This window comes from Pseudonocardia sp. P1, from assembly GCF_000178675.2.
Classification (GTDB): Bacteria; Actinomycetota; Actinomycetes; order Mycobacteriales; family Pseudonocardiaceae; genus Pseudonocardia.
On record NZ_ADUJ02000001.1, the window covers coordinates 1,946,813 to 2,176,872 of the forward strand.

The following is a 230,060-nucleotide window of genomic DNA, read 5'->3' on the forward strand; positions in this document are numbered from 1 at the left end:
GCGGTCCGACCGGTAGGAGCGGCGCATCCGGCGCAGGACGGCGTCGGAGCCCGACTGCAGCGGCATGTGCAGCTGCGGGCAGACGTTCGGCGTCTCCGCCATCGCGGCGATCACGTCGGAGGTGAAGTCGCGCGGGTGCGGCGAGGTGAAGCGGACCCGCTCCAGGCCCTCGACGCCGCCGCAGGCCCGCAGCAGCTTCGAGAACGCCTCCCGGTCGCCCATGTCCTGGCCGTAGGCGTTGACGTTCTGGCCGAGCAGCGTCACCTCGAGCACGCCCTCGGCGGCCAGCGCCTCGACCTCGGCGAGCACGTCGCCGGGGCGCCGGTCGCGCTCCTTGCCGCGCAGCGCGGGCACGATGCAGAAGGTGCACGTGTTGTTGCAGCCGACCGAGATCGACACCCAGCCCGCGTAGGCGGACTCGCGGCGGGCCGGCAGCGTCGAGGGGAACACCTCGAGCGACTCGGCGATCTCGACCTCCGCGGTCTCGTTGTGCCGGGCGCGCTCCAGCAGGGTGGGCAGCGCGTGCACGTTGTGCGTGCCGAACACGACGTCGACCCACGGGGCCTTCCGCGTGATCGTGTCGCGGTCCTTCTGGGCGAGGCACCCGCCGACGGCGATCTGCATGTCCGGGTTCGCCTGCTTGCGCGGGCGGAGGTGGCCGAGGTTGCCGTAGAGCTTGTTGTCCGCGTTCTCGCGCACCGCACACGTGTTGAACACGACCACGTCGGCGGCGTCGGGATCCTCGGCCCTGGCGTAGCCCGCCTGCTCCAGCAGACCCGCCATCCGCTCCGTGTCGTGCACGTTCATCTGGCACCCGTAGGTGCGCACGGTGTAGCTGCGGCTCACACCCCGAGGGTAGGCGCCGCCGGGCCCGGCCCGCTGCGCGGGCCCGGCGGAGAGCCCTCGCGGCGACACGGTGACACCGCACCGGGAGGATGGCCGGATGACGACCGGGGGCGGCACGGCGCAGCGCGCCCTGTCACGCCGCGCCCTGCTCGGGGCCGGGCTGGCGGCGGGCGTCTCGCTCGGTGCCCTCGGTGTCGCGGGCTGCACCGGGCCCGCGCCACCGTCCCGGCTGGTGATCGCCGGTGGCGTGCAGCCCGGCGTCTACATCTCGCTCGCCCGCACGCTGGCCGCCCTCTGGCAGGAACGGCTCGGCCCCGCGACGAGCACCGAGGTGCTGACCACGGCGGGCAGCACCCAGAACATGCAGCTGCTCGTCTCCGGCGCCGCGACCGTGGCGATCAGCCAGGTCGACGTCGCCGCCGACGTCGCCGCGGGCGTCACCGGAGCGACGGAGCCCCTGGCGCTGGCGCGGCTCTACGACGACGTCACCCACGTCGTCGTCCGGCGGGACTCGCGGTACCGCTCGCTCGACGACCTGCGCGGCGCCCGGGTGTCGATCGGCCCGGCGGGCAGCGGCTACCAGCCGATCGCGCTGCGCCTGCTCGACGTCGCCGGGATCGGGACCGCGGGTCTCGGCGAGCAGGCCGGCCTGGGGCTGCCGGACGCGGTGGAGGCGTTGCGCGGCGGCCGGATCGACGCGTTCTTCTGGTCCGGCGGGGTCCCGACCGACGGCATCCGGGAGCTGGCCGACGAGCTGCCGATCCGGCTGCTGGACCTCGGCGCGGTGCTCGACCGGATGCGGGAGCGGTTCCCGGTCTACTCGGTCGGCACGGTGCCCGCGAACACCTACGGCCTGCCCGGCCCGGTGTCGTGCCTGTCGGTGCGCAACGTGCTGCTCGCGACCGCCGGCATGCCCGACACGACGGCGCGCTCGCTGATCGACGCCGCGTTCGAGGGGCAGCCCCGGCTCGCCCAGGCCAGCCCGGCCGCGGTGACCGTCGACTCGCGCTCGGCGATCGGCACCCAGCCGATCGCACTGCACCCGGGCGCCGTCGAGTTCTACCGCTCGACCAAGGGGTACTGACCGGCGCCGCGGTCACGGATCCGGGTGCTCCGGGACCGGATCGAGCCACAGCGTGACCCGCAGGCCACCGCCCGGTGCCGGGTCGAGGGCCAGCGTCCCGCCGACCGCCGCCGCCGTCCGGGCGGCGATCGCCAGTCCCAGCCCGCTGCCCTCCACGTTGGTCTGGCCGGGCGCGCGCCAGAACCGGTCGGTGGCCCGGGCACGGTCCTCGTCCGGCATGCCGGGCCCGCCGTCGACGACGCTGACCCCGACCCGGCCCGCGACCCGCAGCGTCGCGACCCGGATCCGGCGGCCCCGCGGGGTGTACTTGAGCGCGTTGTCGAGCACCGCGTCGAGCACCCCCTCCAGCCCGGCCGTGCCGATCCGGGCCCGCATCCCCCGCGGCCCGCTGCGCCGCAGCTCCACCCCGTTGTGCTCGGCCAGCGGCTGCCAGTTCTCCACCCGGTCGTCGACGACGTCGTCGAGCTCGGTCCCGGCGGCCTCCGCACCCGTCTCGACCGTCCGCTCCGCCCGGGCCAGCGCGAGCAGCCCGTCCAGCACACCGGACAGCCGCTCGGCCTCCTCCATCGCGGCGAGGTGCTCGTCGGCCGCGCCCGGATCGACCCGGCCGTCCAGGTTGGACAGGCGCAGGCGGAGAGCGGTGAGCGGGTTGCGGAGCTGGTGCGAGGCGTCGGCGACGAAGGCGCGCTGCGCGGCGATCGCCTCCCGGACGGTCTCGGTCATCCGGTCGAACGACCCGGACAGCGACCGCAGCTCCGGCGGTCCGCTGCGGCGGATCGGCGGACCGGGCGGGCCGCCCGCGACGACCGCGGTCCCGACCCGGCCCATCGCCTCGTCGAGCCGCCGGACCGGGCGCAGGATCCACGCGGTGAGCGGCAGTGCCACGAGGGTCCCGGCGAGCAGCGCCAGCAGCGCCGCGCCGGTGATCACCGACCAGGTGCGCAGCTCGGCCGAGCGCAGCGCGTCGGTCGGCGAGACCGTCATCGCGGCGCCGACCACCTCGCCGTCGACCAGGACGGGTTCGGCCAGCACGATCGGCCGGTCGTCCCACGGCATCAGCAGCGGCTCGGTGGCCGAGCGGCGGCCGGCCAGCGCGACCTGCAACCGGGCGGCCGGGTCGCCGGCGAGCTCCGGCAGCCGTTCCGCGGGGCGGGAGGAGGCGAGCAGCGCGCCGGACCGGTCGAACACGGCGACGGCGACGTCGTACACCTCGTCGTAGCGGGTGATCTCGGCGGTGAACGCCGTCGTCGCGGACCGCCCGTCCGGGGACTCGATCAGCGGCCGCTGCGCGGCGGAGGCGAACGAGATCGTGTCGGTCAGCCGGTCGGTGAAGACCTCCTCCTGGCTGCGCTGGGCGTCGGTGAGCGCCAGCGGCACCCCGAGCCCGGCGGCGAGCAGCCCGACGAGCACCAGGACGACCAGCAGCAACCGGCTCCGCATCCCGCTCCCCCGGTCGCCTAGTCCTCGGTGGCGGCGAAGCGGTACCCGACGCCCCGGACGGTCCGGATCAGCTCGGGCCGCCCGAGCTTGGTGCGCAGGGTCGCGACGTGCACGTCCAGCGTCCGGTTCGCACCGGCCCAGCCGCGCCCCCACACCTCGGCGACGATCTGTGCCCGGGTGCAGACGGCGCCGTCGGCGCGGGCGAGCAGCGCGAGCACCTGGAACTCCTTGCGGGTGAGCACGACCTCCTCACCGGCGACCGTGACGGCGTGCCGCTCCGGGTCGATGCGGACGTCCCCCACCGCCACCGGCGCCGCACCAGCCGGGGCCGCGGTGCCGTCGTCGCGCACCTTGCGGCGGCGCTGCACCGCGTGCACCCGGGCGACGAGCTCGCCGATGTCGTAGGGCTTCACCAGGTAGTCGTCGGCGCCGGTGTGCAGGCCCGCGATCCGGTCGGTCACCTCGCCACGGGCGGTCACCATGAGGACCGGCACCTCGCTGACCGCCCGGATCTCACGGCAGACGTCGAGGCCGTCGGCGTCGGGCAGCCCGAGATCGAGCAGGACGACGTCGACCCCGTCGAGGTGGTCGACCACCCCGCGGCCGTGGTCGAGCCGGGTCGTGGTCATCCCGTGCCGGTGCAGCGCCGGACGCAGCGCGGCCGCGACCCTGTCGTCGTCCTCGATGAGCAGGATGTGCACCCGCGCACCGCCCCTTCCGTTACGTGGCCGAGACCCTAAGGCTTCCTCAAGGTGGTGGACTGCGGTGTCCGTTCCGTCCAGGCTCTCGCCATGTCCGGAGGCAGCATGACCAGCACGCCCGAGTCCCGCACCCCCATGGTCCGGATGACCGGGGTGCAGAAGCACTTCGGCGACCTCCACGTCCTCCGCGACATCGAGCTCGAGGTCGCGCGGGGTGAGGTCGTCGTCGTCCTCGGCCCGTCCGGTTCCGGCAAGTCGACACTCTGCCGGACGATCAACCGGCTGGAGCCCATCGACACCGGGACGATCGAGATCGACGGGACTCCCCTCGCGGCCGAGGGCAAGGCGCTCGCCGCGCTCCGGGCCGACGTCGGAATGGTCTTCCAGTCGTTCAACCTGTTCGCGCACAAGACGATCCTCGAGAACGTCACGCTCGCGCCGATCAAGGTCCGCGGGGTGTCGAAGGCCGAGGCGGAGAAGACCGGCCTGGCCCTGCTGGAGCGCGTCGGTATCGCGAACCAGCGCGACAAGTACCCGGCCCAGCTCTCCGGCGGGCAGCAGCAGCGGGCCGCGATCGCCCGCGCGCTGGCGATGAAGCCGAAGGTGATGCTCTTCGACGAGCCCACCTCCGCACTGGACCCGGAGATGGTCAACGAGGTCCTGGACACGATGACGTCGCTGGCCTCCGAGGGCATGACGATGGTCGTCGTGACCCACGAGATGGGCTTCGCCCGCCGGGCCGCGCACCGGGTGGTGTTCATGAGCGACGGCGAGATCGTCGAGGACTCCACACCGGACGACTTCTTCACCCACCCGCGCAGCGACCGCGCGAAGGACTTCCTGGGCAAGATCCTCAGCCACTGAGCCGAGGTCCGGCCCCGACCGGCAGCGGCTCCCCGGCCGCCGGTCACCGGAGCACCGTCCCGCCGCACCCGCGGCACCCGTCCCACCACCCGTTCACGAGCGGAGATCATGATGAAGAGAACCCGGATCCTGGTGGCGGCCGCCATGGCCGCCGCCCTGGCACTGGCCGGCTGTGGCCAGGAGGGCTCGCCCGGCGCCGCGGGGTCCGGCTACGAGCCGGTCGTCGCGCAGAACGTGACCGTCGAGGGCTCGCCGACCTTCCAGGCGATGCAGCAGCGCGGCCGCGTCGTCGTCGGTGTGAAGGACGACCAGCCCGGCCTCGGCTTCCGTGACGCGACCACCGGTGAGTTCTCCGGCTTCGACATCGACGTCGCGAAGACGGTCGCCGGCGGGCTCGGCTTCGCGCCGGACCAGATCGACTGGAAGGTCGTCCCGTCCGCGGCCCGCGAGGACGTCATCGAGCGCGGCGAGGTCGACTACTACGTCGGCACCTACACGATCAACGACAAGCGCAAGCAGCGCGTCGGGTTCGCCGGCCCGTACTACACCGCGGGCCAGGGCCTGCTGGTCCGCGCCGACGAGAACGAGATCACCGGGCCGCAGACCCTGCAGGGCAAGACGGTCTGCTCGGTCACCGGTTCGACCCCGATCCAGCGGGTCCGGGACCAGAACCTCACCACCAGCATCGTCGAGTTCCAGACCTACACCCAGTGTGTCGACCAACTGATCAACGGCCAGGTCGACGCCGTCACCACCGACGACGCGATCCTGCTCGGCTACGCCTCGCAGAACCCGGAGCAGCTGAAGGTCGTCGGCGAGACCTTCTCCGAGGAGCCCTACGGCATCGGCGTGCCGCTCAACGACACGGCGTTCCGCACCAAGGTCAACGACCTGCTGCAGACCGCGATCGACGACGGCACCTGGAAGACGATCTACGACGGCACCCTGGGCAAGTCGGGCACCCCGGCCGACCCGCCGCAGATCGAGCGTTACTGACCCACCCGCTCCCCGGGCGTGCGGTGACCCCGTCACCGCACGCCCGGCCGGGGCGGACGAGCACGGAAGGAGAACACCGCGGTGGACGTCCTGCTGGACAACATCGACGTGTACTGGCGCGGGCTCGTCGGCACGGTAGGACTGTTCGTCATCGCGGCGATCGGGTCGCTACTGCTGGGCACCCTCGTCGCGGGCCTGCGGGTCAGCCCGGTCCCGGCGCTGCGCAGCTTCGGGTCCGCGTACGTGACGGTCATGCGGAACACGCCACTCACCCTGGTCCTGTTCTTCTTCGCCTTCGCCTACCCGCGCCTGGAGCTGGTGGAGCTCCCGTTCTTCGCCCTCGCCTGCATCGGTCTGACCCTCTACACGGCGGCCTTCGTCTGCGAGGTCGTCCGCTCGGGGATCAACACGGTCCCCGTCGGCCAGGCCGAGGCGGCCCGCGCGCTCGGGTTCACCTTCACCCAGACGCTCGGCCAGGTCGTCCTGCCGCAGGCCGTCCGCGCCGTGGTGCCCCCGATGACGAACGTCCAGATCGCCCTGCTGAAGAACACGACCATCGCGTCCGGCTTCGCGGTGTTCAACATGGGCAACGTGTACAGCGTCCTCTCCGAGCGGGGGTACAACGTGCTCGTCGGCCTGCTCTGGGTGGCGCTGTTCTTCATCATCCTGGTCGCGCCGCTGACCCTGCTGCAGCGCCGCCTCGACGCGCGGTGGGGGGTCGCCCGGTGACCGCCGTGACACGCACCGGAGGTGCACCGACCATGCCCGCCGACGTCCGTCCCACCGGGGAGGCGACATGAGCAGCGTCCTCTACGACGTGCCCGGACCGGCCGCGGTCCGGCGGAACCGGGCGCTCGGCGTCGTCGGTGTCGCCGCCGTCGTCGCGATCGTCGCGTTCGTCCTGTGGCGGTTCTACGACGCCGGTCAGTTCTCCCCGCGCCTGTGGGAGTGGATCACCTACGTCAACATCCAGTACATCCTGCTGGGTGCGCTGTGGGCGACCGTCAGCGCGTTCCTCGTCGCCGCGGTGCTCTCCCTGGTGTTCGGGGCCGTGTTCGCGGGCGGCAGGCTGTCCGACCACCGGTGGGTCAGCGGACCGGCGACGGCGATCGTCGAGTTCTTCCGTGCCATCCCGCTGCTGGTCCTGATCTTCATCCTGTACTTCGGGCTCTCCCAGGGCCTCGGCATCGACATCGACGCCTTCTGGGCCGTGGTGCTCGGCCTGATGCTCTACAACGGGTCGGTGCTGGCCGAGGTCTTCCGGGCCGGCGTCAACGCGGTGCCGCGCGGGCAGCGGGAGGCCGCCTACGCGCTCGGGCTGCGCAAGACCCAGGTGATGACGAACGTGCTGCTCCCGCAGGCGTTCCGGTCGATGCTGCCGACGATCCTGTCGCAGCTCGTGGTGGTCCTGAAGGACACCGCGCTCGGGTTCATCATCCTCTACCCGGAGCTGCTCTACCAGGCGCGTTTCCTCGGCAGCCAGAACCAGCTCGGTGCCCCGATCCTCCCGGTCGCGATCGTCATCGCGGTCATCTACATCGGACTGTGCCTGATCCTGACCGGTCTCTCCCGGCTGGTGGAGAAGCGGCTCGCCCGCGGACCGCGGGCGACGAGCACCCAGGGTCCGGACCAGGTCGCGCCGGCGATGCCGTCGGGCGCGGGCGGCATCACCTGAGCCGGACAGCCTCTGTACGACGAGCCCCGGGGACCCCGCGTCCCCGGGGCTCGTCGGCGTCTACAGGTGCCGCAGGAACGCGTCCGGGTCGGCGAGGAACCCGCGGGTGAGTACCACCGGCGCGGCGTCGTCGTAGCCGACCTTCCGGATCGCACCGTCGTCGCCGATCTCCAGGATCGTCGCGCCGGGCAGGGCGAGCAGCACCGGTGAGTGCGTCGCGACGACGAACTGGCTGCCCTGCCCGGTCAGGTCGGTCATCCGGCGCAGGACGGCGAGCGCGCCCGTCAGCGAGAGCGCGGCCTCCGGCTCGTCGAGCAGGTAGAGCCCGCGCGGGCCGAAGCGGTGGTTGAGCAGGGCGACGAACGACTCGCCGTGGGACCGCTCGTGGCCGGACCCGCCGTAGGCCGGCAGAAGCGGCGGCCCGCCCGCCCGGTCGAGTCGCTCCACCTCTGTCGCCACGTTGTAGTACGACTCGGCGCGCAGGAAGAAGCTGGTCCGCTCCCGCCCCGGGCGCCGCGCGACCCTCAGGTGCGCGCCGAGGTCCGACTCGCTGCCGCGGGTCGCGAACCGGAACGAGCGTGACCCGCCCTCCGGGTTCAGACCGATCGCGACGGCGAGCGCCTCGACCAGGGTCGACTTGCCGGACCCGTTCTCGCCGACGAGGAACGTGACGCCGGGGTACAGCGGCAGGGCGCCGTGCTCGCGCAGCCACCGGACGGCGGGCAGGTCGAACGGGTAGCCGTCGGCCGGGGCGTCCGGGGCGAGCGACACCCGGGCGACGAAGTGGCCCCCGCGCGGCCCCGTGGTCACAGGTTCTCGATCTCCACCGGCTCGATGCCCTCCTCGGGGGGCAGGCCGAACCCGAACACCCGCCCGTAGAAGGCGAGCTCCGCGTCGAGCGCCCGGCGGATGTTCTCCGCCTTCCGGAAGCCGTGCTGTTCCCCGGCGAAGAGGAGGTAGGCGACCGGCACCCCGCGCTCGCGCAGCGCGTCGACGATCATCTCGGACTGGTTCGGCGGGACGATCGCGTCCTCGTCGCCCTGCAACACGATCAGCGGCGTGGAGAACGCGTCGACGTGCGTGAGCGGGGAGCGCTCGGTGTAGACGTCGCGGGCGCCGGGCCAGGGGCCGACGAGACCGTCGAGGTAGCGGGACTCGAACTTGTGGGTGTCCGCGGCGAGCGCTGCCAGGTCGGCGACGCCGAAGTGGTCGGCACCGGCGGAGAACGGGGTGTCCTCCCGGGCCAGCGCGGCGAGCGTGGTGAACCCGCCCGCGGACCCGCCGCGGATGGCCATCCGCTGTGGGTCGACCCGGCCGGTGTCGGCGAGCGTCCGCGCGGCGGCGAGGCAGTCGGCGACGTCGACCAGGCCCCATGCGCCCTTCAGCTGCTCGCGGTAGGCGCGCCCGTACCCGGTGGAGCCGCCGTAGTCGACGTCGACGACGCCGAACCCGCGGCTCGTCCAGTACTGCACTCCGACGGCGAGCACCGGCACCGCCGACCCGGTCGGCCCGCCGTGGATGACGACGAGCAGCGGCGGGAGCTCGCCCTCGGGGGCGTCGCCCATCCCGAGCGGCGGGTAGTACAGCGCGTAGCCGGTGCGCGGGCTGCCCGCGGCGTCGGACGACAGGAACTGGATCGGCTCCGGGACCGAGATCGTCTCCGGGTGCAGGCCGAGGTCCCGCGGCGGCCGCAGCGTCTGCACCCCGGCCGCGCCCGGCTCCCCCGCACTCGCCGGCGCGGGGACGACGCGGTGCACGCCCGGCTCCGCGGTCGGGCTGCCGGCCACGCAGACCACGGCGTGCGGCCCGTCGGCGCGCACCGACCCGATCGCCGAGAACGGGGTGTCGAGCTCGGAGATCTGCCCGTTCAGCTCGCGGACGGCGAGCGCGTCGAACCCGTGCGACGACCGCGCGAACACGACCCGGCCGTCGTCGAGGAGGGTGTAGCGGGACCCGCCGAGCGCCCAGCCGGGGACACCGATCTCCGCGTCGGTCCGGACCAGCGGCTCGATGTCCTCGCCGGGCATCCAGCGGTAGAGGTTCCACCAGCCGGTGCGGTCGGACAGGAAGGTGAGCGAGCCGTCGGGCTGCCACTGCGGCTCGGTGACCGACTCCCCGGGCCCGCCCGCGACGACGACGTCCACCCCGGACGCGAGGTCCCGCACGGTGAGTTCGACGTCGTCCCACGGCATCGACGGGTGGTCCCAGGACAGCCAGGCCAGGGTCGCGCCGTCCGGGGAGATCCGCGGCGCGGCGACGAAGTCCGGGCCGGTCACGACGACCTCCGGCGCGGACGGTTCGCGCGCGTCGAGCCGGACGATCTCGTTGACGACGTCGGTGGCGGGGCAGCCCGCGGACGGGTGGTGCTCGCGCACCGCGACCAGCCAGGACCCGTCGGGCGCGACGTCGCCGTCGGCGTAGCGGTCACCGCGCGGGACGTCCGGCTCCGGGGTCAGCGCCACCGGTGCGGCGCCGCGGTCGAGCCGGTACAGCCGCTGGTCGGCCCACTCGACGTACCAGACGACGCCGGGGCTGCCCGCGTGCAGCCACCAGGCACCGCCGCCGTACTCGTGGACCGCGGTGCGCGCGTTGGCGCCGTCGGGCAGCAGGTCGGTGCGGGTGCCGTCGTCGGTGCGGCGGACGAGCTGGATGCGCCCGCCCTCGGTCGCGCGGCCCTCGGCCCAGATCACGCCGGTGCCCTCCGCACCGGGGGCGCCGTCCGGACGGACGTCGCCGAGCCGCACCGCGGCCGTCACCACCAGTTCCGACGTCACCGGTGTCGGCCAGGACCCGTAGCCCGAGATCGTCACGGCACCCACGCTAGTTGCTCGGCGACGGTCCGGGACACGCCCCCGTCAGCGGCGGGCCGCGACCGCCTCGCGCAGGAGCCGCACCGCGACCGGCAGCGACCCGGGCCGCAGGACCGGCGCGATACCGAGCACCCCGCGCATGCCCGGCCACCAGCGGACCTGCCCGTCGGTCCGCACGACACCGACGGCAGGCACCCGGCACCCGGCGACGTCGGCGGGCAGATTCGGGTAGATCTCGGCGAGCCGCGGCTCCCGGCAGGACCGTGCGCGCACCCGGACGGTCACGCAGCCCGGCAGCTCCTGCGCGATCCGCGAGCACGCGGCGCAGCGCGCGTCGTGCACCACGACCAGCTCCCGGATCCGCGTGCGCGCCACCCGGGCATCATCGCCCCAGCAGCGTCCCGGCCAGCTGCGCGGGGTGCGAGAGCATCGGATGGTGCGAGCCCGGGACCGCCTCGGGGACGACACCGCGCAGCCTGCGGGCCACCACGGTCCGCATGAACGCCGACGGGAACAGCTTGTCGTCGCGGCACAGCAGGAACCGGGTCGGGACGTCCGGCCAGCCGTCCCGCGGCCACGGCTGCTCCCACGCCGTCGACGACTGGTCGCGGTCGTGGCGCAGCGCCTCGGCGGCGACCTCGTCGGGGACGTCGTGGAAGAACAGGGCGACGACGTCGTCGGGGTCCCGGCCGTCCCGCGCGTCCTGGTCCGCCAGCGCGGCGGCGGCCCCGGTGGCGGCACCCCAGCCGGACGCGGGCTCGCCGGGTGCCGGGACCATCGCCGTCACCAGCACGAGCTCGCGCACGGCGAGGCGGTCGCACACCAGCGGCGCGGTGAACCCGCCGAAGGAGTGCGCGACGACGACCAGGTCGTCCGGCTCCCCGTCACCCCCGGCCTTCACCGCCTCGACGACGGCGTCGGCGTAGTCCTCCAGGCGGGCGCCGTCGTCGTCGCAGGGCAGGTCGACCGGGACGGCGCGGTGTCCCCGGCCGGTCAGCTCCCACATCAGCGGGCCCCAGTACCAGGTGTCGGTCCCGGCCCCGGGCACCAGCGCGAACGTCGTCATGGTCCTACGACCGGCGCCGGCGCCGGAACTCATCGGCGCTGCTTCTCGTCGGTGCTGCTTCTCGTCGGTGCTGCTTCTCGTCGGTGCCGCTTCTCGTCGGTGCCGCTTCTCGTCGGTGCCGCTTCTCGTCGGTGCCGCTTCTCGTCGGTGCCGCTTCTCGTCGGTGCCGCTTCTCCGCGGCCGCCGGGCCGCCGGTACGCTCGGTGGCCCGTCCGTCAGGAGTGCCGATGAGCGAGCCCACGCCGAACCCGCCCGCCGTGCCGGACCCGGACGTGCCCGGCGACCCCGTCGAGCCGGCCGGCCCGGTCGGCCCGGTCGGCCCGGTCGGCGACTACACGGAGTCCGGTGCCCCGACCTTCGAGTTCGTGCGCGACCGGATCGAGGGTCGCGCCGCGACGGCCGCCGCCGCGGAGGAGCTCGCCGGCGGGGACACCCGCGCCCGGGAGGCGGAGGACGCCTTCGCCGACCGGGAGCGCAAGGCCGCCGACCGGCTGGAGGAGATCCGCCGCTCGATGGGGCGCTGAGGCCGGAGCTCCGCCGGGCCGCCCTGCCGCGACGACGGCGCCGGGCTGTGACGACGGCGCCGGGCTGTGACGACGGCGCCGGGCGATGACGGCCGCCCCGGGACGACGGGGGGGGCGAGCCGCTCGGGTGACCGCCGACCGGTCTCGCCCGCGCCGTCCCCGCCCACTGCCGCACCGGGTGTGTCCGGCGAACTCGCTGCCCCAGGCAGCGATCTCAGCGGACCCCCTGGTCCGCGGCACCGCCCGGCGGGCGGCGACCCGGACGGCGACACGGACGGGGACACGGACGGCGGCGCCGACGCGGACGGGCCGACGCCCGCCGCGCCGCGGGGCAGCTCTCAGGACCCCGGCCGTCGGAAGATCTTGCTTCCCAGCCAGACCAGCGGGTCGTACTTCCGGTCGACCGCCCGTTCCTTCATCGGGATCAGCGCGTTGTCGGTGATCTTGATGTGCTCGGGGCAGACCTCGGTGCAGCACTTGGTGATGTTGCAGAACCCCAGGCCGTGCTCCTCCTGCGCCTCGACCGCGCGGTTGCCGTGCGCGTCGAGCGGGTGCATGTCGAGCTCGGCGGTGCGCATCAGGTACCGCGGCCCGGCGAACGCCTCCTTGTTCTCCTCGTGGTCGCGGACCACGTGGCAGGTGTTCTGGCACAGGTAGCACTCGATGCACTTGCGGAACTCCTGGCTCCGCTCGACGTCGACCTGCTGCATCCGGTACTCGCCCGGCTCGACGCCCTCCGGCGGCACGAACGACGGGATCTCGCGGGCCTTCGTGTAGTTGAACGACACGTCGGTCACCAGGTCCCGGATCACCGGGAAGGTCCGCAGCGGCGTGACGGTGACGACCTCGTTCTCGTCGAACGTGTTCATCCGCGTCATGCACAACAGCCGCGGCCGGCCGTTGATCTCGGCCGAGCAGGAGCCGCACTTCCCGGCCTTGCAGTTCCAGCGGACGGCGAGATCTCCTGCCTCGGTCGCCTGCAGGCGGTGGATGACGTCGAGGACGACCTCGCCCTCGTTCACCTCGACCGGGTAGTCGACGAGCTCGCCCTTGGTGTCGTCACCCCGCCAGACGCGGAAGTGCTGCAGGTGGGTGCCCTTCTCGGTACTGGTCACTGGGATCCCTCCGCACGGTGACCGCCCAGCTCGTCACCGGTGTAGTACTTCTTCAGCTCGTCCATCTCGAACAGGTCGAACAGGTCGGACCGCATCGCGATCTGCTCCTGCCGGGTCAGCTCGACGTTGTCCTCGCCCAGCGCGGAGCAGACCAGCAGCAGGTGCCGCCAGTCCGAGTCCATGACCGGGTGGTCGTCGCGGGTGTGCCCACCGCGGGACTCCTGGCGTTCCAGGGCCGCCTTCCCGACGCACAGCGAGACCAGCAGCATGTTCCGCAGGTCGAGCGCCAGGTGCCAGCCCGGGTTGAACTGCCGGTGCCCCTCGACCGAGACCGTCCGGGTCCGGGTCGCGATGTCCTCGAGCTTCTTGAGGGCCATCTCCATCTCGTCGCCCTTGCGGATGATCCCGACGAGCTCGTGCATCGTCTTCTGCAGCTCCTGCTGCACGACGAACGGGTTCTCCCCGCCCTCGGTCGCCGTGGAGAACGGCAGCAGCGCGCGGTCCAGGGCCCGGTCGACGTCGGCCTCCGCGACGACGGGCCGGCCGCGGTCGGCGTGCTGTGCGGCGTGCAGCCCGGCGCGGCGGCCGAACACCAGCAGGTCCGACAGCGAGTTCCCGCCGAGCCGGTTGGAGCCGTGCATCCCGCCGGCGACCTCACCGGCCGCGAACAGTCCCGGCACCCGCGACATCGCGGTGTCCGGCTCGACCTCGACGCCACCCATCACGTAGTGGCAGGTCGGGCCGACCTCCATCGGCTCCTTCGTGATGTCGACGTCGGCCAGCTCCTTGAACTGGTGGTGCATCGACGGCAGCCGCTTGAGGATCTCCTCGGGCTTCAGCCGGGTGGAGACGTCGAGGAACACGCCGCCGTGGTCGGTCCCGCGGCCGGCCTTCACCTCGGAGTTGATCGCCCGGGCGACCTCGTCCCGTGGCAGCAGTTCCGGCGGGCGCCGGTTGTTGTCCGGGTCGGTGTACCAGCGGTCGCCCTCCTCCTCGGAGGTCGCGTACTGCTCCTTGAACACGTCCGGGACGTAGGAGAACATGAACCGCTCGCCGTCGGTGTTGCGCAGCACGCCGCCGTCGCCGCGGACCGACTCGGTGACCAGCAGGCCCCGCACCGACGGCGGCCACACCATCCCGGTGGGGTGGAACTGCAGGAACTCCATGTTGATCAGCGAGGCGCCGGCCCGCAGGGCCAGGGCGTGGCCGTCGCCGGTGTACTCCCACGAGTTCGACGTGACCGAGTAGCTCTTCCCGACGCCACCGGTCGCCAGCACGATCGCCGGCGCGTCGAACCGGACGAACCGGCCGTCGTCGCGGAAGTAGCCGAAGCACCCGGAGATCGCGCCGTCGGTGGTGAACAGCTCGGTGATGGTGCACTCGTGGAAGACCCGGATCCGGGCCTCGTAGTCGCCGGTCTCGGCGAAGTCCTCCTGCTGCAGCGAGACGACCTTCTGCTGCAGGGTGCGGATCAGCTCGAGCCCGGTGCGGTCCCCGACGTGCGCCAGCCGCGGGTAGGTGTGCCCGCCGAAGTTCCGCTGGCTGATCTTGCCGTCCTTCGTGCGGTCGAACAGCGCGCCGTAGGTCTCGAGCTCCCAGACCCGGTCCGGGGCCTCCTTGGCGTGCAGCTCCGCCATCCGCCAGTTGTTGAGGAACTTCCCGCCGCGCATGGTGTCGCGGAAGTGGACCTGCCAGTTGTCGTTCGGATTGGCGTTGCCCATCGACGCCGCGCAGCCGCCCTCGGCCATCACGGTGTGCGCCTTGCCGAACAGCGACTTGGAGATGATCGCGGTCCGCTTGCCCTGCAGCCGCGCCTCGATCGCCGCCCGCAGGCCGGCACCACCGGCCCCGATGACGACGACGTCGTACTCGTGACGCTCGATCTCTTCGGACATCTCAGGTCACCCCACGATCCGCAGGTCGGAGATCCAGCCGGCGGAGACGGCCATGACGTAGAAGTCGGTCAGGGCGAGGCTGACCAGCGTCGCCCAGGCGTACCCCATGTGATGGGTGTTGAGCTTCGAGACCTGGGTCCACAGCTTGTAACGGACCGGGTGCTTCGAGAAGTGGTTGAGCCGGCCGCCGACCGCGCTGCGGCACGAGTGGCACGACAGCGTGTAGCCGAACAGCAGCACGACGTTCACGACCAGGATGATGTTGCCCAGCCCCAGGCCGAACCCGCCGCCGGGCTTGGCGAAGGAGACCACCGCGTCGTAGGCGTTGACCAGCGTGATGAGCCCGGCGATGTAGAAGAAGTAGCGGTGCGCGTTCTGCAGGATCAGCGGGAACCGCGTCTCACCCGTGTAGCGCTGGTGCGGCTCCGCGACCGCACAGGCCGGCGGGGACAGCCAGAACGCCCGGTAGTAGGCCTTCCGGTAGTAGTAGCAGGTCAGCCGGAACAGCAGCAGGAACGGCAGCGAGATCGCCGCGTACGGCAGCCACCACACGTCCGGCAGGAACCTGCCGAAGTGCGCGGCGCCCTCGACACAGCCGACCGAGACGCACGGCGAGTAGAACGGCGTCAGGTAGCCGTACTCGGCGACGTAGTAGTAGTCCTGCATGAACGCGCGGACCGTCGCGTAGGCCACCCAGGCCACGAACGCGACGAACGTCGCGAGCGGTGGTAGCCACCATCTGTCGGTGCGCAGCGTGCGTGCGGCGATCGTCGCCCGGCCCGAGCCGGTCCGGCCGCTGGTGTCAGTGGTGGATGACACGCGCGGGAGCTCCTGTCGTCTCGACGACGTCGGCGGCCCCGTCGCCCCGGGGGTCCCGGCCCGACACACCTGACACGACGCCGTGTCCTGTCGATCCTCGTCCGTCGCACGAGGAGCACGACGGTCGCCAGAGCGTACGACCCGGATCACATGTGATCTACGTCGGCATCCGGAATGTGACCCGGATCGAGACGTGACTCACAGGTCACGCGCCGTCGAGAGCCGATCCGCGGAGCGTGACGGCCGCCGGCGCCGTCGTGCGGCCCCACCCTGCACGCCGACGGCCCGGCCCACCCCCGCGTGCGGAGGTGGACCGGGCCGTCGGTCCCCGGTGCGGCACGAGGCCGCCCCGGCTCACTTCTTCCTGCCGCCCACCGTGGCCGCGAGGTAGTCGCGGTTCAGCTGGGAGATCACGTCGAGCGGGATCTCCTTCGGGCAGGCCGTGGCGCAGGCGCCGGTGTTGGTGCAGCCACCGAAGCCGGCGTCCTCGTGGGTCTCCACCATGTTGACGACGCGCTCCCACCGCTCGGGCTGGCCCTGCGGCAGCTCCCCGAGGTGGGTCAGCTTCGCCCCCAGGAACAGCGACGCCGACCCGTTCGGGCAGGCCGCGACGCAGGCACCGCAGCCGATGCAGTTCGCCGCGGCGAACGAGCGGTCGGCCTGCGCCTTCGGCACGGCGTTGGCGTTGGCCTCCGGGGCCGAGCCGGTGTTCGCCGAGACGTAGCCGCCCGCCTGGATGATCTTGTCGAAGGAGCCCCGGTCGACGACCAGGTCCTTGATCACCGGGAACGACCCCGACCGGAACGGCTCGATGACGATGGTGTCGCCGTCGGAGTAGTGCCGCATGTGCAGCTGGCAGGTGGTCGTCGCCCGCTGCGGGCCGTGCGGCTGGCCGTCGATGACCATGCTGCAGGCACCGCAGATGCCCTCACGGCAGTCGTGGTCGAACGCGACCGGCTCGTCGCCGGAGAGGATGAGCCTCTCGTTGAGCACGTCCAGCATCTCGAGGAACGACATGTCCTCGTCGGCCTCGACGTCGTAGGTGGCCAGGCGACCCTTGTCGACCGCGTCGCGCTGACGCCACACCTTCAGAGTCAGTTTCACGTCTGCTCGCCTTACTTGTAGCTGCGCTGGGTCGGGTGCACGTACTCGAAGACGAGCTCTTCCTTGCGCAGGACCGGAGCCTGCCCGCGGCCGGTGTACTCCCAGGCCGAGGTGAAGGAGAAGTTCTCGTCGTCGCGCTTCGCCTCGCCGTCCTCGGTCTGGCTCTCCCCACGGAAGTGACCGCCGCAGGACTCGCGACGCACGAGCGCGTCCAGGCACATGAGCTCGCCGAGCTCGAGGAAGTCGGCCACCCGGCCGGCCTTCTCGAGGCTCTGGTTCAGCTCCGCGCCGGTACCCGGCACCTTGACGTTGCTCCAGAACTCGCGGCGCAGCTCGGGGATGCGGTCCAGCGCCTTGCGCAGGCCGTCCTCGGTCCGCTCCATGCCGCAGTAGTCCCACATGATCTGGCCCAGCTCGCGGTGGAACGAGTCCACCGTGCGGGTGCCGTTGATCGACAGGAACTGGTCGATCCGGTCGGTCACCGACTTCACGGCCTCGACGACCTCGGGTGCGTCCTCCGGGACGTCGTCGAGGTTGTGCGTGGCGATGTAGTCACCGATGGTCACCGGCAGGACGAAGTAGCCGTCGGCCAGGCCCTGCATCAGCGCCGAGGCCCCGAGGCGGTTCGCGCCGTGGTCGGAGAAGTTCGCCTCGCCGCCGATGTAGAGGCCCGGGACGGTCGACTGCAGGTCGTAGTCGACCCAGAGGCCGCCCATCGTGTAGTGCACGGCGGGGTAGATCCGCATCGGGACCTCGTACGGGTTCTCCCCCGTGATCCGCTCGTACATCTCGAAGAGGTTGCCGTACTTGGCCTCGACGGCCTTGCGGCCGAGCCGCTGGATGGCGTCGTCGAAGTCCAGGTAGACGCCGAGCCCGCCCGGGCCGACGCCACGCTTCTCGTCGCAGACCTCCTTGGCGGCCCGGGACGCGATGTCGCGGGGCACCAGGTTGCCGAACGCCGGGTACTTGCGCTCGAGGAAGTAGTCGCGCTCCTCGTGCGGGATCTCGTTCGGGCCACGCTCGTCGCCGAGCTTCTTCGGGACCCAGACCCGGCCGTCGTTGCGCAGCGACTCCGACATCAGGGTCAGCTTCGACTGGTGGTCACCCGAGACCGGGATGCAGGTCGGGTGGATCTGGGTGAAGCACGGGTTCGCGAACAGCGCGCCCTTGCGGTGCGCCCGCCAGGAGGCGGTCACGTTGCAGCCCTTGGCGTTCGTCGACAGGTAGAAGACGTTGCCGTAGCCGCCGGTGCAGAGGACGACCGCGTCCGCGGTGTGCACCTCGATCTCGCCGGTGACCATGTCACGGGCGACGATGCCGCGGGCCCGGCCCTCGACCACGATCAGCTCGAGCATCTCGTGCCGGGTGAACATCTCGACCGTCCCGGCCTGCACCTGACGCTCCAGCGCCTGGTAGGCACCGAGCAGCAGCTGCTGGCCCGTCTGGCCGCGGGCGTAGAAGGTCCGGGAGACCTGCACGCCGCCGAACGAGCGGGTGTCGAGCAGGCCGCCGTAGTCGCGGGCGAAGGGGACGCCCTGCGCGACGCACTGGTCGATGATCTGACGGCTGATCTCGGCGAGCCGGTGGACGTTCGACTCGCGGGCGCGGAAGTCGCCGCCCTTCACGGTGTCGTAGAACAGCCGGTAGACGCTGTCGCCGTCGTTGCGGTAGTTCTTCGCCGCGTTGATGCCGCCCTGCGCGGCGATCGAGTGCGCGCGCCGCGGGCTGTCCTGGTAGCAGAAGTTCTTGACCTGGTAGCCGGCCTCGCCGAGGGTGGCCGCGGCGGCACCGCCGGCGAGCCCCGAACCGACGACGATGATCTTCTTCGAGCGCTTGTTGGCCGGGTTGACCAGCTTCACGCCGAACCGGCGGCGCTCCCAGCGGGTCTCGATCGGACCCGACGGGACGGCCTTGTCGACGACCGGCTCGCCGGTCGTGTAGTCGCTGTAGGACACGTGGTGGGTGTTGGCGTCAGTCATGGATCAGACCACTCCGAACGTGACGGCGAGGGGCACCGAGACGAACCCCAGGGTGAGCACGACGGCGAACACCGTGGCCACCGTCTTGATGGTGCGCTCACGGCTGTTGCTGGACCACCCGAGGGTCTGGATGCCGGAGAAGATGCCGTGCTGGACGTGGAAGCCCAGCGCGACGACGGACAGCACGTAGAACAGCGTCACGTACCAGCGGTCGAGGGTGAAGTCGGCCGCGAGGTTGTCGTACGCCTGCAGGTGCACGCCGTTCGGGTTGAGCGTGCCCGCCGTGAGGTCGAGCAGGTGGTAGATCACGAACAGCACGATGATGACCCCGCCCCAGCGCATGGTGCGGGCCGCGTAGCTGCCCTTGACCTTGTAGGAACCACCCGCGTACTTGATCGGGCGGGCCCGCTTCGCGCGCAGGGCCAGCACGGTGGCCGACCAGATGTGCGCGATCACCGACACCAGCAGGACCACGCGGACGATCCAGAGCATGCCGCCGTAGGGCAGCGCGGGCTCGAGGATCGTGCGCAGCCAGGCCGCGTAGTGATCGATCGACTCCGGCCCGAAGAAGATCTTCAGGTTGCCGATCATGTGCAGGACGACGTAGAGCAGCAGGAAGACGCCGCTCACCGCCATCACGAGTTTCAGGAACGCGCTCGGCGTGCGCGGACGCCGGGGCTTGGCTGCAGTCTTGGCTGCACCGCCCGCCCGGGACTTCTCGGACATGGTGACCACGGAGACCAGTGGACATACCAACGAGTGGGACCGTCCAATGCATCGAGCGGTCAACTGTCATAGCCGTAGGCTATGCACGTGACACTTCAGCAGCTCATGTACTTCGTCGCCGTGGCGAACGTGCGCAGCTTCACTCGTGCGGCCGACCTGGTGGGTGTGGCGCAGCCGACGCTCAGCAAGTCCCTGCGCGCCTTGGAGAGCGAGCTGGGTGCCCCGCTGATCAACCGCGGGTCGGTCGTGACGCTGACACCGGCCGGCGAGGCCGTACTGCCACTGGCCCAGCGGATGCTCGCAGACTCCGACATGGTCCGCTCGACGGTCGCGGAGATGGTGGGCCTGCGCAGCGGCCGGGTGCGGGTCGGGGCGACGCCGTCGCTGTGCATCGGCGTGCTGTCGGACGTGCTGCGGGTGTTCCACGCCCGGCACCCGGAGATCGCCGTCGAGCTGGCGGAGGACGGGTCGCAGCCGCTGGAGACGGCGCTGGTGCGCAACGAGCTCGACGTCGCGCTGGTGATCGTCCCGCCGGACGGCGTCGACCCCGCCCTGCACTCGGCTCCCCTGCTCCGGGAGCGGCTGTCGGTCGCGTCGCCGCGGGCACGGCGGCCCCTGACCTCGCGCGGGTCGATCGCGGTTCCGGAGCTCGCCAAGCACGACCTGGTCATGGTGCGGAAGGGCTACGACCTGCGTGAGGTCACGCTGCGGGCGTACGCGGTCGCCGGGGTGACGCCCCGGATCGCGGTCGAGGGCGGCCAGATGGACGCGGTGCTGCGGATGGTGGAGGCCGGGACGGGCGTCGCGGTGGTGCCCGACCTGGTGTTCATCGGACGACCCCGGCTGCGGCGCACGGTGCTCACCCCGGCACTGCACCGGACCGTCGCGCTGGCCCGTCGTGCGGACATCGCACCGACGCCGGCGGTCATCGCGTTCGCGGACACCCTGCTGGAGCACATGTCCGACACGTCGGCGTCACTGCGGGAGGGGACGAACGACGTGCAGGTGCTGCACCGGCATCGCAGCGGGCGGGAGCTCCTGGGCTGAACCGGCCCGAGCCGGTCAGTCCTCCGGTGGCTCGCCGAGCTCGTCGGTGTCGGCGCCCGCGGCGGCGATCTCCTCCTTGACGACGCCGTAGGCGACACCGGGGCCGTAGCCCTTGCGGGCGAGCATCCCGACGAGCTTGCGCGCGGTCGACTGCTGCTCCTCCCGGGAGCCGACGGGCAGACCCCGGAGGCGCCGGGTGACCAGCTCACGGGCACGTTCGCGCTCGGAGTCCTCGTCGATCTCGGTGAGCGCCTCGTCGGCCGTCTCGCGGTCGACGCCCTTGCGGTGCAGTTCGAGCGCGATGGCCCGCTTCCCGAGGCCGCGGTGGCGGTGCCGGGAGCGGACCCACTGGTCGGCGAACGCCTTGTCGTCGATCAGGCCGACCTCGTCGAACCGCTCGAGGACGCGACGCGCGACGTCGTCCGGGATCTCCTTGCGGCTCAGGGCGTCGCCGAGCTCCTTGACGGTGCGCGCCCGGTCGGTCAGCAGGCGCAGGCAGATGTCCTTGGCCCGCGTCTCCTGCTCGGCGGGGGTCTCGTCGGGCGGGGGCGTCGATCCGCGTCCCCGGCCGCCACGACCGGTCCGGGCGCCACGAGCACCTCGGCCGCCCCGGCCGCGCGCCGCGCGCCCGGTCCCGGCGGTGTCGTCCCCCGGCTCGTCCCGTTCCTCACTCGGGCCGGCCACGTCGTCGGAGCCGCCCGGTCGGTCGCCATCCGGACGGTTTCCCTCCGGTCGACCGCCGGAGCCACGGCGATCGGCCCCGCGGCGCCCGTCCCGGTCCGACGGGCCGGTCCGGCGGGACCGCCGGTCGCTCCCCCCGGGGCGCGCCCCGCGGGAGCCGGACAGGCCGTCGAACGACACGACCCGCGGGCCGTCGTCCTCGGGCGGCGGCTCACGGTCCTCGGTGAGCTCGCCGACCGTCAGGGGGAGCGGGGCACCGGCGTCTGCCTCCCCACCGGCACTCAGCTCCTCGAACGCGAGACGCCGGGGAGCGGGCGGGGCCTCGTCTCCCCCGTGAGCAGCAGCCTGGTCGGCGTCACCGCTGTCCGGCTCGGCCGCGGCCCCGGCACCGGTGGCCTCGGCCCCGTCGGTGTCACCCTCCGGGAACCCGTCGTGCACCTCGCCGGAGGAGTCGTCCGCACGGCTCCCCGACCCGCCGAACAGGTCGTCCAGCGAGACGGACGACGCCTCCTGCTCCCCGGGCACGCTCAGAAGTCGACCGGGGCGGGCAGCGCCTCGACCGGAGCGGCCTCCTCGGCGTCGACGACGGCGCCGATCCCGAGCTTCTCCTTGATCCGCTTCTCGACCTCGGCGGCGACGTCCGGGTTCTCCTTGAGGAACTTCCGGGCGTTCTCCTTGCCCTGCCCCATCTGGTCGCCCTCGTAGGTGTACCAGGCACCGGACTTCCGGATGATCCCCTGCTCGACACCCACGTCGATCAGCGAACCCTCCTTGCTGATCCCGACGCCGTAGAGCACGTCGAACTCGGCCTGCTTGAACGGCGGGGCCACCTTGTTCTTCACGACCTTGACCCGGGTCCGGCTGCCGACCATGTCGGTGCCGTCCTTCAGGGTCTCGATGCGCCGGATGTCCATCCGGACCGACGCGTAGAACTTCAGCGCCTTACCACCGGTCGTGGTCTCCGGGGACCCGAACATCACGCCGATCTTCTCGCGCAGCTGGTTGATGAAGATCGCGGTGGTACCGGACGTGCTCAGCGCACCGGTGATCTTCCGCAGCGCCTGGCTCATCAGCCGCGCCTGCAGGCCGACGTGGCTGTCGCCCATCTCGCCCTCGATCTCGGCGCGCGGCACGAGCGCGGCGACCGAGTCGATGACGATGACGTCGAGCGCGCCGGAGCGGATCAGCATGTCCGCGATCTCCAGCGCCTGCTCACCGGTGTCCGGCTGGGAGACCAGCAGCTCGTCGGTGTCGACACCGAGCGCCTTGGCGTACTCCGGGTCGAGCGCGTGCTCGGCGTCGACGAACGCGGCCACGCCACCGGCGGCCTGCGCGCTGGCCACCGCGTGCAGCGCGACCGTGGTCTTACCGCTGGACTCCGGGCCGTAGATCTCGACGACACGGCCGCGGGGGATCCCGCCGACGCCGAGTGCGACGTCGAGCGCGATGGATCCGGTGGAGATGGCACTGATCGGGACGCGGGTCTGGTCGCCCAGACGCATCACCGAACCCTTGCCGTGGTTCTTCTCGATCTGGGCGAGGGCGAGTTCCAGCGCCTTGCCGCGGTCCGGAGCGGACATCTCTTGACTCCTCGCTGGTCGGCGATCGGGGTCTGCTGCTGTCTTTCGGGGAGGCACACCGCAACGGTATGGGGTACCCCCGACAGTTCCGGTGGCCGGATCGGCACCTGTGGACAACTTCTCGGGTCGTGCAGCGTCGTATCCCGGCCCGAACGATAGGCGAACACGCGTTCGATCGGATACCCGACACGCCGACCGGACGCTCCGGGGAGCCGAACGGTCACGCGTCGTGGCGGTGGTGCCGCCCGTCAGCGGCGGGTGGCCGGCACCTCGTAGGCCTGGCACACGGCACGCCAGATCCGGCGCAGCTCGAAGCCGGACTCGATCGCCTGCTCGACGGTCTGACCGTCCAGCTCGGCGAAGACGTGGTCCCGGGACAGCGACGCCGCCCGCACCGGCCCGAACTCGCCCTCCATCAGCTCGCGGAAGTGGCTCAGTCGCACGGCCGTGAGGGTAGACGCCGTCACCGTTCCGTGCGGTCCGCACCCACGGTCGTCCGGTCGGCGGTACGATGGGCAATATGTCCGAACTGCTGGCGTCCGCGCCCGTCGACGTCGCCGACGAGGTCCTCGCGACGACCGGTATCGGATCCCCCCTCGCCTGGCAGATCGTGTCGCTGCTGGCGCTGCTCTCCGCCCTCGTCGTGCTGGTGCGCTGGTGGATCCAGCAGCGCAAGCGCTGACCGGCGGCCGGTCCGGGCACGCGCCGCCCGGGCGTTAGGCTCCCGCCCCGGACACGAGGGCGGACGCCCGCGGGGACGACGAGGAGGCCGGGACCGATGGCACGCACGGAGCAGGACCGCGAGACCGAGGTCGAGGACGCCTACCGCCTCGTCTCCGACGTCCTCGAGGGGGCCGTGCGCGAGACCCTCGCCGCGCCCGGGCCCGATCCCGCGCGCTTCGCCGTCCGGCAGCTCACCGCCGTCGACAAGGAGCTCCCCGACGACGCCACCCCGCCGGGCTGGTCGCTGGCGTTCCTGGTGCTCGCCGACTGGTACGACGCCGCACGCACCGCCCTCGCCGACTCCGAGGACCGCGCCGAGCGGGCCCTGGGGTGGATCGAGCAGCACATGGGCCGCCGGTTCGCGGCCCGCGCCCGCTACACCGTGACCCCGCTCGTCGACCCGGACAACGCGCGGGAGACCTCGCTCTACGTCGACGCGCTGGGCCCGGACTTCCTGCCGACCATGGTCTGGACCGTCGCCGGGCTCGTCGCGGAGTTCCCCGCCGACGACACCGAGGAGATCTGGCCCCGCACCCGGGCCGACTCCCGCCGCTGACGCCGCTGGTGGGACCCGGTCCGCCGGGTAATTGTCGGTGCCCGGCCCCATGATGGTCGGGTGAGCGCACTCGACGGCTTCTCCCCCGCCACCCGCCAGTGGTTCGAGGGGGCGTTCGCCGCGCCCACCGCCGCCCAGGAGGGCGCCTGGTCGGCCGCGCAGGACGGGCGCAACGCCCTCGTCGTCGCACCGACCGGGTCGGGCAAGACCCTCGCGGCGTTCCTCTGGGCGCTGGACCGGCTGGCGGCGACGCCCGTCCCGGACGAGCCGCGCAGCCGGTGCCGGGTCCTCTACGTCTCGCCGCTGAAGGCGCTCGCCGTCGACGTGCAGCGCAACCTCCGGTCGCCGCTCACCGGCATCCGGCAGGCCGCACAGCGGCTCGGTGATCCGGTCCCCGACATCACCGTCGGTACGCGCACCGGCGACACCCCCGCCGACGAGCGGCGGCAGTTCCAGCGGACCCCGCCCGACGTGCTGGTGACCACCCCGGAGTCGCTGTTCCTGCTGCTCACCTCGGCCGCGCGCGAGTCGCTGCGCGGGGTCACGACGGTGATCCTCGACGAGGTCCACGCGGTCGCGGGCACCAAGCGCGGCGCGCACCTCGCGCTGTCGCTGGAGCGCCTGGAGGAGATCACCGAGAGCTCCCCGCAGCGGATCGGGCTCTCGGCGACCGTGCGCCCGGTGGACGAGGTGTCGACGTTCCTGTCCGGGGCCCGGCCGGTCGAGGTCGTCCAGCCGAGCACCCCGAAGACGCTCACGGTCGAGGTCCAGGTCCCCGTGCCGGACCTCGCCGCGCTCGACGAGCGGCCCTCCCCCGGCAGCACCGACGAGGAGGTCGTCGGGTCGGCCGCGGGGACCGCGCAGAAGCCCTCGATCTGGCCGGCCGTCGAGGAACGGCTGCTCGGCCTGGTCCGCGAGCACCGGTCGACGATCGTGTTCGCCAACTCCCGGCGGCTCGCGGAGCGGTTGACGTCGCGGCTCAACGAGCTCGCCGCCGAGCAGGCGGAGGCCGAGGCCGAGGCGGCTGCGGAGTCCGGCCCCGACGCTCCCGGCACGTCGCCGGAGCTCGACGACCCGCGCGGGCCGACCGCGTTCCCGGCCGAGGCCGTCGGCCAGTCCGGGGTCGGCGGCGGGGCGGTGCCGAGCGTGGCGAAGGCCCATCACGGTTCCATGTCCCGCGACCAGCGGACCCTGGTCGAGGAGGAGCTCAAGTCCGGCGTGCTGCCCTGCGTGGTCGCGACGTCCAGCCTCGAGCTGGGCATCGACATGGGCGCGGTCGACCTGGTCGTCCAGGTCGAGGCGCCGCCGTCGGTCGCGTCCGGGCTGCAGCGGGTCGGCCGGGCCGGCCACCAGGTCGGCGCGGTCTCCGAGGGCGTCGTGTTCCCGAAGTACCGGGGCGACCTGGTGTCGTGCGCCGTCGTCGCCGAGCGGATGACCTCCGGCTCGATCGAGTCGACCCGCTACCCCCGCAACCCGCTCGACGTCCTCGCCCAGCAGATCGTGGCGATGGTGGCGATGGAGACGTGGTCGCTGCCCGACCTGGCCGCGACGATCCGCCGGGCGGCGCCCTTCGCCGCGCTGCCCGACTCGGCGCTGCACTCGGTGCTCGACATGCTGTCCGGCCGGTACCCGTCGGAGGAGTTCGGCGAGCTGCGCGCCCGGATCACCTGGGACCGGGTGACGGACGAGCTGCGCGGCCGGCCCGGCGCGCAGCGGCTCGCGGTCACCTCCGGCGGCACGATCCCGGACCGCGGCCTGTTCACCGTCATGACCCCGGGCGGGGCCGACGGCGCCGGGTCGCGGGTCGGCGAGCTCGACGAGGAGATGGTCTACGAGTCGCGGGTCGGCGACACCTTCCTGCTCGGGACGTCGTCGTGGCGGGTCGAGGACATCACGCACGACCGGGTCGTGGTGACTCCGGCGCCCGGGGTACCGGCCCGGATGCCGTTCTGGAAGGGCGAGTCGATCGGCAGGCCGCTCGAGCTGGGCCGCGCGGTCGGGGCCTTCGTGCGGGAGATGTCCGGGCTCGCCGAGGAGGCCGCCCGCGAACGCGCCACCGCGGCCGGGCTCGACGAGTGGGCCTGCGACAACCTGCTCTCCTACCTCCGCGAGCAGCGCGAGGCGACCCGGCACGTCCCCAGCGACCGGACGATCCTGGTCGAACGGTTCCGCGACGAGCTCGGTGACTGGCGTCTGGTCGTCCACTCGCCGTTCGGAGCCCAGGTGAACGGGCCGTGGGCGCTCGCGATCGCCGCCCGGATGCGGGAGCGGCGCGGCGTCGAGGTGAGCGCGTCGGGCGCCGACGACGGCATCGTCCTGCGCCTGCCCGACGCGGTCGACGACTCCGGCTCCGAGGTCGTCCCGAGCGGGGAGGACGTGCTGCTCGACCCGGGTGAGATCGAGCAGATCGTCGTCGCCGAGCTGGGTAACTCGGCGCTGTACGCGTCCCGGTTCCGGGAGTGCGCGGCGCGGGCGCTGCTGCTCCCCCGCCGCGACCCGCGCCGGCGCAGCCCGCTGTGGCAGCAGCGGCAGCGGTCGGCGCAGCTGCTGAGCGTGGCCGGCAAGTTCGAGCAGTTCCCGATCACGCTCGAGGCGATGCGGGAGTGTGTGCAGGACGTCTACGACCTGCCCGGCCTGCGGGAGCTGATGGGCGACGTCGGCTCGCGGAAGGTGAAGGTCGCCGAGGTCGAGACCTCGCAGCCGTCGCCGTTCGCCCGGAGCCTGCTCTTCGGCTACGTCGGGATGTTCCTCTACGAGGCCGACGCCCCGCTCGCCGAGCGGCGGGCCGCCGCGCTCTCGCTGGACTCGACGCTGCTCTCCGAGCTGCTCGGCTCCGAGGCCATCCGCGAGCTGCTCGATCCCGACGTGCTGGCCGAGGTCGAGGCGCTGCTGCAGCGCACCGACCCGGACCGGCACGCCCGCGACGCGGAGGGCGCCGCCGACCTGCTCCGGTTCGTCGGCGACCTGTCCGAGGCCGACGGCCGGGCCCGCGGCGTCGATCCCGCCTGGCTGGCCGGGCTGGAGCGGGACCGGCGGGCGCTGCGGGTGCGGATCGCCGGCGAGGAACGGTTCATCGCGATCGAGGACGCCGGCCGCATCCGCGACGCGCTCGGCACGGCACTGCCGGTCGGGGTGCCCGAGGCCTTCACCGAGCCGGTGACGGACCCGCTGGGTGACCTGGTGCTCCGGTACGCGCGCACGCACGGTCCCTTCACCGCCGCGGAGTGCGCGGCGCGGTTCGGGCTGGGCGTCGCGGTCGTGGCCGGTGTGCTGGACCGGCTCACCGGGAGCGGCCGGCTGGTCAAGGGCGAGCTGCGACCGCAGGCGGCGATCCCGGCGGGGGCCCGTACCGAGACCGAGTACTGCGACGCCGAGGTGCTGCGGCGGCTGCGACGGGCGTCGCTCGCCAAGCTGCGGCACGAGGTCGAGCCGGTCGAGCAGCGCGCGCTCGGCCGGTTCCTGCCGGCCTGGCAGGGCGTGCAGGTGCGGTCCGGGAGCGAGCGGCGCGGCCGGGTGCGGCGTGCGCCGGGCCCGGAGGACGTCCTCGGGGTCGTCGAGCAGCTCGCCGGGACCCCGCTGCCGGCCAGCGCGGTCGAGTCGCTCGTGCTGCCGGCCCGGCTGCCCGGGTACACCCCCGCGCTGCTGGACGAGCTGACCGCGGCGGGCGAGGTGACCTGGTCCGGGTGCGGCGCCCTCGCCGGGCAGGACGGCTGGCTGGCGCTCGCCCCGGCCGACGTCGCGGACCTGCTGCTGCCGGCACCGGACCTCGACACCGCCGGGACGCCCCTGCACACGGCGCTGCTCGCCGCCCTGGGACTGACCGACCCGGCGGCCCTGACCGATCCCGGGGTCGCCGCCGAGCAGGGCGGGGGTGCGCTGTTCTTCCGCGAGCTCGCCACCCGGGCGGGAATGCTGATGACCGAGCAGGGCGAGCCGGCGCCGTCCGACGACGACGTCGTCGCCGCGGTCTGGGACCTGGTCTGGGCCGGCGCGCTGACGAACGACACGCTCGGCCCGCTGCGGGCCCGGCTGTCCGGCAGCGGCACCCGGCGCGGCGGTTCCGGGCGGCAGGGCGGGGCCCACCGGACGGCCCGCCGGGCACCCCGCGGGCGCTACGCGCAGCTGCGGTCCGGACGACCGTCGATGCCGAGCCGGACGGGCCCGCCGTCGGTCGGCGGCCGTTGGTCGGTCGCGGTGCCCCGGGAGCCCGACGCGACGCGCCGGGCCCACGCGGCGGCCGAGGCGTTCCTGGAGCGCCACGGGGTCCTGACCCGCGGCGCGCTCGGCACCGAGCGGGTGAGCGGCGGGTTCGCCGGCGTCTACAAGGTGCTCCGCGCGATGGAGGAGTCCGGCCGGTGCCGGCGCGGCTACATCGTCGAGGGGCTGGGCGCGGCCCAGTTCGCGGTGCCCGGAGCCATCGACCGGGTCCGCGCGCTCGCCGGTCCCGACGGTCCGCCGCCGGAGCGGTCCGGCCCCGCCCGGACGGACGGCGACGGCGGCGACAGCGACAGCGACAGCGACAGCGACAGCAACGGAGACCGGCCGGAGGGACGCGAGCGCGACGCACCCGCGCCCGGCGACGACGGCGACGAGATCCCCGACGACCTGCGCGGGCCCGGGATGTTCCCGGGGGCCGGCGCGGGCCGGCACGACGAGTTCGACGGCCGGTCCGCCGGCGCCGGGTTCGCGGCGGGTGCCCCGCGGGACGCCTGGCGCTCGCTGTCCCGGGTCGTGCTGGCCGCGGCCGACCCGGCACAGCCCTACGGCGCGGCACTCCCCTGGCCCGGCACGATCGGCGACAGCCGGCACCGCCCCGGTCGCAAGGCAGGTGCCCTGGTCACCCTCGTCGACGGCGCACCGGCGCTCTACGTCGAGCGGGGCGGCCGGTCACTGCTCTCCTTCACCACCGAGCACGACGAGCTGCGCGCCGGAGCCGAGGCACTGGCCGGAGCGGTGCACGAGGGCTGGCTCGGGTCGCTCGCCGTCGAGCGGGCCGACGGGCAGGACTCGCTGGCGTCGGAGCTGTCCGAGGTGCTCACCGAGGCGGGGTTCCGGGTCACCCCGAAGGGACTGCGGCTGCGGGCCTGACCCGGGTCCGGGATTCAGTAGCGCCGGTTCACCAGCACCGGCACGGCGCGCCGCACCGGCCCGACCTCGGAGAGGTCGACGTCGGTGACCAGCAGCCCCGGTCCGGCGCCGAGCGAGTCGAGCGCCGTGCCGGTCGGCCCGGACACCAGGCTCGCCCCGATCCCGGTCGGCACTCCGGCGGGCACGTCGTGCCCCACCGACGCCGGATCGGCCTGGTCGCAGGCCGCCACGAACGCGGTGGAGTCCAGCGCCCGGGCACGGACCAGCAGGTCCCACTGCTCCTGCTTGCCCGGGCCGGCGCCCCACGAGGCCGGGACGACGACCAGCTCGGCCCCGGCGTCGCCGAGCTTCTGGAACAGGCCGGCGAACCGCAGGTCGTAGCAGGTCGCGAGCCCGACGGTGGCGCCGCCGACGGTGATCGTCACCGGGTCGGTCCCCGGCGCGACGGTGTCGGACTCGGCGAACCCGAAGGCGTCGAACAGGTGGATCTTGTCGTAGTGGGCCTCCACCCCGCCTCCGGTGGCGAGCAGGGTGTTGCGCACGCGGCCGTCGTCGGCGGGGGTGAACATCCCGGCGACGACCGTGACCCCGGCCCGCCCGGCGATCTCCCGGACCCGGGTCGCCCACGGTCCGTCGAGCGGCTCGGCGATCCCGCCGAGCGGCACACCGAAGCGGCACTGGGTGGCCTCGGGGAAGACGACGAGCTCGGCTCCCCGCCCGGCCGCGTCGGCGACGCCGTCGGCGATCAGGGCCAGGTTCTGCTCCGGTTCCGTCGTCGCGGCGATCTGGGCGAGCGCGATCCGCATCGGTCCTCCTACGCTGTGTGTCGGGCGGCGTCGTGCGAGCCCGTACCGACGTGTATACATTGTGTATGCCGCTGTCGAGGGAGTCCGGTCGCGAGCGCGCCCTGCTGTACCTGCGCGAGACGGTCCTCGCGGACCCGGGCGTCCAGGGCACCTTCCTCAACGAGGTCGAACTCGCGGGGCGGATCGGCGTGTCCCGGACCCCGGTCCGCGAGGCGCTGCTCCTGCTCGTCGCCGACGGGCTGGTCGAGATGCTGCCCGGACGCGGGGCCTACGTGCCGCCGATGACCGGACGGCAGGTCCGCGAGCTGATGGAGCTGCGGGGTCTCCTGGAGCGGCACGCCGCGGCCGGGACGATCGCGGCCGGGACCGTCCCGCTCGGGGCGATGCGCACCGTGCTCGAGGAGCAGCGCGCCCTGGCGAGCACCGGTGGCGACCCCGCGGCGTTCATCGACCTGGACATGACCTTCCACCAGGTACTCGTCGACGCCGCCGACAACGCCCTGCTCGCCCGCACCTACGCGAGCCTGCGGGTGCGCCAGCGGCGGGCCGGGGTGAGCGCGCTGTTCCGGTCGGCGGACCGCCAGCGCGCCGTCTGCAGCGAGCACGACGCGATCGTCGAGGCACTCGCCGCCGCCGACACCGACGCCGCGACGACCGCGATCACCGAGCACCTCCGGCTCACCGAGGGCGTGCTGCTGCAGGCCTGAGAGCACGTCAGGACGCCGCACCCGCGACGAGGTACGCCTCGTCCTCGGCGTGGTCGGGGTCGCGTCCCAGCCCGAGACCGACCAGCGTCAGCACGCAGGCGACGGCCAGGTAGCAGGCCACCGGGAGCCACCCGCCGAGCCCGCCGGAGAGCGCGGTGAAGGCGAGGGGCGCGATCGCCCCGCCGACGACGCCGGCGATCGTGTAGGCCAGCGAGCTGCCGGTGTAGCGCAGCCGCGGGGAGAACTGCTCGGTCACGAACGCCGCCTGCGGCCCGTACATGAACGAGTGCAGCGCCAGCCCGACGGTCACGCCCAGCACCAGCAGGCCGAACGACCCGCCGGCGATCATCGGGAAGAACACGAACGGCCAGACGATGCCGCCGGCTGCCGCGACGGCGTAGACGACGCGCCGGTTGACGCGGTCGCTCAGCGCACCGGCGAGCGGGATCGCCGGCAGCTGGAACGCCGAGCCGACGAGGATCGCGCCGAGCACCTCGGAGCGGGAGAACCCGGCCTGCCCGGTCGCCCAGGTCAGCACGAACACGGTGAACAGCGCGTAGGTGACGTCCGGTCCGATCCGGCTGAGGATGCCCGCCAGCAACGGCCGCCCCTCGGTCGTGAAGACCTCCTTGACCGGCGCGTCCGGCCGCTCGCCGGACGCCGCGATCGCCTTGAAGACCGGCGTGTCCTCGAGCTTCAGCCGGATCCAGAGACCGAACGCGACGAGCACCGCGGAGAGCAGGAACGCCAGCCGCCAGCCCCAGTCGAGGAACTGCTGTTCGCTCAGCAGCACGGTGAGCAGCGCGAGCACGCCGTTGGACAGCAGGTTGCCCGCCGGCGGCCCGATCTGCGCGGCCGACGCCCAGAACCCGCGCCGCCGCGGATCGCCGAACTCGCTGGAGAGCAGCACGGCGCCGCCCCACTCCCCACCGACGCCGACACCCTGCGCGAACCGCAGCAGCACCAGGATGATCGGCGCGGCGACGCCGATCGCGCCGTAGGTCGGGAGCAGGCCGATCAGGAAGGTCGCGGCGCCGATCAGCACCAGGGTCGCGACGAGGACCTGCTTGCGCCCGATGACGTCGCCGAGCCTGCCGAACACCACCCCACCCAGGGGGCGGGAGACGTACCCCACCGCGTAGGTGGAGAACGCGAGGAGGAGGCCGGTCAGCGGGTCGGCCGCCGGGAAGAACAGCACCGGGAAGACGAGCGCGGCCGCCGCGGAGTAGACGGCGAAGTCGTACCACTCCAGCGACGTGCCGGTGAGGCTGGCGACGAACGCCTTGCGCAGGTCGCGCCGGTCCACCGGCGGTGTCGACGCCTGTGACGACGAGGCGGGCGGTGAGCTCATCTCGGCCTCCGGGGTTGCGGGTCGAAGCGGTTGGACCGGCGTAATACTTGCTGTATACACAGTGTGTGCGCAAGTCTTCCGCGCATCGGTTACCGGACGGACACATGGAGGTCCCGTGCAGCTCGACCTGACCCTTCCCGACGGCAGCACCCGCTCGACCGACGTCGTGCGGGTGTTCAACGCCGGCTACGCCGGGCGCGCGCAGGAGGAGGTCGCGGCGCACGTCGCGGAGCTCGCCGAGCTCGGCGTCCCGGCGCCGTCGGCGGTCCCGGCGCTCTACCCGGTCTCGCCGTACCTGGCGTCGCAGACCGACCGGGTCCCCGCCCAGCACGACCGCACCTCCGGCGAGGCCGAGTGGGCCCTGGTCGTCGGTGACGACGTGGACGACCCGCTGCTCACCGTCGCCTGCGACCACACCGACCGGGCCCTCGAGGTGCACGGGGTGGCGTGGAGCAAGAACGCGAGCCCGGACGTCCTCGGTCGGCGCGCCTGGCGCCTCGCCGAGATCGCCGACCGCCTCGACGACATCCGGCTGCGTGCCTGGGTGCGGCACGGCGACGCCGAGCCCGAGCTCGTGCAGGACGCCACCCTCGCCGCGCTGCTGCCCCCGCAGTACTGGCTCGACGTGCTCCGCGAGCGCGGCTGGCTGGCCCCGGGCACCGTCGTGCTGTCCGGGACGATCCAGATGCGCGAGGGCGTCGACCAGTTCGCCGACGCCTGGCGGGTCGAGCTGCACGACCCCGCGACCGGGGACTCCATCGAGGCCGCCTACGAGATCGACCGGCTCCCGGAGCCGATCGGCTGACCACCGCGGGGACGACGCCCGACCGGCCCGGGGCCCGGGCGGCTGCGAGGATCACGGTCATGATCCGCCGACCGACCGCGCACGATCCGCGTGACCGTCGCACCGCCCTCGCCCTCGCCGGCCTGCTCGGCGCCGCCGCCGTGCTGCACGCCGCCCGGCCCGAGCCGTTCGACTCGATCGTCCCGAAGAGCCTGCCCGGCGAGCCCCGGACCTGGACGTACGTGTCCGGGGTCGCCGAGGGCGCGGTGGCGGCGGCGCTCGTCCACCCGCGGACCCGCCGCGCCGGCGGCTGGGCCGCGGCCGGACTGTTCACCGCCGTGTTCCCGGCCAACGTGTCGATGGCGCTGCGCTGGCGGCGCAAGCCGGCCACGTACCGGGCGATCGCCTGGGGACGACTGCCGCTGCAGGTGCCGCTCGTGCTGTGGGCCCTGCGGGTCGCCCGCTCCGGTCGTACCCGCTAGCGACCCCACCGACGTCGGGCGCCGATCGACGAAAGTCGCCCCCGCGGTCCACGATCTCGGGCAGCGCCGGACCCCCCGCACGGGATCTACTGGCCGCGGCCGGCGACCGCGCGGCCGTGCTCAGGGGGGCTCCATGACCACGTCCGTACCGGCCCGGGACGCTCCGTCCGTCTCCGTCCCGTCGTTCGCGCGCACACCGGTGGGGCTGATCGCCGCCGTCGTCGGGGTGTACCACCTCGTGCTCGGCGCGCTCGGGCGCGGGCTGTACTTCGACGAGTCGCTGATGCTCGCGATCGGGCGGCACCACCTGGACTGGGGCTCGGCCGACCAGCCGCCGCTCACACCCGCCCTCGCCGCGCTGGCCGACGCCGTCGCCCCCGGGGTGAACGGGGTGCTGCGGCTGGTGCCGTCGCTGGCGACCGCGGCGGCCGTCGTCGTCGCGGCACTGATCGCGCGGGAGCTGGGTGGCGACCGCCGCGCCCAGACCCTCACCGCACTCGCCCAGGCCACGGGCGTCTGGGTCACGATGACCGGGCACTTCGTCGCGCCGTACGTCCTGGAGCCGGTGCAGTGGCTGGTGATCGTGTGGCTCCTCGTGCGGTGGATGCGGCTCCGCGACGACCGGCTACTGCTCGTGCTGGGCCCGGTGCTGGGGCTCGCCGCGCTGACCAAGTTCCAGGTGATGCTGTTCGCGGTCGTGCTCGTCGTGGCGGTGCTCGTCGCCGGGCCGCGGGACCTGTTGCGCAGGCCGGCCTTCTGGGCCGCCGCCGTGATCGCGGCGCTGATCGCGACCCCGACGCTGGTGTGGCAGGCCCTCCGCGGATGGCCGCAGCTGGAGATGGGGGCGGTCGTCGCCGGCGAATCGGTCCTGTTCGGCGGGCCGGTCCCCAACGCCGTCCTGATGGTGCTGTTCGCCGGCGTGGCCGGGACCGTGCTGCTGGTGGCGGGCGTCCTGGGCACCGTCACCGACCCGCGGTTGCGCCCCTACCGGTTCCTGACCCTCGCCTTCCTACTGCTGTGGATCTTCTTCGCCGTCACCGTCGGACGCGCCTACTACCTGGACGGGATCCACGGCGCGATCGCGGCCGTGGGCGCGGTGTGGTTCCAGCACCGCCGGGAGGCGGGCCACCGGCGGCTGTCCTGGGCCGCCTGGCCGGGCGGGGTACTGGCGGTCCTGGTGGCGGCGACCACGTTCGGTCTGAGCACCGCCTTCACCGCGCCCGACATCCCGCAGCGGATCACCGACGCCGTCGCGGGCGTGTACGACGCGCTCCCACCCGAGCAGCGGGAGCGGACCGTCGTCTACGGGGAGTCCTACATCTACTCGTCCTACGTCGACACCTTCGGCTCGGAGTCCGGGCTGCCGCAGGCCTACGGCGGCAACCGCGCCTACGGCTACTTCGCCCCACCACCGGACGACCACGACTCGGTCGTCTTCCTCGGCAAGGACCCGTCCACGCTCGCGCCGACCGGCGTCGTCCTGCGGCAGGCGGCCGACCTCGGCGACGGGACCCGGGTGTGGGTCGGCGACGGGATGCGGCGGCCGTGGTCCGCGGTGTGGCCCGAGCTGCGCACGCTGCAGGTCAGCTGAGCGGCGCACGTCCTGCGGCGGGGGTAGCGTCGGCGCCGTGCCCGAGGGAGACACCGTCTACCTGGCCGCGGTGCGGCTGCACGCCGCGCTGGCCGGCCACGAGCTCCTCCGCGGGGAGCTGCGGCACCCGCGGCTGGTGGAGCACGACCTGGCAGGACTGACCGTCACCGGCGTCGCCCCGGTCGGGAAGCACCTGTTCACCCGGTTCGACGACGGCCGCAGCCTGCACAGCCACTTCCGGATGGACGGCGCGTGGCACCTGTACCGGCCCGGGATGCGCTGGCGGCGGGTCGCGCACGAGGCCCGTGCGGTGCTGGAGACCCGGGAGCGGGTCGCCGTCGGCTTCGCGCTGCACGACCTCGAGCTCCTGCCGACCGCCGACGAGCACACCCTCGTCGGGCACCTCGGCCCGGACCTGCTCGACCCGGACTGGGGCGCCGGCCACGAGGCCGAGGCGCTGCGCCGGATGTCCGCGCGCGGGGACCACGAGCTCGGTCTGGTGCTGCTGGAGCAGCGGGTGATGGCGGGGCTGGGCAACCTGTACCGCAACGACATCTGTTTCCGGCTCGGGCTGACACCCTGGGTGCTGGTGCGGGACGTCCCGGACCTGCCGGGCGTGATCGCGCTGTCGCGCACGCTGCTGTCGTCCAACAAGGACAGACCCGAGCAGACGACGACGGGGTCGCTCGCCGCGGGCGAGGCACACTGGGTCTTCGAGCGGTCGGGCCGGCCCTGCCGGCGCTGCGGGACCCGGATCCGGACCGCCGACCAGGGCGAGCCGCCCCGGGACCGGGTCACCTATTGGTGCCCACGCTGCCAGCGGGGTCCCGCGCCCGAGCCGGTGCGCCGCAGGACCGGCCCGCGCCGCGGCGCCCCCGGCCGTCCTCCCCCGGGCGCACGCACCCGCTGACCCGCCGCGCCCGGACGCGCAGACCGCACCCCGTCGCCGCCCGGCGCGCTCCCGACCTCGGCCGACGCACCCCGTGCCCGGCCGACACACCCCCCTGACCGGCCGACGCACCCCGTGCCCGGCCCGCGCGACCCCTGACCGGCCTACACACCCCCTGACCGGCCGAGGCACCCCACGCGACGGGTGCCACGACCGGCGACGGGGTGCGTCCGGGCGCGCACCCCCGCCCGCGCGGACGCCGGCGCGCCCCTCCCCAGCCGATGCACCCCTGGCCGGCTGACGCACCTCTGCCCCGCCGACGCACCGCCCGGCCCTCCGACGCACCCCACGCGACGGGTGCCACGACCGGCGACGGGGTGCGCCAGGGCCGCCGTCGCGCGGGCGGCGCGGCGGTGGGCGGCGCAGGATCACGGCCGGGGCCGGACGCGCGGACGCCGCGCCCCGGAGCGGGGCGCGGCGTCCGTGTGCGGTGGAGCGGCGGCTCAGGCGGTGCCGGGCTGCTGCTGGTTCTGCTGGGTGTTCTGCTGCGCCGGCGCGGGGTTCGACGGCAGCTGCTGGGTGCTCTGCTCGCCCTGCCCGACCTGAGGCGCCTGCTGCCCGCCGGCGATCGGGGTCCCGGACATCGAGGCCCGGATCTGGTCCAGCCGCGACGCACCGGCCATGTCGGTGGTCGACTGCTGGACCTCGAGCATCCGGCCCTGCACCGAGTTCTGCGCGAGCTCCGCCGAGCCGAGGGCGTTGGCGTACCGCTTCTCGATCTTGTCGCGGACCTCGTCGAGCGACGGGGCGTTGCGCGGCGCGGACAGCTCGCTCATCTGCTGGAGCGAGCTCGCGGCCTGCTCCTGCATCTTCGCCTGCTCGAGCTGGCTGAGCAGCTTGGTGCGCTCGGCGATCTTCTGCTGCAGGACCATCGAGTTGCGCTCGACGGCCTGCTTGGCCTGCTCGGCCGCACCGATCGACTGGTCGTGCAGCGTCTTGAGGTCCTCGACGCCCTGCTCCGCCGTCACCAGCTGGGTGGCGAACGTCTGGGCGGACTGCTCGTACTGCTGGGCCTTCTGCTCGTCGCCCTGGGCGCGGGCCTGGTCGGCGAGGACCAGAGCCTGCTTGGCCGACGACTGCAGCTTCTCGATCTCCCCGAGCTGACGGTTCAGCTTCATCTCCAGCTGCCGCTGGTTGCCGATGACCGCCGCCGCCTGCTGGGACAGCTGCTGGTGCTGCCGCTGGGCGTCCTCGATGGCCTGCTGGATCTGCACCTTCGGGTCCGCGTGCTCGTCGACCTTCGACGAGAACAGGGCCATCAGGTAGCTCCAGGCCTTGGTGAATCCGTTGGCCATCTCTCCGCCTACCTCCGCTGGGGCTCGCTCACGACCGTGCCCGCGTATCGGCGGGCGCACCGGGACGGGCCGACCCCGCGTTCCCCCCGCGGTCGGCGCCGGCACTCCGGCCCTCTCCATCCTGGCACCGCTGCCAGTACGCGCGCACCCTACCGTGACGAGCCGGGCGGGGATCCGAGCATCTCCGAAAGTCGATCAGGCGGCGGAGGCGACCGGGCCGCCGGCCGACGCGGGCGCCACCACCGGCGTGCCGGGACGGCCGGCCAGGCGCAGCTCGGCGTGCCGCTGGCCGATCGGGACCAGGACGTCGTCGCGGCGCAGCTCGCCGGCCATCTCCACGGCGACCGAGGTCAGCAGGTCCGGGACGGAGATGCCGAGTGCCTCGCAGATCGCGGCGAGCAGCTCGCTGGAGGGTTCCTTGCGGCCGCGCTCGACCTCGGACAGGTACCCGAGGCTGACCCGCGCGGCCCGCGAGATGTCGCGCAGCGTGCGCCGACGCTCGGTGCGCGCCTGGCGCAGGCCGCTGCCGATCGCTTCCCGCAGCAGCATGTGCCCTCCTCGACTCGTCCCACCGGGGTGGGGTGGCACCGTGCCCCGGTGTGAATCACCGTACCGACTCGCGGACCGGATCGGCGGGACCGATCGTGCGCGACCCTGTCCGCCCACGGCGAACACCTCAACGCCCGCGGGCGGCGGTTCAGTCCCCGCAGGTCAGGCGGGCTGGGCCCGAGCGGCCTTGACGACGTAGTCGACGCCGGTCACGACGGTCAGCACCAGCGCGACGGCCATGACCACCCACTGCACGACCAGCACCGCGGCCACGGCCCCCGGGAGCAGCAGCGGCAGCGGGAGCAGGAACAGCCCGATGGCGACGGTCTGGGCGACCGTCTTCGCCTTCCCGCCGCGGCTGGCCGGGATGACCCCGCGCCGGATCACCGCGAACCGCAGCACCGTGATGCCGAGCTCCCGGCCGAGGATCACGATCGTCACCCACCACGGGACGACGGCCAGCATCGACAACCCGATCAGCGCCGCCCCGGTGAGTGCCTTGTCGGCGATCGGGTCGGCGAGCGCCCCGAACCAGGTGACGAGGCCCCGGCTGCGGGCCAGCTGCCCGTCGAGCCGGTCGGTCAACGCCGCGACCACGAACACGGCGAACGCGATCAGCCGCCAGACGGTGTCCTCGCCGCCCCCGGTGAACAACGCCGCGACGAACACCGGGACGAGGACCAGCCGCAGGCAGGTCAGCGCGTTCGCGATGTTCAGCAGCGGCGCCTGCCCGCCGACCGGCACGGTGCCGCCGGCGGGCTGCGACGAGCTCATCCGGCCGCCACCGCGGGCACGGGGTCGTCGATCCCGGCGCGCGGCAGCAGCTCGCAGGCCTCCACGAGCAGGTCGACACCCTCGGTGTCGAGCACCCGGCAGCGGACGAGGTCCCCCGGGCGCAGCGACGACGGGTCCGGGCCGTCGTCGGCCGCAGCGACGACGTAGGACTCGCCGTCGGCGTCCGGGCCCTGGTGGGCGGCGCGGCCGGCGCAGTCGTCCTCGTCGTCGGCATCGGTCCGCTCGACCAGGACGACGACCTCGGTGCCGATCCGCTCCTCGGCCCGCTGCTCCATGAGCTCGTCGGCCAGCGCCGAGATCCGCGCGACGCGGGCCTGCACCTCGGCCGGGTCGACCTTGCCGTCGTAGCCCTCGGCCTCGGTGCCATCCTCGTCGGAGTACCCGAACACGCCGACGGCGTCGAGCCGGGCCCCGGTCAGGAACGCCTCGAGCTCGGCGAGGTCCTCCTCGGTCTCGCCGGGGAAACCGACGATCACGTTGGACCGGATCCCGGCCTCCGGCGCGAGCTCGCGGATCCGCGTGCACAGGTCCAGGAAGTCGGTGCGCGAGCCGAAGCGGCGCATCCGGCGCAGCACGGTCGCCGACGCGTGCTGGAACGACAGGTCGAAGTAGGGCGCGATCCCCGGCGTCGTCGCGATCGCGGCGAGCAGGTCCGGGCGCAGCTCGGCGGGCTGCAGGTACGACACGCGCACCCGCTCGACACCGGGGGTGGAGCCGAGGCGCGGCAGCAGGTCGACCAGCGCGCGGGTGCCGCCCGGCAGGTCCTTGCCGTACGACGTCGAGTTCTCGCTGACCAGCACCAGCTCCCGCACGCCCTGCGACGCCAGCCAGGCCGCCTCGCCGAGGACGTCGGCCGGCGGGCGGGACACGAAGCTGCCGCGGAAGGACGGGATCGCGCAGAACGCGCACCGGCGGTCGCAGCCCGAGGCGAGCTTCAGCGACGCGACCGGTCCGCCGGCGAGCCGGGTGCGGGCGATGCCCGCGAGGTCGGGAACCCAGTCGTGCCCCGGCACCGACACGTCGGCGGTGGCGGCGGGCCGCTCCACCGGCGAGATCGGCAGCAGGGTGCGGCGGTCCACCGGCACGTGCGGGGCGGGGGCGTGGCCGCCGAGGACGTCGCCGAGCCGCTCCGCGAGCTCCGGGTAGGCGTCGAAGCCGAGCACGGCGTCGGCCTCCGGCAGGTCGGCGGCCAGCTCGGCGCCGTACCGCTCGGCCAGGCAACCGACCGCGACGACCTTCGCACCGGCCGGGCGGGCCACGTCCGAGGCGGCCAGCACGGTGTCGATCGAGTCCTTCTTGGCCTGCTCGACGAAGCCGCAGGTGTTGACGAGGATGACGTCGGGCGAGCCGCCCTCGGCGTCGACCAGCTCCCAGCCGGAGCCGGTCAGGCGGCCGGCGAGCTCCTCGGAGTCGACCTCGTTCCGCGCGCAGCCCAGGGTCAGCAGGGCGGCGCGCCGGGGCGCGTTCTCGGGGGAAGCCACGGCCTCCAGGATAGACGGCGGTCCGGCCGGCCCACGCGGTGCGGTCTAGGCTCGGCGTCCGTGGCCGATCCCGACCCCGACGTGCACGTCCGCCGCGCCCGCACCCCCGACGTCCGCACGATCCGCGAGCTGGTGGACCAGTACGCCGGGAAGCTGCTGCTCGCGAAGGAGACGGTGACCCTCTACGAGGCCGTCCCCGAGTTCCTGGTCGCCGAGCTCGACGGCCGCGTCGTCGGTTGCGGTGCGCTGCACGTGCTCTGGGAGGACCTCGGTGAGATCCGGACGGTCGCGGTCTCCCCGTCGGTGCTGGGGCGCGGCGTCGGGCACCGGATCGTCGACGCGCTGATCGCCGGCGCCCGCGACCTCGGCCTGAAGCGGCTGTTCGTGCTGACCTTCGAGAAGCAGTTCTTCGCCCGTCACGGGTTCGCCGAGATCGACGGGACGCCCGTGTCGGCCGAGGTGTTCGCCGCGATGCTGCGCTCCTACGACACCGGCGTCGCCGAGTTCCTGGATCTCGCGCACGTCAAGCCGAACACACTGGGCAACGTCCGGATGTTGCTGACACTCTGACCCCATGGCCGGACACGGGGCCGCGCACGACGCCGTCGGGGCGTGGCGGTGGCGCACCTCCGCCGCGCTCCGCCCGCTGGTGCGCGAGATCTGGGCGTGGCGGTCGCCTGCCGGGCCGGCGGGCACCCACCAGGGGGTGTCGAGCGGGCACCTGACGGTGATCCTCTGCCTGGAGGGTGCGGTCGAACTGCTGCGCAAACCCGACCCGGGACGGGGAGCGGGACGCTTCGCGGCGTCCGCGGCCGGGCTGCACGCCGCCCCCGCCGTCATCGCGACCGGGGAGCTGCAGGCCGGCCTGCAGCTCGCCCTGACCTGGCGGGGCGCCCGGGCGCTGCTGGGGCTGCCCGCGTCCGAGCTGGCGTCCGACGTCGTCGACCTGGGGCTTCTGCTGCCGGACACCGGCACGCTGCTGGACCGGTTGCACGCCACGCCGTCGTGGGCGGGCCGGTGCGCCCTCCTCGACGCCGAGCTGTGCCGGATCGCCGCACGGCGGACGGGCCCGGCCGGTCCACCGCCGGAGATCGGGCGTGCCTGGGACCTGCTGGTCCGCTCCGGGGGCACGGTGCGGGTCGCCGACCTCGCCGACGACGTCGGCTGGTCGGCCCGGCACCTCGGCGAGCGGCTCCGCCGAGAGACCGGGCTCGGCACCAAGACGGCGGCGCGGGTGATCCGGTTCGAGCGGGCCTGCGCGCTGCTGCGCTCGCGTACCGCTCCTGCACTCGTCGACGTGGCCACGACCTGCGGCTACGTCGACCAGCAACACCTCGCCCGGGACTTCCGCGAGCTCGCCGGGACGACCGCGCGGGGCTGGCTGGCCGAGCGGCCCTGACCCGGGCCCGGCTCAGCCGGCGATCGCGCGGACCGCGGCGACAACCGCCCACACCAGGGCGGCGACGATCAGGACGACCAGCGACAGCACCAGCAGCACCGGTGCCAGGACCAGTACGACGCCGATGAGCACCTTCGCCGCGGTGCCGAGTGCGGCGAAACCACCCTTGATCGCGCCCCAGAGCACGTTGCGCCCCTCCGCGTAGGCGCGCCCGGCACCCACCGCCGCGCCGACGCCGGGACCGCCCTCGCTCGCGATCCGCTCCAGCCCGGCGGCCAGGTCGTCGACCTTCTCCAGGGCCGCCTGGGCGAGCCGGTCCACGACCGCGGCGAGCAGCCGCTCCCCCGCCACGCGCAGTGTCGTGGCCAGGTCCGGAGGCGGGCCCGTCCGCGGGACCGCCGTGCCGGTCGGGACGGAACGCAGCGCCGGGCGTCCGACCGCCGGCGCCGTCACCGGCGCACCCCGGGCCGGGTCCCGGTGGGGGCATCCCCCGTGCGGGTGTCGGTGGGCATCGCCGCCCCTTCCGCCGTACGTCGTCGTGGGCCGTGATCGAGCGTAGGTCGCCACGCCGCGCACCGGGGCCTCCGTCCGGCCGCACCGCATCGGCAATCGGGTGGAGCGAGGGTGCCGATCGTGCGGAGCCGGACGTACCGTCCGGCGACGAGCGCCCCCGGTGGGAGGAGTCCCGATGCGCGTCCGCGACCGAGCCACGCTCGACCTGGTGATCCTTTCCGCGGTGCAGGCCGAGCCGGGCGACGGCACGGCGATCGCCCGGCTGGTGCGCGACCGCACCGGCGGCGTCGTCGACCTCTCCCCCGGCACCCTGCACAGCACGCTGCACCGGATGCGCCGCAACCGGCTGGTGGCCAGGGCCCCGGGGTCGACCCGCTACCGCCTGACCGCGTCCGGCGCGCGGGTGCTGCGCGGACGCCGGCGCGAGTTCGAGCGCGGAGTGCGCGCGGTCCGGGCCGTGCTGCCCGCCGACGGGGACTGACCACCGGCCCCGCCGCCTCCCGCCTCCTGCACGACGGCGAGTGCCCCCACCACCCGGTGGCGCACCGGTCCACCTGGTCGACGACGACCCCGCCGGCCGGCTCGCGCGCATCCGGACCCACCCTCACCCCTCGACGCAACCGCACAGGTTTCGGGCGTTCGCACGGGTTATGCCCTGTGCGGGGGCCCCTGAGCCTGTGCGGCGGGGCCGGACCCTGTGCGGCTGCGGCGCCCCGGGGGCTGTCGCGGCGGGCGCGCGGATCGTGCGCAGACGGTGGAGCGCCGGGAACCGGCGCGGGGGCCGGGGCGATACTCGGCGCCGTGTTCCGACTCGCCCTGCACACCCCGGAGATCCCGCCCAACACCGGGAACGTCATCCGGCTGGCCGCGAACACCGGCGCCGAGCTGCACCTGATCCGGCCGCTCGGGTTCTCCCTCGACGAGCGGGCGGTACGCCGGGCCGGGCTCGACTACGGCGAGCTCGCCGACGTCGTCGTGCACGCGGGGACCGACGCCTTCGCCGCGTGGGTGGCGGACGCCGGGGCGCGGGTCTACGCGTTCACCACCGGCGCGCCGGTGCGCTACACCGACGTCGCCTACTCCCCCGGCGACGTGCTGCTGTTCGGCCGCGAGTCCACGGGGCTCCCGGCCGACGTCGCCGGGGCGGCGTGGGTGACCGGCCGGGTGGCGCTGCCGATGCGGCCGTCGAACCGGTCGCTGAACCTGGCCAACGCGGCCGCCGTCGCCGTCTACGAGGCGTGGCGGCAGACCGGGTTCCGGTAGCGCGCGAGGCGCTCGGCCGTCAGCCCTGCCGGACGGCCTGCACGTCGAGCTGGATCTCGATCGTCGAGCCGACGACCGGCAGTCCCTTCGCGATCGTCTGCTGCCAGTTGAGCGTGTAGTGCTCGCGGTGCAGCTGCCCGGTGGCGATCGCGCCGACCCGGTCGCCGTTCCACTCCGCGGAGCCGAGGAACGTGGTGTCCAGCGAGACGTCGCTGGTCAGGCCGTGCAGGGTGAGGTCGCCGTCGACGGTCCAGCGGTTCCCGCCGTGCGCGGCGAAGCGGACGCTGGAGAAGCGCAGCTCGGGGAACCGCTCGACGTCGAGGAAGTCGGCGGAACGCAGGTGGGTGTCGCGGGCGTCGGCGTTCGTGTCGACGCTCGCGGAGTCGATGACGACGTCCACCGAGGACTCCTCGAACGGCTCCGCGATCCGGATCCGGCCCTGGAACCGGTTGAACCGTCCGTACACCTTGGACAGTCCGATGTGGCGGGCGACGAACCGGACCGAGCTGTGGTCGGGGTCGATCACGAACAGGCCGGGCCGCGGGGGGCGCAGCGCCGGGTCCTCGCCGAGGACGATCGTGCCCATGTCGGCGTGCTGGCCCCAGGAGACCTCGACGACGTCGGTCACCTGCTGGTAGCCGCCCGCGTCGACCCGCACGCGGTACTGGCCGGGCATCAGCGACGCGGCGAACCGGCCGAACGGGTCGGTGTCGAGGTGCGCGACCCGGCGGTCACCCCCGTCGATCACGGAGATCTCGGTGCCGTGCAGCGCCCCGCCGCGGCCGTCGCGGACCTGGCCCGACAGCACGCCGCCGGTGAGGGGGATCGGGACCAGGGCGTGCCGGTCGGTGGTCCCCCGTGCCGGACGACGACGGTCCTTCTTCCTCCAGAACACCGGCCAGACCTCCTCCGCCCGGGCACCGGGCAGGACGACGTGCGGCCACCGGACAGTGACCCCGGCCGTCACTCTGGCACGTTCGTGACGGTCTCGTTAACCCGTCCAAGCCAAAGAGTGATCACGCTTGGTATTGGTCACACCACACCATCACTCGTCGTCGCCGCCACCGACCTCGCCGCCGTCGGCGGTGCCGCCGCCGCGGATCAGGTACAGGGCGTTCTCCAGCTCGTCCGGCTTCACCAGCACGTCGCGGGCCTTGGAACCCTCGGACGGCCCGACGATGTGCCGGGTCTCCAGCAGGTCCATCAGCCGGCCCGCCTTGGCGAAGCCGACGCGGAGCTTGCGCTGCAGCATCGACGTCGAGCCGAACTGCGACGTCACGATCAGCTCGGCGGCCTGCAGCAGGACGTCCAGGTCGTCGCCGATGTCGGCGTCGATCTCCTTCGCCTCGCCCGCCTTGGCCGCGGTGACACCCTCGGTGTAGCTGGGCTCGGCCTGCTCCTTGGTGAACCCGACGACCTTGGCGATCTCGTCGTCGTCGACGAAGGCGCCCTGCATGCGGACCGGCTTCCCGGCGCCCATCGGCAGGTAGAGCGCGTCGCCCATGCCGATCAGCTTCTCCGCGCCCGGCTGGTCGAGGATGACCCGGGAGTCGGTCAGCGACGACGTCGCGAACGCCAGTCTGGACGGGACGTTCGTCTTGATCAGGCCGGTGACGACGTCGACCGACGGCCGCTGGGTCGCCAGGATCAGGTGGATCCCGGCCGCACGGGCCTTCTGGGTGATCCGGACGATCGCGTCCTCGACGTCGCGCGGGGCGGTCATCATGAGGTCGGCGAGCTCGTCGACGATGCACATGATGTACGGGTACGGCCGGTACACCCGCTCCGAGCCGGGCGGCGCGGTGATCTCGCCGGAGCGGACCTTGCGGTTGAAGTCGTCGATGTGCCGGACCCGGTTGGCCTGCATGTCCTGGTAGCGCTGCTCCATCTCCTCCACCAGCCAGGCCAGCGCGGCGGCGGCCTTCTTCGGCTGGGTGATGATGGGCGTGATCAGGTGCGGGATGCCCTCGTACGGGGTCAGCTCGACCATCTTCGGGTCGATGAGGATCATCCGGACCTCGTCCGGGGTGGCCCGGGTCAGCAGCGACACCAGCATCGAGTTGACGAAGCTCGACTTGCCGGAGCCGGTGGAGCCAGCGACCAGCAGGTGCGGCATCTTCGCCAGGTTCGCGACGAGGTAGTGGCCCTCGATGTCCTTGCCCAGCCCGATGCCCATCGGGTGCTGCTCGTTGCGCGCGGAGTTCGAGCGCAGGACGTCGCCGAGCCGCACCATCTCGCGGTCGGTGTTCGGCACCTCGATGCCCACGGCGGACTTGCCGGGGATCGGGGCGAGCAGCCGGACGTTGTCGTTCGCGACCGCGTAGGCGAGGTTCCGCTGCAGCTGGGTGATCTTCTCGACCTTCACCGCGGGGCCGAGCTCGATCTCGTAGCGGGTGACCGTCGGGCCGCGGGTGAAGCCGGTGACCTGGGCGTCGATGTTGAACTGGTCCAGCACGCCGGTGATCGCCTCGATCATGGCGTCGTTGGCGGAGCTGCGGGTCTTCGGCGGCGGCCCGGCCTCCAGGGCGTCCGGCGGGGGCAGGACGTACTCGGACTCGCCGACCGGCTCCCGGATCGCCATCGAGAGCTGCTCACCCTCGGTGGGCGGCGAGTCCTCCGCCGGCGGGGTCTCGACGACCGGCTTGCGCGGAGCCTTCTTCGCCGCCGCGGCGGCGGGGACCTCCGGGGGCGCACCGGGAACCTCGGCGTCGACCGGCGTGGGGGCGTGCTCGCCCTCCTCGACCCGGTAGGCGTCGGCCTCCGACGCCTGCTGACGGCGGCGCGACGGGCGCCGGCGCTTCGGCGCCTCCTCACCGTTCTCGGCGGCCTCCTTCTCGGCGACGGCGTCGGCGACCGTGCGCGGCGCGCCGTCCTCGCCGGTCTCCTCGTCCTCGGGCGGGAGCTGCCCGGTGAGCCTGCGGAACCGGTCCGGCAGCTCCCGGACCGGGATGCCGGTCACCAGCAGCACCGAGTACAGCGTGAGCAGGACGAGCACCGGCACGGCCGTCCACAGCGTGAGACCCGCCTCGAGCGGGGTGCCCGCGACGTAGCCGACGGCGCCGCCGGCACCGCGCCACGCGTCGGGCTCGGACGGGCCGCCCCGGGCGAGGTGGACCAGGCCGAGTACACCCAGCGCGAGCAGCAGCGACCCCGCCACGATCCGCGGCCGCGCCTCCGGGTGCGCCGGTGTCGTCACCAGGACGACGCCGATGCCCAGCAGGATCACCGGCAGCAGCACCCCGGTCACGCCCATCACGGCCTGGACGACGAACGTGAACCAGTAGCCGACCGAGCCGCCCGCCTGCCACCACAGTCCGGCCGCGGCGATCACCGCGAGCACGAGCATGCCGAAGCCGAGCCCGTCACGGCGGTGCGCGGGATCGATGTCCCGGGTCCGGCCGACGGCGCGGCCCGACGCCCGGAACGTCCGCGCGACACCCCGCCCGACCGCGTCGATCCCGCGGTCGATCAGGTCGGGTCCCTGGCGCTTCGGCGGCGTCCGGCGCGTGGTGGACCGCTTGCGGGACGCCGACGCGCGCGAGCCGGACCGCCCCGAGCCGCGACCCGCGGCCGCTCTCGTGGTGGTCCTGCCCGTGCTCGTACGTCCTGCCATGTCACACACGGTAGCCCGCGGTGAAGATCGAACCGTGGACCGACGCGGGGGCCTGCGGCTCGTGAGTGGTTATCGCGGTCATAGCCGCGATAACCACTCACGGGCGGCGCAGCCGCCTACACGGCGATGACAGTGGGCACGATCATCGGCCGGCGACGGTAGGTGTCCGACACCCAGCGCCCGACGACCCGCCGGACGCCCTGGGCGATCCGGTGCGGGTCGCTCACACCCTCGTTCTCCAGGCGGGACAGCTCGTTCTCGACGAGCGCCTGCGCGGCGTCGAGGGCCTTGGGGTCGTCGGAGAACCCGCGGCCGGACAGCGTCGGACGGGACAGCGCCCGTCCCGTCTTGTGGTCGATCGCGACGGTGATCTGGATGAACCCGCCCTCGCCGAGCGCGATCCGGTCGCCGAGGGTGTTCTCCCCGACGTCGCCGACGGCCAGGCCGTCGACGTAGACCTGGCCGACCTCGACCCGCCCGGTGATGCCGGCCTTGCTGTCGACGAGATCGACGACGACGCCGTTCTCGGCGATCACGACCGAGTCCTCCGGCACCCCGGTCTTGCGGGCAAGTTCGGCGTTGGCGCGCAGGTGGCGCCACTCGCCGTGCACCGGCATGACGTTCGACGGCCGTACCGCGTTGTAGAGGAACAGCAGCTCGCCGGCCGGGGCGTGCCCGGAGACGTGCACCTTGGCGTTGCCCTGGTGCACGACGGTCGCGCCCAGCCGGGTCAGGCCGTTGATCACTGCGAAGACCGCGGTCTCGTTGCCCGGGATCAGCGAGCTGGCCAGGATGATCGTGTCGTCCGGGCGGATCGTGATGCTGCGGTGGTCGCCGCGGGCCATCCGGGACAGCGCCGCGAGCGGCTCGCCCTGGGACCCGGTGGAGACGAGCACCAGCTGGTCGTCGGGCAGGCGCATCGCCTCGTCGATGTCGACGAGGAGCCCGTCCGGGATGTTGAGCAGCGAGTGGTCGTCGGCCAGGCCCATGTTGCGGACCATCGACCGGCCGGTCAGGCAGACCTTGCGGCCGTGCGCGTGCGCGGCGTCGAGGACCTGCTGGACGCGGTGCACGTGGCTGGCGAAGCAGGCCAGGATGATCCGCGACGGGGCCCGCCGCACCAGGTCGGCGATGACCGGCCCGATGTCGGACTCCGGGGTGACGAAGCCGGGGACCTCGGCGTTCGTGGAGTCGACCAGGAACAGGTCGACGCCCTCCTCGCCCAGCCGGGAGAACCCGGCGAGGTCGGTGAGCCGCCCGTCGAGCGGGAGCTGGTCGAGCTTGATGTCACCGGTGTGCAGCACCAGGCCGGCCGGGGTGCGGATCGCGACCGCGACCGCGTCCGGGATGGAGTGGTTGACCGCGAAGTACTCGCAGTCCCAGCCGCCGTGGGAGACCCGGTCGCCCTCGGAGACCTCCTGCAGGTGCGGGGTGAGCCGGTGCTCCTTGCACTTGGCCGCGACCAGGGCGAGCGTGAACCGCGAGCCGACGACGGGGATGTCCGGCCGCATCCGCAGCAGCCACGGCACGGCACCGATGTGGTCCTCGTGGCCGTGGGTGAGGACGAGCGCGTCGATGTCGTCGAGCCGGTCCTCGATGGCGCGGAAGTCGGGCAGGATCAGGTCGACGCCGGGCGAGTCGTCGGACGGGAACAGCACGCCGCAGTCGACGACGAGCAGTCGGCCCTCGTACTCGAAGACCGTCATGTTCCGGCCGACCTCGCCGATGCCGCCGAGCGCGAAGGTGCGCAGGCCGCCCTTCGCGAGCGCGGGCGGGCGTCCCTCCGGCAGCTCGGGACGGTCGATCTTCTCCGGCGGGGCGCTCAGGGACCGCCCGGGTCGGTTCCGGCGGTCGTTGCGCTGGGGACTCACTGGGGTTCGTGCCTCACAAGGTTCGTCACTGATGGATGGTGGGGCGGATCAGGTACGCGGGTACGCGATCTCGGCCCCGAGGTCGGTGGCGGTGCGTCCGCCGAGCGCGCCGTGCCCGGACTGGTAGAGCGGGACACCGGGCCGGGACAGCGGGTCCAGCGCGACACCCGCGACGGCGAGGTCCCCGGCGATCGCGGCGACCTGCTCCTCGGTGGCGGGCGGCAGCGGCAGCCGGGTCTCGCCGACGTCGATGCCGCGCAGCCGCAGCGCCGTCTTCGCGAAGACGGCGCCGCCGACGCGGCCCATCGCCCGGATCACCGGGAGCATCGCGTAGTGCAGCGCGCGGGCCCGCTGGTGCTCGCCCGCGTGGTAGGCGTCGATCATCGCACGCAGCCGGTCGGCGACGACGTGGCCGATCACGGACACGAAGCCGACGGCACCGACCGACAGCCACGGCAGGTTCACCGGGTCGTCGCCGGAGTAGTAGGCCAGCGTCGTGGTCGCGAGGACCTCGGTGCCGACCCGCAGGTCGTTGCGGGCGTCCTTCACCGCGACGATCCGCGGGTGCTGGGCGAGCCGCTGGAACGTCTCGACGTCGATCCCGATCACGCTGCGCGGCGGGATGTCGTAGAGCATCACCGGCAGGTCGGTGGCGTCGGCGACCGCGGTGAAGTGCGCGATCAATCCCTCCTGCGGCGGCCGCGAGTAGTACGGCGTCACGGTCAGCAGACCGTGCGCGCCGGCCTGCTCCGCGCTGCGCGCGAGCTCGATCGAGTGCGCGGTGTCGTAGGTCCCGGCGCCGCTGATGATCGTCGCCCGGTCACCGACGGCCGCGACGACCGCGCGGATCAGCTCGCGCTTCTCGGCGTCCGAGGTGGTGGGGCCCTCACCGGTGGTCCCGTTGACGACCAGACCGTCGTTGCCCAGGTCCACCAGATGGGCGGCGAGCTCCTCCGCCTTGCCCAGGTCGAGCTCCCCGTCGGGATCGAACGGGGTCACCATCGCGGTGAGGACCTCGCCGAACGGACGACGTGGCGGGTGCTGCCCCGCCGGGGCGGTCTGGGAGCCGGAGTCCATGGGGGTCGACGGTACCGCCTCGGCGGTGCGATGAGACCTCAGAGCCCGGAGGGCGCGGCGCGGTAGGCCTCCACGTCGGCGGGCAGCCCCTGGACCTCGACGCGGGCCGCGTCGCGACCGAACGCGTGCAGCACCAGCTCCGACGGCTCGCCGACCACCGTGACCAGGCCGTGCCCGGTCGCGACGACCTGCTGCGCCCCCTCCGGACGCTGCAGCACGATGCCGACCGGGCTGCGCCGGAACAGCAGCTTCGCCTGCGACGACAGCAGGGTCCACAGCTGCCCGTCGCGCTGCGGCTCGGACGGCCGCGGCTCCCAGCCGGCCTCGCCCCGCCGGAGGTCCTCGTGGTGGACGAAGAACTCGGCGCCGTTGGCGATCTCGTCGACCTTGCCGACCTTGAACGGCGACCACCCCGGGGGGCCCGTGCGGAGGTCGTCGATCATGTTCGGCCAGGCCTCGGAGGCGTAGCCCTCCATCGCCTTCTCGGTGACCCCGGACAGCGCGGGCACCAGGATGCCCGCCGCGCTCCACGGCTGCCGCTCCCGCACCAGGAGGTGGGTGAGCAGGTCACGGGCGTTCCAGCCCTCGCACAGGGTCGGGCGGTCCGGGCCGGAGCGTTCGAACTCGGCGCAGATGGCGGCACGTTCGTCGGTCGCGAGGCTCACCGTGCCCAACGTAGTGCGCGCGGCCGTCCGACGCCCACCGGCGCACCGCACGACGAGCGGCGGACGAACGGTCGACAGACGGATGACGGAACGACGCCGTTTTGTAGCCAGTGATACAGATCTCACCCGTCGGGGTGCGCATACTCCCGGCGTCCCGTTCTCAGCGGAGAGGACTCCCATGACGCACGCTGCCACCACGCAGCCCCCGAACTCGATGCGCCGCATCGCGCTCGCCAGCATGACCGGCACGGTGATCGAGTTCTACGACTTCTTCATCTACGGCACCGCCGCCGCGCTGGTGTTCAACAAGGTGTTCTTCCCCGAGCTCGGGGCCGCGGCCGGGACCGCGCTGGCGCTGGCCACCTTCGGCGTCGCGTTCGTCGCCCGGCCGTTCGGGTCGATCCTCTTCGGTCACTTCGGCGACCGTCTCGGGCGCAAGGGCACCCTCGTCACGACGCTGCTGCTCATGGGCTTCTCGACGCTGGCGATCGGCCTGCTGCCGACCACCGGGACGATCGGCGTGCTGGCACCGATCCTGCTGGTCGTGTTGCGGATCCTGCAGGGTCTGGCCGTCGGCGGCGAGTGGGCCGGTGCGACGCTGCTGACCGCGGAGAACGCACCGACGAAGGCCCGCGGCAAGTACGCCCTCTATCCGCAGCTCGGCCCGTCGGTGGCGTTCGCGCTGGCGTCGGCGACGTTCCTGATCACCGCGCTGACGATGAGCGACGCGGCGTTCGCCTCCTGGGGCTGGCGGATCCCCTTCATCGCGTCGGTGCTGCTCGTCGGCGTGGGTCTGTACGTGCGCCTCGCGCTGGAGGAGACGTCGTCGTTCCGCAGCAGCAAGGCGGCGACCACCTCCACCCGGCTCCCGGTCGCGGAGGTGTTCACCAGCCGTCCGGCCGCGGTGTTCCTCGGCGCCGGCTCGACGACGGCCGTGTTCGCCTTCTTCTACATCGGCGTCACCTACCTGACCAGCTACGGCACCCAGCAGCTGGAGCTGCCCCGGCCGACCGTGCTGGCGATGGGCATCGTCGGCGGTCTCGTGTTCGCGATGACCACGATCGCCTCGGCGATCCTGTCCGACCGCGTCGGGCGACGGCGGATGGTCGTGATCGGCAACATCGCCTCGGTGGCGGCGGGCGTCGCCGCGTTCCCGATCATCGACATCGGCACGGCGTGGTCGTTCGGGCTCGGGCTGTCGCTGGTCCTCGGCGTCGTCGGCATCGCGTACGGCCCGATCGGCGCGCAGCTGCCGGAGCTGTTCCCGACCCGGTACCGCTACACCGGCGCGGGGATCGCCTACAACCTCGCCGGCGTGCTCGGCGGCGGTGTCGTCCCGCTGATCTCCGCGGCGCTGGTGCCCGTCTACGGCAGCCTCGCGATCGGCCTGCTGTTGGCCGGGGTGTCGCTGGCCAGCCTGCTCTGCACGCTGGCACTGCCGCAGACCGACGCCGACTCGCTCGCCGCGCAGGACGCGCAGCCGGCGACCGTCTGACCGCGGGCCCCGCCGGGCCCACCGCTCGTCCGTCCGGGCCGCACCGGGACGCCGTACGGCTTCCCGGGCGGGCCGGGCCGGGCTACCGTCCGCACCATCGGACGGCGGCCGGTCCCTCGACGGCCGCGGGAGGCGGGTGACGGGTGACGGCCGGGACGGCGGACGACGCGGGCGCGGACCGGGCCCACGGCCCGGCCGGCGATCCCGTCTCGCCCTTCCTCACCGCGCCGGCGACGCCCGTGACCGACCGGCTCGCCGGTCTGGGGACCCCGCGCCGCTACGCCCGCGGCGAGCACGTCTACCGGCAGGGCGAGCTGTCCACCCGGCTCCACCTGGTCGTCTCCGGGCGGGTGCGCATCTACCTGCACCGCCCGGACGGTTCCGAGCGGTCGCTGGCCTACGCCGAACCGGGCGCCACCCTCGGTGAGGCCGCCTGCGTCGACGGGCGGCCGCGGCACCTCGCGTCGGTCTGCACCCAGCCGTCGGAGATCGTCTCGGTCACCCGGGACGCGCTGCTCGACGCGGCCCGCGCCGAGCCCGAGCTGCTGCTGGAGATCACCCGGCGGATCGCCTACAAGCAGCGCGTCATGCAGCTGCACGTCCTCATCGAGGGCCTGCCGGCCCGGGAGCGGGTCATCCTGCTGCTCGGGCACCTCGTGGAGGCCTACGGCGAGGTCGCGCTCGACACCGTCACCCGGCTGTCGATCCGCCCGGCCGTCGACGAGCTGGCCCTGCTCGTCGGCCTGACCCGGGTGACCATGAGCCGGGAGCTGTCCCGGCTGGTCGCCGAGGGCCTGGTCGAGAAGGAGGGCCGCAGCATCGTCGTGCGGGACCTGCCGGACCTGCGCCGCCGGGTGCACGCCGTCCTGGCGTGAGGAGCGCTCAGCCCTCGCTGACCAGCGGGCTGGAAGCGATCTCGGTGCCGTCGTCGAGCTTCTGGATCTCGAAGTCGGCGAAGACGTTCGGCACCTCGCGCTGCAGCTGACGCAGGCACTCCACCGCCAGGTTGCGGATCTCGACGTCGGCGTGCTCGGAGGCCCGCATCGCGACGAAGTGCCGCCAGGCGCGGTAGTTCCCGGTGACGACGATCTTCGTCTCGGTCGCGTTCGGCAGCACCGACCGGGCGGCCTGACGGGCCTGCTTGCGGCGCAGCGTGCCGTTCGGGACGTCGGCGAAGCGCTTCTCCAGCCCTTCGAGGAGCTTCTGGTAGGCGCTCAGCGCGTCCGCGGACGCCTGCAGGAACAGCTCGTGCAGCTCGGGGTCGTCGGCGATGACGTCCGGCTCGACCATCGCCGCGTCCCGCTCGGGGACGTAGCGCTGGGACAGCTGCGAGTAGGAGAAGTGCCGATGGCGGATGAGCTCGTGGGTCAGCGACCGCGAGATCCCGGTGAGGTAGAAGCTGACGCTGCCGTGCTCCAGCACCGAGAGGTGCCCGACCTCCAGGATGTGCCGGACGTAGCCGGCGTTGGTCGCCGTGCGCGGGTTCGGCTTGCTCCACGACTGGTAGCAGGCGCGCCCGGCGAACTCGGCGAGCGCCTGGCCACCGTCGGCGTCGGTGGACCACGGGACGTCCGCGGGCGGGGTGAACTCGGTCTTCGCCACCAGCTGGACGGTCAGCGGGACGGTCTGCGGCGCGGTCTCCGACATGCGCCCGAGCGTAGCCTCGGCGCCCCCCGACATCACCGGTGACGGCATCTCCTTGAAATGACATCGCGAGTGACGCCATAGTGACGTCATGGACCTCACGCCGTACGTCACGCAGCTGCGTGACGACCTCGCCGCCGCCGCGGCCGCCGGGGACGAGCAGGCCCGCCGCACGGCGGCGCTGCTCGGCTCCGCGATCGAGCCCGCCGCCCGCCTCGCGATCATGAACGCCCTCTCGGACCTCGCCTCGGAGGCGACCGCCGCCCTCGGCGACCGCTCCGTGGAGGTGCGGCTGCACGGCCGGGAGGTGCGGGTCTCGGTCTCGGGCACGCCGTCCGGCGACGGGCCGCAGCAGCCCGCCGGCCAGGCCCCGACCGGGACGACCGGGGGCCGGCCCGACGGGTGGACAGGCGGGTGGCCCGGCGGGTCCGAGGGGACCGGCGGCCCGTCCGGGCTGCCGTTCGGCGCCGACGCGGGCGACATCAGCCGGGTGACCCTGCGGATCGTCGAGCAGATCAAGTCGCAGGCCGAGCGGGCGGCGCAGTCGCAGGGCGTCTCGCTGAACACCTGGGTGTCCCAGGCGGTGCAGGGCGCCCTCGCGGGCGCCGAGGAGCGTGCCCGTGGCGGGCGCGGGCCGGGCGACGGACGGAACCTCCGGGGATGGGTGCAGGGATGAACGACGAGCGTGACGACACGACCGGCCCGATCGACGGCGGGGACGCCGGGGGTCCGGGCGCTCAGGGCGCGGGCGACGGGCCCGGCGACCGCTCTCCCGGCTCCGGAGCGGGCACCGGTGACCGCGACTCCGATCCCGGTGCCGGGACCGGTTCCGGGGCCGGTGCCGGGACCGGTCCGGTCGACGCGCGCCGGGAGAGCTGGGCCTGCACCGGCCCCGCCGAGCTGGAGATCACCATCGGTGGCGGCGACGTCCGGATCGACCTCGTCGAGGACGCCGCCGAGGTCCGCGTCGAGGTGTCGGCCGACCGCTCCGGCGCCCCGTGGTCCGGCGGCCTGGGCGGTCTCCTCGACTGGATCGGGACGTCGATGAGTGGCGGCGGGGCACCGCCCGCCGCCGGCTGGTCCGGGCGCGGCTTCGAGCCGATCGTCGGCGCCCCCTGGGAGCGGACCGGCGACCCGTCGGCCGAGGCCGTCGACGCCGTGACCGTCGAATGGTCCGGCCCCGGCGGGCGGCTGGTCGTGCGCGGGCCCGACGAGCCCGGCCTGAGCAGCGTCCCGTTGAGCGTGACCGTCTCGGCCCCGGCCGGGTCGCGGGCCGCCGTGCGGACCGGCGCGGCGGGCGTCCGGGTGACGGGCCGCGCGTCCTGGGCGGCCGTCCGGACCGGGTCGGGCACGGCGCGCGTCGCCGAGGTGACGGGTGATGCCGACATCACCACCGGTTCCGGCGGGATCGACCTCGGCTCGTGCGGCGGGCGCGCCGAGCTCCGCACCGGCGGCGGTGGGGTCGAGGCCGGGTCGCTCGCCGGGCCGTCCCGGGTGCGCACCGGCAGCGGCGACGTCCGGCTCGGGCAGGTGACGGGCGATCTCGAGATCCGCAGCGGCTCCGGGGACCTGGTGCTCGCCGACGCGGTCTGCGGCGACGTGCGGGTCAGCACCGGCTCGGGAAACGTCCGCGTGGGGGTGCACTCCGGTGTCGCCGCCGAGCTGGACCTGTCGACCGGCTCCGGCCGGGCCCGCAGCGAGCTCGACGTCCGGCACGACGGCCCGCCGTCCCCCGCGGCCGTCCGGCTCTCGGGCCGCACCGGCAGCGGGGACGTGCTCGTCGGACGGGCGGCCGCCGTCGCGGGGTGACGCCGTTTCCCTCGATGATGGAGATGGTTGTTCATCGAGGAGTACGGTCGGTGGCATGGAGCGCACCGAGATCGCCGCGATGAACGCCGCCATGACCGGGCGGGTGCTGACCATGCCCGCCGCACCCGTCCCGGACGGCGGGTACGCCCTGCGCGTGCTGCGGACCCGGGGACGGCGCAGCGGGGAACCACGGGACACCCCGGTGGGCGTGGTCGGTCACGGCGGGGCGGAGTACGTCGTCGCGCCGGTGGCGGCCCGGGACTGGGTGCGGAACCTGCGCGCGACGCCCGGCTGCACGCTCCTGGCGAGCGACGGCGGGAGCGAGCGGCGTGCCGTCGAGCCGGGGCCCGGCGAGGCGGCCGCGGCCGTCGTCACCTACCTGCGGGCGATCGACCAGCCGCAGGCGTTGCGGGCGTTCCCGGTCCCGGCCGACGCCTCCGCCGACGACGTCGCCGCCCACCTCGGCACGATCGCCGTGTTCCGGCTCGACAGGGACTGACATCTCCCCGCCGGCCCGGCCTCGCGGGGGTCGACCGTTCGGGCCGGACGGGCTAACCTCCCGGCTCCGATCAGCCGATCCGCGGGGGACCGTTGAGCGAGCAGACAGCACCGGAGACACCGTCACGGCTGACCCGGGCACTCGGCGTCGTCGAACGGGCCGGGAACAAGCTGCCCGACCCGGTGATCCTCTTCGTGGTGCTGTCGGTGCTGCTGGCCGGGCTGTCCGCGGTGCTCGCCGCGGCCGGGCTCACCGCGCAGGTCCCCGGCCAGGACGAGATCACCCCCGTCCGCAGCCTGCTCACCGGTGACGGGCTGCGGTTCGCGCTCACCGAGGCGGTCACGAACTTCGTCGAGTTCCCGCCGCTCGGGACGATCATCGCGGTCCTGCTGGGCATCGCGGTCGCCGACCGCTCCGGGCTGCTGCCGACGCTGCTGCGGGTCACCGTGCTGCGGGCACCGCGCCCGCTGGTCACCCCGGCACTGATGTTCGCCGGGGTCTGCGGGTCGGTCGCGTCCGACGCCGCGTACATCGTGCTGATCCCGCTCGGCGCGATGGTGTTCCGGACCCTGGGCCGCAACCCGGCGGTCGGGGCGGTGGCCGCGTTCGTGTCGGTCGGGGCGGGGTACGACGCGAGCATCCTCGTGACCGCGACCGACGTGCTGCTGGCCGGCATCACGAACTCCGCCGCGGCCGTCGTGGACCCGTCGATCCAGCTGACCGCGCTGTCGAACTACTGGTTCAACGTCGTGAGCGCGCTGCTCATCGCCCTGGCGGCGGCGGTCGTCGTCGACCGGGTCGTCGAACCCGCCGCCGGCCGGTCCACCGAGGAACCGGCTGACGCCTCCGGGCACGAGGAGGCGGAGGCCGCGGAGGCGCGGGACGCCGAGATCTCCCGCGACCAGGTGCGTGGCCTGCGGGACGCCGGCCTGACGCTGCTCGCGCTCCTGGCGCTCTACGCGGCGGCCTGGCTGCCTGCGGGCTCCCCGCTGCGGGACCCGGACACCGGGGACCTGGTGCCGTCGCCGTTCCTGGACGGCATCGCCGTCGTGCTGCTGCTGACCTTCCTCGCGGTCGGCATCGTGTACGGGCTGCGGGTCGGGACGGTCCGCCGCGCCGCCGACGTGCCGCGGCTGATGCGCGAGGGGCTCGTCGACGTCGTCCCGATCCTCGTGCTGTTCTTCGTGATCGCCCAGTTCCTGGCCTGGTTCACCTGGACCGGGCTCGGCCAGTGGATCGCGGTGTCCGGCGCGGAGGTGCTGCAGGCCTCGGGCGCCCCCGCGCCGGTGCTGCTGTTCCTGACCGTGCTGCTGGTGTTCGCGCTCGGCCTGGTGATCACGTCGGGATCGGCACAGTGGTCGCTGCTGGCCCCGGTGCTGGTGCCGATGCTGCTGCTCGTCGGGATCGACGCCGACCAGACGATGGCCGCGTTCCGGATCGGGGACTCCGTCGCGAACTCCCTCACGCCGATGAGTCCGTACTTCGCCGTCGCGCTCGGGTTCCTGCAGCGCTACCGGCGTGACGCCGGCATCGGCACGCTCATCTCGATGACGCTGCCGATCTGTGCGGCGATGTTCGTCGTCTGGACCGTCCTGTTCCTGGCCTGGGTGTCGCTGGGGATCCCGCTCGGGGTCTGATCAGGCCGCGTCTCTGATCAGGCGGCGTCTCTGATCAGGCGGCGTCCGAGCGACGGAGCTCCGCGTGCAGCAGCGCCGCGAGGCCGCCCCGCTCCCCCACGACGACGCCGTCGAGGCCCAGCCAGCCGGCCATCGTCGTCAGCTCGGCGGCGAGCTCGGCCGCGATCCGCGACTCCGGCCCCGGGGCGCCCGGCTCGGCGAACGCGCCCGGCACCCGCAGCACACCGGCGGCGCGGTCGGCCTTGAGGTCGACCCGGCCGACGAGGCGGCCGTCGAGCAGGAATGGGAAGACGTAGTAGCCGTACTCGCGCTGCGGCTCGGGCACGTAGATCTCGATGCGGTAGCGGAAGCCGAAGATCCGCTCGGTGCGGTCGCGCTCCCACACCAGCGGGTCGAACGGGCAGAGCAGCGCCCGGCCCTCGACCGTGCGCGGTGCCCGGGCCGCCGGGTCGCGGTAGGCGGGCTTCGCCCAGCCGCGCACCGCGACCGGTTCGAGCCGCCCGCCGTCGACGAGCTCGTCGATCGCCGTGCGGGTGCGTTCCGGGCCGAGCCGGTAGTAGTCGCGCAGGTCGGTCTCGGTGCCGACGCCCAGCGCCGAGGCCGCCTTGGCGATGAGCTCGCGGGCGGCGTCGGCCGGGTCGGGTGGCGGGCCGTCGAGGACCTCCGGCGGGAGAACCCGCTCGGGCAGGTCGTAGCGGCGCTCGAAGTGCTTCCGGGTGCCCACGGCCAGGTCACCCACCGCGAACAGGTACTCGCAGACCCGCTTGACCTCGGACCGCTCCCACCAGGTCGCGCCCGGCGGTCGCGGGCGGACGGTGCCCGCCCGGCCGCCGGGTGCCAGCGCCTTCTCGATCGCACCGGCGCCGATCGGGCCGGACTCGGCGACGACGTCGCGGATGTCCCCGGCCAGCGACGGGTGCTTCTCCAGCAGCGGCCCGTAGTGCTTCCACCACCGCCGCGGCAGCGTCTCGTGGCCGAGCAGCGGCCAGTCCTGCACGGGGACCAGGCTCGCCTCGTGCGCCCAGGTCTCGGCGAGCAGCCGTGGGCGGCGCGCGCTCGGTGACCAGGCGGCGTCGTCGAGCAGGGACGCCGGGTACGCCCCGAGCCTGCTGAAGATCGGCATGTAGTGCGCGCGGACGGCGACGTTCACCGAGTCCAGCTGCAGCAGCTTCACCCGGTCCAGCACCCGCCCGAGATGCCGCCGGGTCACCGCGCCCGCAGGCCGGGGGTCGGCGAAGCCCTGCGCTGCCAGGAAGGTTCGCCGGGCCACGTCTCCCGAGATCGTCCGCACCCGCCGGATGCTGCCACGGACCCCCGACAGGAACCGGCCCGCACCCCGCAGCCGCGCCCGCGCCCCGTGGCCCGGCGCCGCATCCGTGGTCGGCGAGGCACCCACCGCCCGGCGCCGCATCCCGTGGCCTGGCGAGGCACCCACCGCCTGGCGCCGCACCCCATCGCCTGGCGAGGCACCCCATCGCCTGGCGCCGCACCCGATCACCTGGCGAGGCACCCGCCGCAGAGGGTGCGCCGGTCGGGGACGGGGTGCCGCTCCCTCGGCCGCACCCCACCCAGGTCCGTGCCCGCGCCCGACCGCCGCACTTGCCTGACCCGGCATGGCGCCCCCTGATCCGTCGCCGCACCCCACGGCCCGGCGGGGCACTCCACGGCCCGGCGTGGCACCCGCTGCAGACGGTGCGCCGGCCGGTGACGGGGTGCCGCACCCGGCCGGGGGGGGTGCCGGCACACGTCACTGCCCGAGCGATGCGCTTCCGGAGCCGCCGATTGCCAACCGTCTCGATCCCCGCACCCCGGCCGCGCCGCACCCGCTCGCCCGGCGAAGCACCCCGTGACCCGGCGTCGCACCAATCGCAGAGGGTGCGCCGACCAGTTACGGGGTGCCACGCCCTCGACCGGCCGCCGCCGTGGCCGGCTACCGCTCCCCTGACCGGTGCGGCACCCGCTGACCGGGAACCGCACCCCCTGACCCGGCGTGGCACCCCGTGGCAGGGCGCCGCACCACGTGACCGGCGTGGCACACCGTGGCAGGGCGCCGCACCCCGTGACCGGTGTGGCACCCCTTGGCAGGGCGCCGCACCCCGTGACCCGGCGTGGCGCCCGCCGCAAAGGGTGCGCCGGCCAGTGACGGGGTGCCGCGCCCTGCCACGGGGTGCCGCGGCCCGCCACGGGGTGCCGCGGCCCGCCACGGGTGGCGGGCACGGTCACGGGGTGCCGGGTGTGGGTCAGTTCCCGGGCGGCGGACCGCCGGGGCCGCCTCCCTGCCCGCCGGCGGGCCCGCCACCGGACCCGCCGTCCGGTGCACCGCCGCCGGTGGGCTCGGTGGTCGTGTCCACCGCGGCCGTCAGCGCCACGGTCCAGCCGCGGGTGACGTCCCCGCTGACCGTCGCGACCTGCAGGGCCCCGCCGTCGTCGCCGAAGACGTTGTCGCTGTCGAGGGACACCTTCGACAGGTTCGTCACCGACTGCTCGTAGCCGGTCGTGGCGTACACGGCGGTGCACATGTCCTGCGGCAGCGCGACCTGCGAGGTGGCGATGGCGTTGCCGGCGTCGGTGATGTCGGCGACCGCCGGGTAGACCTCGAAGTGGATGTGCGGCCAGCGGCCGTCGTAGCAGGCCGGGACGATGCTGGTGAACCGCACCGTCCCGTCGCTGCCGGCGACCTGGACGCCGCGCAGGTAGTTCTCGTTCTCCAGCCCGGACGAGTAGAGCGAGTACTCGCCGGCGCGGTCGCAGTGCCACACGTACACCGCGGCCCCGGTCATCCCGGCCGCCGCCATGTCGGTGATCGTCAGCTCGAGGGTCATGGGCACGCCCTCCGCGGTGGCGCTGCCGGTCCCGAAGCTGGACCGGATGTCGCTGCGCACCACACCGGACTCGGTGAGCACGTTCGCCCCGTTGGAGCCGTCGCCCGGGTACGGGCCCGCGGTCTCGTCCGGGATCTCGCCGGTGCTCGTGGTGCTCGTGGTCGACGACCCGGACGACCCGGACGCGCCGCACGCGGCCAGGCCCGCCGTGGCTGCGCCGATGCCGAGCACCGCGAGCATCCGGCGGCGGCTGAACAACGTGCCGAGATCGAACCCGAGGCCCTGGTCGACGACCTCGTCGTCGGGGCGGGGCAGCGGGCGGCCCTCGTAGGTGGGGCGCGGGCTCATGCGGTCCTCCAGGAGCGTCGGTCGGGAACTGCCACCGACGGTAGGAACCGCACGTGGGCGGCGGCCCGGGATCATCTGTGCGTCCCCTGTGAGCGGTGCCCGCCACGGACACGGTAGGCATGGGGCATGGCCACCGCGAGCGTCCGCCCCGCCACCGACGACGACGTCGACGCCGTCGTCGGGATCCAGGACCGCACCTGGCGCACCGCCTACGCCGGGCTGCTCCCCGAGGAGGCGTTCGCGAGCCTGACCTCCGACGCGGCCCGCTCGCACTGGCGCGACGCCGTGCACGCGGGCGACGACTTCCACCTGTTCGTCGCCGTCGAGGGCGCCGAGACCGTGGGATTCTGCGCCGCCGCGCACTACGCGGGAGCCGACGGCCTGTCGATCGCGGAGATCTCCGCGCTGCTGGTGGAGCCGCGGTGGGGGCGGCGCGGGCACGGCGGACGGCTGCTCGCCGCCGCCGCGGCCGCGCTGCGCGGGTCCGGCTCCGGGTCGGGGCGGGCGTGGCTGCCCGAGGCCGACGCCGCGTCCCGGGGGTTCTACGCGCGCGCCGGCTGGCAGCCCGACGGCGCGGTCCGCACCCTCGACACCGGCACCGGCACGCTGCGCGAGATCCGGGTCGGCGGGACCCTCGACCTGCACCTGACCGGCTGAGGGGGCCGGTCAGACCAGGCCGAGCAGTGGCTCCAGGCCGATGGTCAGACCGGGCCGCGACCGCACTGCCCGCACGGCCATCAGCACGCCGGGCATGAAGGACGCCCGGTTCATCGAGTCGTGCCGCATCGTGAACACCTCGCCGTCGGTGCCCAGGATGACCTCCTGGTGCGCGATCAGACCGGGCATCCGGACCGCGTGCACGTGGACGCCGTCGACGACCGCGCCGCGGGCACCGTCCGGGTCGGTGGTGGTGGCGTCCGGGACGTCGCCCAGACCGGCCTCGGCACGGGCGGCGGCGACCACCGACGCGGTGCGGGCCGCGGTCCCGGACGGGGCGTCGACCTTGCCGGCGTGGTGCAGCTCGACGATCTCGGCAGAGTCGAAGAACTTCGCGGCCTGCCCGGCGAAGTGCATCATCAGCACCGCGCCGACCCCGAAGTTCGGGGCGACCAGCACGCTTCCGGAGCCGTGGGCGTCGAGGACGGACCGGACCTCGTCGAACTTCGCGGCGTCGAAGCCACTGGTCCCGACGACCGCCGCGACCCCGCGCGAGACGCACGCCCGCACGTTGTCCAGCGCCGCACCGGGGTGGGTGAAGTCGACGGCGACGTCGGCGCCGTCCAGCGCGGCGAGGTCGTCGCCCGCGTCGAGGGCCGCCACCAGCTCGGTGTCCCCGGCCGCCTCGACCGCACGGCAGACCTCGCTGCCCATCCGGCCCTCCGCGCCGAGCACCGCCACCCGGATCGTCCCGCTCACCCGCACACCTCGTTCCCAGATCTTCTGACCGACGTCGTGACCGCAGGCGAGTCTAGGCAGTGCCGCTCAGCCGGCGACGAGCCCGCCGATCCACACCGCCGTCGCCAGCATCCCGGCGGCGAGCTCGATGAGGATGCTCCACCCGACGGCGGTGAGCGCCTCCTTCGCCGATCGCCAGGCCGTCGCGGCGTCCGGGAGCCGCACCAGCTCGGCCAGCCACACCCCGAGCACGAACCCGAGGAACAGCCCGACCACCGGGACGACGAAGAACCCGACGACACCGAGCAGGAGGCCCGCGAGCAGGGTCCGGGTCGGCACCCCGGACGCCTTGAGCCGGCGGCCGGGGAGCAGGTACTTCGCGACCTGGCCGATCACGGTGACCAGCACGGCGAGACCGAGCACCCACCAGCCGACGGCGTCGCCGCGCGGCACCGCCCACACCGCGATCCCGCCGACGATCAGTACGGGGCCGGGGAGCACCGGGAGCACGATCCCGGCCAGCCCGACCGCGATCATGAGGCCGGCGAGGACGGCGAGCCAGGTCATGGCCCCACCCTGCCAGGTCGTGATCGACCCCGGCTCACAGGTCGCGCAGGGACCCCGGGAGAGCGGACTCGTCGTCGTAGGGACCGACGACAGCGGCGGTGAGCGGCTGGTCCAGCAGGCCCGCGGCCAGCGCCGCGACCTCCGCCGGGGTGACGGCCTCGATGCGGGCCAGGCTGTCGGTCAGCGACCGCTGGCGCCCGTGGTCGAGCTCGGCCCGGCCGAGCCGGTTCATCCGGGACGCCGTGTCCTCGCAGCCCAGCACCAGTCCCCCGCGCAGCGCGCCCTTGGCCCGGGTCACCTCGGCCTCGGTGAGCCCGCCCCCGGCGACCTCCGCGAGCACGTCACGCACGACGGCCACGACCTCGCCGAGCCGCTCCGGTGCGCAGCCGGCGTACACCGACAGGGCACCGGCGTCGGCGTAGCGGGCGACCGAGGAGTAGACCTGGTAGGCCAGCCCGCGCTGCTCACGGACCTGCTGGAACAGCCGCGACGACAGGCCGCCGCCGAGCGCGTTGTTCAGCACCGCGAGCACCGGCAGCCCCGGGACGTGCCGGCCCGCGGCCGGGACGCCCAGCATCACGTGTGCCTGCTCGGAGTCGTCGGGCTGCAGGCCGAGCGCACCGGAGCGGGCCGGGCGCACACCGGTGGCGGCGCGCGGCGGGACGGCGACGGCGTCGGCGTGGCCGTTCGCCGCGGGTGCCAGCGCTGCGGCGACGAGTTCGGCGAGCCGGTCGTGCTCCAGGTTCCCGGCGGCGGCGACGACCATCCGTGGCGTCGTGTACTCCCCGCGCCAGAACGCGTGCAGCGTCTCCCGGCTCATCGCCCGGACGGACTCCTCGGACCCGATCACGGGACGGCCGAGCGGGTGCGACCCGAACAGGGTCTCGTCGAACAGGTCGCCGAGCAGGTCCTCCGGGTCGTCGTCGCGCATCGAGATCTCCTCGAGCACGACGCCCCGTTCCAGCTCGACGTCGGTGCGGGCCAGCTCGGCGTCGGTGACGACGTCGGCGAGCAGGTCGACCGCGAGCGCCACGTCGGTGTCGAGGACGTGCGCGTAGTAGCAGGTGTGTTCCTTGGCGGTGAAGGCGTTCAGCTCACCGCCGACGGCGTCCATCTCCTCGGCGATCCCGGCCGCGGTCCGGCGCCGGGTGCCCTTGAAGAGCAGGTGTTCCAGGAAGTGTGCGGCACCGGCCTGCTCGCCGGTCTCGTCGACCGAGCCGATGCCGATCCAGATGCCGACGGCGACCGAGCGGACCCCGGGCACCGTCTCCGTGACCAGCCGGACGCCGCCGGGCAGCTCGCTGCGCCGCACCGCGTCCGGGGTCGCGAGATCGGCGGGCACGCGGGCGGCGGCCCGGGAACCCTGGGGTTCCCGGGCCGCCGCCCTGGAGTCGTGCGCGTCCGCCAACGGATCAGCTCTGGTTCGCGGCCTCGGCCTCGGCCGGAGCCTCGGCGCCGGTCTCGGCGTCCGCCGGGGCCTCACCGTTCTCCCCGCCCTCCTGGACCGGGACGAGGCTGATCTTGCCGCGGTTGTCGATGTCGGTGACCTCGACGCGGATCTTGTCGCCGACCTTGCAGACGTCCTCGACCTTGCCGATCCGCTTCCCGTTGCCGAGCTTCGAGATGTGGATCAGACCGTCCTTGCCGGGGACCAGCGAGACGAAGGCACCGAAGGCGGCGGCCTTGACCACCGTGCCCAGGAACCGCTCGCCGACCTTCGGCAGCTGCGGGTTGGCGATCGCGTTGATCATGCCGATCGCCTCCTCCGCGGAGGGGCCGTCGTTCGCACCGACGTAGATCGTGCCGTCGTCCTCGATGGAGATGTCGGCGCCGGTCTTCTCGGTGATCGAGTTGATCATCTTGCCCTTCGGGCCGATGACCTCGCCGATCTTGTCGACCGGGACCTTCACCGCGGTGACCCGCGGCGCGTACTTGGACATCTCGTCCGGGCCGTCGATGGCCTCGCCGATCACCTCGAGGATGGTCAGGCGGGCGTCCTTGGCCTGGCTCAGGGCCGCGGCCAGCACCTCGGACGGGATGCCGTCCAGCTTGGTGTCCAGCTGCAGCGCCGTCACGAAGTCCTTGGTGCCGGCGACCTTGAAGTCCATGTCGCCGAACGCGTCCTCGGCGCCGAGGATGTCGGTCAGCGCGACGTAGCGGGTCTGGCCGTCGACCTCGTCGGAGACCAGGCCCATCGCGATGCCCGCGACCGGCGCCTTCAGCGGCACACCGGCGTTGAGCAGCGACATCGTCGACGCGCAGACCGAGCCCATCGAGGTGGACCCGTTGGAGCCCAGCGCCTCGGAGACCTGGCGGATCGCGTAGGGGAACTCCTCGCGGTCCGGCAGGACCGGGAGCAGCGCCCGCTCGGCGAGGGCGCCGTGGCCGATCTCGCGGCGCTTCGGCGACCCGACGCGGCCGGTCTCACCGGTGGAGAACGGCGGGAAGTTGTAGTGGTGCAGGTAGCGCTTGGAGGTCTCCGGACCGAGCGAGTCGATCGTCTGCTCCATGCGCAGCATGTTCAGCGTGGTGACACCCAGGATCTGGGTCTCGCCACGCTCGAACAGCGCCGAGCCGTGCGCCCGCGGGATGACCTCGACCTCGGCCGAGAGCGGCCGGATGTCGGTCAGGCCGCGGCCGTCGATCCGGACCTGGTCGGTCAGGATCCGGCGGCGGATGAGCTTCTTGTTGAGCGCGCGGAACGCGTTGCCCAGCTCGGACTCGCGGCCGGTGAAGCGCTCGCCCAGCTTCTCCAGCACCGACGCCTTGATCTCGTCGGTGCGGGTCTCGCGCTCCTGCTTGCCGGCGATGGTCAGCGCCTGCGCCAGCTCCTGCTCGACGGCCTCGGTGACGGCCTCGAGCGCGTCCGGCTGGTAGGCCGGGAACACCGGGTAGTCGGCGGTCGGCTTGGCCGCGACGTCGGCGAGCTGCTGCTGCGCGACGCACAGCGAGCGGATGAAGGGCTTCGCGGCCTCCAGGCCGTCGGCCACGACGTCCTCGGTCGGGGCGTTGGCGCCGCCGTCGACGAGCTCGATCGTCTTCTCGGTGGCCTCGGCCTCGACCATCATGATCGCGACGTCGTCGCCGACGACGCGACCCGCGACGACCATGTCGAACGCGGCGCGCTCGAGCTGGTCGTGCGTCGGGAAGGCCACCCACTGGGTGTCGGTGCCGGTCTCGTTCGCGATCAGCGCGACGCGGACGCCGCCGACCGGGCCGGAGAAGGGCAGGCCCGCGAGCTGGGTGGACGCCGACGCGGCGTTGATCGCCACGACGTCGTAGGGGTCCTTCGGGTCGAGCGACATGACCGTCACGACGACCTGGATCTCGTTGCGGAGACCGTCCACGAAGGACGGGCGCAGCGGCCGGTCGATGAGACGGCAGGTCAGGATCGCGTCGGTGCCGGGGCGGCCCTCGCGGCGGAAGAACGAGCCGGGGATCCGGCCCGCCGCGTACATCCGCTCCTCGACGTCGACCGTCAGGGGGAAGAAGTCGAACTGGTCCTTCGGCCGCTTCGAGGCGGTCGTGGCGGACAGCAGCATGGTCTCGTCGTCCAGGTACGCGACGACCGAACCGGCGGCCTGGCGGGCGAGCCGGCCGGCCTCGAACCGGACGGTGCGCGTGCCGTAGGCACCGTTGTCGATGACGGCGGTGCTCTCGTGCACGCCGTCCTCGCTGATGACGTCAGTCATGCGGGGGTGATCTCCTCGTCGTAGGGAGTTGTCTCTGCGTCCCCACCACCGACGACGTCCGGGGCGATCCCCTGCTGGGCCGGTCTTCGATCGAAGCCCCCGGCAACTCGTGCTCCCGGGAGCCACTACCGAGGACCGGCGGACGTCCGTCCGCCGGCGCGCGGTGGGCTTCTGTTCAGTTGTGTCGGTTCAGTTGTACCGCGTGGGATGCGGAACGACCCGGCACCGGAGTCCGGTGCCGGGTCGCCGGCGGGTCAGCGGCGCAGACCCAGCTTCTCGATCAGCGCGCGGTAACGAGCCACGTCGACGGCGCGCAGGTACTTGAGGAGCCGGCGACGACGACCGACCAGCAGCAGCAGGCCGCGCCGGCTGTGGTGGTCGTGCTTGTGCTCCTTCAGGTGCTCGGTCAGCCCGATGATGCGCTGCGTCAGCAGCGCCACCTGGGCCTCGGGGGACCCGGTGTCGGTGGCGTGGGTGCCGTACTTCTCGAGCGTGGTCTTCTTCTCGGCGGTGGACAGTGCCACTGCGTCTCCTTCATCTCGTGGACGGTCCGCGGGGCCGTACCGTTCGCGACCCCGGCCGGGACGGCCGGTGGAACGGCAGGTGGTCGGTCGCGGCCGCCGCGGACTGCAGCCGGACCCGGGGAGAAACGGTACCAGCGACGACATCGCCCGCCGTCGCCGACCCGCGCACCTCAGCGCCCTGCTCCACCGGACGGGACCGTCAGCCGTACCCGGTGCACCGGGGTGTAGCGCGGGCCCGGGTCGCTGCGCACCAGCAGCACCTCGTCCGCCGTCCACCAGGGCCCCGGCCGGACGGCGCCGGCGCCGGTCAGCGCGTCCGGCCGGGGCCGGTCGGCGGGCCGCCTGCGGGCGAGTGTGAGGTGCGCCCGGAACGACGACGGGTCGGCCCCGGCCCGGGCCGCGAGGTCGTCGAGCACACCGCCGGGCTCGACCCCGGCCCAGACGACGCCGGGGAAGGTGCCGGTCCCCGCGATCCGCAGCCGCGGCGCGGGCACCCCGGCGAACGCCGCGTCGAGGGCCGCGGCCCGCGCGTCCGGGTCGTCGTCGCCGTGGAAGCACAGGGTGAGGTGCCAGCTGCCGGGATCCACCGGCCGCCACGCGCCGTCCGGGTGCCAGGGCGGTGCGGACGCCAGCTCCGTCGCGAGCGCGTCGACCGCCGCCGGGGGCGGCCACAGCGCGGTGAACAGCCTCATCCCGCTCCGTCCTCCCGGCGGCCCGCCCCGATGCCACGGACGAGCACGGCTGCGGCGATCGAGGGCGACGGTATCCGGTGGAATCGCTGCCTCGGGCAGCGATTCCCCGCATGCGGCGCTGCCCGGCGGGGCCTCGCGACCGTCGGGTGACGCGGGGCGTTCCGCCGCGGGTGACCTCCTTCCGTGAGATCGCTTCCCCGGGAAGCGATCTCGCAGCACCCCTCATCTCCGCGACGCCGCCGCCCGCCGGAGCACATCGGCGATCTCCGGGAACGACGGGTCCAGCTCCGCCGCGGCCGCGACGAGGCGGGCCGGCGCGGAGACGCCGCGCAGCGCGTCGTCAGCGGTCGGCGCGGAGGCGGCCGGCCGTCGCGGGTGCGGCACCACTGCCGTGCGGACCGGAACGACCGGCGCGCCTGACGCACCCGGCGCACCCGGGACGACCGGGGCGCCGCCCGGGAGGCGATCGGGGCCGGCGAGGCCCGGGCCGGCAGCACCGCAGCGGCAGTCCCCCGCCGGCACCGGCCCCCAGGGCACCGCGGACCCGGACCGGACGCGGTCCAGCAGCGTCTCGATCTCACCGGGCGGGACCGGACCGCGCGCGACCCGGCGGTCGAGCGCCACCATCCGGCCGAGCACCGCGGGATCACCGATCTTGACCCGCCGGGCCCCGGACAGCTGGGACAGCATCGCCGGGCTCAGCCCCAGCGCCGACGCCAGCCGCGCCTGCGTGATCCCCAGCCCGGAGGTCAGCCGGCGTACCCGCTCCCCCAGCGGCTCGCCGTAGATCTCGCGCTGCCGCGCGCGGTTGCCCGCCACCTGGTCACCGGGACGATCGTCCATGCCGCGATCCTGCGGCCGTCCCCGTCGCGCCCGGGCCGGATCGGAACGGGTAGGGGACTTCCACTCAGCCCGGCGCGTTCGGCCCCGGTCCGGTGGGGGGATCCCCGTCCGGTCCGGTCGCATCGCCGGCGGCGACGAGCGTCGTCCGGCTGTCCTCGACGTCGCGGGTCATCTGGGCGATGAGCGGCTCGATGCCGTCGTAGTGCTCCTGACCGCGCAGCCGGGCGACGAACTCGACGCCGACCTCGTGGCCGTAGAAGTCCTCGTCGACGTCGAGCACGTAGGCCTCGACGGTGCGCACCCGCCCGGAGAAGGTCGGGTTCGTCCCGACCGAGATCGCGGACTTCAGCCGCCGGTCGCCGATCCGGAACCAGCCGGCGTAGACCCCGTCGGCGGGCACCGCGGTGTGCGGCGGGCAGGCCACGTTGGCCGTGGGGAAGCCCAGGTCCCGGCCCCGCTTGTGGCCGTGCACGATCACGCCGTCCACCCGGTGCCAGCGGCCCAGCGCGCGGGCGGCGTCGCGGACCGCGCCGGCGTCGATGCAGGACCGGATGTAGGTCGAGGAGAACGTGATGTGGTCGTCGGAGATGAGGTCCACCGCCTCGCAGACGAAGCCGAACCGGCGGCCCAGCTCGTGCAGCGTCGTGACGTCGCCCGCGGCCTTGTGCCCGAAGGTGAAGTTGCGGCCCACGACGACGACGGCCGCGTGCAGCCGGTCGACCAGGATCTCGTGCGCGAACCCGGCCGGCGCCATCCGGGACAGCTGCTCGGTGAAGGGGATGACGCAGAAGACGTCCGCACCGGCCTCGGCGACGAGCTCGGCACGCCGGTCCAGCGTGGACAGCCGCGCGGGGTGCGTCCCGGGGCGCACGAGCTCGGCCGGGTGCGGGTCGAACGTCACGACGACCGCGGGGAGCCCCCGGTCCCGGGCGAGCTCCACGGCCCGGGCGATGAGCTGCCGGTGCCCGCGGTGCACCCCGTCGAACACCCCGACGGTGACGACGCAGCGTCCCCAGCCGGGCGGGACGGCCTCCAGACCACGCCAGCGCTGCACGGCGGCGAGCCTACGGAACCGGTGACCGCCCCGCCCCACCGGCCGCCGGGGATCAGCCGGCCGGGGCCAGCACGACCACCGGGCGCGCGGACGGTCCGCGGTCGGCCATCAGCGCGAGCGCGGCCCCGTCGGGCCCGAACACGCCGTACGTGCCGGGGATCCCCGCGGACGGCAGCGACCGGCCGATCCGCACGTCGGTGGCGGCCGCATCGTCGACGTCGACCCGCGGGAACGCCGTCGCCACCGCCGCGGCCAGGTCGAGCGAGAGGCCCGGCTCGGCGGCCAGCTGCTCGACGGTGCGGGCGTGCTCCAGGGTGAAGGGCCCGACCCGGGTGCGGCGCAGCGCCGTGAGGTGCCCGCCCGCGCCGAGCGCCACCCCGAGATCGCGGGCCAGCGCCCGCACGTAGGTCCCCGACGTGCACTCCACGACGACGTCGAGGTCCACGAACCCGCCGTCCCGGCGCAGGTCGCGCAGGTCGAACGCCGACACCGTGACCGGCCGGGCCGGGATCTCGACCGTCTCGCCGTCGCGGACGCGCTGGTAGGCGCGCTTCCCGTCGATCTTCACCGCGGACACCGCGCTCGGGACCTGCTCGATGTCCCCGGTCAGCACGGCCATCGCCGCACGGACCTCCGCCTCGCCGGCCACGACGGCGACGGGGTCACCGACGGGCGTGCCCTCGGCGTCGTCGGTGTCGGTCGCCTGCCCGAGCCGGACGGTCGCGGTGTAGGCCTTGGTGTCCAGCGACAGGTGCCCCAGCAGCTTCGTCGCCCGCTCGATGCCGACGACCAGCACGCCGGTCGCCATCGGGTCGAGCGTCCCGGCGTGGCCGACCTTGCGGGTGCCCATGATCCGGCGCAGCTTCCCGACGACGTCGTGGCTGGTCGGACCCCGGTCCTTGTCGACGACGACGAGACCGGGCGGCGGAGGCGGTGGCTTCGGCACGGTCGCAGACGCTAACGCGCCAGCCGGTACCCGACCCCACGCACCGTCACGACGACCTCGCGGGCGCCGAGCTTCGACCGCAGCGACGCCACGTGCGCCTCCAGGGTGCGGGCGGCGGAGCCGTCGGCGACGCCCCAGACCTGTTCGAGCAGCTCGGTCCGGGGCAGCACCGCGCCCTCGCGCCGGGCCAGCGCGGCGAGCAGGTCGAACTCCTTGCGGGTCAGCGCGACCTCGTCCCCGGCCGCGGTGACCGACCGCCGCTCCAGGTCGACGACGACGTCGCCCACCGCCACCGTGGACGCCACCGCGCCGCCGGTGGAGCGGCGCAGCACCGCGTCGATCCTGGCCAGCAGCTCGTCGGTGGACACCGGCTTGACCAGGTAGTCGTCGGCACCGGCACGCAGGCCCTGCACCCGGGCGGCGACGTCGCCGCGGCCGGTGATCGCGAGGATCGGCACCCGGGACCGCTCCCGGATCTCCCGGCAGACGCCGATCCCGTCGCGGTCGGGCAGTCCCATGTCGAGCAGCACGACGTCGGGCTCCCGGTCCGCGATCGCGCTGAGCGCGGCGGTCCCGCTGCCGACCAGATCGGTCGGATGGCCGTGCTTGACCAGGGTGCGGCGCAACGCGTCTCCGAGGACGGCGTCGTCCTCGACCAGCAGTACGCGCACGTCCGACAGCGTAGTCCGCACCCTCAAACCTTCCTCAAGACCGCCTCCGCCCCCGTTGGCGCGGCGGGCGGCCCTCCTTCATCGTTTCGGCACCGAACACGTCGAGGAGGACGGACATGGCCGAGGTCGCCACCGCAGCCGGCTCACCGGGACAGGGGTCGTCGACCCCCACCCGGCCGAAGAAGAAGCTCTACTCCCAGCTCTGGTTCTGGGTCCTGATCGGCATCGCGTCCGGCATCCTGGTCGGGTTCGTCGCCCCCGGCTTCGCCTCGGACACCAAGTGGCTCGCCGACACCTTCGTCCAGATGATCAAGGTGATCATCGGCCCGGTCATCTTCTGCACCGTGATCGTGGGCATCGCGTCGCTGGGCAACCTCGCCCGGGCCGGCGGGCTCGCCGCCCGCGCGCTGGGCTACTTCCTGGTCATGACGGTGATCGCGCTGGCGATGGGCCTTCTCGCGGGCAACCTCTTCCAGCCGGGCGCCGGCTTCGAGGGTGCCCCGAACCCGGCCGACCTCGCGAAGGCCGCCGAGAACGCCGCGACCGGCTCCGAGGAGTCGGGCGTCATCGGCTTCATCCAGGGCTCGCTGCTGCCGGAGAGCTTCTTCGGGCCGTTCGTCGAGAACTCGGTCCTGCAGGTCCTGGTCCTCGCGATCCTCACCGCCTGCGCGATCTCGTCGCTGAACAACGACCTCCGCGTCCGGCTGGTCCGCGGCATCGAGGGCATCTCGCAGGTGATCTTCGGGATCATCAAGATCATCATGTGGGCCGCGCCGGTCGCCGCGTTCGGCGGCATGGCCTACACCGTCGGCCAGATGGGCGGCGAGTCGCTGTGGAACCTGCTCAAGCTGATGGGCGTCTTCTGGGGCACCTGCGCGGTGTTCGTCCTGGTCGTGCTCGGCGCGGTCTCCTGGGCTGCCGGGTTCAACGTCCTGAAGGTCATCCGGCTCATCAAGGACGAGCTGCTCATCATCGTCGGCACCTCGTCGTCGGAGTCGGTGCTGCCGCGCTTCCTCACGAAGCTGCAGTCGGCCGGTGCGTCCAAGCAGACCGTCGGCATGGTCATCCCGACCGGCTACTCGTTCAACCTGGACGGCACCTGCATCTACCTGACCCTGGGTGCGCTGTTCATCATCCAGGCCGGCGGTGAGGTCCTCCCGATCGGCGCGCAGATCGCCCTCGCGGTCCTGATGGTGCTCACCTCGAAGGGCGCCGCGGGCGTCACCGGCGCCGGGCTGGTCACCCTGGCCGCGTCGCTGCAGGCCTTCGGCGGGGAGTTCTTCACCCCCGAGGCGATCGTCGTCGGCCTCGCCCTGATCGTCGGCATCGACCGCATGATGTCCGAGGGCCGCGCGCTGACCAACGCGATCGGCAACGTCGTCGCCACCCTGGTGATCGCCCGCTGGAACGGCGAGCTCGACCGCGAGCGGCTCGCCGCCGTCCTCGAGGACCCGTCGCTCGTCGAGGCCGACATGGAGGCCGCCCACGGCAGCGGTGCCGGCGAGGAGACCGAGAAGACCGAGGAGACCGCGACCGGCACCGAGGCTCCCGCCGACGCCGACACCCGCGTCAAGGCCACCACCGGTTCCTGACGCGACCGTCCCGTCCTCCTCATGACGGTCGCCCCGCCCGGAGCACGGTCCCCCCTCCCACCCCCGCGGTGGCAGGGTGGGGCCGTGCTCCGGGCGTTCCGCACCTCCTCGACCTCCCTGCGGGGGTCGAAGCTGGTCCGCCGCCTGTTCGTGCTGCAGGTGGTGACGGTGCTGCTGACCGTCGGGGGCCTCACCGCGCTCGGCGTGTACGGCGCCGGGGAGCTCGAGCACGACGCCGCCGGGCGGCTGACCCGGGCCACCGCGCTGAGCATCGCCTCCGACCCCGAGGTCGTCGACGCGCTGCGGGCCGGTGGCGACGTCGCCACCCTGTCGTCGCGGCTGCAGCCGGTCGCCGAGCGGGTCCGGACCGCGACGAACACCAACTTCGTCGTCGTCATGTCCCCCGCCGGGATCCGCTACAGCCACTACAACCCCGCCGAGATCGGCCTGCCGTACCAGGGCAACATCGCCCCGGCGCTGGAGGGCCGGACGGCCACCGAGGTCTACACCGGCACGCTCGGGCCGTCGGTCCGCACCGTCACCCCGGTCGTCGAGGACGGGCGGCTCATCGCCGTCGTCTCGGTCGGGGTGCTGCAGACCCGGGTCAGCGACCTGGCGCTGCGCTGGCTGCCCGGCATCGTCGTCGCCGCCGGTGCCGCGCTGCTGCTCGGCCTGGGCCTCGCCGTGCTGCTGGCCCGCAGGCTGCGGCGGCAGACCCTCGGGCTGGAGCCCGAGGAGATCGCCGGGGCCTACACCCATCACGACGCCGTGCTGCACGCCGTCGGCGAGGGCCTGCTGGTCGTCGACGGCAGCGGACGGCTGGTCGTCGTCAACGCCGAGGCCCGGCGGCTGCTGGCCTCCCCCGTCCCGATCGAGGGCGGCCCCGACACCGCCGAGCCCGGACGCCCGCTGACCGGCCTGGGCATCGACCCGGCGGTGCTGGCGGTGCTGGTCCGCGGCCTGCGCGAGGACCTCCGCGACGAGCCCGCGCTCGCCGGGGAACGGGTGCTGCTGGTCAACAGCCGGCACGCCGGCCCGGCCGCGGGGCCGGGGACCCGGGTGTTCACGCTGCGCGACCGCACCGAGCTGGCCGGCGCCCTGCGGGAGCGCGACGACGCCCGCGGCAAGGTCGACGCCCTGTCCGGGCAGGCCCACGAGTTCGCGAACCGATTGCAGACCGTGCTGACGCTGATCGAGCTCGGCGACACCTCGGACGCCGCGGCCGCCGGGACCGCCGCCCTCGACCGCACCCGCGGGCCCGGCTCCGCCGTCGTCGCCGAGGTGCTCGACCCGGTGCTCGCCGCGCTGCTGGCGGACAAGGCGTGGCAGGCGGTGGAGCGCGACGTCGCGTTCTCGGTGACCGACGTCTGCGATCCCGACACCCTCCCGGACCTGCACCTGCCGTTCGCCGCCGACGACCTCGTCTCGCTGGCCGGGAACCTCGTCGACAACGCGCTCGAGGTGGTCGCGGCGCAGCCACGCGGCGCGGAGCGGTCGGTCACCGCGACGGTCCGGACCGACGGCGGCGAGGTGGTCCTGGAGGTCGCCGACAGCGGTCCCGGTGTCCCCCAGGAGACCGCCCGCGAGCTGTTCACCTTCGGCTTCAGCACCCGGGCGACGCCCGGTGGCCGCCCGCGCGGGATCGGGCTGGCCCTGGTCGACCGGATCACCCGGCGCCTCGGGGGGACGGTGACCGTCGGCCCCCGGGACGACGGCACCGGCGCGGTCTTCACGGTGCGGCTCCCGCTCCCGACCCCTCCCCCGCTCGACGAGGGGCGCTCCGCGGTCGCACGCCCCTGACCGGACGGCGCGGAGCTCAGGCCCGGACCGTGCCCGGGACCGCCCACCGCCCCGAGCGCGCCCGCAGCCCGACGGCCACCAGCCGGACGACCATGAACATCGCCAGCCCGGTCCAGATCCCGGCCAGCCCCCACCCGAACGCCAGCGACAGCCAGATCAGCGGCAGGAACCCGCACACCGCGGCGAGCAGCGTCGTCGTGCGCAGGAACGCCGCGTCACCGGCGCCGAGCAGCACACCGTCGAGGGCGAAGACCACGCCCGCCACCGGTTGCAGCGCGGTGAAGAACCACCACGCGGCGGGGATCGTCGCGAGCACCGCGGCGTCGGTGGTGAACACCCCGGGCAGCACCGGGTAGAGCGCCGCGAACACGACGCCGAACACGCAGCCCAGCAGCAGCCCGTACCGCGTCACCCGGGCCGCGACGGCACGCGCCCCGGCGGTGCCCTCCCGATCCCGGGCCGCCCCCAGCGCCGACCCGACGAGTGCCTGGGCCGCGATCGCCACCGCGTCGAGCACCAGCGACTGGAACACCCACAGCTGCAGCACGACCTGGTGCGCCGCCACCGACTCCGCACCGAACCGGGAGGCCACCGCGGTCGCGGACAGGAAGCACGCCTGGAAGCCGAGCGACCGGATCACCAGGTCGCGGCCCATCGTCACCTGGGCGCGCAGCACCGCGGCGTCGGGCGCGAACCGGACCGGGTCGGACGACGGCGCCCGCCGCCGCTCCGCCGCCAGCGCACGCAGGAACAGCCCCGCCGACACCGCCTGGGCCACGACGTTGGCGACCGCGGAGCCCTCCAGCCCCCAGCCGTCCCAGGAACCGGCGCCGTGCACGAGGAACGGGCACAGCAGCGCGGACAGGCCGTTGCCCGCCAGCACGTAGTACATCGGGCGCCGGGTGTCCTGCACCCCGCGCATCCAGCCGTTCCCGGCGAGCGTGACCAGCACCAGCGGGGCGCCGAACAGGGCGATGCGCAGCCAGGAGACCGCTCCCGCCGCGATGTCCCCGCCGCCCGCGAGCACCCCGGCGACCGGGGCCGCCAGCAGCTGCCCGGCCGCGATCACCAGCAGCCCGACGACGACGGCCAGCCACGTCGCCTGCACCCCCTCGGTGACCGCGGCGGAGCGGCGCCCGGCGCCGTAGAACCGGGCCGCCCGCGCCGTCGTCCCGTAGGACAGGAACGTCAGCTGGGTGGTGACCTGGGCGAACAGCACCGCGGCGACGGCGAGCGAGGCCAGCGGGAGCCCGCCCAGCCGTCCGACGACGGCGGTGTCGACCAGCAGGTACAGCGGCTCCGCGGCGAGCACCGGCAGCGCCGGCACCGCGAGCCGCAGGATGTCCCGGGCCCCGCCCCGGGAGCGGACGTCCGGTTCCGAGCCTCCCGACACCGCTACGGACGCGGGCGGCGGCAGAGGAAGCAGAACGCGGGCGGGACGTTGCGCCACACCGTCCGCGTCATGACGACCTCGTCGAAGGTCTCCTGCAGGGTCGCCTTGAACCGGCGGGCCGAGGGCATCGGCATGGTGTGCGAGTACGCGAACGTGGCGAACGCCCCGGTCTCCCCGATCACGTCGACGACCTGGCCGAGGATCTCGCGCTGGGAGGCCCGGTCGAACAGCGACCAGGGCAGCCCGGAGATGACCGCGTCGACACCGGCGATGCCGCGCTCCTCCAGGAGCTCGCCCAGCTTGCGGGCGTCACCGTTGATGACCTCGACGCCCGGGTGCCGCCCCGTGAGGTAGCGGGCCATGCCCGGGTCGAGCTCGACGGCGAGGTGCCGGCCGCCGGGCGCGAGCCGGCGGGAGACCTCGGAGGTCACCGCGCCGGTGCCCGGGCCGAGCTCCACGACGACCGGCGCTCCGTGACCGGGCGCGATCCGGGCGAGCTTCTCCGACAGCCGCTGCGAGCTCGGCCAGACGGCACCGACCCGGGCGGGGTTGCGCACCCACGCTCCGAGGAACTCGCGCCAGCCGCTGGCGTCGTCGCGGGCACCGTCGTGTCCCGGGGCGGGCTCGGAACTCACGTGCAACCTCCTGGGGGGATCGCCGGACACGCTACGTCCCGGGACCGTGGCCGGTCGGACCGGCCCGTGCCTACCGGACGCGGTGGTACCGCAGGTGTATCCCGGATGACGGCCGTGACACCTCGCCGGTGCGACGCGGTGACCGGCCGGGCGTCGTGGGGCCGCGTCACGGCTGCGGGACGGCGGCGAGCTCGGCCCGCAGCAGGTCGAGCAGCGCGTCGCGGGTGCCGTCGCGCTCGAACCCCGCCGCGGCCGCGTGCCCGCCCCCGCCGAGCGCCGTCGCGACCCGGGACAGGTCCGGGCGTCCGGTGCCGCGCAGGGACACCGACCACGATCCGGGGGCGACCTCGGTCAGCAGCGCCGCGACACCGTCGTCGGCGGTGGCCAGCAGCTGCCCGACCAGGGTGACCGTCTGGTCCCGGAACCGGATCGCCGTCGCGGCGTCCACGACCGCCCACACCAGGGGCTCGCCACCGGCCCCGGCGGGCTCCCGCCGGGCCCCGGCCAGGACGGTCGCCTGCGCCGCCAGCCAGGCGAACGGACGGGTCCCGGTGATCTCGCGCATCAGCTCGCGCGGCTCCGCCCCGGCGTCGACGAGCTCGGCGCCCAGCCGCAGCGCGTCCGACCCGCCCCAGCGGAACCCGCCGGTGTCGGTGTAGAGGCCCGCGAACAGCGCCCGGGCCAGTACGGGGTCCAGTGTGGTCCCCAGCTCGGCGAGGACCTCGCGGACCAGCAGCACGGTGGCCGGGGCGCCCGGGTCGACCAGGTGGTGGGTCGCGAACGGCACGAACGACGCGTGGTGGTCGAGCGCGAGCGACGACCGCGCCGTCCCGAGCCGCCCCGCCAGGTCACCGAGCCGGGCGGCCGACGAGATGTCGCAGCAGACCAGCAGGTCCGGCGCCGCGGGCGCGTCCTGCGAGGCGACGACGACGCCGCCGGGGTCGAGCGCGAGCAGCGCCTCCGGCACCGGCTCGGGCCCGCCGAACGACGCCACCGCGGGCACGCCCGACCGGCGCAGCGCCGTGGCGAGCGCGATCGCGCTGCCCGCGGCGTCGGCGTCGGGCCGGACGTGCCCGACGACGAGGACCTCGCCACGGGCCTGCCGCAGCAGCGCCGCGGCCCCAGCCGGATCGACCGGTCCGGGGCCGGGCAGCGGCGGCGCGGACGTCGCCCTCACTCCGCCTCGGTCTCCCGCGGTGCCTTGTACGGGTCCGCCTCGCCCGCGGGCGACGCGGAGGCCGCCAGCCGTGCGACCTCGGCGTCCGAGGCGCGGGTCTGGGCCAGCAGCTCCTCCATCCGGCGCGCCTCGTCCGGGACCTGGTCGAGGACGAAGGCGAGGCTCGGGGTGTGCCGGACACCGGTCTGCTGACCGACCCGGCTGCGGAGCACACCGGCGGCGCTCTGCAGCGCGGCGGCGGCACCGGCGGTGTCGGGTGCCTCCTCCAGCGAGGCCCCCATCACCGTGTAGTAGACGGTGGCTTCCCGCAGGTCACCGGTCACCCGGGTGTCGGTGATCGTCACCATGGACAACCGCGGGTCCTTGACCTCGTGCTCCAACGCCTCCGCGACGATCTGCGAGATCCGCTTGGCGAGCTTGCGTGCGCGGGCCTGGTCGACCATGTCGTGCTCCTTCCACCGGTCGTGCGGGGCCGAGTCTAGGCAAGACCGGCCCGGTCCCGCCGCGGGTTCTCAGTCGTCGTCCTCCGGGCCGAACAGGCGGGTCCGGGCGGACAGCAGTTCCATCTCGGGGCGGGCGGCGACCAGCCGCTCGCACCGCTCCAGCAGCGTCGTGACCTGTCCGGCGTCGGCGGCCACGCAGCTCACACCGATCAAGGCGCGCCGGTACAGGTCCTGGTGGCCGGCCTCGGCCGCCGCCACCTCGAACCGGCGCAGCTCGGCCAGCAGCGGCCGCACCGCCGACCGCTTCTGTTTCAGCGACCGGACGTCGCCGAGCAGGACGTCGCACTCCAGTGCGCCGACGAACATGCCCACCTCCGGGCGAGACGCCGACGGGGCGGCCGGTTCGCACCGGCCGCCCCGTCGGACGAGTACCTCGGTTCCGCTGCTTCGTCCCTCGATCTCAGGGACTCAGTCGCGCGGCTTCTCCCGCATCTCGAACGTCTCGATGACGTCGTCGACCTTGATGTCGGAGTAGCTGCCCAGCGTCAGACCGCACTCGAAGCCCTCGCGGACCTCGACCACGTCGTCCTTGTACCGGCGCAGCGACGACACCGGGAGGTTCTCGTGGATAACCTTCGAGTCGCGCAGCAGGCGCGCCCTGGCGTTCCGGCGGATCTCCCCACCCATCACGAGGCAACCGGCGATCGTGCCGAACTTCGAGGACTTGAAGACCTCGCGGACCTCCGCGCGGCCCAGCTCGACCTCCTCGTACTCCGGCTTGAGCATGCCCTTCAGGGCCTGCTCGATCTCCTCGATCGCCTGGTAGATCACCGAGTAGTAGCGGATCTCCACACCCTCGCGGTTGGCCAGCTCGGTGGCCTTGCCCTCGGCACGGACGTTGAAGCCCATGACGATGACGTTGTCCGCGATGGCGAGGTTGATGTCGCCCTCGGTGATGCCACCGACGCCGCGGTGGATGACGCGCAGATCGACGTCGTCCCCCACGTCCAGCTTCATCAGGGCCTCCTCGAGCGCCTCCACGGTGCCCGAGTTGTCACCCTTGATGATCAGGTTGAGGGTGTTCGTCTCCTTGAGCGCGGCGTCCAGGTCCTCCAGGCTGACGCGCTTGCGACGGCTCGCCAGCTCGGCGTTGCGCTCGCGGGCGCGCCGCCGGTCGGCGATCTGCCGGGCCACCCGGTCCTCGTCGACGACGAGGAACGTGTCGCCGGCACCCGGGACCGAGGTCAGGCCGATGACCTGCACCGGACGCGACGGGAGCGCCTCGGTGACGTCGGCACCGTGCTCGTCGATCATCCGCCGGACGCGCCCGGAGGCGTCGCCCGCGACGACCGAGTCGCCGACCTTCAGCGTGCCGCGCTGGACCAGCACCGTGGCCACCGGGCCACGGCCGCGGTCCAGGTGCCCCTCGATGGTGACGCCCTGGGCGTCCATGTCGGGGTTGGCCCGCAGGTCGAGCGCCGCGTCCGCGGTCAGCAGGATCGCCTCGAGCAGCGACTCGATGTTGGTGCCCTGCTTGGCGGAGATGTCGACGAACATGGTGTCGCCGCCGAACTCCTCGGCCACCAGGTTGTACTCGGTGAGCTGCTGCCGGATCTTCTGCGGGTTCGCACCCTCGACGTCGATCTTGTTGACCGCGACCACGATCGGCAGGTCCGCCGCCTGGGCGTGGTTGATCGACTCGACGGTCTGCGGCATCACGCCGTCGTCCGCCGCCACCACGATCACCGCGATGTCGGTGGACTTCGCACCGCGGGCACGCATGGCGGTGAACGCCTCGTGACCCGGGGTGTCGATGAACGTGATGAGCCGCTCCTCACCCTCCAGCTCGGCCGGCACCTGGTACGCGCCGATGTGCTGGGTGATGCCGCCGGCCTCGCCCTCGCGGACGTTGGCCTTGCGGACCGTGTCCAGCAGGCGCGTCTTGCCGTGGTCGACGTGACCCATGACGGTGACGACCGGCGGCCGGGCCACCAGCGCCTCCTCGTCGCCGAGGTCGCCGAACTCGATGTCGAACGACTCGAGCAGGGCGCGGTCCTCCTCCTCGGGGGACACGACCTGGACCCGGTAGTTCATCTCCTGGCCGAGCAGCTCCAGGATCTCGTCCGAGACCGACGCGGTCGCCGTGACCATCTCGCCGAGGTGGAACAACACCTGCACCAGCGAGGCCGGGTTGGCGTTGATCTTCTCCGCGAAGTCGGTCAGCGACGCGCCACGCGGCAGCCGGATCGTCTCGCCGTTGCCCTTGGGCAGGCGGACACCGCCCACCGAGGGCGCGGCCATGGCGTCGTACTCCTGGCGCTTCTGCCGCTTCGACTTGCGGCCACGACGGGCCGGACCGCCGGGACGGCCGAACGCGCCCGCGGCACCGCCGCGGCCACGACCGCCGCCGCCACCGGGACGACCACGGAAACCGCCGGCCGGAGGCGGTCCACCGGGACCGCCGCCACCGGGACGGAAACCGCCACCGCCGCCGCCACCGGGACGACCGCCACCGGGGCCACCACGGCCACCGCCGGGGCCACCACGGCCGCCACCGGGGCCGCCACGGCCACCGGGGCCGGGGCGCCCACCGGCCGGACGCGCGGGCATCATGCCCGGGTTCGGCCGCGGCGGCATGCTGTTCGGGGTCGGGCGCGGACCACCGGCGCCACCGCCCGGACGGGGCGGACGCGGCGGGGCCTCACCGGAGCGGGCCGCCGGCTGCTGCGGGGCGGCGCCGCCACCCTGCTGCTGACCACCCGGCTGCTGCGCGGGCGGGCCGGGACGCGGGGCCGGCTTGGGCGAACCCTGGCCGACGCCGAACGGGTTGTTCCCGACGCGCGGCTGGCGCGGGCCCGGCTTCGGGCCACGCTGGCCGTCGCCACCGGGGCGCGGGGCACCGCCGCCCTGGCCGCCGCCCTGACCCTGCTCACCCGGCTTCGGACCGGGCTTCGGCGCGGCCGGACCCGGCTTGGGGCCGGGCTTCGGCGCTGCGGGACCGGGCCTCGGCGCGGCCGGCGCCGAGGCGTCGGCGGCCGGGGCCTGGGGCTGCGGGGTGGGTGCCGGCGTGGCCGGACCCGGCTTCGGGGCGTCCTGACCGGCCGCCGGCTGTGCCGGGGACGGCGCACCCTGCGCGGGCGCGGGCGGCCCGGGGCGCGGACCGGGCTTCGGCGCCGGGCCCGGGCGCGACGGAGCCGCTCCCGGGGTCGGGCCGGGCTTGGGCGCGCTCGGGCGGGACGGCGACGGGGCGCCGGAACCGCCGCCACCGGCGCGCGGGCGACCGCCACCGGGCGCACCGGAACCGCGGCGCTGGCCGTTGCCACCGCCGTTGCCCCCACCGGCGGCCATCGCGTCGCGCAGCTTGCGCGCGACGGGGGCCTCCACGGTGGAGGAGGGAGACTTCACGTACTCCCCGAGGTCCTGCAGCTTGCTGAGGACCTGCTTACTGCTGAGACCGAGCTCCTTAGCGAGCTCGTGCACGCGGGCCTTGCCTGCCACTGCTCTCCTTGTCCTGACCGGAGGCCGGGCGGCAGCGACCCGCTCGACCTCGAACCTAGTGTCGAAGCACGTTCATGGTGCGATCTTCACTGCTGGCTCATGACTGGTCGACCTTGCTTTCTTCCGATGACGGGACCGGGAGGCTCCCGATCCCCAGCTGACGTCACTGCTCCTGCACCCATCGGCGGACAGCGTCCACCTCAGGTCTGCTCCGGAGCCGCAACGCCCGGACGAACGCCGAGCGTCGCTCGGCCTTGTCCAGGCATCCCGTCGCGGGGTGCAGCCAGGCACCCCTCCCGGGGAGGCGGTGACGCGGATCCGGGACGAGACGTCCGTTCTCCGCGACCACCCGCAACAGTGCGCCGGCCCGTTCCCGTTTCCGGCACCCGACGCACGTCCGGATCGGAACCGACCGGGTGCGAGCGGGCGACGGTCCGCGATCGCGGGCCGTCTGTGAGTGTAGCGCAGCGGAGTCGTCCGGCATTCCCTCGCCCGGCCCACCGCGGTGATCGTCGCCCCGGCCGCCGTCGCGCTCCCCGGTCGCCGGCGGGCCACCGGCCGGTCCGGTCGCGGCTACGACGACACCTCGACCGGATCGCCGTCCGGGCCGACCGGGTCGCGGGGGTCGGCGTCGCTCCGGATGTCGATCTTCCAGCCGGTGAGCCGGGCGGCGAGCCGGGCGTTCTGGCCCTCCTTGCCGATCGCCAGCGACAGCTGGAAGTCGGGCACGACGACGCGCGCGATCCGCGCCCGCTCGTCCAGCACCGTCACCGAGACCACCTTGGACGGCGAGAGCGCGTTCCCGACGAACTCACCGGGGTCCTCGGACCAGTCGATGATGTCGATCTTCTCGCCGGCCAGCTCGCCCATCACGCCGCGGACGCGCGCGCCCATCGGGCCGATGCAGGCGCCCTTGGCGTTGAGCCCCGGCCGGGCCGACCGCACGGCGATCTTGGACCGGAACCCGGCCTCCCGGGCGACCGAGACGATCTCGATCGAGCCGTCGACGAGCTCGGGCACCTCGAGCGCGAACAGCTTGCGCACCAGGTTCGGGTGCGTGCGGGACAGCGTGATCGTGGTCCCGCGCGGCCCGCGGGCGACCCCGATCACGTAGCAGCGGATGCGCTCGCCGTGCTGGTAGACCTCGCCCGGCACCTGCTCGGCCGCCGGGAGGACCGCCTCGGTGCCGCCGCCCAGCTCGACGATCACCACACCGCGGGCGTTGGCGCGGGCGTCGCGCTGCACGATGCCGGCGACGACCTCGCCCTCCTTGGTGGAGAACTCCCCGTAGGTGCGCTCGTGCTCGGCGTCGCGCAGCCGCTGCACGATCACCTGGCGGGCGGTGGTCGCCGCGATCCGGCCGAAGCCCTCGGGGGTGTCGTCGAACTCGGGGCCGGGGGTGCCGTCCTCGGCCGCGTCCGAGGCGTCGCGGGCCAGCACGCGCACGACACCGGTCTTGCGGTCGATGTCGACGCGCGCGTCGGAGTGGTGGCCCTCGGTGTGCCGGTAGGCGGTGAGCAGCGCGGTCTCGATGGCCTCCAGCACCGTCTCGAACGGGATCTCCTTGTCCCGCTCGATGGCCCGCAGTGCGGGGATGTCGACGTTCACCGGTTCTCCTCGGATCCGTTCGTGCCGCTGTTGTCGCTGGTGTCGCCGCTGCCGCCGCCCGGGTCGAGCAGGGCGGTCTCGGCGGCCGGGGCCGGCTTGAACTCGACCTGCACCTGGGCGTGCGTGACGTCGTCGTAGGCGATCTCGCGCAGCTCGGGCTGCTTCCGGCCGGGCACCGCGACCTGCACCCGGTCGTCACCGGCCCGGCCGATCCTGGCCTCCAGGTCGTCGCCGCCCGCCAGCGTGATCCGGGCCAGCCGCAGGAAGTTCCGCCGCCAGTGCCGGGGCGTGGTCAGCGGCCGGTCGATGCCGGGCGAGGTCACCTCGAGCGTGTAGGACCCCTCGATGAGGTGCTCGTGCGGGTCGAGCTCGGCCGCGGCGGTCCGGCTGAGCCGGGCGATGTCGTCCAGGTCGATGCCGGTGGCGGTCGAGGCCTCCGGCAGGTCGACGACGAGCTTCACCGCGTGCCGCCGGCCGGCGGTGCGGACCTCCACGGCGTCGATCTCCAGCCCGGCGTCGGTGACGACCGGCTCGAGCACGCCGCGCAGCTGGTCTGCCAGCTGTTCGGGGTCCGGACTGCGCATCGGGTGACTCTCCTCGTGGTCGCGTCGGTCGCCGGCCGTCACCGCCCGCCCACGCGCCCGCGACCGGGCGGCGCCGCGGGGCGGCACGGCTCGGGTACGGGCCCCGTCACGGACCGCGGAGCGGTGGCCGGGACGGCGGCGGGGACGACGGCAGGGGCGGCCGACGAGCCTAGCGCGTCGGCCCGGGGATGCGGCGGCCGCCGTCCACCCGGACGGGGGCGGGCGGTCGGTGTGGGGACCCCCGTGACCGGCTGGCAGCATGACCCGGCGTGAGGGACCGGAGACCAACCGTGCCGGCACCGGGGTTCACCCGGCGGCAGGTACTCGGGACGGCGGCGGCCGCCGTGGCGTCCTGGCCGGTCCTGTCCGCCTGCTCCCCCGGCGCCGCCCGGACCGACGACGCCGGCGACGCCCTGCTCGCGATGGCCGACGGCGCCCGGATGGACGCGGCGATGGTCGCCGCCGCCGTGACCGGCGATCCCGCGCTGGCCGGCCGGCTGGAGCCGCTGCGGGCGGCCCGGATGGAGCACGCGACCGCGCTCGACCAGGCCGGCGGGCGCGCGCCGGGCTCGGTGCCCGCTCCCGCGACCCCGCCGGCGGCGGACCTCGCCGCCGTGCGCGACGCCGTCGCCGCCTCCGCGCGGACCGCCGGCGAGGTCGTCCCGCGGGCGTCGGCCCAGCAGGTCGGGCTGGTCGCCGAGGTGGCCGCCTGCTGCGCGACCTACGCGGCGGTGCTGCAGTGAGCCAGGAACAGGACGACTCCGCGGTCCCGCAGGTGACCGTCGACGCGTTGCAGCGGGCGCTCGCGAGCGAGCACGCGGCGCTGTGGGCCTACAAGATGTCGACGGCGTTCGTCCCGGCCGACTGGGCCACGCGGGCCCGCGCCGACATCGAGGCCCACACCACGCTGCGCGGGCAGATCACCCAGACGCTGTCCGACGTGGGGCAGCGCCCAGTGTCGGCGCAGCCCGCGTACACACCGCCGCAGCCGGTCGTCGACGCGGTGTCGGCGGGGGCGCTGCTGGTCTCCGCCGAGACCGACACGATCGCCGCCTGGCGGTCGGTGATGGAGCGCTCGACCCAGACCGCGCTGCGCGAGGCGGGACTGCGCGCGATGATCGACTGCACGGGCCGGCTCGCCTTCTGGCGCACGGTGACCGAGCGCTCCCCCGTCGTCCCGGTGTTCCCCGGCAGGGGCTGACGCCCGGCCCACGGCCCTCAGTCGCGCAACGCGGCGGCGGCCAGGTCGACGTCCTCGGGGGTGTTGGCCAGGTGGAACGCGAGCCGTGCCGCGCCGTCCCGGACCGCGGCGGTGATCCCGGCGGCGGCCAGCCGGTCGGCGGCGCCGTCGGCCCGCACGGAGACGATCGCCGACCCGGTGGGCTCCAGACCGAGCCGCTCCCGCAGGGCGTCGGCGAGCCCGGCGCAGTGGGCGCGCAGGGCCTCCGGGTCGACCGACGCCAGCCACGGCACCGTCACCGCCGACCCCGCGTGCGCGAACCAGACCGGCGACTCCTCCCCGCCGGCCGGCCCCGGGCGCGCGGGCGGGTCCGGCGTGTAGAGGCCGCCGCCCCAACGATCCCGGGTGCCGTACCAGCCGGCGGAGTGCCGCACGACCTCCGGCCAGCGCTCCCCGCCGGGCGGCCCCGCCACCCAGGACGGCCGCTGCGCCAGCCACGCCGTCCCGCGCGGCCCGAGCAGCCACTTGTACCCCGCCCCGACGACGGCGTCCGCTCCCGCCAGGCGGAGCGGGAGCCACCCGGCGGCCTGGGTGACGTCGAGCAGCAGCCGCACGCCGTGCCGCTCGCGGACCGCGCCCAGCGCGTCGAGATCGGCGATCCGGCCGTCGGCGGACTGCACCACCGACACCGCGACGAGATCGTGGCCGGGCGCGTGCCCGGCGAGCTCGGCGAGCGGCACCTCGGTGACCCGCACCCCGCGGTGCGCCTGCAGCGCGAACGGCCGGGTGACCGACGAGAACTCGCCCGCCGCGACCAGCACCCGGGTGCCGTCCGGCACGGCCGCCGCGAGCGGGCCGATCAGCCCGGACGTGGTGGCGCCCTGGGCGACGTCGGCGACCGGGACGCCGGTGATCGCGGCGAAACCCGCGCGGGCGGCCTCCACGTCGTCGTCGAAGTCCTTCGGTGACGCCTCCGCCACCGCCCAGCGCCGCACCGTCTCGGCGACCGCTGCGGAGGCCTCCAGTGTCGGCACCCCGATGCTCGCGGTGTTCAGGTAGCCGGGACGGCGCGGGAGCTCCCGGCCGAACACCGTGATCGTCTCTCCCACGCTGCCCGAGCCTAGCCACCGACCTAGGTTGGACGGCGTGCACAGTGAGCTGATCGAGGTCCGTACCGGCTCCGAGGAGTCCGTGGTGGACCTGACGGGCCCGATCGAGGAATTCCTGTCCGGCGCCGGGGCCGGCGACGGGCTGCTGAACGTCTTCGTCCCGCACGCCACCGCCGGGATCGCCGTGATCGAGACCGGAGCGGGCAGCGACGCCGACCTCCTGGCGCAGCTGCGTCAGGTCCTCCCCGCCGACGACCGCTGGCGGCACCGGCACGGCAGCGCCGGCCACGGGCGGGACCACGTGCTGCCGGCGTTCGTGCCGCCGTCGACCACGATCCCGGTGATCGGCGGACGCCCGGCGCTGGGCACCTGGCAGTCGGTGTGCCTGGTCGACACCAACGTGGACAACCCGACGCGGTCCGTGCGGTTCTCCCTGCTGCCGGGCTGACCGGTCCCCCCCGCGTTCCCCCGGGTCCTCCGCCGGGCGCCCCGGCCCGGCCGTCCGTCGTCCGGTCGGCGGGACCGCGCGGAGGGCGCCGTAGGCTGCGCCGGTGACCTCCGGGTGGACGACCTCGACCAGCCGTCCGGGCGCGGTGTCCGGGGCCCGACCGGCCCAGTCACCGCCGGGCGGCGGCCCGGGGCGCCGGTTCCGGCCGGTGCTGGCCGCCGTCGTGGTGGTGCTGCTCGTGACCGGGACCGTCGCGGCGCTGAGCGGCCCCTCGTCCGGCCCGTCCGGGCCCTCCCCCGCGGCTGCCGCACCCGCGACGTCGGAGGCGTTCGCCGTGACCCCGCCGTCGGGCTGGACCCCCGCGCCCGCCGGGACCGCGCCGCTGGACGTCTTCGGGGTGCCCTTCGTGCGCCTCGCCGAGGTGCCGCCGTTCGCGGCCGGGGAGTGCCCACCTGGCGCCGCGCCGCGCGGGGTCGCCGCGGCGGCACTGGTCGCTGTCCCGGCCGGGACGACGGTCGAGCAGGCCGCCCAGGCGTTCGCCCGGGGCGCCGGGGAGTCCGCCTACGCGGGGTCCACGCCGCAGGTGGCGGTCGGGCCCGCCGTGCCGCGCCCGGGCGGGACCGAGCCGGGCTCGTGGGTGGAGGCGACCGTCCGGACCGACGGCCTCGCCGCCGGGGCCGCCGGATGCCGCGCGACCGACGGCGCGGTCGGGGTGCTCGCCGTGCCCCGCACCCGGGCCCAGGACGGCTCGACCGGGGTGGCGATGCTCGTCACCGCGGCGGACGCCGGTGGCGGGCCGGGCGACCCGGTCCCCGGCACCGACCTCGCCGACCTGGCGACCTCGGCCGTCCCGCCCCCCTGACCCGCCTACGCCGGAACCCGCACCGCACCTCGACCCGGTTCGCACGGGATCGCTCGGCTCGCACGAGGTCCGACCCCGTGCGAACGACCCGACCCCGTGCGAACCCGGTGGCTCCGGGGGCCGGCGCGGGCGGGAGTTCCCGTCAGGCGCCGCGGACGACTCCCGCGACGTGGGCGGCCGCGCCGTCGCGCGGGATCTCGGTCCGCTCGCCCGTCGCACGGTCCTTGAGCTCGATCTTCCCGTCGGCCAGCCCCCGGCCGACGACGACGATCGTCGGCACCCCGACCAGCTCGGCGTCGGCGAACTTGACCCCGGGCGAGGCCTTGCGGTCGTCGAGGATCACCGACAGGCCCTCGGCCTCCAGCTCCGCGGCGAGGACCTCGCCGCCCTCGAGCAGCTCGGCCGACTTCCCGGCGACGACGACGTGCACGTCGAACGGCGCCACCGAGCGCGGCCAGACGAGACCGGAGTCGTCGTGGCACTGCTCGGCGATCGCCGCGACCAGCCGCGAGACCCCGATGCCGTAGGACCCCATCGTGATCCGCACCGGCTTCGAGTCGGGGCCCAGCGCGTCGAGCGAGAACGCGTCGGCGTACTTGCGGCCGAGCTGGAAGATGTGCCCGATCTCGATGCCGCGCGCGGCCTCCAGGACCCCGTCCCCGTCGGGGCTGGGGTCACCGGCGCGCACCTCGGCGGCCTCGATCGTGCCGTCCGGGGTGAAGTCGCGGCCCGCCACGAGGTCGACGACGTGGTGGTCGGCCTTGTCGGCGCCGGTCACCCAGGCGGTGCCGGTGACGATCCGCGGGTCGACGAGGTACCGGACACCGTTCGCGGCCAGCGCCGCCGGGCCGATGTAGCCCTTGACCAGGAACGCGTTGCGGGCGAAGTCGGCCTCCTCCAGGAGCTCGACCTGGGCGGGTTCGAGGGCCGCCTCGAGCCGCTTCATGTCGACCTCGCGGTCGCCGGGCACGCCGACGCCGACCAGCTCCCAGCGCTCCGCACCCGGCTGCCGGGTCTTGACCAGGACGTTCTTCAGCGTGTCCGCCGCGGTGAAGGTCCGGTCGGTGTGCTCGTTGAGGTAGGTCACGAGCGTCTCGATGGTCGGCGTGTCCGGGGTGTGGTGGACCTGGGCCGCGGGCAGCCCGTCGAGCGGGATCGCCGGGGGCGCGGGGGTGGTGACCGCCTCGACGTTCGCCGCGTACCCGCCGGGCCCGCGGACGAACGTGTCCTCCCCCGTCTCCGACTCGGCGAGGAACTCCTCGGACGCCGAGCCGCCCATCGCCCCGGACGTGGCCGCCACGATCACGTACTTCAGCGCGAGCCGGTCGAAGATCCGGATGTAGGTGTCGCGGTGCTTGCCGTAGGACTCCGAGAGCCCCTCGTCGGACAGGTCGAACGAGTACGAGTCCTTCATCAGGAACTCGCGGCCGCGCAGGATGCCGGCGCGGGGCCGCTCCTCGTCGCGGTACTTGGTCTGGATCTGGTACAGGACGACCGGGTAGTCCTTGTACGACGAGTACTCGCCCTTCACCGCGAGCGTGAACAGCTCCTCGTGGGTGGGGCCGAGCAGGTAGTCGCCGCCCTTGCGGTCCTGGATGCGGAACAGCGCCGGGCCGTACTCGGTCCACCGGTTCGTCGCCTCGTAGGGCTCACGCGGCAGCAGCGCGGGGAACTGGATCTCCTGGCCGCCCATGGCGTCCATCTCCTCGCGCACCACGTTCTCGATGCGGCGGAGCACCTTCAGCCCGAGCGGCAGCCAGGAGTAGACCCCCGGGGCGACGCGACGGACGTAGCCGGCGCGGACCAGCAGCTTGTGGCTGGGCACCTCCGCGTCGGCCGGGTCCTCACGCAGGGTGCGCAGGAACAGCGACGACATCCGGGTCAACACCCGGAGAAGGGTAGCGACGCCCCCCGCGGCCGCTCACCCCGGTTCCGGCGGGAACAGTGACCCACGCCATCGGCGTTGGCCCGGGCATGGGAGACGAACAGCACGACCTGCTCGGGAACGCCCGTCAGGGCGTCCTCGCGACCATCAAGCGCAGCGGGATGCCGCAGCTGTCACCGGTCACCCCGTACTACGACCGCGCCGCCGGCACCATCGGCGTCTCGATGACCGAGGGCCGGGCGAAGACGGCGAACCTGCGCCGCGACCCGCGGGCCGCCCTGTCGGTGGAGAGCGCGGACGGTCGCGCCTGGGCGACCGCCGAGGGGCCGGTCGAGCTCGCCGGACCCGACGACTCCCCGGACGGCCCGGCGGTGCAGGCACTCGTCGACTGGTACCGGGCGGCCGCGGGCGAGCACCCGGACTGGGACGACTTCCGCGCGGCCATGGTGCGCGACCGCCGGGTGCTCATGACGATGCACGTCCAGCGGGTCTACGGCGAGCGGATCGGCTGACCGGCACGGGTCAGGGCGCCGGTTCGGCCAGCAGCTCCCCGAGCATCCGCGCGACCGTCGGCGTCTCGACGAGGAACCCGTCGTGCCCGTACGGCGAGTCGATCACCTTCAGCGGGTCCGCGTTCGGGATCCCGGCGGCCAGCTCCTCCTGCTCGGCGAGCGGGTAGAGCCGGTCCGACGTGACACCGGCGACGTAGGTCCGGGCCCGGACCCGGGACAGCGCCGGCGCCGTCCCACCTCGCCCGCGACCGACGTCGTGGTGGTTCATGGCCTGGGTGAGCCGGACGTAGGACGCCGCGTCGAACCGCCGCACCAGCTTGACGGCGTGGTGGTCCAGGTACGACTCGACGGCGTACCGGCCCCCGTCGAGCGGGTCCTCGCCGTCCTGCGGGTCACGGCCGAAGCGGGTCGCCAGCTCGTACCCGGAGCGGTAGCTCAGGTGCGCGATCCGGCGGGCGATGCCCAGGCCGCGCCAGGGACCCTCGGGCAGCTGGTGGTAGTCGCCGCCGTGCCAGTGCGGGTCGGCACGGATGGCCTCGATCTGCGGGGCCGCCCAGCCGATCTGGTCCGCCGACGACCCCGCGGGCCCGGCCAGCAGGAACAGCCGCCGGACCCGGTCGGGCTCGGTCGCCGCCCACTCCAGCGACCGCATCGACCCCATCGAGCCGCCGATCACGCAGGCGAACGCGTCGATGCCGAGCGCGTCGGCGAGGTGCTGCTCGGCGACCACCGAGTCCCGCACGGTGACCAGCGGGAACCGGCTCCCCCAGGTGCGTCCGTCCGGCGCGGTGGAGGCCGGCCCGGTGCTGCCCTGGCAGCCGCCGACCGCGTTCGGGGCGACGACGAACCAGTGCGCCGGGTCCAGCGGCCCGCCCGGCGTGATCAGTCCCGGCCACCAGCCCGCCGTCGGGTGTCCGGGCCCGGCGGGACCCTCGAGGTGGGTGTCCCCGGTCAGGGCGTGCAGCACCAGCACGGCGTTCGAGCCGTCCGGTGCCAGCTCGCCCCACGTCTCGTAGGAGAGCCGCACCCCCGGCAGCTCACCACCCGCCTCCAGTTTCAGCGGGGCGGGGAGGTCGAGGAACCTGCGGCGGCCGGGGTCGTCCCCCTCCCGCCAGGCGCCGCTGGCGGGAGGGAGCGGTGTGTCGTTCACGTCCGACAGGAGATCAGATCCGGGGTTCGTTCCGACAGGCTGCTCTCACGCACCCTTGGACGCGCGGAACCCGGAGTCCAGGTCGGCCTTGATGTCCTCGATCCCCTCGAGCCCCACCGACAGCCGGACCAGGCCCGGGGTGACGCCGGAGGCCAGCTGCTCCTCGGGGTTCAGCTGGCTGTGCGTGGTGGACGCCGGGTGGATCACGAGGCTGCGGACGTCACCGATGTTGGCGAGGTGGCTGTGCAGTTCGAGGGCGTTCACGAACCTCTTGCCCGCCTCGAGCCCGTCGCGCAGCTCGAACGCGACGATCGCGCCGCCACCCTTCGGCAGGTACTTCTGCTGGGCGGCGTGCCACCGCGACGACGGCAGCCCCGCGTAGTGGACCTTCTCGACCTCGTCGCGCTGCTCCAGCCACTCGGCCAGCGCCTGCGCGTTCTGGTTGTGCCGCTCCAGCCGCAGCGACAGGGTCTCGATCCCCTGCAGGATCAGGAACGCGTTCTGCGGGGAGATCGCCGGGCCGAGGTCGCGCAGCAGCTGCACGCGGGCCTTGATGATGTAGGCGATCGGGCCGACGGCGTCGGTGAACACCGCGCCGTGGTAGCTCGGGTCCGGAGTGGTCAGACCGGGGAACTTCGCGGCGTTGCCCACCCAGTCGAACGTCCCGGAGTCGACGATGATCCCGCCGACCGAGGTGCCGTGGCCGCCGAGGAACTTGGTGAGCGAGTGGACGACGATGTCGGCGCCGTGCTCGATCGGACGCACCAGGTACGGGGTCGGGACGGTGTTGTCCACGATCAGCGGCACGCCGGCGTCGTGCGCGACACCGGCCACCCCGGTGATGTCCAGGATGTTGCCCCGCGGGTTGCCCAGCGTCTCCCCGTAGAGCGCCTTGGTGTTCGGGCGGATCGCCGCGCGCCACTCGTCGAGGTCGTCGGGGTCGTCGACGAACGTGACCTCGATCCCCAGCTTCGGGAACGTGTAGTGGAACTGGTTGTACGTGCCGCCGTACAGCGACGCGCTGGAGACGATGTGGTCGCCCGCCTCGGCGATGTTCTGGATCGCGAGCGCCTGGGCGGCCTGCCCGGACGCGACGGCCAGCGCCGCGGCCCCGCCCTCCAGGGCGGCGACGCGCTGCTCCAGGACGTCCTGGGTCGGGTTCATGATCCGCGTGTAGATGTTGCCGAACTCGGCGAGTCCGAACAGGTTCGCGGCGTGGTCGGTGTCCCGGAAGACGTACGACGTCGTCTGGTAGATCGGCGTCGCGCGCGCACCGGTCGTCGGGTCCGGTGCGGCACCGGCGTGGACCTGCTTGGTCTCGAAGGACCAGCCTGCGGTCGGGTCGGGCTCGGTCATGAGGATCTCCTCGGAGAGGTTCGGCCGGGTCGACGCGGTCGAGGCGAGCGGATCGCTCGGGGACGCTGCCGGACGTCGGCGGGCTGTCGTGGGGGCGCGGGCGGCCGCAGGCGAGCGGGGGCCGGGCCCGGGCGCGGGATCAGCGCGGGATCAGCGACGAGGGCGACAGGTCGCGCTCGTGATCCGCATGAAGTCGACGTGCAGTCGCGCCACGAGGCAGGTCACCCGGCCGAACCTAGTCGCGTCGCAGGGGTCGCACAACGCCCGGTCGGGGCGTACCCGACGGGCGCGCCTCCCGGTCCGTCCGGGCCGCGAACTAGGCTGCTCCGCCGTGCTCGTGCTGCTGCCGCCCTCGGAGACCAAACGCGACGGCGGGGACGGCGCGCCGCTCGATCTCGCTGCGCTCTCCCACGACGCCGACCTCGGCGCCGTCCGCAAGGAACTGGTGGGTGAGCTCGTCGCGCTCACCGCCGACCGTCCGGCGGCCCTGCGAGCGCTGGGCCTGTCCGCGGGTCAGGCCGCGGAGGTCGACCGGGACGCAGCGTTGACCACGTCGCCGACGATGCCCGCGCTGGACCGCTACACCGGCGTCCTCTACGACGCCCTCGACTCCGGCTCCTTCACCCTCGCCGTCCGGGACCGGGCCCGGTCCCGGCTGGCGGTCTGCTCGGCCCTGTTCGGGCTGCTCGGGGCCGACGACCCGATCCCCGCCTACCGGCTCTCGGCCTCGGCGAAGCTGCCCGGCTCGGGCACCCTCGCGGCACGGTGGCGACCGGTGCTCGACCCGCTGCTGGCCCGGATCGCCGGCGGCGAGCTCGTCGTCGACCTGCGGTCCGGCGGCTACGCCGCGCTGGGCGCGATCCCCGGCGCGGTGACGGTGAACGTCCTCGCCGTCCGTCCCGACGGCAGCCGCTCGGTGGTCAGCCACCACAACAAGTCGCACAAGGGCGGGCTGGCCCGGCTGCTGGCGACCTCGCGGGCCGAGCCGTCCGACGCCGGGGCGGTCGCCCGGATCGCGAGGCGCGCCGGGCACGCGGTGGAGCGGACCGGGAACCACCTCGACCTGGTGATCCCCGCCTGACGGGCGGTCCCACGATCGGGACCCGACCGGGCATACCGGACACAGCACGCGATCCGGCAGGATCTTCCACATGGTCGAGCAGCTCAACGCCGTCGTGGACACCCTGCACCCGGTCCTGCAGGTCCTCGCCGTGGTGGTCATCGGGATCGTGCCGTTCCTGGAGTCCTACGTCGGCGCTGGCGTCGGGGCCCTCGCCGGGATGCCGGTCGTGCTCGCCGTCACCGCCGCCGTGGTCGGGAACCTGCTCGCGCTGGCCGTCGCGGTCTGGCTGGGCGACCGCGCCCGGCGCGGCCTCACCCGGGGCGGGGAGAAGCCGCAGAGCGAGCGGCGCCGGAAGCTGATCGCCCGGGTCGACCGGTACGGCGTGCCGGTCGCCTCGCTGCTCGCGCCGACCCTGATGGCGATCTCGCTGACCGCCTTCGCCATGGTCGCGGCCGGGCTGGACCGCAGGCAGGTCGTGGTGTGGCAGACCGTGACCGTCGTCGTCTGGGGCGTGCTGTTCGGCGCGCTCGGGCTCGGGGCGCTGAGCGCGCTGGGGTGAACCCGGCGGGCCCGGGGTCTCGGGGGTCTCGCCGCTGCGGAGTGCCCGACCGGTTCGGTCGGCCGGTCGGCCTGTCGTTCGCCTGGTCGGTGGCTCGGCGGACCTGTGGGCCGGCGGACCTGTGGGCCGGCGGGTCGGCGGGTCGGCGGGTCGGCGGGTCGGCGGACCAGGCGCGATAACCGGTGGCGCCCGGGGGGCGACGCCCGGCAGTCTGCTCGTCGCCGGAGGGACCGGTGCGCGGGACGACCGCGCCGAGGGAGCGGGGAGGTGCGTACCGATGGCCGTCACGCCCGTCCGGGTGCGCGCTGCGCGCCCGTCCCGCCCGTCCCCGCCCCGCGGCTGACCCGGCGCCTCCGAGAGGCGTGTCCGGCACCGCGTGGCGCCCTGCCGCCCTCCGGAGCCCACCGTGCACTCCTCGCACTCCTCGCACTCCTCGCACTCCTCACGACCGTCCGAACCCGTCCGCCGCCGTCGCCGCCGATTCGACGACGAGGACACCCCCGGCCGTACCGCGGCCGTCCCCTCCCGCCTGTCCGATCTCGACGGTCGAGCCGGGTCCGACCCGGACGCCCCGCCCGAGGGCGACCGCTGGAGCACCTGGCCGTCGGTGCCCGCCGGATCGCGCGGGCCGCGCCCGTGGCCGTCCTGGCTGGTCACCGCGACCGGCGCCGTCGACCGCGAGCGCGGCGTGCTCAAGACCGGCAAGGAGGCCGACGTCCACCTGGTCGAGCGCGGCCTGCCCGGCCGTCCGGGAGTGCTGCTGGCCGCCAAGCGGTACCGCGACGCCGCACACCGCCTGTTCCACCGCGACGAGGGCTACCTCGAGGGACGCCGCGTCCGGAGGTCCCGGGAGAACCGGGCGATGGCCCGGCGCACGTCCGTCGGCCGCGACATGATCGCGGTCCGGTGGGCGGAGGCGGAGTTCGCCGCGCTGGCCCGGCTGCACGACGCCGGCGCACCCGTCCCGTACCCGGTGTCGGTCGCGGGCACCGAGGTGCTGATGGAGTTCCTCGGCACCCCCGACGGCACCGCGGCGCCCCGGCTGGCCGCGTCCCGCCCGGGGCCCGACGAGCGGGACGCCCTCTGGTCAGGCCTGGCCCGCGCGCTCGGCATCCTGGCCGGCCTCGGGTACGCCCACGGCGACCTGTCCGCCTACAACGTCCTGGTCCACGACGGCCGGCCGGTGCTGATCGACCTGCCACAGGTGGTGGACGTCGTCGGGAACCCGCGGGGGCCGGAGTTCCTGGAGCGCGACGTCCGGCGGATCGGTGAGTGGTTCGTCGCCCGCGGGCTCGACCCGGACGCCCCGGACTCGCTCCTGGCCGACCTGTGCAGCCGTCTGTACTGACGGTCCGGGCCCGCCACCGGGCAGGGCACCCGCGTGCCCTGCCCGGCTCGGTCCGTGGGCTCGCCCCCGCCCTGCGTCCGGCCCCGGCGCCGCAGCCGTCCAGGCCCGGGCACCACCGCACAGGCTCAGGCCCCGCCGCACAGGCACCGCTCCAGCCGCACAGCTACCGGTCCGGCCGCACAGATACCGCCTGAACCGCGCAGGCTCCGGGCCCACCGCACACGGTGCAACCCGTGCGAACACCCGAAACCTGTGCGGGTGTGCCGAGGGGGAGGGCGGGGTGGATGGGGGGCGGGCGTAAGATCGGTGGACGAGCGTCCGGCGTCCGAGCTGCCGGGCCGAGCCTTCCCATCACGGAGCGCGCGCCGCGACGACGCCGAGCCGCGCCCGGGCCCGTCGGCCGAGCACCCGCCATCGCAGAGGTCTCCGCAGGACGTGCCACGTCACGCGAGGAGACCTGTTGTCCAGGCCCCAGTTCCGTCCGCCGTCGCCCGACGCCCCCGAGCGGCGTCCGCGCCGCCGCGCCACCCGCCCGTCGGCGGCGCCCGGTGAGTCGGTCCCCCGCCGCGGCGACGAGCCCCGCGCGGCCCGCCGCGCGAGCGGTTCCCCCGACCGCGGCCCCCGCCACGGCACCGAGCACCGCCCCGGCGGTCCCGGGCACGACGCCGGCGACCGTCCCGGCGGCGCCTCCGGCAACCGTCGCACCGAGCGCGACGGGGGCGGTCGCGGTCGCGGCGGCCGTCGTCGCAGCGGCGGTCAGCAGCAGTCCGGCCGCCCGGCCGGTCCCGCGTCCGGGGGCGGCCGCGCCGGTGGGCAGCGGCAGCGCTCCGCCGACGCCGAGGTCGTCCAGTGGACACCGCCGGCGACGGGCATGCCGTCCTTCGCCGAGCTCGGGCTGCCCGAGGCCCTGGTGAAGTCGCTCGCCGCGCAGGGATTCACCGCCCCGTTCCCGGTGCAGGCCGCCACCCTTCCCGACACCCTGGCCGGGCGTGACCTGCTCGGGCGCGGGCAGACGGGCTCCGGCAAGACCCTGGCCTTCGGGCTCGCGCTGCTCGCCCGGATCGCCGGTGACCGCGCCCGGTCGACCGCACCGCTGGGCCTGGTCCTGGTGCCGACGCGGGAGCTCGCCGGTCAGGTCGTCGACGTGCTGACCCCGCTGGCCGCAGCGGTGAACCTGCGGGTCACCGCCGTCGTCGGCGGTCTGTCGATGAACAAGCAGGTGGCCGAGCTGCGCCGCGGCATCGACCTGCTCGTCGCGACCCCCGGCCGGCTCACCGACCACCTCCAGCAGGGCACCTGCGACCTCTCCGAGGTCACGATCACCGCGCTCGACGAGGCCGACCGGATGGCGGACATGGGCTTCCTGCCGCAGGTCCGCGGGATCCTCGACCGCACCCCGTCCGACGGCCAGCGGCTGCTGTTCTCCGCCACCCTCGACGGCGAGGTCGACACCCTCGTCCGGCGCCACCTCACCGATCCGGTCACGCGCTCGGTCGCGCCGCCGACGGCGAGCGTCGACACGATGGAGCACCACGTGCTCGTCGTCGGCAAGGACGACCGCTCCCGGGTGATCGCCGAGATCGCCGCCCGCGAGGGCCGGACAATCATGTTCGTGCGCACCAAGCACGGCGCCGACCGGATGGTGCGGGTGCTGCGCCGCCAGGGTGTCGCGGCCGGTCCGCTGCACGGAGGGCGCTCGCAGAACCAGCGCAACCGAGCCCTCGACGAGTTCCGCACCGGCGAGGTGCCGGTGCTGATCGCGACCGACGTGGCCGCCCGCGGCATCCACATCGACGACGTCGGCCTGGTCGTCCACGTCGACCCGCCGGCCGACCCGAAGGCCTACCTGCACCGCGCCGGCCGGACCGCCCGGGCCGGGGAGGAGGGCGTCGTCGTCACGCTGTCCGCGCCGGAGCAGCGCGCCGAGGTGGACCTGCTCACGAAGCAGGCGGGGGTGCGTCCCGAGGTCGCGACCGTGACGCCCGGCCACCCGGACCTGGTGCGTGTCACCGGAGCGCGGGAGCCGTCCGGTGAGCCGATCGTCGTCGCCAAGCCGGCACAGCCGAAGCCGAAGCCGCGGGGCGGTCGCCCCGGCGCCGGGCGACGCCGCCGCTGACCCGTCGGCCGGACCGGCGACGCCCGGTCCGGCCGTACAGATCGTCTCCGCGCCGCGCGCGGTCCGTGGCTACCGCACGGACTCTGTGGTCGCTGCACAGCGTCGTGGCAGCCGCGCGGGTTCAGTCGCCACCGCGCAGGTTCCGTAGCCGCGGCGCAGGCTCCGTAGCCGCACAGGCCCGTAACCCCCGCACAGGTTCCGGCGCCGCCGTGCAGGCTCCGTCGCCGCACAGGTTCCGGCGCCGCCGCGCAGGCTCCGTCGCCGCACAGGCCCGTAACCCCCGCGCAGGTTCCGGCGCCGCCGCGCGGATTCCGCCGTGGTGCTCGGTTCCTTCACCGCGGCCGGACAGGCTCCGCGGCGCCGCACAACTTCGGATCCCCCCGCACACGTTCGGATCACGCCGCACAAGTCACAGCCTGTGCGGACGCCACCGTGCGTGTGCGAATGCACGGGACCTGTGCGGATGCGCCGCGACCTGTGCGGATGCGCCGTGATCTGTGCGGGGGCGCAGACACGGAGGCTCCGGGGGTCAGGTGCGGCGGGCCTCGCGGCGCAGCTGCAGGATCCGGCCCGTCCCCGGGACGGCGACGAGCAGGACCCCGGCGATCGCGGCGAACAGCAGCGCGACGCCGGTCGGCAGCGTCCCGGTCAGCCACAGGAAGTTGATCACGACCGGCTCGGTGTTCTGCAGGATGAACACCAGCAGGAAGATCAGCACGACCGCGGACAGGATCAGCGCCGCCCACAGACCACCGGTGCGTGTGTTGGGGATCCTCCGCCGCACGGTCGGGGTGTCGTCACCGGCCGGACCGTCACCGGCGGAACCGGCGGAACCGGCCGCACCCCCGGCGCCCCCGGCACCCCCGGCACCGTCGCCCGTCGGGACGGCGACGGTCGGCTGCTCCGAGCGCTCCACCTCGCCGGACGGGACCCGCATCGCGGGATGGGTCGCGGGATCGGCCGTGGGGTCCTCCGGACCGACCCGGCCCCAGGCCGGCGCGTCCCCGCCCCGTCGATCGTCGCTCATCCGCACTCGTCCTCCTCGTCGTCCCTGCGCCCGGCGCGGCAGGAGTATCGCGCACGACGCCGTCCGGGGTGCCGCGGCGCGCTCGGTCGTGCACGATCGGTCACCGCAGCGCCGCAGCCGTCGTCAGGAGGACCCCCGTGGACCACGCCGAAGCCGTGCGGATCTTCTTCGCCGCCGCGCCCGAGGGGGTGACCGTCCCCGGCGCCGTCACGGGCGGGAGCCCCGCCCGCGCGCTGCGCGACGCGCTCGAACCGCTCGCGATGCACGACGTCTGGTCGTCGCGGGTCGGCGAGGCCGCCGCCGCGCACGGGCACGACTTCTTCTCGGCCTACGTCACCGGCCGTGCGGCCCCGTTCGGTGCCGACGCGCCGCCGGAGCTGGTGGCCGCCGCCTTCGCCGTGTTCGAGCCGGGGTTCGTCGGGGACACCTGGGAACGCGGGCGCGCCCTGCTCCCGATCGAGGACCTGCAGCGCCTGCGCGAGGACGCGACCGTCGAGAGCCTGCAGGAGATCATCGGCGACGACCCCGATGTCGCCCCGGTCGCGGCGGTCCTCGAACGCGCCGTCGACGCCGTCGCCGGTGCCGGGCGGCCGCTGTTCGCCGCGCTGCGGGCACGCCCCCGCCCCGGGCATCCGGCCGGACGGCTGTGGCGGGCCGCCGACCTGGTCCGCGAGCACCGCGGCGACGGCCACGTGGCGGCGAGCGTCGCGGCCGGGCTCGACCCGGTGCGGATGGGGATCCTCGCCGAGCTGTGGGTCGGCTACCCGCTCGGCGAGTACTCCGGGACCCGGGCCTGGCCCGAGGAGTTCGCCACGGCGGGTGCACACCGCCTCGCCGACGAGGGCCTGATCACCACCGCAGCCCCGGGCGCGGAGCTCACCGACGCGGGCCGGGCCTTCCGGGACGGCGTCGAGGCCACCACCGACGCCTCCCAGGCCGATCTGCTCACTGCGCTCGGCCCGGACCTGGAGCACGTCACCGCGGCGCTGAACCGCTGGTCCGACGCGTGCGTGGCGGCCGGGGCGTTCCCGCCCGACGTCCGCAAGCGCGCCGCGGGCTAGCTCACGCGCGCCGCATGGGCAGGTGCGGGATGCCGTCCTCGACGAACCCCTCCCCCGCCACCACGAACCCGTGCCGCTCGTAGAAGGCGGCCTGGACCTCCTGGGCGTCCAGCACGCAGGTCCCGGACCCGACCTCGGCCAGCGCGGCGTCCATCAGCCGGTGCCCGAGGCCCTGGCCACGGGTGTCGGCCCGGGTGCAGACCCGGCCGATCCGGTACCCGCCGCCGGGCTCCTTCAGCAGCCGCAGCGTGGCGAGGATCTCGACGGTGTCCCCGGCGTCGCGGGCCAGCCAGTAGTGCCGGGTGCGGGGCTCGAGGTCGCGCCCGTCGAGCTCCTGGTACGCGCACTCCTGCTCGACCACGAAGATCTCGGTACGCAGCGCGAGCAGCGCGTACAGGGTGGCGAGATCGAGATCGGAGGCCCAGCTGCGGCGCACCGTCGCGCCCGGGGTGTGCACGGTCATCCGCTGTGGGTACCAGAGCCTCGTGAGCATCCGGAAGCGGTTAGCCTCGAGAGGTGGCCCACCATGATCTGGTCGTCATCGGCACCGGTTCCGGAAACACCTTCCTCGACGAACGCTTCGCCGGGCTCGACGTGGCACTGGTCGAGCACGGGGTGTTCGGCGGGACGTGCCTGAACGTCGGCTGCATCCCGACGAAGATGTACGTCTACGCCGCCGACGTCGCCGAGACGATCCGGCACGCGCACACCTACGGCGTCGACGGGTCGGTCGACAAGATCCGCTGGACCGACATCCGGGACCGGGTGTTCGGCCGGATCGACCCGATCTCGGAGGGCGGCCGGGAGTACCGCGTCGAGCGCAGCCCGAACGTCACCGTCTACTTCGGGCACGCCCGGTTCACCGCGGACCGCGAGCTCGCCGTCGAGCGCACCGACGGCTCGGGCACCGACACGATCACCGCCGACCGGGTGGTGATCGCGGCCGGGTCGCGCCCCGTCGTCCCGGAGGCCGTCACCGCGTCCGGGGTGCCGTTCGAGACCTCCGACACGGTCATGCGGGTGGACGACGTCCCGCGGCGGCTGGTGATCCTCGGGGGCGGGTACATCGCGGCGGAGTTCGCGCACGTGTTCTCCGCGCTCGGGGCCGAGGTCACCGTCGTCGCCCGCGGCCCGAAGCTGCTGCGCCACCTCGACGAGACCCTCGCCGACCGGTTCACCGAGATCGCCACCTCGCGCTGGGACTGCCGGCTCGGCCGCCAGGTCACTGCCCTGTCCGGCGACGGGACCGGCGGGCCCGGCGAGGTCACGCTCACCCTCGACGACGGCTCCGAGGTCGTCGCGGACACCCTGCTCGTCGCCACGGGACGGGAGCCGAACGGCGACCGGATGGACCTGGACCGGGCCGGCGTCACCGTGCACGACGACGGGCGGGTCGCGGTCGACGAGTTCCAGCGCAGCGTGTCCGCCGAGGGGGTCTGGGCGCTCGGCGACGTGTCGTCGCCGCACCAGCTCAAGCACGTCGCCAACCACGAGGCCAAGATCGTCGGCCACAACCTGGCGCACCCCGAGGACCTGCGCGCCACGAGCCACGCGTTCGTCCCGGCCGCGGTCTTCACCGAGCCGCAGATCGCCTCGGTGGGCCTGACCGAGGCGGAGGCCAGGGACCAGGGGCTGGACGTCACCGTCAAGGTGCAGAACTTCGGCGACGTCGCCTACGGCTGGGCGATGGAGGACCGGACCGGCGTCTGCAAGATCGTCGCCGAGAAGGGCACCGGGCGGCTGCTCGGGGCGCACCTGCTCGGCCCGCAGGCGTCCACCCTGATCCAGCAGCTGATCCAGGCGATGGTGTTCGGGCAGACCGCCGGCGAGCTGGCCACCGCGCAGTACTGGATCCACCCGGCGCTCCCCGAGGTCGTCGAGAACGCCCTGCTCGGCCTGGAGGTCTGACCCGGGGGTCAGCTCGCGGCGCGCCCGGGCCCCTCGACCGGCTCGCCCGGGGCCTCCGGGCGAGCCCCCAGCTCGGGGTCGTAGGGCGTCGCCGGGCGGGTCTCGTCGCGCAGCCCCTCCAGCAGCGTCGTGACCTCGTCCATGATCTTCTTCGTGGCCGCGTCCAGCGTGGTGCGGGTCAGCGGCTTCCCCGCGAACTCCGAGAGATCGACGGGCGGCCCGAGTGCGATGCCGATCCGCTTGCGCGGGAACAGCTTCGGCCTGCCCTCGGCGGGCAGGAAGTCCTGGGTGCCCCAGTTCGCCATCGGGATCACCGGGGCGCCGGAGCGCAGCGCGATCCGCGCCACACCGTTCTTCGGCTTCATCGGCCAGCCCTCGGGATCGGCCGTGTACGTGCCCTCCGGGTAGACGGCGACGACCTCGCCCCTGCTCAGCGCGTCGATCGCGCCGGTGAACGACTCCCCCACCCGCTTGGACGCCCGGTACACCGGGATGTGCCCGCCCTGGCCGAGCACCCACTTCACCACCGGGACGTCCCAGAGCTCGCCCTTCGCCATGAACCGCGGGATCCGCCCGTGCGTCGTGCCGAACGCGATGTCGAAGATCGGGTCGGAGAACGAGACGTGGTTGCCGACGAGCAACGCACCCCCGGTGCGGGGCAGGTGCTCGGCACCGCGCCAGCCGAGGCGGGTGCCCCACAGCACGATCGGCCAGATCACCGCGATCGCCAGCCCGAACCAGAACCCCGACCCACGACGGCGGCGCCGCAGCGTCGCCGCGATCCGACCGCGCACCGTCAGCTCCGGTGGCATGCCCATCGTCCGTACCCCTCTCCGGCCCGCACGGGCCCGGTCCCGTCGCGCACATCCTGGCCCGCCGACCGCGGCCGGCTCGACCGGGGCGGCGGTGGTGGCGGCCACCCCGCCCGCCGGACCACATCCTGCGCGGCGGCCCCGGCACCCGCGTCCGTGCTCCTACCGGGCGGGCGCCGCCGGCCCCACGACCTGTGACAACGCTCGCAGACCGCCGTCCCCGCCCGCTTCGCCGCGCGGGGAGCTGTTCCACCGAAATACGATCCCGGGTGCGGACCGTGATCGGGCGCCGCCCGGATGTGACGTCGGTCCCACCGGATCGGCCGGTCCGGGCCCGGCGGACGAACCACACGACGCGACCGTCCCGGTGCCCCGCGCACCCCGTCCCCGTGAGGTGGCCGTGCCCGATCCGTTCCCCCGGCTGGAGACGACCGGTGCCGCGCGCACCGGCCCGGCGGCCGTCGTCCTGGTCGCGCACGGCGGCAAGGCCCACTCGACGGCGCCGTCGCCGCGCCGCGGGCTCGCCCACTGGCGGATGCTGCCGTTCGCCCGCGCCGTCGAGGCGGGCGGCCGCGGCCTGCGCACCGAGCTCGGCGAGGGCGTCGCGGTCCACGTGCTGCGGTACCGGGTGAAGGGCTGGAACGGGCAGGCCATGGACGCGTTCCGCGACGTCGAGTGGGCGCTCGGCGAGCTCGGCCGCCGCTCCCCGGGCCGCCCGGTCGCGCTGGTCGGGCACTCGATGGGCGGCCGCGCGGTGCTGCGCGCCGCGGGCGGGCCCGGTGTCGTCGCCGTCTGCGGGCTCGCGCCGTGGCTGGACGGCTCGGACCCGGTCACCCAGCTCGCCGGCCGTGCGGTGCTGATCGCGCACGGCGACCGCGAGCGGATGACCGACCCGGCCGCGTCGTACGCCTACGCCCTGCGCGCCCGCGAGGTCACCCCGCGGGTGGCGCGGTTCGACGTGCTCGGCGACGGCCACGCCATGCTCCGCCGGGCCGGGGACTGGACGTCGCTGGTGTCCCGGTTCGTGCTCGGCGAGCTCGGGGCCGAACCTCTCGACCCGTCGATCACGAATGCCATGGCGGAACCGGCCCCGGACGGGCTGCGGGCCGCGCTCACCCCGGCGCGCGGCTGAGCCCGGCGGTGGATCCGACGCGAGAAGGAGTGGTGAGCCGATGACCGGCCGACCGACCGTCGCGGTGGTGGGCAGCGGGGTGTCCGGCCTGACCGCCGCGTACCTGCTGTCCCGCACGCACGACGTCACCCTGTACGAGGCGGACGACCGCCCAGGCGGCCACGCGCACACCCACGAGCTGGCGACGTCGGACGGCGGGATCAGCCGCGTCGACACCGGCTTCATCGTGCACAACGACCGCACCTACCCGAACCTGCTGCGGCTGTTCGGCGAGCTGGGCGTGTCCACGCAGGACTCCGACATGTCGATGTCGGTGCGCTGCGACGGCTGCGGGCTGGAGTACGCCGGAGCGCAGCGCATCGGCGGATTGTTCCCGCGGGCGTCCAACGCGGTCCGGCCGCAGTACCTGCGGATGCTCGGCGAGGTGGTCCGGTTCCACCGGCACGCCCGCCGGGTGCTGGCCGACGAGGCGGCGGGCGACGTCACCCTCGGTGCGTTCCTCGCCATCGGCGGCTACTCCCGCTACTTCGTGCAGCACTTCATGATCCCGGTCGTGTCCTGCGTGTGGTCGGCGGGCGCGGCGCTGTCGATGAGCTACCCCGCCCGCTACCTGTTCACCTTCCTCGACCACCACGGGATGCTGGCGATCGGCGGCTCGCCGCAGTGGCGCACCGTCACCGGCGGGTCGCGGTCCTACGTGGACCGGATCGTCAAGCAGCTGCCCGCGGTGCGGACCGGCACCCCGGTGCGGTCGGTGCTGCGCACCCCGGCCGGCGTCGAGGTCCGCGACGACGGCGACGCGGTCGCCGCGTTCGACCGGATCGTCGTCGCGACCCACCCCGACCAGGCGCTGCGGCTGCTCGGCGACGACGCGACCGCCGCCGAGCGTGAGGTGCTGGGTGCGTTCGAGTACTCGCGCAACGAGACCTGGCTGCACCACGACGCCTCGCTGCTGCCGCGTGCCCGCGGCGCCCGGGCGTCGTGGAACTACCTGAAGCCGGCCTGCGCCGACTCCGCGGAGGCGCCGGTGCTGGTCAGCTACGACATGAACCGCCTGATGCGGCTCACCGACCCCGACGACTGGGTCGTCACGCTGAACGGGTCGGGCCGGGTCTCCCCGGACGCCGTCGTCGCCCGGATGCAGTACGAGCACCCGATCTACACGCCCACCTCGGTCGCCGCACAACGCCGCCTGCCGGAGCTCGACACCCCGGTGACCGCGTTCGCGGGGGCGTACCACGGCTGGGGCTTCCACGAGGACGGGTGCGCCTCCGGTGTCCGCGCGGCCCGCGCGCTGGGTGTCGCATGGTGACCCCGGCGCTGTACGACGCCGAGGTCCGGCACGCCCGCCGCCGCGACCTCGAGACCGCCTTCGCGCACCCGACCTACCTGTGGCTGGTCGATCTCGACGAGCTGCCGCGGCTGCCCCGGTGGCTGCGCCCGTTCGCCCGGTTCCGCGCCGCCGACCACTTCGGCGACCCGGACCGCACGATCCGGGCGAACGTCGACACCTTCCTCGCCGCGCACGGCATCGACCTGGCGGGCGGGCGGGTGTCGATGCTCGCGAACGCCCGGGTGCTCGGCCACGTGTTCAACCCGATCTCGGTGTTCTGGTGCCACCGCGCCGACGGCTCGCTCGCCTGCGTGATCGCGGAGGTGCACAACACCTACGGCGAGCGGCACTGCTACCTGCTGCAGCCCGGCGACGGGGACGGCGACGGGCGGTACCGCGCGGCCAAGGAGTTCTACGTCTCCCCGTTCCTGACCGTGGACGGCCACTACACGATGCGGCTCCCGGAGCCCGGCGAGCGGCTCGGGATCGCGGTCACCCTGCACCAGGAGGGCGCACCGGCGTTCGTCGCGACCCTGACCGGCCGCCGCCGCACGGCGACGCCGCGGGAGGTCGCGCGCACGGTGCTGCGCAGGCCACTGGTGACGCTCCGGACGTCCGCACTGATCCGGCGGCACGGCATCGCGCTGTGGCTGCGCCGACTGCCGATCGTGGCCCGGCCCACGCGGCCACCGCAGAACCAGACGAGCCAGCTGGACGAACAACAGCAGGAGTCCCGCGCAGCCGACCGTTCCGAGGAAGGGGTCACGCGATGACCATGCAGCACGACCTGTCCCGTGACGACTCCCCGCGGCCGGCCGGCCGGCCGCGCACCCGCGCCGTCCCCCGCCCGAACGAGGGGATCTGGCCGGGACTGGCCACCCCGCCGTCGGCGCCGGTGAAGGCCCGGATCGCGGAGTCGTTGTTCCGCAACGCCGTCCGCAGGCTGCCGGTACGGGTGGTGTTCCCCGGGGGCGAGCGGATCGGCTCCGGCGGGACCGACTCGCCGGTGATGCGGATCGAGCGCCCGGCCGCGTTCTTCGCCCGGCTCGGCGCCGACTCCAAGATCGGTTTCGGCGAGTCCTACATGGCGGGCGACTGGACGACGACCGACCTGCCCGGCCTGCTCACCCCGTTCGCCGCCAGGCTGTCGACGCTGATCCCGCCGGTGCTGCAGCGCCTGGCCCGCCGGTACGTGGAGGCCCGCCAGCCCCGCGAGGAGGTCAACTCGCTGGAGGGGTCGCGGGAGAACATCCACCGCCACTACGACCTCTCCAACGACCTGTTCGCGCTCTTCCTGGACGAGACCATGTCCTACTCCGCGGGCTGGTTCGCCGACGGTTCCGACGACCTGGTGCTCGCCCAGGAGCGCAAGATCGACGGCATCCTCGACATGGCGGGCGTCCGCGACGGGATGCACGTGCTGGAGATCGGCACCGGCTGGGGCGGTCTCGCGACCCGCGCCGCGCAGCGCGGGGCCCGCGTCACCACGCTCACCATCTCGGAGGAGCAGAAGACCCTCGCCGAGCAGCGGATCGCCGAGGACGGCGTCGCCGACCGGGTGCAGGTGCTGCTGCGCGACTACCGCGAGGCCCGGGGCAGCTACGACGCCGTCGTCTCGGTGGAGATGGTCGAGGCGGTCGGCGAGGCGTACTGGACGACCTACTTCGCCGCGCTGGACCGGCTGCTCGCACCGGGCGGGCGGGTCGGCCTGCAGTCGATCACGATGCCGCACGACCGGATGGTCGTCGCCAAGGACGACTACACCTGGATCCACAAGTACGTCTTCCCCGGTGGCCTCATCCCGTCGGTCACGTCGATCGAGCGCAACCTGGCGGCCGACACCACGCTGCACGTCGCCGAGCGCCGCAGCCTGGGCTTCGACTACGCCCGCACCCTCGGCCACTGGCGCGAGCGCTTCCTGGACCGCTGGGACGACGTCGAGGGGCTCGGGTTCGACGAGACCTTCCGCCGGATGTGGGAGTTCTACCTGGGCTACTGCGAGGCCGGGTTCCGGGTCGGCTACCTCGACGTCTTCCAGTTCTCGCTGCAGCGCAAGCCGTCCTTCTAGAGGAGAAGCATGTCCCCCACCCCCGCCCAGCGGCTCGCGTCCCTGCTGGAGGACGTCCTCGGCGCCCCGCTCCCGGTGCGGCTGCGCGCCTGGGACGGCAGCGAGGCCGGTCACCCGGGTTCCCCGGACGACCCGCACCCGCCGACGGTGATCGTCCGGCGCCGGCGCGCGCTGCGACGCCTGCTCTGGTCCCCGGGCGAGCTGGGGCTGGCCCGCGCGTTCGTCTCCGGTGACCTGGACGTCGACGGCGACGTCGCCGACGGGCTGTCCCGGTTCTGGCAGCTGGCCCGCCCCGGTTCCGGGGCGGTGCGGCCGGACCTGCGGCAGAAGGTGTCCGCGCTGCGCACCGCGGCCCGGCTGCGCGCCGTGGGCCCGCCGCCGAAGCCGCCCGCCTCGGAGGCCAGGCTCGGCGGCCGCCTGCACACCCGCCGGCGGGACTCCGACGCGATCAGCCACCACTACGACCTCTCCAACGAGTTCTACGCGTTCCTGCTGGACCCGCAGATGGCGTACTCGTGCGGCTACTGGACCCGTGACGAGGGCCCCGACTACACCCTGGTCGACGCGCAGCGCGACAAGCTGGACCTGATCTGCCGCAAGCTCGGGCTCGGGCCCGGGATGCGGCTGCTCGACGTCGGCTGCGGCTGGGCGTCGCTACTGGTGCACGCCGCCGAGCACTACGGCGTGCACGCCACCGGGGTGACGCTGTCGGCACAGCAGCGCGACTACGGCGTGGAGCGGGTCCGTCGCGCCGGCCTGTCCGACCGGGTCGAGATCCGCCTGCAGGACTACCGCGAGATCGACGACCAGCCGTTCGACGCGGTGGCCTCGATCGAGATGGGCGAGCACGTCGGCCAGGACAACTACCCCGTGTACGCGGAGCGGCTGCACCGGCTGCTGCGCCCGCACGGCCGGCTGCTGCTGCAGCAGATGTCGCGCGGATCGGCGGGCGCGAACACCGCCCCGGGCGGCGGGGCGTTCATGGAGTCCTACGTCGCCCCGGACATGTACATGCGCCCGCTCGGCGAGACCCTCGGCTTCCTGGAGCGTGCCGGGCACGAGATCGTCGACGTGCACTCGCTGCGGGAGCACTACGTGTGGACGGTCCGGCCCTGGCTGGAGACCCTGCAGCGGCACCGCGAGACCGCCGTCCGGATGATCGGTGAGGAGCAGTGGCGGATCTGGCTGCTGTACCTGGCCGGGGCCGCGCTGGCCTTCGAGGAGAACCGGATGGGCGTGCACCAGGTCCTCACCGTGCGCCCCGGGACCGACGGCACCTCCGGGCTGCCGCGCAGCCGCTCCGGGATCCTGGGCCGCGACCCCGCCCTGGACCCGGTCCCGGCGGCTCCGGCGCGCGAGCAGGACCCCGCCACCGCAGGATGATCACGTGAACCCGTACCCCTGGACCGCCCTGGCCGCGAACCTCGGCGTCACCCTGGCCGCCGTCCTCGTGCTGATGGTCGTGGCGCTCGCGGTCGGCGTGCGGCGCGGCCGGCACGACGGCGTCGATGTCGTCTGGGGGCTCGGGTTCGTCCTGATCGCGCTGGTCAGCGCGGTGACGGCGACGCTGCTCGATCCCTCCGGGGACGCCTGGCGACGGGTGCTGGTGGTCGTTCTCGTCACCGTCTGGGGTGGCCGGCTGGCCCGGCACATCGCCCGGCGCAACCACGGGAAGCCGGAGGACCGGCGCTACGTCGATCTCCTCGCCCGCGCGCCCGGGAACCCGGCGGCGTACGCGTTCCGGAAGGTCTACCTGACCCAGGGCGCGGTCATGTGGGTCGTGTCGCTGCCGGTGCAGATCGCGCCGTACGGGGCGGTGGGGACCTGGGGCGTGGTCGTCACCGTGCTCGGGATGCTGGTCTGGGCGGTCGGGTTCGGCTTCGAGGCCGTCGGCGACGCCCAGCTGGCCCGGTTCACCGCCGACCCCGCGCACCGCGGCGAGGTCCTCGACTCCGGGCTGTGGCGCTACACGCGGCACCCCAACTACTTCGGCGACGCGTGCGTCTGGTGGGGGCTGGGGATCCTGGCCCTGGCCCATCCGGCCGGGCTGATCGGCCTGGTCGGCGTCGCCGTCATCACGGCCAACCTGGTCAAGGGCACGGGCGCCGCACTGCTGGAGCGCGACATCGCCGACCGGCGCCCCGGCTACGCCGACTACGTCCGCCGCACCAGCGGGTTCCTCCCCCTCCCGCCGCGCGCGCCCCGCCCGCAGCCGTGACCCGCCTGCGGGATCATCGGACGCACCCGGACGCCGAACCGGCACGGTCCGCGGACCGAACGTCACGGCGAGACCGTTCCCCTTCCAGCCCTTCCCAGCCCGAGGAGACACCATGGCCGTCGGCGACCTCGCCACCGACTTCGAACTGGCCGACGAGACGGGCGCCCCGCGCCGTCTCACCGACCTGCTGGCCGCCGGCCCGGTCGTCCTGTTCTTCTACCCCGCCGCGATGACGGGCGGCTGCACCCAGGAGGCCTGCCACTTCCGCGACCTCTCGGCGGAGTTCGCCGAGCTGGGCGCGCAGCCCGTCGGGATCTCCAGCGACCGGCCGGACAAGCAGAACATGTTCGCCGCCGCGAACGGCTTCGGCTTCCCGCTGCTGTCCGACGCCGACCACACCGTCGCGAAGTCGTTCGGCGCGTGGCGGGCGTGGCTGCCGGGCAACTTCCACACCCGGCGCCGCACCTTCGTCATCGGCACCGACCGCCGGATCCTCGCCGAGATCGGCTCCGAGACGGCGATGACGAAGCACGCCGACGACGCGCTGGCCGCGCTGCGCGAGCGGCGGGCCGCGTAGGTCAGGGCAGCGTCAGGATCTCCGCGCCGTCGTCGGTGACGACGATGGTGTGCTCAAACTGGGCGACCCAGGACTTGTCCTTGGTGACGACGGTCCAGTCGTCGTCCCAGGTGTCGTGGTCGATGCCGCCGAGGGTGATCATCGGCTCGATCGTGAAGGTCATCCCCGGCACGAGTTCGGTGTGCACGTCGGGCTGGTCGTAGTGCAGCACGACCAGGCCCGAGTGGAACTCGTGGGCGATGCCGTGGCCGGTGAAGTCGCGGACGACGCCGTAGCCGAAGCGCTTCGCGTAGGACTCGATCACCCGTCCGACGACGTTGAGCTCCCGCCCCGGGCGGACGGCCTTGATCGACCGCATCGTCGCCTCTCGGGTGCGCTCGACGAGCAGCCGCGGCTCCTCGGCGACGTCACCGGCGAGGAACGTGGCGTTGGTGTCGCCGTGCACACCGTTCACGAAGGCGGTGACGTCGACGTTGAGGATGTCGCCGTCGTCGATCACCGTGCTGTCCGGGATCCCGTGGCAGATGACCTCGTTGAGGCTGGTGCAGCAGGACTTCGGGAAACCGCGGTAGCCCAGCGTCGAGGGGTAGGCGTCGTGGTCGAGCAGGAACTCGTGGACCACGCGGTCGATCTCGTCGGTGGTGATCCCGGGCCGGACCGTCTCGCCGGCCAGCGCGAGCGCCTGCGCGGCGACCTTCCCGGCGTGCCGCATGAGCTCGATCGTCTCGGGCGTCTGGACGTCACCGTTGCGGCTGCGCGCCGGGGCCGGCTTGCCGACGTACTCGGGCCGCGGGATGTGCTTCGGCACCTCGCGGATCGGGGTCTGCGTGCCGGGGACGAGCAACGTGCGGGTGGCCATGTCCTCCATGGTAGGCCTCGGAGCGTGTCCTCAGCCGCGTGACGTCTCCCGCGCCGCCCGCACCCGGACGACGGCCGCCGAGACCCCCCGCCAGCCCAGCAGCAGCACGGCGAGCGCGACCATCGTCACGATCGCGAAGGACAGCGGCAGCCGGCCCAGGAACGCCCAGCGCAGCAGGCACCCCACACCCGCGGTGAGCGCCACCACCACCAGTCCCGCACGGAACGAGACCGGCTCGGCCCGCACCCACGGCGTCGCCCACGCCACCGCCGCCCCGGCCAGGAACGGCAGCGCGGTCCCGGCTAGCCCGACGACGCTGCCCGCCTCGGCATGGCTCGTCCGCCCGATCGCGGCGAACACCACGACCGCAACGACATCGGCGACGACAGCACCCCGACGGGAGAACACGAACCAAGGATAGGCCGTGATCACGGATCGGGAAGCGGGGCGGCCACATGTGACCGCCGGGCTTCCCGATCCGTGATCACCGCGGGACGTTCTGCAGGAACTGGGAGGAGAGCTGGACCGCCGGGCCGGACGAGCCGCCGTCGACGATGAGGGTGGCGAAGGCCAGGTCGCCGCGGTAACCGGTGAACCAGCCGTGCGCGCGGTTGCTGCCGTCCGGCCCGGCGTACTCGGCGGTGCCGGTCTTGCCGAACACCTCGCCCTGCCCGTTCACCGCGGTCGCCGTGCCGGAGGTGACGACCGCCCGCATCATCGGCCGCAGCTGGTCGAGCACCGCACGGTCGGGGGTGCCCGGCGCGACCGTCGCCTCGGAGGGCAGGCCACGGATCAGGCTCGGTGTCACCGGGGCGCCGTGCGCGATCGTCGCCGACACCATCGCCATCCCGAACGGCGACGCCAGCACGTCGCCCTGGCCCATCCCGTCGGACGCCCGCTGCAGGTCGTCGGTGGCCGCGTCGACGGTGCCGGTGATCGTCGTCATGCCGGGGATGTTCCAGTCCGCGCCGAACCCGAGCGCCTTGCCCGCGTTCGGCAGCCCCTCGGCCGGGAGCCCGAGGGCGAGCCGGGTGAAGGTGGTGTTGCACGAGCGGGCGAACGCCTGCTGCAGCGGGACGGTGCCGAGCGCGAACGTGTCCTCGTTCGGGATGGTCCGGCCGTCGATCACGGTGGTTCCCGGGCAGTCGACCGGCGACTGCGGGGTGAGGTTCTCCGCGGGCATCGCCCCGTACGCGGTGATCATCTTGAAGGTGGAGCCCGGGGGGTAGCGGCCGGTCAGGGCGACGGCGCCGTCCCGGTCGGCCGCCGGGTTCTGCGCGACGGCCAGGACCGCGCCGGTCGACGGCCGCACCGCGACGATCATCGCCTGCCGGGACTGCCCGTCGACGGCGGCCTGCGCGGCGTCCTGCACGGTGCGGTCGAGCTCCAGGGTCACCGGCTGCCCGGGCCCCGGCGGGGTGCCGGTCAGCGAACGGGCCGTGGACCCGTCCGCACCGACGGCGTCGACCGACCAGCCGGGCGTCCCGCCCGCGGCCTTGTCGATCTCGGCGCGGGCGCCCTGGATCACCTGGCCCGCGAACCCGGAGTCCGGGGGCAGCAGCCGGGTCGACGGCGCGAACCGTACCCCGGGGAGCTCGTAGATCCGGTCACGGACGCGCTGGTAGTCCGGCTGGCGCAGGACGGCGACCGTGTACGCCTGCCCCTCCGGGGTCCCGTTCGCGCCGGCGGTGATGCTCTGCCGGGTGATCGCGGGGTCGACCCCGCCGAGCGCGGAGCCGAGCGGCCCCGCGGCCTGGGCGACGTTGCGCTTGTCCAGGGTGATCGTGACGACCGGGGTGGGCGCGAGCAGCGTCGCGCCGCTCGCGTCGAGCACCGGAGCCGGATCGGCCGTGACGGTGCGGGCGACCGGGTGCTGCCCGTCGGCCAGGTCCGGCGCGAACGCCGCCGGGGACCAGTCGACCGCCCAGCCGGTGTCGTTCGCGTCCGTCTCCGGGGCGGCGACGAGGGGCAGGTCCAGGGTGTAGTTCCAGGCCCGGCCCTGCCCGAGGTCCCAGTTCACCTCGATCGTCGAGGTGGCCCGCTCCCCCTCGGTGCGGGTGCCGGTGACCCGCGCGGTCATCGCGGTCGCGGACAGGTCGGTGCGGGCGCGCTCGAGGTACGGGCCGGCCGCTGCCGGGTCGGTCGTGTACCCGCCCGCGACGGGCGCGTTGCCGGCCGCCCACGCCTCGGCGTACCGCTCGGCCGTCGTGCCCGCCCCCTCCCAGGGACGCAGCAGCGCCACGACGACGCCGGCCGCCGCCAGGACGGCGATCACGGCAGCGAGGACGACGGGGCGGTTCCGCAGGGAGCGCACGGTCGGTCAGTATGCCCACCCGGAGATCACGTGGAGATGAAGCCCCGGGGCAGCCGGCTCAGAACAGGACCGTCGCGAACCGGGCGACCTGGGTGAACCCCACCCGCCGGTACGCGGCGCGGGCCGGGGTGTTGAAGGCGTTGACGTACAGGCTGGCGCACCGGCCCATCGCGGACAGCGCCACCGCGACCGAGGCGGTGCCGGACGTCCCGAGGCCGTGCCCGCGCCAGGCCGGGTGCACCCAGACGCCCTGGATCTGCCCGACCGTCCGGGACAGCGCACCGACCTCGGCCTTGAACACGACCTCGCCCTCGTGGAACCGGGCGAACGCCCGGCCCGAGGTGATCAGCTCGGCGACCCGGGCGCGGTACCCCGCGCCGCCGTCGCCGTCACGGGGGTCGACGCCGACCTCCTCGGTGAACATCGCGACGGCCGCCGGCAGGTAGCGGTCCAGCTCGGCGATCCGCACCGGGCGCACGTGCGGGTCGGGCGCCACCGCGGGCGGCCCCTGCAGCGCCATCAGTGGCTGGTCGGCGCGGATCTCGCGGGCCGGGCCCCAGCCGGGGGCGAGCTCGTCCCACAGCGGCATGACCAGCTCGGCGCGGCCGACCAGCGACGAGCAGACCCGCCCACCACGCCGCGCGCGGTCGGCGAAGGCGCGGATCGCGGCACGCTCGCCCCGCAGCGGGACCAGGTTGGCCCCGGAGAAGCAGAGCCCGTCGGCCGGCCCGCCGTACGACCACAGCTCACCGCCGAGCCGCCACGGATCCAGGCCCACGGCCTCGACGCGGGCGGCGACCATGCACGAGGCGACCGGATCGGCGTCGAGGGCGTCGTGCACCCCGGAGCGGTGACGATCGTCGAGAAGCCGTGCACCGGCCACCCTCAGCACGTCGGTCATCATGCCACGCGGACGGGACGCCGGCGCAGAGCCATGTTCAGCCGACCGTCACCTGTGGCTCGCCCGTGGCGCCGTCGACCGGCTCGCCCATCTCCTCGGCGATCCGCATGGCCTCCTCGATGAGGGTCTCCACGATCTTGTGCTCCGGCACGGTCTTGATGACCTCGCCCTTCACGAAGATCTGGCCCTTGCCGTTGCCGGAGGCGACGCCGAGGTCGGCCTCGCGGGCCTCGCCCGGACCGTTCACGACGCAGCCCATGACGGCCACCCGCAGCGGGACCTCCATGCCGGTCAGGCCGGCGGTGACCTCGTCGGCGAGGGTGTAGACGTCGACCTGGGCCCGCCCGCAGGACGGGCAGGACACGATCTCCAGCTTGCGCGGGCGCAGGTTCAGCGACTCGAGGATCTGCTGGCCGACCTTGATCTCCTCGACCGGCGGCGCGGACAGCGACACCCGGATCGTGTCGCCGATCCCCTGGCGCAGCAGCGCGCCGAACGCGACCGCGGACTTGATGGTGCCCTGGAACGCCGGGCCGGCCTCGGTGACGCCGAGGTGCAGCGGGTAGTCGCACTGCTCGGCCAGCAGCTCGTAGGCACGGACCATGACGACCGGGTCGTTGTGCTTCACCGAGATCTTGATGTCGTGGAAGTCGTGCTCGGCGAACAGGCTCGCCTCCCACAGCGCGGACTCGGCGAGGGCCTCCGGCGTGGCCTTGCCGTGCTTCTCCATCAGCCGCTTGTCCAGCGAGCCGGCGTTGACGCCGATCCGGATCGGCGTGCCGTGGTCACGCGCCGCGTGCGCGATCTCCTTGACCTGGTCGTCGAACTTGCGGATGTTGCCGGGGTTCACGCGGACCGCGGCGCAGCCCGCCTCGATCGCGGCGAACACGTACTTCGGCTGGAAGTGGATGTCGGCGATCACCGGGATCTGCGACTTCTGCGCGATGGCCGGGAGGGCCTCGGCGTCGTCGGCGGACGGGCACGCGACACGGACGATGTCGCAGCCGGACGCGGTCAGCTCCGCGATCTGCTGCAACGTCGCGTTGACGTCCGAGGTCAGGGTGGTCGTCATCGACTGGACGGAGATCGGGTGGTCGGAGCCGACGCCGACCGGCCCGACCTGCAGCTGCCGGGTCTTCCGGCGCGGGGCCAGGGTCGGCGCGGGCGCGGAGGGCATACCCAGGGAGACGCTCACGACCCCCACTATCCCATCGGCCGTCGCAGCCTGCCGCCCCCGGTGAGGCGACGCACTCCGCGCACCGGACCGCCACCACGCATCCGGGTGTTGCGAAGGGCCCGCGCGACGACCATCGTCCGGGCGGACGACCCGACGACGGCACCGGGAGGCCGGGGTGGACGACCTCGAACGCGAGACACTCGACATCCTGCGGATGGGCCCGGAGACCCTGGACGAGCTGGCCGGGATGTACGCCGCCGCGGACGAGGTCCGCCTGACCGCGCGCGGTGGATCCGTGCGGGCGGGCACCGAGGACGTGGTGCGGCGGCTCGCGGAACGCGGCCTCGTCGCGCAGGCGGGGCCCGCGTCCGGGTGGCAGCTCACCGACACGGGCCGGCGGCTCGCCGGCGAGCGCACCGGGTGAGTCCGGTGTGACTCAGGTGCGGCCCTGGTTCTCCTGCGCGTCCTGCAGCGTCGACGAGTGGGGCAGCCAGGTGGCCAGCTCGATCGGCCAGCCGTCGTCGGCCAGCAGCCGCACCACCGCCGGGTCGTCGTCGAGCATCATCGCGACCTCCCGCTCCTCGGCGAGCAGGCGCAGCACCTCGCGCTTGACGTAGCGGGCGGGCCGCAGGTCGTCGTCGGCGCGCATGAACAACGGGCCCGTCGGCAGGCCGCACCCGGCGAGCCAGCGCTCGGTGAGCCGCCGGTTCCGCTCCGGGCGCCCGGTCAGGTAGACGACGTCGAACTCCTTCTGTGCCTCCCGCAGCCGCTCCGCGCCCTCGTCGAGCAGCGGGTCGGCGTGCGCGGCGGCGAAGAACTTCTCCCAGCGGTGCACGTCGAGGAAGTGCAGCCGGTGCGAGACGTCGGCGAGGACGCCGTCGATGTCGAAGACCGCGAGCGGGCGGTGGTCGTCCCCCTGGGTCACCCGAAGATCCGCACCGGGTTGACGATGTCGGCCACGGCCACCATCAGCGAGAAGCCGATGAAGACCAGCACGAAGACGTAGGCGAACGGCAGGAGCTTCGCCGCGTCGACGGGCCCCGGATCGGGTCTGCCGAGGAGCCGCGCGGTGTTCCGCTTGATCGACTCCCAGATCGCCGGGACGATCTGGCCACCGTCCAGCGGCGGGATCGGCAGCAGGTTGAGCAGGAACAACGACATGTTCACCGCGGCGAGCATGTTGAGGAACAGGCCCACGTCCTGCTGCCAGGGCGCGTCCTCCTGGGCGAGGATCTCGCCGCCGATCCGGGACACGCCGACCACGCCCATCGGGCTGTCCTGGTCACGCTCCTCGCCGAGGAAGGCGGCACCGAACACCGCCGGTACCCGTGCCGGGATCTGGGTGATCGCCTCGGCGGTCCGGGCGATGCCGTCGCCGATCCGCGCGACCGTCTCCCCGGCGGTCATCGGCTGGTAGTTCGTGTCGAGCAGGACGCCCAGGTACCCGGCACTGACGGTGGCGTTCGGGTCGGCCGAGTCGCGGTCGGGCAGCGTGTTCGGGATGACGTCGACCTGGAGCGGGATCTGCTGCCCCGCCCGCTCGACGACGATCGAGGTCGGGCCGGAGGCGGCCCGGATCGCGTCCTGCAGCTGGTCGCCGTCGTCCGGCCCGAATGTCAGGCCGTTCACCGACAGGATGCGGTCGTCGGGATTCACCCCGGCGGCCAGCGCCGGGGCCTGCGGTGCCCCGGCGGGGCACCGGTCCGGAGCGCCGTTCTGCACCGCCGTCACCGGCAGCACGCACTCCTCGAGCGCCGCGATCTGGGTGTTCGGGGTGAGCACCCCGACACCCATCAGCGTCACGAAGAACAGCACCACCGCCAGGATCAGGTTCATGAACGGCCCGGCGAACATGACGACGATCCGCTTCCACGGCGCGCGGGTCCAGAACTGCCGGTCCTCGTCCTGCGGCAGCACGTCCATCTGCGACTGCCGCCGGGCGTCGTCCATCAGGCCCTGGAACGGCCCGGTGCGCCGGCTGCGGCCGAGCCGCCCGGACCCGGGGGCCGGCGGCAGCATCCCGATCATGCGGACGTAGCCGCCGAGCGGGATGGCCTTGATCCCGTACTCGGTCTCGCCCCTCTTCACCGACCAGATCGTCCGGCCGAACCCGACCATGAACTCGGGGACCTTGATCCCGAACCAGCGGGCCGTCGTGAAGTGGCCCAGCTCGTGCCAGGCGATCGACAGGAGCAGCCCGAAGAAGAAGATCGCGATACCGACGATCGTCCAGAGCACGGTCACGACGCCGCCTTCTCCCGCGCGTGGGCGCGGGCCCACTCCTCGGCCGCCAGCACGTCCGCCACGGTAGCGGGGTCACCCGTCCAGGCGTCGGCCGCCTCCAGCACCTCGCCCAGCAGGTCGGTCACGCCCAGGTAGCCGATCCTGCCCTGCACGAACGCCGCCACGAGCTCCTCGTTGGCCGCGTTGAGCACGGCGGGCACGCAGCCGCCGGCGAGACCGGCGGCGCGGGCGAGCCGGACGCCGGGGAACGCGTCGTCGTCGAGGGGCTCGAAGGTCCAGGTCTGCGCCTCGGCGAAGTCACAGGCGGTGGACGCGCCGGGCAGCCGGTCCGGCCACCCCAGCGCGAGCGCGATCGGCAGCCGCATGTCCGGCGGCGACGCCTGGGCGATCGTGGAGCCGTCGGCGAAGGTGACCATCGAGTGCACGATCGACTGCGGGTGCACGGTGACGTCGATCCGGTCGTACGGGGTACCGAACAGCAGGTGCGCCTCGATCACCTCGAGTCCCTTGTTCACCAGTGTCGCCGAGTTGATCGTGATGACCGGGCCCATGTCCCAGGTGGGGTGCTTGAGCGCCTGGTCGAGGGTCACGTCGGCCAGCGAGGCCCGGTCGCGGCCGCGGAACGGCCCGCCGGACGCGGTCAGCACGAGCCGGTCGACCTCCGACGCCCGGCCGCCGCGCAGGCACTGGGCCAGCGCGGAGTGCTCGGAGTCGACCGGCACGATCTGCCCGGGCCCGGCGGCGGCGAGCACCAACGGCCCGCCCGCGACCAGCGACTCCTTGTTCGCCAGCGCCAGCCGGGCTCCCGACTCCAGCGCGGCCAGCGTCGGCCGGAGCCCGCGGGACCCGGTGATGCCGTTGAGCACGATGTCGGCGCCCGCGGCGGCGACGAGCTCGGTCGCGGCGTCCGGCCCGTCGAGCACCTCGACGCCCGGGAGCTGCTCCCGCAGTGCCTCCGCCGCGGCCGGAGACGACACGGCGACCCGCGGCACCCGGTGCTCCCGCGCCTGGGCGGCCAGCGCGGACACGTCCGACCCGCCGGCGGCCAGCCCGGTGACGGCGAACCCGCCGGCCTTCGCGATCACATCGAGGGCCTGGGTGCCGATCGACCCGGTACTGCCCAACACGACGAGTGACTTCATCACCGTCCATCATCCTCGCCCCGCGTGCTGTGCGACGATGGCCCCGCAGTGAGCGGAGCGGGAGGAACCACCGTGGCGAGCAACACACGCGAGGTCGCGATCAGGTCGGGCGTCGACCCCGAGGCGGAGCCGTCGGTCGACTGGGGATGGCACCAGAACTTCACGAAGGGCCTCCCGATCGCCGCGGGCCTCACGGGCGTCGTCCTGCTGCTGTTCCTGATCGGCCACCCGGCCAGCTGGACCGAGATCCTCTACATGGCGATCCCGGCCGTGTTCTGCCTGGTCGGCGCCGTCGTGTACCCGATCTACAAGCGGCGCAGCTGGCGGCACTGAGCAGTACGTGGCCGCCAGCGCGGGTGAGCCGGTCGAGCTGACGATCGGCGACCGCGTCGTGCGGCTGTCCAGCCCGGACCGCGTCTACTTCCCGGCCCGGGGCGAGACCAAGCGGGACCTGGCCGCGTACTACGAGTCCGTGGGCGACGGCATCGTCCGCGCGCTCCGCGACCGGCCCTGCATGCTGCACCGGTTCCCCACCGGCGTCACCGGGGAGAAGGTGCACCAGAAGCGGCTGCCGCGCGGTGCCCCGGACTGGGTCCGCACGGTGCGCGTGCACTTTCCGCGCTTCAACCGCACCGCCGACGAGCTGTGCGTGGGCCACCTCGCCGACGTCGTGTGGGCGGTGCAGATGTCCACCGTCGAGTTCCACCCGTGGAACTCCCGCGCGGCCGACGTCGAGTCCCCCGACGAGTGGCGGATCGACCTCGACCCGATGCCCTCCGCGAGCTGGGGCGACGTGCGGCGGGTCGCCGGGGTCGTGCACGAGGTGCTCGACGAGCTCGGCGCCACCGGTTTCCCGAAGACGTCCGGCGGGTCGGGGCTGCACGTCTACGTCCGGATCCCGCCGGACCACGGGTTCGCCGACGTCCGCCGGGCGGCGCACGCGTTCGCCCGCGAGGTCGGCCGGCGCTGCGACCGGGTCGACCTGTCCTGGTGGCGGAAGGACCGGGACCCGTCGGCGATCTTCGTCGACTACAACCAGAACGCCCGCGACCACACGATCGCCTGCGCCTACTCGGTGCGCGGCACGCCCGACGCGCGGGTGTCGGCCCCGGTCCGCTGGGACGAGATCGACGCCTGCGAGCCCGGCGACTTCACGATCGCCACGATGCCCGCCCGGTACGCCGAGCTGGGCGACCTGCACGCCGGCATCGACGAGGCCGTCTTCGCCATCGACCCGCTGCTGGAGTGGGCAGACCGCGACGCCCGCGACGGCGCCCCTCCCCCGGACCTCCCCGACCTCGACGACGCGTGAGCCCCGGCCCCCTCCGCCGAGATGCGGACCAGCGTCGCCCGGTGATCGGGAACTCGCGCTGAGCCGCATCTCGGCGGAGACGGTCCGGCTCCGGACGACCGGGGCCTGGCAGGATGCCGGACGTGGAGGACGAGTTCCGCAAGCGGCAGCTCAACCGGGTCGGCTACGGCGTCGGCGGCGGGCTCGTCGTCGGCTGCGCGATCTGGACGCTGGGCGGCTCGTGGTGGTGGGTCGTGGTGTTCCTCGCCGTCGGCGTCGCGCTCGGCCTGTTCCTGCGCACGACCACCCCGCCCGGCCCGCAGGACTGATCAGCCGCCCGACACGGCGCGGAGCCGGGCGAACTCGGCGACCATCCCGGCCCGCGACCAGTGCGCGTTGAGCCCGGACGGGTTCGGCAGCACCCAGACCCGCGGGGCGCCGAGGCGGTCGTCCTGCTCCCCCACCGCGGCGTCGCGCCGGCCGAACGCGGTCCGGTAGGCGCCGATCCCGACGACCGCGAGCCAGCGCGGCGCGCGGGCGCCGACCAGGGTGCGCAGGTGCTCGCCACCGGCGACCAGCTCGTCGTCGGTCAGCTCGTCGGCCCGCGCGGTCGCGCGCGGCGCCATGTTGGTGATGCCCAGCCCGAGCCCGGCCAGCTCGCCCTGCTCGGCGGGCGTCAGCAGCCGCGGCGTGAACCCGGACCCGTGCAGCACCGGCCAGAACCGGTTCCCCGGGCGGGCGAAGTGGTGCCCGGTCGCCGCGGAGACCAGGCCCGGGTTGATCCCGCAGAACAGCACCCGCAGCGGCGGGTCACCGGGGCCGGGGAGCACGTCCGGGATCGTCCGGTCCCGGGCACGGTCGAGCTCGTCGCGGCTCGGCAGGCGTCCCACCCGGCCAGTATCCCGGCGGGCGATCAGTTCCGGGCGGCCGGCAGGTCCATCCCCCCGACGGGCGAGCCGGGATGCCCGCACCGCCGCCCGAGAGGAGACTCCCCGCCGTGGACCTGCCCGTGATGCCCCCGGTGAAGCCGATGCTCGCCAAGCCCGCGTCGTCGATCCCCGACGGCCGGCTGTACGAGCCCAAGTGGGACGGCTTCCGCTCGATCGTCTTCCGGGACGGCGACGACGTCGAGATCGGCTCCCGCAACGAGCGGCCGATGACGCGCTACTTCCCCGAGGTCGTCGAGGCGGTGCGGGCGAACTTCCCGGACCGCGCGGTGATCGACGGCGAGATCGTCGTCGCGGACCCGGCGAACAACCGCCTCGACTTCGAGGCGCTCCAGCAGCGGATCCATCCCGCCGCGAGCCGGGTGACGCTCCTGTCGACCGAGACGCCCGCGTCGTTCGTGGCGTTCGACCTGCTCGCGCTCGGCGCCGACGACCTGACCGGGCTGCCGTTCGCCGAGCGTCGCGACCTGCTGGAGTCCGCGCTCGCCGACGCCGCCCCGCCGGTGCACCTCACCCCCGTCACCGACGACACCGGCACCGCCCGGCGCTGGTTCGACCGGTTCGAGGGCGCCGGGCTCGACGGCCTGATCGCGAAGGACCCGGCGGGGACCTACCAGCCGGACAAGCGCGTCATGACCAAGATCAAGCACGAACGGACCGCGGACTGCGTCGTCGCCGGGTACCGGGTCCACAAGTCCGGGCCGGACGCCGTCGGGTCGCTGCTGCTCGGTCTGCACGACGAGCGCGGGGTGCTGGTGTCGGTCGGTGTCGTCGGCGCGTTCCCGATGGCACGCAGACGGGAGCTGATGACCGAGCTCCAGCCGCTGGTCACCGGCTTCGACGAGCACCCGTGGGCCTGGGCGAAGCAGCTCGAGGGCGAGCGCACCCCGCGCAAGTCCGAGACGAGCCGCTGGAACGCCGGCAAGGACCTCTCGTTCGTGCCGCTGCGCCCGGAGCGGGTCGTGGAGGTGCGCTACGACTACATGGAGGGCGCCCGGTTCCGGCACACCACCCAGTTCGTGCGGTGGCGCCCGGACCGCGCCCCGGAGTCGTGCACCTACGAACAGCTGGACCGGCCGGTCGGGTTCGACCTGGCCGAGGTCCTCGCGGGCCGCGGCTGAGCCGCAGGACGCTCCGGGAGGACCGATCGGCGCCGGCGCGGTAGCGTCCGGCACCGCGTCTTGATCATCAACGGCAGCCGCAGGAGTCCCGGTGCACGAAGGTCGTGGGGAGCCGCACCGACCGCGGCTCGGCGTCCGCGTCGGCCATGCGCCGCAGCAACAGCCGCACCGCCTCCCGGCCGATCTCGGCGAACGGCTGCGCGACGACGGTGAGGCGCGGGCTGAACGCGTCGGCCCAGGGAAAGTCGTCGAACGCGGCCAGGGCGATGTCCCCGGGGACTGCCAGGCCGACGTCGTGCGCGGCCTGGACCGCACCGATGGTCATGGCGTTGTTACCGGTGATCAGCGCGCCGGGCCGGTCGGGGGCCGACAGGAGCGAGCGGACGGCGCTGCGGGCCGGCTCGGCCTCCGAGTGTCCTTCCAGGACGAGCCCGTAGTCGAGCCCGGCGCGGCGCAGTCCCAGCCGGTAGCCCTCGAGCCGCTCGACGGTCGTCGCGAGACCGGCCTGACCGGCGACGAACCCGATCCGGGTGTGCCCGGCCGCGGCCAGGTGATGGACCAGCCCGGCCACCGGCTCGACGTTCTCGGCGCCGACCTCGTCGTAGCCGCCACCGAGCATCCGGTCGACCAGGACGACCGGCACCTCCTGTTCGGACAGTGCCTCCAGCGTCCCCGACGAGTCCGCCGACGGCGCGAGCAGCAGCCCGTCGACACGGCTGCGCAGGCGGGCGACGGCCGTCGCCTCCGTGCCGGGGTCGTCGTGCGGGTCGGTGAGCAGCAGCGTGTACCCGGCGGCGGCCGCCTCGTCCTCGACGCCGTGCAGCAGCTCGCCGAGGTACGGGTTGGAGATCGCGGACAGGGCGAGCGCCACGGTGCGGGTGCGGGCGGTCGCGAGCGAGCGGGCTGCCGCGTTGGGCGAGTAGCTGACCTCGGCCATGGCGGCGAGCACCTGACGGCGGGTGTGCTCGCGCACCGGCCGGGTGCCGTTGAGCACATGGGAGACGGTCGCGGTGGACACCCCGGCGAGCCGGGCGACCTCGGCCATGGTCGCGATCGTGCACCTCCCTGTCACGGAACGAGCACAGAGTACAGGCAAGCGGTTGCGCAAGCGGTTACGCCGCGCATATCGTACACGCATCCACCGGTCGGGCGTGCGTCAGATCACACCGATCAGGCCATTCTCGACGACGAGGGGTGCTCGTGAACAGACGGCTGCACCGATCGGGACCCGGCGGCCCACCCGCCGTTCCGGGTCCGCCGGCGCACACCGCGACCGGAGGGCCGGGCGGACCGCGTTCGCGCCGCCGCCGCTCCGCCGTCCTCACCTCGGTGCTCGCCGTGGTCGCGCTGGTCCTGTCCGGCTGCGCGGGAGCGGGGACGCTGGGTCTGCCCGAGGGCGCCCGGATCGTGACGATCGCGATCGTGTCCAACCCGCAGATGGAGGACGCGATCGAGCTCAGCCCGCGCTTCGAGGCGGAGAACCCGGACATCAAGCTCCGGTTCGTCAGCCTGTCGGAGAACGAGGCGCGCGCGAAGATCACCGCATCGGTCGCGACCGGCGGCGACGAGTTCGACGCGGTGATGATCTCGAACTACGAGACCCCGCAGTGGGCCCGCAACGGCTGGCTGACCGACCTCGACCCGCTGATGGCGCAGACGCCGGGCTACGACCGCGAGGACTTCACCCCGAGCATCCGCAACGCCCTGTCCGGTCCGGACGGCCACATGTACTCGGTCCCGTTCTACGGCGAGTCGGCGTTCCTGATGTATCGCAAGGACCTCTTCGAGCAGGCCGGGCTGACGATGCCGGCGAAGCCGACCTGGGAGCAGGTCGCGGGGTTCGCCGACCGGCTGACCGACCGCTCGCAGGGCCGCGGCGGGATCTGTCTGCGCGGCAAGCCCGGCTGGGGCGAGGTCATGGCCCCGCTCGACGCGATGATCAACTCCTGGGGTGGTCGCTGGTACGACCCGCAGTGGAACGCCCAGCTGAACTCCCCCGAGGTCCGCGAGGCCGCCAACTTCTACGTCGACCTGGTCCGCCGGGACGGGCAGGCCGGCGCCGCCGGGTCCGGCTTCTCCGAGTGCGGCAACCAGTTCAGCCAGGGCAACACCGCGATGTGGTTCGACGCCACGGTCGCCGCCGGCCTGCTGGAGAACCCGGAGGAGTCCAACGTCGTCGGGAAGGTCGGGTACGCCCCGGCCCCCACCGGCCCGGGCGGACTGCCGTCCAGCTGGCTCTACTCCTGGGCGCTGGCGATCCCGAAGACCACCGCCGACAAGGGCCCCGAGCAGGTCGACGCGACCTGGCGCTTCCTGTCCTGGATGACCTCGAAGCCCTACCAGCGGATGGTCGGCGAGGAGCTCGGCTGGACCTCGGTCCCGCCCGGTGCCCGCCAGTCCACCTACGAGATCCCGGAGTACGTCGAGTCGTCGAAGGCGTACGGCCCGCAGACCCGGGCGGCGATCAACGCCGCGAACCAGGACCGTCCCACCCGGGACCCGGTCCCCTACACCGGGCTGCAGTTCGTCGGGATCCCCGAGTTCCAGGACCTCGGCACCCGGGTCAGCCAGCAGATCTCGGCGGCCGTCGCAGGGCAGCAGAGCACCGACGAGGCCCTCGAGCAGGCCCAGCAGTACGCCCAGACCGTCGGTGAGGGCTACCAGCAGTCCGGGGAGGACCAGTGACCGCCACGGCCGAACGCGTCGAGGAGACGCGGACGCGACCGGCCTCCGGGCCGGGGTCGCGCAAGGACGGCTGGATCCGCCGGGCGCCGCTGCTGCCCGCGCTGATCTTCACGATCATCGTCACGCAGCTGCCGTTCCTGATCACCATCTGGTACTCGCTGCAGTCCTGGAACCTGGTCCGCCCCGGCAGTCAGCGCTTCGTCGGGCTGGAGAACTACGGGACGGTGTTCACCGACTCGCAGTTCCGGGGCGTCGCGCTGAACTCGGTGCTCCTGACGCTCGGCTCGGTCGCGATCGCGATGATCCTGGGCCTGGCGATCGCGCTGCTGCTGAACCGGGCGTTCGTCGGCCGCGGCATCGTCCGGACCCTGATCATCACGCCGTTCCTCATCACCCCGGTGGCCGGCGCGCTGCTCTGGAAGACGGTGCTGTTCGACCCGACCTACGGCCTGGTCAACTTCGTGCTCGGCCCGTTCGGCGCCGGCCAGACGGACTGGGTGTCGACGTTCCCGCGGACCGCGGTGATCATCGCGCTGGTCTGGCAGTGGACGCCGTTCATGATGCTGCTGATCCTCGCCGGGCTCGGCTCGCAGCCGCCGGAGGTCCTGGAGGCCGCCCGGATGGACGGCGCCACCGGCTTCGCCGTGTTCCGCGAGGTGACGCTGCCGCACCTGCGCCGCTTCATCGAGCTGGGCGTGGTGCTCGGGGCGATCTACCTGGTCAACACGTTCGACACGATCTACATGATGACCCAGGGCGGGCCCGGCACGGCGTCGGCGAACCTGCCCTTCTACATCTACCAGCGGGCGTTCCTGGGCTTCGACATCGGCGAGTCCGCCGCGATGGGCGTGGTCACCGTGGTCGCGACGATCATCATCGCCACCCTGGCCCTGCGCCTGATCTTCCGCAGCTTCTCCGCCGCCGAGGAGGCGTGATGACCGCCGTCGCCGACAAGACCACCTCGGCACCGCCGACGAGCCCGGCCCGCCCGGGGAAGGGCCGGGGCACCGGTGCGCTGCTGACGGTGCTGGCCTGGATCGTCGGCATCGGGTTCTTCTTCCCGGTGCTGTGGATGGTCATGACCGCGTTCAAGACCGAGGCGCAGGCCTACACGGTCCCGCCGACGGTCTTCTTCGCCCCGACGCTGGACAACTTCGCCGAGGTCTTCTCCGGCGGGGTCGGCCCGTACCTGCTGAACTCCGTGTTCGCGACCGTCGTGTCCACGCTGCTGGTCCTCGTGCTCGGCACCCCGGCCGCGTTCGCGCTGTCGCTGCGCCCGGTGAAGAAGACACAGGACGTCCTGTTCTTCTTCATCTCGACGAAGATGCTGCCGGTCGTCGCCGCGATCGTGCCGATCTACGTCGTCGTGAACTACATGGGCGCGCTCGACAACATCTGGACCCTGATCGTGCTCTACACCGCGATGAACCTGCCGATCGCGGTCTGGATGATGCGGTCGTTCTTCCTGGAGGTCCCGAAGGAGCTCCTGGAGGCGGCGAGCATGGACGGCGCCTCGCTGTGGCGCTCGCTGCGCGAGGTCGTCCTGCCGATCATCTCCCCCGGCATGGCGGCGACCGCGCTGATCTGCATGATCTTCGCCTGGAACGAGTTCTTCTTCGCGGTGAACCTCACCGCGTCGCGGGCGGCGACCGTGCCGGTCTACCTGGTCGGGTTCATCACCTCCGAGGGCCTGTACTTCGCCAGCCTCTGTGCCGCCGCGACCGTGGCGGCGCTGCCCGTCGTCATCGCCGGCTGGATCGCCCAGAACAAGCTGGTCCAGGGCCTGTCCTTCGGCGCCGTCAAGTGAGCCGCCGCATGAGCCGCCGGCACGTGATCACCATCGAGAAGGAGGCCCGCCGTGGCTGACGTCGTGTTCGACCAGGCGAGCCGGATCTACACCCCGGGTTCCAAGCCCGCGGTCGACCGGCTGGACCTGACCATCGAGGACGGCGAGTTCGTCGTCCTGGTCGGGCCGTCGGGTTCCGGGAAGTCGACGGCGCTGCGCATGCTCGCCGGACTCGAGGACATCGACGGCGGCTCCATCCGCATCGACGGCGAGAACATGGTCGGCGTGCCCTCGCGCGACCGCGACATCGCGATGGTCTTCCAGAACTACGCGCTCTACCCGAACAAGTCGGTCGGCGAGAACATGGCGTTCCCGCTGAAGATGGCCGGGGTGGAGAAGTCGGCCCGTGCGCAGAAGGTCAAGGAGGCCGCCGAGATCCTCGGGCTGACCGACTACCTCGACCGCAGGCCCAAGGCGCTGTCCGGTGGTCAGCGCCAGCGGGTCGCGATGGGCCGGGCGATCGTCCGGGAGCCGCGCGTGTTCCTCATGGACGAGCCGCTGTCGAACCTCGACGCCAAGATGCGGGTCTCGACCCGTACCGAGATCGCCTCGCTGCAGCGGCGCCTCGGCGTCACCACCGTCTACGTCACCCACGACCAGGTCGAGGCCATGACGATGGGCGACCGGGTCGCGCTGCTCGCCGACGGCAAGCTCCAGCAGTTCGCCACCCCGGCCGACCTGTACGACCGGCCGCAGAACGCGTTCGTCGCCGGGTTCATCGGCTCCCCCGCCATGAACCTGTTCACCGTGCCGGTGACCGAGCGCGGCGTGACGCTGGCGGGCCACGAGGTCGCGCTGCCGCAGGACGTCCGCTCCACCATCGGCGCCCAGCAGCTCACCCGGGTCACCGTCGGGATCCGGCCCGAGCAGTGGACGGTGTCGTCCAACGGCCACGAGGGCATCCCGGCCCGGGTCGACGTCGTCGAGGAGCTCGGCTCGGACGCGTTCCTCTACGGGGTGCTCGCCGAGTCCTCCGGGGACCTGTCGGACACGGCGTCGCTGACCGGGCCGAGCGAGGGCACCGTCGTCGTCCGGACCGGGGGACGCTCGGGTGCCCGCCGCGGGGACCGGGTGACGCTGACGCCGTCGTCCGAGGGTCTGCACCTGTTCCACCCGGAGTCCGGCGACCGGCTCTGAGCGCGGCGCACCGTTCCCACCGCGCCCCGGCCGGGCCGGTGGGAACGGGTCAGCCGGGGTGCGACGCGGCCAGCTGGCCGCAGGCGGCGTCGATCTCCTGGCCGCGGGTGTCCCGGACCGTGCACGCGACGCCGGTGGCGCGCACCCGGCGCACGAACTCCTCCTCGACGGGCTTCGGCGAGGCGTCCCACTCGCTGCCCGGGGTCGGGTTCAGCGGGATCAGGTTGACGTGCACCCGGGACGTGCCGATGTGCTGCCGCAGCACCTTCCCGAGCATGTCGGCCCGCCACGGCTGGTCGTTCACGTCGCGGATCAGCGCGTACTCGATCGACACCCGGCGTCCGGTCGTCGTGGCGTAGCGGCGGCCGGCGTCGAGGACCTCGGACACCTTCCAGCGGTTGTTGACCGGGACGAGGGTGTCGCGCAGCTCGTCGTCCGGGCAGTGCAGGGAGATCGCGAGCGTCACCGGGACGCCCTCCTCGCGCAGCCGGTCGATCGCCGGCACCAGCCCGACGGTGGACACGGTGACGCCCCGCGCGGAGATGCCGAAGCCGTCGGGCGCGGGCGAGGTGATCCGGCGGACCGCGGCGACGACCCGCTTGTAGTTCGCCAGCGGCTCGCCCATCCCCATGAAGACGACGTTCGAGAGCCGGGCCGGCTCGTCCAGCGCGCCGTCCCGGGCCGCCGCGGCGGCGCGGCGCACCTGGTCGACGATCTCACCCGTCGACAGGTTGCGCTGCAGCCCGCCCTGGCCGGTGGCGCAGAACGGGCAGGCCATCCCGCAGCCGGCCTGGCTGGAGATGCAGACCGTCGCCCGGTCCGGGTAGCGCATCAGGACCGACTCGGCGAGGACACCGTCGTGCCCGCGCCAGAGGGTCTTGCGGGTCGCGCCGTCGTCGCACGCCTTCTCGGTGAGCGGCGTGACGAGCGGCGGGAGCAGGGCGGCCAGGCGCTGCCGCGCGTCGGCGCCCAGGTCCGACATCTCCTCGACGTCGGCGGTGAGCCGCCCGAAGTAGTGCCGGGCGAGCTGGTCGAGCCGGAACTTCGGCAGGCCGAGCTCCGCCGCGACGGCGGCGCGGTCGGCCGGGTCGACGTCGGCGAGGTGGCGGGGCGGCGTGCCGCGGCGGGGTGCGTCGAAGACGAGCGGGAGGCTGGACATGGCACCCACCAGTGTGCCAGCCGCGCTCAGCGGACCCCGGGCAGGCGCACGTTGTAGCGGCGGGACAGGTCCGTGAGGATCCCCAGCCGGCGCAGCGCGGCCACCCACAGCACGATCCCGGCGCCAAGCCCGATCACCGCCTGGGACGAGCCCGTCCCCTGCCCCTCGTAGGTCAGCGCCAGGAACGCACCGAACGCCGCGATCAGCAGGACCAGCCCACCGGTCGCGACCAGGCTGCGCTCCTCCAGCACCGACGACGCCTGGATCAGCAGCACCCCGACCAGCGCGGCGGACAACGCCGTCGCGAGCTCCCCGTAGCCGACCAGGGCGAGGATCGACGGCAGCAGCACGATCCCGGCGACGCCGACGACGATCAGCCGCTGCATCCGCCGCTTGCGCTCCGGGTGCAGCGTCACCGCCAGCGCGGAGTTCCGGCGCCGGACGAACCACAGGTACGCGGCCAGGAACACCCCGAGTGCGACGAGCACGGTGCCGAACCCGCTCGCGAGACCGCCCGCACCGACCGTCCAGGCCAGCAGGCCCAGCGCGATCTCCAGGCTCGGCGCGGGCACACCGAGCGAGGGTTGGCGCATCGTGTACGGCATGGGTCCACGGTAGCGAGACCGCTCGCCCGTCCGCCGCCACTCCCCCGGTCCGGTGAGCGTCGGTCCACGCCCGCCGGGCGGCCCCGAAACGGACATCGTGGGACGCTGGTCGCAGCCGTCCGGGAGCGCCCGGCGGCGCCGGGAGGCACGGACCCCGAACTCCGCGCCTGCCGCACCACCACACGCGCCGGACCCGGTCCGGCCCCTGCCCGAGGAGCACCATGACCCTCCCCGACCGCATCCCCACCTCGGACGCCCCGCCGCCGTCGCGCGGCCCGGAGGTCGGCCGTCGCGTCGTGTTCGCCGGAGCCGGCGTCGCCGCGATCGGCGCGGTCGCCGCCTGCGGTGGCGGCACGACCACCACCGACGACGACGGCGGGCAGCAGGAGGCGGGCGACGCCCCGCAGGGCGCCCCCGGCACCACCCTCGGGCCGTCGTCCGAGGTGCCGGTCGGGAGCGGGAAGATCTACTCCGACGAGCAGGTCGTCGTCACCCAGCCGCAGCCGGGGCAGTTCACCGGCCTCTCCGCGATCTGCCCGCACCAGGGCTGCGCGGTCTCCACCGTCACCGACGGCCAGATCGTGTGCCCGTGCCACGACAGCCGGTTCGGCCTCGACGGCAGCGTCCAGAAGGGCCCGGCCCAGCAGCCGCTGCAGCAGCGGCCGGTCACCGTCGCCGACGGGTCCGTCACGCTCGCCTGATCCGGACCGTCATCCCCGGGGCAGGACGAGCCCCGTGGCGCGGCGCCGGGTGTGCAGCCGGTAGCCAACCTGGATCGAGAGGCCGGCGACGTCGTCGGTCGCCCGGCGCGCGGTGCGCGCCGAGAACTCGATACGGAGCACCTCCTCCAGGTCGGCCCGGGTGGCGAACCGCCAGGTCGACCGCACCCGGCGCAGCGCGAAGCCCTGGCCCGAGAAGAACCTGTCCACCGCAGGCGGGTCGTAGCGGGGCAGGTCCGCCCGCAGCCAGTTCCCGTACGGCCGGGACGTGAAGTCCAGGTCGACGACGGCGAGCACCCCGCCGGGCCGCAGCACGCGCTCGGCCTCGGCCAGGCCCGGCTCGCAGCCCGGCCCGAAGAAGTAGGCGGTCCGGGCGTGCACGACGTCGGCGGACGCGTCGGGCAGCGGCAGCCGCTCGGCACCGGCCCGGTGCACGGAGATCCGGTCGTCGTCGGCGCAGCGCTCCCGGGCCCGCTCCACCAGCGGCGGGTGCGGCTCGACGCCGGTGACGGTCGCGGCGACCTCGGCGAAGCGGGGCAGGTGGAAACCGTCACCACAGCCGACGTCGACGACGTCGAGCCCCGCCCAGCCGCCGGTCTCCTCGCACAACGCCGCCCACAGGGTGCCGTCGGCGTCCTGCGCGCGGTTCTCGGTCTCGTAGACCTCGGGCCAGTTCCAGATGTTCGGGCTGGGGATGGCGGGGCCGGACTTCTGCTGCCCGCCGAACCCGGTCCAGGTGCGTCTCACGCGACGGGGACGACGATCCCGAGCACCGCCCAGGCGACGAACGCCGTGGGCAGCAGGGAGTCCATCCGGTCCAGCAGGCCACCGTGCCCCGGGAGCAGGGTGCCCATGTCCTTGATGCCGAGGTCGCGCTTCACCAGCGACTCGACCAGGTCGCCGAGGGTGGCGGTGGCGACGAGCAGTGCGCCGACGAGGGTGCCCCAGTACCAGGGCACGCCGAGGAACAGCGCCACGCACAGCGACCCGGCGGCCATGCCCGCGACCTGCGAGCCCGCGAAGCCCTCCCAGGACTTCTTGGGGCTGATCGTGGGGGCCATCGGATGCCGGCCGGCGACGACCCCGGCGGCGTACCCGCCGACGTCGGAGGCGACGACGCAGAGCAGGAACGTCAGGACGCGGCCGACGCCCTGCGGGGCGACCGTCATCTGCACGGCGAAGGCGACCAGCAGCGGCACGTAGAGGGCCACGAACATCGAGGCGCTGATGTCGCGCACGAAGTGCGCCGCGCCCTCACGCATCCGCCAGAGCAGGCAGCCCAGCACCGTCGCGCCGAGCGCGATCGCGGCGCCGCGCAGGCCGAACGGCCACGACAGCCAGACGATGGCCTGCCCGCCCGCGAGGAGCACCGGGAGCGACACCCGGATGTCGGCCCCGCGCCGCAGGGCACCGGCCAGTTCCCAGGTCGCGACGACCGTGCAGACCGCCAGCACCAGGACGAACCACTGGGGGACGATCAGCAGGCTGACCAGGATGACCGCACCGAGACCGACGCCGACACCGATCGCGGCGACGAGGTTGCGACCCAGCCGGGACCGCTTGTAGCCCTTCTGGCCGCGGACCGGTTTCGCGCCCTCCGGGGTCCCCGGGGCACCGGCCGGCCCGTCACCGGGAAGGTCGGAGGTCACGGGGACGACGGCGTCGGAGGAGGGGGGCACCGGGTCAGACCTCGAGGAGCTCGGATTCCTTGTTCTTCACGAGCTCGTCGATCTGCGCGACGTAGCGGTCCGTGAGGACCTGCAGCTCCTTCTCGCCGCGCACGACCTCGTCCTCGCCGGCCTCACCGTCGCGCTGGATGCGGTGCAGCTCGTCCATCGCCTTGCGGCGCAGCCCGCGCATGACGACGCGCGCGTCCTCACCCTTGCCGCGGGCGACCTTGACCATGTCGCGGCGGCGCTCCTCGGAGAGCTGCGGGATGATCACGCGGATGATCTGGCCGTCGTTGCTGGGGTTCACGCCGAGGTCGGACTCGGCGATCGCCTTCTCCATGGCCTTGAGCTGGCTGGCGTCGTAGGGCTTGATGACCGCCATCCGCGCTTCCGGGATGCTGACCGAGGCGAGCTGGTTCAGCGGGGTCGCGGCGCCGTAGTAGTCCACGACGATCCGGGAGAACATGCTCGGAGTGGCCCGGCCGGTGCGCACACCGGTGAGGTCGTCGCGCGCGACGCCGACGGCCTTCTCCATCTTCTCCTCGACGTCGAAGAGGGTTTCCTCGATCACGGTTGCTTCCCCCGGCCTGTCGTACTCGCGGTGTGGTCCCGATTCTCTCACTCCGGGCCCGGGCGGTGCCGCTCGCACCGCCCGGCCCGGGGCGGGAGATCAGTTCTGGCCGACCTCGAAGCGGACGAAGCCCTTGATCGTCAGACCGGCCTCGTCGGCGACGGCCTTGACCGACTTCTTGGGGTCCACGACGGACGCCTGCTCGAGCAGCACGACGTCCTTGTAGTAGCCGTTGACCCGGCCCTCGACGATGCGGGGCAGCACCTGCTCGGGCTTGCCCTCCTCGCGCGCGGTGGCCTCGGCGATCTTCTTCTCGTTCTCGACGGTCTCCGCCGGCACCTGCTCACGGGTGGTGAACTCCGGGCGGGCCGCGGCGACCTGCATCGCGAGGCCGCGGGCGGCCTCGGCGTCGTCGCCCTCGTAGGAGAGCAGCACGCCGATCTGCGGGGGCAGGTCGGTGGCGCGCTTGTGCAGGTAGACGGCCGCCTGGCCGTCGACGCGGGCGTAACGCTTCAGCTCGAACTTCTCGCCGATGCGGGCGGAGAGCTCCTGCACGGCCTCGCCGACCGTGGCGGCGTCGAGCTTGGTCTCGCGCAGCGCGTCCAGGTCGGCCGGCTTCTGCTCGACCGCGGCGGCGAGGATCTTCTCGGCCAGCGCGATGAAGTCGTCGGACTTGGCGACGAAGTCGGTCTCGCAGTCCAGCTCGACCAGGGTGCCGCCGTCGGCGACGACCAGGCCGTTGGCGGTGGCGCGCTCGGCGCGCTTGCCCACGTCCTTCGCACCCTTGATGCGGAGGAGCTCGACCGCCTTGTCGAAGTCGCCCTCGGACTCCTCGAGGGCCTTCTTGCAGTCCATCATCCCGGAGCCGGTGAGCTCACGGAGCCGCTTGACGTCGGCGGCGCTGTAGTTCGCCATCAGGTGTCTCTCGTCCTCTGGGTCGTGACGGGAAATGGATCACCGGGTCGCCGGGAGGGCCGGGGCCGGTCGGCCCCGGCCCTCCCCGCGGGTCAGTTCTGGGTGCCGTTGCTGCTCGACGCCGGGGCGGGCGCGGAGTCCGCTCCGTCGCCACCGGCGGCGGCCAGGCTGGCGCCGTCCGAGCCGACCTCGTTACCGGCGAGCACGTCCTGCTCCCACTCGGCCAGGGGCTGCTCCGCAGCGGCCTCGCCCTCGCCACGGCGCTGGCCGCGGGAGACCAGACCGTCGGCGGCGGCCTTCGCGATGACCTTGGTCAGCAGCGCGGCCGAGCGGATCGCGTCGTCGTTGCCCGGGATCGGGAAGTCGACCTCGTCCGGGTCGCAGTTGGTGTCGAGGATCGAGACGACCGGGATGTTGAGCTTCCGGGCCTCGCCGACCGCGATGTGCTCCTTCTTGGTGTCGACGATCCACACCGCGCTGGGCACCTTGGACATGTCGCGAATACCGCCGAGGGTCTTCTCGAGCTTGTCCTTCTCACGGGTCAGCGTGAGGATCTCGCGCTTGGTGCGACCCTCGAACCCGCCGGTCTGCTCCATCGCCTCGAGCTCCTTGAGGCGCTGCAGGCGCTTGTGCACGGTCTGGAAGTTCGTGAGCATGCCGCCCAGCCAGCGCTGGTTCACGTAGGGCATGTTGACCCGGCCCGCCTCTTCGGCGATGGCCTCCTGGGCCTGCTTCTTCGTGCCGACGAACATGATCGTCCCGCCGTGCGCGACGGTCTCGCGCACGAACTCGTAGGCGCGGTCGATGTACGACAGCGTCTGCTGGAGGTCGATGATGTAGATGCCGTTGCGCTCGGTGAGGATGTAGCGCTTCATCTTCGGGTTCCAGCGACGGGTCTGGTGCCCGAAGTGCACGCCGCTGTCGAGCAGCTGCTTCATGGTGACGACGGCCATGGCCTGTGATCACCTCTCGGTCGGGCGCGGCGGGTGCCGCGCGTGCGGTTCTGCGGACCACCGGTGGTGGGACCGCCCTGGCGCCTGCCGCGGGGCCGGACCCGGTTCCCCGGGTCGGCGAGTGGAACTCGACGACCGGGTCCGCGGGACCGCCCGGCCTCCGCTCCCGGCGCCGTACCCTGGGGGACGGCGCGCCGGGCACGCGGGCGCGCGAAGTCACCACGTCTGACCGTGGTGCGGGAACCAGTGTACGCCCGGGCCCTCGGGGCCCTCGCATCGGAGCCCGCCGCGGGCCGCGGCCGTCCACAACCGGCCGGTACGTCCCCAGGACCGGTGGTCGTCGCCGCGACGGACGGTCGCGGATCCAGGCTGAACGGGTGGTCACGACACCCTCGCCGCCCGTGCCGTCCGGGCGCTCGCTCCTGCGGGCCAGGCGCGCGCTCACGCGGGCCGGGCGCTCGCTCGTACGGGCCGGGCGATCGCTCCTGCGGGCCGGGACGGTCCTCGTCGCGTTGACGGTGCTGCTGGTGGCCCTGGCGCCGCCGTGGGTGGCCCGCGCCGCAGAGCCGCTCCCACCGCGACCGCCACGACCGCCGGGTGCCGGGATCCCGGCGCCCGGTGCGCACTACGCCTGGCCGCTGGCGCCCGTGCCTGCCGTGACGGGGCCGTTCCGGGCGCCGACGTTCCGTTACGGGCGCGGCCACCGGGGCGCCGATCTCGCGGGTGCACCCGGGCAGCCGGTGCTCGTGGCGCGCGACGGCGTCGTCGTCCATGCCGGGCCCGTCGCGGGCCGCGGGGTGGTCTCGGTCGACCATCCCGACGGGCTGCGCAGCACCTACGAGCCGGTGACGGCGGCCGTCGCCACCGGGGCCCGGGTCGCGTCGGGCGACCCCGTCGGCGTCCTGGAGCCGGGGCACCGGGGCTGCCCGGTCGCCGCGTGCCTGCACTGGGGGGTGCGGCGGGACCGGCTCGACCACCTCGATCCGCTGGTCCTGCTGCGCCCGCCGCGGATGCGGCTGCTCCCCTGGGACGGCGCTCCGCCCTGACCGGCCGGGCCGGTCATCCCGCGAGGGCGGGCTCCATCCGGGTGCGCAGCCGGGTGAGCATCCGTGTGTGCAGCTGGCAGACCCGGGACTCCGTGACCCCCAGCAGCGCGCCGATCTCGGCGAGGGTGTGGTCCTCGACGTAGTACAGGCGGAGCACCGTGCGGTCGCGCTCACCGAGCTGGGCGATCGCGGCGCGCAGCTCGGCACCGGTCTCGCGGCGGACGGCGGTGGCGACCGGGTCGGCGGTGTCGGCGGCGGCGAGGGCGGCCGGGCCGGGTGCGGCGTTCCCGTCGAGATCGTCGGCGCTGACGAGCAGCGCCGGCCGCACCGCCTGCCGGAGATCGCGCAGGCCGATCCCGAGCTCGGCCGCCAGCTCTCGGTCGGAGGCGGGCCGGCCGACCTTGCTCTGGACGGCCTCGCGGGCGCGCTCGATCTCCCGGCTCCGGGAGCGCACGGTGCGCGGCACCCAGTCCTGGGCGCGCAGCTCGTCGAGCATCGCGCCACGGACCCGCTGCGCCGCGTACCCCTCGAACCGCACCCCGCGTGCCGGGTCGAACCGGTCCACGGCGTCGATCAGCCCGAAGGTCCCCGACTGCAGGAGGTCCGCCAGCTCGATCGACGACGGCAGCCGGGTCGCCAGCTTCGCCCCGATCCCGCGGACGAGGGGGGCGTGGTGCTCGACCAGGAGCCGGCGGGTGTCGGCGCTCCGCACCGCCAGGTGGGCGCGCCACAGCGGCAGCGCCTCCGGCTCGACGGTCTCGATCAGGTGGTCCCGGGCGGCGCCGGGCGTGTCGCGCGCCGGCGCACCCGCAGCGGCACCGACGGCCGGGACGAGCGCCATCCGGACGGCGCCCGTGGCGGTCCCGCGATCCGCGGCACCCTCGGTGCCGGTGCCGGTGCCGGTGCCCGGGCCCGGGCCCGGGCTGCCGGTTCCCGTGCCACCGGTTCCCGTGCCGCCGACGTCCGCGCCACCGGTTCCCGTGCCACCGACGTCCGCGCTGCCGGTGCCCGTGCCGCGCCGGTGGAGGGCGCGCCATCCGCCGACGCCTCCGGGCCCTACCCGGCCGGGCTCCGCGACGTGCGCCCCGACATCCCCGGGACCCGGGTCGTCGGACTGCTCGGCGGGGCCGTCCCCGGGCGGCGGAGGCACCGCGACGAGGGGGCGCGACGCCGACGGCTGGGCGACCCGGTCGAGGGCCGAGGCCAGGACACAGGGGAAGCGATCGGGCCGGACGGTCGTCGGTGACGACACCTCACGCCCGAGGGTGGGCCTGGTCATGAACCACCTTCAGCCGGTCGACGGTCACGTGCGTGTAGAGCTGGGTCGTCGACAGCGTAGCGTGACCGAGCAACTCCTGTACGTAACGGAGGTCGGCTCCCCCCTCGAGGAGATGAGTGGCCGCGGCGTGCCGCAGACCGTGCGGGCCGACGTCGGTGGCTCCCGGGACGGCGCGCATCGCGCGGTGCACGACGGTCCGGGCGACACGCGCGTCGAGCCGACCGCCCCGGACGCCCAGCAGCACCGCCGGCGGCGACGCCGGTGTCGCGAGGGCCGGGCGGCCGCGCTCGAGCCAGCGCCGCAGTGCGCGGGCGGCGGGCACCCCGAACACGACGGTGCGTTCCCGGTCCCCCTTGCCGCGGACCCGCAGCGTACGACTCGCCTCGTCGACACGGTCCAGGTCCAGGCCGCACAGCTCCGCGACACGGATGCCGGTCGCGTAGAGCAGCTCGAGGACCAACAGGTCGCGCAGCGCCTCCGGAGCGTCCTCGGTGGCACCGGAGATCGCGGCGTCCAGCACGGCGGCGGTCTCGTCGGCGGCCGGGACCTCCGGCAGGACGGTGCCGGCCCGCGGCGAACCGAGCCGGGCCGCCGGGTCGCGGTCGAGCCGGCCGGTGCGCACCGCCCAGGCACAGAAGGTCCGGGCCGCGGCGGTGCGGCGGGCGACGGTGGCCCGGCCCGCCCCGGCGGAGTGGGTGGCCGTGAGCGCACGGCGCAGGTGGTCCAGGTCCAGCGCCGCGAGCGCCGGCAGGTCCCGCAGCAGGTCCGTGAGGTCCGACCGGTAGGCGCGCACGGTGTGCGGGGACCGTCCGCGCTCGTGGCGAAGGTGGCCGGTGAAGGCATCCAGGGCGGCCGCGACGTCGTCGGCGAGACCGGGATCGTCCGTGCGGGCGCGGGCCATACCCGGACGGTCCGCCGCCGACGGGGCCCGGTCAAGGACCGCCCCGGCGCGCCGGGCGCTGCCACATCCCCTGGTGGTGCTCGGCCAGGCCGTGCTCCTCCAGTTCGGTCAGGGCCGCGCGCACGGCGTCGGCGTCGAGGCCCGCCGCCTCGCCGATCCGCGACGGCGGCCACGCGGCCCGGGCCGGCAGCGCGTCGTGCACGGCGAGCGCGTGCGGGGCGAGCCCGTCGGTCGGCCGCGTCTCCCCCTCGGGCGGCGGCGCGAGGTCCACCCCGAGCCTGCCGACGACCTCCAGGACGTCCTCCGGCCGCCCCACCAGGCTCGCGTCCCCGGTGCGGATCAGCTCGTGGCAGCCGACCGACAGCCCCGAGGTGACCGGGCCCGGCACCGCCATCAGCGGGCGGCGCAGGGCGACCGCGTCGGACGCGGTGCGCCGCGACCCGCTGCGCGCCCCGGCCTCGACGACGAGGCAGCCGGCGCCGAGCGCCGCCAGCAGCCGGTTGCGGACCAGGAACCGCAGCCGGCCGGGCACCGTGCCCGGCGGGTACTCGGTCAGCACCAGCCCGCGCTCGGCGATCCGCTCGATGAGGCCCTCGTGCGCGGCCGGGTAGGACCGGTCCGGGCCGCACGCCAGTACCGCGACCGTCGGGCTGCCTGCGGCGAGCGCGCCCCGGTGCGCCGCGGCGTCGATGCCGAACGCGGCACCGGAGAAGACGGTGACGCCCCGGCGGCCGAGCTCCGCGGCGAAGTCGGCGGCGGTGTGCAGCCCGTAGCGGGTCGCCGCACGCGAGCCCACGATCGTCACCGACCGGTCCGCCAGCACCGCCGCGTCGCCGGGGCCACGGGCCCACAGCGCGACCGGAGGGGTCAGGTCCGCCCGCCGGGTACCGGCGAACGCGGCGAACGGCCACACCGGCCAGGACGGGTCCTCCGGCACCAGCAGCCGCGCCCCGGCGGCCGCCGCGGTGTCGAGATCGGCGTCGGTGTGGTCGCTGCCCCGGCGGGCCGTCGCGGAGCGCAGCAGCTCGTCGGGGACCGCTCCGTGCCGCAGCCGGTCCGCGGCCTCGACCGGCCCGTACTCCTCCACCAGCCGGTTCAGGTGCCGGTTCGGCGGTTCCACGCTGCGCAGCAGGTAGGCCCGCGCCCGCAGGACCTCCTCCGGCGGCCCGCTGCCCGGCGCCGGCCGCGTCGCACCGCCGGCGTTCATGCCGCACCCCGGTCGCGGAAGTAGAGGGCGGCGTCGACGTCGTGCCGGTCCGGCCGGTCGCTCCCGGCGAGGTCGGCGAGGGTCCACGCGACCCGCAGCGCCCGGTCCGCCCCGCGGGCGCTCAGCTCACCGGCACGCAGGCGCTTCTCCAGGGGTTCCAGTACCGCCTGCGGCAGCGGGAACCGGGACCGGAGCTCGGTGCCGGGGACCTCGGCGTTGCACCGCCAGCCGTGCTCGGACCAGCGCTCACCGGCCGCGGTCCTGGCGTCGATCACCCGTCGCCGGACGGTGGCCGTGTCGTCGCCCCGGGGGCCCTGCACCACCAGCCTCGTCACGGGTTGCATCGCCACCCTCAGGTCGACGCGGTCGAGCAGCGGGCCGGAGAGCCGGGACGTGTAGCGGCGGCGGGCGTCGGCCCGACAGGTGCAGTCCCGGTCGATCGGGGGTGCGCAGGGGCACGGGTTCGCCGCGAGGACGAGCTGGAACCGGGCCGGGTAGCGGACGCTGCCCTCGGCCCGGGACAGCCGGACCTCCCCCTCCTCCAGCGGGGTGCGCAGCGCGTCGAGCACCGAGGCGGGCCAGTGCGGGCACTCGTCGAGGAACAGGACACCGCGGTGGGCGAGCGAGACCGCGCCGGGACGTGCCACGCCGCTGCCGCCCCCGAGCAGCGCCGCCGCCGAGGCCGAGTGGTGCGGTGCGACGAACGGCGCGAGCGTGCTCAGCGGCGCGGACTCCCCCAGCCGCCCGGCGACCGACCGGATCGCCGCGAGCTGCAACGCCTCCGGCCGCCCGAGCCGGGGCAGCAGCCCCACGATCCGCTGGGCGAGCATGGTCTTCCCGGTACCGGGCGGGCCGACCATCAGCAGGTGGTGCCCGCCGGCGGCGGCGATCTCCAGGGCACGGCGGGCGTCGTCCTGGCCGATCACGTCGGCCAGTTCCGGTGCGGGATCGGCGGGTCCGGGGTCGGTGACGGGCGGGACCCGGTCGAGCGGGCGGTTCCCGGCCGCCCAGTCGAGCACCTCGGACAGCGACTCCGCGCCGTACGACTCCAGCCCGTCGACCAGTGCCGCCTCGGCGAGCGCGGCGCGCGGCACGACGGCGCGGGACATCCCGGCGTCGCGGGCCGCGAGCAGGCAGGGCAGCACGCCGCGGACCGGCCGCAGCCGCCCGTCGAGGGCGAGCTCCCCCAGCAGGACGGTGCCCGCGAGCCGGTCCGCCGGGACCGCCCCGGCGGCGGCGAGCACTCCCGCGGCCAGGGCGAGGTCGAACCGGCTCCCGGTCTTGCGCAGGGTCGCCGGGGAGAGCGCGAGCACGATCCGCTCGTTCGGCCACCGGCGCCCCGAGTGCACGACCGCCGACCGCACCCGGTCCTTGGCCTCGTTCAGCGCGGCGTCGGGCAGCCCGACCAGGTGGACGCCCGGGATGCCGCCGCCGATCGCCGCCTCGATCTCGACCGGGACGCCGTCGACGCCGTGCAGCTCGACCGACCACACCCGTGCCAGCTCGCCCATCAGAACGCCGCCGGGTAGTGGGTGAGCGTGGCAGGCCCACCGGGCGGCATCAGCACCGCGACGACGTCGAACCGGATCTCGGTCCACCCGAGCTGGTGGGCGCCCATCCAGGTCCGGGCCAGCCCGCGGATCCGGCGCATCTTCCGGGGTGTGACCGACTCGGCGGGTTCCCCGAACCGGGTGCCCGACCGGGTCTTCACCTCGCAGACGATCAGCCGGTGTTCCGGGTCGGTGGCGACGATGTCGAGCTCGCCGTCCTTGCACCGCCAGTTGCGGGCCAGCACGACCATGCCGTGTGCCCGTTCGAGGTACTCGGCGGCGGTGTCCTCACCGCGCCGGCCGAGCTCGTCCTTCGCAGCCATGGATCCACGATCGGCCCGCGGCGGGGCGCGGGACCGGCGGATCGGGCCGCTGTGGACGGATTCCCCGCTTGGGGATCGGCACCGCCGGCCGCGGTCGCGGGCGGGGTCCGCCGTCGGTGGGGTGTGGCAATCTCAGCCGGGGAAGGTGTCGCTGTCGGGAAGCCGCAGGTCGGGGGTGTCGAGCTCCTCGATGTTGACGTCCTTGAACGTCACCACCCGCACGTTCTTCACGAATCGCGCGGGCCGATACATGTCCCACACCCAGGCGTCCGACATGCGGACCTCGAAGTAGACCTCGCCGTCGGCGTTCCGGGGTGCCACGTCGACGGAGTTGGCCAGGTAGAACCGCCGCTCCGTCTCCACCACGTAGGAGAACTGGGCGACGATGTCGCGGTACTCCTTGTAGAGCGTGAGCTCCATCTCGGTCTCGTACTTCTCGAGATCCTCGGCGCTCACCGGCCTGCTCCTCCTGTGACGGTCTCCATCGGTTCCCATCGGGCCGGCTCCACCTCACCGGTGTCGCCGAGCACCTCGTCGGGGTCGGTCTCATTGTGGACCAGCCCGCCCGGCACCTCGCGTCCGGCCACCGCGGCGACGTTCGCGAACGAGAACCGGTGCTCCGGGCACGGTCCGTGGGCGCGCAGCGCCCCCTCGTGCTCGGGTGTGTTGTACCCCTTGTGCACGGCGAACCCGTAGGCGGCGTGCTCGGCGTCCAGCTCGGTCATGATGCGGTCCCGGGTGACCTTCGCGAGCACCGACGCGGCGGCGATGCAGGCCGCGACCCGGTCGCCCTTCGGCACGGCCAGCGCCGGACGGCCGAACCCGCGGACGGCGAACCCGTCGGTGAGCACGTACCCGGGCGGGACGGTGGTCAGCGCGGCGACCGCCCGACGCATCCCCTCGATGTTCGCGATGTGCACGCCCCGGCGGTCCACCTCGGCGGGCGGGATCACGACCACCGCGAGGTCCAGCGCCCGCTTCCTGATGCGGCCGTACCAGTGCTCGCGGGCGGACGCCGTCAGCAGCTTGGAGTCGGTGAGCCCGTCGAGGGCCGCGGCATCGGCCGGGCGCAGCACGCAGGCGGCCACGACCAGCGGTCCGGCGCTGGCGCCGCGGCCCGCCTCGTCGACGCCGGCGACCGGGCCGAGTCCGTGGCGCTGCAGGACGGTCTGCAGGGTCCAGGTGCCGGCGTCGCGGACGATGGCGCGGGGCGGGCGCAGGCCGTCGGGCAGCACCCGCACCGGGCGTCGGCGACGGGCCGGCGCGCGGCGGGACACCGCGGCCGTACGGGCGCGGGCGGGGGGAACCGGCACGGTGCTCCCGGTCAGGATCTCCGGCGCCACCCGGTGGGGTGGCGCGTGTCGGGCAGGAATCGCTCGGCGTCGGCCCGGGCACGCAGGGTCCGTCGCCGACCGGCCGCGAGCGGCAGGGTCCCCATGATGCCGAGCGCGAGGGGCAGGCCGTCGGGCAGCCCCGGTGCGCCGGCCGCCTCGGCCGTCGTCTGGGGGTCGGACGAGCTCACCCAGCCGAACCGGTCGAAGGGCAGCACGATCAGCCGCACCTTGCCGATGATGTTCTCCTCCGGGATCGGGCCGTGACCGGCCGCCCGGGAGTCGGCGGAGTTGTTCCGCGAGTCGCCCATCATCCAGTACTCGCCCTCGGGAACCGTGATCGGCCCGAACGGGATCTGCCGGGCCGGGCCGGCCTCGGGCAGGTAGTAGACGTAGGGCTCCTCGAGGGGCTGGCCGTCGACCATCACCTGGTTCAGCGCGTCGCAGCACGCGACCGTCTGGCCGCCGACGGCGATCACCCGCTTGACGAAGTCCTTCTCGTCGGGCGGGGCCACGCCGACCAGCGAGCCGAGCGTCTGCAGGCCCTTGACCAGAGGGTTCGCCGATCCTTCACCGGTGTAGGTCTCGCTGGCCCAGCCGTCGGTGCCGCGGAAGACCACGATGTCGCCCGGGGAGACGTCGGTGAAGTTGTAGGTGACCTTGTCGACGAGCACGCGGTCGTTGGTGCACCCGGTGCAGCCGTGCAGCGTCGTCTCCATCGACCCGGACGGGATCACATAGACCTTCGCCAGGAAGGTCTGGATCAGGACGGTCAGCAACAGCGCGACACCGGCCAGGAGCAGCAGCTCCTTCCAGAACGCGAGCTTCTGCTTCTCGCCGTCCGGGCCCTTCCCGAGCCCGGCCATCGCCGCGAGCTTCGCGCCGGCTCCGACGGGTCCGGAGCGCTTCCCCGCGCGCCGGGTCCCGTCGTCCGCCTGCTCCGCACCGGCCTGCCCGGCGTCGTCGTCGAGGTCGTGCGGCGCCACGGTTCCGGTGGCGTCGTCCTCCGGAGGGAGGTCCGGCGGCGGACCGGCGGCGCTCCTCCGGCGTCGCGACGGCCGCCGGAGCGTCTCCGTCGGCGGCGCCTGGTCGTGGAGGTCGTCCTCCGCCGGGCCGGCGTCGTCGGCCGGGCCGTGGGGGCGCCGCGGGTCCTCGACAGGACCGGGCGGCCGGACGGGCGCGGCGGGCCCGCCTTGGGCGGCGTCCACGCCGTACGGCGGCGGCGCCTGCGGTGCGGCGGGAGCGCGGCCGGGCGGCGGCGCGGCCGCGGGACCGCCCGGGCCGGTGCCGCGACGGGGCCCGGGGGCGGCCGGAGCCTCCGAGCCGGGACGGCCCGGAGCCCATGCCGGTCCGGGAGCGCCCACGGCACCGTCGGGAGCGGCGCGACGGCGGGACGGCCGGGCGTCCTGCCCGGGAACGGGGCCGGCGCCGGATGGCGGACCGTCCTGGCGGAACGGGGCGCCGAGGCCGGCGCGTCCGCCGTGGCGGTCGTGCCGGGCGCCGCCGTCCTGGACGTTCGGGCCACCGGGGCGACCGTTGCGGTCACGGGGACGGCCGTCCGGGCCGCCGTGGCGCGCCGGATCGGCCTCGTACCCGGGGGCCCCGTAGCCGGCCGGACCACCGTTGCGTGCCGGCGAGCGGGGGGCATCGGCCGCGCCGTGCCTGCCGGTGGCCTCCGGGCCTCGGCGGTGGGAGCCGGTCCCGTTCGCCTCGAACTGTTCGGGTGCGCGGCGGTGCCCGCCGGTGCGGCCGGGGGGCGGCCGGCGGTCGTCGCCGGGCTGCCGGTCCGGAGGGGCCTCGTACGGCGGCGAGTCGCGCAGCCGGTCGGCATAGCGTGCCCGGAGGGAGTCCCCGCCGTCACCGTTCCCGTTGCTCTGCCGCCCGGGGCCCGCGTCGGCAGGGCCGTACGGGTCCGGCTCGCCGTACCCGTTGCGGGGCCCGCCGTGCCGGCCGGTCCGCTCGCCCGTCAGGTCCTCGTAGCCGTTGCGGTACCGGCGCCCGCGCGGGGCGTCGCCGGAGGCGTCCGCATCGGCCTCCGACGCGTGCCGGGTGCGTACACCGCGCGCCTCGGGCTCGGCCGCCCCGTCGTCCCCCGCCGGCGGGGGCCCGCCGTGCAGCGGGGTCCCGACGAGCCAGTCCTGGTCCTCGGCGGCCGGGGGCGGGGGCCCTTCGGGGGCCCGCCGCCGACCGGTGCGCTCGGGGGCGTCGCTGCCGCGATACCGCCGGGGGCGGGCCCGGCGGTCATCGGGGAGCTCGGGGAAGGCCACGCGACGAGATTACGTCACCGGACCGTCACGACGGGGTGACGGTCAGGACGCGGTCGGGGTCTCCCGGCGCTCCTTGATCTTCGCGGCCTTGCCGCGCAGGTCACGGAGGTAGTAGAGCTTCGCCCGGCGGACGGCGCCGCGGGTGGCGACCTCGATCTTGTCGATGTTCGGCGTGTGCACCGGGAAGGTGCGCTCGACGCCGACGCCGAACGAGATCTTGCGGACGGTGAAGGTCTCGCGGGCGCCCGAGCCCTGGCGGCGGATGACCACGCCCTGGAAGACCTGGGTACGGGTGCGGCTGCCCTCGATGACCTTCACGTGCACCTTGAGGGTGTCGCCGGGCCGGAAGTCCGGGATGTCGGAGCGCAGGATCTCCGCGTCCAGTGCGTCCAGGGTGTTCATGTCGACGTCCGTCCTCGTGTGTCGTTCGTGCGGTTCATACGGTGCCGCCCCGGGTCGTTCCGGGGCTTTCTCCCGGGCCATCCGGGCCGTCCGCACCTGGTGGTGGGACGCTCGTCCGGATGGCGGGCTCCGGCGCGGCCGGCGCTCCCCGGGTCGACCGGGTGGCGCACGGGACCGTCACCGGGCACCGCACACGGCGCTGGCAACCCGTCCATAGTGCCAGACGGCCCGATCGGCCCGGACACCCGGTGGCCGGTCCGCCCGCGGGGTCCGGCGCTCCGGAGCCCGGGGACCGGAGCCCGCCCGGGGCGGTGCGGGCCCCCGCCGGGACCGGTCAGCCGGCCGGCGACCCGTCCTCGTCGGTGCGCCCGGCGGCCAGTGCGGCGCGGTCGGCGGCGTCGAGCGCGCCGTCGGGGAGCGCCTCGAGCAGGTCGGGGCGCCGGTCGCGGGTGCGTTCCAGGGCCCGGTCGCGGCGCCAGCGGTCGATCGCGGCGTGGTTGCCGCTGCGCAGGACGTCCGGCACGGCGAGCCCGCGCCACGTCTCGGGACGGGTGTAGGACGGCCCCTCGAGCAGCCCGTCGGAGAACGAGTCCTCCTCCGCCGAGCGCGGGTTGCCGAGCACCCCCGGCAGCAACCGGGCGACGGCCTCGACCATCACGAGGACCGCGACCTCGCCGCCGACCAGCACGTAGTCACCGATCGACACCTCGTCGACCCGGGTCCCGCGGGCCCGCGCGTCGAGCAGCACCCGCTCGTCGATGCCCTCGTAGCGGCCGCAGGCGAACACGAGGCGCTGGTCGGCGGACCAGGCGCGCGCGGTCTCCTGGGTGAAGGGCCGGCCGGCCGGGGTCGGGACGACCAGCCGGGCCGGCGGACCGGCGAGCACCTCGTCGAGCGCGTCGCCCCAGACCTGCGGCCGCATGACCATCCCCGGCCCGCCGCCGTAGGGCGAGTCGTCGACGGCCTGGTGGACGTCGTGGGTCCAGCGGCGCAGATCGTGCACCCCGACCTCGAGCAGGCCGCGCTCGATCGCCCGCCCCAGCAGTGCCTCGCGCAACGGTTCGAGGTAGGAGGGGAAGATGGTGACGACGTCGATCCGCACGCGGCGGATCGTCGCAGCCCCGCATTCCCGGACGACGAGGGAGGTCGGCAGTGCCGGACGGCTGGTCGGGTCCGCTGTGGTCCACCGCGGCCCAGTGGGACCTCCTACCCCCGGTCCTGCTCGCCCTGGTCCTGACGACGGCCATCGGCCTGGAGCGCGAGGCGGGGGCCAAGAGCGCCGGCCTGCGGACGCACGTGCTCGTCGGCGTGGGTGCGGCCGTGTTCATGGTGATCTCGAAGTACGGCTTCGCGGACCTGCTGGCGACCGAGCACGTCGCGCTGGACCCGTCCCGGATCGCGGCGCAGATCGTCTCCGGGATCGGGTTCATCGGCGCCGGGCTGATCTTCGTCCGGCAGGACGTCGTGCGGGGCCTCACGACCGCCGCCACGATCTGGCTCGCCGCCGCGGTCGGCACCGCCTGCGGGGCGGGACTGCCGCTGCTCGCCGTGCTCGCGACCGCGGCCCACTTCCTCGTGACCCGCGGGCTGCAGCCGCTCGCCCGGGCGGTCCGGCGCCGCCGTCGCCGCCCGCCGGTGCTGCGCATCCGCTACGACGACGGCCTGGGTGTGCTCCGCGGGGTCCTCGAACGCTGCACCGACGCCGGGTTCTCCGTCGCCGGGGTGTCCGTGCACCGCGGGTCGGTCACCGGCGACGGCGGCCGGGTCGCCGCGCTCACGCTGCGCCTGGACGGGCGGGGCGACCTGAACTCGCTGGCCGCGACCCTCGCCGAGACGGCCGGGGTGCGGTCGGCGGAGACCCGGGTCGACCCGACGGAGGATCCGGACGACCCGGCCGACGACACCGCCGGCGACCCGCTGGACGAGTACCGGGCCTGACGGGCGGCCGGATCCACGGGTGGCGGTCAGCCCGCCCGGCGGCCGGGGCGCTCGGCGACCGTCCGCCGCGTCCCCTGCAGGGTCACGCCCCGCCCCTGGAGGACCTGCGACGCCGTGTGACCGGGATGCAGCAGCCCCAGCAGCAGGTGCTCGGTGCCGATGTGCCGGTCCCCCAGGCGGATCGCCTCCCGCAGCGCGAGCTCCAGGGCCTTCTTCGTGAGCCGGTCGAACGGGATGTGCCCGGCGAACCACCGTCCGCGGCGCCCACCGGTCCGGTCCAGGGCGCCCGGCCCGAAGGACTCCTCGGCGGCCCGGCGCACCTCGTCGAGGTCGATGCCGAGGGTGGCGAGGGCGTCGGCGTCGTCCGGCCGGGCGCGGGCCAGGTCGTGGTCGACCTGCGCCGCACCGACGCCGGCGGCACGCAGCAGCTCCTCCCCCGGCGTCCCCGGGCAGCGCAGGATCCCCAGCAGCAGGTGCTCCGGGCCGATCCGGTCGGCGTGGCGCCCCCGCGCCTCCTCCTGGGCGACGACGACGGCACGCCGGGCCGGGTCGGTGAACCTCTCGAACACGTGCTCTCCCCTCGTCGCGGGCCGCTACAGCCCGAGCCGGCGGTACTTCTTGTGCACCGCCTGGCGACTGATCCGGAGCGCGTCGGCGATCTGCTGCCAGGACCAGCCCTGGTCGCGTGCGCTGGTCACCTGCAGCTCCTCCAGCGACTCCTGCAGGCCGCGCAGGGCCGCCACCGCCGCCAGGCCGACGGCCGGGTCCTTGCTGGACGCCGCCGCGGCCACCGCCGTCGCATCGCTCATGCCTGTCAACATAGGTTGACATCGACAGACTGTCAACCGACGTTGACAGCGCGGCCACGGAAAAGGCCCGGCGTCGTGCGACGCCGGGCCTCACCGGTGCTCACTCCTCGGGGTCGAGCAGCCCCTCGGGCGGATCGAGGACGACCCGGCCGCCCTCGAGATCGACCTCCGGCACGATCTCGCCGACGAACGGGACCATCGCCTCGTGCCCGGCGGGCCGGGTCACGACCAGCAGCGATCCCCCGGGACCGTGCACCACGTCGGTGATCGTCCCGGCCGGCGTCCCGTCGGTCAGCTCGGCCCGCAGGCCGGTGAGCCGGTGGACGTGGAACTCCTCCGGGTCGTCGGGCTCGGCGAGCTCCGTCGTCGGCAGCAGCAGCTGCACGCCACGGAGCTCCTCGGCCCCGTCACGGTCGCCGACACCCTCGAACAGGACGAGCCAGCGCCCGGAGTGCGCGCGGGAGGTGGCCACCGTGAGAGGCCCCGGCCCGCTCCCCCGCCGGCGGCTGCCGTGCAGGACCGCTCCGGGGGCGAACCGCTCCTCCGGGGAGTCGGTCCGCGACTCGACGACGACCTCGCCGCGCAGACCGTGCACACGCACGACGACGCCGACCAGGACCTGGTCCCGGCCGGCGTCGCTGGTGCGTGGATTGCTGCTGGTCACCGGTCGGTGTCGACGACGTCGACCCGCACCCCGCGGCCGCCCACTCCGCCGATCACGTTGCGCAGGGCGGTGGCGGTGCGGCCACCACGGCCGATCACCTTGCCCAGGTCGTCGGGGTGCACCCGGACCTCCAGGATCCGCCCACGACGGCCGGTGACCAGGTCCACCCGGACGTCGTCGGGGTGGTCGACGATGCCGCGCACGAGGTGCTCGAGCGCGTCCGCCAGGAGGGTCACGACTCGGCGGCAGGCGCGTCGGCGTCCTTGGTGGCGTCGACGACGTCGTCGCTCTTGGTGGCGGCCTCGGCCGGGGCGTCGTCCGCGGTCTTGCCGACGCGGTCGCCGCCGCCCTTCTTCTTCGGGGTGGTGGCCGGGGTGCTCGGCTCGTCGTTGGCCTGGGCCAGTGCCTGCTGGAAGCGGGCGAGCTTGTCGGCCTTCTCCGCCTGCGGCTTCAGGGTGCCCTCGGTGCCCGGCAGACCCTTGAACTTCTGCCAGTCACCGGTGATCTCGAGCAGGTTCTGCACCGTCTCGGTCGGCAGCGCGCCGACACCCAGCCAGTACTGCGCCCGCTCCGAGTCGATCTCGATGAGGCTCGGCTCGTTCTTCGGGTGGTACTTGCCGATGGTCTCGATGGCCCGGCCGTTCCGCCGCGTACGGGAGTCCGCGACGACGACGCGGTAGTACGGCTGACGGATCTTGCCCAGACGCATCAGCTTGATCTTGACGGCCACGCTGTGGTGCTCCTCGCGAATGTCGATTCGTGCTGCGATGAGTCAGCTGGTGCTCGCGTGGGGTACGGGCTCGCTCACTCGAAGGTCATCGGCCGTGGCTGGTAGAGGGCCGGCCACGGGCCCGATCGACCATTCTGCCAGACGGCCGTCAGACGGCAGGGACGACCCCGACCAGCATGAGCGCGAGCGCCAGTCCGGGCAGGAAGTTGTTCACCGCGTGCGCGACCACACCCGCGGTCAGCCGCCCGGTGAGCAGCCGTGCGACGCCCAGCGGCAGCGTCACCACGAACAGCAGCGGCGCCCGCAGGAGCTCCAGGTGGGCGACGGCGAAGACGGCGGTGGTCACCAGGAACACCACCCAGCGGTTGGCGACCCACTTCGCCACGGCGTTCCACAGCAGCCCGCGGTAGACGATCTCCTCGCAGACCGGGGCGATCACCACGATGCCGAACATGACGGCGAGCGCGACCGGCCAGGTCGTCCGGATCCCCTCGAACGCGACGCCCACCGACGTCGTGAGGTCCGGACCGACCAGGTAGAGGTAGCCGAAGGCGGCCGGGACGGTGACGAACAGCCCGGCGATCCCGATCAGCAGCCCGGCCCCGACGTCCTCCCAGCGGAACCGCAGCCCCAGGTCGGCGACCGGACCGTCGCCCCGCCAGAGCGTCCAGCCGATGCAGGTCAGGGCGGCGAGCACGGTCGGGACCGCGATCGCGAGCAGCACCTCGCCGGCGGAGTCTACGTCGATCGCCAGCCCGACCAGGGCCGACGAGCCGAGGAACACCGCCTCGACGACCAGGAACGCCCACAGCCCCCACCGCACCCGCGGTGTCGGGGACGGGTCGAGGCCGAACGCACCGGCCTGCGGCCGGTAGGCGCCGGAGAAGCCTGCGGGACCGCCCGGCGGCCCGGGCGTGGAGGTCATGCCCCCACTGATACCCGACGTCCGCGCACCAGTACCACCGACGGGCTCCGCAGCACGCCGAGGTCGTCGCGCGGATCACGGTCGTAGACGACCAGGTCGGCCGGCGCGCCCGGGACCGGACCGGCCGGGCGGCCCAGCCACTCCCGCGCCGCCCAGCTCGCGGCGCCGATCGGGTCCGGGTGCCCGGCCCGGGCGAGCTCGGCGACCTCGTCGGCGATCCGGCCGTGCCGGATGCCACCGCCGGCGTCGGTCCCCGCGTAGACCCGCACCCCGGCCTCGATCGCCTTCCCGACGGTCTCCCAGGCGTGCGCGTGCAGGTCACGCATGTGCCCGGCGTAGCGCGGGTACTTCGTCGCCTTGTCGGCGATCGACGGGAACGTCTCGACGTTGATCAGCGTCGGCACCAGTGCGGTGCCGCGCGCGGCCATCTCGTCGATCAGGTCGTCGGTGAGACCGGGGCCGTGCTCGATGCAGTCGATCCCGGCGCCGATCAGCCCGGGCAGCGCCTCGGTGCCGAAGACGTGCGCGGTGACCCGGGCACCGGCGTCGTGCGCGGCGGCGATCGCCTCGGCGAGCACCTCGTCCGGCCAGAGCGGGGCGAGGTCGGCGCCGTCGCCGAGACCACGGTCGATCCAGTCGCCGACGAGCTTGACCCAGCCGTCGCCGCGGGCGGCCTGGGTGCGCACCTCGTCGACGAGCAGCCGCGGGTCGTCCAGCTCGGCGGCGAGCCCGGGGATGTAGCGCTTCGGCCGGGCCACGTGCCGCCCGGCCCGGATGATCTCGGGCAGGTCGTCGCGGGCCTGCAGCGGCGAGGTGTCGACCGGGGAACCGCAGTCCCGCAGGAGCAGGGTGCCCGCGTCACGGTCGGTGCGGGCCTGCGCCGCGCACTCCTCGAGGTCGGTGACCGGGCCGTCCGGGCCGAGGCCGACGTGGCAGTGCGCGTCGACCAGGCCGGGCACGATCCACCCGGAGGTGACCAGGTCCTCGGCGCCCGGCAGCGGCTCGGCGACGATCCGCCCGGAGCCGTCGACGTACAGGTCGGCCGACTCCGCCCCGGCGGGGCCCAGCACCGTTCCGCGCAGCCGCCACCCCGCGGCAGGAAGATCGCCCATAGCGGGCGACCCTACGTCACTTCTTCTTGCCGAAGTCCAGCGTCGACGGGTCGAAGCCGGGCGGCAGCTGGTCCATCCCGGCGAGCCCCGGCGGGAGCTGCTGCAGGCTCGGCGGCAGGTTCGACAGGTCCGGCCCGCCGGCCTGCCCGGCCCGGTTCGCGGGGTTGCCGCTGCGGCGCTTCTTCGCCTGCTTCGCCTTGCGCGCGTTCTTCGGGACCTTCTTGGTGGCCTTGCGCCCGCCGCCGCCGAAACCGAACTGACCGGCCATCTGCTTCATCATCTTGCGGGCCTCGAAGAAGCGGTTGACCAGGTCGTTCACGTCGGAGACGGTGACGCCCGAGCCGGTCGCGATCCGCTGCCGCCGGGACGCGTTGATGATCTTCGGGTCGTCCCGCTCGGCCGGGGTCATGCCGCGGATGATCGCCTGCAGGCGGTCGATCTGCTTGTCGTCGACCTGCTCGAGCGCGGCCTTCATCTGCCCCTGGTTGGCGCCCGGGAGCATGTTGAGGATGTTGCCGATCGGCCCCATCTTGCGCAGCTGCATCATCTGCTGGAGGAAGTCCTCCAGGGACAGCTCGCCGGAGCTGATCTTCTGCGCGGCGGCCGCGGACTGCTCGGCGTCGAAGACCTGCTCGGCCTGCTCGATCAGGGTGAGCAGGTCACCCATCCCGAGGATGCGCGAGGACATCCGGTCGGGGTGGAAGACGTCGAAGTCCTCGAGCTTCTCGCCGTTCGACGCGAAGAGGATCGGCTGCCCGGTGACCTCGCGGACCGACAGCGCGGCGCCACCGCGGGCGTCGCCGTCGAGCTTGGTGAGCACGACACCGGTGAAGCCGACGCCGTCGCGGAACGCCTCGGCGGTCGCCACCGCGTCCTGACCGATCATGGCGTCGACGACGAACAGGACCTCGTCCGGGTCGACCGCCGTCCGGATGTCGGACGCCTGGCGCATCAGCTCCTCGTCGACACCGAGGCGGCCCGCGGTGTCGACGACGACGACGTCGTACTGCTTCTCGCGGGCGTGCGCGATGCCGCCGCGGGCGACGCCGACCGGGTCACCGGGGCCCTCCGGCAGCTCACCGGACCCGGTGGCGCCCGGGTGCGGCGCGAAGGTCTGCACGCCGGCGCGCTCGCCGACGATCTGCAGCTGGTTCACCGCGTTCGGGCGCTGCAGGTCGCACGCCACCAGCAGCGGGGTGTGCCCCTGCCCCTTGAGCCAGCGCGCGAGCTTGCCGGCCAGGGTCGTCTTACCGGCGCCCTGCAGACCGGCCAGCATGATGACCGTCGGCGGTTCCTTGGCGAGGTTCAGCCGCCGCGTCTCGCCGCCGAGGATCGTCACGAGCTCCTCGTTGACGATCTTGACGACCTGCTGGGCGGGGTTCAGGGCCTGCGAGACCTCCGACCCCTTGGCCCGTTCCTTGATGCGCGCGATGAACCCGCGGACCACCGGCAGGGCGACGTCCGCCTCCAGCAGCGCGATCCGGATCTCGCGCGCGGTGGCGTCGATGTCGGCGTCGGAGAGCCGGCCCTTGCCGCGGAGATCACGCAGCGTGGATCCGAGCCGCTCGGAGAGGGAGTCGAACACCCTTACCAGCCTACTTGGCCAGCGCCAGGCCCCGGCGGGCGCCGGAGCGATCGGTCGTCCGCACCGAGGTCCAGCCCGGTTCACCCCCCGCACGCAGCAGGTCCGCGGTCCGTGCCGCACGCCCGGCGTGCCGGTCGAACGGGCGGGACCGCACGACCCGGCCGCGCGCGTGCTGCCCGGCGAGCGCCTGTCCCGCCGGCACGTCCAGCCACAGCAGGTGCGGCGCGCGGCCGGTCAGCCGGGCGAGCCCACGGACCGCGGCCCGCACCCGGGGCGCGGTCGCCGGCAGGTGCACGACGACGGTGTCCGCCGGCCCGGCGCAGGCCCCGGCCACCGACGCGCGGTGGGCCAGATGGGTCAGCCAGCGGTAGGCCGCGTACGGCGTCCCCGCCGGCAGCCGGGCCGCGAGCGCGGCGCGGGACTCCCCCGAGTCGAGGACCCGGACGCCCCGGCACGCGGTCAGCTCGGCCAGCAGCGTGGACTTGCCCGCCCCGGGCAGGCCCGCGACCAGCAGCAACGTCCGCCCCGGCAGGTGCACGACGAGCGGCCCGGCGTCCGCGTCCGCGCGGACGGGGTCCGCCGTCGCGCCGGCGGTCGGGGGCGCGGGCAGGGGCACGTCGTCGAGCGGCACGGCACCGGCGGTGGTCATGTGGGATGAAACGGTCGGGCGGCCGGGATCGTTCCGGTCACGCGGCGTGTCCGGCACGGCACACCCGAGCACCGCCCGCGGCGGCCGGGTGCGGCCCGCTCACACGGCGTCGTCGCCCCGCTCCCCCGTCCGTACCCGCACCAGGGTCTCGACGGCGGTCAGCCAGACCTTCCCGTCGCCGATCCGCCCCGTGTGTGCGGCGTCGACGACGGTCTGCAGGGCCCGGTCCGCGACCTCGTCGCCGACCACGACCTCGATCCGCACCTTCGGCACGAGATCGACCTGGTACTCGGCACCCCGGTAGACCTCGGTGTGGCCCTTCTGCCTGCCGTAGCCCTGCACCTCGGTCACGGTCATGCCGAGCACGCCGATCCCCTCCAGGGCCTCCCTGACGTCGGCCAGCACGAACGGCTTGACGATCGCGGTCACCAGCTTCATCGCTTCCCCCTCCGGACGCGGTTTCGCCCCGAGAGGATGCCCCCGTTCCCGGCCCGGGTCGCGTCCGGGCCCCGGTCGGCTCAGGCGCGGGCCGCCGACCGCCCGGCCGCGACCGCCAGCACCGCACGCTCGATCTCCTTGCGGGCGGCCCGTTCCGGTGCCCCGGCGATGCCGAACGAGTCGACGACCGACGACCCGAGCGTCTCGACCCGGGCCCAGACGAGATCGATCCCGGTGCGCTCCAGCGCGGCGGTGACGTGGTGCAGCAGACCGATCCGGTCGGTCCCGCGGAGCTCGAGCACGACGGCGCCGGTGGCCTCGTCGTCGAACCACAGCACCCGCGGCGGCGCGGTGCGCTCCACCTCCGGGGTGGAGGGGGCGTAGTCGCGTTCCTTGCGGGCCAGCGCCGCGCCCAGCTCGAGCGATCCGGACAGCACCCGGACCAGGTCGGACCGGACCAGCGCCGGGTCCGGCAGTCCCCCGAACCGCGGGGTCACGGCGAAGGTGACCACGACGACCCCGGCCTCGGTCGCGAGATCGGCGGCGTGCACCTGCAGCGAGTGCAGCGCCACCACGCCGGCGACCGCGGACAGCGCCCCGCGCCGGTCCGGGACCGCGACGGCGACGGTCGCGACGTCGTCACCGGTGGAGAACCGGACCTGGGGCTGGTCGTCCTCCGCGACCGCCTCGACCATCTCCTTGTACGCCGGGTCCGGCGGGCCGGGCTCGACGAACGGCCTGCCGTCCAGCGCGGACAGGCAGCGGCCGGACAGGCCCTGGATGAGGGTGCGCCGCCACGGGCTCCACACCCCGGGCCCGGTGCCGAGCGAGTCGGCCTCGGCGAGGGCGTCGAGCAGCTCGAGCAGGACGCCGACGGCCGTGTCGTCCCCGTCGACGGTCTCCCGCAGCGTGTCCAGCACCCGGGCCACCGTGGCGGGGTCGTCCGGGTCGCGGCGGGTCGCGGTGTGCGGCAGCAGCAGGTGGTGCCGGACCATCGCGGCGAGCAGCTCGATGTCGGCCGCGCGCAGCCCGAGCCGCTCGCCGATCTGCCGGACCAGCGACTCCCCGACGACCGAGTGGTCCCCGCCCCGGCCCTTGCCGATGTCGTGCAGCAGCGCGCCGACCAGCAGCAGGTCGGGGCGGGCGACCCGGGTGGTCAGCCGCGCGGCCTGGGCGCCGACCTCGACCAGGTGCCGGTCGACGGTCCAGACGTGGGTGCGGTCCCGCGGCGGCAGGTCCCGCACCGCACCCCACTCGGGGAACAGCCGCCCCCACAGCCCGGTCCGGTCCAGGGACTCGATCACGCCGACCATCGCCTGGCCGGTGCCGAGCAGGGCGAGCAGCTCGGCCAGCGCCGCCCGCGGCCACGGCGTACGCAGCTCGGGGGCGGTGTCGGCGAGCCGGGTCAGGGTGCCGGCGGAGATGGGCAGCCCGGTGCGGGCAGCGGTGGCCGCGACCCGCAGGACGAGCGCGGGGTCCTTGGCGGCGGAGGCGTCGCGGGCGAGCCCGACCTCCCCGCCGTGCTCGACGACGCCGGAGTCCAGGGGCCGCCGGACGGGCGCGCGCCGGAGGGCGGCGAGCCCGCGCCGGGGCAGCGCGTTGCGGGCCTGGCGCAGCACCACCTCGGCGCCGAACGCGACGGCCCGGGCGCCTCCCGACAGCGCCCGGGCCAGGTCGAAGCGGTCGCCGAGGTCCATGAGCCCGGCGATGTCGTCGGCGTCCTGTGCGCGCAGCACGTCCCGCGCACGGCCCGAGCGGCGGTGCAGCTCCGTGCGGACGTCGAGCAGCAGCGAGCGGGCGGCGACGACCTCCGCCGAGGGCCGGTCGACCAGCTGCGCGGTGGCGAGCGCGTCGATCAGCTGCACGTCGCGCAGCCCGCCGTGGCCGTTCTTGAGGTCGGGCTCGATCCGGTGCGCGACGTCGCCGTTGCGCTGCCAGCGTTCGGTGGTGGTGTCGACGATCTCGTCGAAGCGGCTGCGCATCCCGGCCCGCCAGGCCTGCCGGACGGCGTCGCGGACCTTCGTCGCGAGCGTCCCGTCGCCGGCGATGTGCCGGGCCTCGAGCAGGCCGAACGCGGCACGCAGGTCGGTGGTGGCGATCTGGACGGCCTGGCCCGGGGTGCGCACCGAGTGGTCGAGGCCGAGGCCCGCGTCCCACAGCGGGTACCAGAGCTGCTCGGCGAGGGTGTCGATCCCCTTGCGGCCGTCGTGCAGCAGGACGAGGTCGAGGTCGGACCAGGGGCAGAGCTCGCGACGCCCCAGCGCCCCGACGGCGACGAGGGCGACGCCGCTGCCGTCGCCGCCGAACCCGAGTGCCGCACAGCGCGAGGAGAGCCAGAAGTCGTGCAGGTCGACCAGGGCGGCCCGCAACGCCTCCGGCCCGTGATGGTTCCGGCCGTTGGACTCCAGCAGTACCGATTTCGCCTTGACCAGGTCCGCCGCCTCGCCCGACCCGAGGACCGTCATCGCTCCGCGCCACCCGCTTCCTGTCTCGTCATGACCCGTCCCGGCCGGATCGGGCCGGATTGTCCGTTTCTGTTCCGGACGGAGGACGGGCCCGCCGCACTCCCTGTGGGATGCGACGGGCCCGTCCTCCTTGCTGCGGAGTGATCAGATGGCGTCGGTGCCGCGCTCGCCGGTGCGGACGCGGACGACGGTCTCGACCGAGGTCACCCAGACCTTGCCGTCACCGATCTTGCCGGTGCGGGCGGCCTCGACGACCGCGTCGACGACCTTGTCCAGCAGGGCGTCGTCGACGACGACCTCGACCCGCACCTTCGGCACGAAGTCGACCGAGTACTCGGCGCCACGGTAGACCTCGGTGTGGCCCTTCTGGCGGCCGTAGCCCTGGACCTCGCTGATGGTCAGACCGAGCACACCGATCTGCTCCAGCGCGCCCTTGACGTCCTCCAGGACGAACGGCTTGACGATGGCGGTCACGAGCTTCATGGGTCAGGCCTCCTGCTTCGCCGGGGTGGTCGGAGCGGCGGCCGGGGGCTTCGGCGCGGAGCCGAGGCCGGAGCCACCACGCAGGCCGGAGAACTCGTAGCCGGTCTCGGCGTGCTCCGCCTCGTCGATACCGGTCTGCTCGGCCTCGTCCTCGACCCGCAGGCCCAGGGTGAACTTCACGACCAGGGCGATGATCGTGGTGACGATGCCGCAGTAGACGATCGTGGCGAGTGCGGCGACCGCCTGGATGCCGAGCTGGCCCGCGCCGCCGCCGTAGAAGAGACCGTTGGTCTCGTCGGGGGCGATGTCGGTGGCGAACAGGCCGATGGCCAGGGTGCCCCAGAGGCCGGCGACGAGGTGGACGCCGACGACGTCGAACGAGTCGTCGTAGCCCAGCTTGTACTTCCAGCCGACCGCGTAGGCCGACAGCGCACCGGCGATGACGCCGATGGCGAGGGCGCCCAGCGGCGAGACCGAGGCACAGGCCGGGGTGATCGCGACCAGACCGGCGACGATGCCCGACGCGGCACCCAGCGAGGTGGCCTTGCCGTAGCGGATCTTCTCGATCAGCAGCCAGCCGAGGATGGCGGCGGCGGTGGCGGCGATGGTGTTGGTGAACGCGTAGGCGGCGGCCCAGTCGGCGGCACCGGAGGAGCCGGCGTTGAAGCCGAACCAGCCGAACCACAGCAGACCGGCACCGAGCATGACCATCGTCAGGTTGTGCGGCCGCATGGCCTCACGCGGCCAGCCGCGGCGCTTGCCGAGGATGATGCAGAGCACCAGCGCGGCGACACCGGCGTTGATGTGCACCGCGGTACCGCCGGCGAAGTCCAGCGCGCCCAGCGAGGTGGCGATCCAGCCCTGCTCCAGGTCGAAGACCCAGTGCGCGATCGGGAAGTAGACCAGCGTGGCCCACAGCCCGGAGAACAGCATCCAGGCGCCGAACTTCATGCGGTCGGCGGCGGCACCCGCGACCAGCGCGACCGTCAGGATCGCGAACATCGCCTGGAAGCTGACGAACGCGAGGTCCGGCAGCGCGTTCTCGGCCTGGTCGTTCGCCAGGACCGACGACAGACCGAACGCCTCGAACGGGTTGCCGAGCAGCCCGCCCCCGAGGTCGGTGCCGAAGGTCATCGAGTAACCGAAGAGGATCCACAGCACGCCGACGAGCCCCAGCGAGCTGAAGCACATCATCATCATGTTCAGGACGCTCTTGGACCGGGCCTGGCCGCCGTAGAACAGGGCCACCCCCGGGGTCATCAGCAGTACGAGCGCAGCGCTCGCGAGGATCCAGGCGGTATCTCCGCCGTTCAGGGCTTCCTGTGGCACGGTCCGTTCCCTCCCACGTCTGTCGGTGTCCGACTGGGGAGGAACAATGGTGATCCCGTGTTTCGCACTCGGCGCCTGTCCGTTTCGCACCCGTTAACAGGCCGCCGAAACAGATGACGGTTGCGTTACCCAACCGGATCCGGCGTACGGAACGTCATCCGGATGGTCCGTTTCGTGAGCCGCAGCACGTGGTGTAACACCCGCGGACGACGACGGCGCGGGAGCCCCGGAGAGGCTCCCGCGCCGTTCGTGCGGGCGTCGCGCTCAGTTCAGGAGGGCGTCGACGAACGCCTTCGGCTCGAACGGGGCGAGATCGTCGGGGCCCTCGCCGAGCCCGACCAGCTTCACCGGGACACCGAGCTCGCGCTGCACCCGGAAGACGATGCCGCCCTTGGCGGTGCCGTCGAGCTTGGTGAGCACGATCCCGGTGACGTCGACGACCTCGCCGAACACCCGGGCCTGGGTGAGCCCGTTCTGCCCGGTGGTGGCGTCGAGGACGAGGAGGACCTCGTCCACCCGGGCCTGCTTCTCGACGACCCGCTTCACCTTGCCGAGCTCGTCCATCAGGCCGGTCTTGGTGTGCAGCCGGCCCGCGGTGTCGAGCAGGACGGCGTCGACGGCGTCGTCGGTGCCGCGCTTGACGGCGTCGAACGCGACGGAGGCGGGGTCCGATCCCTCCGGACCGCGCACGACGCCGGCCCCGGACCGCTCGCCCCAGGTCACCAGCTGCTCGGCGGCGGCCGCCCGGAAGGTGTCGGCGGCGCCGAGGGTGACCCGGTGCCCGCCCGCGACCAGCACCCGGGCGAGCTTGCCGGTGGTCGTCGTCTTGCCGGTGCCGTTGACGCCGACGACGAGGAGCACGGCGGGCCGGCCCTCGTGCGGCAGCGCGTGCACCGAGCGGTCCTGGCCGGTGTCGAGCGCCCCGGTGAGCACGTCGTGCAGGGTCTGGCGGACCTGCTCCGCGGACCGGACGCCCCGGGCGGCGAGCTGCTCGCGCAGCTGCTCGGTGACCTCCTGGGTCATCTCCGGGCCGAGGTCGGCCTGCAGCAGGGTGGCCTCGACGTCCTCCCACGACTCGTCGTCGAGGTCGCCGGCGCCGAGCAGGCCGAGCAGGCTCTGCCCGAACCCGGACCGGGAGCGCGAGAGGCGCCCCCGCAGCCGGCCGATCCGGCCCTCGGCGGGATCGATGTCCTCGGCCGGGGCGCCGGGGGCGACCGGGGCCGTCGCGTCGGCGGGGCTCTCCGGGGCGGCCGGCGCGGTGTCCGCGGTGGGCCGGGCGACGGGCTCGGTGGGCGACGTGCCGGTCTCCGGCCGTGCGACGGGCTCGGTCGGCGCTGTCGGCGCTGTCGGTGCGGTCGCCGCCGCACCGGCGGCACCGGCGGCCCCGCCGGTCCGCTCGGTCGGGAGCTGCTGTGTGGTCCCGGCGTCCGGGGTGGCGGTCCCGGCGTCGGGCCGGGCGATCTGCCGGGTCGCCGGATCCTTGCTGGCCTCGGCGGTGTCGATGACCCGGCCCTCGCCCGGGGTACCCGTGACGGTGCCCGGGTCGGGGCCGCGCTGCTCGGTCGGGACCGTCGGGCCGCTGGGCGTGCCGGCGGACGGGACCGGCGGCGCGGTGCTCACCGGGATCCCGCCGGGCGGCGTGCGAGCCTCGGTGGCACCGCCGACGACCGGGGTGCCCCCAGGAGGGGTGCGCACCTCGTCCGCGGTCGGGGTCTCGTCGACCGGCGTGGCCGTGTCGGTGGTGTCGGGGATGCCGGTGTCCCCGGCGTCGGGTGCGCGGGGCCGTTCGGGCGCGGTGGCCGTGCCCGAGGAGAAGGCGAAGCCGCCCCCGGCCTGGTAGGTGCCGCCCGTGCGCGGCGTCTCCTGCTCGGTCCCGAGCTCGCGCTGCTCCTCGTCGGACCGCAGGCTGATCCGCCGCCTGCGGGCGATCACCACCCCCGCGACGAGGGCGATCAGCAGCACGGCCACGACGACCGCGACGACGATCCAGATGGTCTGCGTGGTCACCCGCCCAACCCTGCCACGCCCGGTGCACCCGGGCGCACAGGACACCGCGCTACGACGCCGGTCGCAACCGTTGCGAGATCACCTGGGTGATGCCGTCGCCGCGCATGGAGACGCCGTAGAGCGCGTCGGCGACCTCCATCGTCGGCTTCTGGTGGGTGATGACGATGAGCTGGCTGGCCGCGCGCAGCTCCTCCATCAGCGAGATGAGCCGGCGGAGGTTGACGTCGTCGAGGGCCGCCTCGATCTCGTCGAGCACGTAGAACGGCGACGGCCGCGCCCGGAAGATCGCCACCAGCAGGGCCATCGCGGTCAGCGACCGCTCCCCGCCCGACAGCAGCGACAACCGCTTCACCTTCTTGCCCGGCGGGCGGGCCTCCACCTCGATGCCGGTGGTGAGCATGTCCTCGGGATCGGTGAGGACGAGCCGCCCGTCGCCGCCCGGGAACAGCGTCGCGAACACGGTCTCGAACTCCCGCGCGACGTCGTGGTACGCGGTCGTGAAGACCTCGAGGATCTTGTCGTCGACCTCGCGGACCACGGTGAGCAGGTCGCGCCGGGTGTTCTTGAGGTCCTCCAGCTGGGTGGAGAGGAACCGGTAGCGCTCCTCCAGCGCCGCGAACTCCTCCAGCGCGAGCGGGTTCACCTTGCCGAGCAGCGAGAGGTCCTTCTCGGCCCGCTTCAGGCGGCGTTCCTGGGTGGCCCGGTCGAACGGCACGGCGGGCGGCGCCGACACCTGGTCGCCGCGCTCCTTCGCCGTCTCGTACTCGGCGACGTCGGCCTCCGACGGCGGCACCGGCACGTCCGGGCCGTACTCGGCGACCAGGTCGTCGATGCCGATGCCGTGGTCGGCGAGGATCTTCTCGGTCAGCTGCTCGAGCCGCATCCGGGTCTGCTGGCGCACCATCTCGTCGCGGTGGACGGCGTCGGTCAGCTTCTCCAGCAGCCCGGTCAGCCGGGTGGTCTGCTCGCGGGCCTCGGTGTGGGCGCGCTCCCGGTCGGCGCGGGCGGCCTGGATCTCGTCGCGCTCCGCGGCCGCGGCGGCGAGCGAGACCTCGATCCGCTCCGACGCCGTCCCACCGGCGTCGACGACGAGCCGGGCGATCTCCGACGCCCGCTCCCGCTCGGTGGCGGCCGCCTCCGCCCGGGCCCGGGCCTGACGCTCGGAGTGGGCCTGGCGGCGCAGCGACTCGGCCTTCCCGGCGATCGCCCGGGCCCGCTCCTCCGCGGTCCGCAGCGCCAGCCGGCACTCGACCTCCTCGGAGCGGACGGCCTCGACCTTCTCGGCGGCCTCGTCGCGCAGCTCGGTGTCGGGCTCGTCGTCGACCGGGGCGTCCTCGGCGAGCGACAGCTGGTGCTCGGCGGCCTCCAGCTCGATCAGCGACTCGGACCGCCGGGTCTCGACGCCGTCCCGCCGCTCGCGCAGCCGCTGCGCCTCGGCCCGGGCGGAGGAGACGACCTGCTCCAGGCGGCCCAGCTGGGCCGCGGCCGCGGCGCGGCGCCGGTCGGCGTCGGCGACGGCGGTCCGGGCGGTGCCCAGGTCGGTGCCGCGCGCCTCCTCCTCGGCGCGGGCGCCCTCCAGGGTGGGCCGCAGCGACTCCAGCTCGGCGTCGACGGCGTCCCGCTCGGTGACGGCGTCGTCGACGGCGGCCTGCAGCTGCAGCGCGCCCTCCCCGGCCCCGGCACCGCCGCGGGCGGCGTGCGCGGTGAGAAGGTCCCCGTCGGTCGTGACGGCGGTCAGGTCGGGCCGGGCGTCCAGCGCGGCGGCCGCGGCGCCCAGGTCGTCGACGACGACGACCTCCCGCAGCAGCGCGGCGAGCGGCGCACCCAGTGCAGGGGGTGCGGTGACCAGCGACGCGGCCCAGCGCCCGGCGGGCGGCGGGCCGTCGGGCACCGGCACCGCCCCGGGCGGTCCGTCCCCGGCCCCGGCGCCGCCGACCAGCAGCGCGGCCCGCCCGGCGTCGCCGTCGCGCAGGGCGCGCAGCGCACCCGCCGCCGACGGCACCGACGACACCGCGACACCCTCGGCGACCTCGCCCAGTGCGGCCGCGACCGCGGTCCGGGCCGACGGCTCCACCACGACGAGCTCGGCGACCGCGCCGAGCACGCCGTCGGCGGCGTCGTCCGTGCCGGAGCCGAGCAGCGCGCCGGTGCCGTCGCGGCGGACGAGTCCGACCTCGAGGGCCTCCACCCGGGCCCGCCAGTGCGCGCGGCGCTGCTCGGCGTCGCGCTCGGCGCGGGCCAGCTCCGCCACCCGCTCCTGCGCGGCGCGGTGCGCGGCCTCGGCCTGCTCGACCCGCTCGGCGAGGGCGTCGCCGCTCTCGTCGGAGGCGTCGAGGCCCAGGCCCTCGCGGGCTTCCTCCAGCTCGGCCTCGGCCTGCTCGGTCCGCGTCGACGCCTCGGCGAGGGCCTCGGACAGTCGCTCGATCTCCTCCGCGGTCGCCGCGACACCGGAGCGCAGCGCGTCGGCCTTGCCGGCGAGGGTCGCGATCCCGGCCCGGCGGTCCGCGATCGCCCGGACGGCGGCGAGGTGCTCGCGCTCGGCCGCGGCGAGGGTCCGCTCGCGCTCCGCCTTCTCGGTGACGGCCTCGTCGAGCCGGCGGCGCGCCTCGGCGACCCCGGCGACGAGCTCCTCCTCCTGCTCGGCGATCGCGTCCGCCTCGGCCTCGGTCTCGTCCGGGTCCCGGCCGGGGGTGCGTTCGGCCGCGTCGGACGACGTCAGGTGCCGGACCCGCTCCTCGGCCAGCCGCACGGTGCCGCGCAGGCGCTCGGCCAGCGCGGAGAGCTGGTACCAGGTGTCCTGGGCGGCCTGCAGCCGCGGCGCGTCGGCGGCGAGGGCCGTCTCGAGCTCCTGCTGGCGCTCGCGGGCGGTGTCGAGCTGCTCCTCGGTCTCGGCGCGGCGGCGGCGGGCCTGGTCCTGGTCGGCCTCCTCGCGGGTGATCTCCTCCTGCAGGGTCACCAGGTCGTCCGCGGCGAGCCGCAGGCGCGCGTCGCGCAGCTCGGTCTGCACCGACTGGGCCTTGCGGGCGATCTCGGCCTGTCTGCCGAGCGGCTTGAGCTGGCGCCGCAGCTCGGCGGTGAGGTCGGTGAGCCGGGTCAGGTTGGCCTGCATCGCGTCGAGCTTCCGCAGCGCCTTCTCCTTGCGCTTGCGGTGCTTGAGGACGCCTGCCGCCTCCTCGATGTAGGCGCGCCGGTCCTCCGGCTTCGACTGCAGCACCCCGTCGAGCTGGCCCTGCCCGACGATCACGTGCATCTCCCGGCCGATGCCGGAGTCGCTCAGCAGCTCCTGGACGTCGAGCAGCCGGGCCCGGGCCCCGTTGATCTCGTACTCGCCCGCGCCGTCGCGGAACATCCGGCGGGTCACCGAGACCTCGGAGTAGTCGATCGGCAGCGCGCCGTCGGAGTTGTCGATGGTGAGGGTGACCTCGGCGCGGCCCAGCGCCGACCGGCCGGACGTGCCGGCGAAGATCACGTCCTCCATCTTCCCGCCGCGCAGGGCCTTGGCCCCCTGCTCGCCGAGCACCCAGCTGATCGCGTCGACGACGTTGGACTTGCCGGACCCGTTCGGGCCGACGACGCAGGTGATCCCGGGTTCCAGGCGCAGGGTGGTGGCCGAGGCGAAGGACTTGAAGCCCTTCATCGTCAGCGTCTTGAGGTGCACGGGCGCGGGTCTCCAGTGAGCGGGAAGCTTCCAGGCTATCGGCACGGGGACGCGGTCCGTGGACGGCACGCGGCGGGGCGGCCCGCAGGTCGTCCCGCCGCGCCGGGGTCAGGCCTGCGGATCGGCCGCGTTCACCAGCCAGCGGATCCCGAACCGGTCGGTGACCTGCCCGAACAGGTCGCCCCACATCTGCTTCTCGAACGGCACGTCGATCGTGCCGCCCTCGGCGAGCGCGGTGAACCAGCCGCCGAGCTTGCCGGGGTCGTCGCCGGACAGGCTGACCGAGATGCCGGTGGGGGCACCGGCCTCGCGGCCCGGCTCGCCGTCGGAGGCCATCAGGACGAAGCCGTCCGGGGTCTCCAGGTAGCCGTGCATGACCCCCTCGGGCGGCGGCACCGGGCCCTCGGCGCCCATGTCCCCGAAGGTCATGATCTGCAGCTCGCCGCCGAGGACGGAGCGGTAGAACTCCAGTGCCTCGCGGCCGGTCGACTCGAAGTGCAGGTACGGGTTCAGGCGGACGGACATGCGGGCCTCCTCGGGCGGCGGTGCGGGCCGGTGACGACCGGCTGCTCCGGGCGGGACTCGTCGGCGGGCCCGCATCCGTGACGGCTACGCCTCGACGAACCCGGCGAACGTCCCGGTCGCGGCGCTCCACTGCTCGGAGACCGAGGTCACCCGGCCCGGCGTACCGCCGCCCTTCAGCAGGTCGAGCAGGGTCTCGCAGTCCGGACGGCCACCCTCCGCGGTCACCGCCACCCGGCCGTCGGGGAGGTTGCGGGCCTGTCCGACGAGTCCCAGCTCGAGCGCACGTGCCCGGGTCCACCAGCGGAAACCGACACCCTGCACCTCCCCTCGGACCCATGCGGTGAGCCGAACGGACGAATCTGTGTTGCTACTCACAGTGCTGGTACGTTACCCGACCGTGATCGGACGACGCACCCCGCGGGCCCCCGTCGCCGTGCTCGGCGGGATCGGGGCCGGGGCGGTGCTGGCCATGGCCGCGCCGCTGACACCGCTGGGCACGGCGCTGCCCGGTCCGGACGGACCGGTCGCGGAGACCGTCCCGCTGCGCGCCGTCGGTGCGGCGTCGGCCGCGCTCCCCACGGCCGACGTCGTCGATCACGCTGACCGGAGCGTCCCCCCACCGGCGTTCGACGCGGCCGGCCTGGCCCGCGCCGCGTTCGCGGGCGCTGCGGCCGACCCGGGTTTCCCGGCCCGGTCGGCGCAGCAGGCGGCCGAGGCGTTCCGGGCCGCCGCGGCGGCTGCCGTGGCCGAGCCGCGCCCGGCCCCCGCACCGGGGCCCCGCGCGGTGCCGGACCGGGTCGCGGCCGGGGTTGGGGTGGCCGGTCTGTCCGGGCAGCTCGCCCGGGTCGTCGAACTGACCAACGCCGAGCGCGCGCAGGTGGGCTGCGCGCCGCTGACGCACGACCGGCGGATCACCGCCGCCGCGCAGGCGCACAGCGACGACATGGCCGCGAACGGCTACTTCGCGCACGACAGCCGCGACGGCCGCGACTTCGCCGACCGCCTCACCGCCGCCGGCTACGACTCCCCCGGCGCGGAGAACATCGCCATGGGCCAGCCCGACGCGGCGACCGTGGTGCAGGACTGGATGGAGTCACCGGGGCACCGGAAGAACATCCTCGACTGCTCGCTGCGCACGATCGGCATCGGTCTCGCCGACGGCTACTGGACCCAGGACTTCGGCCGGTAGCCGACGACACCGGGCCGGCACCCCGGCCCGTCGGACGGCGGCGTAGCGGCGGCGCACCATCCGCCCAGGACACCGCTGGTCCCGCTGCGCGGCATGCGCCGTCGACGGAACCCTGACGACGAACCCTGCTGGGCTCCGGCACACGGACCCGGACGGGTGGCCGCCGCCACAGCGGCGTCAGGAACCCGTAAGGACGAGTGGTCGCACCCGTCAACGGCACGTCATCGGCACGCCCGTACCGGTCCGCCACCGCGCAGGATTCCGCAGCCGCACAACCGCGGCGGGAGTCGAGAAGGGACATGCTGTGGCCGACGTGCTGTACGCCGTGCTGCTGATCGCCGCCTTCGTCGTCCTCGCGCTGATCCTGCGTGGGATGGAGAAGCTGTGATCGCGAACATCGCCGGGGGCCTGATCGCCCTGGCACTGCTGGTCTACCTGGTGGTGGCACTGTTGCGCCCGGAGAAGTTCTGATGGGCGGGCTCTCCGACACCGCCGCCGGGCTGATCCAGCTCGGGGCACTGGTCCTGTTCCTCGGACTGGCCTGGAAGCCGCTCGGCGACTGGATGGCGCGGGTCTACACCGACACCGGGCACTGGCGCGTCGAGCGGGCGCTGTACCGGCTGGTGCGGGTGGACGCCGGCACCGGCCAGCGGTGGACCACCTACGCCGCGGGCGTCCTCGGGTTCTCCTTCGTCTCGATCGTGCTGCTCCACCTGATGCAGCGGCTGCAGGCGTTCCTGCCGCTGGGATTCGGCCGCGGCACCGACGACGCCGACTCGGTGTCGCCGTCGATGGCGTTCAACACCGCGGTGTCGTTCGTGACCAACACGAACTGGCAGTCCTACTCGGGCGAGGCCGTCCTCGGGCACACCGTGCAGATGGCGGGCCTGACCGTGCAGAACTTCGTGTCCGCCGCGGTGGGCATGGCGGTGGCGGTCGCGCTGGTGCGCGCGTTCGCGAGCAGCGGCGCCGACGACGGGCGGATCGGCAACTTCTGGGTCGATCTCACCCGCGGCGTCACCCGGATCCTGCTGCCGATCGCCGCGGTCGCGGCGATCGTGCTGGTGGCCGCCGGGGTCACCCAGTCCCTGCGGGCCGGGGTCGACGTCGTCACCGTCGACGGATCGACGCACACCCTGCCGAACGCGCCCACCGCCTCCCAGGAGGCGATCAAGGAGCTCGGCACCAACGGTGGCGGGATCTTCAACGCGAACTCGGCGCACCCGTTCGAGAACCCGAACCCTTTCACGAACCTGCTGGAGAACTTCCTGCTCCTGCTCGTCCCGGTCGCGCTGACCAGGACGTTCGGCGTCATGGTCGGCCGGGTCCGGCAGGGTGTCGTGCTGCTGTCGGTGATGACCGGCATCTGGGCGGTGTTCACCGCGCTGGTGTGGCTGGCCGAGGCGTTCCCGAACGGCCCGGCCGCGCTGATCGCGGGCGGCTCGATGGAGGGCAAGGAGGTCCGGTTCGGCATCCCGGCCTCGGTGCTGTGGGCCGTCTCGACGACCGGCACCTCGACCGGTGCGGTCAACGCGATGCACGACAGCTTCTCCGGTGCGGGCGGCGGCGTGCTGATCCTCAACATGCTGCTCGGCGAGGTCGCGCCCGGCGGGGTCGGTGCGGGCCTCTACGGCATGCTGGTGCTCGCGATCGTCGCGGTGTTCCTGGCCGGGCTGATGGTCGGGCGGACCCCGGAGTACCTGGGCAAGAAGCTCGGCCGCCGGGAGGTCACGTTCGCCGCGGTGTCGATCCTGGCCATGCCGTCGCTGGTGCTGCTCGGCGCCGGCCTCGCGGTGGTGCTCCCCGGCACGCTCGACGCCCTGAACAACGACGGTGCGCACGGCTTCTCCGAGGTCCTCTACGCGTGGGCGTCGGCCGCCAACAACAACGGCTCGGCGTTCGCCGGACTGACCGTCACGAACGACTTCTTCCAGGCCGGTCTCGGCATCGCGATGCTGTTCGGCCGGTTCGTGCCGATCCTGGCCGTGCTCGGGCTGGCCGGTGCGATCGCCGGGCAGCGGCGCACCCCGGCGGGCGCCGGGACGCTGCCCACCGACGGCGTGCTCTTCGCGGGCCTCGTCGGCGGGACCGTGCTGCTCGTCGCGGCCCTGACCTTCTTCCCGGCACTCGCTCTCGGACCGATCGCGGAGGCACTGTCATGACCGCCCAGACCGTCGCGCCCGCTGAGGACCCGCGGCCGGACACCCCGGCGGCACCGGTCGGTGCCGGGGCGTTCGCGCCCCGGCAGCTGATCGAGTCCGTGCCGGAGGCGCTGCGCAAGCTCGACCCGCGGGTCCAGGCCCGCAACCCGGTGATGTTCGTCGTCTGGGTGGGCTCGGTGCTGGTCACCGTGCTCGCCGTGGTCGACCCGAGCGTCTTCGCCGTGCTGATCGCGATCTGGCTGTGGTTCACGGTGCTGTTCGCGAACCTGGCCGAGGCGGTCGCGGAGGGCCGCGGCAAGGCCCAGGCGGCGTCGCTGCGGGCGACCCAGCGGGACACGGTCGCCCGCAGGCTGATCGAGGGCAGCAGCGACCGTGCGGAGCAGGTGCCCGCCACCGCGCTGACGATCGGCGACCGGGTCGTCGTCGAGGCAGGGGAGACGATCCCGGGGGACGGCGACGTCGTCTCCGGCATCGCCTCGGTCGACGAGTCCGCGATCACCGGCGAGTCCGCACCGGTCATCCGGGAGGCGGGCGGCGACCGCTGCGCCGTGACCGGCGGCACCACCGTGCTGTCGGACCGGATCGTCGTCGAGATCAGCACGAGGCCCGGCGAGTCCTTCGTCGACCGCATGATCGGGCTGGTCGAGGGGGCCGCGCGGCGCAAGACGCCGAACGAGATCGCGCTGACGATCCTGCTCGCCGCACTGACGATCATCTTCCTGCTCGCCGTCGTCGCGGTCGCGCCGATGAGCGCCTACGCCGGGTCCCAGGTACCGGTCCTGGTGCTGTCGGCGCTGCTGGTGTGCCTCATCCCGACGACGATCGGGGCGCTGCTGTCCGCGATCGGCATCGCCGGCATGGACCGCCTGGTGCAGCGCAACGTGCTGGCGACGTCGGGCCGTGCCGTGGAGGCGGCCGGAGACATCGACACCCTGCTGCTGGACAAGACCGGGACGATCACCTTCGGGAACCGGCGGGCCACCGCGCTGCACCCGGTCGGCGGCACCGGTCTCGACGAGCTCGCCCGCGCGGCCCGGCTGTCCAGCCTGGCCGACCAGACCCCGGAGGGTCGCAGCATCGTCGAGCTCTGCGCGGCCGAGCACGCGCTGGCCCCCGAGGCCGACGCCGCCGAGGCCGTCGCGGAGTTCGTCCCGTTCGCCGCGCAGACCCGGATGTCCGGCGTCGACGCGGGCGGGGTGTCCGTGCGCAAGGGCGCCACCGCCGCCGTGCTCGGCTGGGCGGCGGGTGCCGACGACGCGGTCCGCGCCGAGGTGGACCGGGTGGTGGAGTCCGTCTCCGACGGCGGCGGTACCCCGCTGGTGGTGGCGACCGGCACCGACCCGGGCGGGCGGGGCGCGCGGATCCTGGGCGTGATCCAGCTCTCCGACGTGGTCAAGCCGGGGATGGCGCAGCGGTTCGCCGAGCTGCGGGCGATGGGGATCCGCACGGTGATGGTCACCGGCGACAACCCGCGCACCGCGGCCGCGATCGCCGGCGAGGCCGGGGTGGACGACCACCTGGCCGAGGCCACGCCGGAGGACAAGCTCGCGCTGATCCGGCGCGAGCAGTCCGGCGGGCGACTGGTCGCCATGACCGGCGACGGCACCAACGACGCCCCGGCGCTGGCCCAGGCCGACGTCGGTGTCGCGATGAACACCGGCACCTCCGCCGCCAAGGAGGCCGGGAACATGGTCGACCTCGACTCGGACCCGACCAAGCTGATCGAGATCGTCGGGATCGGCAAGCAGTTGCTCATCACCCGGGGCGCGCTGACCACGTTCTCGGTGGCCAACGATCTCGCGAAGTACTTCGCGATCCTGCCCGCGATGTTCGCCGCGCTCTACCCGTCGCTCGGCCTGCTCAACGTCATGGGCCTGTCCACGCCGGAGTCCGCGATCCTCTCCGCGGTGATCTTCAACGCGTTGATCATCGTGGTGCTGATCCCGCTCGCGCTGCGCGGCGTGCGGTACCGGCCGTCCTCGGCGGCGAGCCTGCTGCGCCGCAACCTGCTCGTCTACGGAGTGGGCGGGGTCGTCACCCCGTTCGTCGGGATCTTCCTGATCGACCTGCTCGTCCGTCTGATCCCCGGAGTCTGAAGATGCTGACCACCCTGCGCCGCCAGACCGCGGTCGGCCTGCGCGTGCTGCTCGTCATGACGGTCCTGTGCGGGATCGTCTACCCGCTCGCGATCTGGGGCGTGGCCCGGATCCCGGGCCTGAACGCCCAGGCCGAGGGCTCGATCCTGCCCGGCGGCAGCGGATCGTCGCTGATCGGGATCGACCCGGTCGCCGCCGACCCCGCCGCCGACCCGTACTTCCACACCCGACCGGCCGGCTCGTCGGACGACGTGCTGGGTCCCGGGGACACGACGTCGTCCGGCGGATCCAACAAGGGTGCGTTCGACGCCGAGCTGGTCGAGTCCGTCACCGAGCGGCAGCGGCTGATCGCGGCCCGGGAGGGCGTCGCGCCCGAGGTCGTCCCCGCGGACGCGGTGACCGCGTCCGGGTCCGGCCTGGACCCGGACATCAGCCCGGAGTACGCCGCCCTGCAGGCCCCCCGGGTCGCCCGGGTCACCGGCCTGGACCCGGACCGGGTCCGGGAGCTCGTCGCCGAGGCCACGACCGGGCGCACGCTCGGGTTCCTCGGCAGCCCGCGGGTGAACGTCACCGAGCTGAACCTCGCCGTCCGGGACGCGGACGGCTGATGCGGGATCATTCGTCGATGAGCGACGAGAAGGTGCGCGGCGGGCCGCGTGGCGAGCTGCGCATCCATCTCGGTGCCGCGCCCGGGGTCGGCAAGACCTTCGCCATGCTCGGCGAGGCCCACCGCAGGCTCGGGCGCGGCACCGACGTGGTGGTCGGGGTCGTCGAGACGCACGGCCGGGACCGGACCGCCGCGGCGCTGGAGGGGCTCGAGGTGGTGCCGCGGCGGCGGGTGACGCACGGCGGGGTCGTCCTGGAGGAGCTGGACCTCGACGCGGTACTGGCCCGGCGCCCGGAGGTCGTGCTCGTCGACGAGCTCGCGCACACCAACGCGCCCGGCGGGCGGCACGCCAAGCGCTGGGAGGACGTCGAGGAGCTCCTGGAGGCGGGCATCGACGTCATCTCCACGGTGAACGTGCAGCACCTGGAGTCGCTCGGCGACGTCGTGCACCGGATCACCGGGGCCCGCCAGCGCGAGACCGTGCCGGACGAGGTCGTCCGCCGGGCCGAGCAGCTGGAGCTGGTCGACATCACCCCGGAGGCGCTGCGCAGGCGCCTGGCGCACGGCAACGTCTACCCCGCCGAGAAGATCGACGCCGCGCTCGGGCACTACTTCAAGGTCCCGAACCTGATCGCGCTGCGGGAGCTCGCGCTGCTCTGGGTCGCCGACGAGGTCGACGTCGCCCTGCTGCGCTACCGGGCCGACGAGCAGGTCACCGACGTGTGGGAGACGCGGGAACGGGTCGTCGTCGCGCTCACCGGCGGGGCGGAGTCGGAGACCGTGCTGCGGCGGGCCGCCCGGATCGCGACCCGCTCCGGCAAGGCCGACCTGATCGCGGTCCACGTGCTGCGCGGGGACGGCCTTGCGGCCGCGCCGGTGGGCTCGGTCGACCGGATCCGCCGGCTCGCCGACGACGTCGGCGCGAGCTTCCACACCGCCGTCGGCGACGGCGGGGCGGACGCCGTCACCCGTGCCCTGCTCGACTTCGCCCGTGGGGTCAACGCCACCCAGCTGGTGCTGGGGACCTCGCGCCGGTCCCGGGTGGCGCGGCTGTTCGACCCGGGGATCGGGGCGCGGGTCGTACAGGAGTCCGGTCCGATCGACGTCCACATGGTCACCCACGACCGTGCCGGACGGGTGCTGCGGCTCCCCACCCTGCGGAACGGGCTGCCCTACGGGCGTCAGATCGCGGGCTGGGTGACCGCCGTCATCGGCCCGGCCGCCGCAACCGTGCTGGGCGTCGCGTTCACCGGGGTGGTCGACCTGTCCACCGACGTGGTGCTCTACTTCCTGGCCACGGTGCTCGCAGCGCTGGCCGGCGGCCTCGGCCCGGCGCTGCTCGCGGCGTTGCTCGGCGGGATCCTTCTGAACTTCTTCTTCACCCAGCCCTTCTACTCGCTGAACGTGGCCGCCGCCGGGAACCTGCTCACCGTCGTCGCGCTGCTGCTGGCCGGGGTGCTGGTCGCGCTCGTCGTGGACCGCGCGGCCCGGCAGGCGGAGCAGGCCGCGCGGGCCCGGGCCGAGGCTGCGCTGCTCGCGTCGTTCGCGCGGACCGTCCTCACCAGGGCGGACCCGCTCCCACGCCTCCTGACCAAGGTTCGCGAGACCTTCGGACTGACCTGCGCCGCCCTGCTGGAGCGCGGGCCGGACCGGGCCTGGAACGTGATCGCCTCCGCCGGACCGGTCGGGTGTGGCCGCCCCGAGCAGGCCGACGTCGACGTGCTCGTCGACGACGGCCTGCACCTGATCGGGACCGGGCGGACACTGCCGGCCGCCGATCGCCGCCTGCTGGAGACGGTCGGCGGGCAGGCGCTGCTGGCACTGCGGGGTCAACGGTCCGAGGCCGGTGCCGCCGACGCCGAACGCCGGGCAGAGGTCAACGAGACCCGCGGGGCGCTGCTCTCCGCGGTCGGCCACGACCTCCGGACCCCGCTGACCTCCATCAAGGCCGCGGTCGGCAGTCTGCGCGATCCCGGGCTGCGGCTCCCCGACGACGACCGCGCGGAGCTGCTCGCCACCGTCGAGGAGTCCGCGGACCGGCTCAGCAACCTGGTGGACAACCTGCTCGACTCCTCCCGGCTGGCCGCGGGTGCCGTGACGCCGCTGCTCGCCCCCGTCGGCTACGACGAGGTGGTGGCGACCGCGTTGATCGGCCTGGACGGGGCCGGAGACGTCACGGTCGCGGTCGCGGAGGACGTCCCTGACGTCGTCGCCGACTCGGGCCTGCTGGAGCGGGTGATCGCGAACGTGATCGACAACGCCCTGCGGCACGGCGGGAGGGGCGTGACGGTACGGGCCAGCGCGCACTCCGACCGCGTCGAGCTGCGTGTCGTCGACCGCGGTCCCGGCGTACCGCGGCGGCGGATGGGTGACCTGTTCGCCGCGTTCCAGCGACTCGGGGACCGGGATGCGACCAGCGGCCTCGGTCTGGGGCTCTCCGTGGCACAGGGCCTCACGACGGCGATGGGCGGCACCCTGACCGTGGAGGACACACCCGGGGGTGGACTGACGGTGGTCGTGTCACTGCCCGCTGCGCCGGCGGGAGCCCGGCGGTGACCGGGGTGCGGACCACGGTCCTGGTCGTCGACGACGATCCGCAGATCCTGCGCGCGCTCCGGATCAACCTCGCGGCGCACGGGTACGCCGTACTCCTCGCCGAGGACGGGGCCGCGGCACTGCGCCGGGCAGCGGACGGGCACCCCGACGTCGTCGTGCTCGATCTCGGGCTGCCCGACCTGCACGGGTCCGAGGTCATCGAGGGGATCCGCGGCTGGAGCGCCGTGCCGATCATCGTGCTGTCCGCGCGCGGCGACTCCGGCGACAAGGTCCGTGCCCTCGACGCCGGCGCGGACGACTACGTCACCAAGCCGTTCGGGATGGCGGAACTGCTCGCCCGGCTCCGCGCGGCCGTCCGCAGGGCCGCCGTCACGACCGTGGACGGCGAGGCGGTGATCAGGACCGACGCCTTCACCGTCGACCTGGCGGCGAAGACCGTCGTGGACTCCGGCGGCGGGGACGTCCACCTCACCCCGACCGAGTGGGGGATCCTCGAGGTGCTCGTCCGCAACCGCGGCAAGCTCGTCGACCGGCGGCGGCTCCTGCACGAGGTGTGGGGGCCGAGCTACGACACCGAGACCCACTACCTGCGGGTCTACCTGGCCCAGCTACGGCGGAAGCTGGAGCCGGTGCCGTCCGCACCCCGATATCTGATCACCGAGGCCGGTATGGGGTACCGGTTCGAGACCTGAGCCGGCATCGCCTCGGTGGTCGCGGACGACGACCCCGGGAACGCCGCGACGACGGCCCGGCGACGACACCGGACGCGGCCGTTCCTGATCCCCCGCGGGGCCCGCCCGATCTTGACGGGATCCTGACGGCCCGGGCAGGCCTGCCGCCGCACCCGTGGCTCTACGATCGTCCTCGGTGTGCCGGGAAGTCTGGTCGGCGAGCGGAACCGTCGTTCGCCGGGAGGACCACTCGTGCAGATCTACCGTTCGGAGCCGGGGCGCCGGATCGTCCAGGACTGGTGCCGCGGCGTGCTGGACCGGCACCTGCCCGCCGCCGAGCGGCAGGTCGTGGGTACCTCGCTGGGGCACACCCACCTGACGACCGTCGGCGACGGCCCGCGGGTCCTCCTGCTGCCGGGTACCAACTTCGGCGTCGCAGCGTCCGTCGGGCTCGTCACCGAGCTGGCTGCGACCCACCGGGTCACCGTGCCCGACCTGCCGGGCCAGCCCGGCCTGAGCTCCGGCGTGCGGTACCGGGACGACCGCGTGACGCGGCACCGCCGGTGGTTCGCCGAGGTGCAGGCCCACCTCGGCACCGAGCCGATGGTCGTCGTCGGCGAGTCACTCGGCGCGGCCGTGGCGCTGTGTGCCGAGCCGGCCCCGCGGATCACGGGCATGGTGCTCGTGGCGCCCGCGGGCCTCGTCACGGCCCGGGTGGATCCCGGGGTCCTCACCGCGGCCCTCGGATGGACGCTGCGGCGGACGGAGCGGTGGTCGGACCGGCTGCTGGGAACGATGGACGGCGGCGCGACCGTCCCGGAGCGGGACCGGTTGATCGAGTGGATGACGCTGGTGGCGCGGCACGCCCGCACCAGCCTGGCGCCCGCACCGCTGCCGACGCCGGTGCTGACCGGCTGGGGGCGGACGCCGTTCCGGGTGCTGGCCGGCGCCGGTGACCGCTTCTTCCCGGCGCACCGGCTCGCCGTCCCGGCCCGGCGGATGCTCGGAACGGAGACGACGGTGGTGGCGGGCGCGGGCCACCTGCTCTCCCACAGCTCATCCGGCGCGGTCGTCGCCGCGGTCGCGGACCTGCACCGTCCGGGCGGCGTCACGGGGTGACCGTGCCGGGAGCGCCGCGCGGGCCGTCACCTCCCACCGGAGGTACCCCGGATCTCCCAGCGGGTCGGCGAGGCGGCTCGCGACCGGTCGGCGGAGCGTGAGCGGGGTGGTTACCCTGCACGACGGCCCGGTCGGACACCCGGGAACGCGAGGTCGGCGGGAGGTCGCAGGCATGTCGGTGATCGACAACGCGGTGTACGTCGACGGCCGGCGGGCCGCCGCCCCGGCGTCGGTCGACGGTGCGCTCGAGGAGCTGCACCGCTGCCGGAGCGACCACACCGGCGACGGCGACGGGTCCACCGCCCCGTACAGCTTCTGCTGGATCGGCATGCTCCGCCCGGACGTCGAGGAGATCGAGGAGCTCGCGAAGGAGTTCGACCTCCACTCCCTCGCCGTCGAGGACACCGTCAACGCCCACCAGCGGCCGAAGATGGAGCGCTACGGCGACACCGAGTTCGTCGTGCTGCGCCCGGCCCGCTACGTCGACCGCGACGAGGTCGTGCAGATCGGCGAGGTGCACCTGTTCCTCGGCCCGGACTTCGTGCTCACCGTCCGGCACGCGGTCGAGCCGGACCTCGGCGAGGTCCGTGAACGGCTGGAGCGTGACCCGGAGCTGCTGGCGCACGGCCCGATGGCGGTGCTCTACGCCGTCCTCGACCGGGTCGTCGACGACTACATCCCGGTCCTCGACGGCCTGCAGGACGACATCGACGAGATCGAGGAGCAGGTCTTCCGCGGCGACCCGCACGTCTCCCGGCGGATCTACCAGCTGACCCGCGAGGTGATCGCCTTCCAGCGGGCGGTGGAACCGCTGCAGGAGATCTTCCTCGAGCTGCGCGGCCGGTTCGCGAAATCCGGGCCGAGCCCGGACGTCGAGCTGCGACGGGCGATGCGGGACGTCATCGACCACGCCACAAGGGTCCGTGAGCGGGTCGAGGGTTTCCGGGACCTGCTCGGCAACATCCTCACCGTCAACGCGACCCTGGTCGCGCAGCGGCAGAACGACGAGATGACGCGGCTGACCGAGGCCGGGTTCCAGCAGAACGAGCAGATGAAGAAGGTGTCGTCCTGGGCGGCGATCCTCTTCGCGCCCAGCCTGATCGCCGGCGTCTACGGCATGAACTTCGACTACATGCCGGAGCTGCACTGGATGTTCGGCTACCCGATGGCGTTCGGGCTCATGGTGCTGCTCGCCGTCGGGCTCTTCGCGATGTTCAAGTTCAACGACTGGCTCTGACCGGTCCCGGGCGCCGGGCACGCCCCCTGTGCGTACCCGGCGCCGGGCGGGCCGGGGCACGCTCCCCCTGCGTACCCCCGGCCCGGGTGGCCGGCTCTCCCCCGAGTCCGGCAGGTCCTGTCCCCGCGCTGCAGCGCGGGCCACCCCCGGTGCTGCTCAGCCGCCGGGGCGCGGGGCGGCCGGCGCCGGTGTGGCGGTCGGTGCGGGCGGAGCCGACGGCGGAGCACCCGCCGAGGTGGCGGGTGCGGGCGTCGCGCCCGGGATCGTGACGACCATCGGCGCGGGCGGCGTCGTCACGCACTCACCGGTCCGTGGGTCCGAGGTCCGGGTCCCCCGGGGGTACGGACCGGGCGCGTCCGGCTCGTCGGCCACCGGGCGTCCGCGGACCGGGCAGTAGTCGTCCACCACCAGCGGGGTGCCGTCCTGGTCGAACAGGTACACCCCGGACAGCGGCCTGCCCTTCGCGTCGAACGGGCGCACGTCGGTGATCGACTCGCCGTCGAGCGTGAGCCCGGACGGCGTGGAGTAGCGGACCGGGTCGTCGTCCTCGGCGAGCGCCCCGGCCGCGGCGAACACCAGCCCCGCCGCGAACACGTTCAGCGGCAGCACCGCCCACAGCAGCCGCCGGTCGGACCGGGAGCGGGCCCCGAGCGCGACCGAGAGCGGCACGGCCGCCAGCGAGACGAGCACCGTCACCAGCACCGCCGTGGAGCCGCCCGTCGTGAGCATCACGGCGACCACCCCCGCCGCGACGACGGCGCGCAGCACCCACCACCCCGGCTGCAGGACGGCGACGAACGCCGGCAGGTCCCGCCAGTTCGGCTCGGCCGGGGCACCGTCCCGGACGCGCAGCCGGTCGAGCGCCCGGACCGGTCGCAGCGCCCCCGCCGTCGGCTGGCGCGGGCCGTCCCGCAGCACCGGCAACACCCCGACCCCTGCGACGACGAGCCCGAGGATCAGCGCGAGGCCGCCCTCCGGCACCCCGATGACGCCGCCGAGCGCGGCGAGCAGCATCGCGCCGACCAGCGTGAGCACCGCGAACCGCGCCGCCCAGCGCGGACGGGGCTCCGGACCGGGCGGCGCCGGGAACCCCGCGGCGGCGCGCAGCTCGGCCGCGTACGCCGCGGGGGTCCCGAGGCGCTCGTGCACCGCGGCCCGGTCGTAGGCCTCCCCCAGCTCACCCGCGAGGTCGGCGAGGTGCCCGCGGGCGTCCTCGACGATCTCGGCCAGCTCCGCGGAAGGCAGGTCGGCCAGCGCCGACCGCAACCCGTCGAGATAGTCGGCCGTGGCCGCGTCGTCGATCCGGATCGTCTCGTCGGTCCCGTTCTCGGCCATCACGTGCCCACCAGGCCTTCCATCGTGGCGGCGAACGTCCGCCACCGCGCCGTCGTCTCCTGCAGCCGGGCCCGGCCCGGTTCGTTGATCGCGTAGTACTTGCGGTGCGGTCCCTCCTCGCTCGGGACCACGTACGAGGTCAGCAGGCCCGCGCCGTAGAGCCGGCGCAGGGTGCCGTAGACCGACGCGTCACCGACCTCGGAGAGTCCCGCCGCGCGCAGTGCCCGCACGACCTCGTAGCCGTAGCCGTCCTCCTTGTCGAGCACGGCCAGGACCGCGAGGTCGAGCACCCCCTTGAGCAGCTGGCTGGTGTCCATCGCCCCCTCCTTCTGCGCCGGAGAGTACTATGTGATGCGCAGTAGTGTCGAACGCGTTGCATCCTCCGCCGCATGAGCGACCCGCCTCGCGCCGCTCCGGGCCCCGTTTCGCGGCCCGCTCCAACCCGAGCCCCGCCCCGCACCTCACCGCTCCGTGCCGTGCCCCGCGCCGCGCCGCGCCGTGCCGTGCCGTGCCGCGCCGTGCCGTGCCGCGCCGTGCCGCGCCGCGCCGTGCCGTGCCGCGCCGTGCCGCCCCGTGCCGCGCCGTGCCGCGCCGCTCCGTACCGTGCCGTGCACCGCACCGCACCGCTCCGTACCGTGCCGTGCACCGCACCGCGCCGTGCCGCGCCGTGCCGTGCACCGCGCCGCTCCGTACCGTGCCGCGCCGTTCCCCGCACCGCGCCGCTCCATGCCCCGCAGCGCACCGCGCCATGCCCCGCAGCGCACCGCGCCATGCCCCGCAGCGCACCTCGCACCGGCCCGCACCGTGCTCGCCCCGCACCGCACCGGCCCGGTTCACCCCCGCCGAGATGCAGGTCAGTGTTGCCTAGTGATCGACAATTCGCGCTGTGCTGCATCTCGGCGGTCCGCAGCTCGCGGCGGTTCGCAGCATCGCAGCGGTTCGCAGCATCGCAGCGGTTCGCAGCATCGCAGCGGTTCGCAGCATCGCAGCGGTTCGCAGCATCGCAGCGGTTCGCAGCATCGCAGCGGTTCGCAGCATCGCAGCGGTTCGCAGCATCGCGATGGCACCCCGGCAACGGTGGGCTCCCCCAGCAACCCGGTCGCCGACCCAGCGACTCGCCGGGCACCGCTGCGTCGGCCGAGCGCGCAGCCGGCCCCGGCGACGGGTACGCCATGCACCGCAACGGCCGAGGCCGGCGGACACGGTGTGCCGCTCGAGGGGCGCGGTGCACCGCCCGGCGGCCCGGCACGAGCGCGAGCGTCCGGTGCGCCAGGGCCCGGCACCGGCGCGCGGGTCAGGTGCTCGGCGCGCGGGTCAGGTGCGCGGCGTGCGGGGTCTCGGCTGGCAGCGCGGGCAGGTGAAGGACGAGCGGTTCATGAACGCGTCCCGCCGGATCGGCGTGCCGCAGCGCGGGCAGGCCCGGTCCACCTGTCCGTAGACGTTCAGGGACCGGTCGAAGTACCCCGACGCCCCGTTGACGTTGACGTACAGCGCGTCGAACGAGGTACCGCCCTGGGCGAGCGCCGCGGTCATGACGGTGGTGGCCGCGTCGAGCACGGCGTGCCCCTGTGCCCGGGTGAGCTTCTCGGTGGGCCGCAGGCCGTGCAGTCTCGCCCGCCAGAGGGCCTCGTCGGCGTAGATGTTGCCAATGCCCGAGACCACGGTCTGGTCCAGCAGCGCCCGCTTGACCTCGGTCCGCCTGCGGCGCAGCGCGGCGACGGTGTCGTCGGCGGAGAAGGCCGGGTCCATCGGGTCGCGCGCGATGTGCGCGACCGGCTCGGGCAGCAGGCCCCCGCCGGACGCCGGGGCGAGCGGATGGACCGACAGCCCGCCGAACGTGCGCTGGTCGACGAAGCGCAGCTCGGGGCCGTCGTCGTCGAAACGGAGGCGGACCCGCAGGTGCTTCTCGTCGGGTTCCGCCGGATCCTCGACGAGCATCTGGCCGGACATCCCGAGGTGCGCGAGGAGCGCGTCGTCCCCGGCCTCGGCCGTGTCGAGTTCGAGCCACAGGTACTTGCCACGGCGGGCGGCCGCACGCAGCGTCCGCCCGGTCAGTCGGGCGGTGAAGTCCGCCGAGCCGGTGGGATGCCGCCGGACGGCCCGCGGGTGCAGCACCTCGACGGCGGCGACCCGGCGGTCCAGGACGTGGTCGGCGAGGCCCCGGCGGACGACCTCGACCTCGGGGAGCTCCGGCATCTAGTGCGTGGAGCCGGTGCTCTCGGCCGAGAGGGTGCGCCAGGCGAGCTCGGCGGCCTTCTGCTCGGCTTCCTTCTTGGTGCGGCCCGCCCCGCTGCCGAGGTCACGGCCCCCGACGACGGCGGTCGCGGTGAACACCTTGAGGTGGTCCGGGCCCTCCTCGTCGATCCGGTACTCGGGCACGCCGTGCCCGCCGGCCGCGGTGAGCTCCTGCAGGCTGGTCTTCCAGTCGAGACCGGCGCCGAGCAGCGGCGCACTGTGCAGCAGGTCGGCGAACAGCCGGTGGACGAGCTCGCGGGAGGGCTCCAGCCCGTGCTGCAGGTAGACGGCGCCGAGCAGGGCCTCGGTGGCGTCGGCCAGGATGCTGGCCTTCGACCGGCCACCGGTCAGTTCCTCGCCGCGCCCCAGGTACAGGTAGGCGCCGAGACCGTCGGACGACTCACCGGGAGTGGGCAGCGCCACGGCGACGCCCGCCAGCGCGTGCATGTTGACGACGCTGGCCCGCAGCTTCGCGAGCTGCCCCTCGGGGAGGTCCGGGTGGTCCCGGTAGAGCCGTTCGGTGATCACGATGGACAGCACCGAGTCGCCCAGGAACTCCAGGCGCTCGTTGGTGGGCAGTCCACCGTGCTCGTAGGCGTACGAGCGGTGGGTGAGCGCGAGGGTCAGCAGCTCCTCGTCCAGCTCGACCCCGAGTGCGGACAGCAGAGGAGACCGGTCCGTCACCGGACCGGTCACGCTCTTGTCACCCACTACCGGATCAGGCCGGGCTGGTGACCTGCCGGCCGTCGTACTGACCGCAGGTCGGGCAGGCGATGTGCTGGAGCTTCGGCTCGCGGCACGCGCGGTTCGAGCACGCGACGAGGTTCGGCGCAGTGGCCTTCCACTGCGACCGGCGCGCACGCGTGTTGGACCGCGACATCCGGCGCTTGGGGACGGCCATGATGACACTCCTCGGTACTTCGAACGATCAGGTCTTCCCACCGGGAGCGGGCTCCGCGTGGAGCCCCCGCTCAGTCGGTGGAGGGCAGGCGCTCCTTGAGCGCCGCCCAACGAGGATCCAGTGTCTCATGCCCGTGATCCTGCGGGAGATCGGCCCACCTCTCGCCACAGACGTCGCACAGGCCCGGGCAGTCGGGCCTGCACAGCGGCGCCATCGGGAGATCGGTGACGACGGCGTCGCGCACGGTCTGGGTGATGTCGATCCGGTCGTCGACCAGCCGCGGGATCTCGTCGGCGTCGGTGGTCTCCTCGGTGACCGAGTCCGGGTAGGCGAACAGCTCGCCGATCCGGACCGCGACGTCGTCGCCGATCGGGTCGAGGCACCGGGAGCACTCGCCCTCCAGCCGCGCAGCGGCCGTGCCGGAGACGTAGACGCCCTCGGTGACCGACTCCAGGGAGAGGTCGAGGTCGACCTCCGAGTCCTCGGGGACGGCGATGACGCCGGCCAGACCGATGGCGGCGTCGCCCGACGGGGCGGGCACCGTGCGCTGGACGGTGCGCTGTGTGCCGGGCCGCCGGGCCAGCTCGCGGGTGCTGAACACCCACGGGTTCTCGTCGGGACGGTCTCCGGGCGTGCGATGCGTGCTCATGACCCGGACCAGCGTACGCGCACCGATCAACCCGCCGGTCGCGCGTCGAACGCGTCGGCGACGAGGGCACCGAGCTCGAGGAACGCGTCCGACGTCGCGGGGCGCAGCCGGGCCGGGTCGATCCGGCCGCCGGTGGCCAGGTGCGGGTCGTGCGGGACCGGGACGACGCCGCGCACCCGGCTCCGGAAGTGCTCGAGGATCCGGTCGGCGTCGACCTCGGCGCTGTGCCGGTCGCAGGACAGCACCACGACCGCGTCCGCCGCGAGGCCGGCGTGCCCGTGCGCGACCAGCCAGTCCAGTGTCCTGCTCGCCCGCCCGGCGCCGTCGACGGTGGGGGCGCCGACCACGACGACCGAGTCGGCGCGGGCGAGGGTCCCCTCCATCGCGGAGTGGACCAGCCCGGTGCCCGAGTCGGTGACGATGATGTTGAAGAACCGGCCGAGCAGGTCGCAGACGCGCTCGTACTCGTCGCGGCGGAACGCGTCGCCCGCGGCCGGGTCCTGCTCGGAGGAGAGGACCTGCAGCCGGCCCGCGAGGCTGGTGTACCGGGAGACGTCGGTCCAGGTCCCGACGGACTCCAGGTCGTCGAGCAGCTCCCGGACGGTGACCCGTGAGTCGCCGGTCAACCGGTCGGCGAGGGTCCCGGCGTCCGGGTTCGCGTCGAGGACGACGGCCCGGTCACCACGGTGCTCGGCCAGGGCCAGCCCGAGGCAGGCGGACACGGTCGTCTTCCCGACGCCGCCCTTGACCGACATGACCGCGACCCGGTGCGCGCCGGGCAGCGGCCCGCGGATGCGGGTCAGCAGGGCGTCGCGCCGCTCCTCGGCGTCGCTCGGTCCCGGGTTGACCCGGCCGCCGGTCACGTCGTGCAGCATCCGGCGCCAGCCGGTGCGGGGCCGTTCGGCGCGCGGCCGCAGCACCTCGGCCTCGCGCAGGTCGGGCCGCGCCGGAGCGGGCGGGTACGACGGCGGGTCGACCGGTCGGGTCGTCACGGGGCTTCCTTCCAGCCGATGTCCGTAGCGCTCCCACCAGGTCGTCGGATCGGGCTCGGGCCGGCGCGCCATGGAGCGGAAGAGTAGTACGCCGTTCGGCGCAGCGGGACGGATTCGCCGGGTCTCAGCCGGCCGCGCGTGCGGCCCGCCGGGTCGCGCCCGGCGTCTCCCCGACGACGGCCCGGTAGCGACGGGTGAAGTGGGCCTGGTCGGCGTACCCGAGGTCGGCGGCCAGCGCGGCCAGGTCCGCGCCGGGGTCCTCGCGCAACGTGGTCGCGGCCGACTGCAGCCGCCGGCAGTCGATCAGCCACAGCGGGGTCAGCCCGACGTGCGCGCGGACCAGACGTTCGAGGGTGCGCGGCGCGACCCCGGTCGCGTCGGCGAGCTGGTCGGCGCGGACGAGGTCGGTCCGCTCCTCGGCGAGCGCGCAGGCCCGGTTGACCAGCAGCCCCGCGTCGGTGACGCGGTCCGCGTACGGCCCGAGCCAGTCCCGCACGACGGCGGCGACCGCCCGGTCCGGCTCGGAACCGTGCACCGCGGCCGTCAGCTCCGCGACCGGTGCGCCGGGGAACGGCTCCTCGGCGCCGGTCAGCGCGGCCGGTGCGGTCGTGGTGAGCACCGGCGCCGCGGCCGGGCGGAGCAGCACGCCGGCCACCCAGGAACGGCCGGCGAGCTCACGGGTGCCGACGACGGTCCGCGGCCCGTACAGGTACGCCCCGACCGGACCGGTGACCAGGTTGAACGACGGGTACTGCAGGACCCGCTGGGTCACGGTGCGGCCGTGCGGCACGGTCCAGCGGGCGACCCAGACCCAGCGGACGAGCGCGTCGAGACCAGCCGGGAACCGGGACAGCGCCACCTCCGGTGCGCCCGGGTTCAGGTGTCCCCGCGACTCGACCATCCGCCCCTCCCCACCCGTGACGCCGACGCTGTCGGGAATCTTCAAGCACGCAGCGGGTACGGGCGGCAGGCTGGTCCGTATGACGAACACCACCACCGCCGCCACCGGCGAGCACACCACCGAGGGCCGCCCGAACTCGCACACCTCGCTGACACCGCACCTGGTGGCGTCCCCCGCCCGCGAGGCGGTCGAACTGTACTCCGCGGCGTTCGGCGCACGGGTCGTCTCGATCACGGAGATGGGTGGGCTGATCGGGCACGCCGAGCTGGCGCTGCCGTCCGGGCGGTTCACCGTCAGCGACGCGATGCCGTCCTACGGCCTGGTCTCCGCCGAGCCGGGCGACCAGCCGGTGAGCCTGTCGCTCGCGGTCTACGTGCCGGACGCCGAGGCCGCCGTCGCCGTCCTGACCGCGGCGGGGTCGACCATCCGGGAACCGCTGACGACCTTCGTGTCCGGGGACCTGTTCGCCTCGGTCGTCGACCCGTACGGCGTGCGGTGGGCCGTGATGACGCGGGTGGAGGACCTCTCGCCCGCCGAGAGCGAGCGCCGGGTCGCGGAGTGGGCGGCCGCCCAGGGCTGAGCCGGCCCGCTCAGTCGATGAGATCCATCCCGGTACCGGACCGGCCGCCGTTCTGCGCGTAACCGGACTCGTAGCCGGGGTCGTACTGCCCGCCGCGCCAGAGCTGGCTGCGGCCCCGCCCGACGACGCCGAGCGCGTTGTTCAGCGTCGTCTCCAGCTCGCCGAGGGTGGTGTCGACGTAGTCGTCGCACTCGCGGCGGAGCCGGTCGCTCTCGGCGTGGGCGGCGTCGACGACGCGGCCGGCCTCGGCGTGCGAGGCGCGGACGACCTCGGCCTGCGACAGGAGCCGGGTCTGTTCGTTCTGCCCGTCGGCGACGAGGCGGTCGTGCGCGGCCCGCCCGGCGTGCCCCATCCGCTCGGCCTCGTCGCGGGCCCGGTCGGTGAGCTCCGAGTACTGCCTGCGCCCCTCGGCGACAGCACGTTCGGCCTCGTGCCGGGCCTCGGCGAGGGTCTGCGCGGCCTCCTCCTGGGCCTCGGCGACGAGCCGCTCGGCCTCGGTGCGCGCGTTCTGCAGGGTCTCCTCGGCCTCGGAGTTCGCGGCGGACCGGGTCTCCTCGGCCTCCCGCTCGGCCTCGGAGACGACCTCGTCGCGGCGGTCGAGGACGTCCTGGGCGTCGTCCATCTCGCCGGGGATCGCCTCGCGCACGTCGTCGAGGAGCTCCAGCACGTCGCCACGCGGGACGACGCAGTTGGACGTCATCGGGACGCTGCGCGCCTCCTCGACGATCGTCACCAGCGCGTCCAGCGACTCGAAGACCCGGTACACGCGAGGGATCATCGCACCGCCGACCTGTACCGGGCGTTATTACCGGCCACTCCCGCGTGTCAAGTTCCGGACGGGTGACCCCCACACATGTGAACGCGAACCCTGCGGCTCAACCCTGCAGGCGCTCGACCAGCCGGGCGTGGATGCTCGGCGGCAGGAACGGCGTCACGTCGCCGCCGCCGCGGGCGACCTCCTTGACGAGCGAGCTCGACACGTAGACCTGGCCCGGCGCCCCGGGCAGGAACAGCGTCTCGACGCCGGTGAGGTGCCGGTTCATGTGCGCCATCGGGAGCTCGTAGTCGTAGTCGGTGGCGCCGCGGAGGCCCTTCACCAGTGCCTGGGCGCCCCGCTCGCGGCAGTAGTCGACGACGAGCCCGGAGAACGACTCGACCCGCACGCCGGGGAGGTCGGAGGTGATCTCCTCCAGCATCGCGACCCGCTCGTCGACCTCGAACATGCCCTGCTTGCGCGGGTTGACCAGGATCGCGACGAAGACCTCGTCGAACAGTCCCGCGGTCCGCGCGATCACGTCGAGGTGACCGACCGTCGGCGGGTCGTAGGAACCGGGGCACACCGCACGACGCACGACGGACATGCGGCGGAACCTATCAGCCGGTGATCATCGCTCCGGGCGTCCTACCGGGCCCCGCGGACCGTCGGGATCCGACACGGCCCCGGTGTGCCGGGCGTGGTGCAGGACGGTGTCGCCGTACCGGCGGGACCGTCCGGGCTCGAACCCGGCGGGCCAGGCGAAGTCGCCGGAACCCTTGGCGCGCTCGACGACCACCACCGCGTCGCCGGCGAGCCAGCCGTTGCCCGCCGCGGCCGTGAGCCAGCCGGCGATCTCGGCGTCGCCGACGGCGTAGGGCGGGTCGACCAGCACGACGTCGAACGTCCGCGGTGCGGGCCCGGCGAGCACGGTCCCGGCCCGGCCGGCGACGACGCGGCCGCCGAGCCCGACGGACCCGACGTTGCGCCGCAGCACCCCCGCCGCACGCTTGTCGGCCTCGACGAACACCGCGTCGGCCGCGCCGCGGGACAGCGCCTCGAGCCCGAGCGCCCCGGACCCGGCACAGACGTCCAGGACGGCCGCGCCGCCGAGCCCCGGGTCGTGGTCGAGCGCGGAGAACAGGGCCTCCCGCACCCGGTCGGACGTGGGCCGGGTGCCCGACGGCGGCACGTCCAGCCGTCGCCCGCCCGCGGCCCCCGCGATCACCCTCGTCACGTGTTCATGGTGCCTCCGGCACTCGTGAGTGGTTGCCTCGGCCCTGACCGAATGAACCACTCACGAGCGCCGGAGGCGCCTACCGCAGCTCGACGAGCAGGTCGCCGCCCTCGACCTGCTGGACGTCGCCGATCGCGAGGCGGGACACGGTGCCGGCGCGGTGGGTGGTGATCGAGGCCTCCATCTTCATCGCCTCGATCGTGGCCACGGTCTGGCCGGCGTCGACGGTGTCGCCCTCGGCGACCTGGAGCGTGACGACGCCGGCGAACGGGGCGGCGACGTGGCCGTCGTTCGACTTGTCGGCCTTCTCCGCGGCCTTGACCTCGGTCGCGACGGACTCGTCGCGCACCGAGACCGGGCGGATCTGCCCGTTCAGGGTGGTGAGCAGGGTGCGGTAGCCGCGCTCGTCGGGCTCGGAGACCGCTTCCAGCTCGATCAGCAGCGTCACGCCGGGCTCGAGCTCCACCGTGTGCTCGAGGTCCTCCTCCAGGCCGTAGAAGAAGTCCTTCGTCGAGAGCACCGAGGTGTTGCCGTAGTGCTCGCGGTGCGCGTCGAAGTCCTTCGTCGGGCCGGGGAACAGCAGCCGGTTCAGCGTGCGGCGGCGCTCGTCACGGAGCCCGCGACGGTCCTCGATGGACAGTTCCGCCCTCTCCGCCTCGGGGCTGCGGCCCTCCAGGGCACGGGTCCGGAACGGCTCGGGCCAGCCCGCCGGGGGCTCACCCAGCTCGCCGCGCAGGAACCCGATCACCGAGTCCGGCACGTCGAACGACGCCGGGTCCTTCTCGAAGTCCGCCGCGTCGACCCCGGCGCCGACCAGGTGCAGGGCGAGGTCGCCCACGACCTTCGACGACGGCGTCACCTTCACCAGCCGCCCCAGCATCCGGTCCGCCGCCGCATAACAGTCCTCGATCAGCTCGAACCGGTCCCCCAGGCCGAGCGCGATGGCCTGCTGACGCAGGTTCGACAACTGCCCACCCGGGATCTCGTGGTGATAGACCCGGCCGGTGGGGCTGGCGAGCCCGGACTCGAAGGGGGCGTAGACCTTCCGCACCGCCTCCCAGTACGGCTCCATGTCACCCACCGCCTGCAACGACAACCCCGTCGCCCGCTCGGTGTGATCGGTCGCCGCCACCAACGCCGACAACGACGGCTGCGACGTCGTCCCCGCCATCGACGCCACCGCACCGTCCACCGCATCGACCCCCGCATCGATCGCCGCGGTCAACGTCGCCAACTGCCCACCCGCCGTGTCATGGGTGTGCAGATGCACCGGCAGATCGAACCGCTCCCGCAACGCCGACACCAACGTCCGCGCCGCCGGGGGCCGCAACAACCCCGCCATGTCCTTGATCGCCAGCACGTGCGCACCGGCGTCGACGATCTGCTCGGCGAGGCGCAGGTAGTAGTCGAGGGTGTAGAGCTTCTCGCCGGGATCCGACAGATCCGCGGTGTAGCAGAGCGCCACCTCGGCCAGCGCGGTCCCGGTGTTGCGGACGGCGTCGATCGCCGGACGCATCTGCGACACGTCGTTGAGCGCATCGAAGATCCGGAAGATGTCCATCCCCGTCGCCGCCGCCTCCGCGACGAACGCATCGGTCACCTCCACCGGGTACGGGGTGTAGCCCACCGTGTTGCGGCCGCGCAGCAGCATCTGCGTGCAGATGTTCGGCGCAGCGGCCTTGATCGCGCCGAGCCGCTCCCACGGATCCTCGGCCAGGAACCGCAGTGCCACGTCGTACGTCGCTCCACCCCAGCACTCGAGGGAGAGCAGCTCGGGCATCGTGCGGGCGACGTACGGCGCGACCGCGACGAGGTCACGGGTACGCACCCGGGTGGCCAGCAGCGACTGGTGTGCGTCCCGGAACGTGGTGTCGGTGACCGCCACCGCCGACCGGGCCCGCAGCCGGGCCGCGAACCCCTCCGGACCCAGCTCCCGCAACAGCTGCGCCGACCCGTCCGGCACCGGCGCGTCGAGGTCCACCTCCAGCGGCAGCTTGTCGACCGGCTCGACGACGACGGGGCGGTCACCGTTCGGCTTGTTCACCGTCGTCTCGCCGAGGAACTGCAGGATCCGCGAGCCCCGGTCGGCGGACGGGCGGGCCTTGAGCAGGTGCGGGCGTTCCTCGATGAAGCTGGTGGTGACCCGGCCAGCCTTGAAGTCGTCGTCCTCGAGGACGGCGGCGAGGAACGGCAGGTTCGTCGCGACGCCACGGATCCGGAACTCGGCGATGGCGCGGCGGGCCCGGCGGGCGGCGTTGGTGAAGTCGTGGCCGTGGCAGGTGAGCTTGACCAGCATCGAGTCGAAGTGCGCCGACACCTCGGCGCCGACGTGCACGGTGCCGCCGTCGAGCCGCACGCCGGGGCCGCCCGGGGAGCGGTACACCGAGATCGTCCCGACGTCCGGGCGGAACTCGTTGGCCGGGTCCTCGGTGGTGATACGGGTCTGCATCGCCGTGCCGGTCAGCGTGATCGCGTCCTGGGTCAGCGCGAGCTCGGGCAGCGTCATCCCGGACGCGATCCGCAGCTGGGCGATGACCAGGTCCCGGTCGGTGACCTGCTCGGTCACCGTGTGCTCGACCTGGATCCGCGGGTTCATCTCGATGAAGTGGTGCTTGCCGCGCTCGTCGAGCAGGAACTCCACGGTGCCCGCGTTGACGTAGCCGATCTGGCGCGCGAAGTTGACCGCGTCGGCGCAGATGGCGTCGCGGACCTCGGGATCGAGGTTCGGCGCCGGGGCGATCTCGACGACCTTCTGGTGGCGGCGCTGCACCGAGCAGTCCCGCTCGTAGAGATGCACGACGTTGCCGTCGGCGTCGGCGAGGATCTGGACCTCGATGTGGCGCGGGTTCACCACGGCCTGCTCGAGAAACACGGTCGGATCGCCGAACGCGGACTCGGCCTCGCGCATCGCCGCCTCGATCGCCTCACGCAGCGCGCCCGGCTCCTGGACCCGGCGCATACCGCGCCCGCCACCCCCGGCGACGGCCTTGACGAAGATCGGGAAGTCGATGTTCTCCGAGGCCGCGAGCAGCTCGTCGACGTCCGACGACGGGTCCGACGACTCCAGCACCGGGACGCCGGCCTCGCGGGCCGCGGCGACGGCTCGGAACTTGTTGCCGGTCAGGTGGAGCACCTCGGTCGGCGGGCCGACGAAGGTGATGCCCTCCTCGCGGCAGGCGCGGGCCAGGTCCGGGTTCTCGGACATGAAGCCGTAGCCCGGGTAGACGGCGTCCGCGCCGGCCTTCTTCGCGGCGCGGACGACCTCGTCGACCGACAGGTACGCGCGGACCGGATGGCCCTGCTCACCGATCCGGTACGACTCGTCCGCCTTGGCACGGTGCAAGGAGTTGCGATCCTCGTACGGGAAGACGGCCACCGTCGACACGCCCAGCTCGAAGGCCGCCCGGAACGCCCGGATCGCGATCTCACCCCGGTTGGCCACCAGAACCTTGCGGAACATCTGTCTCCTCATCCTGTTCGGCGTCGAGACCCGGGACCGCGGGGTTTCCGCAGACCGGACGCGTGATCCTGGCACGTGGGACGTGGGCCCACCACCGCACGACCACGTGGCGGGACACCCCCGGCACCGCCACCCGTACGGCCCGCACCGCGACCCGGCGGGTTCCGGTAGCAAGGAGGTATGACGCGGAGCACCCACCACCGGCACGGCGGCCGGTACGGCCGTGGCGGGCACCGGCACGGCCCCGGCGGGGTCGCGCACCGGGGCGCGCGGGTGCACCACGGGGCCGCCCGGTACGACCACCGGCGGGAACGGCGGTTGCGCCGCCGCGGCGGCCCCGTCCGTCCGGTGGCGGCGGTCGCGCTCGTGTCGGGTGCGGTGCTCCTCACGGGAACGGCGGTGGCGGTGGTGGTCACGGTGGTCGCGCAGATCCTGGCGATCCTGCTCGTCGGCCTGGTCGTGGCCGGGACGTGGACCTGGCTGAAAGGTGCGGTACGACGCCCGGAGGCCGGCCCCGTGACAGCGGTCCCGGCCGCCGCGGTGACGGCCGAGGAGGCGTGGCGCCGGGCGCGTGCCGACTTCCAGCGGGTGCGGGCCGAGTTCGCCGAGCACGAGACCGACCCGATGGCGGTGCTGCACCGGCCCGCGCTGTCCGACGTCGCCGTCGGGAGCACGGCGCGGTTCGTCGACGCGTTCGCCGCCGCGCAGGCACTCGACACCGACGGCTACCCCGGCGAACCGTTCGGCGGCACCTACGTCCGGGCGGTCGAGCAGGCCCGCCGGGCCTGGCGGGCCGCGGTCGAGGCGGCGGACCGGATCCGGCTGTCCGGCCTCTCCGCGGAGGAGCGGCGCACCGTCGAACGGGTCGTCAAGCTCCTGACGACGGCGCGGGCCTCGGACTCCGAGCCGGAACGGCTGGCCGCCTACTCCCGCGCGCGCAGCGAGCTGGACCGGCTCGACCGCGCCGGGGTGATCCACCTGCCGCGACCGGCCCGCGCCCATCTGGACGCGCGGGCCCGGGGCGAGCTGCCCGGGACATGAGCCCGGTCAGGCCTTGTCCAGGTAGGCGGCCCGCTCCTCGTCGCCGAGGGTCTCGCCGACGAGATCGCGCAGGCGCGGGTGCCCGCCGAGGTCCGGGTCGCGGTCGACCAGGTCCCGGGCGTAGAGCTGCGCCTTCGCGATGACGTCGCCGTGCCGCAGGAGCGACAGCAGTTTCAGCCCCGAGCGGGACCCGGACTGGCTGGCACCGAGCACGTCGCCCTCGCGGCGCAGCTCCAGGTCGAGCCGGGCGAGCTCGAAGCCGTCGGTGGTGCCGGCCACCGCGTCGAGCCGCTCCCGCGCGGTGGTGGCGGCCGGCATCTCGGTGACCAGCAGGCACAGGCCGGCGGCGCTGCCCCGGCCGACGCGGCCGCGCAGCTGGTGCAGCTGGGACAGGCCGAACCGGTCGGCGTCGAGGAGCACGATCCCGGTCGCGTTCGGCACGTCGACGCCGACCTCGATGACCGTCGTCGCCACCAGGACATCGAGCTCGGCGCGCTCGAAGGCCCGCATCACCGCGTCCTTCTCGTCCGCCGGGAGCTTGCCGTGCAGGATCCCGATCCGCAGCCCCCCGAGCTTCTCGGTGATCATCGGGGCGATGTCGAGGACCGCCAGCGGGGGGCGCCGCTCGGACTCCCCCTCCTCCGGCGGCGGCTCCTCCAGCTCCGGATCCTCCTTCTCGGTGTCCCCGACCCGCGGGCACACGACGTAGCACTGGTGGCCGCGCTCGACCTCCTCCCGGATCCGCTGCCACACGCGCTCGATCCAGCCGGGGTGCTCGGACAGCGGGACGACCGTCGTCGTCACCGGGGACCGGCCGCGGGGCAGGCCCTTGAGCTCGGAGACGGCGAGATCGCCGTACACCGTCATCGCGACCGTGCGCGGGATCGGCGTCGCGGTCATGACCAGCATGTGCGGGGCGCGCTCGCCGCGGGCCCGCAGCGCGTCGCGCTGCTCGACCCCGAACCGGTGCTGCTCGTCGACGACGACCAGCCCGAGATCGGCGAACCCGACCGTGTCCTGGATCAGCGCGTGGGTCCCGACGACGATCCCGGCCGCGCCGGACTGCGCGTCCAGCAGCGCCTGACGCCGGGCCTTCACCCCCATCGAACCGGTGAGCAGGGTGATCGAGGTGGCGCCGTCGGTGGCGTCGAGCTCACCGGCGCGCCCGAGGGCGCCGAGCATCCCGCGCAGCGAGCGGGCGTGCTGGGCGGCGAGCACCTCGGTGGGCGCGAGCATCGCGGCCTGCTTGCCGGCGTCGACGACCTGCAGCATCGCCCGTAGCGCGACGATCGTCTTGCCGGCGCCCACGTCGCCCTGGACCAGCCGGTTCATCGGGTGCTCGGCACCGAGGTCCGCGGCGATCTCCTCGCCCACGGCCTCCTGGCCGTCGGTGAGCGGGAACGGCAGGTCGGCGTCGAACGCGGCGAGCAGGCCCCCCTCGGTGCGCGGGCACACCGGCGCGGGCCGGGCGACCGCGGCCTGCCGGCGCAGTGCGAGCGCGAGCTGCACGCCGAGCGCCTCGTCCCACACCAGGCGGTGCCGGGCCGCGTGGATGTCGGCCTCGGCCTCCGGCACGTGGATCCGGCGCAGCGCCCGCCCCAGCTCGGTGAGCTGCTCGCGCTCGCGCAGCGCGTCGGGAAGCGGGTCGGTGGGGTCGTCGATCTGGTCGAGGACCTGGCGGACCGACCGCGCGATGGCCTGCGAGGTGACCTTGGCGTTCGCCGGGTAGACCGACAGGAACGGGCGCAGCGAGTCGGTCTCGTCGATCTCCTCGAACTGCGGGTGGGTGAGCTGCAGCCGCCGGTTGAACACACCGACCTTGCCGGAGAACACACCGACCGCCCCGGCCTTCACGAAGCCCTGCAGCTTCCAGCCGTTGAAGAAGGTGCAGTCCAGCTCGCCGCCCTTCTCGTCGCGGATGACGGCCTTCAACATCTTCCCGCGCCGGTTGCGCATGTCCCGCAGCTCCGCCTTCGCGACCTGTGCGACGACGGTCGCGTGCTCGCCGGCGACCAGCCCGGCGATGTCGGTGAGCCGGCCGCGGTCGACGTAGCGGCGCGGGTAGTGCCGCAGCAGGTCCCCGACCGTCTCCAGACCCAGCGGGGCCAGCGCCTCGGCGGCCTTGCGTCCCAGCGGCCCGTCCAGCCGGCTGTCCAGGTCGTACGCGTCCATCTACTCCACCCCCAGCACCAGCGGGAAGTCGCTCTGCCCGCCCCGGTGCACCACCACGTCCACCTCCGGATGGGTACGCCGCAGGTCGTCGGCGAACCGCTCGCCCAGCCCGTCGCCGGCGGCCGAGCCGAGCAGCACGGTCACCAGCTCGCCACCCGGCGTGAGCATGCGATGAGCCAACCACAGCGCACCGACAGCGAGATCCGGGGCGATCAGCACCACCTCGCCGTCGGACAGGCCCAGCACCTCGCCCGGCCGGCACGGCCCGGCCCACGTGAGCGCTTCGGCCTCGGCGATCTGCAGCCCGCCGGTGCGGGTCCCCGCGGCGGCCTCCGCCATCGCGACGACGTCGTCGGACGCCCGCCGCGCCGGATCGTGCACCGCGAGCGCGGCCAGCCCCTGCAGCACCGACGACGACGGGACGACCACGACGTCGATCCCCTCCTCGCGGACCCGCGCGGCGGCGGTCTCGGCGAGGGTCCGGCGGTGCGCCGCGCACGGCAGCACGGCGACGTGCTCGGCGCCGGTGGCCCGGATCGCAGCGAGGACCTCGTCGACGGCCGGGTCCGGCTCGGCGACCAGGACGTCGCCGCCCGCCTGCCGCGCCAGTGCACCCGCCCCGGCGCTCTCGATCATCAGGAGGACGGCGCGGGCCCGGGTGGGCGCCTCGGCCGGGAGGGCTTCGATCCGGATCGACGACGGCCGCCCCGCCACCATCCCCGCCTCGACCGCGGGACCCGCCTCGGTGGTGTGCACGTGGACGGTGCAGCCGCCCGTGCCGTCGCCCGCGACGGTCACCGAGTCCCCGAGACCGCTCAGCCGCGCGCGCAGCGTCGCGAGCGCGTCCGCACCCGGGTCGGCGAGCCAGTAGGTGACCTCGTACACCGGCTGCGGCACCGGGCGCACGGGCTGCATCCCGTCCGCACGGTCCGGCGGCACGGCCCGCCGGTGCGGCGCGTCGGCCGGTGCCGGCGCTGCTCCGTCCGGTGCCCCGGCATTCCCGTTCGGCGGCGTGTCGGCTCGGCTCGGTGGCGAGCCCGCCCCGGCCACGGGCCCACCCGGCGCCGTACCCGGCGGTGGCGGTGCCGGCTCGCCCCCGGTCGCGAGCACCAGCGCGTCGAGCACGGCGACGAGACCGAGGCCGCCCGCGTCGACCACTCCCGCGCGGACGAGTTCGGCGGGGCGGCCCACGGGCGTCGTCAGTGCCACCCGCGCGGCCTCCGCCGCGAGCCGAGCGCCTCCGGCGAGCCCCCCGGCGACCACACGCCCGCCGATGGCCCCGACCCCCTCGTTCCCGTGGTTCGCACGGGTTCGCTCGCCTCGCACGGGATCGGACCCCGTGCGAACGACGGGAACCCGTGCGGCGAGGGCGGACGCAGCGGCGTCGAGCACGGTCAGCGCCGTGCCGGGGCGGGGGACGGACACCGCGGCCGCCGCCAGGTCCGCCGCACGCCGGAGTGCCCCGGCGAGGACGGTCACCGCGTCCGGCACCCCCGCGGCCGACGCCGACCGCGGCCGGGGCGCCGCCCCGGGCACCGAGCCACCGGCCACCACGGCGCCGTCGCCCCGGGTGTCACCGTTCGCCCCGCCACGCCCCTCCCCCGCGTCCAGCTCCTCGGCCACCCCGCGGAACAGCTGCGAGAGGATCAGCCCCGAGTTGCCCCGGGCCCCCCGCACCGCCGCGGCGGCCAGCGCCGCCGCGGCCCGGGCGGGGCCGCCCTCCAGCGGCGCCGACGCCGCAGCACGTACCGTGAGCAGCAGGTTCGACCCGGTGTCGTGGTCCGCGACCGGGAAGACGTTGATCCGGTCGATCTCGGCCCGGCACTCGGCGAGCCGCGCGGCGGCGGCGTCGATCCAGCGGCGCAGCAGCGCGGGGTCGAACGGCGGGGCCACCCTGCCACCCTAGGTGCGCCGCACCGGTCCGGCGCTCCTGGCGGGCCCCCGCGGAGATCGCGGTACCCCCCTCGCTAGACTTGCAGACCGAGCCCCGGCACGCCCGGGCTTCGTGAACTGTTCGCCAACCCCTCGAGGAGTGTCCGACGTGGCTGCCGTCTGCGACGTCTGCGGCAAGGGTCCGGGCTTCGGCATGTCCGTCTCGCACTCGCACCGCCGTACCAACCGCCGCTGGAACCCGAACATCCAGACCGTTCGGGCCGCGATCAACGGTGGCAACCGCCGCCGCATCAACGCCTGCACCTCCTGCCTGAAGGCCGGGAAGGTCACCCGCGTCTGACGCGGTGCGTCCAGCGAGATCAGAACACCGACCGGCCCGGTTCCCGCGAGGGACCGGGCCGTCGTCGTGTCCGGGGCCGTGTCGGTAGCCGGTTCCTAGCCGAGGACGGCCCGCCACCAGCCCTTGCGCGACCCGCGGACGGTGAGGGAGCCCATCCCGACCTTGCCGTGCACCACGAGGTGCGGGCCGGATCCGGCGGGCGTCCCGGGGACCTTCGTCTTCACCTCGCCCCAGGACCCGCTGACGCCGTCGACGTCGGCGGTGCCACCCTCGGGGAGGATCAGCACGATCTCCCCCATCCCGGTCGAGACCTCGACGTCGACGCGCGGCGGCATCCGCCGCACCTCGGACAGGTCGAGGTGGATGGTGCCCATGCTCGTCGTGAGCCGTAGCGCGGCAGGCACCTCCCAGTCACCGGTCCGCTTCACGGTGCCGGCCCCGGTGCGCAGGTGCACCCGGTCTTCGGAGCCCGCGGAACGGGCCGGTGCCGCGCCGGACGCCACCGACGGCGGCAGGCCGCCGGGCAGGTCCGCCAGCGGGGGACGCAGCTCGCTCGCGGTGCGGGCCGCGTAGACCGCGTCGAGGCGTTCCTCGAGCTCGGTCAGGGTGATGCGGCCCTCGCCCAGCGCGTCGTGCAGCCGCTTCGCGGCGGCTTCACGATCGGCGTCCGATATGCGCATCTCGCCCGAGTCGTCCACCCCGACGAGCCTAATGGTTCCGACCGTCAGGGAAGCTTCCAGTCGACCGGGTCGCCGCCGATCTCCTCCAGCAGGTCGTTCGCACGGCTGAACGGCCGGGACCCGAAGAACCCGCGGTCGGCCGACATCGGCGACGGGTGCGCCGACTCGACCAGCGGCACGTCCTCCAGCAGCGGGACGAGGTTGCGGGCGTCGCGGCCCCAGAGGATCGCCACCATCGGCTCGGCGTCGCGGGCGACCAGCGCCCGGATGGCCTGCTCGGTGACCTCCTCCCAGCCCTTGTTCCGGTGCGAGCCGGGCTCGCCGGGGGCGACGGTGAGGCACCGGTTGAGCAGCAGCACGCCCTGGTCGGTCCACGGCGTCAGGTCGCCCGACGACGGCGCCGGGTGCCCGAGATCCTCCGTGTACTCCCGGAAGATGTTCTGCAGCGAGCGCGGCAGCGGGCGGGTCTCCTCGGCGACCGAGAACGACAGGCCGACGGCGTGCCCGGGCGTCGGGTACGGGTCCTGCCCGACGATCAGTACCCGGACGTCCTCGAAGGGCTGCTGGAACGCCCGCAGGACGTTCGCGCCCGCCGGCAGGTACCGGCGCCCCGCGGCGATCTCCGCCCGCAGGAACTCCCCCATCGAGGAGACGGTCTCGGCCACCGGCGCGAGCGCCTCCGCCCAGCCTGCCTCGACGACCTCGTGCAACGGCTTCGCGGCCATCAGTCCTCCAGCCTGCGCAGCTGCTCGCGGAACCGGCGGCCCCGGTCGACATAGGACTCCACCGAGTGCTTCCAGCGGTCCTCCGGCACCTCGTACCCGTCGCGGACCCGGGCCGGGACGCCGAGCGCCATCGCCCGGTCCGGGACCTCCGCACCGGGCGAGACGACCGCGCCGGCGGCGACGATCGCGCCCGCACCGACCGTCGAGCCGTTCAGCACGACCGATCCCGACGAGATCAGCGCCCGGTTCCCGATGGTCGCCGCCTCGATGTGCACGTTGTGACCGACGGTCACCTCGTCGCCGATGACGGTCGCCTGGCGCAGCGTGGTGTGGATGATCGAGCCGTCCTGGATGCTGGTGCGGGCGCCGACCTCGATCCGGCCGTCGTCGCCGCGCAGCACCGCGGTGGGCCACACGGTCGACTCCGGCCCGAGTGTCACGTTCCCGATCACGACGGCGTCCGGGTGGACGTAGGCGGTCGGGTGGATGTCCGGTTCGGCGTCACCGAGCGCGTACAGAGGCACACCCGCAGGGTACGAGTCCCGGAGGACCCGTCACGCCGGGCCCCCGGCCCCGCCGGTCGTGTCCGATCCGGACCCGCGCGGCGACGGCGGTCCGTCCGGCGTCACGGTGCGGACGGCCCGGGCGTCGGCGTCCATCCGCTCCCCCAGGTCGTCGACGACCAGCGACTCCCGGTCGATCGCGCCGGTGCGGTACGCCGACCGGCCGACCACCTGGGAGATCACCGGGGCGGTCAGCACCTGGAACAGCACGACCAGCACCAGCGTCGAGGAGTTCTCGAACTCCAGCTGCACCGCCACACCGAGGAGGATCAGCAGCAGGCCGAGCGTCTGCGGCTTGGTCGTCGCCTGCAGCCGCGCCGGCAGGTCCGGCAGCCGCACGAGGCCGAGGGCCCCCATGAGGCAGGACACTCCACCGGCCAGCATCAGCACGGCGGAGATCACCGAGGTCACGTCCGAGGCCGACATCAGCGGTGCCGCTCCCATCGTTCGACGAGCCGGGCCGCCGTCGCCGAGCCGACCAGCGCGATCAGCGCGACGGCCGCCAGCAGCGGGATGTTCGACCCGTCCGAGTAGATCGCCGCGTACACCCCGGCGGCGGCCACGATCAGCACCACGATGACGTCGAGGGCCGCGATCCGGTCCAGGGTCGTGGGGCCGCGGAGCAGCCGCCACAGCGTGAGCCCGCCGGCGGCGGTCAGCATGGTCAGTACGATCGCGTAGACGACGGTCATCGCGCCGCCCTCCCCGTGTCCCGGCCCTCGGCGACGGCGGCGACGGCCGCGCGGCACATCTCCACGTCGGCGTCGGTACCGACCGCGTCGATGACGCGCATCTGCAGGTTCATCATCTCCTTGCGCAACCGGTCGACCGCGCCCGCGCGGTGCAGCCCGAGCGCGAACACGTACCAGCGGCCACGCCGGCGGTCGATCTGCAACGTGAAGCTGCCCGGGGACAGCGCGCACGCCGCGACGATCATGGTCACCGTCCGGTCGGAGGTGGCGCACAGCGGTAGCCCCACGATCCCGGAGCGGGCCCGCCGACCCTGGGCGACGGTCACCACGCTCACCCGGATACCGGAGACGACGAGGTCCACCACGAGGTACCCGGCGAGCCGCAGCAGCTTCAGCGGCCGCACCGGCATCCGGTCCGGCAGCAGCGGGAGCGGGAACAGCACCGTCACCAGCAGCCCGATGACCAGACCGCCGACGATCGCCGTCGGCGCGAGGCTGCCCCACAACAGCACCCACACCAGCGCCAGCGCCAGCACCTGCGGGATCCGCCGCGGCCAGCTCCCGATCCGGGAGTTGTCGCCCGGCTGGTCGTCGACCGTGGCGGGGCGCTGCTCGGGCACGAGTGCGGCCTCGCGGGACTCCTCGGCCGGCAGCCCGGTCCCGGTCTCCGCGGCACCCATGTCCGCCTCGCGCTGCCCCTCCGGGGACGTCTCCGGAGCCGCGCCGTCGCGGATCGTCCGGTCCTCGCTCACGGGGTGCCCCCTTCCGCGTCGTCGGTCGCCATCGCCGTCCCGCCGCCGGTCCCGTCGGGAACGTCCGGCACCGTCGCGACCGGCTGCGCACCGGGCCCGCCGGGAGCCTCGTCCGGCCCGAGCACGGCGCCGCGGTAGGTGTCGCGGGTCTGCAGGTCGATCCCGGCGCGCGCGGTGACCGCCGACAGCGGCCCGGCGAACACCGCGATGACGATGCTGACCGCGATCAGCGACGCGGCGCCGACGTACATCCCGCGGGCGCTGCGGGCGGTGCCGACGACCAGCTCGTCGTTCGGGTCGTTGTCGACCAGCGGCTCCTTCGGCGTGCCCCAGAACACCCGGACCCAGACGCGGGCGGCGGCGTAGAGCGTGAGCAGGCTGGCGAGCACGACGAAGGCGGCGACGATCCGGCCCGCCGTACCGGCCTCGGCGCCGGCCTGCAGCAGTGCGAGCTTCGCGACGAATCCCGACGTCGGCGGCAGCCCGGCCAGGGTGATCGCGGGGATCGCGAACAGCACCGCCAGGTGCGGGGCCGTCTTCGCGAGCCCGCCCATCTGCGAGATCGACACCGTCCCGGTCCGCCGGGTGATCAACCCACTGACGAGGAACAGCGTCGCCTGCACGGTGATGTGGTGGACGACGTAGAGCGCCGTCCCGGCGATCCCCGACGGGGTGTACACCGCCAGCCCGAAGAGCATGAACCCGATGTGGCTGACCAGCAGGAACGACAGGAGCCGGTTGAGGTCGTCCTGCGCGACGGCGCCGAGCGCGCCGACCACCATCGTCACCGCGGCCATCACGAGCAGCAGCAACGAGGGGTGGTCCTGCGGGAACACCAGGGTCTGGGTGCGCAGCAGCGCGTAGATGCCGACCTTGGTCAGCAGTCCGGCGAACAGCGCGGTGACCGGTGCTGGGGCGTTCGGGTAGCTGTCGGGCAACCAGAAGTGCAGCGGCACGATCGCCGCCTTGATCCCGAACACGACGACCAGCACGAGCGCCAGCACCGTCTTCAGCCCGTCGGGCAGCAGCGCGACCCGCCCGGCGAGGTCGGCCAGGTTGACCGTGCCGGTCGCCGCGTAGACCAGTGCGACCGCGGTCAGGAACAGCAGCGACGACATCAGCGAGACGATCACGTACGTCATCCCGGACCGGATCCGCGACGCCGACGTCCGCCGGGTGATCAGCACGTAGCTGGCCGCCAGCATGATCTCGAAGGCGACGAACAGCGTGAACAGGTCACCGGTCAGGTAGGCCAGCGAGACGCCCGTCGACAGCAGCAGGAAGATCGGGTGGAACGTGGTGCTGGCCGTCTCCCGGCCGTAGTCGGAGATCCGCTGGTCGATCGCGTAGACGAGCACCGCGAGGGTGACCAGCGTCGAGATCAGCAGCAGCAGGGCCGACATCCGGTCGGCGACGAGCACGATGCCCATCGGCGCCGGCCAGCCGCCCAGCTCGGCGACGACCGGCCCGTAGCGGTCGGCGGACACCAGCAGGACGCCGGCCACGACGCAGACGATCGCCAGCGTCACCACGCCGATGACCCGTTGCAGCGAGGCCCGCCTGCTGACGATCACGCTGGCGGCGGCGCCGAGCATCGGCAGCAGCACCGGCAGCGTCACGAAGGCCTGGAGCAGGGTCACTTGCGGCCCTCCTCGAGCTCGTGGGAGTCGGCGGTGTCCTCGGGACCGGCCTCGGTCTCCTCGGCGGTGCCCTCCTCCATCGCACCGTCCGGCTTCTGGGCGGCGATCCGGCGGTCCTCGACGTCGTCCTGGACCTCGTCGTGGCCGACCAGTACCCAGGACCGGTATCCGAGCGCCAGCAGGTAGGTGGTCAGCGCGAAGGTGATCACGATGGCGGTGAGCGCCAGCGCCTGCGGCAGCGGGTCGGTGAACTCCTCGGGCAGTACCGGGCCGAGGATCGGCGCGCGCCCGGGCGGCCCGCCCGCGAGCTGCAGCAGCAGGTTCGCCCCGTGCCCCAGGACGACGATGCCGATCAGGACCCGCATCAGCGAACGCTGCATGAGCAGGTAGAACCCGACCGAGTACAGGACGGCGAGCACGATCGCCATGCTCAGGTTGATCGTCATGTTCACCGGTCACCACCGCCGGAACCGCGCGGCGCGGCCTCGCCGGCCTCACGGGCGTCCCGGGCGATGCCCGAGCCCAGCGAGCGCAGCAGGTCCAGCACGACGCCGATGATCAGCAGGTAGACGCCGACGTCGAGCAGCAGGCTGGTGACGACGTCGATGTAGCCGGCGTCGCCGAAGCTGATCCGCCACTTGGCGGAGGACAGCACCGCGCCGCCCCAGAGCAACGGTGCGAGACCTGTCAGCACCGCGATCGTCAGCCCGGTACCGACGACGACCGGCGGCCGGATGCGCAGTGTGGAGCCGGGGTCGTCGTCGCCGCCCGCGATGTGCCGCAGCACGAACGCGAGCCCGGCGACCAGGCCGCCGGAGAACCCGCCGCCCGGGCCGTAGTGGCCCTCGAACAGCAGGAACACCGAGAACACCAGCACCGTCGGGAACAGGAGCCGGGCGGCGGCCTCGAGGACGAGGGTCCGTTCCCGGGTGTCGGGGCAGTTGCCGGGCAGCATCCAGCGGCCGCTGGGCTGGTCCCAGCGCTCCCAGGCCGTGTCCTCCTCGGGGGGCGGAGCCGTGTCACCGGGCCGGTCGGTGGAGGTCGTCATCCGAGCACCTCCTGCTCGTGCTTCGGCGAGCCCGAACCGCTGCTCACGACCGCGCCGCCCTTCTTCTTGTCGTAGCGGGTGGCGAGGACCAGGCTCGCCGTCCCGGCGGCACAGATCAGCAGGATGGTGATCTCCCCGATGGTGTCCAGTGCCCGGAAGTCGACGAGGATCGCGCTGATGAGGTTGGTGGCGCCGGCCTCGGGGGCGTTCGCGACGAAGGCGTCGGTGGTCGACGGCGGCTGCAGCCGGGCCCCGGAGAGCACGACCGCAGTCCCGGCCACGAACACCCCGCCGACGGCGGCGAGCGCGGCCTTGGGGGCGCGGACCCGGCGTTCGGTGTCCGGTTCGTCGAAGTGCGCGGGCAGCCGCCGCAGCACGAACACGAACGCCACCAGGGTCAGCGTCTCCACCAGGAACTGGGCGAGGGCCAGGTCCGGGCCACCGTCGATGACGAACAGGCCGCCGATCCCGTAGCCGACGGCGCCGACCAGCAGCACCGCGGTGAACCGCCTGCGTGCCCGGGTGAGCGCGACCGCGGCGATCACGACCATCAGCCCGACCGGGACCTGCATGATCGAGTCGTAGGGGGCCTGGTGCTCGGGCATGGCACCCGTCATCAGCAGCACCGGGCCCGGGAGCACGATCAGGGTGGCCAGGATGCAGCCCAGGTAGACCGGCAGCGACCCGATCTGCAGGCGGCCGGTGAGGCCGATCGCGAACCGCTCCAGGCCGGTCACGACCGCCTCGTAGCCGCGCTGCGCGGACACCCCCGGGATCCGCGCCCGGGAGGTCAGCGGCGCCCCGTAGCGGTGCAGGAGCAGGCCGCCGACGAGGGCGAGCGCGGAGAAGCCCAGCGGGAGACCGAGACCGTGCCACAGGGCGAGCTCGTACTGCGCGGCGTAGGCGTCGCCGAGCGGGGGCAGCGACCGGGCGTAGGACCCGGCGACGTCCTGCACCAGCGGCGCGGCGAAGCCGGCGGCCAGGCCGGTCAGCGCGCACAGCCAGGCCGGGCCGGACAGCCCGAGCGGCACCGGGTCGCCGCCGGTGGGCTGGCTGCCCTTGGTCGAGAACGCGCCCCACAGGAAGCGCGCGGTGTAGGCGACGGTCAGCAGCGAGCCCGCGAGCAGCCCCACCGCGACGACCCAGCCGCGGGTCCCGCCCTCCAGGACGAACGCCTCGTACGCGGCCTCCTTGCCGACGAACCCGAGCAGCGGCGGCAGCCCCGCCATCGACAGCCCCGCCAGCGTCGCGAGCACGGCCAGGCCGCGCCGCCGCCGGCCGAGACCGCACAGCTCCCGCAGGTCACGCGTGCCGCACGCCTTGTCGATGGCGCCGACGACCATGAACAGCGGGGCCTTGAACAGGCCGTGCGCCAGCAGCATCGCGATACCGGCCAGCGCGGCGACCCGGGACCCGGCACCGAAGAGCACCATCAGGAAGCCGAGCTGGGACACGGTGCCGAAGGCCAGCAGCCGCTTGAGGTCGGTCTGGCGCAGCGCCCGCCAGCCGCCGAGGAGCATCGTCGCCAGGCCGAGCACGACGACCGGGACCCACCACACCGTGTACACCGAGAACGCCGGCCCGAGCCGCGCCACCAGCACGACGCCGGCCTTCACCATCGAGGCGGCGTGCAGATAGGCCGAGATCGGCGTCGGCGCCGCCATCGCGTAGGGCAGCCACGGGTGGAAGGGCAGCTGCGCGGACTTCGTCAGCGCCCCCATGAGGATCAGCACCAGCGAGATCGCCAGCGCGACCGGCTGGTCCGGCGCGAGGGTGCCCGCGGAGGCCGCTGCGGTGAGCTCGGGGATCGAGTAGGTGCCGGCGATCCCGCCGAGCAGCACGATGCCCAGCAGCATCGCCAGGCCGCCGAACACCGTCACGAGCAACGCCTGCACGGCGGCCCGCCGGTTCTCCCGGTACTGACCGCCCTGCCCCACGAGCAGGAACGACGTCAGCGACGTCAGCTCCCAGAACACGTAGAGGGTGAGCAGGTCGTCGGCCAGGACCAGGCCGAGCATCATCCCGGCGAAGGTGACCAGCAGGGCGGCCGAGCGGGCGGCGTCCTTCGAGCGGGGGCCGAAGTACCAGGCCGCGTAGACCATGATCAGCGCCCCGACGCCGGAGACCAGGACGATCATGGCGAGGGCCAGCGCGTCCATCCGGAGGCTCAGCCGGAGCCCGAGCTCCGGGGCCCACTCGACGACGTCGGTGACGCCGGCGCCGAGCGCGGCCGGGGCCTGCGCCATCGCCCACACCAGTGTGGCCGCCAGCAGTGCGGCGCCGGCCCCGAAGGCCAGTCGCCGGTTGTACCGGGCGAGGGCCGGGAGGCACAGCGCCAGGACGAGATGGGCGGCCACGACGGCGAGCACCGACACCTCCTGGTTCGCGGGGTCGTACGGACGGGCGGGTCACTCGCTGCACGATCGACCGGGGAGCGGTGCGGACGTGTCACGAGCCGGTCCCCGGACGGGACACGGCGACGACGCCTCCGTCATCCTATCGGCGCAACCGGACGATTCGCCCGCCACCGTACCGGGGCTCACGTCCGCAGGGGCTTGCCGAAACACCGTGAGCGATGATCGTCCCGATACACGCCGAACCTCCCGATCGGGCGGTATCCGCACGCGCGGTACAAGCTGATGGCCTCCGGCTGCGCGGTCCCGGTCTCCAGGATCATGCGCCGGCGCCCGGCCGCCTCCGCGGTGCGTTCCAGCTCCGCCAGCAGGGTCCGGGCGTGACCCTTCCCACGGGCGTCCGGGACGACGTACATCCGCTTGACCTCCGCGTCGCCGTCGCGGCGGACCGGGTCGTCCGCCACCGCGTCGACCGCCCGCCAGGCACCGGTGACCACGGCGCGGTCGCCGTCGTAGCCGACCAGGAACAGCCCGCGCGGGGCGGCGAAGTCCGCCGGTGCGACGGGGGTGGCGTCGCCGTCGCCGTAGACCCGGCGGTAGTACTCCTGCACCTGCCCGTCGAGCGTCACCGCGTCCGGGTGGTCGAGGGCGGAGACCCGCAGTTCCAGCACCGGGCCATCATCGTTCCCAGGTCACCGGGAGCGCGCGGAGGCCTCCGGTCAGGACGTCCGAGCGCAGCTGCAGCTCCGCGCGGGGCACCGCCGTGCGCAACGACGGCAGCCGCGCCGGCAGGGCGCGGAACACCTCGGTGAGCTCCACCCGGGCGAGGCTCGCGCCGATGCAGAAGTACGGGCCGTGGCCGAAGGCGAGGTGCGCGGGGCGACGTCCGGCGTCGAAGGCGCCGGGGTCGTCGAACGTGCGCGGGTCCCGGTTCGCGGCGGCGGGGGCGAGCAGGACGGCGTCGCCCGCCGGGATGCGGACCCCGGCGATCTCGATGTCGGCGTGCGCGTAGCGGGGGATCCCGCTCGACCCGGGGGCGGCCAGCCGCAGGATCTCCTCGACGGCGGCGTCGGCGCGGCCGGGGTCCGCGGCCAGCGCCGCCCACTCCCCCGGCTGGTCGAGCAGCAGCACGGTGCCGACGTCGATCCGTCCGACCGTCGTCTCGTGCCCGGCGAACAGCAGCGCCGCACCGAGACCCGCGAGCCGGTCGCGCCGGCCGTCGTCACCGCCGAGTGCGGCGAGGTCGGAGAGCACGTCCTCCCCCGGCTCGGCCGCCTTCCGGTCGAGCAGTTCACGCATGTACGCGAACAGCCGCGCCGCGCTCGCCTGCGCGTGCTCGCGGTCGTCGAGCCGGCTCAGGCCCTCGGACCACGCGCTGAACTCGGCGCGGTCGGCGAAGGGGACGCCGAGCAGCTCGCAGATCACCAGCACCGGCAGCGGGAACGAGAGGAGCTCGTGCAGGTCGGCGCCGGGTCCGGCCGCCTCCGTTGCGTCGAGCCGCTCCGCGACGAGATCGGCGACGTGCTCGCGCAGCCGGCCCATCCGCCGTGCCGAGAACGCCGGCGCGAGGAGCGTGCGCATCTGCGTGTGGTTCACCCGCTCGGTCTCCGGCGAGTCCCCGGAGGGGCCGCCGAAGACCATCGAGCCGGAGATCCGCGCCGCCCGCTCCGGCTCCGGATGACTGCGGCCGAGCCGGTCGTCGGCGAACAGCGCGCGGGCCTCCTCGTAGCCGGTGACCAGCCAGGCGACGTCGCCGGCCGGGGTGCGGACGGGGGTGATCGGCGCCCGTTCCCGGAGCTCGTCGTAGAGCGGAGGGAGTCGCAGGACGTCGTCGCGCGGGAACGGGAGGCGGGGCAGGTCCGTGGTGGCGGTCACGCACCCGACGTTACGTCCGGCAACGGCCCCGCACCTGCCCACGGGAACGGATTCCCGCGCGGACGCCCCCGGGACCTCGGTCCCGGGGGCGTCGTCGGTCACGCTGCGAACGGATCAGGCGTTCGCCTTGGCGCGCTGCCGCCACGAGGTCAGCGTGCGCTCGGTGTAGCCGTTCGGCTCCGTCGCGCCGGTGAACACGAGCTCCAGCGCGGCCTGGAAGGACTCGCTGCCGTCGAGGTCCTTCGCCATCGGCGGGTAGCCGGGCTCGCCGGCGTTCTGGTCGTCGACCACCGACGCCATCCGGGCGAAGGTGTCCCGGACGGTCGCCTCGTCGACGACGCCGTGCGCGAGCCAGTTCGCGACGAGCTGGGCGGAGATCCGCAGCGTCGCGCGGTCCTCCATCAGCCCGGCCCCGGACAGGTCCGGCACGGTGGAGCAGCCGATGCCCATCCCGACCCAGCGGACGACGTAGCCCAGGATCGACTGCGCGTTGGTCTCCAGCTCGTGGGTGACGGTCCCGGCCGGCAGCGACGACGCGCCGGCGAGCGGCAGCTCCAGCAGCCTGCTCCGGTCGGCCGTGGCGCGCGCCGCGATCTGCGACTGGACCTCGTGGACGTCGACCCGCAGGTAGTGCAGGGCGTGCAGGGTGGCAGCGGTCGGCGAGGGCACCCATGCGCAGTTCGCCCCGGCCTTCGGGTGACCGATCTTCTGCTCGATCATCTCCGCCATCGCGGCCGGCTTGGCCCACATGCCCTTGCCGATCTGGGCGGAGTGGCTGAACCCGGCGGCGAGCGCGACGTCGACGTTGCGGTCCTCGTAGGTCGTCAGCCAGGTCGTCGACTTCATGTCGCCCTTGGGCAGCACCGCGCCGGCCCGGAAGCAGGTGTGGATCTCGTCGCCGGTCCGGTCGAGGAAGCCGGTGTTGACGAAGATGACCCGGTTCGCGGCCTCGGCGATGCAGGCTCCGAGGTTGGCCGAGGTGCGCTTCTCCTCGTCCATGATGCCGATCTTGAGCGTGTTCGCCTGCAGGCCGAGCGCCTCCTCGACGGCGCCGAACAGCTCGACGGTGAGCGCGACCTCCTCGGGGCCGTGCTGCTTCGGCTTCACGATGTAGACGCTGCCGGCCCGCGAGTTGGTGTGCGGGCCCTTGTGCTGCAGGTCGTAGAGCCCCGCGACGGCGGAGACCAGCGCGTCCAGGACGCCCTCCGCCACCTCGGTGCCGTCGGCGGTGCGGACGGCGTTCGTGGTCATGTGGTGGCCGCAGTTGCGGACCAGCATCAGCGAACGGCCCGGCAGGGTGAGGGCGGACCCGTCCGGCGCGGTGTACTCGCGGTCCGGGTTCACCCGGCGGACGACGGTCCTCCCGCCCTTGCTGAACTCGCTGGTCAGGTCACCGGTCAGCAGGCCCAGCCAGGTGCGGTAGGCCAGCGCCTTGTCCTCGCCGTCGACGGTCGAGACCGAGTCCTCCAGGTCGACGATCGTCGAGACGGCCGACTCCAGCACGACGTCGGCGACGTCGGCGTGGTGCTGGCGCCCGACCTGCGTGGTCGGGTCGAGGGTGATCTCCAGGTGCAGCCCGTTGCGGGTGAGCAGGACGGCGCCGCGGCCGTCGCCGTCGACCGCGCGGAAGCCGGCGAACTGCGCCGGATCGGCGAGCCCGACCGTGCCTCCGGAGGTGTCGGCGACCAGGCCGTCGGTCCCGGCCCGGTAGGCGGTGACGCCGGCGTGGCTCCCCTTCGCCAGCGGGAACAGCTCGTCGAGCAGCTCGTCGGCGGCCGTGATGACCTGGGCGCCGCGGCGCTCGTCGTAGCCGCGGGCGAGCTCGCCGTCCTGCGGGAGGGCGTCGGTGCCGTAGAGCGCGTCGAACAGCGAGCCCCAGCGGGCGTTGGCGGCGTTGAGCGCGTAGCGCGGCACCGTCGAGGGGACGACCAGCTGCGGGCCCGCGATCTCGGCGATCTCCGGGTCGACCCGGTCGACGGAGATCGTCGGCGACGCGTCGGGGAGCAGGTAGCCGAGGTCGGTCAGGAACTTCTCGTAGTCGGCGGTCGAGCCGGCGCCGTGCTCGGCGTGCCAGGCGTCGATGCGCTCCTGGAGCTCGTCACGGCGGCGCAGCGCGTCGGCGATCCTGGGCGCGAACCGCTCCTGCAGACCCGCCAGGGTCGCCCAGAAGTCCGCCGCCGTGAGGTCCACGTCGGACAGGAGCTCGTCCTCGACGAACGACTTCAGGTGCTCCTCGACCTGCAGCCCGGCGGTGTCGGCCATCTGTGACCACCCTCTCTGCGTACTCGCTTGGACTGGCTACATTCCTACCAGTGGATTATCTTTTCCGCATCATGAAAGTACTGGGTGCCCGTACGTGATCGCCGGACGGGCGTCGTGCCCCGGCACCGACGTACCCTCACGTGAGCCCCGCCACGCCTGTCCTGCAGCAAGGGAGTGCACCGATGCCCCTGGACGCACCGGTCCGTGAGGAGTTCGCCGCCCTCCTCGGACCCGCCGACGTGATCGACGACCCGGTCCGCACCCGCGCCTACGAGTGCGACGGGCTGACCGGCAACCGGGTCGTCCCCGAGCTCGTGCTGCTCCCCCGGACCGCCGAGGACGTGGCCGGGTGCGTCCGGATCTGCGCACGGCACCGGATCCCGTTCGTCGCCCGCGGCGCCGGGACCGGCCTGTCCGGCGGCGCGCTGCCGGTGGCCGACGGCGTCGTCATCGGGCTGAACCGGCTCGACCGGGTGCTCGAGATCGACGTGGAGAACCGCCGCGCGGTCCTGGAACCGGGCGTCACGAACCTGGAGATCACCGCCGCGGCCTCGCCGCACGGGCTGTACTACGCGCCGGACCCGTCGTCGCAGCAGGTCTGCACGATCGGCGGGAACGTCGCGGAGAACTCCGGCGGGGCGCACTGCCTGAAGTACGGCTTCACCACCAACCACGTGCTGTCGATCGAGGTCGTCCTGCCCGACGGCTCGGTCGTCACCCTCGGCTCGGACTCGATGGAGCAACAGGGACCGGACCTGCGCGGGGTGTTCCTCGGCTCGGAGGGGACCCTCGGCGTCGTCACGAAGATCACCGTGCGGCTGCTGCGGACGCCGGAGGTCATGCGCACGCTGCTCGCCGACTTCCCGTCGGTCGCCGCCGGTGGGCAGGTCGTCTCGGACATCGTGGCGGCCGGGATCGTGCCCGCCGCCGTCGAGATGATGGACGCGCTCGCGATCGAGGCCGCGGAGGGCGCCACCGGCGCCGGCTACTCGCTGGACACCCCGGCGGCGCTGGTCGTCGAGCTCGACGGGACCGTCGAGGAGTGCGACGAGCAGTTCGCCCTGGTCAAGGACATCTGCGACCGGCACGGCTGCACCCGGCTGCACGTCGCGGGCTCGCCGGAGGAGCGCGCGAACATCTGGCGGGGGCGCAAGGCCGCCTTCGCCGCCGTCGGCCGGATCTCGCCCGACTACATCGTCCAGGACGGCGTCGTCCCCCGGACCCGGCTCGCCGAGGTCCTGGAGCGGATCTCCGGCATGGGCGACGAGGCCGGGCTGCGGGTCGCGAACGTCTTCCACGCCGGTGACGGCAACCTGCACCCACTGGTCCTGTTCTCCGCCGCCGACGGCGAGACCGAGCGGGCCGAGCACCTCTCCGCCGGGATCGCCGAGCTCTGCGTGGAGATGGGCGGGTCGCTGTCCGGCGAGCACGGCATCGGCACCGACAAGGCCTGCTCGATGCCGAAGATGTTCGGCGAGGACGACCTGGCGGTCATGAACCGCATCCGGGCCGGGTTCGACCCGGACCACATCTGCAACCCGGGCAAGCTGCTGCCGACCCCGCGGCTGTGCGGCGAGAAGCCCGGGAGGTACCGGCCGCATCCCCTGGAAGAAGCCGGGCTGATCGATCGACTCTGAGAGGGTTCGAAGGGCATGACTCGCGCTGCTCCCACCACGCTGCGCCCGACGACGCCGAAGGAGGTCCGCGACGCCGTCCTGGACACCCCCGGCCGGCTCGCGATCTCCGGCGCAGGCACCGCCCGGCACTGGGCCGGGCGCCCCGCCGAGGTCGACGCCACGCTCGACCTGTCCGCACTGACGGGTGTGATCACCCACAACCCGGGCGACATGACGGTGTCGGTGCACGCCGGCACCCCCGTCCGTGACCTGCAGGCCGAGCTGGCCGGCCACGGGCAGCGGCTCGCGCTCGATGCCGGCCGGATCGGCCGCGGCGCGACCGTCGGCGGCCTGCTCGCCACGGCCGACGCCGGCCCGTCCTCCCTGGTCTACGGCGCCATGCGGGACCTGGTGATCGGTACGACGTCGGTACTGGCCGACGGCACGATGGTCCGCAGCGGCGGTCACGTGATCAAGAACGTGGCCGGCTACGACATGGCCAAGCTGCTGCACGGCTCCTACGGCACGTTCGGCCCGCTGGTGGAGGTCGTGCTGCGGCTGCACCCGGTGCCGAAGGCGACCGCCTGCGTCGCCGTCGACGGACCGGTGGCCGACGCCGCGCGGCACACCGCCGCCGTCGTCTCCAGCCCGCTGGAGCCCATCGCCGTCGAGTGGGTCTCCGGTGATCCCGGACGGCTCCTGATCCGGCTCGAGGGCGGGGTCGACACCCTCCCCGGCCGGGTCGGACGGCTGGTGGACCTGCTCGGCGACGACGCCCGCGAGATCGGCGACGACGCCTGGTCCGGGCACGCCGCACTCACCGCCGGGCAGCCGTCGACGGACGCACCGGAGGGCGCGGTCGTGCGGATCGGGTGCGCCCCGGCCCGGCTCGCGTCCCTGGTGGCGGAGCTGCCCGCGACCGGCGTGACGGCGGGGCTCGCCACCGGCGTCGCGACCGTCACGGTGCCCGGCGCCACGGTCGCCGAGGTGCACGACGCCGTCGCCGCGGTCGGCGGCACGAGCGTGCTGCGCGACCGGCCCGACGCGCTCGACGCCCCCGCGTGGGGCCCCGCCCCGTCCGCGCTCGCGCTCCTGAAGGCGATCAAGACCCAGCTCGACCCCGGAGCCCGGTTCGCACCCGGCCGCTTCGACCCCTGGATGTGAGGACCCCGTGACCAGCACCCACGACACCGAGGGCACACCCGCCGGCGCCGCGGAGACGAAGATCCCGCAGCAGGGCCCGAGCGCCTTCGACGACGTCCACCCGCCGCAGCGCGAGCTGCTCGACGACTGCGTGCACTGCGGGTTCTGCCTGCCCACCTGTCCCACCTACGTCCTGTGGGGCGAGGAGATGGACTCGCCACGCGGCCGGATCCTGCTCATGGACCTGGCGGAGAAGGGCGACATCGCCCTCGACGGCCCCTTCACCGAGCACATCGACAACTGCCTGGGCTGCATGGCCTGCGTGACGGCGTGCCCCTCCGGCGTGCAGTACGACAAGCTGCTCGAGTCGGTCCGGCCGCAGATCGAGCGCAACGTGCCCCGCACCCGCGCCGACAAGCTCTTCCGGGACGCGATCTTCGCGCTGTTCCCGTACAAGCGACGGCTGCGGGTCGCCGCCCTGCCCGGAGCGCTCTACCAGAAGCTGCGCACGGTGCCCGCGATCCGGCGGCTCGCCGAGAAGCTGCCCGGGCGGCTCGCCGCGATGGAGTCGCTGCTGCCGCCGGTGACGGTGCGCGAGGCGTTCGCGACGCTGCCGGTGCACACCCCCGCCGTCGGACGGCGCCGGGCGCGGGTCGCGCTGCTCACGGGCTGCGTGCAGGACGTGTTCTTCCACCGCGTCAACGAGGCCACCGTGCGGGTGCTGTCCGCCGAGGGCTGCGACGTGCTCGTGCCCCGCGACCAGCAGTGCTGCGGCGCGCTGGAGGTCCACGCCGGCCGCGAGGAGTCCGCGCTCGACCGGGCCCGGCGCACGATCGCCCGCTTCGAGACACTCGACGTCGACGCGGTGGTCACCAACGTCGCCGGCTGCGGGTCGTCCATGAAGGACTACGGCCACCTGCTCGCCGACGACCCGGACTGGGCCGAGCGGGCGAAGGCGTTCTCCGCGTCCTGCCGCGACGTGCACGAGGTGCTCGCCGACCTCTACGCCCGCCCGGAGTCCGACGACGGCGGCCCGCGCGCCCCGCGGACCCCCGTCACCGGCCGCGTCGCCTACCACGACGCCTGCCACCTCGGGCACGCCCAGGGTGTGCGGAACCAGCCGCGCGAGGTGCTGCGCAGCATCCCGGACCTGCAGCTCGTCGACATCGCCGAGGCGTCGCTGTGCTGCGGCTCGGCCGGCATCTACAACATGATCATGCCGGACGCCGCGGGCGAGCTGGGCGAGCGGAAGGCCGGGAAGATCCGGGACGCGAAGCCCGACGTCGTCGTCACGGCGAACCCGGGCTGCCTGCTGCAGATCGGGAAGTACCTGCCCGACGACGGCTTCGCCGACATCCCGCTCCTGCACCCCGTGCAGCTGCTCGACGCGAGCATCCGCGGGGCGGACGTCCCGCACCGGTAGCGCCCTCCGCTCCCCGTCCGGCTCGTCCCTCCTGCCCATCCCGACCCTCCTGCCCGCCCCGCCCCTTTCCGACCCGCCCCTTTCCGGCCCGCCCCGCCCCTTCCAGTCCCGCCCCAACCGGTCCGCTCGGCACCCGCCGAGATGCAGCCCAGCGTCATCCGGAGATCCACGATTCGCGCTGAACCGCATCTCGGCGAGGTCGGTCCGGGCACGTACGGGGTCCCGGTGCTCGGCGTGGCGGAAGCGGTGGCCGGCGGGACGACCCGCTCCCCCGCCGAGATGCAGCCCAGCGTCGTCCGGAGATCCACGATTCGCGCTGAGCCGCATCTCGGCGAGGGTGGTCCGGACACGTACGGGTCCTGGGACGGGACGGGCGGCTCGGCGCGCGGCCCGGGTCAAGGGCGGCCCGGGTCAAGGGCGGCCCGGGTCAGGGGCGGCCCGGGTCAGGGGCGGCCCGGGTCAGGGGCGGCCCGGGTCAGGGGCGGCCCGGGCGACGGCGCGGGCGGTCCTTGCGCGGGCGGTGGGCACGGCGCCACGCCGTCGGCCCGGCGAGGTGCCGGGCGCCTGCCGGGTCGTCGGCGGTCCGGGGCACCGGGCCCTCGGGGGTCGTGTCGACGGACCCGTGGGCAGGGTCGTCGTCGGGGGCCGAGAGCCCCATCCGCCGCCGTAGCGCCCCCAGCTCCGCCCGCAGCGCGACGATGTCCCACTTCCGGGCGGTGTGCGCCCGTTCCAGGCCCTCGATCCTCCGGTGCGCGAGGACGAGGAGCACCCCAGCGGCGATCCAGCCGGCCAGGGCGGCCCAGGCCACGAACGTCACCAGCCCCGACACGTCTGCTCCGTTCACCCGTTCCGCCTGGCCGGGACGTACGGTAGCCGGATTCGCGGTCCCGACCGGCCGACCGGGTGAGGGACCGCACACGCGCTGCACGTCACGTGACCCACTACCCTCGATCGTCGACGGCACCGTCGCCCGCGCGCCCCTCCCCGGGCCCCGTCCGGGCCCGACCGCGCCCCGCCGGCCACCGGCGATCCGGCGCTCCCTCCGTGCGGCGCGTACCACGGTGACCACGAGCCGCGGCCCTCCCGCGCCACGGCCGACCAGAGGACGGAGCGCAGCCCGATGACCGGTAACGGACCGACCACGCAGAGCGATGGACCTGGCGTGGAGGAGCAGTCCGTGATCCCGAACCCGACCCCGTCCCCGGAGGCCCCCGGGCCGCCCGAGGCCCCGGCCGCCTCCGCGCGCCATTTCCCGCAGACGCTGGTCGCGATGGACCCGCCGACCCTCCCGGCGGCGCGCCCGACCGCACCGCCGCCGGAGTTCCGGCAGTTCCCGACCCCGCAGCGGTCGGTTCCCGGTCACCCGACCATGCGTCGCCGGCTGCGCCGGATCCTGATGTTCTGGCGTCGCGGCGCCTGACCGGCGTCAGGCGCGGGTGACGGGCGGCCGGGACGCGGCCCGTCGCAACCCGACCACGATCGCGGCGAGCGTCACCAGCAGCACGGTCAGCAGCACCGTCCCCGCGTTGGCGCCGACCCCGTAGATCGCCACGAACGCGAGGCCGCCGGTCAGCAGGCAGTAGTAGGTCGTCGGGATGATCGTCATCCGGATGACGTCACCCTCCCGCCCGAGCAGGCCCACCGTCGCCGACGCCGCGACGACGTTGTGCACGGTGATCATGTTCCCGGCTGCGCCGCCCACCGCCTGCGCCGCGACGACGGTCTCGGGGTCGACGGCGAGGTTCTCCGCGGTGGCGAACTGGAACAGCGAGAACGTCAGGTTGGACACGGTGTTGCTGCCCGCCACGAAGGCCCCGAGCGCGCCGATCCACGGGGCGAGGATCGGCCATGCCGGGCCGACCGCCAGCGCGGCGCCTTCGGCGAGTGTCAGCGGCATGCTCGCCAGGCCGGTCGCGTTGTGGTCGGCGCCAGAGTTGATCAGGATCCGGACCAGCGGCAGCGCGAACAGCAGTGCGACGGCGGCGCCCGCCAGCTGTGCACCGGACACCCTCCACGCCGTCGCCACCTGTCGCCCGCTCATGCGGTGCATGCCGTAGGTGACCAGGCAGACCAGCAGGAAGACGGCTCCGGGCGAGTAGAGGATCTCGAGCTTCTCGCCGATCCCGGTACCCAGGATGTCGGACGGCCCGATGGTGATCGACTGCAGCGCGTCCTTCACCGGCTCGACGGTCCGCGACAGCACCAGCACTGCGGCGACCAGGACGTACGGGGACCAGGCGAGCCAGGTGCGCATGCGGGGACCACCGGTCTCCGCGTCGCCGGCGTCGCCCGACTCGATCGTGCCCGTCCAGCGGTCCAGCCAGCGCTCGCGCGGCGGGAAGTCCCACACCTGCTTCGGCATGAGGAACCCGCGGCTCGAGGTGAACATGACCAGGGCCAGCCCGACGAGGCCGCCGAGGAGCGCCGGGAACTCCGGCCCCAGAAGCGCGGCGACGAGCAGGTACGGAACGGTCATCGCCAGCGCGGCGTAGAGCGCGAACGGGGCGATCGCGAGTCCCTCGGAGAACCGCCTGTTCTCGCCGAAGAAGCGCGTGAGGAGGCACACCATGAACAGCGGGATCAGGGTGCCTGCCACCGCGTGCAGCGTGGCGACCTGGAGCCCGATCGCGGTGAGGTAGCCGTCGGCGTCGAGCCCGAGCAGCGCGGTCCGCGCCTCCACCTCGCCGGACCCGGACAGCCCTTGCCCGATGCCCGTCAGCACCGGGGTGCCCGCGGCGCCGAAGCTCACCGGCGTGGACTGGATGACCATGCCGACGAGCACCGCACCCAGCGCCGGGAACCCCAGCGCCAGCAGCAGCGGTGCGACGACCGCCGCCGGCGTCCCGAAACCGGACGCCCCCTCGATGAAGGACCCGAACAGCCAGCCGATGATGATCGCCTGCACCCGCCGGTCCGGGCTGATGCCGGTGAATCCGGCCCGGATCGTCGCGAGTGCCCCGCTCTGGGTCAGCGTCTGGAGCAGCAGGAGCGCACCGAAGATGATGTAGAGCAGACCGATCGCGATGATCAGTCCCTCGATCGACGACGCCAGGATCGTCGTGGTGTCCATCCCCCACACCAGCGATCCGATGAGCGCGGCGGCGACGAATCCCAGCGGCATCGCGTACTTCGCGGGCCAGCGCAGGCCCACCAGAAGGATCGCGACGACGACGATCGGGGTGAGTGCGAGCAGGCTGAGTACACCCACATTGTCCACAATGACAATCCCCTCGAGACACCGGTCATCCAGACATAACGCCTGGACAGGCACGGAACCTCTCGGACGATGTCACCCGGACGGGCCGGCCACAAGAGCTGAGTGGAATCAATATTTCGCGAAGTGGAGCCAGCCCGTCTCGCCGTCGTCGGGCCTGCCGTCCACCGTGACGGTCGGGCCCTCCTCGTCGGGGGCCTCGACTGTCCCGATCTCGGTCCAGTCCGCGGGGAGCGCGGCGCCGGACGGGAAGGTCGCGGCCAGCGCGTGGTCCTCACCCCCGGTGAGCATCCAGCGCAGTGGGTCCAGGCCGAGTGCGGAGCCGATCTCGGACAGCCGCGCCGGCACCGTGAAGGCCCGCGACCGCAGCCGGAGCGCGACCGCCGACGCCCGCGCCACGTGCCCGAGGTCGGCGAGTAGCCCGTCCGAGACATCGATCATCGCGGTGGCGCCCGCGTCGGCGGCGACCGGGCCCGCGGCGTACGGCGGCTCCGGGACCCGGTGCGCGTTCACCAGCGCCGCGGGCGAGCGGAACCCGCGCCCGAGCACCGCGAGCCCGGCCGCGGACCAGCCCAGGCGCCCGCAGACCGCCACCCGGTCCCCCGGCTGCGCACCCGACCGCAGCACCGGTGCGCGCCCCTGCAGGGAGCCGAGCGCCGTCACCGAGACGACGATCACCGGGCCGGAGGTCAGGTCGCCGCCGACCAGCCCGGCCCCGACCGACGACGCCTCCGCCCACAGCCCGTCGGCGAGCTGTTCGAGCCGGTCCGCCGGCGTCGTCGAGGGGCAGGCGAGCCCGACCAGCAACGACGTCGGCACCGCTCCCATCGCGGCGATGTCGGCCAGGTTCGCGGCGGCGGCCTTGCGGCCGATCTGCTCGGGCGACGACCAGTCGAGGCGGAAGTGCACCCCTTCGACGAGGACGTCGGTGCAGGCGACGACCCTGCCGTCGTCCGCCGCGACGACGGCCGAGTCGTCGCCGGGGCCGAGCAGTGTGGTGACCGGCTGGACACGGCCCGTGGTGACGCGGTCGATCAGTCGGAACTCGCCCACCTCCCGGAGTGAGACGCTCGCCTCGGAACCGCCTTCTGGCGTGATCGCGGATGGGGACACGGGGGCTGCCTCCGGTAAGTTCTGCGTCCGACATTCCTGCCGCCAACCATCCGGCAGGGCGGCACGTACCGGAAAGGGGCACGCCGTGGTGCAGGCATACATCCTCGTCCAGACGGAGGTCGGCAAGGCCGCCGCCGTCGCCTCCGAGATCGGGGGCCTGCCGGGGGTCATCTCGGCGGAGGACGTCACCGGCCCGTACGACGTGATCGTGCGCGCCGAGGCGGACGACGTCGACGAGCTCGGCCGGCTGGTCGTGGCACGGGTGCAGAACGTCAACGGGATCACCCGGACGCTCACCTGCCCCGTGGTGAAGCTGAACTGAGACACGCCGTGGCAGGAGCAGGGTCGTCGCGCATCTCCCCGCCGGTGGCGGTGGCGATCGCACTCCCCCTGCTCCTGGCACTCGTGGTGGCCGGGCTGGGGCTGTACAGCCGGGTCTCCGCCGGGCCGGACACCGGCCCGCTCGCGCTCCCCCCGCAGGCGGCACCGCAGGCGTCCACCCCGCAGTGCGACGCCGTGCTGGGCGCGCTCCCCGCGCAGCTCCCGGCCGATCCGGCGCCGCTCGGACCCCGCGAGCTCGATCCCGCGGTCCCCGGCGCGCGGGCCTGGATCGCCGAGCCCGGCCCGGTGGTGCTGCGCTGCGGCACCGAACGCCCCGCCGAGCTGGGGCCGACCTCGCCGCTGATCGTCGTGAACGGCGTGGACTGGCTGCCCCTCGCGACGCCGGACGGCGCGCTCACGACGACCTACGCCGCCGTCGACCGGGGCGTGTACCTGGAACTCTCGGCCGCCGCCGAGGCCGGCCCCGGGCCGCTGCAGGCCGTGTCGGACGCGATCACCGGGACACTCCCGGCCGAGCCCGTGCGTGTGCGCTGACGCGCCCGTGAGTGGTTGTGTGGGCCAGGGCCGAATTTTCCACTCACGAGCGCGGAGCGCCTAGCGCAGGCCGGTCCCCCGGGCGAGCGCCGTCTCGACCATGGTCGTGAGCAGCTCGCCGTAGTCGAGCCCGGTCACGGCCCACATCTTCGGGAACGCCGAGCTCGGGGTGAACCCCGGCATGGTGTTGACCTCGTTGACGGTGATGTGGCCGTCGTCGGTGACGAAGAAGTCCACCCGGGCCAGTCCCTGGACGTCGAGTGCGCGGAACGCGGTGACGGCCTTCCAGCGGACCGAGTCGGTGATCTCGTCGTCGAGCTTCGCCGGGATCTCCAGCTCGGACACGTCGAGGTACTTGGACTCGAAGTCGTAGAACTCGCCGTTGTAGCGCAGCTCGGCGGGCAGGCTGGCGCGGACGCTGCCGTCCGGGAACTCCAGGACGGCGCACTCCACCTCCCGCCCGGGGACTGCGGACTCGACCAGCACCTTCGGGTCGTGCTCGCGGGCCTCGGCGATCGCCGCGTCGAGCCCGGCCGGGTCGGTCACCCGGGTCACGCCCATCGACGACCCCGCGCGGGCCGGCTTGACGAACAGCGGCAGGCCGAGCCGGTCGCGGTCGGCGAACCCGATGTCCGTCCCGGGCCGCAGCACGATGCCGTCGGCCACGTTCAGGCCCTCGGCACGCAGCAGCTTCTTGGCGAACTCCTTGTCCATCCCGACCGCCGACGCCAGCACCCCGGCGCCGACGTAGGGCAGGCCCGCCATCTCGAGCAGTCCCTGGATCGTCCCGTCCTCGCCGAACGCGCCGTGCAGGATCGGGAAGACGACGTCGACCTGCGAGAGCGCCTCGCCGGCGTCCAGCCTGATCAGTCCGCGCCCGGGCTCACCGGGCAGCACGAGGGCGTCGGACGTGCCGTCGACCTCGGGCAGCTCGCGGCCGCTGATCCCCAGCTCCCGCGGGTCGGACGGGCCGGTCACCCACGCGCCGTCCCGGGAGATCCCGACCGGGACCACCTCGAACCGCTCCGGGTCGAGGTGGGTCAGCACGCTGCCCGCGGAGACGCACGAGATCGCGTGCTCGGAACTGCGGCCGCCGAAGACGACGGCCACCCTGACCCGGTCGGAACTCATGGGGCCCGAGGGTAGGCCGGGGGTCCCGGCGGTCGCGCAGCCGGGATCACCGGGTGAGCCGGTCCAGCGCCTCCTCCAGGTCCGCGCGGGTACCGGCGGCGTAGCCCACGACCAGGCCGGACGTCCGGGGCTCGCCGTCGTGGTAGTCCGCGAGCCCGCGCACGTCGACGCCGCGCCGCGCGGCGGCGGCCACCGCCTCCCGCTCGCCGGGCCCGCGCAGGACGAGGTGCGCGCCGGCCGGGTCGCCGCTCGCGGTCCACCCCACCCGGTCCGCCGCCGCGAGCACCAGCTCGCGGCGTTCCCGGAGCTCTCGGCGCAGGCGTCGCAGGTGCCGGGCGAGGTCACCGTGTGCGGCGAGCGCGGTGAACACCCGCTGCCCGGCCGGTGCCGGGCGCGTCCCGGTACGGGAGCGCAGGTCCCGCCACGCCGCGAGCACCGCGGGCGGGGCGACCGCCCAGCCCGCCCCGAGCGTCGGGCTGACGATCTTGCTGGCGGTGCCGAGGTGCACGACGTGGCCGGGGGCGAGCGCGGCGAGCAGCGGCAGCGGCGCGACGTCGTAGCGGAGCTCGCCGTCGTAGTCGTCCTCGATCACCAGGAAGTCCTCGTCCCGGGCCCGTTCGAGCAGCGCGACGCGGCGGGCCGCGGCCATCCGCACCGCGGTCGGGAACTGGTGCGCCGGGGTGGTGTAGACGGCCGCGCAACCGGCCGGGACGGCGTCGACGACCAGCCCGTCGTCGTCGACGGGGACGCCGACGACCCGCACACCGGCGGCCCGCAGCGCGGTGACGGCGCGCCGGTAGCCGGGTTCCTCGACGGCGACGGTCGCTCCGGGCGGGAGCAGCCGGGCGAGCTCGGCGACGGCGGCCGACGTGCCCGCCGTGGTGATCATGTCGTCCGGGGTGAGACCGCGGTGCCGCAGCAGGTGCAGCGCGACGGCGGTGTGGAACCCGGGCAGGCCGTCGGGCCGGGGCGCGTCGTCGGCCGGGGGCTCGGCGGCGGCCCGCCACGCCCGCCGCCACATCGTCCGGTCCAGTGCGGCGACGCAGGGCCGCCCGGGATCGAGGACGTACGGCGGGCGGTGCTCGTCCGGGCCGGACGGGGGTGCGGCGCGGTCCGGCCCGGCTCCGCCGACCGTGGGCCGCGCCCCGGCGGGGACCGCCGTCACTTAGGTCCCCGCCCCGACCCTGCCCTGCACCCAGCCCTCGGCGAGCAGCTGGTCGTAGGCCGCGGCGGTCACGGTGCGGCTGACCCCGAGCGTCGCGGCGAGGGTCCGGGTGGAGGGCAGCCGGTCACCGGGGCGCACCGGCCCACCGGCCGCGGCGGCCCGCAGCGCGTCGGCGAGCTGCACGGCGAGCGGGACGCCGGACGCGCGGTCCAGCGGCAGCGGCAGGTCCATCGGCCTTCTCGATTCGCTCCGGATTGGCCGTTCCAGGATGCCACTGTGCGCGGCACGCTCGACAGCGTGACGCTCTCCCCCACCACCCGGAGCACCCTCGGCCGCAAGCGGGACCGGGCCGCCACCGACCGCGCCGCACTGCACGCCGTCCTCGACGAGGGCCTCGTCTGCCACCTCGGCTTCGTCCGCGACGGCGCACCGGTCGTCCTCCCGACCGCGTACGGCCGCGACGGCGAGACCCTCTACCTGCACGGCTCGACCGGTGCCCGCTGGCTCGCCGGCGACGAGCTCCCGTGCTGCGTGACGGTCACCCACCTCGACGGCATCGTGCACGCCCGGGCCGTCATGCACTTCTCGATGAACTACCGCAGCGCGGTCGTGCACGGGAGCGCGCGCAGGCTCACCGGCGCCGACGAGCGGTGGCACGCCCTGCGGACGATCGTCGAGCACCTCACTCCCGGCGCCTGGGACCACGCCCGGCGGCCGGACCGCCGGGAGCTCGCCGCGACCGCGGTGTTCGCCCTGGACCTCACCGAGGCGAGCGTGAAGACCCGGTCCGGCCCCCCGTCCGACGACGAGGCCGACGTCACCGCCGATCTCGCCTGGTCCGGTGTGGTCCCGGTCCGCACCGTCACGGGAGTGCCCGAACGTGCGCCCGACCTGCCGGAACACCACACGCTCCCGGCGCACCTGGCGGGCCGGGTTCACCGGGACGGGTGACGTAGGGTCGGGGGCGACACCGGCCGGACCCCGGCCGCTCCCCACGCGGTCCCGGACCGCGGACACCGCCCTCACCGCCCCCGAGGAGGACGCGTGACGATCATTCCCCCGGTGCCCGACCGGGTCGTCCCCGCGCTGATGCCCGACTGCGTGCAGAACGCGGGCTCGTGGTGCTCGACGCTCTACCGCTGGACCAGCAACGACTTCCTGGCCCAGCACGCCGACACGATCGTCTCGAAGACGTTCTCGATCGGCACGATCGTCGTGTTCGCGGTGCTGTTCCGGTGGGTGGCCCACCGGGCGATCGCGCGGATGGTGGACGGCGCCACCAACGGCCGGTTCTCCGCACTCGTCGGCCGGGCCCGGCGGCTGCGCCGCACCGACGGCGCACGACGGGCCGGCGACTCCCCGGGCTCGCAGCGGCGCATGCAGCGCGCCCGCACGATCGGGTCGGTGCTGCGCTCGATCGTCTCCGCGGTGGTCCTGCTCGTCGCGGTGATGATGGTGATGAACGAGCTGGGCTACCCGCTCGGGCCGTTGCTGGCCGGCGCCGGGGTGCTCGGCCTCGCCATCGGGTTCGGCGCGCAGAACCTCGTGCGCGACTTCCTGTCGGGCATGTTCATGCTGCTCGAGGACCAGTACGGCGTCGGCGACATCGTCGACCTCGGTGAGGCCGTGGGCACCGTCGAGGCCGTCGGCCTGCGCATCACCACGATCCGGGACCTGCAGGGCACCGTCTGGTACGTCCGCAACGGCGAGATCCTGCGGGTCGGCAACATGAGCCAGGGCTACGCGGTGGCGGTCGTCGACCTGCCGGTCGCGCACAGCGCGGACGTCGAGGAGGCCACCGAGATCGCCGGCACCACGGCGACCGAGCGGGTCGCGCAGGACGACGTCGCCGGCGACGTCCTGGAGCCGCCGGAGGTGCTCGGCGTCGACCGGATCGGCCCCGAGGGCGTGACGCTGCGGATCACCGTCCGGGTCAGCCCGGGCCGCCAGTGGGCGGTGCAGCGGGCGCTGAACGGGGCGATCACCGACGCCTTCGACGACCACGGGATCCCGCGGCCGCTGCTGTTCGGCGGCGCGGGCCTGGACAAGCGCGCCCAGAAGCAGAACTGAGACGATGGCTCCGTGAGTGCACCGCAGAACTTCTACGCCGAGGTGGGCGGCGCGCCGGTCTTCCACCGGATCGTCCACCGGTTCTACGAGGAGGTCGCGCGCGACGAGGTGCTGCGGCCGCTGTACCCGGAGGAGGACCTCGGCCCCGCCGAGGACCGGCTGCGGATGTTCCTGGAGCAGTACTGGGGCGGCCCGCGCACCTACTCCGAGCAGCGGGGTCACCCGCGGCTGCGGATGCGGCACGTCCCGTTCACGATCGGCCCCATCGAGCGGGACGCGTGGCTGCGCTGCATGCAGATCGCGGTCGACGAGGAGAACCTCTCCCCCGAGCACCGCGAGCAACTGTGGAACTACATGCAGTACGCGGCGCTGAGCATGCAGAACTCCGAGTTCTGATCTCTCCGGTGTCCTGTCGGCGACCCTGCGTGACTGTCTGATCTGCCGCTTGGCGGCCGAACGAGTGGCGTTCGGCGTCAATCCGGGCTCTAGTCCTGTGTGGTCGTGACCGAACGCGTCCGGGCTCGTTGGACCGGACGCCGCCCCGGGACATCGGGCGGCCAGGAGTCGCCCGTATGGGGGTAATCGTGAGCGCAATGCCGTCGTCGTCCGGCCCGGAGCGGCCCGACCCGGGGCACGGGTCGTCGCGGCACTCGCACCGCGCCGCCGAGCCGGAGGCGGTCGGGAGCGACGAGTCGGGTGACGGATCGTGGTTCACCGTGGTGCTCCGCGGCTACGACCGCAGCCAGGTCGACACCCGGCTCGCCGATCTCGACCACCGCATCCACGAGGAGATCCGGCGGGCCGAGTCCGCCGAGCGCGCGCTGGCCGCCGCCAGGGCCCAGATGCGCCGCCTGCAGGAGCAGGTCGAGGCCGGAGCCGCGGACGCGTCCGACCGCCGTGCCGAGGAGGCCGGGTTCGGCCGCCGCGTGGAGCGGGTGCTGCAGGCCGCCGAGCAGGAGGCCACCGAGCTGCGCGAGCGGGCGGCCGCGGAGGCCGACGAGATCGTCGCCCGCGCACGCGCGGAGGCCGACGACCGCCGGACCCGCACCGAGGAGGCGCTGCTCGGCCGCGCCGCCACCCTGGACCGCGAGTTCACCTCCCGCAGCACCGCGCTCGACGAGCGCGAGGAGGCCGCGGCGTCCCGTGAGCGAGGCCTCGCCGAGCGGGAGCGCACGGTCGACGAGCGGTTCGGATCCGCCCGGTCCGAGGCCGAGAAGATCCTCGCGACGGCCCGCTCGGAGGCCGACGACGTCCTGTCCGGCGCCCGCGACGAGGCCGCGTCCGCGCTGCGCGACGCCGAGCGCGACGCCGGTGCCGCGCGGGACGGGGTCACCCGGGACGTCGAGCGGCTGGCGTCGCTGCGTGACCAGGTCCGCGGCGAGCTGACCCGGGTGCGCGAGGCGCTCTCGGCCGAGCTGGACCGTGAGCCGGTCGCCGCGGCGCTCGACGACGCCCTGTTCGGCCCGTCCGCCACGCCCGGGACCGGCGACGATGCCACCGGCGCGCCGGCCGGCGCCGTCGCGTCGGTCTCCGAGCTCGGCTCGGCGCGTGGTGCGGCGTTCGTCTGGTCGTCCGGCACGGGCGCCGACCGGACCCCGCCGACCGTGACCGACGAGGAGCCGGCCGCCGGGGACCCCGCCGACGACGCCCCCGGGGACGGGGCCGCCGACGACGCGGACTCCCCCTCCGCGTCGGCCACCGGGGAGCCGGCGGACACCACCGGCGACACCGCCACCGGCACCCTGCTCCTCGGCCCGGGACGCCGGCCGGGCGGCGCCCGCCGGGACGACGACGACCCGGACAGCACGACGGTCGGGCAGATCCCGCCGATCTCCCTCACCTCGATCGGGGTACTCCCGTTCGGGGAACTCGGCGCGGGCCGTGACAACGCCCGGACCAGGACGGACGGGGCCAACGGCGCCTCCCGCCCCCAGCGGGGACCCACCCGGGGTCCGGGCCCGGGACGCCGCTCGCGATAATCGGATCGTTATGTGCACCCGACCGTCACAGAACGCATGACGTCGGCGCCCGGTCAGCCGGGACGCGACGACGCAGCGGAACCGGCCCCGGACGGGCTCGGCGAAGCGATCCGGACCGGCCGCGTCCCCGTGGTCCCCGGATCGCTGGTCGACCTGGTGATGAGGTCGGGTTCCGACACCGACCCGGACCGTCCCGGCGACGCCTCCGGACCTCCGGGACCTCCCGGGTCCCCCGGCGGCACCGCGGACGGCGCGAGCGACGCCGGACCGGAGCCGGCGGGGCCCCCGGGGTCCGCGGACCCGCCGCCCGGCTCCGCGGCCGGCTCGGCCGGCCCGGTCGCCACCGGGCCCGGCCCGGACTCGGCCGGGACCGGGACCGGGTTCGCCGATCTCGTCACCCGCGGGCGTGACGGGTCCGGGACCGACGGGCGTGCGGCACCGGCAGCGCCCGACCGTGCGTCGGGCAACGGCGTGAACGGGACCCCCGGCGTCGGCGGGACCGCCGGCACCGGAGCGCCCTCGCCCGGCGCCCGGCCCCGTCCGGCACCGCGCCCCGCGGCGGACGACGCGTCCGCCCCGGCCGGCCACGACCCCGACGAGGCGTCCCCCGACGACTCGTACGCCGACCTCGGCGACCTCGGCGACGACCCGCTGGGTGTCGGGCCGCTGCCGGCCGACGACCCCGCTTCCGGTGGGTCCGGCGACGACGGATCCGGCGACCGCGCCCCGGAGGGCCCCGGATCCACCGACGGCTCCGGCGACCCGTTGCACACCCCGCCCGACCGTTTCGCGCCGCCGCCGTCGTTCGCCCCGCCTGCGACGGCCGCGGACCCGGCCACGGCCACCCCGGCCGCCGGCCGTCCGCGGATGGGCGGCGGACGCCCGTCGACCGACGGCATCCCGGTGACCGCGCCCGCCCCGACCGTCGTCCCGCCGATCGCGCCGAACCCGCGTCCGATCGACGAGGAGGGCACCGGCACGACGCCCGCGGTCCCCGCGGCGGGACCGGCCGCGCGGCCGGACGCCGGCACGTCCGACGACGACGGCGGCGAGACGACGTCGAAGCGGTGGCCGCCACGCCCGTCGCGGCCGTCGTCCGACGGCCCGGAGACGGACATCCTCCCGCCGGGCGCCCTGATCGGGCACTACCCGAGCGCACAGAACGACGCCCGGCCCCGGGACGACGCGGCGCAGGCCGAGCCCGCCGCCCGGCCGGCGACCCCGCCCGGCGGCCGTCCGACCATGCCGGGAAGGCGCCCGCCGGCGGACCGGTCGCCGGAGCAGCGGCCCGCGACGGGTCGCACACCGTCGGGCCCGGCGATGGCCGGCCTGTCCGGCGACGACCTGTTCGCGACGCAGGCCGGCGCGGACACCGGTGGCGGTTTCGGCAGGCTGCCCGGCCGCGGCGCCGATACCTGGGCACCGGCCGACCGCGACGAGGCCGGGCCCGCCGATCCGGCCGGTCCGGGGACCGGGCCGCAGACCGGCGCGTTCACCTCCGAGGACCCCCGGTCCGGCACCGGCCCGCAGCCGGGTGCCCTCCGCGACGGTCGTCCCGGACCCGGACCCGGACCCGGTCCGAGGACCGGTGCGTTCCCGGCCCCGGAGGCACGGCCCGGACCTGGCCCCCGGTCGGGGTCGTTCCCCGCCGGCGAGGCCGGCACCGGGGCGTTCCGCGCCCCGGCGCCGCCGCCCGGCGCACCGGCACCGGGCTCGCCCTGGGCGCCACCGGAGGCCGCGCCCGGCCGTCCGCCGCAGGGGCCGCGTCCGTCGCAGGGCCGGCCGGTCCCGCCGAGGCCCGCACCGGGCCGTCCCGGCGACGGGACCGACGTCACCGAGACGATCCCCGCCCTGGACGTCGACGGGCGCCCCCGCGCCGTCGCACCGGGCCGCACGGACGCCGAGGACCCCGCCCCCGCCGAGCACGCCGTCGAGGGCACCGCCCCGGTCACGCCGCCGGTCACGGACGACGCCCCCGACCCCACCACCCGCAACGCGGCCGCGGCGGCGTCGGTGGGTGCGGTGTCGGTGGCGGCCGCCCGCGCCGAGTCCGGCAAGGACGGCACCGTCTCCGACACCGGTCCGCAGGGCCCGCAGTCCCCGGCGGACAAGCCGATCGCCCCGCGCCGCGAGGCGATCATGTCGGCGAAGCCGCGCAACGGCCGCCGTGGCGTGTCCCCGGCCGGTCTGGCGATCGCGCTGGCGATCGCCCTGCTCGGCGCGCTGACGCTCTGGGCGATGCTCTCGCCGACGCCGGAGGACGCCGGCGGCGACACGCTCGGCGCGGCGGTCAGCGGTGACGCGGACGCGGGCCGGGGCCCGCGGCCCCCGGTCGCCGCCGCGGCGGCCAGCCTGTCGCAGCCGACGGTGCGCGCGACCGTCCCGGCCGGTGCCGCGCCGGTCGCGGTCGCCGCCGCGCCCGGCGGGCCCGCGCTCGTGGCGGTGCGCGACGCGAACCGGCTCCTCGTGGTCGATCCCGCCGGCGACGCCGTCACCGGGGAGATCCCGCTGCCCGGCGTCCCGGAGGACGTCACCACCTCGCCCGACGGCACGCGGGCGTTCGTGACGATGTCCGGCGACGGCGGCGGGCAGCTCGCCGTCGTCGACGTCCCGGGCGCCACGGTCGTGAACACGGTGCCGGTCGCGGCCGATCCGGCCGGTGCGGTCACCTCCGCCGACGGCCGCTTCCTCTACCTGCCCTCGCGCGCGAACGGCGTCGTCGACGAGCTCGACCCCTACGCGGGGGTCGTCACGCGCTCCGTCCCGGTCCCGCAGACCCCGTCCGCGGCCGCCCCGAACGCCGAGGCGAACCGCGTCTATCTCGCCACCCGCGGCGCGGACGAGCTGACGGTGCTGGACCCGGACAGCCTCACCGTGCTCGGGAGCTTCCCCGTCGCCGGGGGCGCTGAGGCGGTCGCCGCGGCCCCGGCGTCCACGTCGTCCCCCGGGCCCCGGGTCGCCGTGGCCGGACCGGACTCCGACACCGTCACCGTGCTCGACCCCGACGACGGCCGCGAGATCGCCCGCGTCGAGGCGGCCGGTGGCCCGACCGGCCTGGCGTTCGCTGCCGACGGCCGCCACCTGTACGTCACCACCGGGCAGGGCCTCCAGGTGGTCGACACGCGGTCCTGGGAGGTCGCCGGTTCCACCGACGTCGCGCTGAACCCGACCGCCGTCGCCGTCTCCGCCGACGGTCGCACCGGCTGGGTCACCGGCGACGGCGAGGTCAGCGTCCTCAACCTGTCCTGACCCGGTGGGTCTCCGCTACCCGGTCACGGTGAGCGGCAACGACACCACGCGACGCTTCACGACGGCGCCGTAGCGGGCGTCGAGCCGCACCCAGGAACCGGACGCCGACACCCGCACCCGCGGCTCACCCGCTCCGGTTCCCCCCGGCCCCGGCACGGCACCACCCGCGTCCGCCGGCCCGGATCCCAGGAACCCCATCCCGGACATCGCGAACAGCACCCGCATCGGCACCGTCACCGGCCGCCCCGGCTCCGGCGGCGACACGGTCAGCACCGTCTGGTCCAGCAGCGACGCCGGTGGCCCCATCGGTCCCGCGTGCTCCCGGGCCAGTGCGAGGCCGCGCTCGGCGAGGCCGTCGAGCTCGCCGGCCGGGATGTCGTCGACCAGGGCCCAGCCCTCGGCCGGCGGCAGCTCCTCCATCCACGCGGCGGGCGCCCCGGGGTCGATCTCCTCGGCCCGTTCCACGGCCAGCGCGGTGAGCAGCGACGACGCGTGCGCCGTGACCGGGACGCCGCCGTCCAGGGTGCCTGCGACCGACCGGGTGACCAGGACGTCGAACGGGGTCCGCGCCCACGCCGTGACCCGGTCCCCCGCCGTCGTCAGCCGGATCGCCGCCGCCTGGTCGAGCCGCACGACCCGCGCCGTGAAGGCCCCGAGGTCGTCCCGCTCGGTCGCGTCGGCCAGCCGGAGGGTCACGACACCGCTCCCAGGTGCCGCTTCAGGAAGTCCCGCTCGCCCTCGGTGATCCGCCGCGGGCGGTTCGCCCCGAGGTCGTAGAGGGCCATCGACGTCCACGCGGTGACGGCGACGGCGTCGTCCCCGCCAGGGCCGTCGCGCAGGACGTAGTCCAGCGTGAACGACGCCGCCCGCAGGTCCCGGACGGTGATCTCGACGCGCAGCGGGTCCGCCCGCCACGGCAACTGGCGCCGGTAGTCGACGTGCAGCCCGGCGACGAGCAGGCCGGACGCGAACCCGGTCAGCCCTTCCTCGCCGGCGCCGGTGAAGGCGAGCGCGACGCGCGCCTCCTCGATCAGCGTGACGATCCGGGCGTGGTTCACGTGCCGGTAGGCGTCCTGGTCGGTCCAGCGCAGCGGGACCGTCGTGACGAAGGCGGACATGGGCGTGAGTGTCCCCGACTCCTAGCGGGCCAGGCCGCGCAGCTGTCGTGAGATCACCGACAGCGTCGCCAGGTCCAGCGACGCCGATCCGCCGATCTCCTCCAGCGCGGTCCGGGCCCGCGACAACTTCGACGCGTTGGACTGCTCCCAGGCCGCGATCGCCTCGTCGACGTCGGTGCCGGGCGCGGACTCCCGCAGCGCGTCGAGGGTGATCGAGCGCAGCGACCCGTAGAGGTCGTCGCGCAGCGCGAGCCGGGCCAGCGCGTGCCACCGGTCCCCGCGGTCGAGCCGGGACACCGCGGTCAGCGCCTGGTCGACGCCGAGGTGCTCGGAGACCGCGTAGTACAGCTGCGCCACCTCGGCCGCCGGCCGCGGCTCCTTCTCCCGGTCGGACAGCTCGACCAGCTCGACGACGTCGAGCAGGCCGTAGGCGTAGAGCGACAGTGCGGCCGGTTCCACGAGCTGCTCGGGCACCCCGGCCGCCCGCAGCTCCGCCGCGCGTTCCTTCACGGCGTCGAGCTCGCGGCCCTGCAGCAGCTCCGGCAGCCGCTCGCGCAGCTCGGCGATCGGTGCGGCGAACCGGTTGATCTCCGCACCGACGGCGAGGGGCTGCGGCCGGTTGGTGAGGAACCAGCGCGACACCCGGTCGAGCAGTCGCCGGGACTCGAGGACGACGGCGTCGGCGACGGCCACCGGGACGTCCGCGGTCCGCACGGCCTCCCACAGCGCGGGCAGCGCGAACACGCGGGTGGTGACGGCGTAGGCGCGGACGACGTCGTCCGGGCCTGCGGCGATCTCCTCGCCGAGCCGGAACGCGTAGCTGATCCCGGCGCCGTCGACCATCTCGTTGACCAGCCGCGTCCCGATGATCTCGCGGCGCAGCGGGTGGTTGCGGACGGCGTGGTCGTACCGTTCCCGCACCGGGGCCGGGAAGTAGGAGGGCAGCGTCGGCTCGAACGCGGGCCGGTCGGGCAGGTCGGTCTGCAGCAGCCGGTGGGTCAGGTCGAGCTTGGTGTGGGCGAGCAGGGTCGCGAGCTCCGGGCCGGTGAGTCCGAGATCGGCGGCGGCGAGCGCGTCGAACCCGGCGGTGGACGGCAGCACCTCCAGCTCGCGGTCCAGCCCGGCCCGTTCGACGAGGTCGCTGACCATCCGACCGTGCACCGCGACCATCGCGGTGGCGTGTGCGCGGGCGACGCCGAGGACGTCGTTCTGCGCGACGTTGTGGGCCAGGACCAGGTCGGCGACGTCGTCGGTCATCGACGCGAGCAGCTCGTTGCGGGCGGGCCGGTCGAGCGTGCCGTCGGCCACCGGCCGGTCGAGCAGGATCTTGATGTTGACCTCGTGGTCGGAGCAGTCCACACCGGCCGAGTTGTCGATCGCGTCGGTGTTGATCCGGCCGTACTCGCCGTCGCGGCCGCCGGAGCGGGCGAACTCGATCCGGCCGCGCTGGGTGAGTCCGAGGTTGCCGCCCTCGCCGACGACGCGGACGCGCAGGTCCCGGCCGTCGACCCGGATCGCGTCGTTGGCCTTGTCCCCGACCTCGGCGTGGGTCTCGACCGACGCCTTGACGTAGGTGCCGATGCCGCCGTTCCACAGCAGGTCGGCGGGGGCGAGCAGGATCGCGTGGATCAGCTCCGGCGGCGACATCCGCGTGACGTCGGCGGGCAGGCCGAGCGCCGTCCGGATCTCCGGCCCGATCGGCACCGACTTCGCCGTCCGCGGCCAGACCCCTCCCCCGGCGCTGATCAGGGAGGCGTCGTAGCTCTCCCAGGTGGAGCGGGGCAGCCCGAACAGCCGGCGCCGCTCGGCGTAGGACGTGGCCGCGTCCGGGGTGGGGTCGACGAACACGTGACGGTGGTCGAACGCGGCGACCAGCCGGATGTGCTCGGACAGCAGCATCCCGTTGCCGAACACGTCACCGGACATGTCCCCGACGCCGACGACGGTGAACTCCTGGCTCTGGGTGTCCAGGTCCAGCTCGCGGAAGTGGTGCTTCACCGACTCCCAGGCGCCGCGTGCGGTGATGCCCATGGCCTTGTGGTCGTAGCCGACGGAGCCGCCGGAGGCGAACGCGTCGCCGAGCCAGAAGCCGTACTCCTCGGAGACCGAGTTGGCCAGGTCGGAGAACGTCGCGGTGCCCTTGTCCGCCGCGACGACCAGGTAGGAGTCGTCCCCGTCGTGCCGGACGACGTGGGGCGGCGGCAGGGTCTCGGTGCTGCCGTCGGCGTGGGTCAGCAGGTTGTCGGTGACGTCGAGCAGGCCGGAGACGAAGGTCCGGTAGCACTCCCGCACGTGGTCGGGGGCGGGTGCGGGCCTGCGGACGACGAACCCGCCCTTCGCCCCGACCGGCACGATGACGGCGTTCTTCACCGCCTGCGCCTTCACGAGCCCGAGGACCTCGGTGCGGTAGTCCTGCTGGCGGTCGGAGAACCGCAGGCCACCGCGGGCGACCGGGCCGAACCGCAGGTGCACGCCCTCGATCCGCGGCGAGTACACGAAGATCTCGAACCGGGGCCGCGGCAGCGGCATGTCCGGGACGGCGGCCGGGTCGAGCTTGAACGAGAAGAACGGCCGGTCGCGGAACCAGTTGGTGCGCAGCGTCGCCTCGATCACGGCGAGCAGCCCGCGCAGGATGCGGTCCGCGTCCAGGCCGCTGACCTGGTCGATCAGCGTCGTGACGTTCTCCAGCGCCCGCTGGTGGGCCGCCTCCTGCTCGGCGGCGTCGGGCTTCGCCGGGTCGAACCGGGCCCGGAACAGCGTGATCAGGCCCTCGGCGACCTGCGGGTGGGCGACGAGGACGTTCGCCGTGTACTGCAGCGTGAACAGCCCGCCGAGCTGGCGGGTGTAGCGGCTGTAGGCCCGCAGGACGGCCGCCTCCCGCCAGTGCAGGCCGGCACGCAGGACGAGTGCGGAGAACCGGTCCGACTCGGCGTCGCCGCGCCAGGCGGCGGCGAAGGCGTCCTCGAAGCGGGTGCCCGCGTCCTCGACGGTGACGGTGGGCACCGCGGGCGCCCCGGACGGCTGCGGGGCGCGCACCCCGAAGTCGTAGAGCCAGCAGCGGCGGCCGTCGGGCCGGACGAACTCGTACGGCCGCTCGTCGACGACGTCGACGTCGAGCTGCTGCAGCAGCGGCAGCACCGCGGTCAGCGTGGCCGGGGCGTCACCGAGGTAGAGGGCGAACCGGATGTCGTCGTCGGCGCTGCGGTAGAGGCGCAGGTCGAACGGCCGGTCCTCGTCCAGCGCCAGCAGCCGCCGCAGGTCCTCCACGGCCCGGTGCGGCGCGACGCCCGCCTTGTACGACTCGGGGACGCCGTCGAGCAGCGGCCGGGCGGCCGGCCCGGCGTCCCCGAGGGCGGCGACGAGCAGGTCGTCCCAGGTCCGGGTGGCCTCGGCGACGTGGTCCTGCAGTGCGGGCAGGTCGTAGGCGACCGGCTCGGCGGACGGGTCGGTGGCGACGGTCAGGTGCAGCATCGCCAGCTCGGCGTCGCCGACCTGGGCGGTGTAGGCGACGTCGGTGCCGCCGAGCCGGGTCCGCAGGATCTCGGTGATCCGCAGCCGGGTGTCGGTCGTGTAGCGGTCGCGGGGCAGGTAGACCAGGCAGGACAGGAACCGGCGGTACGGGTCCGGGTGAACGAACAGCCGGACCGCGCGCCGCCCGCTCGCCTCCAGCACGCCGACGCCGGTCTCCTGCAGCCGCCGCTCCGAGGACGCGAACAGCTCCGCGCGCGGCAGCACCGAGAACACCTCGAGCATCTGCTGGCCCG

At 74.2% G+C, this 230,060-nt stretch carries 215 protein-coding genes and 2 pseudogenes (2 of these 217 running past the window's edge); 81 read left to right on the top strand and 136 right to left on the bottom strand.

Annotation, left to right across the window (positions count from 1 at the left end):
- Positions 1-846, bottom strand: the 5' portion of a protein-coding gene (gene miaB, locus PP1_RS08500; RefSeq protein WP_010224300.1) for a tRNA (N6-isopentenyl adenosine(37)-C2)-methylthiotransferase MiaB. 633 nt of this gene lie to the left of the window's left edge; the window shows 846 of its 1,479 coding nt (coding positions 1-846); the start codon lies at positions 844-846; its stop codon lies beyond the left edge, outside the window.
- A gap of 97 nt (positions 847-943) precedes the next feature.
- Between miaB and PP1_RS08505 the strand changes: the two genes are divergently transcribed.
- Positions 944-1,930: a TAXI family TRAP transporter solute-binding subunit gene (locus tag PP1_RS08505; RefSeq protein ID WP_010224301.1), complete on the top strand. Its 987-nt coding sequence runs from the start codon at positions 944-946 to the stop codon at positions 1,928-1,930.
- A gap of 12 nt (positions 1,931-1,942) precedes the next feature.
- Here PP1_RS08505 and PP1_RS08510 read toward each other — a convergent pair whose 3' ends face one another.
- Both PP1_RS08510 and PP1_RS08515 read right to left on the bottom strand, forming a co-directional pair.
- Complete coding sequence (locus tag PP1_RS08510) at positions 1,943-3,370, bottom strand: sensor histidine kinase (RefSeq protein WP_010224303.1); 1,428 nt, start codon at positions 3,368-3,370, stop codon at positions 1,943-1,945.
- Between the two features lie 17 nt (positions 3,371-3,387).
- Positions 3,388-4,071, bottom strand: coding sequence for a response regulator transcription factor (locus PP1_RS08515; RefSeq protein WP_010224305.1), 684 nt, complete (start codon positions 4,069-4,071; stop codon positions 3,388-3,390).
- Between the two features lie 135 nt (positions 4,072-4,206).
- Here PP1_RS08515 and PP1_RS08520 point away from each other — a divergent pair, with 135 nt between their 5' ends.
- The 4 genes from PP1_RS08520 (at position 4,207) to PP1_RS08535 (ending at position 7,606) form a co-directional block, all read left to right on the top strand.
- Positions 4,207-4,935, top strand: a complete 729-nt coding sequence (locus PP1_RS08520; protein ID WP_010224307.1) for an amino acid ABC transporter ATP-binding protein — start codon at positions 4,207-4,209, stop codon at positions 4,933-4,935.
- 108 nt (positions 4,936-5,043) lie between these two features.
- Positions 5,044-5,931: a glutamate ABC transporter substrate-binding protein gene (locus tag PP1_RS08525; protein ID WP_010224309.1), complete on the top strand. Its 888-nt coding sequence runs from the start codon at positions 5,044-5,046 to the stop codon at positions 5,929-5,931.
- 81 nt (positions 5,932-6,012) lie between these two features.
- Positions 6,013-6,660: an amino acid ABC transporter permease gene (locus PP1_RS08530; RefSeq protein WP_010224311.1), complete on the top strand. Its 648-nt coding sequence runs from the start codon at positions 6,013-6,015 to the stop codon at positions 6,658-6,660.
- Between the two features lie 67 nt (positions 6,661-6,727).
- Complete coding sequence (locus tag PP1_RS08535) at positions 6,728-7,606, top strand: amino acid ABC transporter permease (RefSeq protein WP_010224313.1); 879 nt, start codon at positions 6,728-6,730, stop codon at positions 7,604-7,606.
- Between the two features lie 60 nt (positions 7,607-7,666).
- On the opposite strand, the gene PP1_RS08540 is transcribed toward PP1_RS08535, so the two are convergent.
- Genes PP1_RS08540 through PP1_RS08555 form a run of 4 tightly spaced genes read right to left on the bottom strand, consistent with a single transcriptional unit; the run spans position 7,667 to position 11,515 of the window.
- Complete coding sequence (locus PP1_RS08540; protein WP_010224315.1) at positions 7,667-8,416, bottom strand: AAA family ATPase; 750 nt, start codon at positions 8,414-8,416, stop codon at positions 7,667-7,669.
- Positions 8,413-10,416 carry a dipeptidyl-peptidase 5 gene (locus tag PP1_RS08545; RefSeq protein WP_202796285.1) on the bottom strand — a complete coding sequence of 668 codons (2,004 nt, stop codon included), beginning with the start codon at positions 10,414-10,416 and terminating at the stop codon, positions 8,413-8,415. The genes PP1_RS08540 and PP1_RS08545 overlap by 4 nt, the downstream gene beginning before the upstream one ends.
- A gap of 45 nt (positions 10,417-10,461) precedes the next feature.
- On the bottom strand, positions 10,462-10,791 hold the full coding sequence (locus PP1_RS08550; protein ID WP_010224319.1) for a hypothetical protein: 330 nt from the start codon (positions 10,789-10,791) through the stop codon (positions 10,462-10,464).
- Between the two features lie 7 nt (positions 10,792-10,798).
- On the bottom strand, positions 10,799-11,515 hold the full coding sequence (locus PP1_RS08555) for an alpha/beta fold hydrolase (protein ID WP_249265953.1): 717 nt from the start codon (positions 11,513-11,515) through the stop codon (positions 10,799-10,801).
- 194 nt (positions 11,516-11,709) lie between these two features.
- On the opposite strand from PP1_RS08555, the gene PP1_RS08560 reads away from it, so the two are divergent.
- A complete protein-coding gene (locus tag PP1_RS08560; RefSeq protein ID WP_010224323.1) occupies positions 11,710-12,006 on the top strand; it encodes a hypothetical protein in 297 nt (98 codons plus the stop codon).
- 338 nt (positions 12,007-12,344) lie between these two features.
- Here the strand turns inward: PP1_RS08560 and PP1_RS08565 are convergent, their stop codons facing one another.
- The 6 genes from PP1_RS08565 to PP1_RS08590 form a co-directional block, all read right to left on the bottom strand.
- Entirely contained in the window at positions 12,345-13,121 is a 777-nt protein-coding gene (locus PP1_RS08565; protein ID WP_010224771.1) for a succinate dehydrogenase/fumarate reductase iron-sulfur subunit, read from the bottom strand.
- Positions 13,118-15,016 carry a fumarate reductase/succinate dehydrogenase flavoprotein subunit gene (locus PP1_RS08570; protein ID WP_010224773.1) on the bottom strand — a complete coding sequence of 633 codons (1,899 nt, stop codon included), beginning with the start codon at positions 15,014-15,016 and terminating at the stop codon, positions 13,118-13,120. The genes PP1_RS08565 and PP1_RS08570 overlap by 4 nt, the downstream gene beginning before the upstream one ends.
- A 6-nt stretch (positions 15,017-15,022) precedes the next feature.
- Entirely contained in the window at positions 15,023-15,835 is an 813-nt protein-coding gene (locus PP1_RS08575) for a hypothetical protein (protein ID WP_010224774.1), read from the bottom strand.
- Positions 15,836-16,189: 354 nt separating this feature from the next.
- Positions 16,190-16,939: a succinate dehydrogenase/fumarate reductase iron-sulfur subunit gene (locus PP1_RS08580; protein WP_010224776.1), complete on the bottom strand. Its 750-nt coding sequence runs from the start codon at positions 16,937-16,939 to the stop codon at positions 16,190-16,192.
- Between the two features lie 11 nt (positions 16,940-16,950).
- Positions 16,951-18,918, bottom strand: a complete 1,968-nt coding sequence (locus PP1_RS08585) for a fumarate reductase/succinate dehydrogenase flavoprotein subunit (protein WP_010224779.1) — start codon at positions 18,916-18,918, stop codon at positions 16,951-16,953.
- Positions 18,919-18,921: 3 nt separating this feature from the next.
- Positions 18,922-19,644 (bottom strand): succinate dehydrogenase cytochrome b subunit, encoded by a 723-nt coding sequence (locus tag PP1_RS08590; RefSeq protein ID WP_083680480.1) that lies wholly within the window; start codon positions 19,642-19,644, stop codon positions 18,922-18,924.
- 87 nt (positions 19,645-19,731) lie between these two features.
- On the opposite strand from PP1_RS08590, the gene PP1_RS08595 reads away from it, so the two are divergent.
- Positions 19,732-20,691: a LysR family transcriptional regulator gene (locus PP1_RS08595; RefSeq protein ID WP_029239203.1), complete on the top strand. Its 960-nt coding sequence runs from the start codon at positions 19,732-19,734 to the stop codon at positions 20,689-20,691.
- 15 nt (positions 20,692-20,706) lie between these two features.
- On the opposite strand, the gene PP1_RS08600 is transcribed toward PP1_RS08595, so the two are convergent.
- The 3 genes from PP1_RS08600 to PP1_RS08610 form a co-directional block, all read right to left on the bottom strand.
- On the bottom strand, positions 20,707-21,897 hold the full coding sequence (locus PP1_RS08600) for a regulatory protein RecX (RefSeq protein WP_010224785.1): 1,191 nt from the start codon (positions 21,895-21,897) through the stop codon (positions 20,707-20,709).
- 2 nt (positions 21,898-21,899) lie between these two features.
- On the bottom strand, positions 21,900-22,952 hold the full coding sequence (gene recA, locus PP1_RS08605; protein WP_010224787.1) for a recombinase RecA: 1,053 nt from the start codon (positions 22,950-22,952) through the stop codon (positions 21,900-21,902).
- 248 nt (positions 22,953-23,200) lie between these two features.
- Entirely contained in the window at positions 23,201-23,395 is a 195-nt protein-coding gene (locus PP1_RS08610; protein ID WP_029239204.1) for a DUF3046 domain-containing protein, read from the bottom strand.
- A 77-nt stretch (positions 23,396-23,472) separates the two neighbouring features.
- Between PP1_RS08610 and PP1_RS08615 the strand changes: the two genes are divergently transcribed.
- From PP1_RS08615 to PP1_RS08625, 3 genes and pseudogenes are all read left to right on the top strand, one after another.
- Positions 23,473-23,634 (top strand): hypothetical protein, encoded by a 162-nt coding sequence (locus PP1_RS08615; protein WP_010224792.1) that lies wholly within the window; start codon positions 23,473-23,475, stop codon positions 23,632-23,634.
- 96 nt (positions 23,635-23,730) lie between these two features.
- The gene (locus PP1_RS08620) at positions 23,731-24,231 is read left to right on the top strand and encodes a hypothetical protein (protein WP_010224794.1); all 501 of its coding nucleotides are present in this window, start codon (positions 23,731-23,733) and stop codon (positions 24,229-24,231) included.
- A gap of 60 nt (positions 24,232-24,291) precedes the next feature.
- Positions 24,292-29,154, top strand: a pseudogene (locus PP1_RS08625) (ATP-dependent helicase); the annotation flags it as partial.
- A gap of 179 nt (positions 29,155-29,333) precedes the next feature.
- On the opposite strand, the gene PP1_RS08630 reads toward PP1_RS08625, so the two are convergent.
- Positions 29,334-30,125: a carbon-nitrogen hydrolase family protein gene (locus PP1_RS08630; protein WP_010241945.1), complete on the bottom strand. Its 792-nt coding sequence runs from the start codon at positions 30,123-30,125 to the stop codon at positions 29,334-29,336.
- Positions 30,126-30,190: 65 nt separating this feature from the next.
- On the opposite strand from PP1_RS08630, the gene PP1_RS08635 reads away from it, so the two are divergent.
- Positions 30,191-30,832 carry a GntR family transcriptional regulator gene (locus PP1_RS08635; RefSeq protein ID WP_010241944.1) on the top strand — a complete coding sequence of 214 codons (642 nt, stop codon included), beginning with the start codon at positions 30,191-30,193 and terminating at the stop codon, positions 30,830-30,832.
- Between the two features lie 7 nt (positions 30,833-30,839).
- Here the strand turns inward: PP1_RS08635 and PP1_RS08640 are convergent, their stop codons facing one another.
- Positions 30,840-32,183 carry an MFS transporter gene (locus tag PP1_RS08640; RefSeq protein ID WP_029240014.1) on the bottom strand — a complete coding sequence of 448 codons (1,344 nt, stop codon included), beginning with the start codon at positions 32,181-32,183 and terminating at the stop codon, positions 30,840-30,842.
- Positions 32,184-32,298: 115 nt separating this feature from the next.
- Between PP1_RS08640 and PP1_RS08645 the strand changes: the two genes are divergently transcribed.
- From PP1_RS08645 to PP1_RS08660, 4 genes are all read left to right on the top strand, one after another.
- Complete coding sequence (locus PP1_RS08645; RefSeq protein WP_010241941.1) at positions 32,299-32,988, top strand: DUF2848 domain-containing protein; 690 nt, start codon at positions 32,299-32,301, stop codon at positions 32,986-32,988.
- A gap of 59 nt (positions 32,989-33,047) precedes the next feature.
- Positions 33,048-33,449: a DoxX family protein gene (locus PP1_RS08650; protein WP_010241940.1), complete on the top strand. Its 402-nt coding sequence runs from the start codon at positions 33,048-33,050 to the stop codon at positions 33,447-33,449.
- A gap of 133 nt (positions 33,450-33,582) precedes the next feature.
- Positions 33,583-35,040 (top strand): glycosyltransferase family 39 protein, encoded by a 1,458-nt coding sequence (locus PP1_RS08655; RefSeq protein ID WP_010241938.1) that lies wholly within the window; start codon positions 33,583-33,585, stop codon positions 35,038-35,040.
- A gap of 37 nt (positions 35,041-35,077) precedes the next feature.
- Positions 35,078-35,950 (top strand): DNA-formamidopyrimidine glycosylase family protein, encoded by an 873-nt coding sequence (locus tag PP1_RS08660; RefSeq protein ID WP_060573236.1) that lies wholly within the window; start codon positions 35,078-35,080, stop codon positions 35,948-35,950.
- A gap of 482 nt (positions 35,951-36,432) precedes the next feature.
- On the opposite strand, the gene PP1_RS08665 is transcribed toward PP1_RS08660, so the two are convergent.
- From PP1_RS08665 to rimO, 4 genes are all read right to left on the bottom strand, one after another.
- Positions 36,433-37,284 carry a PspA/IM30 family protein gene (locus PP1_RS08665; protein ID WP_060573238.1) on the bottom strand — a complete coding sequence of 284 codons (852 nt, stop codon included), beginning with the start codon at positions 37,282-37,284 and terminating at the stop codon, positions 36,433-36,435.
- A gap of 195 nt (positions 37,285-37,479) precedes the next feature.
- Positions 37,480-37,833, bottom strand: coding sequence for a helix-turn-helix domain-containing protein (locus PP1_RS08670; RefSeq protein ID WP_010241489.1), 354 nt, complete (start codon positions 37,831-37,833; stop codon positions 37,480-37,482).
- A 162-nt stretch (positions 37,834-37,995) separates the two neighbouring features.
- On the bottom strand, positions 37,996-38,607 hold the full coding sequence (pgsA, locus tag PP1_RS08675; RefSeq protein WP_010241490.1) for a CDP-diacylglycerol--glycerol-3-phosphate 3-phosphatidyltransferase: 612 nt from the start codon (positions 38,605-38,607) through the stop codon (positions 37,996-37,998).
- Positions 38,604-40,109 carry a 30S ribosomal protein S12 methylthiotransferase RimO gene (gene rimO / locus PP1_RS08680; protein WP_010241492.1) on the bottom strand — a complete coding sequence of 502 codons (1,506 nt, stop codon included), beginning with the start codon at positions 40,107-40,109 and terminating at the stop codon, positions 38,604-38,606. Before rimO ends, pgsA begins: the two co-directional genes overlap by 4 nt.
- A gap of 60 nt (positions 40,110-40,169) precedes the next feature.
- Between rimO and PP1_RS08685 the strand changes: the two genes are divergently transcribed.
- Both PP1_RS08685 and PP1_RS08690 read left to right on the top strand, forming a co-directional pair.
- The gene (locus PP1_RS08685) at positions 40,170-40,679 is read left to right on the top strand and encodes an amino-acid N-acetyltransferase (protein ID WP_010241495.1); all 510 of its coding nucleotides are present in this window, start codon (positions 40,170-40,172) and stop codon (positions 40,677-40,679) included.
- A 4-nt stretch (positions 40,680-40,683) separates the two neighbouring features.
- Entirely contained in the window at positions 40,684-41,508 is an 825-nt protein-coding gene (locus tag PP1_RS08690) for a helix-turn-helix transcriptional regulator (protein ID WP_010241497.1), read from the top strand.
- Between the two features lie 12 nt (positions 41,509-41,520).
- On the opposite strand, the gene PP1_RS08695 is transcribed toward PP1_RS08690, so the two are convergent.
- Positions 41,521-41,961, bottom strand: coding sequence for a hypothetical protein (locus PP1_RS08695; RefSeq protein ID WP_010241498.1), 441 nt, complete (start codon positions 41,959-41,961; stop codon positions 41,521-41,523).
- Positions 41,962-42,196: 235 nt separating this feature from the next.
- Between PP1_RS08695 and PP1_RS08700 the strand changes: the two genes are divergently transcribed.
- Both PP1_RS08700 and PP1_RS08705 read left to right on the top strand, forming a co-directional pair.
- Entirely contained in the window at positions 42,197-42,502 is a 306-nt protein-coding gene (locus tag PP1_RS08700; RefSeq protein WP_010241499.1) for a PadR family transcriptional regulator, read from the top strand.
- 320 nt (positions 42,503-42,822) lie between these two features.
- On the top strand, positions 42,823-43,284 hold the full coding sequence (locus tag PP1_RS08705) for a tRNA (cytidine(34)-2'-O)-methyltransferase (RefSeq protein WP_010241500.1): 462 nt from the start codon (positions 42,823-42,825) through the stop codon (positions 43,282-43,284).
- A gap of 19 nt (positions 43,285-43,303) precedes the next feature.
- Here the strand turns inward: PP1_RS08705 and PP1_RS08710 are convergent, their stop codons facing one another.
- The 5 genes from PP1_RS08710 to PP1_RS08730 all read right to left on the bottom strand — a co-directional run bounded on the left by PP1_RS08710 (position 43,304) and on the right by PP1_RS08730 (position 50,510).
- The gene (locus tag PP1_RS08710) at positions 43,304-44,251 is read right to left on the bottom strand and encodes a YceI family protein (RefSeq protein WP_010241501.1); all 948 of its coding nucleotides are present in this window, start codon (positions 44,249-44,251) and stop codon (positions 43,304-43,306) included.
- A gap of 78 nt (positions 44,252-44,329) precedes the next feature.
- The gene (locus PP1_RS08715) at positions 44,330-46,897 is read right to left on the bottom strand and encodes an FtsK/SpoIIIE family DNA translocase (protein ID WP_010241502.1); all 2,568 of its coding nucleotides are present in this window, start codon (positions 46,895-46,897) and stop codon (positions 44,330-44,332) included.
- 116 nt (positions 46,898-47,013) lie between these two features.
- Positions 47,014-48,723, bottom strand: a complete 1,710-nt coding sequence (locus PP1_RS08720) for a ribonuclease J (RefSeq protein WP_443217606.1) — start codon at positions 48,721-48,723, stop codon at positions 47,014-47,016.
- Between the two features lie 93 nt (positions 48,724-48,816).
- Entirely contained in the window at positions 48,817-49,845 is a 1,029-nt protein-coding gene (gene dapA, locus PP1_RS08725; protein WP_010241505.1) for a 4-hydroxy-tetrahydrodipicolinate synthase, read from the bottom strand.
- Positions 49,846-49,883: 38 nt separating this feature from the next.
- Positions 49,884-50,510 (bottom strand): TIGR03085 family metal-binding protein, encoded by a 627-nt coding sequence (locus PP1_RS08730; RefSeq protein WP_010241507.1) that lies wholly within the window; start codon positions 50,508-50,510, stop codon positions 49,884-49,886.
- 178 nt (positions 50,511-50,688) lie between these two features.
- Here PP1_RS08730 and PP1_RS08735 point away from each other — a divergent pair, with 178 nt between their 5' ends.
- Together PP1_RS08735 and PP1_RS08740 are read left to right on the top strand one after the other, a co-directional pair.
- A complete protein-coding gene (locus PP1_RS08735; protein ID WP_010241509.1) occupies positions 50,689-52,005 on the top strand; it encodes an MFS transporter in 1,317 nt (438 codons plus the stop codon).
- A 143-nt stretch (positions 52,006-52,148) separates the two neighbouring features.
- Entirely contained in the window at positions 52,149-52,880 is a 732-nt protein-coding gene (locus tag PP1_RS08740; RefSeq protein WP_010241510.1) for a Crp/Fnr family transcriptional regulator, read from the top strand.
- A 7-nt stretch (positions 52,881-52,887) separates the two neighbouring features.
- Here the strand turns inward: PP1_RS08740 and thyX are convergent, their stop codons facing one another.
- Positions 52,888-53,652 carry an FAD-dependent thymidylate synthase gene (gene thyX, locus PP1_RS08745; protein WP_050802541.1) on the bottom strand — a complete coding sequence of 255 codons (765 nt, stop codon included), beginning with the start codon at positions 53,650-53,652 and terminating at the stop codon, positions 52,888-52,890.
- An 88-nt stretch (positions 53,653-53,740) separates the two neighbouring features.
- Between thyX and PP1_RS08750 the strand changes: the two genes are divergently transcribed.
- The 4 genes from PP1_RS08750 to PP1_RS08765 all read left to right on the top strand — a co-directional run bounded on the left by PP1_RS08750 (position 53,741) and on the right by PP1_RS08765 (position 57,594).
- A complete protein-coding gene (locus PP1_RS08750; protein WP_010241513.1) occupies positions 53,741-54,325 on the top strand; it encodes a toxin-antitoxin system HicB family antitoxin in 585 nt (194 codons plus the stop codon).
- The gene (locus tag PP1_RS08755; RefSeq protein WP_083697060.1) at positions 54,322-55,458 is read left to right on the top strand and encodes a DUF4097 family beta strand repeat-containing protein; all 1,137 of its coding nucleotides are present in this window, start codon (positions 54,322-54,324) and stop codon (positions 55,456-55,458) included. The genes PP1_RS08750 and PP1_RS08755 overlap by 4 nt, the downstream gene beginning before the upstream one ends.
- Before the next feature lie 55 nt (positions 55,459-55,513).
- Positions 55,514-55,957 (top strand): nitroreductase/quinone reductase family protein, encoded by a 444-nt coding sequence (locus tag PP1_RS08760; RefSeq protein ID WP_010234971.1) that lies wholly within the window; start codon positions 55,514-55,516, stop codon positions 55,955-55,957.
- Positions 55,958-56,049: 92 nt separating this feature from the next.
- Positions 56,050-57,594: an AbgT family transporter gene (locus PP1_RS08765; protein WP_010234968.1), complete on the top strand. Its 1,545-nt coding sequence runs from the start codon at positions 56,050-56,052 to the stop codon at positions 57,592-57,594.
- A 34-nt stretch (positions 57,595-57,628) separates the two neighbouring features.
- Here the strand turns inward: PP1_RS08765 and PP1_RS08770 are convergent, their stop codons facing one another.
- Complete coding sequence (locus PP1_RS08770; protein WP_029239744.1) at positions 57,629-58,885, bottom strand: winged helix-turn-helix domain-containing protein; 1,257 nt, start codon at positions 58,883-58,885, stop codon at positions 57,629-57,631.
- Between the two features lie 949 nt (positions 58,886-59,834).
- Positions 59,835-60,764 (bottom strand): dioxygenase family protein, encoded by a 930-nt coding sequence (locus tag PP1_RS08775; protein ID WP_010237123.1) that lies wholly within the window; start codon positions 60,762-60,764, stop codon positions 59,835-59,837.
- Between the two features lie 126 nt (positions 60,765-60,890).
- Between PP1_RS08775 and PP1_RS08780 the strand changes: the two genes are divergently transcribed.
- Positions 60,891-61,421: a GNAT family N-acetyltransferase gene (locus PP1_RS08780; protein ID WP_075314060.1), complete on the top strand. Its 531-nt coding sequence runs from the start codon at positions 60,891-60,893 to the stop codon at positions 61,419-61,421.
- Between the two features lie 9 nt (positions 61,422-61,430).
- Here PP1_RS08780 and dapB read toward each other — a convergent pair whose 3' ends face one another.
- The 10 genes from dapB to PP1_RS08830 all read right to left on the bottom strand — a co-directional run bounded on the left by dapB (position 61,431) and on the right by PP1_RS08830 (position 71,148).
- Positions 61,431-62,180, bottom strand: coding sequence for a 4-hydroxy-tetrahydrodipicolinate reductase (gene dapB, locus PP1_RS08785; protein ID WP_202796341.1), 750 nt, complete (start codon positions 62,178-62,180; stop codon positions 61,431-61,433).
- Positions 62,181-62,246: 66 nt separating this feature from the next.
- A complete protein-coding gene (locus tag PP1_RS08790; protein ID WP_010227241.1) occupies positions 62,247-62,726 on the bottom strand; it encodes a DUF456 domain-containing protein in 480 nt (159 codons plus the stop codon).
- Positions 62,727-62,760: 34 nt separating this feature from the next.
- Positions 62,761-64,068 carry a M16 family metallopeptidase gene (locus PP1_RS08795; protein ID WP_010227239.1) on the bottom strand — a complete coding sequence of 436 codons (1,308 nt, stop codon included), beginning with the start codon at positions 64,066-64,068 and terminating at the stop codon, positions 62,761-62,763.
- Positions 64,069-64,138: 70 nt separating this feature from the next.
- Positions 64,139-66,418: a polyribonucleotide nucleotidyltransferase gene (locus PP1_RS08800; protein WP_010227236.1), complete on the bottom strand. Its 2,280-nt coding sequence runs from the start codon at positions 66,416-66,418 to the stop codon at positions 64,139-64,141.
- Between the two features lie 254 nt (positions 66,419-66,672).
- A complete protein-coding gene (rpsO, locus tag PP1_RS08805) occupies positions 66,673-66,942 on the bottom strand; it encodes a 30S ribosomal protein S15 (protein ID WP_010227233.1) in 270 nt (89 codons plus the stop codon).
- Between the two features lie 170 nt (positions 66,943-67,112).
- Positions 67,113-67,634: a 2'-5' RNA ligase family protein gene (locus tag PP1_RS08810; protein WP_075314059.1), complete on the bottom strand. Its 522-nt coding sequence runs from the start codon at positions 67,632-67,634 to the stop codon at positions 67,113-67,115.
- 222 nt (positions 67,635-67,856) lie between these two features.
- Positions 67,857-68,477, bottom strand: a complete 621-nt coding sequence (locus PP1_RS08815) for a transcriptional regulator (RefSeq protein WP_060722200.1) — start codon at positions 68,475-68,477, stop codon at positions 67,857-67,859.
- Positions 68,478-68,541: 64 nt separating this feature from the next.
- The gene (locus PP1_RS08820; protein WP_010242643.1) at positions 68,542-69,531 is read right to left on the bottom strand and encodes a bifunctional riboflavin kinase/FAD synthetase; all 990 of its coding nucleotides are present in this window, start codon (positions 69,529-69,531) and stop codon (positions 68,542-68,544) included.
- A 52-nt stretch (positions 69,532-69,583) separates the two neighbouring features.
- Positions 69,584-70,477, bottom strand: coding sequence for a tRNA pseudouridine(55) synthase TruB (truB, locus tag PP1_RS08825; RefSeq protein WP_010242645.1), 894 nt, complete (start codon positions 70,475-70,477; stop codon positions 69,584-69,586).
- Positions 70,478-70,488: 11 nt separating this feature from the next.
- The gene (locus PP1_RS08830; protein ID WP_010242647.1) at positions 70,489-71,148 is read right to left on the bottom strand and encodes a response regulator transcription factor; all 660 of its coding nucleotides are present in this window, start codon (positions 71,146-71,148) and stop codon (positions 70,489-70,491) included.
- Between the two features lie 116 nt (positions 71,149-71,264).
- Here PP1_RS08830 and PP1_RS08835 point away from each other — a divergent pair, with 116 nt between their 5' ends.
- Both PP1_RS08835 and PP1_RS08840 read left to right on the top strand, forming a co-directional pair.
- Complete coding sequence (locus tag PP1_RS08835) at positions 71,265-72,740, top strand: cation:dicarboxylate symporter family transporter (protein WP_010242649.1); 1,476 nt, start codon at positions 71,265-71,267, stop codon at positions 72,738-72,740.
- An 84-nt stretch (positions 72,741-72,824) separates the two neighbouring features.
- A complete protein-coding gene (locus tag PP1_RS08840; RefSeq protein WP_010242651.1) occupies positions 72,825-74,540 on the top strand; it encodes a sensor histidine kinase in 1,716 nt (571 codons plus the stop codon).
- Positions 74,541-74,556: 16 nt separating this feature from the next.
- On the opposite strand, the gene PP1_RS08845 is transcribed toward PP1_RS08840, so the two are convergent.
- From PP1_RS08845 to rimP, 9 genes are all read right to left on the bottom strand, one after another.
- Positions 74,557-75,933, bottom strand: coding sequence for an MATE family efflux transporter (locus tag PP1_RS08845; protein WP_010242652.1), 1,377 nt, complete (start codon positions 75,931-75,933; stop codon positions 74,557-74,559).
- Positions 75,934-75,935: 2 nt separating this feature from the next.
- Positions 75,936-76,568: a class I SAM-dependent methyltransferase gene (locus PP1_RS08850; RefSeq protein WP_010242655.1), complete on the bottom strand. Its 633-nt coding sequence runs from the start codon at positions 76,566-76,568 to the stop codon at positions 75,936-75,938.
- Between the two features lie 166 nt (positions 76,569-76,734).
- Positions 76,735-77,745, bottom strand: coding sequence for a DHH family phosphoesterase (locus PP1_RS08855; protein WP_010242657.1), 1,011 nt, complete (start codon positions 77,743-77,745; stop codon positions 76,735-76,737).
- The gene (rbfA, locus tag PP1_RS08860) at positions 77,742-78,188 is read right to left on the bottom strand and encodes a 30S ribosome-binding factor RbfA (RefSeq protein ID WP_010242659.1); all 447 of its coding nucleotides are present in this window, start codon (positions 78,186-78,188) and stop codon (positions 77,742-77,744) included. Before rbfA ends, PP1_RS08855 begins: the two co-directional genes overlap by 4 nt.
- Before the next feature lie 69 nt (positions 78,189-78,257).
- Positions 78,258-78,554: a DUF503 domain-containing protein gene (locus tag PP1_RS08865; protein ID WP_010242661.1), complete on the bottom strand. Its 297-nt coding sequence runs from the start codon at positions 78,552-78,554 to the stop codon at positions 78,258-78,260.
- A gap of 102 nt (positions 78,555-78,656) precedes the next feature.
- Complete coding sequence (gene infB, locus PP1_RS08870; RefSeq protein ID WP_075314057.1) at positions 78,657-81,686, bottom strand: translation initiation factor IF-2; 3,030 nt, start codon at positions 81,684-81,686, stop codon at positions 78,657-78,659.
- A 163-nt stretch (positions 81,687-81,849) separates the two neighbouring features.
- The gene (locus PP1_RS08875; protein WP_010234156.1) at positions 81,850-82,170 is read right to left on the bottom strand and encodes a YlxR family protein; all 321 of its coding nucleotides are present in this window, start codon (positions 82,168-82,170) and stop codon (positions 81,850-81,852) included.
- An 89-nt stretch (positions 82,171-82,259) separates the two neighbouring features.
- Complete coding sequence (gene nusA / locus PP1_RS08880; protein WP_010234159.1) at positions 82,260-83,294, bottom strand: transcription termination factor NusA; 1,035 nt, start codon at positions 83,292-83,294, stop codon at positions 82,260-82,262.
- Entirely contained in the window at positions 83,291-83,878 is a 588-nt protein-coding gene (gene rimP, locus PP1_RS08885; protein ID WP_029239711.1) for a ribosome maturation factor RimP, read from the bottom strand. Before rimP ends, nusA begins: the two co-directional genes overlap by 4 nt.
- 290 nt (positions 83,879-84,168) lie before the next feature.
- Here rimP and PP1_RS08890 point away from each other — a divergent pair, with 290 nt between their 5' ends.
- Together PP1_RS08890 and PP1_RS08895 are read left to right on the top strand one after the other, a co-directional pair.
- A complete protein-coding gene (locus PP1_RS08890; protein ID WP_075314056.1) occupies positions 84,169-84,621 on the top strand; it encodes a hypothetical protein in 453 nt (150 codons plus the stop codon).
- Positions 84,618-85,079 (top strand): ferritin-like domain-containing protein, encoded by a 462-nt coding sequence (locus tag PP1_RS08895; protein WP_010236978.1) that lies wholly within the window; start codon positions 84,618-84,620, stop codon positions 85,077-85,079. Before PP1_RS08890 ends, PP1_RS08895 begins: the two co-directional genes overlap by 4 nt.
- 17 nt (positions 85,080-85,096) lie before the next feature.
- Here PP1_RS08895 and PP1_RS08900 read toward each other — a convergent pair whose 3' ends face one another.
- On the bottom strand, positions 85,097-86,167 hold the full coding sequence (locus PP1_RS08900; protein WP_249265952.1) for an aminotransferase class V-fold PLP-dependent enzyme: 1,071 nt from the start codon (positions 86,165-86,167) through the stop codon (positions 85,097-85,099).
- Between the two features lie 37 nt (positions 86,168-86,204).
- Here PP1_RS08900 and PP1_RS08905 point away from each other — a divergent pair, with 37 nt between their 5' ends.
- Together PP1_RS08905 and PP1_RS08910 are read left to right on the top strand one after the other, a co-directional pair.
- Entirely contained in the window at positions 86,205-86,615 is a 411-nt protein-coding gene (locus PP1_RS08905; RefSeq protein ID WP_010236985.1) for a secondary thiamine-phosphate synthase enzyme YjbQ, read from the top strand.
- Positions 86,616-86,718: 103 nt separating this feature from the next.
- Positions 86,719-87,477, top strand: coding sequence for a hypothetical protein (locus PP1_RS08910; protein ID WP_075314055.1), 759 nt, complete (start codon positions 86,719-86,721; stop codon positions 87,475-87,477).
- 142 nt (positions 87,478-87,619) lie between these two features.
- Here the strand turns inward: PP1_RS08910 and PP1_RS08915 are convergent, their stop codons facing one another.
- Positions 87,620-89,365 (bottom strand): proline--tRNA ligase, encoded by a 1,746-nt coding sequence (locus tag PP1_RS08915; RefSeq protein ID WP_193384241.1) that lies wholly within the window; start codon positions 89,363-89,365, stop codon positions 87,620-87,622.
- A gap of 86 nt (positions 89,366-89,451) precedes the next feature.
- On the opposite strand from PP1_RS08915, the gene PP1_RS08920 reads away from it, so the two are divergent.
- Positions 89,452-89,874 (top strand): PPOX class F420-dependent oxidoreductase, encoded by a 423-nt coding sequence (locus tag PP1_RS08920; protein ID WP_010226025.1) that lies wholly within the window; start codon positions 89,452-89,454, stop codon positions 89,872-89,874.
- Between the two features lie 10 nt (positions 89,875-89,884).
- Here PP1_RS08920 and metX read toward each other — a convergent pair whose 3' ends face one another.
- Together metX and PP1_RS08930 are read right to left on the bottom strand one after the other, a co-directional pair.
- A complete protein-coding gene (gene metX / locus PP1_RS08925; RefSeq protein WP_010226027.1) occupies positions 89,885-91,024 on the bottom strand; it encodes a homoserine O-acetyltransferase MetX in 1,140 nt (379 codons plus the stop codon).
- Positions 91,025-91,069: 45 nt separating this feature from the next.
- Positions 91,070-92,380: a bifunctional o-acetylhomoserine/o-acetylserine sulfhydrylase gene (locus tag PP1_RS08930; protein ID WP_010226029.1), complete on the bottom strand. Its 1,311-nt coding sequence runs from the start codon at positions 92,378-92,380 to the stop codon at positions 91,070-91,072.
- Positions 92,381-92,711: 331 nt separating this feature from the next.
- Between PP1_RS08930 and yaaA the strand changes: the two genes are divergently transcribed.
- The 4 genes from yaaA (at position 92,712) to PP1_RS08950 (ending at position 97,466) form a co-directional block, all read left to right on the top strand.
- Positions 92,712-93,461: a peroxide stress protein YaaA gene (yaaA, locus tag PP1_RS08935; protein ID WP_010226031.1), complete on the top strand. Its 750-nt coding sequence runs from the start codon at positions 92,712-92,714 to the stop codon at positions 93,459-93,461.
- Positions 93,462-93,531: 70 nt separating this feature from the next.
- Positions 93,532-94,002 carry a hypothetical protein gene (locus tag PP1_RS08940; RefSeq protein WP_010226033.1) on the top strand — a complete coding sequence of 157 codons (471 nt, stop codon included), beginning with the start codon at positions 93,532-93,534 and terminating at the stop codon, positions 94,000-94,002.
- Positions 94,003-94,408: 406 nt separating this feature from the next.
- On the top strand, positions 94,409-95,350 hold the full coding sequence (locus PP1_RS08945) for a serine protein kinase RIO (RefSeq protein WP_010226036.1): 942 nt from the start codon (positions 94,409-94,411) through the stop codon (positions 95,348-95,350).
- An 871-nt stretch (positions 95,351-96,221) separates the two neighbouring features.
- On the top strand, positions 96,222-97,466 hold the full coding sequence (locus tag PP1_RS08950; RefSeq protein ID WP_050802450.1) for a DEAD/DEAH box helicase: 1,245 nt from the start codon (positions 96,222-96,224) through the stop codon (positions 97,464-97,466).
- Between the two features lie 529 nt (positions 97,467-97,995).
- Here PP1_RS08950 and PP1_RS08955 read toward each other — a convergent pair.
- The gene (locus tag PP1_RS08955) at positions 97,996-98,493 is read right to left on the bottom strand and encodes a LapA family protein (protein WP_227012667.1); all 498 of its coding nucleotides are present in this window, start codon (positions 98,491-98,493) and stop codon (positions 97,996-97,998) included.
- A gap of 137 nt (positions 98,494-98,630) precedes the next feature.
- Here PP1_RS08955 and PP1_RS08960 point away from each other — a divergent pair, with 137 nt between their 5' ends.
- Entirely contained in the window at positions 98,631-99,554 is a 924-nt protein-coding gene (locus tag PP1_RS08960) for an SCO6745 family protein (RefSeq protein ID WP_075314054.1), read from the top strand.
- A gap of 1 nt (position 99,555) precedes the next feature.
- On the opposite strand, the gene PP1_RS08965 is transcribed toward PP1_RS08960, so the two are convergent.
- On the bottom strand, positions 99,556-100,017 hold the full coding sequence (locus tag PP1_RS08965) for a GNAT family N-acetyltransferase (RefSeq protein WP_010240513.1): 462 nt from the start codon (positions 100,015-100,017) through the stop codon (positions 99,556-99,558).
- Between the two features lie 53 nt (positions 100,018-100,070).
- Here PP1_RS08965 and PP1_RS08970 point away from each other — a divergent pair, with 53 nt between their 5' ends.
- The gene (locus tag PP1_RS08970; RefSeq protein ID WP_010240514.1) at positions 100,071-101,462 is read left to right on the top strand and encodes a mycothione reductase; all 1,392 of its coding nucleotides are present in this window, start codon (positions 100,071-100,073) and stop codon (positions 101,460-101,462) included.
- An 8-nt stretch (positions 101,463-101,470) separates the two neighbouring features.
- Here PP1_RS08970 and PP1_RS08975 read toward each other — a convergent pair whose 3' ends face one another.
- A complete protein-coding gene (locus PP1_RS08975) occupies positions 101,471-102,280 on the bottom strand; it encodes a lysophospholipid acyltransferase family protein (RefSeq protein WP_139323807.1) in 810 nt (269 codons plus the stop codon).
- Between the two features lie 394 nt (positions 102,281-102,674).
- Here PP1_RS08975 and PP1_RS08980 point away from each other — a divergent pair, with 394 nt between their 5' ends.
- From PP1_RS08980 to PP1_RS09010, 7 genes are all read left to right on the top strand, one after another.
- A complete protein-coding gene (locus PP1_RS08980; protein WP_075314996.1) occupies positions 102,675-103,406 on the top strand; it encodes an alpha/beta hydrolase in 732 nt (243 codons plus the stop codon).
- 40 nt (positions 103,407-103,446) lie between these two features.
- Positions 103,447-104,718, top strand: coding sequence for an NAD(P)/FAD-dependent oxidoreductase (locus PP1_RS08985; protein ID WP_010229885.1), 1,272 nt, complete (start codon positions 103,447-103,449; stop codon positions 104,716-104,718).
- Positions 104,712-105,512 carry a DUF1365 domain-containing protein gene (locus PP1_RS08990; RefSeq protein ID WP_010229883.1) on the top strand — a complete coding sequence of 267 codons (801 nt, stop codon included), beginning with the start codon at positions 104,712-104,714 and terminating at the stop codon, positions 105,510-105,512. Before PP1_RS08985 ends, PP1_RS08990 begins: the two co-directional genes overlap by 7 nt.
- A complete protein-coding gene (locus PP1_RS08995; RefSeq protein ID WP_010229881.1) occupies positions 105,509-106,807 on the top strand; it encodes an SAM-dependent methyltransferase in 1,299 nt (432 codons plus the stop codon). The genes PP1_RS08990 and PP1_RS08995 overlap by 4 nt, the downstream gene beginning before the upstream one ends.
- 9 nt (positions 106,808-106,816) lie before the next feature.
- Positions 106,817-108,190 carry an SAM-dependent methyltransferase gene (locus PP1_RS09000; protein ID WP_075314053.1) on the top strand — a complete coding sequence of 458 codons (1,374 nt, stop codon included), beginning with the start codon at positions 106,817-106,819 and terminating at the stop codon, positions 108,188-108,190.
- A 4-nt stretch (positions 108,191-108,194) separates the two neighbouring features.
- On the top strand, positions 108,195-109,025 hold the full coding sequence (locus PP1_RS09005) for a DUF1295 domain-containing protein (RefSeq protein ID WP_010239860.1): 831 nt from the start codon (positions 108,195-108,197) through the stop codon (positions 109,023-109,025).
- A gap of 112 nt (positions 109,026-109,137) precedes the next feature.
- Positions 109,138-109,602 (top strand): peroxiredoxin, encoded by a 465-nt coding sequence (locus PP1_RS09010; RefSeq protein WP_010239862.1) that lies wholly within the window; start codon positions 109,138-109,140, stop codon positions 109,600-109,602.
- A 1-nt stretch (position 109,603) separates the two neighbouring features.
- Here the strand turns inward: PP1_RS09010 and map are convergent, their stop codons facing one another.
- From map to ispG, 5 genes are all read right to left on the bottom strand, one after another.
- Positions 109,604-110,461 (bottom strand): type I methionyl aminopeptidase, encoded by an 858-nt coding sequence (map, locus tag PP1_RS09015; protein WP_010239864.1) that lies wholly within the window; start codon positions 110,459-110,461, stop codon positions 109,604-109,606.
- A gap of 30 nt (positions 110,462-110,491) precedes the next feature.
- Positions 110,492-110,869, bottom strand: a complete 378-nt coding sequence (locus PP1_RS09020) for a DUF3054 domain-containing protein (protein ID WP_033200370.1) — start codon at positions 110,867-110,869, stop codon at positions 110,492-110,494.
- A gap of 76 nt (positions 110,870-110,945) precedes the next feature.
- On the bottom strand, positions 110,946-112,775 hold the full coding sequence (locus tag PP1_RS09025) for a penicillin-binding transpeptidase domain-containing protein (protein ID WP_010239868.1): 1,830 nt from the start codon (positions 112,773-112,775) through the stop codon (positions 110,946-110,948).
- Positions 112,776-112,833: 58 nt separating this feature from the next.
- Positions 112,834-113,667, bottom strand: a complete 834-nt coding sequence (locus PP1_RS09030) for a GNAT family N-acetyltransferase (protein ID WP_029239860.1) — start codon at positions 113,665-113,667, stop codon at positions 112,834-112,836.
- Positions 113,668-113,713: 46 nt separating this feature from the next.
- Positions 113,714-114,871, bottom strand: coding sequence for a flavodoxin-dependent (E)-4-hydroxy-3-methylbut-2-enyl-diphosphate synthase (gene ispG, locus PP1_RS09035; RefSeq protein WP_010239873.1), 1,158 nt, complete (start codon positions 114,869-114,871; stop codon positions 113,714-113,716).
- Between the two features lie 157 nt (positions 114,872-115,028).
- Between ispG and PP1_RS09040 the strand changes: the two genes are divergently transcribed.
- Complete coding sequence (locus PP1_RS09040; protein ID WP_010239875.1) at positions 115,029-115,277, top strand: hypothetical protein; 249 nt, start codon at positions 115,029-115,031, stop codon at positions 115,275-115,277.
- A 12-nt stretch (positions 115,278-115,289) separates the two neighbouring features.
- On the opposite strand, the gene PP1_RS09045 is transcribed toward PP1_RS09040, so the two are convergent.
- The 3 genes from PP1_RS09045 to dxr are packed head-to-tail and all read right to left on the bottom strand — an operon-like array spanning position 115,290 to position 118,239.
- Positions 115,290-115,778, bottom strand: coding sequence for a phosphatase domain-containing protein (locus tag PP1_RS09045; RefSeq protein WP_010239877.1), 489 nt, complete (start codon positions 115,776-115,778; stop codon positions 115,290-115,292).
- A complete protein-coding gene (locus PP1_RS09050; protein WP_029239861.1) occupies positions 115,775-117,097 on the bottom strand; it encodes a M50 family metallopeptidase in 1,323 nt (440 codons plus the stop codon). The genes PP1_RS09045 and PP1_RS09050 overlap by 4 nt, the downstream gene beginning before the upstream one ends.
- Positions 117,094-118,239, bottom strand: a complete 1,146-nt coding sequence (gene dxr / locus PP1_RS09055; protein ID WP_010239881.1) for a 1-deoxy-D-xylulose-5-phosphate reductoisomerase — start codon at positions 118,237-118,239, stop codon at positions 117,094-117,096. The genes PP1_RS09050 and dxr overlap by 4 nt, the downstream gene beginning before the upstream one ends.
- A 72-nt stretch (positions 118,240-118,311) precedes the next feature.
- Between dxr and PP1_RS09060 the strand changes: the two genes are divergently transcribed.
- The 3 genes from PP1_RS09060 to PP1_RS09070 all read left to right on the top strand — a co-directional run bounded on the left by PP1_RS09060 (position 118,312) and on the right by PP1_RS09070 (position 119,859).
- Positions 118,312-118,572 carry a DUF2631 domain-containing protein gene (locus tag PP1_RS09060; RefSeq protein ID WP_010239883.1) on the top strand — a complete coding sequence of 87 codons (261 nt, stop codon included), beginning with the start codon at positions 118,312-118,314 and terminating at the stop codon, positions 118,570-118,572.
- Between the two features lie 7 nt (positions 118,573-118,579).
- Positions 118,580-119,551: a non-homologous end-joining DNA ligase gene (ligD, locus tag PP1_RS09065; RefSeq protein ID WP_010239885.1), complete on the top strand. Its 972-nt coding sequence runs from the start codon at positions 118,580-118,582 to the stop codon at positions 119,549-119,551.
- Positions 119,552-119,673: 122 nt separating this feature from the next.
- Positions 119,674-119,859 (top strand): hypothetical protein, encoded by a 186-nt coding sequence (locus PP1_RS09070; protein WP_010239887.1) that lies wholly within the window; start codon positions 119,674-119,676, stop codon positions 119,857-119,859.
- Here PP1_RS09070 and mug read toward each other — a convergent pair whose 3' ends face one another.
- Complete coding sequence (mug, locus tag PP1_RS09075) at positions 119,860-120,420, bottom strand: G/U mismatch-specific DNA glycosylase (protein WP_010239889.1); 561 nt, start codon at positions 120,418-120,420, stop codon at positions 119,860-119,862. It lies immediately after the preceding gene.
- Positions 120,421-120,527: 107 nt separating this feature from the next.
- On the opposite strand from mug, the gene PP1_RS09080 reads away from it, so the two are divergent.
- On the top strand, positions 120,528-121,598 hold the full coding sequence (locus tag PP1_RS09080) for an ATP-dependent DNA ligase (protein WP_010239891.1): 1,071 nt from the start codon (positions 120,528-120,530) through the stop codon (positions 121,596-121,598).
- 67 nt (positions 121,599-121,665) lie between these two features.
- Here the strand turns inward: PP1_RS09080 and PP1_RS09085 are convergent, their stop codons facing one another.
- Positions 121,666-122,643: a LacI family DNA-binding transcriptional regulator gene (locus PP1_RS09085; RefSeq protein WP_010239893.1), complete on the bottom strand. Its 978-nt coding sequence runs from the start codon at positions 122,641-122,643 to the stop codon at positions 121,666-121,668.
- A gap of 284 nt (positions 122,644-122,927) precedes the next feature.
- Between PP1_RS09085 and PP1_RS09090 the strand changes: the two genes are divergently transcribed.
- The 4 genes from PP1_RS09090 to PP1_RS09105 are packed head-to-tail and all read left to right on the top strand — an operon-like array spanning position 122,928 to position 127,266.
- The gene (locus PP1_RS09090) at positions 122,928-124,283 is read left to right on the top strand and encodes an ABC transporter substrate-binding protein (RefSeq protein WP_029239865.1); all 1,356 of its coding nucleotides are present in this window, start codon (positions 122,928-122,930) and stop codon (positions 124,281-124,283) included.
- A complete protein-coding gene (locus PP1_RS09095; RefSeq protein ID WP_010239898.1) occupies positions 124,280-125,218 on the top strand; it encodes a carbohydrate ABC transporter permease in 939 nt (312 codons plus the stop codon). The genes PP1_RS09090 and PP1_RS09095 overlap by 4 nt, the downstream gene beginning before the upstream one ends.
- Positions 125,218-126,090, top strand: a complete 873-nt coding sequence (locus tag PP1_RS09100; protein ID WP_033200371.1) for a carbohydrate ABC transporter permease — start codon at positions 125,218-125,220, stop codon at positions 126,088-126,090. Before PP1_RS09095 ends, PP1_RS09100 begins: the two co-directional genes overlap by 1 nt.
- Before the next feature lie 51 nt (positions 126,091-126,141).
- On the top strand, positions 126,142-127,266 hold the full coding sequence (locus PP1_RS09105) for an ABC transporter ATP-binding protein (RefSeq protein ID WP_010239902.1): 1,125 nt from the start codon (positions 126,142-126,144) through the stop codon (positions 127,264-127,266).
- Between the two features lie 49 nt (positions 127,267-127,315).
- Here PP1_RS09105 and rlmN read toward each other — a convergent pair whose 3' ends face one another.
- Together rlmN and PP1_RS09115 are read right to left on the bottom strand one after the other, a co-directional pair.
- The gene (rlmN, locus tag PP1_RS09110; RefSeq protein WP_010239904.1) at positions 127,316-128,425 is read right to left on the bottom strand and encodes a 23S rRNA (adenine(2503)-C(2))-methyltransferase RlmN; all 1,110 of its coding nucleotides are present in this window, start codon (positions 128,423-128,425) and stop codon (positions 127,316-127,318) included.
- 26 nt (positions 128,426-128,451) lie between these two features.
- Positions 128,452-129,030 (bottom strand): hypothetical protein, encoded by a 579-nt coding sequence (locus PP1_RS09115; RefSeq protein WP_010239906.1) that lies wholly within the window; start codon positions 129,028-129,030, stop codon positions 128,452-128,454.
- Positions 129,031-129,251: 221 nt separating this feature from the next.
- On the opposite strand from PP1_RS09115, the gene PP1_RS09120 reads away from it, so the two are divergent.
- Positions 129,252-129,731 (top strand): Rieske (2Fe-2S) protein, encoded by a 480-nt coding sequence (locus PP1_RS09120; RefSeq protein ID WP_010239909.1) that lies wholly within the window; start codon positions 129,252-129,254, stop codon positions 129,729-129,731.
- A gap of 9 nt (positions 129,732-129,740) precedes the next feature.
- Here PP1_RS09120 and PP1_RS09125 read toward each other — a convergent pair whose 3' ends face one another.
- The 5 genes from PP1_RS09125 to rpsB all read right to left on the bottom strand — a co-directional run bounded on the left by PP1_RS09125 (position 129,741) and on the right by rpsB (position 133,858).
- Complete coding sequence (locus PP1_RS09125) at positions 129,741-130,496, bottom strand: class I SAM-dependent methyltransferase (RefSeq protein WP_010239912.1); 756 nt, start codon at positions 130,494-130,496, stop codon at positions 129,741-129,743.
- Positions 130,493-131,428: a phosphatidate cytidylyltransferase gene (locus tag PP1_RS09130; protein WP_010239914.1), complete on the bottom strand. Its 936-nt coding sequence runs from the start codon at positions 131,426-131,428 to the stop codon at positions 130,493-130,495. The genes PP1_RS09125 and PP1_RS09130 overlap by 4 nt, the downstream gene beginning before the upstream one ends.
- 4 nt (positions 131,429-131,432) lie before the next feature.
- Positions 131,433-131,990 carry a ribosome recycling factor gene (frr, locus tag PP1_RS09135; protein WP_010239917.1) on the bottom strand — a complete coding sequence of 186 codons (558 nt, stop codon included), beginning with the start codon at positions 131,988-131,990 and terminating at the stop codon, positions 131,433-131,435.
- A 99-nt stretch (positions 131,991-132,089) separates the two neighbouring features.
- The gene (tsf, locus tag PP1_RS09140; protein WP_010239919.1) at positions 132,090-132,905 is read right to left on the bottom strand and encodes a translation elongation factor Ts; all 816 of its coding nucleotides are present in this window, start codon (positions 132,903-132,905) and stop codon (positions 132,090-132,092) included.
- Positions 132,906-132,997: 92 nt separating this feature from the next.
- Complete coding sequence (gene rpsB, locus PP1_RS09145; protein WP_010239922.1) at positions 132,998-133,858, bottom strand: 30S ribosomal protein S2; 861 nt, start codon at positions 133,856-133,858, stop codon at positions 132,998-133,000.
- 377 nt (positions 133,859-134,235) lie between these two features.
- Here rpsB and PP1_RS09150 point away from each other — a divergent pair, with 377 nt between their 5' ends.
- Complete coding sequence (locus PP1_RS09150) at positions 134,236-134,904, top strand: M23 family metallopeptidase (protein WP_010239924.1); 669 nt, start codon at positions 134,236-134,238, stop codon at positions 134,902-134,904.
- A 13-nt stretch (positions 134,905-134,917) separates the two neighbouring features.
- On the opposite strand, the gene PP1_RS09155 is transcribed toward PP1_RS09150, so the two are convergent.
- The 10 genes from PP1_RS09155 to trmD all read right to left on the bottom strand — a co-directional run bounded on the left by PP1_RS09155 (position 134,918) and on the right by trmD (position 145,266).
- Positions 134,918-136,183, bottom strand: coding sequence for a FliA/WhiG family RNA polymerase sigma factor (locus PP1_RS09155; protein WP_139323806.1), 1,266 nt, complete (start codon positions 136,181-136,183; stop codon positions 134,918-134,920).
- Entirely contained in the window at positions 136,158-137,084 is a 927-nt protein-coding gene (locus tag PP1_RS09160; protein ID WP_075314052.1) for a tyrosine-type recombinase/integrase, read from the bottom strand. The genes PP1_RS09155 and PP1_RS09160 overlap by 26 nt, the downstream gene beginning before the upstream one ends.
- Before the next feature lie 31 nt (positions 137,085-137,115).
- Positions 137,116-138,291 (bottom strand): DNA-processing protein DprA, encoded by a 1,176-nt coding sequence (gene dprA / locus PP1_RS09165; protein ID WP_075314051.1) that lies wholly within the window; start codon positions 138,289-138,291, stop codon positions 137,116-137,118.
- Positions 138,288-139,802 (bottom strand): YifB family Mg chelatase-like AAA ATPase, encoded by a 1,515-nt coding sequence (locus PP1_RS09170; protein ID WP_075314050.1) that lies wholly within the window; start codon positions 139,800-139,802, stop codon positions 138,288-138,290. The genes dprA and PP1_RS09170 overlap by 4 nt, the downstream gene beginning before the upstream one ends.
- The gene (locus PP1_RS09175; RefSeq protein ID WP_010227808.1) at positions 139,802-140,164 is read right to left on the bottom strand and encodes a YraN family protein; all 363 of its coding nucleotides are present in this window, start codon (positions 140,162-140,164) and stop codon (positions 139,802-139,804) included. The genes PP1_RS09170 and PP1_RS09175 overlap by 1 nt, the downstream gene beginning before the upstream one ends.
- Before the next feature lie 132 nt (positions 140,165-140,296).
- Positions 140,297-140,620 carry a DUF2469 domain-containing protein gene (locus tag PP1_RS09180; RefSeq protein ID WP_010227806.1) on the bottom strand — a complete coding sequence of 108 codons (324 nt, stop codon included), beginning with the start codon at positions 140,618-140,620 and terminating at the stop codon, positions 140,297-140,299.
- On the bottom strand, positions 140,617-141,399 hold the full coding sequence (locus PP1_RS09185; RefSeq protein ID WP_139324053.1) for a ribonuclease HII: 783 nt from the start codon (positions 141,397-141,399) through the stop codon (positions 140,617-140,619). The genes PP1_RS09180 and PP1_RS09185 overlap by 4 nt, the downstream gene beginning before the upstream one ends.
- Before the next feature lie 89 nt (positions 141,400-141,488).
- Positions 141,489-143,762: a signal peptidase I gene (gene lepB, locus PP1_RS09190; RefSeq protein ID WP_249265951.1), complete on the bottom strand. Its 2,274-nt coding sequence runs from the start codon at positions 143,760-143,762 to the stop codon at positions 141,489-141,491.
- A gap of 42 nt (positions 143,763-143,804) precedes the next feature.
- Complete coding sequence (gene rplS, locus PP1_RS09195) at positions 143,805-144,164, bottom strand: 50S ribosomal protein L19 (RefSeq protein WP_010228698.1); 360 nt, start codon at positions 144,162-144,164, stop codon at positions 143,805-143,807.
- A gap of 334 nt (positions 144,165-144,498) precedes the next feature.
- Entirely contained in the window at positions 144,499-145,266 is a 768-nt protein-coding gene (gene trmD / locus PP1_RS09200) for a tRNA (guanosine(37)-N1)-methyltransferase TrmD (protein ID WP_075314049.1), read from the bottom strand.
- Between the two features lie 50 nt (positions 145,267-145,316).
- On the opposite strand from trmD, the gene PP1_RS09205 reads away from it, so the two are divergent.
- On the top strand, positions 145,317-146,102 hold the full coding sequence (locus tag PP1_RS09205) for an MgtC/SapB family protein (protein WP_010229550.1): 786 nt from the start codon (positions 145,317-145,319) through the stop codon (positions 146,100-146,102).
- 26 nt (positions 146,103-146,128) lie between these two features.
- On the opposite strand, the gene PP1_RS09210 is transcribed toward PP1_RS09205, so the two are convergent.
- The 17 genes from PP1_RS09210 to PP1_RS09290 form a co-directional block, all read right to left on the bottom strand.
- Positions 146,129-146,671: a Clp protease N-terminal domain-containing protein gene (locus tag PP1_RS09210; protein ID WP_010229554.1), complete on the bottom strand. Its 543-nt coding sequence runs from the start codon at positions 146,669-146,671 to the stop codon at positions 146,129-146,131.
- 24 nt (positions 146,672-146,695) lie between these two features.
- Entirely contained in the window at positions 146,696-146,911 is a 216-nt protein-coding gene (locus PP1_RS09215) for a helix-turn-helix domain-containing protein (RefSeq protein ID WP_010229557.1), read from the bottom strand.
- A 100-nt stretch (positions 146,912-147,011) separates the two neighbouring features.
- Complete coding sequence (gene rimM, locus PP1_RS09220; protein WP_010229560.1) at positions 147,012-147,575, bottom strand: ribosome maturation factor RimM; 564 nt, start codon at positions 147,573-147,575, stop codon at positions 147,012-147,014.
- On the bottom strand, positions 147,572-147,811 hold the full coding sequence (locus PP1_RS09225) for an RNA-binding protein (RefSeq protein ID WP_010229562.1): 240 nt from the start codon (positions 147,809-147,811) through the stop codon (positions 147,572-147,574). Before PP1_RS09225 ends, rimM begins: the two co-directional genes overlap by 4 nt.
- On the bottom strand, positions 147,808-148,305 hold the full coding sequence (gene rpsP, locus PP1_RS09230) for a 30S ribosomal protein S16 (protein WP_010229565.1): 498 nt from the start codon (positions 148,303-148,305) through the stop codon (positions 147,808-147,810). The genes PP1_RS09225 and rpsP overlap by 4 nt, the downstream gene beginning before the upstream one ends.
- A gap of 148 nt (positions 148,306-148,453) precedes the next feature.
- Positions 148,454-149,230 carry a CPBP family intramembrane glutamic endopeptidase gene (locus PP1_RS09235; protein WP_010229568.1) on the bottom strand — a complete coding sequence of 259 codons (777 nt, stop codon included), beginning with the start codon at positions 149,228-149,230 and terminating at the stop codon, positions 148,454-148,456.
- Positions 149,227-150,342, bottom strand: coding sequence for an amidohydrolase family protein (locus tag PP1_RS09240; RefSeq protein ID WP_033199485.1), 1,116 nt, complete (start codon positions 150,340-150,342; stop codon positions 149,227-149,229). Before PP1_RS09240 ends, PP1_RS09235 begins: the two co-directional genes overlap by 4 nt.
- A gap of 16 nt (positions 150,343-150,358) precedes the next feature.
- Positions 150,359-151,927 (bottom strand): signal recognition particle protein, encoded by a 1,569-nt coding sequence (ffh, locus tag PP1_RS09245; RefSeq protein WP_010229574.1) that lies wholly within the window; start codon positions 151,925-151,927, stop codon positions 150,359-150,361.
- A 10-nt stretch (positions 151,928-151,937) separates the two neighbouring features.
- The gene (locus PP1_RS09250) at positions 151,938-152,576 is read right to left on the bottom strand and encodes an AAA family ATPase (RefSeq protein WP_083697057.1); all 639 of its coding nucleotides are present in this window, start codon (positions 152,574-152,576) and stop codon (positions 151,938-151,940) included.
- A gap of 99 nt (positions 152,577-152,675) precedes the next feature.
- Positions 152,676-153,014: a P-II family nitrogen regulator gene (locus PP1_RS09255; protein ID WP_010236519.1), complete on the bottom strand. Its 339-nt coding sequence runs from the start codon at positions 153,012-153,014 to the stop codon at positions 152,676-152,678.
- An 80-nt stretch (positions 153,015-153,094) separates the two neighbouring features.
- Positions 153,095-155,479, bottom strand: a complete 2,385-nt coding sequence (locus PP1_RS09260) for a [protein-PII] uridylyltransferase (protein WP_075314048.1) — start codon at positions 155,477-155,479, stop codon at positions 153,095-153,097.
- Between the two features lie 144 nt (positions 155,480-155,623).
- Positions 155,624-155,962, bottom strand: a complete 339-nt coding sequence (locus PP1_RS09265) for a P-II family nitrogen regulator (protein WP_010225327.1) — start codon at positions 155,960-155,962, stop codon at positions 155,624-155,626.
- Positions 155,963-155,965: 3 nt separating this feature from the next.
- Positions 155,966-157,276: an ammonium transporter gene (locus tag PP1_RS09270; RefSeq protein WP_029239237.1), complete on the bottom strand. Its 1,311-nt coding sequence runs from the start codon at positions 157,274-157,276 to the stop codon at positions 155,966-155,968.
- Positions 157,277-157,555: 279 nt separating this feature from the next.
- On the bottom strand, positions 157,556-159,298 hold the full coding sequence (gene ftsY / locus PP1_RS09275; protein WP_060573357.1) for a signal recognition particle-docking protein FtsY: 1,743 nt from the start codon (positions 159,296-159,298) through the stop codon (positions 157,556-157,558).
- 49 nt (positions 159,299-159,347) lie between these two features.
- Complete coding sequence (smc, locus tag PP1_RS09280) at positions 159,348-162,956, bottom strand: chromosome segregation protein SMC (protein WP_075314047.1); 3,609 nt, start codon at positions 162,954-162,956, stop codon at positions 159,348-159,350.
- Positions 162,957-163,064: 108 nt separating this feature from the next.
- Positions 163,065-163,481, bottom strand: a complete 417-nt coding sequence (locus tag PP1_RS09285; RefSeq protein ID WP_010237268.1) for a VOC family protein — start codon at positions 163,479-163,481, stop codon at positions 163,065-163,067.
- A gap of 84 nt (positions 163,482-163,565) precedes the next feature.
- The gene (locus tag PP1_RS09290; protein WP_029239800.1) at positions 163,566-163,856 is read right to left on the bottom strand and encodes an acylphosphatase; all 291 of its coding nucleotides are present in this window, start codon (positions 163,854-163,856) and stop codon (positions 163,566-163,568) included.
- A gap of 22 nt (positions 163,857-163,878) precedes the next feature.
- Here PP1_RS09290 and PP1_RS09295 point away from each other — a divergent pair, with 22 nt between their 5' ends.
- The 9 genes from PP1_RS09295 (at position 163,879) to PP1_RS09335 (ending at position 175,118) form a co-directional block, all read left to right on the top strand.
- The gene (locus PP1_RS09295) at positions 163,879-164,670 is read left to right on the top strand and encodes a CAP domain-containing protein (RefSeq protein ID WP_249265950.1); all 792 of its coding nucleotides are present in this window, start codon (positions 163,879-163,881) and stop codon (positions 164,668-164,670) included.
- Between the two features lie 93 nt (positions 164,671-164,763).
- Positions 164,764-165,141 (top strand): K(+)-transporting ATPase subunit F, encoded by a 378-nt coding sequence (kdpF, locus tag PP1_RS31565; RefSeq protein WP_082399074.1) that lies wholly within the window; start codon positions 164,764-164,766, stop codon positions 165,139-165,141.
- On the top strand, positions 165,141-166,832 hold the full coding sequence (kdpA, locus tag PP1_RS09305) for a potassium-transporting ATPase subunit KdpA (RefSeq protein WP_010234945.1): 1,692 nt from the start codon (positions 165,141-165,143) through the stop codon (positions 166,830-166,832). The genes kdpF and kdpA overlap by 1 nt, the downstream gene beginning before the upstream one ends.
- Positions 166,829-168,928, top strand: coding sequence for a potassium-transporting ATPase subunit KdpB (gene kdpB, locus PP1_RS09310; RefSeq protein ID WP_010234946.1), 2,100 nt, complete (start codon positions 166,829-166,831; stop codon positions 168,926-168,928). Before kdpA ends, kdpB begins: the two co-directional genes overlap by 4 nt.
- A gap of 2 nt (positions 168,929-168,930) precedes the next feature.
- A complete protein-coding gene (locus PP1_RS09315) occupies positions 168,931-169,536 on the top strand; it encodes a potassium-transporting ATPase subunit C (RefSeq protein WP_010234948.1) in 606 nt (201 codons plus the stop codon).
- A 17-nt stretch (positions 169,537-169,553) separates the two neighbouring features.
- Positions 169,554-172,091, top strand: a complete 2,538-nt coding sequence (locus PP1_RS09320) for a sensor histidine kinase (protein ID WP_033200063.1) — start codon at positions 169,554-169,556, stop codon at positions 172,089-172,091.
- Positions 172,088-172,783 (top strand): response regulator, encoded by a 696-nt coding sequence (locus tag PP1_RS09325; RefSeq protein ID WP_010234953.1) that lies wholly within the window; start codon positions 172,088-172,090, stop codon positions 172,781-172,783. The genes PP1_RS09320 and PP1_RS09325 overlap by 4 nt, the downstream gene beginning before the upstream one ends.
- 231 nt (positions 172,784-173,014) lie before the next feature.
- Positions 173,015-173,881 carry an alpha/beta fold hydrolase gene (locus tag PP1_RS09330; RefSeq protein WP_010234955.1) on the top strand — a complete coding sequence of 289 codons (867 nt, stop codon included), beginning with the start codon at positions 173,015-173,017 and terminating at the stop codon, positions 173,879-173,881.
- 172 nt (positions 173,882-174,053) lie between these two features.
- Positions 174,054-175,118 carry a magnesium and cobalt transport protein CorA gene (locus PP1_RS09335; protein ID WP_060573374.1) on the top strand — a complete coding sequence of 355 codons (1,065 nt, stop codon included), beginning with the start codon at positions 174,054-174,056 and terminating at the stop codon, positions 175,116-175,118.
- Positions 175,119-175,274: 156 nt separating this feature from the next.
- On the opposite strand, the gene PP1_RS09340 is transcribed toward PP1_RS09335, so the two are convergent.
- From PP1_RS09340 to PP1_RS09375, 8 genes are all read right to left on the bottom strand, one after another.
- On the bottom strand, positions 175,275-176,453 hold the full coding sequence (locus PP1_RS09340; RefSeq protein ID WP_075314045.1) for an HAAS signaling domain-containing protein: 1,179 nt from the start codon (positions 176,451-176,453) through the stop codon (positions 175,275-175,277).
- Entirely contained in the window at positions 176,453-176,770 is a 318-nt protein-coding gene (locus PP1_RS09345) for a PadR family transcriptional regulator (protein ID WP_060573378.1), read from the bottom strand. Before PP1_RS09345 ends, PP1_RS09340 begins: the two co-directional genes overlap by 1 nt.
- Before the next feature lie 997 nt (positions 176,771-177,767).
- Complete coding sequence (mutM, locus tag PP1_RS09350) at positions 177,768-178,649, bottom strand: bifunctional DNA-formamidopyrimidine glycosylase/DNA-(apurinic or apyrimidinic site) lyase (protein WP_075314043.1); 882 nt, start codon at positions 178,647-178,649, stop codon at positions 177,768-177,770.
- Positions 178,650-179,399, bottom strand: a complete 750-nt coding sequence (gene rnc, locus PP1_RS09355) for a ribonuclease III (RefSeq protein WP_010232333.1) — start codon at positions 179,397-179,399, stop codon at positions 178,650-178,652. It abuts the gene before it with no gap.
- 7 nt (positions 179,400-179,406) lie between these two features.
- A complete protein-coding gene (rpmF, locus tag PP1_RS09360; RefSeq protein ID WP_010232332.1) occupies positions 179,407-179,589 on the bottom strand; it encodes a 50S ribosomal protein L32 in 183 nt (60 codons plus the stop codon).
- A 70-nt stretch (positions 179,590-179,659) separates the two neighbouring features.
- On the bottom strand, positions 179,660-180,238 hold the full coding sequence (locus tag PP1_RS09365; RefSeq protein ID WP_010232331.1) for a YceD family protein: 579 nt from the start codon (positions 180,236-180,238) through the stop codon (positions 179,660-179,662).
- Positions 180,239-180,264: 26 nt separating this feature from the next.
- Positions 180,265-181,230 (bottom strand): MinD/ParA family ATP-binding protein, encoded by a 966-nt coding sequence (locus tag PP1_RS09370; protein ID WP_010232330.1) that lies wholly within the window; start codon positions 181,228-181,230, stop codon positions 180,265-180,267.
- Between the two features lie 124 nt (positions 181,231-181,354).
- Entirely contained in the window at positions 181,355-182,131 is a 777-nt protein-coding gene (locus PP1_RS09375) for an AraC family transcriptional regulator (protein WP_033199829.1), read from the bottom strand.
- A gap of 79 nt (positions 182,132-182,210) precedes the next feature.
- Here PP1_RS09375 and PP1_RS09380 point away from each other — a divergent pair, with 79 nt between their 5' ends.
- Positions 182,211-182,711: a VOC family protein gene (locus PP1_RS09380; protein ID WP_139323805.1), complete on the top strand. Its 501-nt coding sequence runs from the start codon at positions 182,211-182,213 to the stop codon at positions 182,709-182,711.
- A gap of 10 nt (positions 182,712-182,721) precedes the next feature.
- Here the strand turns inward: PP1_RS09380 and PP1_RS09385 are convergent, their stop codons facing one another.
- The 4 genes from PP1_RS09385 to PP1_RS09400 all read right to left on the bottom strand — a co-directional run bounded on the left by PP1_RS09385 (position 182,722) and on the right by PP1_RS09400 (position 188,162).
- Positions 182,722-183,477 carry a DivIVA domain-containing protein gene (locus tag PP1_RS09385; protein WP_010232326.1) on the bottom strand — a complete coding sequence of 252 codons (756 nt, stop codon included), beginning with the start codon at positions 183,475-183,477 and terminating at the stop codon, positions 182,722-182,724.
- A gap of 109 nt (positions 183,478-183,586) precedes the next feature.
- A complete protein-coding gene (gene coaD / locus PP1_RS09390; RefSeq protein WP_010232325.1) occupies positions 183,587-184,072 on the bottom strand; it encodes a pantetheine-phosphate adenylyltransferase in 486 nt (161 codons plus the stop codon).
- A gap of 24 nt (positions 184,073-184,096) precedes the next feature.
- Positions 184,097-184,702, bottom strand: a complete 606-nt coding sequence (rsmD, locus tag PP1_RS09395; protein ID WP_010232324.1) for a 16S rRNA (guanine(966)-N(2))-methyltransferase RsmD — start codon at positions 184,700-184,702, stop codon at positions 184,097-184,099.
- 79 nt (positions 184,703-184,781) lie between these two features.
- On the bottom strand, positions 184,782-188,162 hold the full coding sequence (locus PP1_RS09400) for a pyruvate carboxylase (protein ID WP_010232323.1): 3,381 nt from the start codon (positions 188,160-188,162) through the stop codon (positions 184,782-184,784).
- A gap of 180 nt (positions 188,163-188,342) precedes the next feature.
- Here PP1_RS09400 and PP1_RS09405 point away from each other — a divergent pair, with 180 nt between their 5' ends.
- A complete protein-coding gene (locus PP1_RS09405; RefSeq protein ID WP_010232322.1) occupies positions 188,343-189,203 on the top strand; it encodes a hypothetical protein in 861 nt (286 codons plus the stop codon).
- A gap of 6 nt (positions 189,204-189,209) precedes the next feature.
- Here PP1_RS09405 and recG read toward each other — a convergent pair whose 3' ends face one another.
- A complete protein-coding gene (recG, locus tag PP1_RS09410; RefSeq protein ID WP_010232321.1) occupies positions 189,210-191,375 on the bottom strand; it encodes an ATP-dependent DNA helicase RecG in 2,166 nt (721 codons plus the stop codon).
- Positions 191,376-193,268, bottom strand: a complete 1,893-nt coding sequence (locus tag PP1_RS09415; RefSeq protein WP_075314041.1) for a DAK2 domain-containing protein — start codon at positions 193,266-193,268, stop codon at positions 191,376-191,378. It abuts the gene before it with no gap.
- A gap of 148 nt (positions 193,269-193,416) precedes the next feature.
- Here PP1_RS09415 and rpmB point away from each other — a divergent pair, with 148 nt between their 5' ends.
- Positions 193,417-193,608, top strand: a complete 192-nt coding sequence (gene rpmB / locus PP1_RS09420; protein ID WP_010239613.1) for a 50S ribosomal protein L28 — start codon at positions 193,417-193,419, stop codon at positions 193,606-193,608.
- Positions 193,609-193,703: 95 nt separating this feature from the next.
- Here rpmB and PP1_RS09425 read toward each other — a convergent pair whose 3' ends face one another.
- The 13 genes from PP1_RS09425 to PP1_RS09485 all read right to left on the bottom strand — a co-directional run bounded on the left by PP1_RS09425 (position 193,704) and on the right by PP1_RS09485 (position 206,199).
- Positions 193,704-194,306 carry a DUF1707 SHOCT-like domain-containing protein gene (locus PP1_RS09425; RefSeq protein ID WP_010239610.1) on the bottom strand — a complete coding sequence of 201 codons (603 nt, stop codon included), beginning with the start codon at positions 194,304-194,306 and terminating at the stop codon, positions 193,704-193,706.
- A gap of 26 nt (positions 194,307-194,332) precedes the next feature.
- On the bottom strand, positions 194,333-195,013 hold the full coding sequence (locus PP1_RS09430) for a uracil-DNA glycosylase (protein ID WP_010239597.1): 681 nt from the start codon (positions 195,011-195,013) through the stop codon (positions 194,333-194,335).
- Positions 195,013-195,537, bottom strand: a complete 525-nt coding sequence (locus PP1_RS09435) for a gamma carbonic anhydrase family protein (protein WP_010239594.1) — start codon at positions 195,535-195,537, stop codon at positions 195,013-195,015. Before PP1_RS09435 ends, PP1_RS09430 begins: the two co-directional genes overlap by 1 nt.
- Before the next feature lie 30 nt (positions 195,538-195,567).
- Positions 195,568-196,002 (bottom strand): monovalent cation/H(+) antiporter subunit G, encoded by a 435-nt coding sequence (gene mnhG, locus PP1_RS09440; protein ID WP_010239591.1) that lies wholly within the window; start codon positions 196,000-196,002, stop codon positions 195,568-195,570.
- Complete coding sequence (locus PP1_RS09445; protein ID WP_010239588.1) at positions 196,002-196,268, bottom strand: monovalent cation/H+ antiporter complex subunit F; 267 nt, start codon at positions 196,266-196,268, stop codon at positions 196,002-196,004. Before PP1_RS09445 ends, mnhG begins: the two co-directional genes overlap by 1 nt.
- Positions 196,265-197,020 (bottom strand): Na+/H+ antiporter subunit E, encoded by a 756-nt coding sequence (locus PP1_RS09450; RefSeq protein WP_010239585.1) that lies wholly within the window; start codon positions 197,018-197,020, stop codon positions 196,265-196,267. The genes PP1_RS09445 and PP1_RS09450 overlap by 4 nt, the downstream gene beginning before the upstream one ends.
- On the bottom strand, positions 197,017-198,660 hold the full coding sequence (locus tag PP1_RS09455) for a Na+/H+ antiporter subunit D (RefSeq protein ID WP_010239582.1): 1,644 nt from the start codon (positions 198,658-198,660) through the stop codon (positions 197,017-197,019). The genes PP1_RS09450 and PP1_RS09455 overlap by 4 nt, the downstream gene beginning before the upstream one ends.
- Positions 198,657-199,106 carry a Na(+)/H(+) antiporter subunit C gene (locus PP1_RS09460; protein ID WP_033200348.1) on the bottom strand — a complete coding sequence of 150 codons (450 nt, stop codon included), beginning with the start codon at positions 199,104-199,106 and terminating at the stop codon, positions 198,657-198,659. The genes PP1_RS09455 and PP1_RS09460 overlap by 4 nt, the downstream gene beginning before the upstream one ends.
- Before the next feature lie 2 nt (positions 199,107-199,108).
- The gene (locus tag PP1_RS09465; RefSeq protein ID WP_010239574.1) at positions 199,109-199,708 is read right to left on the bottom strand and encodes an MnhB domain-containing protein; all 600 of its coding nucleotides are present in this window, start codon (positions 199,706-199,708) and stop codon (positions 199,109-199,111) included.
- Positions 199,705-202,083 carry a hydrogen gas-evolving membrane-bound hydrogenase subunit E gene (gene mbhE / locus PP1_RS09470; protein ID WP_010239571.1) on the bottom strand — a complete coding sequence of 793 codons (2,379 nt, stop codon included), beginning with the start codon at positions 202,081-202,083 and terminating at the stop codon, positions 199,705-199,707. The genes PP1_RS09465 and mbhE overlap by 4 nt, the downstream gene beginning before the upstream one ends.
- A gap of 164 nt (positions 202,084-202,247) precedes the next feature.
- Positions 202,248-202,730: a GNAT family N-acetyltransferase gene (locus tag PP1_RS09475; protein WP_202796442.1), complete on the bottom strand. Its 483-nt coding sequence runs from the start codon at positions 202,728-202,730 to the stop codon at positions 202,248-202,250.
- A gap of 10 nt (positions 202,731-202,740) precedes the next feature.
- Entirely contained in the window at positions 202,741-203,937 is a 1,197-nt protein-coding gene (locus PP1_RS09480) for a cytochrome P450 (protein WP_010239567.1), read from the bottom strand.
- 114 nt (positions 203,938-204,051) lie between these two features.
- Complete coding sequence (locus PP1_RS09485; RefSeq protein WP_010239566.1) at positions 204,052-206,199, bottom strand: malate synthase G; 2,148 nt, start codon at positions 206,197-206,199, stop codon at positions 204,052-204,054.
- A gap of 182 nt (positions 206,200-206,381) precedes the next feature.
- Between PP1_RS09485 and PP1_RS09490 the strand changes: the two genes are divergently transcribed.
- The 3 genes from PP1_RS09490 (at position 206,382) to PP1_RS09500 (ending at position 210,381) form a co-directional block, all read left to right on the top strand.
- Positions 206,382-207,836: an FAD-binding oxidoreductase gene (locus PP1_RS09490; protein ID WP_010239564.1), complete on the top strand. Its 1,455-nt coding sequence runs from the start codon at positions 206,382-206,384 to the stop codon at positions 207,834-207,836.
- Between the two features lie 15 nt (positions 207,837-207,851).
- The gene (locus PP1_RS09495; RefSeq protein ID WP_010239562.1) at positions 207,852-208,979 is read left to right on the top strand and encodes an FAD-binding oxidoreductase; all 1,128 of its coding nucleotides are present in this window, start codon (positions 207,852-207,854) and stop codon (positions 208,977-208,979) included.
- A gap of 61 nt (positions 208,980-209,040) precedes the next feature.
- Complete coding sequence (locus tag PP1_RS09500; protein ID WP_033200349.1) at positions 209,041-210,381, top strand: (Fe-S)-binding protein; 1,341 nt, start codon at positions 209,041-209,043, stop codon at positions 210,379-210,381.
- A 475-nt stretch (positions 210,382-210,856) separates the two neighbouring features.
- Here the strand turns inward: PP1_RS09500 and PP1_RS09505 are convergent, their stop codons facing one another.
- Positions 210,857-211,210 carry a hypothetical protein gene (locus PP1_RS09505; protein WP_060573404.1) on the bottom strand — a complete coding sequence of 118 codons (354 nt, stop codon included), beginning with the start codon at positions 211,208-211,210 and terminating at the stop codon, positions 210,857-210,859.
- 348 nt (positions 211,211-211,558) lie between these two features.
- Between PP1_RS09505 and PP1_RS09510 the strand changes: the two genes are divergently transcribed.
- A complete protein-coding gene (locus PP1_RS09510) occupies positions 211,559-211,801 on the top strand; it encodes a hypothetical protein (protein WP_139323803.1) in 243 nt (80 codons plus the stop codon).
- Positions 211,802-211,807: 6 nt separating this feature from the next.
- On the opposite strand, the gene PP1_RS09515 is transcribed toward PP1_RS09510, so the two are convergent.
- Positions 211,808-213,598, bottom strand: a complete 1,791-nt coding sequence (locus PP1_RS09515) for an L-lactate permease (protein ID WP_029239129.1) — start codon at positions 213,596-213,598, stop codon at positions 211,808-211,810.
- Between the two features lie 108 nt (positions 213,599-213,706).
- Positions 213,707-214,693 carry a thiamine-phosphate kinase gene (locus tag PP1_RS09520; RefSeq protein WP_075314988.1) on the bottom strand — a complete coding sequence of 329 codons (987 nt, stop codon included), beginning with the start codon at positions 214,691-214,693 and terminating at the stop codon, positions 213,707-213,709.
- Positions 214,694-214,793: 100 nt separating this feature from the next.
- On the opposite strand from PP1_RS09520, the gene PP1_RS09525 reads away from it, so the two are divergent.
- Together PP1_RS09525 and PP1_RS09530 are read left to right on the top strand one after the other, a co-directional pair.
- A complete protein-coding gene (locus PP1_RS09525) occupies positions 214,794-215,030 on the top strand; it encodes an Lrp/AsnC family transcriptional regulator (protein WP_010232392.1) in 237 nt (78 codons plus the stop codon).
- Between the two features lie 8 nt (positions 215,031-215,038).
- Positions 215,039-215,584, top strand: a complete 546-nt coding sequence (locus tag PP1_RS09530; RefSeq protein WP_202796394.1) for a DUF3515 domain-containing protein — start codon at positions 215,039-215,041, stop codon at positions 215,582-215,584.
- A gap of 60 nt (positions 215,585-215,644) precedes the next feature.
- Here PP1_RS09530 and PP1_RS09535 read toward each other — a convergent pair whose 3' ends face one another.
- Positions 215,645-216,715 carry a D-alanine--D-alanine ligase family protein gene (locus PP1_RS09535; RefSeq protein ID WP_010232394.1) on the bottom strand — a complete coding sequence of 357 codons (1,071 nt, stop codon included), beginning with the start codon at positions 216,713-216,715 and terminating at the stop codon, positions 215,645-215,647.
- A 46-nt stretch (positions 216,716-216,761) separates the two neighbouring features.
- Positions 216,762-218,111 (bottom strand): annotated as a pseudogene (gene pdxR, locus PP1_RS09540) (MocR-like pyridoxine biosynthesis transcription factor PdxR).
- Between the two features lie 66 nt (positions 218,112-218,177).
- Here pdxR and PP1_RS09545 point away from each other — a divergent pair.
- The 5 genes from PP1_RS09545 (at position 218,178) to PP1_RS09565 (ending at position 225,178) form a co-directional block, all read left to right on the top strand.
- Positions 218,178-218,831, top strand: a complete 654-nt coding sequence (locus PP1_RS09545) for a pyridoxamine 5'-phosphate oxidase family protein (RefSeq protein ID WP_033200148.1) — start codon at positions 218,178-218,180, stop codon at positions 218,829-218,831.
- A 93-nt stretch (positions 218,832-218,924) separates the two neighbouring features.
- Positions 218,925-219,950 carry a mechanosensitive ion channel family protein gene (locus tag PP1_RS09550; RefSeq protein ID WP_010235963.1) on the top strand — a complete coding sequence of 342 codons (1,026 nt, stop codon included), beginning with the start codon at positions 218,925-218,927 and terminating at the stop codon, positions 219,948-219,950.
- 12 nt (positions 219,951-219,962) lie between these two features.
- Complete coding sequence (locus PP1_RS09555; RefSeq protein WP_010235960.1) at positions 219,963-220,346, top strand: globin; 384 nt, start codon at positions 219,963-219,965, stop codon at positions 220,344-220,346.
- Between the two features lie 188 nt (positions 220,347-220,534).
- Complete coding sequence (locus PP1_RS09560; RefSeq protein ID WP_139323802.1) at positions 220,535-221,929, top strand: hypothetical protein; 1,395 nt, start codon at positions 220,535-220,537, stop codon at positions 221,927-221,929.
- Between the two features lie 36 nt (positions 221,930-221,965).
- Positions 221,966-225,178, top strand: coding sequence for a YncE family protein (locus tag PP1_RS09565; protein ID WP_075314039.1), 3,213 nt, complete (start codon positions 221,966-221,968; stop codon positions 225,176-225,178).
- Between the two features lie 15 nt (positions 225,179-225,193).
- On the opposite strand, the gene PP1_RS09570 is transcribed toward PP1_RS09565, so the two are convergent.
- The 3 genes in view from PP1_RS09570 to PP1_RS09580 are tightly spaced (at most 21 nt apart) and all read right to left on the bottom strand, a layout consistent with a single transcriptional unit that may run on beyond the window.
- Positions 225,194-225,874, bottom strand: a complete 681-nt coding sequence (locus PP1_RS09570) for a hypothetical protein (RefSeq protein WP_060573414.1) — start codon at positions 225,872-225,874, stop codon at positions 225,194-225,196.
- Positions 225,871-226,296, bottom strand: coding sequence for an acyl-CoA thioesterase (locus PP1_RS09575; protein ID WP_010225636.1), 426 nt, complete (start codon positions 226,294-226,296; stop codon positions 225,871-225,873). Before PP1_RS09575 ends, PP1_RS09570 begins: the two co-directional genes overlap by 4 nt.
- Before the next feature lie 21 nt (positions 226,297-226,317).
- Positions 226,318-230,060, bottom strand: partial view of an NAD-glutamate dehydrogenase gene (locus tag PP1_RS09580; protein WP_249265948.1) — the 3' portion only. The gene runs 1,069 nt beyond the window's last position; the window shows 3,743 of its 4,812 coding nt (coding positions 1,070-4,812); the start codon falls outside the window, past its right edge; it ends in the stop codon at positions 226,318-226,320.

What these genes read in the sequence shown, in the direction of transcription:
- dprA (WP_075314051.1), bottom strand. Translation starts at nt 138,291, where the DNA reads ATGAACGCCGGCGGTGCGACGCGGCCGGCGCCGGGCAGCGGGCCGCCG.
- PP1_RS08810 (WP_075314059.1), bottom strand. Translation starts at nt 67,634, where the DNA reads ATGAGGCTGTTCACCGCGCTGTGGCCGCCCCCGGCGGCGGTCGACGCG.
- PP1_RS09215 (WP_010229557.1), bottom strand. Translation starts at nt 146,911, where the DNA reads ATGAGCGATGCGACGGCGGTGGCCGCGGCGGCGTCCAGCAAGGACCCG.
- PP1_RS09255 (WP_010236519.1), bottom strand. Translation starts at nt 153,014, where the DNA reads ATGAAGCTGGTGACCGCGATCGTCAAGCCGTTCGTGCTGGCCGACGTC.
- PP1_RS08735 (WP_010241509.1), top strand. Translation starts at nt 50,689, where the DNA reads ATGACGCACGCTGCCACCACGCAGCCCCCGAACTCGATGCGCCGCATC.
- PP1_RS09250 (WP_083697057.1), bottom strand. Translation starts at nt 152,576, where the DNA reads ATGACCACCGCCGGTGCCGTGCCGCTCGACGACGTGCCCCTGCCCGCG.
- rplS (WP_010228698.1), bottom strand. Translation starts at nt 144,164, where the DNA reads ATGAACACCCTGGACGCACTGGACGCGGAGATCCTGCGCTCCGACATC.
- PP1_RS08755 (WP_083697060.1), top strand. Translation starts at nt 54,322, where the DNA reads ATGAACGACGAGCGTGACGACACGACCGGCCCGATCGACGGCGGGGAC.
- PP1_RS09315 (WP_010234948.1), top strand. Translation starts at nt 168,931, where the DNA reads ATGCTGACCACCCTGCGCCGCCAGACCGCGGTCGGCCTGCGCGTGCTG.
- PP1_RS09445 (WP_010239588.1), bottom strand. Translation starts at nt 196,268, where the DNA reads ATGACCGTCGTCTACGCGATCGTACTGACCATGCTGACCGCCGCCGGC.
- PP1_RS08655 (WP_010241938.1), top strand. Translation starts at nt 33,583, where the DNA reads ATGACCACGTCCGTACCGGCCCGGGACGCTCCGTCCGTCTCCGTCCCG.
- PP1_RS09170 (WP_075314050.1), bottom strand. Translation starts at nt 139,802, where the DNA reads ATGGGCGAGCTGGCACGGGTGTGGTCGGTCGAGCTGCACGGCGTCGAC.
- PP1_RS08535 (WP_010224313.1), top strand. Translation starts at nt 6,728, where the DNA reads ATGAGCAGCGTCCTCTACGACGTGCCCGGACCGGCCGCGGTCCGGCGG.
- PP1_RS08815 (WP_060722200.1), bottom strand. Translation starts at nt 68,477, where the DNA reads ATGGACGATCGTCCCGGTGACCAGGTGGCGGGCAACCGCGCGCGGCAG.
- tsf (WP_010239919.1), bottom strand. Translation starts at nt 132,905, where the DNA reads ATGGCGAACTACAGCGCCGCCGACGTCAAGCGGCTCCGTGAGCTCACC.
- thyX (WP_050802541.1), bottom strand. Translation starts at nt 53,652, where the DNA reads ATGTCGGAGACCGCGCCGCAGACCGTCCCGCTGACCGTCCAGCTGGTG.
- PP1_RS08955 (WP_227012667.1), bottom strand. Translation starts at nt 98,493, where the DNA reads ATGAGCGACGATCGACGGGGCGGGGACGCGCCGGCCTGGGGCCGGGTC.
- PP1_RS09335 (WP_060573374.1), top strand. Translation starts at nt 174,054, where the DNA reads ATGTCGGTGATCGACAACGCGGTGTACGTCGACGGCCGGCGGGCCGCC.
- PP1_RS09175 (WP_010227808.1), bottom strand. Translation starts at nt 140,164, where the DNA reads ATGGCTGCGAAGGACGAGCTCGGCCGGCGCGGTGAGGACACCGCCGCC.
- PP1_RS08505 (WP_010224301.1), top strand. Translation starts at nt 944, where the DNA reads ATGACGACCGGGGGCGGCACGGCGCAGCGCGCCCTGTCACGCCGCGCC.
- PP1_RS08800 (WP_010227236.1), bottom strand. Translation starts at nt 66,418, where the DNA reads ATGACTGACGTCATCAGCGAGGACGGCGTGCACGAGAGCACCGCCGTC.
- PP1_RS09375 (WP_033199829.1), bottom strand. Translation starts at nt 182,131, where the DNA reads ATGGTCGAGTCGCGGGGACACCTGAACCCGGGCGCACCGGAGGTGGCG.
- PP1_RS08520 (WP_010224307.1), top strand. Translation starts at nt 4,207, where the DNA reads ATGGTCCGGATGACCGGGGTGCAGAAGCACTTCGGCGACCTCCACGTC.
- PP1_RS09405 (WP_010232322.1), top strand. Translation starts at nt 188,343, where the DNA reads ATGACGCGGAGCACCCACCACCGGCACGGCGGCCGGTACGGCCGTGGC.
- recG (WP_010232321.1), bottom strand. Translation starts at nt 191,375, where the DNA reads ATGGACGCGTACGACCTGGACAGCCGGCTGGACGGGCCGCTGGGACGC.
- PP1_RS09400 (WP_010232323.1), bottom strand. Translation starts at nt 188,162, where the DNA reads ATGTTCCGCAAGGTTCTGGTGGCCAACCGGGGTGAGATCGCGATCCGG.
- PP1_RS09485 (WP_010239566.1), bottom strand. Translation starts at nt 206,199, where the DNA reads ATGGCCGACACCGCCGGGCTGCAGGTCGAGGAGCACCTGAAGTCGTTC.
- PP1_RS09265 (WP_010225327.1), bottom strand. Translation starts at nt 155,962, where the DNA reads ATGAAGCTCGTGACCGCCATCGTCAAGCCGTTCGTCCTGGAGGACGTC.
- PP1_RS08700 (WP_010241499.1), top strand. Translation starts at nt 42,197, where the DNA reads ATGCGCGTCCGCGACCGAGCCACGCTCGACCTGGTGATCCTTTCCGCG.
- PP1_RS08670 (WP_010241489.1), bottom strand. Translation starts at nt 37,833, where the DNA reads ATGCTGCTGCGGGAAGCGATCGGCAGCGGCCTGCGCCAGGCGCGCACC.
- PP1_RS09365 (WP_010232331.1), bottom strand. Translation starts at nt 180,238, where the DNA reads ATGAGCACGCATCGCACGCCCGGAGACCGTCCCGACGAGAACCCGTGG.
- PP1_RS08715 (WP_010241502.1), bottom strand. Translation starts at nt 46,897, where the DNA reads ATGGCAGGACGTACGAGCACGGGCAGGACCACCACGAGAGCGGCCGCG.
- PP1_RS08940 (WP_010226033.1), top strand. Translation starts at nt 93,532, where the DNA reads ATGGTCGAGCAGCTCAACGCCGTCGTGGACACCCTGCACCCGGTCCTG.
- coaD (WP_010232325.1), bottom strand. Translation starts at nt 184,072, where the DNA reads ATGTCCGTCGTGCGTCGTGCGGTGTGCCCCGGTTCCTACGACCCGCCG.
- PP1_RS09465 (WP_010239574.1), bottom strand. Translation starts at nt 199,708, where the DNA reads ATGACGACCTCCACCGACCGGCCCGGTGACACGGCTCCGCCCCCCGAG.
- PP1_RS09010 (WP_010239862.1), top strand. Translation starts at nt 109,138, where the DNA reads ATGGCCGTCGGCGACCTCGCCACCGACTTCGAACTGGCCGACGAGACG.
- rpmF (WP_010232332.1), bottom strand. Translation starts at nt 179,589, where the DNA reads ATGGCCGTCCCCAAGCGCCGGATGTCGCGGTCCAACACGCGTGCGCGC.
- PP1_RS08790 (WP_010227241.1), bottom strand. Translation starts at nt 62,726, where the DNA reads ATGACCTGGCTCGCCGTCCTCGCCGGCCTCATGATCGCGGTCGGGCTG.
- PP1_RS09260 (WP_075314048.1), bottom strand. Translation starts at nt 155,479, where the DNA reads ATGACGGTCCTCGGGTCGGGCGAGGCGGCGGACCTGGTCAAGGCGAAA.
- PP1_RS09155 (WP_139323806.1), bottom strand. Translation starts at nt 136,183, where the DNA reads ATGACCAGGCCCACCCTCGGGCGTGAGGTGTCGTCACCGACGACCGTC.
- PP1_RS09575 (WP_010225636.1), bottom strand. Translation starts at nt 226,296, where the DNA reads ATGTCCGCCTTCGTCACGACGGTCCCGCTGCGCTGGACCGACCAGGAC.
- PP1_RS08690 (WP_010241497.1), top strand. Translation starts at nt 40,684, where the DNA reads ATGGCCGGACACGGGGCCGCGCACGACGCCGTCGGGGCGTGGCGGTGG.
- PP1_RS08630 (WP_010241945.1), bottom strand. Translation starts at nt 30,125, where the DNA reads ATGCGGATCGCGCTCGCCCAGATCGCCGCGACGACGGAACCGGAGCAG.
- PP1_RS09430 (WP_010239597.1), bottom strand. Translation starts at nt 195,013, where the DNA reads ATGGCCGCGAAGCCGTTGCACGAGGTCGTCGAGGCAGGCTGGGCGGAG.
- PP1_RS08640 (WP_029240014.1), bottom strand. Translation starts at nt 32,183, where the DNA reads ATGAGCTCACCGCCCGCCTCGTCGTCACAGGCGTCGACACCGCCGGTG.
- PP1_RS09120 (WP_010239909.1), top strand. Translation starts at nt 129,252, where the DNA reads ATGACCCTCCCCGACCGCATCCCCACCTCGGACGCCCCGCCGCCGTCG.
- PP1_RS08995 (WP_010229881.1), top strand. Translation starts at nt 105,509, where the DNA reads ATGACCATGCAGCACGACCTGTCCCGTGACGACTCCCCGCGGCCGGCC.
- dapA (WP_010241505.1), bottom strand. Translation starts at nt 49,845, where the DNA reads ATGGACTCCGGCTCCCAGACCGCCCCGGCGGGGCAGCACCCGCCACGT.
- PP1_RS08510 (WP_010224303.1), bottom strand. Translation starts at nt 3,370, where the DNA reads ATGCGGAGCCGGTTGCTGCTGGTCGTCCTGGTGCTCGTCGGGCTGCTC.
- PP1_RS09490 (WP_010239564.1), top strand. Translation starts at nt 206,382, where the DNA reads ATGCCCCTGGACGCACCGGTCCGTGAGGAGTTCGCCGCCCTCCTCGGA.
- PP1_RS08975 (WP_139323807.1), bottom strand. Translation starts at nt 102,280, where the DNA reads ATGGGCATGCCACCGGAGCTGACGGTGCGCGGTCGGATCGCGGCGACG.
- PP1_RS09495 (WP_010239562.1), top strand. Translation starts at nt 207,852, where the DNA reads ATGACTCGCGCTGCTCCCACCACGCTGCGCCCGACGACGCCGAAGGAG.
- PP1_RS09085 (WP_010239893.1), bottom strand. Translation starts at nt 122,643, where the DNA reads ATGGCCGAGGTCGCCCGGCTCGCCGGGGTGTCCACCGCGACCGTCTCC.
- PP1_RS08950 (WP_050802450.1), top strand. Translation starts at nt 96,222, where the DNA reads ATGCCGTCCTTCGCCGAGCTCGGGCTGCCCGAGGCCCTGGTGAAGTCG.
- PP1_RS08620 (WP_010224794.1), top strand. Translation starts at nt 23,731, where the DNA reads ATGGCACGCACGGAGCAGGACCGCGAGACCGAGGTCGAGGACGCCTAC.
- PP1_RS08875 (WP_010234156.1), bottom strand. Translation starts at nt 82,170, where the DNA reads ATGCCGGACGACTCCGCTGCGCTACACTCACAGACGGCCCGCGATCGC.
- PP1_RS08615 (WP_010224792.1), top strand. Translation starts at nt 23,473, where the DNA reads ATGTCCGAACTGCTGGCGTCCGCGCCCGTCGACGTCGCCGACGAGGTC.
- PP1_RS09240 (WP_033199485.1), bottom strand. Translation starts at nt 150,342, where the DNA reads ATGGGCGATCTTCCTGCCGCGGGGTGGCGGCTGCGCGGAACGGTGCTG.
- PP1_RS09320 (WP_033200063.1), top strand. Translation starts at nt 169,554, where the DNA reads ATGAGCGACGAGAAGGTGCGCGGCGGGCCGCGTGGCGAGCTGCGCATC.
- PP1_RS09100 (WP_033200371.1), top strand. Translation starts at nt 125,218, where the DNA reads ATGACCGCCGTCGCCGACAAGACCACCTCGGCACCGCCGACGAGCCCG.
- pgsA (WP_010241490.1), bottom strand. Translation starts at nt 38,607, where the DNA reads ATGAGCTCGTCGCAGCCCGCCGGCGGCACCGTGCCGGTCGGCGGGCAG.
- PP1_RS08665 (WP_060573238.1), bottom strand. Translation starts at nt 37,284, where the DNA reads ATGGCCAACGGATTCACCAAGGCCTGGAGCTACCTGATGGCCCTGTTC.
- kdpF (WP_082399074.1), top strand. Translation starts at nt 164,764, where the DNA reads ATGCGCCGTCGACGGAACCCTGACGACGAACCCTGCTGGGCTCCGGCA.
- rimP (WP_029239711.1), bottom strand. Translation starts at nt 83,878, where the DNA reads ATGCGCAGTCCGGACCCCGAACAGCTGGCAGACCAGCTGCGCGGCGTG.
- PP1_RS08835 (WP_010242649.1), top strand. Translation starts at nt 71,265, where the DNA reads ATGGCCGAGGTCGCCACCGCAGCCGGCTCACCGGGACAGGGGTCGTCG.
- PP1_RS09535 (WP_010232394.1), bottom strand. Translation starts at nt 216,715, where the DNA reads ATGAGTTCCGACCGGGTCAGGGTGGCCGTCGTCTTCGGCGGCCGCAGT.
- PP1_RS08760 (WP_010234971.1), top strand. Translation starts at nt 55,514, where the DNA reads ATGGAGCGCACCGAGATCGCCGCGATGAACGCCGCCATGACCGGGCGG.
- mnhG (WP_010239591.1), bottom strand. Translation starts at nt 196,002, where the DNA reads ATGTCGGCCTCGGACGTGACCTCGGTGATCTCCGCCGTGCTGATGCTG.
- PP1_RS09460 (WP_033200348.1), bottom strand. Translation starts at nt 199,106, where the DNA reads ATGACGATCAACCTGAGCATGGCGATCGTGCTCGCCGTCCTGTACTCG.
- PP1_RS08775 (WP_010237123.1), bottom strand. Translation starts at nt 60,764, where the DNA reads ATGAGCCCGCGCCCCACCTACGAGGGCCGCCCGCTGCCCCGCCCCGAC.
- kdpB (WP_010234946.1), top strand. Translation starts at nt 166,829, where the DNA reads ATGACCGCCCAGACCGTCGCGCCCGCTGAGGACCCGCGGCCGGACACC.
- PP1_RS08570 (WP_010224773.1), bottom strand. Translation starts at nt 15,016, where the DNA reads ATGTCCGAAGAGATCGAGCGTCACGAGTACGACGTCGTCGTCATCGGG.
- dxr (WP_010239881.1), bottom strand. Translation starts at nt 118,239, where the DNA reads ATGAAGTCACTCGTCGTGTTGGGCAGTACCGGGTCGATCGGCACCCAG.
- PP1_RS09235 (WP_010229568.1), bottom strand. Translation starts at nt 149,230, where the DNA reads ATGACCTCCACGCCCGGGCCGCCGGGCGGTCCCGCAGGCTTCTCCGGC.
- rbfA (WP_010242659.1), bottom strand. Translation starts at nt 78,188, where the DNA reads ATGGTCGACCAGGCCCGCGCACGCAAGCTCGCCAAGCGGATCTCGCAG.
- PP1_RS08965 (WP_010240513.1), bottom strand. Translation starts at nt 100,017, where the DNA reads ATGACCGTGCACACCCCGGGCGCGACGGTGCGCCGCAGCTGGGCCTCC.
- map (WP_010239864.1), bottom strand. Translation starts at nt 110,461, where the DNA reads ATGGCCACCCGCACGTTGCTCGTCCCCGGCACGCAGACCCCGATCCGC.
- PP1_RS09340 (WP_075314045.1), bottom strand. Translation starts at nt 176,453, where the DNA reads ATGGCCGAGAACGGGACCGACGAGACGATCCGGATCGACGACGCGGCC.
- PP1_RS09345 (WP_060573378.1), bottom strand. Translation starts at nt 176,770, where the DNA reads ATGGACACCAGCCAGCTGCTCAAGGGGGTGCTCGACCTCGCGGTCCTG.
- PP1_RS08650 (WP_010241940.1), top strand. Translation starts at nt 33,048, where the DNA reads ATGATCCGCCGACCGACCGCGCACGATCCGCGTGACCGTCGCACCGCC.
- PP1_RS09565 (WP_075314039.1), top strand. Translation starts at nt 221,966, where the DNA reads ATGACGTCGGCGCCCGGTCAGCCGGGACGCGACGACGCAGCGGAACCG.
- PP1_RS08865 (WP_010242661.1), bottom strand. Translation starts at nt 78,554, where the DNA reads ATGTTCGTCGGCGCACTGGAGTGCGACGTCCTGCTCGGCGACGTCCGG.
- recA (WP_010224787.1), bottom strand. Translation starts at nt 22,952, where the DNA reads ATGTCCGCTCCGGACCGCGGCAAGGCGCTGGAACTCGCCCTCGCCCAG.
- PP1_RS08990 (WP_010229883.1), top strand. Translation starts at nt 104,712, where the DNA reads ATGGTGACCCCGGCGCTGTACGACGCCGAGGTCCGGCACGCCCGCCGC.
- mutM (WP_075314043.1), bottom strand. Translation starts at nt 178,649, where the DNA reads ATGCCGGAGCTCCCCGAGGTCGAGGTCGTCCGCCGGGGCCTCGCCGAC.
- PP1_RS08985 (WP_010229885.1), top strand. Translation starts at nt 103,447, where the DNA reads ATGACCGGCCGACCGACCGTCGCGGTGGTGGGCAGCGGGGTGTCCGGC.
- kdpA (WP_010234945.1), top strand. Translation starts at nt 165,141, where the DNA reads ATGGGCGGGCTCTCCGACACCGCCGCCGGGCTGATCCAGCTCGGGGCA.
- PP1_RS09285 (WP_010237268.1), bottom strand. Translation starts at nt 163,481, where the DNA reads ATGTCCGTCCGCCTGAACCCGTACCTGCACTTCGAGTCGACCGGCCGC.
- PP1_RS08930 (WP_010226029.1), bottom strand. Translation starts at nt 92,380, where the DNA reads ATGACCGAGCCCGACCCGACCGCAGGCTGGTCCTTCGAGACCAAGCAG.
- PP1_RS08555 (WP_249265953.1), bottom strand. Translation starts at nt 11,515, where the DNA reads ATGAGTTCCGGCGCCGGCGCCGGTCGTAGGACCATGACGACGTTCGCG.
- PP1_RS08920 (WP_010226025.1), top strand. Translation starts at nt 89,452, where the DNA reads ATGGGAGACGAACAGCACGACCTGCTCGGGAACGCCCGTCAGGGCGTC.
- PP1_RS08750 (WP_010241513.1), top strand. Translation starts at nt 53,741, where the DNA reads ATGGACCTCACGCCGTACGTCACGCAGCTGCGTGACGACCTCGCCGCC.
- PP1_RS09115 (WP_010239906.1), bottom strand. Translation starts at nt 129,030, where the DNA reads ATGCCGTACACGATGCGCCAACCCTCGCTCGGTGTGCCCGCGCCGAGC.
- PP1_RS09160 (WP_075314052.1), bottom strand. Translation starts at nt 137,084, where the DNA reads ATGGCCCGCGCCCGCACGGACGATCCCGGTCTCGCCGACGACGTCGCG.
- PP1_RS08780 (WP_075314060.1), top strand. Translation starts at nt 60,891, where the DNA reads ATGGCCACCGCGAGCGTCCGCCCCGCCACCGACGACGACGTCGACGCC.
- rpsB (WP_010239922.1), bottom strand. Translation starts at nt 133,858, where the DNA reads ATGGCCGTCGTCACCATGAAGCAGCTGCTCGACAGCGGCGTGCACTTC.
- PP1_RS08560 (WP_010224323.1), top strand. Translation starts at nt 11,710, where the DNA reads ATGAGCGAGCCCACGCCGAACCCGCCCGCCGTGCCGGACCCGGACGTG.
- rlmN (WP_010239904.1), bottom strand. Translation starts at nt 128,425, where the DNA reads ATGTCCAGCCTCCCGCTCGTCTTCGACGCACCCCGCCGCGGCACGCCG.
- PP1_RS08525 (WP_010224309.1), top strand. Translation starts at nt 5,044, where the DNA reads ATGATGAAGAGAACCCGGATCCTGGTGGCGGCCGCCATGGCCGCCGCC.
- PP1_RS08585 (WP_010224779.1), bottom strand. Translation starts at nt 18,918, where the DNA reads ATGACTGACGCCAACACCCACCACGTGTCCTACAGCGACTACACGACC.
- PP1_RS09000 (WP_075314053.1), top strand. Translation starts at nt 106,817, where the DNA reads ATGTCCCCCACCCCCGCCCAGCGGCTCGCGTCCCTGCTGGAGGACGTC.
- PP1_RS09380 (WP_139323805.1), top strand. Translation starts at nt 182,211, where the DNA reads ATGACGAACACCACCACCGCCGCCACCGGCGAGCACACCACCGAGGGC.
- PP1_RS08635 (WP_010241944.1), top strand. Translation starts at nt 30,191, where the DNA reads ATGCCGCTGTCGAGGGAGTCCGGTCGCGAGCGCGCCCTGCTGTACCTG.
- PP1_RS08590 (WP_083680480.1), bottom strand. Translation starts at nt 19,644, where the DNA reads ATGTCCGAGAAGTCCCGGGCGGGCGGTGCAGCCAAGACTGCAGCCAAG.